This window comes from Zobellia russellii, from assembly GCF_044597075.1.
Taxonomy (GTDB): domain Bacteria; phylum Bacteroidota; class Bacteroidia; order Flavobacteriales; family Flavobacteriaceae; genus Zobellia; species Zobellia russellii.
Map to the genome: position 1 here is coordinate 3217402 of NZ_CP139000.1, position 230686 is coordinate 3448087.

Genomic DNA, 230686 nt, shown 5'->3' on the forward strand with positions numbered 1-230686 from the left:
GTTTGATCGGCCAGCCAAACATTTTGAGGAAACCTTGGTTCTAGGTAATGGAAAAGCTGGAGCATCAATCTTTGGCGGTGTTGCTACGGATTCTATCTATCTGAACGATGCCACCCTTTGGAGCGGTGAACCCGTAGACCCTAGTATGAGTCCAGAAGCGTATAAAAACGTTCCGGAAATCCGCGAAGCGCTAAAAAAAGAAAATTATAAACTAGCAGATTCTTTACAAACCAAACTACAGGGAAGCTTTTCCCAATCGTATATGCCTTTGGGTACACTTTACCTTAATTTTGAGCACAAGAACAAACCCATATCCTATCTACGTAAGCTTGAATTAGAAAAAGCGCTTTCTACCGTAACCTATGAGGTAGATGGCACCACTTTTACCCGTGAGTATCTTATTTCCCATGATGAACAGGCCATGGTCATTAGGCTAAAGAGCAGTAAAAAAGGTGCGCTTCATTTTACTGTTGGATTTAACAGTTTGCTTAAATATGAGGTTACGAGTAACGAATCTACCCTAGAAGTAAGCGGTTATGCCCCTTATCATGTAGAGCCTAGTTATCGTGGAAAAATTCCGAATCCGGTACAGTTTGACCTGAATAGGGGAACACGTTTTACATCACTTTTCAAAATAAAGCATTCGGATGGAGAATTAGTCAGCACAGAGAAATCCGTCTCCCTGAAAAATGCTACGGAAGCGGTTATCTATATTTCAATGGCCACGAGTTTCAATGGATTTGATAAAAATCCAGCTACTGAAGGGGCAGACCAAAAAGCCATTGCGGTCTCACAACTTTCAAAAGCAAGCTCAAAATCTTTTGAATCCATATTGGATGCCCATCTGAGGGACCATCAGAAATATTTTAGCCGAGTGCATTTAGACCTTGGAGAAACTACCGCCGAAGACCTGCCCACAGATGAGCGTTTAAAACGCTATGCCAAAGGCGAAGAAGACAAAAACCTGGAAATACTCTATTTTCAATATGGGCGCTATTTGCTGATTTCCAGTTCTAGAACCCCAAATGTACCTGCCAATTTACAAGGAATTTGGAACCCCTACATAAGACCGCCATGGAGCAGTAATTATACTTTAAACATCAATGCCGAAGAAAACTATTGGCTAGCAGAGAATGCTAACCTTTCCGAAATGCACCAGCCTATGTTGGGCTTTATTGAAAATATAGCCAAGACAGGAAAAGTAACCGCCAAGACCTTTTACGGGGCCGGCGTATGGGCCGCATGCCATAACTCGGATATTTGGGCGATGAGTAATCCTGTGGGCGACTTTGGTGAAGGTGGAATCAATTGGGCCAACTGGAATATGGGCGGAACCTGGTTAAGCTCGCATTTATGGGAACACTATACGTTTTCTCAAGATTTAGATTTTCTACAGGATAAAGCCTATCCCTTACTGAAAGGAGCCGCAGAGTTTTGTTTAGAATGGTTGGTAGAAGATAAAAATGGAAACTTGGTTACTTCACCGGGAACATCACCGGAAAATAAATTTATTACTCCAGACGGATATGAAGGTGCAACCTTGTACGGTTCAACATCAGATCTTGCCATGATCAAGGAATGTTTTCAACAGACCATAGCAGCGTCAGAAACCCTAAAAACCGATGTGGAATTCAGAGCTCAACTAAAAAAGGCATTGGCCAAACTATATCCGTACCAAGTAGGAAAAAAAGGAAATTTACAAGAATGGTACCATGATTGGGAAGATGTAGATCCCAAACACCGTCACCAATCGCATTTGTACGGTTTATACCCAGGGCATCATATCAGTCCGGAAAAAACACCGGAATTAGCGGATGCTACAAGGACCACTTTAAACATTAAGGGCGATGAAACTACTGGCTGGTCAAAAGGATGGCGTATTAATCTTTGGGCTAGATTATTAGATGGAAATCGCGCTTACAAACAATATCGTGAACTGTTACGTTATGTTGCCCCAGATGGTGTACGGGCTTCCTATGAAAAAGGAGGCGGAACGTATCCCAACTTGTTTGATGCACACCCACCTTTCCAAATTGACGGAAATTTTGGAGGAGCCGCTGCAGTAGTAGAAATGTTGGTACAGTCCTCTATGCAAGAGATTCAGCTTTTACCTGCTTTGCCAGATGTGTGGGCCAATGGCTTCGTTGAAGGTCTAAAAGCTCGTGGAAATTTTGAAATTGCCATTACTTGGAGCAACAAAGTACCAACTAAAGTAAAAATACATTCCGTTACTGGAGGAACCACCGTTTTAAAACACGGAAACAAACAGAAGAAAGTGACTCTAAAACCCAATGAAACAGTAGAATTTGATTGGTAGAAATTTCATTGCACCCTAGTTTTCAGTTTTTGCCTACATTTAGGAAAGCTATACTTTCTCCTATATGTTTTCAAAAAAAATAATTTTACCCCTGTTGTGCACTGCTCTGGGTATTCTGCTTTTTAGTTGTCAATCAGATACAAAACAAGAACCAGCAAATAAGGCCTATACCACATGGTCTTCCTATTTGGGAGACCCGGGCCGTAGTCACTACTCCACCCTTTCCGAGTTTACCAAAGAAAACGTAAAAGACCTAAAAGTGGCCTGGACGTATGAAGCGGCAGATTGGGGCCAGATGCAGATGAATTCCTTGGTGGTGGATAGTATGCTGTACGGGGTTACCGCAGCGCTCAGAGTGGTAGCTTTAAATGCCAAAACGGGTAAGGAAATTTGGCAGTTTGGCGATTCCATACAAGTTTGGCATTCTACCAGCAGGGGCGTGTCGTATTGGGAAGAGGGTGACGACAAGCGGATTCTCTGTACACGCGGACCTCATCTTTTTGCTTTGGATGCCCTAACGGGAAAACCTATATCCACTTTTGGCGATAACGGTAAAATAGACCTGCGCTCAGGAATGCCCGAAAGTGCACGGGAAAAGTTCGTGATATCCAATACGCCAGGAACTATTTTTAAAAACCTCATTGTAATGCCCCTTCGGCTCTCCGAAGGTTCTGGCGCCGCTCCGGGAAATCTTATGGCATTCAACGTCATTACAGGTGCCGTAGAATGGGTTTTTCATACCATTCCGCATCCTGAGGAGGAAGGTTATGATACCTGGGAAGAAAATGCTTATTTAAGTGATGAAGTGGGTGCGGCCAATAATTGGGCCGGTATGGCGGTAGATGAGGATTTGGAAATCATCTATGCGCCTATAGGTTCCGCTGCACCTGATTTTTACGGGGGAGCCCGAAAAGGAAGCAACCTTTATTCTGACTGCCTGTTGGCTTTGGATGCAAATACAGGCAAAAGGCTATGGCATTTTCAATTTACGCATCATGATCTATGGGATCGCGACCCTCCTGCCCCGCCCAATCTTTTGATGGTAGAGCGAGGAGGTAAAAAAATTGCTGCCGTGGCTCAGGTTACCAAACAAGGTTATGTGTATGTTTTTGACCGAAAAACGGGCGAACCCCTTTTTGATATCAAAGAAATTCCTGTACCGGCTTCCACTTTGAACGGTGAGGAGACTTGGCCCACCCAGCCTATTCCAGTAAAACCGAAGCCTTTTGCACGGCAATCCACAGACATCACAGAAAATAATGTGAGTCCGTATGCGGAAAACCCGGATTCCCTTAAAGCCATTTTGAGCAAATTGGACAAGCGTATCTATACTCCACCAAGTTTAGAGCCTGTCTTACTTTTACCAGGTTACGATGGCGCCGCAGAATGGGGCGGTACAGCGGCCGACCCCGAAGAGGGAATTATTTATGTGAATTCCAACGAGATGCCCTGGATTATGCAAATGGGTATAAACGACACCAAGTTAGAAACCTTGCCCTTGGGCGAGGCTACCTATAGTCAATATTGTGTGAGCTGTCATCAAGCGGATAGAAAAGGACTGGCCGCAAGCGGATTCCCTTCATTGGTAGATATTGAACTCCGAAAGTCGAAAGATGAAATCTCTTCTATCATTGCAAACGGAAAAGGGATGATGACGGGTTTTCCACAATTGAAAAAGAAGGAAAAAGATGCACTCATCCGTTTTCTGTTCAATCAGGAAATTAAACATAACGTTGCCGAAAACACTAATTCTGAAAAAGGATATCGAACACCCTACAAACACTTGGGCTACCATAAATTTTTGGATAAGAATGGGCTACCGGCCATAGACCCGCCATGGGGAACAATGCATGCCATTAATTTAAATACCGGAGAGTATATTTGGTCTATTGTTTTGGGCGAATCGCCGGAACTCTTGGAAAAAGGCATCACCGGAACGGGAACAGAAAACTACGGAGGCCCCGTAATTACGGAAAACGGACTCTTGTTTATAGCTGCTACCCGCGATGGTTATTTTAGGGTTTTCGACAAACATACCGGAGCAAAACTGTGGGAATATAAATTACCTGCCCCGGCCTTTGCAACACCAACCCTATATGAAGTAAACGGAAAACAATTTATTGCTCTAGCCTGTGGTGGTGAAAAATTAAGAACCAAAAAGGGGAATACCATCATTGCTTTTGCCTTGGATTGAAAAAGTCATTGTTAATGTCATACACTTAGTAACGTGGATAAACATCTAAAGGAACATATTGCCTATTTGCTCTGTGTGAATATTGAACGTATCCAATCCGTTTCTGGGGGTGATATTTCCGAAGCCTACTTGCTGGAAACCGAAACGGAACGTTTCTTTTGTAAAATCAACCGAGGAGAAAATGGTTATGAGCTGTTTAAGGCCGAAAAATTGGGTTTGCAAGCCATTGCCCAATCCAAAACGATAAGCGTGCCCAATATTTTACTCTGCGAACCCTTAGAAAAGGGCGGGTTTTTGGTGATGGATTATATTGAAGCCAAACGCCCTTCAGAAACCGACTTTGAACTTTTGGGTCATCAACTGGCAGCCCTACACCACTATACGACCCAAGACGAATTTGGGTTCTCCACGGACAATTATATTGGCAATCTTGAGCAGTCCAATTCCAATCATTTGGATTGGGCGGAGTTCTATGTTCAAGAACGACTGGCGCCCTAATTGGAACTGGCAAAAGATACAGGTAAGTTAAATGATGGCGAAATCCCTTCCGAAGACCAACTTTTAACAAATTGTAAAAATCTATTTCCCAACACAAAACCATCTTTATTACATGGCGATTTATGGAGTGGTAACTATCTCATAGCAACAAACGGAACCTCTTATTTAATAGACCCAGCGGTGTATTTTGGCCATCATGAAGTAGATTTGGCCATGACCCGGCTCTTTGGAGGTTTTGGTGCTTCTTTCTACAATGCCTATCAAGAACATTTTGCGCCAATTGGTAATGAAGAAGAACGAACAGATATCTATCAACTTTACTATCTCTTAGTGCATTTAAACCTTTTTGGTAATTCTTATAAGGCTTCGGTTACGGAAATATTGCAGCGGTATTTTTAAGTTTTTACTTACATTTAGAGATTGGATTAGTAGGCTGTAATAAATCCTTCTCCATTTTTTGATGTTTTATTTGAAATGAAGGGAATAAGCGAGACGTTTACGCTCGGAGAGTTTTTTTTGAAAGTAGTTTACTTAATTTACTGTTATCTCAACAATTCAATGAATATTACAATGGAACTTATTAAAGAGAGTTTTTGGACGTTGTTCTGTCTAGTAATAGGAGCAATACTCACAATTATTGGAACTGTACGTATTTTTATTGATACGAGTGAATTCAATAAAAAGCTAACCAAAGACACTAAAACCTTAATCTCCGGCCAAGATAGTATTCAGTTCTCCCAGATAATATCGGCAGAAGTAGAAGCGAGAACAGAAAAATTAGTACTAGAAAGCAAAAAATTGTTGAAAGAAAATGAAGAATTAAACAACTTAAATCATGACATTTTAATTGAAAACAGATTGCTAAGTAAAGAAAATAGAAATTTAGCAAATCAAATGAAAGATATAATTTCAGAAGATGTAAAATTTATAGAAACAAACCCTCGAGTTAATAGATCTACAAAAAAAATGTATATAGGATATTTAAATAATTTCATGATTTCTTTGAGTGATTTAAGAGTATCTATAAGAATTATGAATCCTGTTAAAAATAACCCTATTAAATTTAGTTTTATAGATAACCGAAACATAAAAAATGCCAGGACTTATGATAATCACGCCGTTTTTGAATATGCAGTAATACCTGGGCGATCGACTCATTCTCCCCTAGAATTAGACCTTAATGGATTCACAAAAAAGAGCATAGTTTTAGCTTCTCAAATCATACTAAAAAATGGAGTTACTCATGAAGAGAGAATTTATATTAGTGATTATACCCAAAAAAATATTTATGATTATATGCATTTCGAATATTATAGAGGCGATGAGCTACTAAAAAATTATAAAAAAACCGGGAAAAGCTTTCCAAAAGACTCAGAAGGAAACCCAGATTTAAAAATGTTTAAGTAAATAACTGACCAAAGCGAGCCCGAGCATTAATCCTTAAAAACAGGATTTTTAACCAAGCTAATCAAGGCATCATCATTTTCTTTTAAGATGCGTTTTGAGCGCAAATAACGGTTATGGTTATGCTCGTCATAGTTATCCGCATTTTTGTCCATACTGCTTATGCGTACCATTTCTGAGGCATGTATAAACTCATTGTTCCCGATCCACATACCCACGTGTACCACTTTTTCTGCGGTTGAGTCCGTGGCTTTTCTTCCAAAGAACAGCAAATCGCCTTTTTGCAGCTTATCAAAATTCATAACAGAATCAATGGCTTTACCCGTATGCACCTGCTGCGAAGCGTCTCTAGGAATAACCATTCCGTTAAGAAAAAAGATGGTCTTGGTAAACCCGCTACAGTCCATACCCTTTGTTGAGGTTCCTCCCCATAAATAGGGAACACCCATAAGGGTTTTTGAAGTCGCTACAAGGCTCTCTTGATCAGGGTTTAATTTTTCCAACCAAGTTTCATACGGTTCTGCTTCTTCTTTGCTTACAAAGGCCTTTCTACCGTCTGGGTACTGCACTTCAAAAAAGTGCCCGTTCTCTCCTTTTAATTCTAGAATATCACCGGCAACCAAATCGGATACACGTTGCCCAACTTGGGCATTTTCATATGAATATCCCGCGGTTTGGGTGTAAATCAGCTTTGAAGTGCCTTTCCACTTTTGAGCTTGGTTATCATCCATCAAAACAATTCCGCCTACATCTACCCATGACAGATATTTATCCGGGGTTTGAATATAGAACCAATCGCCTTCTTTCTTAAAGACTTTTACTGGTGTACCTAATGTGGCCTGCGTTGCCAGCTCAGCAGAGTGTTTGGGATTACTCCTAAGATTGGCCACTGAAATATTGATTACCGCATTAGTTTTGCCCTCTAAATTTTTAGAAGGTAAAATTTCAATTCTACTTTCATAGATAATATTTTCAGCATCTAAGGTGGTTTTCAAAAGTTCTACCGCTTCAGGGATGTTACTTTCGCCCATTAAAATATACTTTTCAGTATCTATAAAGGTGTGAACATCAAAAAGCGCCGTTCGTTTATCCGGAGCGTATTGTTTTTTTACATCTGTAATGGTCTGTAATAGTTTTGCTTCTCTCTCACTCTGTTTGGTGCACGAAACCAGAAAAAACACAAAAAAACCGGTAACTAAAACCCCTAACCTATATCGCTTCATTTTTAAATCTATTATCATGTTTACTTTGCCTTAGTGAAATTATGTAATTTTATCGCAAATGAGCAAACTCAAGGCAATAGAACTTTTTGCAGGAGTAGGCGGATTTCGCCTAGGCCTGGAAAAAACCGGACAATATGAGGTAGTCTGGAGCAACCAATGGGAACCTTCAACCAAAGCGCAACATGCTTCTTTGGTGTATGAGGCCAATTTTGGCAAAGAAAACCACAGTAACCAAGATATTGCGGAAGTTGAAACGCAAACCATACCCGATGCAGACCTTCTGGTAGGCGGATTTCCCTGTCAAGATTACTCCGTAGCTACTACATTACAGAACTCCAAAGGACTTATTGGTAAAAAAGGCGTGCTGTGGTGGAGTATTCATAAAATACTTTCGGAAAAAAAGAATCCGCCTAAATACTTATTTCTTGAAAATGTAGACCGTTTATTAAAATCACCTTCTGCCCAACGTGGGCGTGATTTTGCCATTATGTTGAAAAGTTTGGATGATCTGGGTTATGCCGTAGAATGGCGGGTTATTAATGCCGCGGACTATGGAATGCCACAACGGCGCAGACGCATATTTTTCTTAGGGTATCACAAATCAACTTCGCTTTACAAAAAACTTAAAAAGTCCGTTTCAGCGGATTGGGTACTTTCAGAAGGTACTATAGCTTCTGCTTTTCCTGTGCAACAAACCACTCAAAAACCGATTTCCTTTGAAATTGAGGGTGATTTGGTGCATATTTCGAACAATTTTAATTTGGGTGAAAAACTTTCTCCCTTTCAAAATACGGGAGTGTTCATAAACGGAAAAGTATTTACGGTAAAAACGCAAGCCAGTTATGATGGTAAACGTACTGTTTTAGGGGATGTGCTCCAAAATGGTGAAGTAACGCCTGAATTTTTTATTCCCGAAGAGGATTTTCCTAAATGGGAATATTTAAAAGGAGCTAAAAAAGAAGTACGAACGGCCAAAACCGGTTTTACCTATAATTATAGTGAAGGCGGGATGATTTTTCCCGATGCTCTGGACAACGCGTCAAGGACTATTATTACCGGTGAAGGCGGAAAATCGCCTTCACGTTTTAAACATGTAGTGCAGACATCAAAAGGATTGCGGCGTTTAACACCGGTAGAATTAGAACGTTTAAATATGTTTCCGGATAATCATACGTTATTAGAGGGTATAAGTGATACCAAACGCGCCTTTTTTATGGGAAATGCCCTTGTGGTAGGCGTAGTAGAAAAAATTGCCGAAGCCCTGGCCGCTAAAATTGAGGTTTAGTTCTTCTGCCTAAAACTAACAACCGTATGCCCCTTAAAAGTAATTTTAAGTCAGATTTGGAAAGGGAGCAGAAGCTGTGTGTTTTGTTAGATCGCTATTACCGCCAATATCTAAAGCAATACTCTTTTGAGCGGGTGTCCTATATGAAACAGCAAATGGCGGGTATAGATTTAATTTTCACCCGTAAAACCTGTGGTAGAACTTATTCAATTGACGAAAAGGCCCAACTAGATTACCTAAATGAAAATTTACCCACTTTTGCCTTTGAACTAAGTTACCAGAAGAACGGTATATTAAAAGAAGGTTGGTTGTTTGACACTTCAAAAAAAACGGATTTCTATTCCTTGATAACTTCAATTTATGCGGATGCACCTAAAGAATTTACTTCGTGTAAAATTACCTTGGTAAATAGACAAAAACTAATAGACGTTTTAACGGCCCGATCTATTACTTTATCAAGCTTAAAAAAATACATTGTGCCTGATGAAGAGCTTCATGGTAAAATTAAGATTAGTGAATTGAACCATAGGAACGAAGGATACCTGTACGCATCCACAAATAACAAGGCCGAAAAACCATTAAACCTTATTTTAAAGCTCGATTTTCTAGAAGAAACCGGTGTTGCCAAAAGATTGGCCTAACAGATTTTTTAGACTGATCAGTCTGTAAAGTTATATTATAGCTTTAAGGTTTGGTTTTGATTTACTTACAGCGTTATCAACATGTTTTTAAACGATTAAAATAGTTGATTTTTATTTCCGAATTATATTCAATTAGACCGGTCAGTCGGTTCTGTAAAATTGAAAACAATGTACAAATTGAAGGACTCTGCGCTCTTAAAATGCTGTTAATCAACACTAAAAATTTGCAATTGCGGTTATTTTTTATATCTTATCCTTTATGGTAAGAACAGAAAAGTCAGAAAATCAGGAGTTTTTAGAGAAGTCGATCAATCATCTTGAAGCCACAGGTTTCGAAGATATTAAAGCGGATATTGAGGGGTACGATACTCCCAAATCCTATGTTAGAAAAGGTACGGATTCCAAAATTACCCCAGACATAGTAGCGCTTAAAAACGGTAGAAAATATTACTTTGAAATAAGCTTGAAATCATCTAAACCCAGACTGCTAAAAACCAAGTGGCTTTTCTTGGATACCTTAAGCAGAATGAATTCCAATAGATTTAGAATTATAACCACCAAGGGGCATTACAAGTTTACTGACAATATGTTGGAAGATATTAACCTATCCAATAAAGAACCTATTCGTATATAACATTACAATCATAAGAAACAAAAAGGTCCGTATGTAACGGACCTTTTTTATTTTCTAACCATACCTATATGCGGTATGCCATCTTCAAGATAGCCATCTCCTACTTGGTCAAAACCTAAAGTATGATAAAAACGTTCTAGATATAATTGAGCGGATACTTTCATGACCGGCGTATTAAAGTGTTTCTCTACCGCTGCAATAGATGCTTTCATAATATCTTTTCCATAACCGTATTTTCTTTCGGAATATTTAACCACTACCCTACCAATACTTGCTTCATCAAAATAATCTCCCGGTTTAAATATTCGGGTATAAGCAACTATTTCATTGTTTTTAGTGGCTATAACATGTAACGCTTTTTGATCTTTATTATCTATATCTTGGTAAACACAATCCTGTTCAACAACAAAAACTTCACTTCGTAACCTAAGAATATGGTAAAGTTCCAATTTGGTAAGCGCTTCAAATGATTTTACATTTATTTCCATCATACTATCAATCTTGTACAATTATTTACGTGTTTTTACATTTTGGTATTTAGGTTATATAGTAACGTTGTTAATACCTCATTTGTGATACACGATGTCTTTTATGTCTTAAGAATGTTGTAAAACTCCTTAACCTTGATGTTTTTATTGCGGCAACTGTTCTAAAACCTACTTTTTAAGCAAAAACAATAGTTTGGGAACTTGATTATATCTGCAATACACTACCCATATTAAAATGGATTCACATTGTATTGAACATATTTGGATACCTCATAACCTTCATAACAAGATTGCTCCAGTTATAAACATCTGGTAATTTAGTAAGATGGTTGGATAAGAAAGTGACTATAAAGAAACTTTCCTTTTTAAAAGTAAAACTTTGGAAGCTTACTTACAAGGAATTTTTTCTATTCTCCTTTCATGTCTACCTCCCTCAAAATTGGTATTCAAAAAGGTCTTTACCATTTCCAATGCCTGTGGTAATGAAATAAATCTAGCCGGCAGACTTAATATATTAGCGTCATTATGTTCTCTACTTAATTGAACAATTTCTTTTGTCCAACACAAAGCACAACGTACTTTTTGGTGTTTGTTGGCAGTCATTGAGGCACCGTTACCGCTACCACAAATAATAATTCCAAAATCAACATTACCGTTATTAACATCTGAGGCAACAGGATGTACAAAATCTGCATAATCAACACTATCAGCTCCGTCAGTTCCGTAATTGCTAACCTCTATATTCATAGATTTTAATAAACCAACGATGGCCAATTTATAATCTGTACCCGCGTGATCGTTTCCAATAGCTATTTTCATTATGCGTAATCTTGTTAGAAGCTTAAATTTGTACGGTTTTATAAGTGTATAAAACCCTTTTATAGCTCTCAAAGGTACAAATACTAGTGCTTTACCACAACATGGATAGGGTTCACAACATTAGTTTTCTGTAAACACTTGTTCATTGTTAATTTGTTATTGTTAAAAGGTGTTTATATTGTTAATAACCTTGCAAAAGAAAGTAGATCTTAAATTTTGATTTCTCACCTGAATAGTACTCTACAAAACTAATCTCTAATTGAGAAAATTATTTTTACCCATTTTGTAATACGCTATCAAAATGTTATTGGAGGTAATTAACATTAAATTTACGTTTACTTATTAAATAATTTATGTTGATATCGCTTATCAACGAATATTGATAATGTAGTTATCACCCTGATTCTGTGTTATATTAGATCGGTACAAATTGTCAACAACTTCTTTAAGTAACATGGAACAACTATTTCTTCAAATTTTTATAAGCCTTATTAACACTCTATAATAACCACCAATTTTATTTTAAATTTTAAAAAAGAAAAACAGATTATAATATAGTTGTTGATAACCTTGTTTTGAGATCAAGGATGTTCAATAACGGATGTAATGGATTATAATTCGTAATTTACCGTATAAATTAAAGATAGTTAATGTCAAAGAACAAAAAGAAAGCTCGTAATCATAGAAACAACGAGATAACAAAAGGAATCTTTACCGTATTGGAGAAAGAACCTAAAAAGAGTTTCAATTATAAACAAATAGCGGCCAAACTTGGCCTTAACAATACCCAGGACCGTAACCAATTAATAAAAAGGTTGGGCCAACTTAAAGAAAAGAAAAGAATACAAGAAGAAGGCAGGGGTAATTATATGGCCTTGGCTTCTTCCAAAAAGTACCACACGGGTACCGTTGATCTTACCGGCCGGGGCAATGCTTATATTGTCATAGAAGATATGGAGGATGATGTTTTCATTCCTGCCAATAAAGTTAAAAAGGCCTTTCATGGAGATACTGTAGAGGTGTATATCTTTCCAAGGAGAAATGGCAAGAAATTAGAAGGTGAGATTACCAATATCCTGGAACGTAAGAAAACGGAGTTTGTAGGTATTGTAGATTTACAAAAGACGTTTGCTTTTGTACGTCCCACGGATTTTAGAATGTACACGGATTTCTTTGTTCCAAAAGATAGTATAAAAGGAGCCAATGATGGCGATAAGGTTATTGTTAGATTGGATGGTTGGGAAGACAAAGACGATTCACCCACTGGGACAATTATTGAGGTCTTGGGAAAACCAGGAGAGCATAACACAGAAATACATGCCATTTTAGCAGAATACGGACTCCCGTATGAATTTCCTACTGAGGTTGAACGTTTTGCAGATACTCTTGATACTTCTATAAAAGAAGAGGAAATTGCCAAAAGAAGGGATATGAGAGAGGTTTTAACCTTCACCATAGATCCTAAGGACGCCAAGGATTTTGATGATGCACTTTCTTTTGAAGTACTGGAAAATGGTAATTATGAAATAGGTATTCACATTGCAGATGTTTCTCATTACTTGGTACCGGATACCATTTTGGATGATGAGGCTTATGAAAGAGCAACTTCCGTTTATCTTGTAGATCGTGTGGTTCCCATGCTTCCGGAAGTATTGTCCAATAACGCTTGTTCGTTACGGCCCAATGAAGAAAAATATACCTTCTCCGCAATTTTTGAAATGGATAAGGATGCCAATATCAAGAACCAGTGGTTTGGTAGAACGGCTATAAATTCCAATGAGCGTTTTGCTTATGAAGAGGCCCAACATATTATAGAAACCAAGGAAGGTAGTATTCCAAAAGAAATTTCTATTCGTGAAGATGCCTATACCGTTCCTGAAGATGTAGTAAACGCTACCTTGGAAATGGATAGGATGGCCAAAATTATGAGGGGCAGACGTATGCAAGAAGGTGCTCTTTCTTTTGATAAGGTAGAAGTACGTTTTAACCTGAACGAAGAAAGTGAACCCGTTGGAGTATTCTTTAAGGAATCTAAGGATGCCAATAAGTTAGTTGAGGAATTTATGCTGCTGGCCAATAGAAAAGTGGCCGAATTCATAGGTAAACAAAAACCTAAAAAGACGTTTGTATATCGTATTCACGATGATCCTAATGAAGATAAATTAATAGCGCTTAACGGTATTGTTTCCAGGTTTGGGCACAAGTTAGACTTTAAGGATAAAAAATCCATTAGCGCGTCTCTAAATCAGCTTTTGAGCGATGTTAAAGGCAAGAAAGAACAAAATTTGGTAGATACACTTGCTATACGTAGTATGAGCAAGGCTATTTATACAACGGATAATATTGGGCATTACGGTTTAGCGTTCGATTATTATACGCATTTTACCTCACCAATTAGAAGATACCCGGATGTAATGGTACATCGTTTATTGCAACATTATTTAGATGGTGGTGCATCTGTAAAAGAAGAGGTTTATGAACAGAAATGTAAACATTCTTCAGATATGGAGTACTTAGCTTCCAGTGCAGAAAGAGATTCCATTAAATACATGCAGATCAAGTTTATGCAAGACCACCAAGACCAAGAGTTTGTTGGTGTTATTAGTGGAGTTACCGAATGGGGTATTTATGTTGAAATTATAGAGAACAAGTGCGAAGGCATGGTGAGAATCAGCGATATAAAGGATGATTATTATACCTTTGACGAAAAGGAGTACGCAATTGTAGGAGAAAGGACAAAGAAAACTTACCAATTGGGTGATGAAGTAGTAGTCATGGTAAAAAACTCAGATTTGGTAAAACGTCATTTAGATTTCTCTCTTTTGGGAAAGCATGAGTCTTAATCGGTTCTTTTGGAACGGATTTTGTCTTTGAACTATCAAAATAACCTAAAAAGGTACATTATGAAAAAGTTCGTTTTGCTTGTCATTTGTATTCTTGGGCTTCAACTTACTTTTGCCCAAGATGCTACTATGACTCAAGACTTAACTAAATTCTCAGAGGTTAAGGCTTTTGACGGTCTTTCCATTAAGCTTATCAAGGCAAATGAGAATAAGGCCGTTATATCCGGTGAGAATATAGATAAGGTAGCTATTGTTAATAATGATGGTGTTCTTAAAATAAGAATGCAAATAGGTAAAATTTTTAGTGGGTACAGAACTTTTGTTGATTTGTACTATACCGAAAAACTTATTGTTATAGACGTTAACGAAGATGCTAGAATAGTTTCGGATGAATCTATAAAACAAGAAGTTATTGAGCTTAAGGCCCAAGAAGGTGGCGAACTGGAAATTAATGCCGAAGTTGAACAGATGTTGGTAAAAACGGTTACAGGTGGAATGATTTCAACCAGTGGCTCCTCTAATTTACAGGATATTGTCATAAATACCGGTGGTGTTTATGAGGGTAAAGAATTCATAACTAAGTTTTCTACTATAAATGTGAATGCCGGATCTCGTGCAGAGATTTACGCATCGGATTATGTAAAGGCCACTGTAAAGGCCGGCGGAGAGGTTTTGGTGTACGGCAATCCTAAAAAAATGGATGAAAAAACTGTGTTTGGTGGTACGGTAACACGAATGTAATCGGTTTTTATTCCAGTTTTAATCCCTTAGCTTTGTGGTGTAGCCTTTCCAATTTCTTATCAGGAAGGGTAAAACTACATTTCGCTTTAAAATTAATAGTAAAGAATACCAAGAATAACGCATGTGGGAAGACATTCAGGCAGCAGTTCCATTAGGCTTTTTTTTAAGCTTTATGATTGGGCCTGTTTTCTTTGTTCTTTTGGAAACAAGTGCCATTAAAGGATTTAGGGCGGCCCTTATTTTTGATTTTGGGGTTATTCTTGCAGATGGTGTTTTTCTTGTTCTTGCTTATTTTAGTAGCTTTCAACTTCTTGAAAATTTAAGCAACCAGCCCGGTCTGTATGTTTTTGGAGGTGCAATACTTTTGGTGTATGGTATTGTTACCATATTTAAAAAACCTCCCAAACAGGTAGAAACTAATATAAAAGTTAAGAAAAGCGACTATCTAGGTCTGTTCGTAAAAGGTTTTCTGCTGAATTTTATAAATATTGGGGTGTTGGTATTTTGGTTAGGTATTATCATTGTGGTAGGACCTAGTTTGGATAATGACCCTAACCGTATTGTAGTGTTCTTTTCTGCAATGGTAGGGGCTTATTTTGTAACAGATATATTTAAGATTCTTCTGGCGAAACAGTTAAAGAAGAAACTAACGGTAAACAGAATATTTTTCATTAAAAAAGGACTTGGTATTATTTTGATTTTATGTGGTATAGTGCTAATAATCAAAGGTTTTTTACCAAAAGACCAGTTTAATATAGAAAACGGTATTGAACGTATAGAAAAGCTTTAGCTAAATAATAGGGGGTATTGTAATGATATACTTGCTCTGGATGTTTCGTATTTGAAACAAAAAAACCTTCGTTGTACACGAAGGTTTTTTGTTGAGGCATCGAGCAGATTCGAACTGCTGTACAAGCTTTTGCAGAGCTCTGCCTAGCCACTCGGCCACGATGCCATTTGCAGGTGCAAAGATAGTTTTTTTGATGGAAATGTTATTTTTACTTTACTTTTTTTTCACAATGACTATTTACGTCGTACATAAAAAGAGCTAAGTATAAAGATTTGCAGTTATTTAGAATGATGATTTAGTGTATTGGGTACTTTATTTTTTTCGCTTTTCCTTTAAAACTATGGTCACTTTTTCAACATCACCGCCTATAGGAGGGTTTATTTTTGAAACCTCAACTTCTGCTTTTTGAACAATTTGAATTTCTTTAAAAATACGATCTATGATACGTTTACCAATATGTTCCAAAAGTTTAGAAGGCACTTTCATTTCCTCTTTCACGATATGGTTAATATGAACATAATCAACCGTATCTGATAATCTATCGGAAATTGATGCTTTGGTTAAATTGGCATTTACAGATACATTTACCAAATATTCGCTACCTATGGCAGTTTCTTCCTCTAAACAACCGTGGTGGGCATAGACCCTTATATTATTAACTTTAACCTTGTCCAAAATCAAATTTATTTTTGCAAACTTAATTGAAACGGCTGAGATTAGAATAGAAAGCTAGGCTGTAATTTTCATAATCGGACAGGTATTTTGAACAACTTTGCCGCTTAATACGTACAACGACAATTACTAAGTCCTTGAAACAAGTCTACACCAATAGTTACTACATGGGTACCTGTACTATAAGTAAGTAATTCATTTAGAATTATTTGATAGGAATACCCAAAGTAGAAATTGTTCTTTTTTAGACCTGCAAAAGGCGCTATAAAAAGTGGGCTACCTATTTGATCGTTCAAAAAACGGTAGTTAACACCGGCATAGAAATAGTCTTCAAAATTGTACCATCTAAATTTTAGGTTTAAATCGGTTTCTGAACGTCCATCACTTTCAAACATTTTAAAGAGTAAAGATGGCTCTATTTCTAAATCACTGTTTTTATTTTTTCTGTATCTGTATCCGGTATATACGTAGTAGTTTCTTAGTTCATTAGGTTCATCTGCATCAAAGGTAAAACTGCTAGGATCCTTGCCTAAAAGGTTGGATGCATTACCACTTATGTAGAATTTACCATATCTGTACAGTACCCCAACATCAAAGTTATGATTGCTAGTTTGGCGGTTGTTAATAACTCCCGGATCAAGATTGGCATCCACAAATTTATCAATGTCTATTCTAAACTGGTTAAAATTATAAGAAAGACCAAAGGATAAAAATTCATCATCATATCTGTCTAGAGTTAAGTGATGAGCAAAAGATACCCTGGCACCCTGTTGTTTGGTATACCCGTTTTTATCATTATATAAAAATAGACCTATACCGGATTTTTCACCTAAACGCATATCTGCTGCCAGAGACTGTGTTTGTGGCGCGTCTTTGATTCCTACCCATTGTGTAAGACCGTTAAGCCTAATTTTTACATGGTCTCCTATACCTGCATAAACCGGTGATAGAACAAATGGGTTATCTGCCAAGTATTGAGTAAGCTGGGGCGAATTAAGCTCCTGCCCTCTTGCGGTTATGATGCCCGATAAGAGCAGCATGGTCCATATGAATTTGCGCATGGTACTGTAGGTTGTAGGTTAAGTATTTTTATTTAGCGATATAGGGTAAAGTGTCCAACGAATTCCCTGTCATCATTCTCTCCGTTGAGTTTAATAACGTACCAGTAATCTCCGGTAGGAAGCTCTTTGCTTAAGTAAAGACCGTCCCATCCTGGATCACCAACACCCATTCGGTACACCTCTCTACCATAACGATCAAATATGATGGTTAGTATCTCTGGGAAGCCTTCATCATTTTTAGGTTTCCATGTCTGATTTTCCGCATCTCCATTTGGGGTAAAGAAGTTTGGAATATCAAGATCTATAAACTCCATATATATGCTTGCTACAGCTTCACAACCGTTTTCATCGGTTACGGTAACTACATAAGTATCAGTACGGTTAATGTAGAACGTATTGTCCGTACCATTATCCTTATCACCAAAAGTAATATTGTACTCACCTCTTCCTCCAGTAACGTTTGCTGTTATCTGGTTGATGTTGGTTTGCTCTAGAACAAGAGTTAAAGGTTGGAAATCTTCAATCTCTATATCGTAAGTTATAATACAACCGTTGGCATGGGATATAGCTATGTAATGCGTACCCGGTGTTAGGTCTCTAAAGAACGGATTCAACTGCATTTCTGCTGGATCCATGGTATCTACACCATAAAGAACCTGATCTGCAATAGTTTCGTCTTCTAGGGTAATATTAATGTAGTTGTTAGGAATATTTCCATTACAACCATATACCGGTTCTACAGTAGCATTTAAATTTACGCCTGGTTCTACGGCAACGGTTATATTTTCTTCACAACCTTGGGCATCACGTACAAATATGATGTAGTTTCCTTCAGCCAGACCGGTAAAAGTTGTTCTGTCCTGAACAAAATCGGTTTCTGTATGCATTCGAGTGCTATAACCTGCAGTTCCTCCGGTAATGGTCAATTCAATTGTACCATTTTCTTCACCTATACATATTTCTGGTGTTGAGATGGCCGATATTTCAACAATAGCAGGCTCGTTAATGGTATATTCCAACTCTATAAAGCAGCCATTTTGATCCTGTGCAATTACCCTGTAATCTCCAGGGGCAAGGTCTTCAAATGTATTTTCATCATCAAACTGATTAAGGTTTGGAGATATAGCATATTGATAGCCTCCTGAACCACCGGACAAGGTAACGGTTATACTTCCATCTTCTTCACCGTTACAAGAAACATCTATAATTTCATCTGTGTATTCCAAAGCTGAAGGCTCAGAGATAACTACTTGTTCAGGAGTAGTTAATCTACAATCTTGACTGATTACATCTACGTAATAGGTTCCGGCTGGCAAAGTACTGAAGGTACCATTGCTTTGTGGACCCGCTATGCGAGAAGCCGCACTTAATGAAGCATCTGTGTAAAGCGAATATTGATAGTTTCCTAAACCACCATCTGCCGTAGCATAGATAGTAGCGGTATTATCTCCATTACAGTTAATTACTGCAGCAGTATCATCTACTGTTAATATTAATGGATCAATAGGGTCTTCTTCAATAGAATTAGATTGAACAGCTGTACATAAATTTGCAGCATCCCTAACATAGTAGCGGTAAACACCTGCACTCAACATGCCGCTTAAAGGCAAATTAACGCTGTTTCCTGGCATTGCTGTCCATGTAACATTGTCTTCACTAAATTCGTATGTTCCGCTTCCTCCAGTGGCACTTAATTCAAATTCTACACCGGTGGTACAAGTCAACGGACTTGTCCTGATCAATGAAGCTTCTACTTCCGTAGGATTAACAATTTCAAGAATAGCGGTCTCTTCCGAACATCCAACCTCATCACTTACCGTTACACTATAGAAACCGGCCGCTAAATTATTGAAGTCACCTGTACTCTGACCAACAGAAGTAGTTAATAAGTTACTTCCGGAAATATCATCATAAACATTCAATTGATATTGGTACGTTGGTGTAATATTTCTTGCACCTACGGTTGTTGATATGCTTGCCGTATTTGCATTAAAACACGATAAGGTAGTTGCCGTAATATTAGCTACAATATCATCTGGTCTAATTAATGTGATGTTATCTGATAATACACAAGAGAATGCATCTGTAACAGTCACATGGAAATCACCGGCCGCTAAGTTTCTGAAAATAAACGCCTCTACATTTGTTTCGGTATATACCGTAGATGTAGTAGTGTTTTCCAAACGGATGGTATATGGTCCTTCACCACCGGTTGGATCTACAAATATCTCACCTTGATCATTACTACATGAAACATTGGCTTCTTCTCTTACGACTGCGGTAATCGGAGCACTTGGAGCCAATACGGTTATCACATTGGAATCATCATCACACAAAGGTGCTGTAGTTTCTGTAATGCGTATGTAATAACTTCCTCCAACAAGATTTGATATCGTCAAAGGTGTACTGGTATCTCCAGTTCCACTGAATCCGGCTACAGGATTATCGTTTATATCATATACTTGATAGCTGTAAGGCCCTGTGTAGTTATCAATAGTTACACTAAAACTACCATCATCTACACCATCGTTCAAACATTGTTCGTCGGAAAGTTTCGTGGCTGTAACCTCTATAACATCCGGGTCTTCAATTCTATGAACAGTTTCTATTACACAACCTGTATCTACATTGGTAATTCTTACACTGTAATTTCCAACTTCCAAACCTGTAAATGTTTCAGGATTATTGGTAGAAGTAATGGTCTGTGCATAGGTAACGTTTATTCCCGTTACAACATATTCCAAGTTAGGAGTTGCGGTAGCTGGACTAACCGTTACCCCAACTTCTATTTGGCCGTTGTTCAATGGAGAACAAGCAGCTTCTTGGGTAGTTGTAACCGTTGCATCACTAATTTCTACAAAAGGTAAAACATTGTCTGTGGCTGATAGAGCAGAACATCCTGCATTATCATATACTCTAATTTCATAGATACCACCCAGACCATCAGTTTCAAAATATGTGGTGTTCGAACCATCTTGAACTACACTTCCATCTCGGATAAATACATATCTATTGAAAGTACCCGTTCCACCTGATGCATTTGTAAATGACACACTAGCGTTGTTTCCATTGTTTCCAACAGTACAACCATACTGAACAATGTTAATAGGATCTACGGTAATAACATCTAATTCCGTAATAGTAACATCTGTTGTTATAGCACAGTTGTTAGCTCCTCTTGCTTCAATAGTATAAGTTATTCCGGCAATAGAACCTTCAAGTCCATCAAAGAAAGCAGATGTTGTCGTAGATGATGTTGCCGCTATTGGGAAAGTAGCCGAACTACCTGGTCCCGTGATAATACGGAAGGTATATGGTCCTACTCCATTATCGGTAACACTTACGGAAATTGTTCCATCATCTAAGCCATTACAAGTTACATTGGTAGAAGAATCTACGTTCAGTACAGGAATTACCGCTGTTTCCAAACGTTGTGTTATAGTTGTACTACAAACGTGGTTGGGGTCTAAATCGGTAATGGTAAATACATAATCTCCTACTTGTGTAAGATTTGTAAAAATACCCGTATTGTTAGTATCATCTACCGTAGCTGGAGCAGACAGTGGATATTGTACATCATATCTGAAGCTTCCCGAACCACCTGTTTGTGAAATGGTAATCTGTCCACCGGGATCTGTTGTAGAACAATCAATTGTTTTGACCACGGATGCCAATGGTGAAATAGGTTCGTGTAAGTCAATGCTTGTACTTGTTGTACCTACACAACCCCATTGGTCACTAACAACTACTTGATATTCGCCTACACCTAAGCCGCTAAATATAGCTGAGGTTTGTATAGGTCTCATATCTTCAAAAGTAGAAGTACCAGTGTTGAATAGCTGTAATTGGTAACTGTAGTTGCTACCCTGACCGTTCATTACGTTAATAACTTCAATTTCACCTTCTAAGTCGGTACAGTTAGGCTGATTGATCCTCAAATCTGCAGTAATCGGTGTTGGATCAACAAGAATAACATCTGCCAATTGCTCAGCACATCCTCTAGAATCCATAACCCAAACTTCATAGGTAGCCGCAGTAAGGTTTTCTTCTTTCTGGTTTGAAGTATAGTTCGCAGAATCATTAGTGTCAATAACAGGACCTGCCGCATCAAAAATCAGATACGAATAACCGCCCCATCCACCGGTAACATCGGTAATGGTAATGGTACCGTTGTTACCTGGTACGCAAGTGATATCGGTAAATATCCTGTTTGCGCTAATTGGGTCACTAGGACCAGCAATGGTAAATAACTCGGAAGCAACACAAGAAGGATTACTATCTTGGGTAACCTCAACGCGGTACTCTCCCGCGCCAATGTTAAATGGTGTTGTGGGACCTACATTGGCCGAAGTTCCGGTAGCACCTGCAATGATAGTATCATCACCTGTGGTAGCCGTACCTTGCGAATTATATATTTGCCATGTGAAACCTCCAGTATATGGATTGGTACTATCGCTTATGGTAAAGCTAACAGAACCATCGTCTCCATTACATACTACATCAACAGTGGTAGCATCGATTTCAAATGTATTTGGGTCTTCAATTTCAAAAGTAGTTTGTACAAAACATCCGGTATCCGTATTGGTAACGGTCACTTCATAGTTTCCTACCCCTATTCCGGTAAATGTATCATTAGTTTGATTTAATACACTATACGCATTGTCCGTTCCAACAACTGAATATTCAAGAGTTGGAGTTCCCGATGGAGGCGTTAGGGTTACACCTATAGTAACTTCGGCATCATTACCAGGGTTACAGCTTACATCCGTATCAATGGTAACCGTAGGATTACTGATTTCAACAAAAGGAGCAATTGTTGCGTTGGTTGTGCCCACACAACCCTTATTGTCATAGACATTAATCGTATAAGCTCCACCTAATGGATCGGTTTCAATATAGGTATCGTTAGAACCATTTTGAACTACAATATCAGCTTCTACAGGAACTGTATTAGGATTATCATTTTTAATGAATTCATAACGTACGAATGCGTTAGAACCTCCTGTTACACTTGCCACGGAGATACTTGCGTCATTCTGATTATTGGCCGTAGTACAGCCAAACTCAACTACTGCATCCATAGTTACAGCAATAGTAGCTGGTTCTGCAATAAGTATAGAAGCACTATCCGTTGTACAATTGTTGGTAGTAGGGTTACTTCTAACCGTTACGATATAACCTGCGGCCGTAGTTGTAGGTGCAAGACCTGTGAACGTAGCAGAAGTATTGGTAAAGCTTGTTGGGGCAATGCTTACGGCACCACTATCCAAAGAAGTAATCTCAAAGGTAAACGGACCGATACCGTTATCTACAGCTGATATTGAAATTGTTCCATCGCTATCTCCATTACAAGTTACATCTGTAGAAGTGACTGTATCGACTATCGGCTCTGGCCGGTCTGGAACGCGAATTGTGAATTCTCTGTTACAACCTGCATTGTTAGGCGTGTTCGTATCATAAATGGTAATGGTATAGTTACCCGCTAAAGGCGCTCTATAATCAAAAGGATTTCCTGGGAACGCTGTTTGAGCTACCGCAGGGGCACCAGCATCGTTGGTAATGGAATATTCATAACTTCCCGACCCTGATGTAGCTTCAATATTAATTGTTGCCTCAGGTGATGCCGTACAATCTATAAGTTTAGTAAGCCTAGCTTGAACGGAAAGTACCGGATGAACCACAAACGCTGTCTGTGAGGCCATACAACCATTTCCATCAATAATATAAACATCATAGGAACCTGCAGCAATATCGTTGAATACGCCACCATTATCTAGGTAAGTGCTTGGTGCTGGGTCACCGGCCGGTGCAATAGCATAACGGATATTTCCTGCCGCTGAGTTTCCAACAACGGTAAGGTCTATTGGAGCGCTACAATTATCCTGTGTGATAGAATCAATAGTAGGGTTTGGCGATAAAGTCAATGCAACAGGGGCCATGGTAAATGAACAACCATATTGATCATTTATAGTTACTGTATAATTACCCGCTGGGGAATTCACAGGAATCTGTACAGGGTTGTCCGTTGTACCGGTCAATGCTGTAAAACCAGCTGGTCCTGTTACATCAAAAGTGTATGGTGCTCCGCCGCCACCGGTAATTCCATCAATTGAAATTAGTCCCGGTAGGTTACACGAAATATCCCTAGTAACGTTTGGTGTTGCACTTAAAGCACGTAACTCTTGTAAATAGGTATTTTCGCTACCACCTCTACAGGCATTTGTAGTTCCATCAGATTGAACAATATCAATATAATATTCGCCTTCAGGCAAACCGCTAACGGTTATAGTATTGTTATAAAGAATGTCTCCACCACTAGTCTGAAGTGCAATAGGGTTGCCTACTTCAAAGAATTCCCAACGCATGTGTGAACTTGGTGTGGTAGGATTCAAAGTATATTCTATTTCACCCATTGAAGAACCAAAACACGTAGGAGTAATATCCGTAGTTATTTCAATAGGTTCGTTAATTAGATCATTAACATTGATTAAACTCTGGCGTACACAACCTGTATTATCCCTAACATAGAAAATGTAGGTTCTACCCGGTGTAAGTCCGGTCCAAGTATAGGAACCTTCACCCGCTGGAACCGTAGCACCGCTGGAATTTACTGTTCCACCTGGTTGCCATGTTGTGGTAGCTGGGTCAAAATTGGCTGGGTCTTCCGAAAATGCATATTCATAAGGAGCAACACCTGCGGTTCCTTGAACACGTACTTGCAAATCAAAACAGTCTACAACTATCGCGCTTATACTAATGTCCAAATTATCCAAAGGATAAGGAATAATGTATCTATCAAAATCTCTCTGACAAATAGTGCCACTAGGTAATGTTACTCTAATAGAAGGGAATACCTCCGTACCTGAAACAGTACCTCTTAGTTCATTTGATAGTTGCCATGTAGTACCACCATCATTGCTATATTCTATGGTACCACCAGAAGGAGCGGTTACATTATCAAAACGGAAGCCGTATTCATTGGGATCAGGGTCATTACATGCCGCTGGTAAAATAGGATCTATATCCGCAGTTATTTCTGTAGCATTGTTAATTGTAATGGTTGATGAAGTAACTGTACAACTATTTGTATCGGTAACCGTAATTTCATAATCACCTACTCCAATACCATTGAAAGTCAATGTTGCGGTAGATATATTAGTATTTGTTGTTCCGTAATCAATACCATCAGCAGGAGTCAAATCCACTAATTGATACGTAAACGGACCTGTTCCTCCACCTACCGTAGCATCAATTGAACCTAGACCATCAAAACACTCAGGGTCGGTTACTGTTCCGCTTGCGGTTAACGTGGCAACAGGAGTCAGGATAATATCTTCTTGTAGGAAAGAACATGATGGAGATGCCCCATTGTTATCTAGAACATATACATCATAACCAGCGGGGTTGGCAGTTGCCATAGCGCTAGTAACGGTTAAGAAGTTAGTTGTTGAATAAAGACCAGAAGGGTCGGTATTCGCTGGTACAATGGCGTAAACCAAGGTTCCGTTTCCACCTGTGGCATTAACGGTAATGGAACCGTCATTACACGCACTGATATCAACAACCTCTACGGACACTACTAACTGTGGGTCTATTGTAATGGTTTGTTGAACAGCCGTACATCCATAAGCATCTCTAACATCTATGGTATAAGTGCCATTGGCTAAATTATCAAAAGTGTGAGTTGTTCCTGTAACTGGAGTTGCCGCTACTAACGGACCTCCATCAATACTAAAGCTATAACCTCCATTACCAGCAGTAACATTTACAGCTATGGAACCATCATTGGTACCGGAATAACAGGCTGTAGGTGTGGCATCAAAAGTTGGTACAACGGGAGCGAATACGGTAATTGCCGTATTTATAGGGTCTGTACATAAGTTTGTATCCCTTACCCTTACGATATAATCACCTGCAGGCACACCGGTAAATTCCGTGTTGGTTTGATAAGCTGTCAGTATTCCACCTACATTGTCTTCTAATTGATACTCGTAAGTTGGAGTGCCACCTGTAGCACTAGCCGTAATGGTAGCACCTGTATTATTGCACGTAAATTCTGAAGTAATACTTGCTGAAGCGACAAGAGCATTAGGCTCGGTCAATGTTTGAGTCAATGTTACGGTACAACCAGGCAAACTTGCAGCCGCATTGTCCACATCACGCACTTCTATAGAATGTGCTTGTGCGCCAAGGCCCGTAATTTGTTCTGCAGCTGTAAACGGACCAACAAATGCAGCTCCGTTTAAGCTATATTCATATCCACCTGTACCATAGTTATTGGCATCAATGGTAATAGTTCCTGAATTATCGCCATTACAATCAAGGTTTTCAAAGGCGGTAATCGAAGCTTCAAAAGCATGTCCGTCCTCAACGATTACTGTTCTATCAACTGTACAATCGCTACCATAGTTTACGGTAATGGTATGGCTTCCTAAAGCGATATCGTTAAAAACATTTGTTGGTTGAGCCGTTCCTCCATCTATGCTATACGTATATGAAGCATCGTTAGGTAGAACGGTTATGTTTCCTGTTCCATCACAGTTGTAGGTTATTGAGGTAGAAAGTGTTGGTTCTGTTGGTAATGGAGCAATTATAACATCGGCCAAAGTAAGCTCACATGAAGTAGCATTGGCATCCCTAACCCTAATGCTGTAGGTACCATCGGTTAAACCAGAGAAAGCATGCACTCCTGTTGAAGAAGCAGCTGTCCAAGCTCCACCATTTATGCTATACTGATAATCTCCAGACCCACCTGTTGTTGGCGTAACGTCTCCAACGGTAATTTCACCGTCAACAAGGCAGGTATAATTTTGTGTAATACTCGCTTCTGCTACCAATTGAGATGGTTCCGTAACAACTACATCCTGCGGCGTAGTTTCACAATTATTGGAATCTCTAACGCGCACAGGATAGGTTCCCGCGCTAAGGTTAGGGAAACTATTTTCGGTTACATAGGTAACCCCGTTGTCAATACTGTACATGAACGGTGCGTTTCCACCAGAATCTACAACTATTGAAATTGCCCCATTTGATTCGCCAAAACAAGTTACAGCGGTTGGTGTTGGCGTAATTGCGATAGGAGCGTCTTGGTTTACGGTAATCGTGTACATGGCCGAACAGTAATCTGCTCCTCCACTATTATCACGTACATACACATCATAATCTCCTGCAGCCGAAACTGTAACTGGGTTATCAGTGTTGAAATCACCATTCGTTACTGCAGTTCCATTAGTTACAACAGCGAACACATAGTTGTTGTCCCCACCAGAAGCAGAAATAGTTATATCAGTATCCGTTGCGCAGGCGGTAATAGTAGGCGCTGATGCGCTAACCGTTAATTGAGGGTCAATGGTAATATTCTGTAATACACCGGTACATCCTAGTCCGTCTTGAACATTAATGGTATACGTACCGTTTGAAAGACCACTAAAAGTGTGTGTTGTACTGTTTGCTGGAGTTGGGCTTACCCAAGGGTTACCGTTTATGCTGAAGGTATAATCTCCATTCCCATCAGTAACATCAACCTGAATGGTAGCTGTATTTCCTCCAGGATAACAAGCCGTTGGCGTAACGTTAAAAGTAATAGGGTTTGCCGCGGTCACCGTCAAAGCAGCATCAATGGCATCTTCACATGAATTGGCATCCCGTACACGAACAATATAATCACCTGCAGCTAAACCGGAAAAGACGGTGTTGGCACCATTAGTAGCAAAGTCATTAGTCCCAACTATCGCACCCAGGTTATCTTCCAATTGGTATTCGTAAGCAGCAGTACCACCGGTAACACTAGCTGTTATGGTAGCTCCACCATTGGTACAACTTAATTCGGTTGTAATTGAAGCAAATGCTTCCAGTGCATCTGGCGCATTAATAGTTTGTGTAAGCGTTCTTGAACATGTTGTTTCATCTGCTTTTCTAACCACCAAGGTATGAGAACCAGCACCAAGGGTTGAGGCAGAAGTAACCGGTGAAGTTGTTGAGGCTATAAAAGCACCACCGTCTATAGAATATTCAAATCCGACTGCGTTAAAGTTTTCAACTTCAAAAGTTATTGAGCCATCGCTTAGTCCGTTACAACTTGCGTCTGTAGAGCCAGTAATATTTGCGGTAAATACATTGCCAGCAACAACGGTAACCGCAGTTTCAACAGTTTGTTCACAAACTTCCGGTACTTGATGTATCACTATATCATCAAGTGCAAAATCGTTACCGCCATTTCCGTTAACTTCAGATCTAATTACAAAATCCAGAGTTGTATTTGCACCTGGGTTAAGGGTGGCCGTAAACTCTACCCAATCATTAGATCCTGTATTTTTTGCAATTTCACCGGTGCGTATGGATTGAACAACATTTGTTGTTCCGGTTTCTCTTATTTCTATTGTTAAGTTGGGATCAAGACCACTGGTGCCTTGCCGCAGAAGATTCATAACGTATAGCGTAACACTTAAATCTTGGTTAGGAATAACATCATTTATCTGTTTAGAATAGATGATTTGAGTTGGCGTAGGGGTACCCACATTCATTACCAAATAGCGACCTTGGCCTGTACGCGTACCAGTTGTATGATCTATTGGGTTTATCCATGTGCCAAAGGGAGCAACAATGTCACTTGTTACTGTGTATTCAAAATCGTTTACATTACTATTTGAATCACCTGGGGCATTATTAGTTTGATCTTCATAAGTGTACCCGTTCGTATTTGGACTAGGAATAGTTGCTCCACTTCCAAAATCTTCACTAAGTAATATACTTGGTGTTGGCGGCGTCTGTGAGCTATAGTTTGTACTAACTGTATAGGTTCCTGGTCCTACGTTAAGGAACACATTGCTCGTAGGGTCCGGTGAATTTGGAACACCATCTAAGGCATAGGTATAGTTGTACGTTGTAATGTTTGGTGTTGCCGTTACAGTTGCCAATCCGTCACAATCATAACTTACTTCTGGAGTAAGGGTTACTTCTGGCTCATCAGGAACGTCCTCTACGGTAACGTTCATAGGAAATTCACATGAAGCGTCTCTAACAATTACCGTATAGTCTCCCGGAGGAAGGGTAGCCGTACTTGATGCACTGTAGCTTGCACCACCATCAAAACTGTATTCATATGGAGCTGTACCTCCCGTAACATTAGTTACTCTTACTTCTGCGCCGTTGGGGTCGCAGGTTGCATCTCTGGAAACACCCGCAGAAGCACTAAGAGGAAAAGGTTCGGTTAGGTTTATGGTTTGAGAAAAACTACAACCTGAAGAATCCGTTACAAATACTTCATAAGTGCCTGCAATAAGGTTAACAAAGTTTGGTGTTCCTTGAGTAGTAGTTCCGCCATCTATACTGAACTCGTACGGGGCTACACCACCTGTTGTATTTATAGTTATCGCTCCGTCCGAATCTCCACTACATGAAGGCGAAGTTTCGGTAATGGAATCTAGGGTCATTGCCCCATTATCGTTTATAGTTACTTCATTGGAAAAGGCGAAACAGTTGTTAGAATCTACGATTACAAAAACATAATCACCGTCTTCTCCGGGGAAATATTCATCAATATCATCGGCATCGGTATCTCTCCATCCGAAAGAAAATATAGGATTGGTATCATACGCATCACCCGGAATTGAAGCTACATCGGTATATAAATTCGTTCCGTTTTTGCTCCAAATAGCATAGGAATAATCAGGATTGGGAAGTCCTCCGCTTCCTGTAAGTTGAATGGTACCGGCTGTACAACCAATGTCTCTTGTGGTAACCGCTGTAACTGTTGGGTCTGGTGTACGGGTTACCGTTACATCTTCGGAATACGTACACCCGTCTTGAGTAGAAACTTCAATGGTATAATCTCCTGGGTTTACATTAAAAGAATGCGTATTGTCCGGCTGAGCGGTTTCATCGTCAATTAGGGTTCCATCGCTTCTTCTTAGAACATAGTTATAATTGGGCTCAACATTAAGTACATCTATTTTGATAATACCCTGAGCATTACAATTAGATGGGGTTGTAGTTACGTCTACTTGAAAATCCCTATCAAGGATTCCTATATCTGGAGTACTAAAAATACAGGCATCAGGAATAGGATTTCCTAAACTGTCCAATTGGGTAACGTCTACTCTATAGGCTCCATTGGTAGAAATATCAAAGCTAGGACCGTTGTTGGCACTAAAAGGAACTACAATAGCATTATTGGCTACGTCTACTAACTGGTAACCATAATTGCTTCCTAAATTGGTTATAGTGATGTTACCATCCGTAGAACAAATAATGTCTCTATCATTGTAAAGAATGTTTAGATTATTCTGGAAAACATCAAAATAAAATCTGCTAAAACACCCATTGGTATAATTTATAACCAAACGGTATTTTCCTGCTGTGTCCGCATTGTAATCGCTTCCTGTTTCTACTTGATTCCATGTACAGGTAAGGTTTTTGTTGGCACAATCGTCAGGAGCTGCAAGACAACTACCTTCATCCAATCTTTCCCAAGAAATACTTTGAGCATCTAGTATATTCAATTGAATAGGCTGAACATCCGCGGAGCCACAAAGGAAGAATTTGGGCAATAAATCACCATCAATACTACATTCAACAATTTCGCCTTGAATATCGTTAGTAGGGTCTGCATCGCTGTTTATATCATTGAAATATTCAACTAACGGATTGGTTTGCGTTGTACCATATCGTTCAACAACAATAATTTCTTTAAAACCTTTACAAGGGTCGGCAACAATTTTGTCTACAATGTAAGTGCCTACCTGGGTTACTTCTAATGTGCTTTGATCATTGTCTGGGTCTCCATCGTTTAGAACAGGGTCCGAGGCATCTATTTGGCCATTTCCGTTTTCATCTCTAACCCAAACGTAATCATCAAAATTATCTCCGGCATCTAACAGGGCATTTAATCCACAAAGTTGTACCGTTCTTGTAAAATTACAGTCCGAAAGGTCGTCTAAAAGGAAGTTGGTAGCACCTGGAGTTACAAATCCACAGTTATCAAAATCGGATACACTGGGATCATCCGTAATACGGTTGTCGTTTATTTCGCCTTCGTAGGTAGAATAAGCTAAATTCTCAATCAGGTCCGTACATGCATCTATAAAATCAAAGCAGTTTTGAGCTACTTGAACACGCATACGTATTTGTCCAGGAGTATCTCCTACTTCAACAAATCTGTTAGGGATAAAGAAATCCACTTCCCGTGTTACTGGGTCATAGGTATACGTTGTTCCGGTTGGCATGTTTAGGTTTGCCTCGTCCAACGTGACATTTATAGGTAAAATATCACGAATGGTATAATTTACGGCATCATCATTTCCGGTATTTTGAAAAGTTAGAACGTAATCTAAGATTTGACCTAAGTTTACACCTTGTCCGGTGATGTCGTTACCTGCAATATCTTCTACTTTTTTCTCAAGTACAATATCCGGTTCAATGATTTCAATGTTGAAAGAGTTGAAAAATGGATAGTATTGGTCACCATTGGTTTGAAACCTGAATGTGGCAGCCGTTTCGTTATTGGGGATAACCGAATTCGTAGGATTGTTTAGGTTAAAAATGTCACTATCAAAACCTAACGTATTTAAACTAAACGGATTCCTGTCATTGGCATGAACACCATTTCGGGTAATATTACTATTAAAGAAGTTGTTTGAAGGGTTAGTACCATTACTTAGTGTAGTGAAACCACCGTTACTTGCCGCACGAATTCTTAATCTATCTCCGGTAATCCTAAAGTCTCCTTCAAGAGTAGCGGCACCAATATTAGCGTTTACCGGGCCTACTGGAATAGTGTTGAAACCAGTGTAGTTAATGTTAACGTTGTCGGTACCCGTAACTCTTGCAAAACCATCAAAAGTAGTAATTAGTTTACCACTAGTGTTGGGGTTTTCATAAACAATAACTAAAGTCCAACCCCCAGCAGCACCCCCGGTCATTCTTGATTGGCCACCTGGCGAAATACCATAGCCCTGAGCACTCGGCACATTGGCTATGGTATAGTCTCCTTGCGGATTAGCTAAAGGAGTTATGAGACTGGTTACGTCCGCATAACATGCATAAGGGGCATTGGCTTCTAAATCTGTATCGGTTAGACCGTCATACAATACTTCGTTAGCAGTGACATCTACATAGGTGCCTCCCGGAACCTTAAACTTAATTTGGTCAATAGGGTGATTTCTTGGAGTACCAACTGGATCTGCAGTATTGTCTCTAGGATAGGTGGCAGACCAATAGAGACCTGCATAGCGTATTAAATTACAGTCGGCCTCAGGAAATGTGAATGTTGCGGTGCTTGAACTAAATGTGCTGGTATCGGTGTCAACATCTATGTACCGCATATTTTTACGGTCATTATAATTGTAATACCCTCCAGTTTCAGTATTTCTATTACTGGACGGCCAATAGTTTCCATTGGTGTTGAGGTTATCGTAAGAATCTTCCGGACGTCTTCCGGGAATGCCTTCATCTCTATTTAGTATACTATTGGATATAAAGGTCAAGTCTCCCTTTATATTGGTTTGATACCTGAAATTTTCCCCGGATGGGTAGGTTCTCGTAAATGCTTTATACTCTTGGGAAAATCCTGCAAATGCATATAAAAACAGAGCGCCCGCAAGTATTTTTTTTAAGGATTTTGGTATCATTTATGCCAGTAGATTTGGTCTGACGCGCATAATCCACATTTTGTCATTGTACGCATCATTTAGGTTGGTATAGTAGGATAGTAGGGCATTGTTCCAAGATTGGTGTCTTTTTAGGTATACATACCTCCAGTTGTTTTCGGGGTTTATAAAATAACTGGCACTAAGCCCGTAAGAATTTAATAGCTTCACAAAACGATTTGCATTCTTAGGGTTTGCAAATACATTGGCTATGATGTAATAACCAGAACCAATACCATCTATTTTGTGAGTTTTAGAAGTTAATTCGTTAGATACCACTTGGTCTTTTACTACGGTATTTGTTTGTAGAACGTCGGTATCGTACTTGGCAGATTTTTCTTTTAATTTGTTTACGTTAGAAGCATAGGCTTCGTTCGTGTAACGGTTATCAACATCCATAATCCAAAGGGCACCGTCATAAGTACCGTTCATACTACTATTATGGGCGGCTACAGCTTCGTCCCATGTATCATAACGTTGCAAATACACGTATTTTAGGCCGTTATCCGGATTTGCTATATAATCCGAGGAAAACCCTTCACTATTAAGTTTGTTCATAAATTTATCCATGTACTGGCCACCTTTGTAAACGTTGGCTACTACATAATATCCGTCCTTAACTCCCTCTAGGTTTTTGAATTTTCTACTCTTTACGTTGCTTCTGTCCGCAACTGTCGAAGTTGCTGCAGATGTAGATGTATTAGATGTGGTTTGTTGTACCTTATCTCTGGCAACGGTTGGTCTTGATTGCTTAGAAGTATTGTTTGCTAAGGCCGTAGTTGCACTAGTTTTGGATGATGTACTGTTTGGTATAATACCGTTATTAGAATCTTGGTTGCTAGCAGTATTTGTTACTGACGGACGATCATTGGTTCCCATGAATAGTCTCTCGGCACGGTCTTCTAAATCTGGTCTTTTGCCGTTGGTTTCATTACGTACCATGCTCATTACCATGTTAAACCGACGCTCTAAATCTTTTTGGCGATCGTTTTCCAATGAATCTTGACGGAACATTAATTCTTGAATAATGGCATCGTTCTCCGCAAGCTTACGTTTTAGTTCCTCTATTTCCTCGTTATCTACTAGGTCATTTTTGTCAACTTCTTCGTTTTCAACTAAAGAGTCTTCATAATCATCCTCTAGCATAACACGGTCTTCCGTTAAGTTTGGTGTAAAGGAATAGGCGAACGAGATTTCATGGGTAACCCCAAAATTGTTGAAATCGGTACCAAAACCTTTTTCCATGGTATACCCTAGGGATAGTCTTTTGTTAATGTTGAACCCGGCACCTGCAGAGGCACCATAAAAACTATCATAACCAGCTTGTAACCATCCTAATTTTGGCAGATCAAGAATTGCACCACCACCATAGGATAGGTCTTGGGTCTCACTTTCTGAAGCAGACAAACGGTTTTGACCGTTGATGCGTACTCTTGCTATCGGCATTAAACGGCTGCCCTCCATAATACCATCATCTTTTTTAAACCGATGAGTATATTGAAGGTGGCTAGAGTAGGTCTTATCACTAAAGGCTGTTAAAGACTCACTGGTTTTTAGATTGTAATCAAATAGGTTTTCGGCAAAAACACCAAAATCTATATTACCATAGGATAGGTTAAAACCAGGCTGAAAGGAAAGCACATTACTGTCTTCCGTTCCGTTAAGTCGGTAATCGTTCGTATCTATAACGTCAATATTGTTCTGATTAAGACCTGTACTATAATAGGCCAAGTTTCCACCAAATGTAAAATTGCTCTTGTCGCTTAACTTTATACCATAGGCATAGTTGGCCAGTACTCCAATATTGGATACAGGCCCTACACTCTGGGTATAAAGACTTAGACCCAAACCACTTCTATCACCTATTCTACCACTATAACTCAAAAAGTAAGTCTGGTCATTATCCTTAAACTGTACCGATTGGTTTCTGTGTAAAAGGTTAATATAAGACTTGTCTTCCTGTACGGTAGAGAAGGTAGGGTTGATTAAAAATCTATTGAATTTCAATAAATTCTGTGGCGCCGGACTATACAAAAGTACGGGGTCATCCTCCTGTGCCTGAACGTTTGCAAACGTCAGTGCAGCCATTAGAGTAAGCGCTAAGTATTTTACAAATTTCATGGTAGGTTGGTTATCTGATAACAGTTACGGTACCTTGTTTCAATGTCTCACTAGCATTTTTAATTACATAGTAGAATACCATGTTTTGCTTTGCGAAACTCATTGAAGACTCGGGCCAGTTGTTTTGGTAATTAGTTGAATTGAGGACTTCTACACCTTTTGCGTTATATATAATGACACGTACATCAGACTTGTTTGAGTACGAGTTAGGGATGATCCACTGATCATTGGCCCCATCACCATTAGGCGTTATAACGTTAGGTATATTAAATAGATCTAAATAGGTTACTGTTATAGGTTTACTAATTTCACAATTGTCAATATTTGCTATTAACAAGTAGTTACCCTCTGTGGTAAAAGTGGCAGATGAAGAGCCGCTTATTTCAATATTGTTGGCGTCTAACCATCTGTAGGCGGTACCTCCACTTGCGTTTACCGTTTTGGAACTTCCTTCTGGAAATATCACATCGCCATCTATATCCAAAGTGATTAGGTCCGGATCTAATGGTGTAATGTTAATCTCATTAGATATTTGTGAACAGCTGCCTTTTCTAACTACCAATCGGTAAGTTCCTTCTTGAGTAATGGACAATGACGCATCTGATGAGTTTATGGCTTCACCGTTGCGTTCCCAATCAAAAGTTTCAGAAGATAAATCTGTTGTAGTAGATAGGGTAATAACATCTGAAGAACTACAATATACGGTGCTCGTACTACTAATAGTTAAGGCTTCACTGGCAAGTTGTACGGCTAAGGTATTTGATGTCGCGTTCATACCTCCCAAGTCAGTTTCTACAGTGTAGTTTCCGTTTTCGTTACTGTCCGTTAAGCTTATGGATTGTGATGTTTCAGATGCTATGTCAACACCATCTTTTTGCCATTGATAGGTAAATGATGAAGCTACGTCTGCGGTTACATCTACTTCTGAACCATCAGCTAGGACGGCATAAATTTTATCCGTTGTCAAAGCTATGCTGGTACTGCTACATGACTCATATGATGTGGCATAGGCTATTTCGGTTCTAAAAGCTGTAGGAGCAACAACTTCTGTGTTTTCTGAATTTATGGTTGTTGAAGAGCATGTGCCTCCCGTTTGGGTAATGGCTGCATGGTAAGTTCCTGCTTGGCTAACGGTTAAGGAAGCGTTGTTGGAACTTGGTATTGGCGTACCATTTCTAAACCATTCATAAGTTGGAGCATTGGCATCTGTTGTAACACTCAAAGTTTGGGTTTGCGATGGAAGCACTACAAGATTGGCATTGTTATTTCTTGTAACCGTAAATGCACCGGCGTTACTCATAGCAACAGCGGCAGAAGTTTCTGTACAAATACCTGTTCCTCTAACTTCAACAGTATAGTCTCCCGTAAACGAAGGGTCATTGGTATCTATAGTATAGGTAAAACCACCTGCTTGAGATGCCTGTACTTCGGTACCATCTTTATACCATGTATATATATAACTACCATCTTGAACATTTGCTTCTAATGGAGCAACGGTATCTCCGGCACATACAGATGTAGTTGCCGGTGGATTAATGGTAATACCAGTACTGGTACCGGAGTTAACAATAATATGGTTAGATTCTGTATTGGCAGAACCTGTACAATCTCCATAATCTATAAATACAAAATATTCTCCGGCTCCATCTGTTAGGATAGATGGTCCGGTTTCGGAAAGTAATGTCCCACTTCTATACCAAGAATACTGATAGGTATTTAATTCTCCAGCCGGCACGTTGTCTACGCTAAGCGTAATTTGCGTGCCACCACAAGCCTGTACACTTCCCGGGGTTGTTCCATCTCCATTTGGACTCATGTGCAAGTTGGTATCAAACCCTAAATAATACATGGAATACCCAGCTGATTCTGGACTTGTTGATGCTGGACTTGTACTTCGTACACGCATCTTGTAGTTGGCTCCCCTAGTATCCGTAGGAAGGCTAAAACTCGTTGTAAATTCTGTATTGCTATTTTGATCGGTTACAGTAGATAGTTCTAACGGAGTAGCGAAAGAACCGCTTGCATTAGATAATTCAAGAATGAACTGATTATCAGAATTTGCTGCACCGGCCCATTCTATGGTAACAAAAAACTCGTTAAAACCACTATCGGCACAAGCTCTTGGCCATGTGTTGGTCCCAGATAAATTTGGGTTGTCTGCGGGAACCGGGGCTTCCAATGCAATTTGTGCAGAAATCTGTGTGGTGAGCAGCATTAGAAATGCGGCCAAAATTGTTTGCGGAATGTTAATTCTTTTCTGTCTCATAAGTAGGCGTAGTTTTGGGTTTACTACAGGTTTCAATGTCAGATTTGGGTTTTGACATAGAGAATACAATAACAAATATGGCATATAATACACGCGTGGGGAATTTAATGTTGTAGCAAGGGATATAATTGTTGTGAAACGCAGGTATTTGTATGAATGGAAATAGAAAGATGCCTGATTACGGCATTTTATGTACCTTTGTGGCTCTAAAAAAGAACTCTATGAGCGAGGCAGTAGAAGCGTTGAATTTCATTGAACATATTGTTGAAGAAGACCTGAAAAACGGCTATTCAACGCAAGATTTGCGTTTTCGTTTTCCACCGGAGCCAAACGGCTATTTGCATATTGGCCATGCAAGTTCTATTTGCTTGAATTTTGGGTTGGGATTACGGTACAATGCGCCTGTAAATTTGAGGTTTGATGATACGAATCCGGCCAAGGAAGAACAGGAGTATGTAGATGCTATTAAACGAGATGTGGAATGGTTAGGATTTAAATGGGATACCGAAAGGTATGCTTCTGATTATTTCCAGCAATTGTATGATTGGGCCGTTAAATTGATAAAACAGGGGAAAGCGTATGTAGACGAGCAGTCTTCTGAGGCTATGGCGGAACAAAAAGGTACGCCAACACAGCCAGGAACCAATAGTCCGTTTAGAGATCGGAGCATAGAAGAGAATCTAGCTATTTTTCAGAAAATGAAAGATGGTGAATTTGAAGAGGGTACACATGTACTTAGGGCTAAGATTGATATGTCTTCTTCTAATATGTTAATGAGGGACCCAATAATGTACCGAGTGTTACATAAAGCGCATCATAGAACAAATACCGATTGGTGTATTTATCCGATGTACGACTGGACCCATGGTGAAAGTGATTATATAGAACAAGTATCGCATTCTTTCTGTACATTGGAATTTGCTATGCACAGGGAATTGTATGACTGGTTTCTGGACCAAGTGATAGACCCTAAAAAATTACGGCCTAAGCAACGTGAGTTCGCCCGTCGTAATTTGAGCCATACGGTTGTTAGTAAGCGTAAGCTGTTGCAGTTGGTTGAGCAGAATGTAGTAACTGGGTGGGATGACCCTAGGATGAGTACCTTATCAGGGTTGCGAAGACGCGGTTATACCCCAGAATCTATTCGAAACTTTGCCGATACAATTGGTATTGCAAAAAGGGATAACCTTATTGATGTTTCTCTTCTTGAGTTTCATGTTCGGGAACATCTTAATAAGATCGCCCCACGTGTTATGGGAGTGCTTGACCCGGTTAAAGTAGTGATAACAAATTATCCTGAAGGAGAAGTAGAGTGGTTGGAGACAGAGAATAATCCCGAGGATGCATCGGCGGGTACACGTCAGATTCCATTTTCTAGGGAAATATATATAGAAAGAGATGACTTTAAGGAGGAAGCCAATCGTAAATTTTTCCGTTTAAAATTAGGAGGAGAGGTCAGGCTGAAATCCGGTTATATCATTAAAGCAGAGAGCTGCACAAAAGATACTGATGGGAATATTACTGAGATTCAGTGCACCTATGATCCTAAGAGTAAGAGTGGTAGTGGCACCGAGGAAAGCTTGCGTAAGGTAAAGGGAACCTTGCACTGGGTATCTGTAAACCATGCGCTAAAGGCAGAAGTGCGGTTGTATGACCGTTTGTTTACGGACGAAAGTCCGGATACACATAAGGATAAGGATTTTATGGAATTCATTAATCCAGATTCGTTAAAAGTGATCACAGGATTTTTGGAGCCTAGTTTAGTGGACGCTAAATCTGGAGACCGTGTTCAGTTTCAACGTTTGGGTTATTTCTGTGTGGACCCAGATTCAACTTCCGATAAATTAGTTTTTAATAAAACGGTTGGCTTAAGAGATACTTGGGCAAAACTTCAGAGTAAATAGATTTTACTTTTCTTATAATTCAGAGCTCCTTTATAGCATCAAGTTATAGAGGAGTTTTTTTATTGTTTTTTCTCAGATTATTAGGTATAAATTTTATTTATCGAAATTATTTGTAGTATAGATTTGATATATTAAAATCGACTTTCTTAGGTCGTTTTTCCTGTTAAATTAGTTTTCCGCCGATAAACATATCCACTCTGGCCGACTTCATCCCTCAAACGCTCTTAAAATCGCTAAATGGCTCATAAATTGATTTAAACGTCAATTTTTGATTTTATTGAGGTAATGTCACTTAAAGACTTGGCCTAACTTGCATGATATAGACAGAAGAGTTGTTTTTAACTTAAAATAAGTAATGACTTCTCATTATAATTTTAGTCAAGTATTAATTTAAAAAATAGAGATTATGTCAAATGATAGTGGAAATGTTTTGTTGGCCGTTCTTACCGGAGCAATTATTGGAGTAGGGGCTGGCATATTGTACGCACCTGATAAAGGTGAAAAAACAAGAAAGAAGATTAAGAAAAATGCGTTGAAGACCAAAGATGATATAACGCATAGAATTTCCCAAGCTACAGAAGAGCTAACCAAAACGGCCGAGGAGAAAAAAGTAGACTTTGAGCAGAAGCTTGAAGATACCATTTCCAATATGAGCTATAAAGCCGATGATATTATCATGAGCTTGGAGAACAAATTGGCCGAATTGAAAAAGAAAAATGCCCAATTACAAAAATAGCATATGGCTTTTGACGAACTAAAAGAAAGCATTTCAGAGGCCGAAGCTAGCGCTAAGTCTTATATAGAGAGTAGTAGGGAGTTTTATAAGCTAAAGGCTTTTAAAATGCTTATGAAAGGCATTACAGGCTTTGCTCAGGCAGCGTTTATAGCTATTGCAGTTGTACTTGCGCTTTTGTTTTTGTCTGTTTCTGCTGGCTTTTTTATAGGAGCGGAACTTGAAAATACAGCCTTAGGATTTTTAATCGTAGGGGGCTTTTATATCCTGGTGGGTATTTTAGTGTTTGTTTTCCGCCGTTCGTTGGTCAAGCCTTTAATGGCGCGTTTTTCCGAACTTTATTTTGAAGAAATATGATACCGAAAAAATATACATCGTTCGAACAGATAGACCAAGACCTAAAGATTTTGAAACTACAACAGGATATAGAGCGAGAGAATCTTAAAATGCAGGTTCAGATTACTAAGAATAGTCTGTACCCAACACATTTATTGGGTGGCTTTAGTGGTATTTTACAGAAATTGACGCTTTCTATGGTTGCCAAGAAGTTGCTTAAAAAGTTTAATTAGAGGATAAAATATATGAAATTAGCCTCCGGAACACAGTTCCGGAGGCTAATTTTGTTTAAATATGTTTTGGTATTTACTCGTTCTTTTTTTCTTTCTGCGTCTTCTTCATAGATTCCCCGATCATATTGCTTGCGGTAAAGGATGCTACCATATTGTTCAGCATATCACTACCTGCCTGTGGGGAATTTGGTAAGAGAATAAGGTTGGTATTGGTTTCTTCGCCAATAGATTGTAGCGTATCATAATGCTGTGTAACCACGATAAGGGCAGAGGCCTCCTGTGAATTGATGCCTACTTTGTTCAGCACTTCAACGGATTCTTCCAATCCACGAGCTATTTCCCTTCTTTGGTCTGCAATACCTTGCCCTTGTAATCGCTTGCTCTCTGCTTCGGCCTTGGCCTTTTCTACAATAAGAATACGTGCTGCATCACCCTCAAACTGGGCAGCTATTTTTTCTCTTTCTGAAGCATTAATACGGTTCATGGCCTCTTTTACTTGAGCATCCGGGTCAATATCCGTTACCAAAGTTTTTATAATATCATAACCATAATCCAACATAGCGTCTTGTAACTCGGACTTAACTGCAATAGCAATATCATCTTTCTTTACGAAGACGTCATCTAGTTTCATTTTTGGAACTTCTGCACGTACAACATCAAATACATAGGAAGTAATCTGCTCATGGGGATACTCAAGTTTATAAAAAGCATCGTACACTTTTTCCCTAATCACCACATACTGCACGGATACTTTTAGCTTTACGAATACATCGTCTAAGGTTTTGGTTTCGATAATTACATCTAATTGCTGAATTTTAAGGCTAATTCTTGCCGCAATACGTTGTACATAAGGGATTTTGAACTGAATTCCCGATTGTCGTACACTGGTGAACTTTCCAAATGTCTCGATAAGAACAGCGGTTTGTTGCTTTACGATAAAAACGCCCGATAGAATAGTGGCGATGACAAAGAATAGAATTGGTATCCAAATAAAACTGCCCATGATTTTGATTTTTTAGTTAATGGAATGAATTTACAAAACACTTTATAGATATGTAGTAATTTTCTTGTGTTTGTTACATACCAAAAAAAGGAGCAGAGATTGGGGTTACCCAATTACTGCTCCTTTTACTATGCTAATGAATAGCTTTTAAGCTAAACTGGAAATCGCTTTTTGAATACGGTGAATACTATCTCCTTTACCGATCATAGCCATAATATCAAATAAATGTGGTCCTTTCATATCTCCAACAATGACCAAACGTAATGGGGGCATTACCTTTCCAAAAGATAGTTCCTGTTCGCCAATCCACGATTTTACAGTAGTTTCCACAGCTTCCGAGGAAAAGTTAGATATACCTTCTAGCACGGATACCAATCTGTTTAAAATATCCGGTGTATCATCTTTCCATTGTTTTTTAACAGCCTTTTCAGCATAGGTAGTAGGGGCTTGGAAAAAATAATCGGACAAGTCCCAAAAATCGGAAACGAATACGGCTCTTTCCTTGATTAAACCAACGACCTTTTCCAGATAGTCTTCGGATTTATCACTTACGGATACCGATTTGGATTCTAGTATTTCGGCATATAGTCCTGCCAATTCTTTATTAGTCTTAGTCTGTAAATACTGCTGATTGTACCATTTGGTCTTATCTGGGTCAAAACGTGCTCCGGACTTGTTTACACGCTCTAAACTAAAGGTATCAATAAGTTCTTCAAGACTAAAAATTTCTTGTTCCGTACCAGGGTTCCATCCTAATAAAGCTAAAAAGTTAACTACGGCATCAGAGAAGTAGCCAGCTTCTTTATATCCTACGGATTCGTTCCAAGTAAGTGGAAATACAGGAAAGCCCATTTTTTCACCATCCCGTTTGCTGAGTTTACCTTTTCCTACTGGTTTCATAATCAGCGGTAAGTGAGCAAATTCAGGAGCTTGCCATTCAAAAGCATCGTACAATTGTTGGTGCAAGGCCAATGAGGGCAACCATTCCTCACCACGTATAACATGGGTAATTTCCATTAAATGGTCATCTACAATATTTGCAAGGTGGTAGGTAGGCATACCATCACTTTTATACAGAACTTTGTCATCCAGTACATTCGTATCTATCTCAATAGTACCACGAACCCTGTCTTTTAGCTGCAATTTTTCATCAGGTGGGGTTAAAAACCGAACCACATAATCTTCGCCGGTGTCCAAACGCTTTTGAACTTCTTCGGGCATTAACGAGAGTGAATTGTCCAGTTTTAGGCGATTATGCCAATTATAAATGAATGTTTTTCCTTTTGCTTCATGGTCTTTACGGTGAGCATCAAGCTTTTCTGCTGTGTCAAAAGCGTAATAAGCCTTTCCTTTAGTTATAAGCTCTTCAGCATATTGCTTGTATAAATACTTGCGCTCGCTTTGTCTATATGGGCCAAAATCTCCTTTTAAACCTGGACCTTCGTCAAAAGTAAGTCCGCACCAGTTAAGTGCATCAATAATATACTGTTCAGCGCCTTCTACATAACGGTTTTGGTCAGTATCTTCTATCCTTAAAATAAAATCACCGCCGTGTTTTTTGGCGAATAGATAGTTGAATAGGGCAGTGCGAACACCACCAATATGCAATGGCCCTGTAGGGCTAGGTGCAAAACGTACGCGTACTCTTTGGCTCATGGCTAAAATATTTATCCGGCAAAGGTATAAAAAGCACCCTAGCTCCCCAAGGTATACTGACCAAACCGCTCATATCTTCCTGAGGATCGGCATCTGAGTGCTGGGGTCGTTTTTTCCTTATCTTTACATTCTATGGAAGGTTACCAGATCATACTCCGGAAGCTTAATAGTTTCGTTAAAAAGTACTACACCAAAATGCTCATTAAAGGTATTATGCTTTTTTTGGCGTTTGGGTTGCTGTTCTTTTTTGCAGTACTTGGTGTGGAATACCTCCTGTGGCTCAATTCTACGGGCCGTTTAGTGCTTTTGTTAAGTTTCGTATGTATTGAGCTGTGGTTGTTGTTCAAATACATTCTCACGCCCTTATTTTATCTTTTTAGGTTCAAACAGGGCATGAACAATAGGCAGGCCTCTGTATTGATCGGCAAGCATTTTCCTGAAGTAGGAGATAAGTTATACAATTTGATAGACCTTGGTGAGGATAAAGACCAATCGGAATTATTATTAGCGAGTATTGAACAACGTAGCAGGAATATGAGCGTTGTTCCGTTTACGAATGCGGTTGATTTTCGGGAAAACCTGAAATATGTAAATTATTTGGCAATTCCTGCTGTGATTGTTTTGGTTATTTGGGTTTCGGGAAATCTTAAGCCTTTCTTTGGCTCTGCTGATCGTGTAGTTAATTATAGGCTTGCATATGAACCACCGGCTCCGTTCTCATTTCTTTTAAACACTACTAATTTAGAGGTTTTAGATTCAGAAGAATTTACCATCGAAGTCCGTACGGAAGGTGAGGTAAAACCAGAATCTGTTTCTATTGTTATTGATGGAAAACAATCTATTTTACAGAAAGATAACGGTCGGTACCGTTATACGTTTACACCTCCTTTAACTAGTGTTGATTTTCACTTTTTGGCAAATGAGGTGCGTTCAAGGGCGTATACGTTAAATGTGCTCAGGACCCCCGTTATTCAGGATTTTGAGATGAAATTGGATTATCCCAATTATACGGCCAGAGCGTCGGAAACTTTAAAAAGTACCGGAAATGCGGTATTTCCTGAAGGAACTAAGGTAACATGGTCTATAGATGGGGAGAATACGAAGGTTATACGTTTAATCACCAAGGATACCGTTCAGAATTTTTCTAATAACGAAGGTTTGTTTTCTCTTAATAAACGTGTTTATAAGGATTTGGAGTATGAAGTCTCGACTTCTAATAAAAACGTAACCGATTATGAAAAATTGAGTTATGAGTTTAAGGTTATAAGAGATGCTTTTCCAGCAATTAAAGTAAAGCAGGTCCTTGATTCGTTAAATCCTAACGTTGCCTATTATGCCGGAGAAGCTTCGGATGACTATAAACTGAGTAGTATAAAATTGATTTGTTATGCGGATGATGAACCTGAAAACAAGCAAATTATACCGTTAAGTACACCTCAGAACAATTTTGACCAGTTCTATTATACTTTTCCTTCCGGCCTAGATATACAGGCCGATAAAAAATATAGCTTCTACTTTGAAGCGGTTGATAATGATGCTATTCACAACGGTAAAGCTACTAAGAGCCAGGTCTATTCATTGGCTTTGTTGGATGAAAACCAATTGCGAAATAAGGAGTTGGAATCCCAGCAATCTTTAATCAATAATCTGGATAGGTCTTTGGAGAAATTCAAAGAACAAAAGGAAGATTTAAAGGAAATCAATGAAGGTCAAAAGGAAAAAAATCAATTGAGCTTTACGGACCAGAACCAGGTCAAGGATTTTTTGAAACGTCAGCAAGAGCAGGAAAGCCAGATGGAAAAGTTCATTAAGCAGCTTAAGGAAAACTTGAATAAGTTGGATAGTGATGATAAGTTGAATAAACTGCTTCAAGAACGGCTAGAACGTCAGGAGTTAGAGGCAAAAAAGAACGAGAAACTGCTTGAGGAACTTAATAAAGTTGCGGATAAAATCAATAAGGAGGAGCTTTCAAAGCGTTTGGAGGAGTTAGGAAAGAAGCAAAAGAATAGTGAACGTAACCTTGAGCAGTTGTTGGAACTTACCAAGAGATACTATGTTACGGGGAAGGTTGACCAACTTGCGAGGGACTTACAAAAACTGGCCGAAGAACAGGAAAAAGCATCGGAAAAGTTGGATGCGTTAAACAAGGAAGAGGAGCAAAAGGAACTTAATAAAGCTTTTGACGAGCTTCAAAAGGAGCTGAATGAATTGCAAAAGGACAACGAAAAGCTTAAAAAGCCGCTTGATTTGGACCGCAACAGGGAAAAGGAGGGTGAGGTTAAAAAAGACCAAGAGGAGGCGTTAGAAGAGCTTAAAGAGGAGAAATCGGAAGGTTCTGACGCGAAGGATAAACAAGAATCTTCTGAAAAGGCATCAAAAAAACAAAAGTCGGCAGCTCAGAAAATGAAAGAAATGAGTGAACAATTGAGTTCATCATCCGCCAGTGGTGGCGGAGAATCAACTATTACCGAGGATGCTGAAATGCTGCGGCAAATACTTGATAATTTGATTACTTTCTCGTTCAAACAAGAAGTATTGTATGATAATTTAGAAGATGTGGATGCGGATAGTCCGCTGTTCTCAAGTGCCATTCATAAGCAGCAGGAGTTGCGCGAACTTTTTGAGCATGTAGACGATAGTCTTTTTGCACTTTCCTTACGCCGTGCTGAGCTTTCGGAATTTGTTAATGAGCAAATTACCGAGGTATATTATAATGTGGATAAAACCTTGGAAAGCATTGCGGAGAATCAAATATACCAAGGTGTATCTTATCAGAAGTATGTGCTAAACGCGTCTAACAGTTTAGCAGATTTCTTGGCAAATATTTTGGACAATATGGAGCAAAGTATGATGTCTGGTAAAGGAGAGGGTGAAGGTGAAGGATTTCAACTTCCGGACATTATCAAAGGACAGGAAGAGTTGAAGGAGAAAATGGATGGTATGGGGAAACCTGGTGAGGGCAAACCTAGTCAAGGAGATGGCCAAGGGAAGGAAGGTAAGGGTTCCGAACAAGGAAAAGAACAGGGTGAGGATGGTCAGGGCGTAAAACCTGGTCAAGGCGAGTCAGGTAAAGGTGAAAAGGGTGATGGTAAAGATGGGCAAGGAGAAGGTGGTAAGCAAGGCTCAGAATCTGGTCAGGGTAACGGTCAACCTTCGGAATCTGAATTGCAGGAAATATATGAGATATATAAAGAGCAGCAAAGATTACGTGGAGAGTTGGAACAGCAACTTAAGGATATGATGAATGCTGGCGATAAAAAGCTTGCTCAAAAGCTAATCAAACAAATGAAAGATTTTGAGAATGACCTTTTGGAAAATGGTATAACGCAGCGTAGCAAGTCTAGAATGAATAACATTCAGTATGAAATGCTCAAGCTTCAGAATGCCGCATTAAAGCAGGGTAAAAAACCTGAACGTGAGAGTAATACAAATACCAATCAGTTTCAGAATCCTATTACTACTAAACCCTCATTATTAGAGAATTATCGTAATGAAATTGAGATTTTAAATCGACAAAGCTTACCTTTGCGCCAAAATTTCCAAAACAGGGTTAAAGAATACTTTAAAAGCAATGATTGAATTTCATTATAAAACTAATTTTTATTTGGATAATGAACAGAAATATGCCGATTGGTTGAAAGCTGTGATTTCATTTGAAGATGGCATTTTAAGCCAAGTGGATTATGTTTTTTGCTCTGATGATGAGGTTTTGGAAATGAACGAAAAATATCTAAATCACGATACGTATACGGATATTTTGACGTTTGATTATACAGAAGGAAAGGTCATTGCGGGGGATATTTTTATCTCTGTAGATAGAGTTAAAGATAATGCTGAGCAATTATTCATTTCGTTTGAGGAAGAGATGCTACGCGTTATGGCGCATGGCGTCCTGCATTTGTTTGGATATAAGGACAAGTCCAAGGAGGAAGTGCTCTTAATGCGTAATAAAGAGAATGAAAAAATAGAATTGTTCCACGTGGAACAATAAAAGTTTCAAATTGCTGTTGCGCAATTTGGGCGGTTAGAATTATCAATTAATCACATTTATTTAGGAGAAGAGATGTTTGCAGAGGAATATGATGTTATAGTTGTAGGTGGCGGTCACGCGGGTGCGGAAGCGGCTGCAGCTGCTGGGAATATGGGTTCCAAAACGCTTTTGGTGAGCATGAATTTACAAACCATAGGGCAAATGTCCTGTAATCCTGCTATGGGCGGTATTGCAAAAGGACAAATTGTGCGTGAGATTGATGCACTTGGTGGAATGAGCGGAATAATCACGGATAAGTCCGCCATTCAATTTAAAATGTTGAATAAGTCAAAAGGTCCTGCAATGTGGAGTCCGCGTGCGCAGAATGATCGTATGCGTTTTGCTGAGGAATGGCGCTTGGCTTTAGAGAATATACCGAATGTAGATTTTTATCAAGAAATGGTTAGCGGTCTCCTCGTGGAGAACGGAAAAGCTGTGGGTGTAAAGAGTTCTTTGGGGATAGATATTCGATCTAAATCCGTAATTCTAACGAATGGTACTTTTCTAAACGGACTGATCCATATTGGAGAAAAGCAGTTTGGTGGAGGTAGGGCAGGAGAGAAAGCAGCAACGGGAATTACGGAGCAATTGTTGGATTTAGGTTTTGATAGCGGACGTATGAAAACCGGAACACCTCCTAGAGTTGATGGTCGTTCTTTAGATTATTCTGTTATGATTCCTCAACCCGGTGATGCAATTCCTGAGAAGTTTTCTTATTTGCAGACGCCAATTTTACAGAACCAACGAGACTGTTTTATGACGCACACTAGCGAAATGGTTCATGATGTATTGCGTGAAGGTTTTGACCGTTCTCCTATGTTTAATGGTAGGATAAAGAGTGTTGGTCCGCGTTATTGTCCTTCTATAGAGGATAAGATTAATCGTTTCGCGGATAAGAATAGCCACCAGATTTTTGTAGAACCAGAAGGTTGGGATACGGTAGAAGTTTACGTTAATGGTTTCTCAACATCGCTTCCTGAGGATGTCCAGTTTAAAGCTCTACGGTCCGTCAAAGGGTTTGAGAGTGTAAAGTTTTTTAGACCTGGATACGCTATAGAGTATGATTATTTTCCACCTACACAATTGAAGCATACATTAGAAACCAAGCTTGTGGAGAACCTGTATTTTGCAGGTCAAATTAATGGTACAACCGGCTATGAGGAAGCAGCATCTCAAGGTCTAATGGCGGGTATAAATGCACACCTAAAGATTAAGGAAGAGGAAGAATTTATACTTCAAAGAGACGAAGCATACATTGGGGTATTGATAGATGATTTGATTACAAAGGGTACGGAAGAGCCGTATAGAATGTTTACTTCCAGAGCGGAATATAGAACTTTATTGCGTCAGGATAATGCGGATTTAAGACTTACGCCTAAAGGTTTTGACATAGGTTTGGCTAAAAAGGAGCGCTTGATTAGGATGGAGGAGAAGGAGTTAAAATCTGATTCTTTTGTCAATTTCTTTAGGGAAACTAGTGTAAAACCGGAAGAGATAAACCCAATTTTGGACAGTGTAAATTCTGCTTTGGTAAAGCAATCTGATAAGATGTTTAAGGTGTTTTCTCGTCCAAAAGTTACGATGGATCATATGCTTCAATTGGAGACTGTTTCAGGTTTTGTAGAAGAAAATAATTTGGATAGAGAGGTGTTGGAGCAGACCGAAATCCAGGTTAAATATTCTGGGTATATTGAAAAGGAAAAGAACAATGCGGATAAGTTATTGCGTTTGGAAAATGTAAAAATCCCCGCAAATTTTGACTACTCAAAATTGAAGTCTTTGTCCTATGAAGCCCGTGAAAAATTAAATAGTATTCAACCGGTAACGATTGCGCAAGCAGCTAGAGTCAGTGGGGTGAACCCATCGGATATTAGCGTATTGCTGGTGTATTTGGGGAGGTAATTCAAGTAAGGTTCCACGTGGAACATATAGAGTTTCCACGCCACATTATATCAAAACTGGCGCGGTTACATTCTTCGGGAAACCCTTTTGGTAATAGCTTATTTAGCTATAACCAATTTAAAGAAATAGGGATTTTTTGCTAGGTCTAATAAGGGCTGATCAGCAAGAAATCCTTTTTTATTTTCTTTTATAAAGAACGGGCGGAGGAACTTGTTATTGTTTTCAATAATGTATTTATTTTATGATTTTTCCCATCCAAAAAAGTCTTTAAAAATATGTAGCAGACCATTGTGTTCTTGTTCTGTTTTTGCGATGTATATAACGAATCACTTTATGAGAATCTCTGTTAATTATGCTCATACATCTGGATGCACGAAAAATTATGGAAAGAAGTTTTTGTGGATGTTTTATTTACTTGACTGTAGACTCAGAAACATTCATTTATTTTTAAAATTTATTTCTCACTTAAATTTGATGAAGTGAATTAGATGTGGTTTAATCAACTTAATTCTGACGTTTTAAAAAATTCATTTTTCGTTTTGCTGTGTCATTATTCAACACCGAAATTCTGTGATTTTTCATTTAGTTTTTAAGATGACAATAACAATGGAAAAATAAAAGTTGAACGTAATACTAATCTTTGAGAAAGAAATTTCATGGACATGGAAGTCCGTTATGATTTTAGGATTTAATAATAGAGATTGCTTCATCAAAATTCGTTTTTTAGAGAGCAAGTTTTAAATTATCTTCGAACACTCATTAAAAAATATCTGACCACGGATAACCTATGAAAGCATTTTTAAAGACTAAGGATTTCTCAATTTCAAATGAAGACTTTGAACTGCTTTTTGATGAAGAGCTGGAAATGTTAGTGACTCATCCACAACCCAAAAATCTACAGCGATACTACGAGAGTGATGCTTATATTTCGCATACGGATTCTTCTAAATCTACCATTGATAAAATGTATCAATTGGTGAAAAGGTATAGTTTGGCTCGGAAGGTTTCCATGATTAATACATATGCGTCAGATAAAAAGAGGCTACTGGATTTTGGCGCCGGTACTGGAGATTTTTTGCTAGAGGCACAAAAACAGAACTGGGTTGTAGAAGGGGTGGAGCCAAACCATGAAGCGCGAGTCCGTGCTCAAGAAAAGAAAATGCCACTGCACTCCAATATCCAATCTTTGCCTAAAACTAAATTTCAGGTTGTAACACTTTGGCATGTTTTAGAACATCTGCCAAATTTAGAGGAACAGATAAAAACGATTTTAGATCATTTAGAACGGGAGGGTACATTGATAATTGCAGTACCAAATTATAAATCTTTCGATGCTAATTATTATAAAGAGTTTTGGGCGGCTTATGATGTTCCAAGACATCTTTGGCATTTTTCTAAGGAGGCAGTAGAAAAGATTTTTTCTAAACAGGGAATGCAGCTAGTAAAAACAAAACCGATGTGGTTTGATTCGTTCTACGTTTCTATCCTTTCTGAAAAATATAAAACCGGTAAGCAAAATTACATAAATGCATTCCTGGTTGGTTTATGGTCTAATATTCGTGCCGTTTTCAATGGGCAGCCCTCTTCAATCATTTATATATTAAAACGTAGTGAATAATGGCTCATTTTTAGCCTAAAACTTATTTTAAGACGTTTTAAGACTGTTTCTAGCACACTGTCTTATCAGTATATTCTTTTCGTAAAATCATTCATTGGATGCATTTCTGTAACTTCAGTTTTGATAAATAACTCTTATTGAAATATAAAGTTTGTATAAGCATTCTCTATTTGCTCTATTTTTGGATAAATGATGAAGTCAGCGTATCAATTTTTTTATGAATAGGACTTCTTCCAGATTTGGAAATAAGTTAAAGACAATTAGAAAAGCTTTTCTATTTTTGCGCAACTTGGAAAATAGATTGTGGTAATTTTTGCAGTCAAAGTTTTCAAAATAGGATAACGAAAATAAAAAGCAGATTAAAATAAAGTGAATTATGAAAAATGTAGTAGTGGTATTTTTAATGTTGGTAGCAGTTTCTTGTCAACAGGAAAAAATTGGGTTTGTAGACAACGTAAAGTTGATGGAGGAGTACCAAGAAAAAATAGATGTGGAGGCAGACTTTAAAGTGAAGGCAGACGCACTTACCAAAAAAAGAGATAGTATTTCGCAAGCATTTCAAATGGAAGCTCAAGCTTTTCAGGCAAAGGCTCAAAAAATGTCTCAAGCAAAAGCTCAGGAAGAATATGGTGCTATGCAACAAAAAGGACAAATGATAGGTCAGCAATTGCAACAAGAAGACCAGCAACTTCAGTTATTGGGCCAGACAGAAATGGATAGTATCATTAGCAAAGTTAAAAAAGAGGTTAAGGCTTATGGTAAAGCAAATGGTTATTCTTACATCCTTGGCGGAGGAGATGGCGGTAGTGTATTATACGGATCGGATGCCAATGATTTAACTGACGAAATCGTAAAACTATTGAACGATAAGTACAAGAAGTAATTGCTCAACGTTCTTATGTCAAAAGGCGTCCACAGATAAAGTCTGTGGACGCCTTTTTTATTTTTGTAAAATATAGACTAGAAAGATGGCTGGCATGAAGTAAACAGCTATGGTTTTAGCTCCTTCATAGTCTTTGGCCATACGCTGGCCAAACATGAGCATGAGCAAGGAGGCGCAGGAAACGATACTGCCATAGAGCGCAATAGTGCTTTCTCCTACAATCAAAATTTGATAAAGCCCTACGGCGCATAAAATACCGGCGGCCATTTCCACTAAAACTAATGTAAGTAAAAGAGCGGGCACTAAACTTGCCAATGGCGTACCGGTAAAATGCTCCGTTAACCAAGTAAGATTTCCTTTCCAATCAAACACTTTATCAATGCTACTCTGAACGAAAACAATGATTAAAAAAATTAGAATTAGGATTTCGGTTGCCGAGTTGAGAAAGGTGTCCATGTCTTGCGGATTTAGGGTTGGTTGCTATTAAGTTAGCAAAAAAAACCCATTATGACACAGATCACGCCGCTTTTCTATGCAACAAGCGTGTTAGTTTTATGGATAAATCCGTAAGAACAATCTTGGAATTTCCGTTTCTTTCAATATGATATATGGCATCCTCCAACTCCTCAACAATAGTTAGAATATTGTTCTCGTGAACGAAAGGGGCAAACTTATCCAAGCTAAAACCATCAGCATGTATGCGCATAAAAGCAAGGTCCTTGGTATTAAAATTAATAAGCATGGCCTGGCGCATTACCGCAATGCAATAATGTAGAAATTTCTTTTGGGTTTCGCGGCCGGTCTTTGCCACTTCATCACTCCACATAATCAAGTCCTGAATAGCACTTTTGTTGCCCTTGGCCTTAAAAGCGCTCCGTACCCATTGTACGAACCATTTTTCAAAGATCAGATCTTCCGAATCTTCGTTCATTAAATCCAGGGCCTTGTTGAAATTGCCATTGGCCTCGTGGGCAATTCTCAATGCTTCCTCGCGTAACGCTCCTTTTTGTACAAGGGCATTGGCCATAACCTCTTCTGCAAGTGGAGGAAAATGTAATACTTGACACCTAGAACGAATAGTCTGTATGATCTGTTCCTCGTCTTCGGTAATAAGAATAAAGACGGTTTTATTTGGCGGTTCTTCAATGAGTTTTAAAAGCTTGTTGGCGGCGGCCGTGTTCATTTTTTCGGCCATCCAGATTAGCATCACCTTATATCCGCCTTCGTATGATTTTAACACCAGTTTTTTGACCACGTCCTGCGCCTCATCCACGCCGATCTGACCTTGTTTTTTCTCAATACCGATCAAACGGTACCAATCAAACAAATTGCCGTAAGGTTGTTCTTTAACAAACTGACGCCATTCTTGCATGTAGTGATCGCTCACGGCATGGCTTTTTACTTTATCCGAATTGGAAACGGGAAAGGCAAAGTGCATATCCGGATGCGAGAGTCCTTCAAACTTAAGGTTGCAACTTTGGTTGGTTCCGGTATTTTCTCCATCACTATTACCACAAATAATATATTGCGCATAAGCAATGGCCATGGGAAGTGTTCCTGAACCTTCCGGACCAACAAATAGTTGTGCGTGCGGAATTCTACCCGCATTGGCACTGGTGGCCAAATGGTTCTTAATGTGCGATAGCCCTAAAATATCTTTGAACAACATGGGGCCAAAGATAACTTTTTTAATAGATACGATCCAACCGTACCAACATCATAAATATGGTTAATATCTACAGTCTATTGGTTTTGGACTACCAGTCTAACTTCCTTTTTATTACATTTGCGGCTCTCTAAAACCGCATAACATGAAAACTGTAAACGACTTTAATTTTGAAAATAAGAAAGCTCTCATTCGCGTTGATTTCAACGTTCCTTTGGACGAGAACTTTAACGTAACGGACGCCAACCGTATAGAAGCGGCCAAACCAACTATTATAAAAGTACTTGAAGATGGTGGTAGTGCTGTTCTAATGAGCCATTTGGGAAGACCAAAAGGGCAAAAGAATCCGGATTTATCTTTGCAACATATTGCCAACAAGGTTTCTGATGTTATTGGTGTAACCGTAAAGTTTGTTACTGATTGTGTTGGGGATGTTGCCGAAAAAGCGGTTGCGGAACTTCAACCCGGTGAAATCTTGTTGTTAGAAAACCTTAGGTTCCATGCCGAAGAAGAAAAAGGGGATGAAGGCTTTGCCGAAAAACTATCAAAGTTAGGTGATATTTATATTAACGATGCCTTTGGTACAGCGCACAGAGCTCATGCATCAACTACTATAGTGGCAAAGTTCTTTAAGGATACCAAGTGTTTTGGATTTTTATTGGCCAAAGAAATTGAAGCTATTGACAAGGTAATGCAAACTGGAGAGAAACCGGTTTTGGCAATTTTAGGAGGAGCAAAAGTATCTTCAAAGATTACCATTATTGAAAATATTTTAGACAAGGTAGACCACTTGATTATTGGTGGAGGTATGACCTATACTTTTGTGAAAGCGCAGGGCGGTCAAGTAGGTGATTCTATTTGTGAGGATGACAAGATGGACTTGGCCATGGAAATCTTGAAACAAGCTAAAGAAAAGAATGTTAAGGTACATATTCCTGTAGATGTTGTTGCTGCAGATGATTTTTCTAATGACGCCAACACACAAATAGTAGACGTAACCAAAATTCCTGACGGATGGCAAGGTTTGGATGCCGGACCAAAAACACTTGAAATCTTTAAAGAAGTTATTCTGGAATCAAAGACTATTCTATGGAACGGACCAATAGGTGTTTTTGAAATGGAAAGCTTTGCAAAAGGAACCATTGCTTTGGGTAACTATATAGATGAGGCTACTAGAGGAGGTGCTTTTTCACTTGTTGGAGGTGGTGATTCCGTTGCGGCTGTTAAACAGTTCGGTTTTGATGATAAGGTAAGTTATGTTTCTACCGGTGGTGGAGCAATGTTGGAAAGCCTTGAGGGTAAAAGCCTACCAGGTATCGCTGCAATAATCGGTTAATAAAGGCGTTATCGATAAACGGTGTACAACGTTAAATTGTATAAAAATTTTATTTTTTCAGAAAAAAGTACGATTTTAGGAGGGTTACAGTGCACTGTAACCCTTTTATTAACTAAAGCAATTGGCACCGCTATATATGCAGTTTAAATGATAAAAAACAAAAGACGTTTTTTCATAGTAGTATCAAGTCTTGTTTTGGCATTGCCACTTATGGCGCAAGAACAAGAGCAGGATTCCGTTGCCCAGTCGCCAAACCCAATAAATGAAGTTGCTGGCGATACGTTGGCGATGGATATGAAAGGAATTGAGCAAATGGAAGAAATGGCCCTTGATAGTACAACTATTAACGATAGCCCCATTAGTCTCAAAAAAGATAGTCTAGACCTGTCTTTTCGGCTTCAAGATTTGCCCGAAGCCGCTAAATATGATAGTCTTTGGATGAAAGAGCTTTATGCAAACGCAGCGCTTTCCGATGAGATGTTTCGTGAGGTAGAAAATTTGGATTACGATAAGACCTACCCTACTTCACTTCCTACGGATACACTTAAGGCCCGTTTGGAAAAACTAAATCAAAAAACACCTTTTAACATCGCTTACAACCCCTCTTTGGAGAACGTAATCAAATCGTTTCTTTTTAGAAAAAGGGATTTAATGGAGCGCATGTTAACGGTAAGTCAGTTCTATTTTCCGCTGTTCGAGCAAGAATTGGACAACCATAACATTCCCCTAGAAATGAAATATCTTTCTATTGTGGAGTCTGCGTTAAACCCTAGAGCACGTTCGCGTGTGGGTGCTACGGGTCTATGGCAGTTCATGTACGGCACTGGTAAGCAGTACAAATTGGATGTTTCAAGTTATGTAGATGACCGTAGCGATCCTATAAAGGCAACTACTGCAGCTTGTCAATTTCTTTCAAAACTGTATGATATTTATGGTGATTGGGATTTGGCCTTGGCGGCCTATAATTCCGGTCCGGGTAATGTAAACAAAGCCATTAGAAGATCTGGTGGGCAAAAGAACTATTGGAATCTTCGTCGTTATTTGCCTAGGGAAACTGCAGGTTATGTTCCTGCATTTTTTGCTACGATGTACCTTTTTGAATATGCAGAGGAACACGGATTAAAAGGTCAGAAAATAGAAAGGGCCTATTTTGAGACCGATACCATTCATGTAAAAAGTATAATTACGTTTGATCAAATTTCTGAATTGACCGGCGTGGGAAAAGATGAATTAAAGGTCTTGAATCCATCTTATAAATTAGATGTAATTCCATTTGTTGAAGGAAAAAACCATGCTTTACGATTGCCAAAGTACGCTATGGGCGGTTTTGTGCATAATGAGGAAGCTATCTATGCCCACATTAAAAAGGAAATGGAAAGTAAAGAAAGCCCGTTGCCGCAAATGGTAAAGGAGGCAGAGCAGAACAGAATTCGTTATAAAGTGCGTAGTGGAGATTTTCTAGGTAAAATTGCAGAACGTTACGGAGTTGGTGTAAGCCAAATAAAGCAATGGAACGGGTTGCGCAGCAATAACCTTAGAATAGGACAAAGACTTACCATTTTTCCTAGAAGAATGCCAAGCACGGCAGTGGCTTCTACAAAAACAACTGCTGCTCCAAAAAGTTTTCCTCCTGGGACAAAGACCCACACCGTGCGAAGTGGAGACTCACTTTGGACCATTTCAAAAAAATATCCAGGAATTTCTGTTGAAAATTTACGACAATGGAACGGTATTAGTGGTAAGAATCTAAAACCGGGCACAAAATTAAAATTGTGCGAATGTTCATCGTAAACCTATACCAAAATGAAACAAGCTGGAACACTATTTTTACTCTTTTCCCTAGCACTTTTATCCTGTAAAGACTCTAAGAACCAAAATTACCTTCCTAGTTCCGTAGGAGCCATAAACTCTATGGTGGTGGTTATTGACAACGAACTATGGAAAGGCAGTGTGGGCGATAGTATAAGGAGCCATTTTGCCGCTCCCGTTGTTGGAATGCCCATGGATGAGCCATTATTTACCATAGACCAGATTGCACCCAAGTTCTTTACGGGTTCCATTAGGAATACGCGGTCTATTCTTTATGTGGCCGAAGATTCTTTGAACCTGGCACATATTAAAAAGGATATGTATGCTACACCGCAGCGTGTGGGTGTCATTAAAGGAACTACCAAGCAGGAGGTTCTTGAAAATATAGATGCAAAGGCAGATGAAATTATTACGGCTTTTAAGGACATGGAGATCGAGGCTGCCCAAAACCGTTTTGAGCGGTCATTGAACAAAGAAACCGTATTACAGGATAAGTTTGGTATTACACTAAAGATACCGTCTATCTATAAAGTAGGGAAACAAGAAGATAACTTTGTGTGGATTGACCGTGAAATACAGAAGGGTACGGCCAATATTATCGTTTATGAGATGCCTGAGAGCAGCTTTAGTACCGATTCTACTCTGGTTAAGGATATAGTGGCTATGCGCGATTCTATGGGCGCCAAGTACATTCCCGGACCGGATGTTACCGGAAAAATCACCCACATGCGTACAGAACCTGCTTTTGCGCCTTATATATACCCCACAGAAATTGGCGGTTTAAAGGGAGTGGAAGTAAGAGGCCTTTGGGATATAAAAAACTACCCTATGGCCGGACCGTTCTTGACCTACATTTTGAACGATAAACAGAACAATAGAAAGTTGGTCTTAGAAGGCTTTGTATTTGCCCCTGCAACCGAAAAGCGAAACGATCTTTTTGAGTTAGAGGCAATTTTAAAAACGTTAGAGTTACAACCGGCCGGAACTGAGAAATAATGTTCTTTGGCAAAAATCCATATTAAAAATGCCCATTTCAACCGAGATGGGCATTTTTAATTCTTAATTGTATTATTTGGTCAGGCGAATACTAAGGCCGTAGACACCCTGTTAATAAATGCGTACATACAAGTATCAATAAGGCAAAACAAAACCACGAATAGGCCTTAAAATACTTTGTGAGCATTCTAAAAGTCAAGTCTCTAAAAGCCTCTACATAAATTTCCTTAAAAAGTGACAATTTCCTCATACCATTAATTTTGAGATTGGGTACAAAGTTGGGGCATAAGAAGAGGCTACCCATATAAAATAAGTGAAGTGGTGATAAACAAAGGTGGCTTGTGGCCTTGTTTTAAATCATAGATAAATGCCCTGTCTAATGGATATACGACGCTTTTTGTCTTTCAAGCTATTTTTATACCTAAATGGAAATTGATTTTTCTTAGACCCATATTAGGTGTATTGGTAGTATTATGGAAGATTGTTAACGTTGGAACGGATTAGGGTAGGTTGTTAGGTACAAAAAAACCGCTGCCTTTTAAGGCAGCGGTTTGGTTTAGGATTTATGGTTTTTACATGTTTAGTATTATAAATTCCGATCTTCTGTTTAGCAGGTGGTCCGCTTCAGAACATGGTGATGATCCGTCACAATCATTAAGCAATCTGTTTTCGCCGTAACCAATTGCGCTTTCTATACGGCTGGCATCAATACCTTGAGATATAATATAGTCTCTTGTAGATTTAGCCCTCTTATCAGATAGGTATTCGTTATATACTTTGCTACCACGTGAATCGGTATGTGATTCAATTTTAATGACCATAGTTGGGAATTCTTTCATTACACTAACCAATTTATCAAGTTCCTTGGCCGCATCCGGTCTTATGTAAGATTTGTCAAAGTTGAAGTAAATCATTTCCGTTTTGATCTTCTTAATACCATCTTCAACAGCGATCATTTCTTCTAGTCGCTTCATGGCGATATCAACTTTTACCGTATCGTTTACTGTAGTTTCTACTAACCTTTCATTATCAACAAACTTGTCTTGAGTAGTTTTAAGAGTGTATTTTGTAGTGTCGTTCAAGTCTTCAAAAATAAAGCTCCCGTCATCTTCCGTTTCCATTTCCTTAAGCTTTATTCCATTCTCATCTAAAAGTTGTACTAAGGCCTGTGGCATTACCTCGCCTGTTACCATTTCAGTTACAAATCCGGCAATGGCATTATTGTTTTCAGGAACTTCTTCTATGATTAATCGTTTAAACGAATAAATATCATCGTCTCCTTTTCCACCTTCCCTGTTGGAAGCGAAGTATCCTTGTTGATTCTCTTCGTTTACGATATAAGAGAAATCATCTTTATTACTGTTTACTGGCTGACCAAGGTTTTTGACTTCTGCAAAACCTTCTTCGGCATCAAAAGCACTTTCATAAACATCTAGACCGCCAAGACCTGTAAACCCGTCGGAAGAAAAATATAGTTTAGTTCCGTTAAAGAACGGGAACATTTCGCGTTGCTCCGTATTAATAGTAGGACCCAAGTTTCTAGGCTCGGAGAAACTACCGTCTTCTTGGACATCTACAACAAAAATATCTGTCTTACCTAAACTTCCGGGCATATCTGAAACAAAGTAAAGCTGTTTTCCATCAGGGCTTAAAGCTGGGTGTCCTGTAGAATAATTATCGCTGTTAAAAGAAACCTCTACGGCTTCGGTCCATTCCGTACCTACTTTTGTAGACTTGTAAATTTTTAGGTGGTTTACACCGTTATTATCTCGCTTAAGTTTTTTTCCGTAGTTGTTACGTGTAAAGTACATGGTACTATTATCCGGAGAAAAGGTTACCGAAGCTTCATGATATTTGGTGTTTATTTTCTTAGAAAATTTTAGAGCGTTTTTTAGGTCATTGGACTCTTCGTTTATTTTGGCTACATATAAATCCAGATAAGGTTGATCATTCCATTTATACCGTCTGGTATTAAAAAAAGAAGAGTCTTTTGCGGAAGAGAAAACCACTTGGTTAGAATCTAAGAACATTGGAGAAAAATCTGAATATTCTGTATTTACCGCAAGATTCTTTATTTCAAAATCCTTTTTGGTATTGAGGATATTGTCCAACTCACTTTCGTTAGCTTTAAGATTTCCGGACAATTCTGTAGTAGGTTCATCCTTCATCTTTTTACTGTACAAACGCATAAGACGTTTTGATCGCGCATACTTGCCTGTACCTTTTAAGGAGTGTGCATATTTGAAAATATTTTCCGATGACATTTCTTTACCGTAGTTTTCGTACAGTACATTATACCACTGGTACGCTTTCTCCATATTGGTGTTAAAATAGTAGGCGTCCGCTGTTTTTTGAATTACTTCCCTAGAGCGATTCTTGTCTCCTTTTTCTAAGGCCTGCTCATAGAGTTCTGCAGCTTCGGCATACCACATTTTGTCAAAATAGTGGTCCGCACGTTGTAGAAGTTTGGTTTTGCTAGTTGTTTCGGAAAGTGTAGAGGCCGGAGTTTCTACTTCAGAAATGTCCGTTGCTACGTCAGAGGAAAATGCAGGAACAGAAATTTCACTTTCTTCAGTTTCTTGAACTGGCTCTGTTTTTTCTAGTTCTGATAAATCGGAAGTTGCTGCTATGGTTTCAACTGGTGCAATGCTGTTTTCAATAGACGCGGCTTCTTCGTTTAAATCAACCTCGTCTCCTCCTATGGCAACACTATTCTCTATTTCTAATATCCACTTATCATTAGTATACGTATCATCTAGATTTGAAGCGCAAGCATCTACGGCTTCAAGACCAAATGGGTAATACGCCAAGTAAACATAATTAAGGTCGTTTTCTGGATTAAGAATGTATCCGGCAGAATCAAATCCCTTTTTATGAAGCTTTTTTAACGTCTTGTTCAATGTTTTACCATTGCTAAAAACACCGGAAATAATATAATAGCCATTTTCAACACCGGTTAAACCACTGAAAGTCCGGTGCGGAATTTCATTGCGATTGGCGGCTTCCTCAAAAGTTTCGGTTATTGAAAAGGTTTCGGAATCAACTGGAGAAAAGTTGATGTTTTCCGTTTCATTGGAAGTTACGATTTCTTCGGAATCAATATTTTCAAAGTCTTGGGCGTAAGAGCCATAAGACAATAGAAAAATAAAGGCAGCTATTAGTTTTTTCATGATTTGGGATGTTTGAAAAAAATCCGGAGATTTTAAAATTTGGCTAGTATTTTTAATAGAATTCTATTGTTATCAAGGCAGAACACAAAGGTGTCTTACCTTAATAGTATTCTTTTGATAACGCAAATTTCGGGTGAAGGTTTTGTGTACAACGTTTTTTGTTGTGAAATGCCCGTTTCATAAGGTGTAAGCCTTGTATAATGATGTTAGCAAGAAAAAGAAGAAAGAGTGTAAGAAAATTAAAATCAAGGAGGTGTAGAATATCCTCGACCAACTAAAAATACCAATTGGTATTAGTTTGAAAAACAAAAAACCCTTGATGCAAATCAAAGGTTTAGTATATATTTAAAAATTGCGGGTAACGCTATTCTTTTTTCTCTTCTAGGGTTTCATCTTCTTTAGAAGCATCTTTAAATTCTTTTATGCCACTACCAAGTCCACGCATTAGTTCTGGAATCTTTTTTCCTCCAAACAATAAAAGAACTACTAAAACGACAATCCCTATTTGCCATGGCCCTATCGCTAAAAATATCTGTAAAGTTGTCATATTTTCGTTTTTAAAACAGATTCAAAGATACTAAAAAAGTAACTTGATTGCGCTTAAATGTAAAAGCAAGGAGATTATTTTAACAGATTTTGGCAGGTTTTCTTAAATGTGGCATTACCAATGCGCTGGTATATGCAAGAATCATTAATTTAGAACAACCGTATAAGAATCCGATTCCATCCTTTATATTTGCTCTATGGCCAAAAAAGTCAAAAAGAGAAAAGAGATTAAACGCAAACTACTTCATAAGTACCGTTTGGTTATTCTCAATGAATCTACATTTGAAGAGAAAATCTCATTTAAATTAAGCCGTCTAAACGTTTTCGTTACCGGCTCTTTATGTATTATAGGCTTAATTGCCCTTACTACGCTATTAATTGCTTTTACGCCTTTACGTGAATATATACCGGGATATTCTAGCACCAAGCTTAAAAAACAGGCAACGGATCTTACCTATAAAACCGATTCACTAGTGGCATCGTTAAATAATACCAATAAGTATTTAGAAAGTATTCGCATGGTGCTCCGGGGAGACGTAGCTTCTCAGGAAATTAATTTGGATTCGCTGCGTGAGCAATTCAAGATAGATCCGTCAAGTATAGATTTGACACCTATAAAAGAAGATTCACTTCTTAGGGCCGAAGTTGCTTTAGAAGACAAATACAATCTTTTTGAACGTAGCGCAACTGCTGCGGAAATAGAGCTCTTTCCTCCGTTGAGCGGTGAAATATCAAACGATTATGATCCTGAGAAACGTCATTATGCGGTAGATGTTACTGCGCCCAAGGATACTCCTATAAAAGCCGTGGCCAACGGTACGGTTATTTTTGCTGAGTGGACGGCAGATACAGGTTATGTTATAATCCTTGAGCATAAAGACGGGTTGATAAGTGTGTATAAACACAATGGCTCGTTAAATAAAAAACAAGGAGAAGTGGTTAGGGCCGGCGAAGTAATTGCCTCGGTCGGGAATACTGGGGAACTTACGACAGGGCCCCACCTTCATTTTGAACTCTGGAGCAATGGTAATGCTGTTAACCCCTTAGACTACATTGACTTTTAAGGACAATACTTACCGTTCTTTATAACTGATATTTTATTTTTATATGTCCATAAAATCACTTGGAGCCAAGATATTTGCAAAACGCATTGCCAAGCAAACGGCAAAATGGCGGGACAATCCCATTGCTGCCCAGGAGAAAGTATTTCGTCAATTAATAGAAAAGGCCAGTACTACCAAATTTGGTGTGGATCATGGGTTCGGAAAAATAGAATCACATGAAGATTTTGTAAAGAATGTTCCTATTAGGGATTATGAAGCCCTTAAGCCTTATGTGGAAGAAGTAGTTGCCGGAAAACCGGATATTCTTTGGCCCGGTAAGCCGGTATATTTTGCTAAAACCTCCGGAACTACGTCTGGGGCAAAGTACATACCTATTACGGACACATCTATAAAGCATCAAGTAAACGCCTCTAGAAATGCGATTTTAAATTATATTGATGAAACCGGTAATGCAGATTTTGTAACCGGAAGAATGATTTTTTTACAGGGAAGCCCTGAGCTGACCGAGAAAAACGGAATTAAACTAGGTCGTCTTTCAGGTATATCTGCTCATTATGTTCCTAATTACTTGCAAAAAAACCGTCTGCCCAGTTGGGAAACCAATTGTATTGAAGATTGGGAAACCAAGGTAAATACGATAGTGGATGAGACCATGAACGAGGACATGACCGTTATAGCCGGCATACCTTCTTGGGTACAAATGTATTTTGAAAAACTGGAAAGCAAGTCGGGAAAAAAGGTAGGTGACTTGTTCAAAAATTTTCAGTTGTTTATCTATGGGGGAGTCAATTATGAACCTTACAGAGCAAAATTTGAAGGTTTAATAGGTAGGAAAGTTGATAGTATTGAACTGTTTCCCGCTAGTGAAGGTTTCTTTGCCTATCAGGATTCCCAGAAAGACAAGGGAATGCTTTTGTTGTTGAACTCGGGAATATTCTATGAATTTGTAAAGGCCGATGAGTTTTTTGAAGAGAACCCTGAACGTGTTACAATCAAAGACGTTGAAATAGGGGTAAACTATGTCATGATCATTTCCACCGACGCCGGACTTTGGGCATACAATTTAGGAGATACCGTTCAGTTTATTTCGCTGAAGCCTTATAAAGTAATCGTTTCGGGACGCATCAAACATTTTATCTCTGCCTTTGGGGAACATGTAATTGCCAAAGAAGTAGAAGAAGCTATGCAGTTGGCTGTTAGTGAGACGGGCGCTAGCATAAATGAGTTTACCGTGGCGCCACAGATTACACCAAAGGATAATGAACTGCCCTATCATGAATGGTTAATAGAGTTTGAAAAGGAACCTGCGGATATGAAAAAATTTATAGAAATTCTGGATACTTCTTTACAAAAGCAGAATAGTTATTATTTTGATTTGATTGTTGGTAAGGTGCTTCAGACCTTGAAAATCACGAGTATAAAAGAAGGGGGGTTTAATGCCTATATGAAATCTATTGGCAAACTTGGTGGCCAAAACAAGGTACAGCGCTTAGCGAACGACCGTAAAGTTGCAGATGGGTTGTCCTCTTTTAAAAAGTATTGAGTACTTATCGGTTCGTTTGATTTATTTTATTGATTCTATCATAAAACCGGGAGGCACGAATCTGGGATAATTTAAATAAGGTAACTAAATTGCTATTCTTCCCGCACCGAAAAAATTATCGTAATTTTGATTGAAATTTGTTTATGGGAAATAATATGACCACAACACGGGCTCAAGAGTCTACAAATGCTATTGAGCGCTTATATATTACAATGAGGCACCTTTTTAACCGCGGGTTTTATAAGCCTACCGGTGTATCAGGTGAAGCTTTAAAAAATGCATTACTTCAGCTAAGACCTGAAATTTATGGCTCTATTGCAGAGGAAAAGGCAGAACTGAGCGGGCTCATATATGTTTTGGAACGTTTGCCAAAAGGTATAGAACAGTGCCGTTTCATTAATTTAACCTCGGATGAGGGGTATGGAAAATCACATTTTGACCCCATCGTTCCTCCAAAACGTCGTAGAAACTGTTATCGGATAGACGATGAGCAAATGAATATTGAAATTACGCGCGGACGTTCCGATATCTATGATATTCTTACACATTTAACGTTCTTGTTTATTGAGTCCGAAAAAATCTGTAAAAGGGTTTTAATCGAGGACTCCAATAGAACTATTCGAGACTGGGTAAAACTGGAAGAAGCGGTCCAAAAAGAAGAGCTAACCCTTGCCGAAAGGGAGGTTGCCGTTATTCATACCGCCAATATTTTAGGACGTTCCTTTATTGAGATAATGGCCGTACATCAGCAATTTTCTACTGATGACCAACCGGACCGATTTTTAGAAATCGTTTATTGGTTAGGTAAACTCGCTATTGAAGAAGAGATTACAGGAGACAAAAGAGCCATTACCTTTAGTGCTTTGTTGCGGGAGCGTTTGGGGCACCATATACATGGAGAGCGTTGGGCAGATACCATAAAAGAAGTGTTGAAGAAAAACGGACTTTTGAACCGCCCAATCCATATCATTAGCGCCAACATGCATAGTGTTATGAATTCTCTTTTTGCCAAGAATGCATTAACCAAAGAATTTTCCGGCAAGGAATCATTAAAGATATACGAGGCGTTAAGCTCTTCATTAAATGAGGAATTGCGTTCAAAAGTAACAAAGGTTGCGGCTAAAAATGGAATGATTTCCATTGATGATCTTTCGGGAACAAACATTGACGTACAATTATTTGATACGGCTAAAATGAGTTCTGATGCTTGTTGTTATGATTTGCCAAAAGATATGCCCGATGAAGAAAAGCCGGTGATTTTTGTAATGGATTATGCATTTGGCGAACAGGCCTATGAAACTATAGATGAATTGTTGAAACCTTATAAAGGTACCGGTGAAGAACTTGTGTTTTTAGATGTTGCGTCAATTTCTATAATGGGAAAAGCAGGTATTTTAGAAGGTGGTAAAGGTGATCTAATGATTCCGTCCGCACATATTTTTGAAGGCACTGCAGATAACTATCCGTTTAAGAACGAGTTATGTGCAGAGGACTTTAAAGGACATGGGCTGAAAGTATTTGAGGGGACTATGGTCACTGTATTGGGAACATCGTTACAAAACAAGGATATACTAAAATTTTTCCACCAATCTACCTGGAATGTTGTTGGCCTTGAGATGGAAGGTGTCCATTACCAGAAAGCGGTACAGTCGGCTTCCAAGATACGAAAAAGTGTGCGAGAGGATATAAAGGTCAGATACGCGTATTATGCTTCTGATAACCCTTTGGAAACTGGTAGTACTTTGGCATCTGGAGGTTTGGGTACAACTGGGGTCAAACCCACGTATCTTATTACTGAAAAAATATTGGAACAAATTTTTAATTCATAAATTAATGTCAGATAAACCAAATAGCGCTTCTACCTCAGATGAGATTGACTTGGGGCAGTTGTTTAAAATGATTGCCAATGGGTTTAACCGAATAGGCATCGCTTTTTTACGTGTGTTCTTGTACCTTAAGAAAAATGCACTCATATTGATAGGTCTCATTGCGCTAGGTATAATCATTAGCTTTGTTTTAAGTTCTTTCATTAATAAAAAGTTGAAAACAGAGGCTATTGTAAGACCCAATTTTGACAGTACAGATTATGTATACGATGTAGTTGATGAAATTCAGTCCAACATATCTAGTCAAGACACGGCCTTCTTTCAAAAAATAGGTCTTTCAGTAGAAGATTTAAAAGGATTTAAAATTCAGATTGAACCTATAGAGGATCCGGAAGAGACTAAGGAAGAAGCTGAACAGGAGCTAAGGTATTTAGAGCTGCTTCAAGATTTTAAAGAAGAGAGTTTTGTTGTTGATATTGTACGGTCTGAGCTAACCAAGAAAAGCATTATAGCACATCGTATAACATTTACGTATATCGATCCTGAAAAAGGGAATCAAATAGCCCAAAAATTGCTGGATTACATTAACGATAATTCATATTATGACAAAGTAAAAAGCACTTCTAGGGAAAACGCTCAACTACGAATAAATAAGAATACCGCACTTATTGCCCAAATAGACAATCTTATAGACAATTATACAAAAACATTGTTAAGAGACGATTCGCAAAAGGCGCAGGGTAACGTTTACATGGAGAATGAAAGTGCACTTAATATTTCTAGTTTACTTACGCTTAAGAACCGTTTTTTAAAGGAAATAGAAGAAAAGAAGTCAGAACTTACAGAGCAAACCGAGATATTGAGTGTAATTAATATGGGTAAGACTCAGGTATATAAAAAACCTCTTTTTAACAATACGTTTTTCTTGATTCCTACAGTGCTGTTAGTGCTATTTTTTATTATTTCTTTCATTCTATTCTTAAATAGAAAGGCCAAAGAATTACAATTGTAGAAAATTTCAATGTCCAGTAGAACTATTCTTATAACAGGTGGTGCAGGTTTTATTGGAAGCAATTTCATTCCGTTTTTTCTGGATGAGCATCAAGAAATTTCTGTGGTGAATCTAGATAAGCTCACCTATGCTGGAAATTTAAATCATCTAATTGAAGTTGAAAATAACAAACGGTATAAATTTATAAAGGGTGACATTTGTGATGCCAGTTTGGTAAGGTCTATTTTCAGTGAAAACAGAATTACGGATGTTATACATTTTGCGGCGGAATCTCACGTAGACAATTCTATAGCAGGCCCTGAAGCATTTATACAGACTAATGTTAACGGAACTTTTACGTTACTAGAAGCGGCGCGTGAAAGTTGGTTAGATGGGGGTAATGGAGCAAAGACTGGCTTTGAAACATCCCGTTTTCATCATATTTCTACCGATGAGGTATATGGTAGTTTAGGGGAATTTGGTTTTTTTGATGAAAATACGCCATACGCTCCTAATAGTCCTTATAGCGCCTCAAAAGCTTCATCTGATTTTTTGGTGAGAAGTTATTATCATACGTATGGACTTAACGTGGTAACGAGTAACTGCTCCAATAATTACGGGCCTAAGCAACATGATGAAAAATTGATTCCTACCATTATTCGAAAGGCATTGGCCAGAGAGGAAATTCCTATTTATGGAGATGGAAAGAATGTTAGGGACTGGCTGTATGTACAGGACCATTGTTCAGGAATAAATGACGTTTTCACCAATGGACGTGCAGGAGAAACTTATGTTATTGGGGGTAATAATGAGTATAATAATATTTCCATCGCCCAAAAAATATGTGGTATTTTAGATGACATTCTTCCCAAAAAGAACGGAAGTTTCACTAATCAAATAGCTTTTGTAAAAGATCGTTTGGGCCATGACTTCAGGTATGCCATAGATGCCACCAAAATCAAGACGGAACTTGGTTGGAAACCCCAATCGGATTTTGATTCTGGATTACGAGATACGGTTATGTGGTATATCAACAAATATCAAAAAGTTTAGCGTATGAAGGGTATAATTTTAGCAGGAGGGTCAGGAACGCGCTTACACCCACTTACATTGGCGGTTAGTAAGCAGCTTATGCCTATTTATGACAAACCTATGATATATTACCCGTTGGCAACGCTTTTATCGGCAGGCATTCAAGAAATATTGATTATAACTACTCCGCAGGACATTGCTCTGTTTAAAAAATTATTGGGAGACGGAAGTCAATTGGGCTGTAGCTTTCAATATGCGGTACAGGAAAATCCAAACGGACTAGCCGAAGCCTTTATTATTGGAGAAGATTTTATTGGAAAGGAAAAGGTAGCCCTTATTTTAGGAGATAATATTTTTTATGGCTCCGGTCTTGCAAAATTGCTTCAAGCGAACAATGACCCTGATGGGGGAATCATTTATGGCTATCATGTTCAGGACCCTAAGCGCTATGGAGTGGTGGAGTTTGATAAGGGTGGAAAAGCAATTTCTATCGAAGAAAAACCAGAAAACCCTAAATCTAACTATGCCGTCCCTGGAATTTATTTTTACGATAACCAAGTTGTAGAAATTGCCAAAAGTATTGAGCCCAGTCCAAGGGGAGAGCTGGAAATAACAGATATCAACAAGGTATATCTAAAGAATAAAAAATTAACCGTAAGTATTCTAGATCGTGGCACGGCGTGGTTGGATACAGGTACATTTAGCTCTCTAATGCAAGCCTCACAGTTTGTTGAGGTTATTGAAGAGCGCCAGGGGTTAAAGATAGGTTCAATTGAAGAAGTGGCCTATACCATGGGGTACATTTCACGGGAACAACTACATAAGTTGGCCCAACCTTTAGTAAAAAGTGGTTACGGGAACTATCTTTTAGAGCTATAATAGACGGAAAACTGGAGTATGAAAATAACGGAAACCAGCTTAAAAGGCTGTTTTGTAATACAGCCGAGACTGTTTGAAGATGAAAGGGGTTTCTTCTTTGAATCTTATCAGCAAAGGAAATTTGAAGAAATTTTGGGAGAGCAAATTAACTTTGTTCAAGATAACATCTCCGTATCGAAAAAAGGTGTACTTAGGGGCCTTCATCTACAGACTGGAGTTTATGCACAGGCCAAGCTGGTCCAAGTTGTACATGGTGAAGTTATGGATGTTGTGGTGGATTTAAGAAAAGGTAGTCCAACTTTTGGACAGCATTTCAAGCTTAAATTATCTAGCAAAAATAGAATCGCCATTTTTATACCAAAAGGTATGGCTCATGGTTTCATAACTTTAAGTGAAGAAGCTACGTTTATGTATAAGTGTGACGCGTTTTACAATTCAGCTTCAGAACGAGGTGTAATATATAACGATAGGGATTTGAAGATTGACTGGCAATTCCCTGTGGAGCCGCCTATTATTTCCGAGAAAGATAAACTACTCCCCACCCTTAAAGAGTTTTTCAAATGAAATCCGTAATTGTTACCGGAGCCAGTGGGCAGTTGGGGCAGAGCATCAAAAAGATAGCTTCTGGTTATCCCCAGATAGATTTTACATTCTTTAATTCAACGGATTTAGATATTACAAATACAAAAGCTGTAGAAGAAAAGTTTTCAAATAGAGCGTTTGATTACTGTATTAATTGTGCTGCCTATACTAATGTAGAAAATTCGGAAAAAGAGCCAGAGAAGGCGTTTAAAGTCAATTCTGAAGGTGTTAGAAACTTAGCGACAGTCTGTAAAGAACAGAGGACGGTCTTGATACATATTTCAACTGACTATGTTTTTGATGGAGAGAAAGGGGCTCCTTACTTAGTTACCGATGCAACTAATCCGATAAATGTGTATGGAGCATCTAAACTAGAAGGAGAACAACATATTCAAAATCTAATGAGCGCTTATTTCATTATAAGAACTTCTTGGCTTTATTCGGAATTTGGAAAAAATTTTTATAAAACCATTTTACAAAAGGCAAGAGAAGGTGCGGACCTTAGTGTGACAGATGATCAGATTGGTTGTCCAACACACGCTGGAAATTTGGCTAAATATGTGTTGGGTTTAATTGCGGGTGAAAGTAAGCATTATGGAATCCATCACTTTACCGATGAAAAAAGTTTAAGTTGGTATGGTTTTGCAGAAGAAATATTACGCGAAAACAATCTGTTGGGAAAGGTACGATTAGAGAAAGCGAAGAATTATCGTACTTTTGCTAGAAGGCCCGCATATAGCGTCTTGAAAAAATAACCGAATTAACTTTCCAATATGTCTACGGATACATTTTTTGCCCACGTAACAGCAGTTGTTGATCAGGGTTGTAACATAGGACCAGGTACTAAAATATGGCATTTTTCACATATTATGTCCGATTGTAAAATTGGAGAAAAATGCAATATTGGTCAAAATGTAGTAGTCTCCCCAGGAGTAGTATTAGGGAACAACGTAAAGGTCCAGAATAATGTTTCGATATACACTGGTGTTATCTGTGAGGATGATGTTTTTCTTGGTCCTTCCATGGTATTCACCAACGTTATAAACCCAAGAAGTGCCATTGTTCGTCGTAATAGTTACCAAGAAACACTGGTTCAGCAAGGAGCATCAATAGGTGCCAATGCAACCATAGTTTGTGGTAATCCATTGGGGAAATATTGCTTGATCGGAGCAGGTGCCGTGGTAACTAAAGCGGTACAGGATTACGCCCTTATTGTAGGCAACCCTGGTAGACAAATTGGATGGGTAAGCGAATACGGGCATCGTTTGGAATTTAACGAGCAAAATAGTGCCACTTGCCCAGAAAGTAATCAAATATATAAATTGGACGGACAAAAGGTTGTCCGTATAAAATAAAACCATCTACTATTTATGAAGATTGATTTTGCCAACCTAACCAAGGCCTATCAAGAACATAGTTCTGAATTTGAAAAAGCCGTTTTGGATGTTATGTCCTCTGCCCGTTACATTTTGGGAAAAGAAACGGATGAGCTTGAGGCATCTTTACAGGATTATGTGCAAACAGACTATGCTTTGGGGGTATCTTCAGGAACGGATGCCCTATTATTGGCTATGATGGCATTGGGTATTCGTGGGGGCGATGAGATTATCACAACCCCTTTCACTTTTATAGCTACTGCCGAAACTATAGCTTGCTTGGGTGCAAAACCGGTTTTTGTTGATATTGATGAAGAAACGTTTAATATGGATGCATCCCTTATTGAAGGTGCAATAACTGAAAAGACAAAGGCTATTATGCCTGTTTCGCTATATGGGCAAATGGCCAATTTGGATGAAATCAATGAGATAGCTTCCAGACATAATTTAGCTGTAATCGAAGATGCAGCACAGAGCTTCGGTGCCCTCTATAAAGGAAAACGAAGTTGCTCTGCAACAACCATTGGTTGTACCAGTTTTTTTCCAGCAAAACCATTGGGTTGTTTCGGGGATGGAGGAGCGGTCTTTACAAAAGACCAAGAGCTTTATGACAAGATGAAAGCCATGCGTGTTCATGGCCAGGTAAAACGCTATACACATAAGTATATTGGTATGGGTGGCCGATTGGATAATCTTCAAGCGGCTATACTCAACATAAAACTACGGCACTATGAAAAGGATATTGAGCGAAGACAAAATGTGGCTGAAATATACACAGAACAATTAAGTGCCCATGTTTCCACTCCTGTTGTAAAAGAAGATAGAACTTCGGTTTGGGCACAATATACCGTAAGAATTAAAAATAGAGAAGAGATTCAAATGCGGTTGAAAGGGGCAGGTATCCCTACCGCAGTGCATTACCCTATTCCTATGCACCTGCAAGAATGTTTTGCTTATTTGGGTCATACAAAAGGAGATTTTCCAATTAGTGAAATTTGCGCAGCGGAGGTAATGAGCCTTCCTATGAACCCATATTTGAGCAAGGACGAAATAGAATACATAACTTCAAATTTGATAAAAAACTTATAGATGAAAAACTTCGCATTAATTGGCGCGGCAGGTTACATAGCGCCTAGGCACATGAAAGCCATTAAGGATACCGAAAACAACTTACTCACCGCTTTTGATAAAGGCGATAGTGTAGGAGTCATTGATTCTTATTTTCCTGATGCAGATTTTTTCGTTGAATTTGAACGTTTTGATCGTCATATAGAAAAGCTCAAATATGAGAAAAACACCTATTTGGATTTTGTAAGTATCTGCTCTCCAAATTATTTACATGATGCCCATATTAGATTTGCGTTGCGCAGTGGTGCAGATGCCATTTGCGAAAAACCATTGGTTCTTAACCCATGGAATGTAGATAAGCTACAACATGTTGAGGAAAAGACGGGGAAGAAAATATATAACATTTTACAGTTGAGAGTGCACCCAAGTATTATTGCACTTAGGGAGAAAGTTAAAAATGCAAATAAGGATACAAAATTTGAAGTAGATCTGACCTACCTAACCTCTAGAGGTCATTGGTATCATACCTCTTGGAAAGGTGATAAGACAAAATCTGGAGGCATAGCCACTAATATAGGTGTCCATTTCTACGATATGCTTTCATGGATTTTTGGAGATGTACAAGAAAACATTGTGCATATTCATGAAGAGGACCGTGCAGCTGGATATCTTGAGTTCGAAAATGCAAGAGTCAAATGGTTCCTTTCCATTAGCGCCAAATATTTGCCACAAGAAATAAGGGACAAAGGTCAAACAACATTTAGATCTATAACCATTAATGGAGAGGAATTAGAATTCAGTGGCGGTTTTACGGATCTTCATACTATGGTTTATAGAGATATACTTGATGGCAAAGGTTACGGCGTTGATGCTGCCAGAACAGCTATAGAAATCGTTCATAATATTCGTAACTCAAAACCGGTTGGGTTAAAAGGCGATTATCATGGGTTTTTAAAGGAATAAAAAATCTATATGAAAATAGTGGCCATAATTGGAGCAAGGCCCCAGTTTATCAAACATTTTCCATTTGAACTGGCCTGTAAAGGGAAGGTAGAACTTGTAACGATTCATACGGGGCAACATTATGATGCAAATATGAGTGAGGTTTTTTTCAATCAACTGAAAATGAACCAACCCGGTTATACGCTACATGTTGGAAGTGGTGCCCATGGTGACCAAACGGGGAAGATGATGATTAAAATAGAAAAAATCATAGAAGAGACGAAGCCGGATGGGGTGGTTGTTTATGGCGATACCAATTCAACTCTAGCCGGTGCATTGGTGGCATCAAAAATGCATATTCCTTTGTTTCATATTGAAGCGGGTTTGAGAAGCTTTAATAAAAAAATGCCCGAAGAGGTAAATCGCGTGCTTACCGATCATATTTCAGATTTACTGTTCGTACCTAGTGCTGTTTCCGTACAGAACCTTGAAAACGAAGGAGTTCGAAAAGGAGTACATTTAGTTGGGGATATAATGAAGGATTTAGTGCAATACGTAACCCAAAACGATTTGTTGAGAGAACATGTTCCAAAAGAAAAGAACTTTTATTATGCAACTATACATAGGCCTTATAACACCGATGAAAAAAATCGACTAAAACATGTGTTAGACGTTCTTGAACAACTGGATAAAAAAGTTGTCTTTTCACTTCATCCAAGAACGAAAAACTTGGCTTCCAGCTATGGCTTAAATCTAGAAGACTATACCAATATAAATTTTATAGAACCACAATCCTATTTCTCCAACTTAGGGTACCTTCAAAACTCAACTGGTCTTATAACAGATAGTGGGGGCATGCAAAAGGAGGCTTTTTGGCTAAAAAAGAAATGCGTGACCATACGAAAAGAGACAGAATGGAGGGAGACCCTTGAATCGGGAGCCAATATTCTTTTGTTTGATGATTTGTCTAAAATGAAGAATGAATTAATAAAGCACCCTATGGTATGGGATGAGGCTTTATATGGAGATGGTTCCACTGGATCAAAAATAGTTCATGAGATTATTCAATTTCTACAATAAAATAGAGTTTGGCTAAAAAGTTCAACATCAAATCGGAGTTTGCTCGGAATGTGCTTACATTGACTTCAGGGACTGCTTTGGCCCAGTTGATACCTTTAATACTAGCTCCCTTTTTATCTAGAATTTATGACCCGGAAGAATTTGGTAGGCTAGCATTATATTTATCGATTGTTCAAATTTTAGGAGTAGTATCAAGTGGGCGATACGAGTTAGCTATAATGTTGCCGAAAACACAAAAAGAAGGTGTTCAAGTTACATTACTTTCGAGTATAATTACTATAATGTTTTCTACATTAACCCTGTTGGTTGTTCTTTTTTTTTCGAATAGTATAGCTAGTGTTCTTGGGGACCCAAAACTGTCAAAATGGCTTTATTTGCTTCCTTTGAGCGTTTTGTTAATGGGGTTGTTTAATGCTTTAAATTACTTCAACACTCGAACGAAAAACTTTAAAAATATTGCTAAGGCCAACATTTTTAAATCATTTGGAGGAAATTTAACGCAACTCGTACTAGGGCTTGCAAAATTCACAAGTGGAGGACTAATAGTTGGTCAAGTAATGTCCCATCTTTTTGGAAACATTAAAATGGTGAACACTTTCTTAAACTATAAGGAGGATATAAGAAATACCTCTAGATTAGATTTGAAAATTTTGGCCAAGAGATATATTAATTTCCCCAAATTTTCAATGTGGGGTATTTTTCTCAATTCATTGGCTTTAAACGTAACCAATTTTTTCGTTTCTTGGTTCTATTCGATGGTAATATTAGGTCAATATGCACATGCTTATAGGTATTTAACTGTACCCATCACTTTAATAGGTAGATCAATAGGTCAGGTTTATTTTCAAAAACTTTCTTCTCAAAGGGGAAATGCCAAATCTATGGAGGAAATTTTTATAGCCAGTTTAAAAAAAATAATTCTAATTGCATTAATCGTTTTTTTGCCTGTTTATTTTCTAATAGAAAGTTTTTTTCCAATTTTCTTTGGAGAAAAATGGATTGTTGCAGGAGAATATGCAAAAATATTAACACCTTTGATGGGAGTTAGGTTTGTTGTCTCAACACTATCAATATCGTTGACAGTTATCGAAAAGCAAGACAAAGAATTATTGATGCATGTTTCTATCATAATCTGCACAGCCTTAATATGGTTCTTTGCATATATCTATGATATGAGCATAAAAAATGCCATTGAACTTTATACGATAGGATTAAGTGCAGTTTACATTTTGATTCTTGGATATATCTACAGTTCTTTTAAGCGAAGTAGTTTATTAAGCAACTAATTTTTATTTTGAATTTCGTTCTTAAAAAAAGATTCTGTAGCATATATGTTTTGCTGGAAATTTTATGAAATATGAAAAATATCTTGTTTGTTTTTGTAAAGCTGATAGCCCCTTTTTTTTTTAGAAAAGAATATCTAAAGGGAAAATATTTTGAAAATTCTGAGATTGGTTGGGGGTGGGTTGCCCAAGGGTTATTCAAACAGAAGATTTTGGGATTCAACAAGTCCATACCTTGGCCTATAAATCATACTACAACGCTTTCCAACTGGAGAAACATAGAATTTCATGTAGACGATTTGAATAATTTTCAATCGTCTGGATGTTATTTTCAAAATTTTTCTGGAAAAATATTCTTAGGGAAAGGTTGTTATATTGCTCCTAACGTTGGGTTGATAACTTCAAACCACGATTTAAGTAATTTAGACAGGCATTTAGAAGGCAAAGATATTGTTTTAGGCAAAAAATGTTGGATAGGAATGAATTCAGTCCTTTTGCCAGGTGTTCATTTAGGTGATCATACAATTGTTGGAGCTGGATCTGTCGTGACTAAGAGTTTTCCTCAAGGAAAACTAGTAATTGCAGGTAACCCTGCTAAAGTCTTAAAGACCATCTCATAAAGTTATTAGGATACTTAAATAACCAAGAAACAGGCAAGAACTGTTTTATTAATTTCAACAACCATTTATTTTCTCTAAATATCTCATCATGAAAATTGTGTATTTTGCCCAAATTAGTTTGTACAAGAATGATGGGGTTATAAATAAAATCAAGAACCAAGTAGAAGCTTGGTTGTCAATTGGTCATGAGGTAAAATTGATAATTCTAACGAGCGATTCTAATATCCAATTGGAGAGTACTGCTCTGTCCGAATTAAATGAACAAGGTTATGTAAAGCTTTTTAGAACAAAGAGTTTAGGTTTGCTGCCTATAGATGTTTTAAAAGACTGGGCTGGTTTAAATTCAACTTTTATTGAAGCTCGGGAACACCTAGATAGTTTTAACCCAGATGTAGTTTATGCACGGTATAGCCTGTACCAGCCTTTTTATCGTAGAATTGGTGAAAGGTTCAAATTAATTGTTGAAGTGAATACTGATTTTGAATCAGAATATTTTTTGTTAAGGAAGGAAGGGATAAAGAGGTATTTGAGATTTTTGTACTATAAATGCACTAATTCACTTTTTTTAAAAAGCGTTTCTGGGATTGCGGCTGTAACCAATGAGTTGGGGGAAAAGTATACTGGTAGGCCCACTGCAGTTTTTCCAAATTCCTTAAAAGTTTCCGATTATAAAATTTCTTCATATAAGCCTAATTCCAATGAACTGAGTATGATATTTTTGGGAACACCAGGCATGGCATGGCATGGCATAGATATTTTAATCGAAATGGCTAAAATACTTAATCATGTTAAATTTCATATAGTTGGATATAGTTCTACCGATTTACCGGATGTTCCAGACAATGTTTTACTACATGGTTTTTTGAAAAAGGAAGAGTATCTTAAATATATTAATCAATCAACAGCAGCTATAGGGACACTGGCACTTCACAGGAAAAAAATGAAAGAAGCCTGCCCATTAAAAATACGTGAGTACCTAGCTTGTTGCAAACCGCTTGTAGTTCCTTACAAAGAGACTGCTTTTGAGATGAAAGGTTATCCTGACTGGGCTTTGAGAGTGGATTTTGAAAAAGATGGAATAGCTAGTGTGGCTAAAAATATAAACACGTTCTTGGAACGTTGTCACGAATTTAATCTTAGACAAGAAGATGTATTGCAGTACATAGATGTTTCTGAAGTAGAAAAGCTTAGGTTACAATTTTTTGAAAGAGTTCGTGCAAATGAAATTTAGAATTACAAAATTATTCTAATATAGCTAAATGAATATTCAGGAAAAAAGTTTTATTCATCGGTTTAAAAAGTATATGTCCTCACCTTATAGAGGGCAAATAGTTTTTCTTTTGATTCTTTTATATGTAATATCTATTTTCTTTCTAGAGGTCACTTTAGTGCCAAATAGAATTGCTTTGTTGTTTATGTTCATTTTCTCTATTTTGAGCTACTTATATTACAGAGAGCCGCTGAGGTTACGATTGAGCGATTTGCACGCACAGCTATTTTTTATACTGCCTTTATTTTTTTTTATCGTTAATGGTTGTAATGATAGGGTTTTAATGCTCAATATTGTTGTACCCATGCTATGGTTGATTTTAGGTAGTAGATTCTTCTCAAGCACTAGAATAATTATATACGTGTATAAATCTTTAAACATTTCTATTTGTATTGTATTTTTTCTGTGTCTTACAAGCGTGCTTCTGAAATTATCAAATGGAGCCCCCGAATATTGGTGGAATTCTTTTGTTCATAAATCATTTGTAGAGGTTTTAAATCAGCACCCAAGCTATTTATCACTTTATGCTCTTGCAGGAGTTAATGCAAATTTGAACGACTTGTATTGTTGTATTATCAAACGTAGATTTCAACTATTAACAATAATTTTTCTAATTGTATCAATAGTTTTCTTAATCCTTGTATCTGCTAAAATGGCTTATATAATACTTGCCTTGTTTTTTTTAATTTTTTTAGGAAGATTACTGGCATCTAAAAAGTATATATGGGCACTAAGTTTTGTGTTAATTTCCGGTATAATAATAATATTTTTATATATGGTGCTGCCATCTATCGGTAATAGAATAACTACAGATTATAAAACATTTGTGACAAATGATTTTGAAATAGACAATAACAGTCCGGCTTCTGAGAGAATTCATATTTGGCGCACCAGTATTACGCTTATTAAAGAGAACCCTTTTGGCCGTTTCTGTATGGACACCAAAGAACAAATATGGTCTCGACTTGATAAAACGAACAAGCAAGAATTAGTCGAAAAAAACGCACATAATAATTTTCTCGAGTTCGGTCTGCGATACGGAGTATTGGGGATAATTGTCTTGTTTTTATTCGTTCTAGTTTGCTTTTATTTCTTTATTAAATACAAAGATTTCCTTTTCTTGGGCGTACTTTTAATCTTTCTGTTATTTTCCATGACCGAAAGCACCTTAGTTCGGGAAATGGGGGTAATATACATGGCATTTATTTTTCAACTGCATTTGTTGAATTTGAAAAAACCGGTTAGATGATTGAATTAGATAAGGTTTTCACTTTAGATGCTCTGGGATTGCTCTTGATGGGGGTATATTCCTGTTTCTTGTTTGCAATGTTTTTTGTTTTGCTAAAAAGAGAAAAACTTAATTCCCTTGCCGTTTGTATATTGGTTATGGCTTCTTTTTTGTGGCCCCTCTTTTTCTTCATTGTGAATGAGGTGGTAAATTTCAAATCAGCCCCACCTGATAGCGTGGTATACGCTAGTATAATACAAGATTTTGGCACTTATTTCAATTTTTACTCGTTTGGTGTAAAAGGGTATTCTATCCTTAATTTCCTTCAGTATCAACTTTGTTTTAAAAGGCCCTTTGTCTTTGTTGTCTTTAACATTTTCTATTATCAGGTTGCCGTTTTATTTATTTATAAGGCATTTAAGACCTTTCTTGTTTACCACAACAAAATGGTGGATCAGCGAAAGTTTTATGCCATACTTGTCGTATTGTCTTCATTTTATCCGATTACCGTCATTATTAATGCGAGTATTTTAAGGGAATCCATGGCTCTTATGTTCTTGGCAATATTTAGTAATTTGTTGATTAGATATATCGTAATACAAAAAGGTACGATGCTAATGGCCCTTTTTGTTTTAATCCTTGTTTTTGTAACTAGGCCACTAACTGGGGTGTGTTGCGTAATCGTCCTCTTCTTGGGGTATTGCTATAAGAACAAACTCTATTCCTTAAAGAACTTTATTTTGTTGGCCGTAATAATGGTAGTTGTGATTTTTAGTATAAAAACAGTGGTTTCAAATTTATACCAGCTAGACTTTAATATGGCTTGGCTTATATCTTATCGTGACGCTTCTAATGCAAAGTTTGGAATGGAAGGCTATTCTACGATGAACTGGTCAGGACCTTTTGACTACGTTAAGAATGTTATGTTTTTAGTTTTACAGTATTTACTGTCTCCTTTACCTATTCTGGTTTCCCCAACGGTAACCATGAATAAATTAATTCCATTAATTGATTCAATCTATATTATTTTTGTGCTTATTACACCGGTTCTGCTGTTTTATAAAAAATATATGAAGGGTTGGTTATTGTTGTTTTTGGTTTTTTTAATTATTCCAGCCTTGTTTGAAACTAATATTTCAGGTGCCTATCGTCATAGGATAAGTGCCATCGTTTTTTTAATGCCTTTAGTCTCCTATATTTTTTTTAACATAAATCTTAGAAGTTTATATGTCAGAAACTAATATTACTATTTTAGTATCAACAGTGGACTGTAGAATTCTTCAGAATAGCCGTTTACTGGAAACTAAACTTCATAAAAATTTGAAAATGTTGGTAGTTAATCAACAAATAAACAATCATGAAAAATTAGTAATAGATTTACCTTTCATTACTGTTATCAATTCCACAACTAGAGGGCTATCAAAAAGTCGTAATATTGCTTTCCTAAATGTTAAAAAGGGGTTTGGGATCGTTGCAGATGATGATGTTAGTTATGTCTCAGGATTCGAAGAAACTATTAGGCAGGCTATTGCGGAGCATCCCAACATACACATATTCACTTTTCAAATAGAAACACCAGAAGGGGGTGCATACAAGGAATATAAACCAAAAGGATTTGCTCACAGCTGGAGATCGATATTAAGAGTATCGTCAATCTCGACAGTGATTCATGTTGAGAGTGTTAAGTCTGATAATATCTATTTTGATGAAAGATTTGGCCTTGGCGCAAAGTTCCCTACAGGTGAAGAGAATATATTTTTGAATGATTTATTGAAAAAAGGTTATGTTATTCGCAGCATACCCAAACCTATGGTAATTCATCCAAAGGAAAGTTCAGGATCTCAGATTACAGCTGACTTGATTTTTTCAAAAGGGGCTATGTTTAGAAGACTTTATGGATATGGAGGGATATTGTTTCTAATCTTATTTGTTTTTAAAAAACAAGGATTACCATTTTCGAAAAAAGGTTTACATACCTTTCAATGTGGGATTAATGGTTTTATTTCTTATTCTAAATCATAAATTTCCAGTAGCTTAACGGGAATTGTTTTAATGTATCCGGTTTACGGTCCTAAGTCTTTTTTTTCCAAACTCTATGACAGAGGAGGGACTTTAGCGCTAAAAAGTACAATAGTATGGTTGAAATTGACAAAGGTTTTCTTGTTTCCATAATTACACCAGTATACAACTCCGAAAAATACTTGACCGATAATATTCTATCGGTACAGGCCCAAACCCACAATAACTGGGAGCATATTTTGGTAGATGATTGTTCTACTGATAGTAGTGAGGACTTAATAAGGTCGTTTCAAGAAAATGACCCGAGAATCAAATATTATCGGTTAAAAAAAAATTCCGGGGCAGGGGTTGCTAGAAATAAGGGCATAGAACTTGCCAAAGGAGATTACATTGCTTTTTTGGACAGTGATGATAAATGGTATCCTCATAAGTTGGCAGCGCAGTTAAAGTTTATGAATGACAATAACTACCCTTTTACATTTTCGGATTATGATAAGATGGATGCAGACGGGAAATATACAAACGAAATTGTTAAATCAAAAGAAAAGGTAACTTATAATTCCGCATTGTATAAAAATCCAATAGGATGTTTAACCGTAATGTACAGTGTTAATTTTTTTGGTAAACAGTATATGGCATCTATTCGGAAAAGGCAAGATTACGCGTTATGGCTTAAGTTGCTTAAGAAATCAAACGCTTATGGTCTAAACCAAGTACTTTCTACATACCGTGAGGGTAATGAATCCATATCCTCTAATAAGTTTAAATTGGTAAAGTATGAATGGCAAATCTATAGAGAGGTAGAAGGTTTGTCTCTGTTGCAATCTACATTTTATACAGTTTCGGCAATCATTTTAAAATTGAAAAGTTACTTTTGGTAATTCTAACTTGTTAAAAATGCCTAGGCCTTCCGTATTAAATTCTGTAGAACGCAAGTTTATATTACTTGTGGGCGATTTAATAATCGTGTTGGCCTCGTTAAATGTCTTGGTCAACAATGCTATTGATGCCAAGTATATTTTAATGGGGCTCAAAGTGGTTGTTTTTTCTTTTGGGGTGATAAGCTATTTGGTTTTGGCCTATATTTTGGAATTTTACAATCTTGAGAAAGTTTCAAAACGTCGGTATGTTTTTTCACAGTCGCTTTATATAAGTGCCATGTACGTTTTTATAGTATTTCTTTTTTTGGTAATTGTATATGATGTGAGCTTTTGGAGAATGCCATTACTCTATTTTCTTGTACTGACACCTTTGGAAATAGGTCTGTGGCGTTTATTTTTCAGGAATATTTTTAGAATTATTCCAGTAACAAAGAATGTTCTGTATATATATGATGAACAGGCGGCCGGTTTACTTAAAGATGACGTAGCCGTTATTAATGGAGACGAGCTAAAAACATTTTATCGTGTTAAGCTTACATATCCTTTAGAGCAGGTAGATTACATTAAAAAGAAATTGTTCATGTCTGCTGTTGATAAAATTGATGTTTTTATTATAAATATGCAGAGTTATAATGATATTCCCAAAGATGTAGAGAAGGTGTTGCTTAGGGCTATATTGTTAGGGAAAGAAGTGGTGACCTTTACCTCTTTTTATGAGGATGTGTATCAAGCTTTACCTATTCGATCTCGTAACGATAGTTTTTATGAAATACTACAGTTAAGAAATAGAAAAATTAGGTATTTGGGAAGGATTTTCACCTTCGGTGTGAATTTTGTTTTGTCGCTATTTGCAGGTTTGGTATTTATATTTTGTATCCCTTTTGTGTGGTTCGGGAATCTATTTCTTAATAGAGGGCCCTTGTTCTATACTCAAAAGAGAGTGGGGTTGCATGGTAAGGAATTCAATATCTATAAGTTCAGGTCTATGGTAGTTGATGCTGAAAAATCAGGTGCGGCAATGGCTACTACAAATGATGCAAGAATTACTCCTTTCGGAAAAATATTAAGATTATTTAGAATTGATGAACTACCACAAATCATATCCGTAATTAAGGGGGACATGCAATTTATTGGCCCTAGACCGGAACGAAAAGTTTTTGTGGATCAACTTAATGAGATGATTCCCTATTACAGCGCAAGACATCTTATAAAACCGGGAATAACGGGTTGGGCTCAAGTAAAGTATAAATATGGGGAGAACCTTGAAGATTCTATTAGAAAGCTTGAGTATGACCTGTATTATATTAAGAACAAATCTATTACTATAGATTTACGGATTATTTTCAAGACAGTTACCACGGTTTTGTTTTCACGCGGAGTGTAGCTATAGGATTCCATTTCTTGATTTTGGGATATTAATTGATGGTTATAAGTAATATTTCCACTTCAAAACGTATTTTTGCGCAAACCTTAGAACATGAATATTCTTATTTTAGGTGCTGGCGGTCGCGAGCACACTTTAGCTTGGAAACTAAAACAGAGCTCAAAACTAGATAAACTTTATGTAGCACCTGGAAATGCCGGTACTTCCGAAATTGCAACAAATATACCAGTTGGTGTAAACGATTTTGAAGGAATCAAAAAGGCGGTTCTGGCTAATGATGTGAATATTGTTATAGTAGGGCCAGAGGACCCTTTGGTAAATGGGGTTCATGATTTTTTTCTTAGTGATTCCGAATTAAAGCACATACCCGTAATAGGACCTCAAAAAGCAGGTGCTGAGTTAGAAGGCAGTAAGGAATTTGCTAAAAAGTTCATGATGCGGCATAATATACCTACCGCTGCTTACGAAAGCTTCACTTCAGAGACACTTCAGAAAGGGTTTGACTTTCTTGAAACGTTACAAGCTCCTTATGTATTAAAGGCAGACGGACTTGCAGCTGGTAAAGGGGTGGTTATTTTAGAAGATTTGACCGAAGCAAAAGAGGAGCTTAAAACCATGTTGGTAGATGCTAAATTTGGTAACGCAAGCGCCACAGTCGTTATCGAGGAGTTTTTAGCGGGTATAGAGTTGAGCGTTTTTGTATTGACGGATGGTAGTGGTTATAAGGTTTTGCCCACTGCAAAAGATTACAAACGTATTGGTGAAGGCGATACTGGACTTAACACTGGCGGGATGGGCGCTATTTCTCCCGTTCCTTTTGCGGATGAAGCTTTTATGGACAAGATACACCAGCGTGTTGTAAAACCTACGGTAGAAGGCCTTAAAAAGGATAATTTGCCGTATAAAGGTTTTATATTCATAGGTCTGATAAAAGTAGGTGATGAGCCCAAGGTTATAGAATATAACGTGCGTATGGGTGATCCCGAAACGGAAGTGGTTATTCCTCGTATTCAGAATGACTTGGTTGAGGTCTTTGAGGCCGTTGCCAACGGAACTTTAGATGATATTGAACTTGAGTTGGACCCAAGAACCGCATCCACGGTTATGTTAGTGTCTGGAGGATATCCCGAAGTATATGAAAAAGGAAAGGAAATTACAGGATTCAATGCTCTTGAAGACTCGTTGGTCTTTCACGCAGGTACGCAATTAAAAGACGGTAAAGTAGTAACCAGTGGCGGTAGGGTAATGGCAATTACTTCCTACGGAGATAACTTTAAGCAAGCGTTGGCTACTTCCTATAAGAATATAGAAAATATTAAGTTCCAGAATATGAACTATAGAAAAGACATTGGGTTCGATCTTTAAAAGAAAGAATCCAATGTCTTTACAAATGTATTAGTAGTAAACCTACTGTTTATAGGTAAGAGTGAGAAGAGATAGACTTGTCCTCTTCGTCGTTATCGTTGTATTGTTTTAGCTGTAACATCCAATATACGAAAGCTACACAGCAAATTAGGGCAAGAATCCAGTTAATGATATTGGCACCCCACCAACTATGCATAAAACGCAACTGGTCCAACGGCCAAAATAGGTGGTTTACGAACAAATCTGCTATTCCTTCAAAAAATGATTTCATCTTAGCTATATTTACACTTGCAAAAGTATAAAAAGCTAAGAAACTTTCTAAATTTAAATGTTGATGATTTAGTTTGTTGGTTAGAAGGTACTACCAAATAAGGGTTGCCGGCCCAAGATTATAGTTCCTGTTGCAATGAAAGGTTTGTGCTTTTCAATAAAGAAATTGTAGTATCGTCCGGTGAAATTTTAGATAATTTTTCAAATGATATCAATCATTTTTGGCAAGACAAAGCCAATTAACTACATAATAGTTCTTTCGTTTCTATTCGTTTTCTATTGGTTTGTCCATTTCTATATGTTCGATAGAATCTATTCTCTTGTCCGTATTTTTTGGCAGTTGTTTGTTCTATCGGTCTTATTTTTTAGTGTATTCATCGTCAACTTTATCGTAAAACGAAATAAAGTAACCGGGGCAAACTCATTTACCATTCTTTTTTACGGGCTTCTAATGGTGGTATTTCCGGAAACCCTGCTGGATTCTAATGCTATTTTTTGTAGCTTTTTCCTGCTGTTGGCCACAAGGAGGCTCATAAGTATTCGGTCCTTGAAAAATATTAAGTTCAAGATTTTTGATGCAACTATTTGGGTATTGGTTTCAAGTCTTTTTTATGATTGGGCCTTGTTGTTCCTAATTTTGGTTTTGGCCGCTATATATTTTTACGAACCTAAAAATGCCAGAAACTGGTTTGTACCACTTGCCGCTGTTTTTACGGTACTTATGATAACGGAATGTGTCCTGATACTTTACGGTAACCAAGATTTTTTTAGCAACCATTATAAGTTTTCTGTGTCTTTGGATAGCACTTACTTTTCATATTGGGGGCATAGCACTAAGCTGGTTTTATTTGCTTTGACCACGTTTGTATCGGGTATTTTAGCTTTTGTAAAGTTGGGTAAATCCGGATTTGGAAAAGTGATTACCATGCGCCTAATTGCGCTTTCTTTTGTAATTGGCCTTGTGTTGAACATACTTCTATTATCGGACAACGTCTATCCAGTTATGATTACGTTTTTTCCTGCAGTTGTCTTTATGACCAAGTACATAGAATCCTTGCGTAAAGCTAATATTCGTGAGATAATCTTAATGGCTGCGGTACTAATTCCGTTTTTGGTGTTGATGACCGGCATTGCCATAAAATAATTATGAATAACTTTGCCCTTAAAGCTATAAAAAATGTTCAGCAAGTTCGCATTTACCATTTTCGAGGAAAGTATTCAGAAATATCATATTAAGGATAATGTATATCAGTCTTTTGAGAACCCCTACCCTAAAGATGATATTGCACGTTTGCTCTATCGTAAAAACTGGATAGACACTGTACAATGGCATTATGAGGATATTATTCGTGACCCGGATATTGCACCGGCGGATGCTTTGGTATTGAAGCGAAAGATTGATGCGAGTAATCAAGACAGAACAGACTTGGTAGAGTTTATAGACAGCTATTTTTTGGATAAATACAAAGATGTTGCAGTAAAGGAAAACGCAACCATTAATACGGAAAGTCCGGCCTGGGCTATAGACAGGCTGTCCATTTTAGCGCTTAAGATTTATCATATGCAAGAAGAAGTGGGCCGTACGGATGCGTCTTTGGAACATATTGAAAAATGTACGCAAAAGCTAAATGTGTTATTGGAGCAGCGTAAAGATCTTTCTACGGCAATAGACCAATTGCTGGCGGATATTGAATCTGGTGATAAGTACATGAAAGTGTACAAACAGATGAAAATGTACAATGATGATGAGATGAACCCTGTTCTCCGTGGCCAAAAATAAACCCGAACACCTATTGGTCATCAGGCTTTCCGCAATGGGGGATGTAGCCATGACCGTACCTGTCCTTCTTGCGCTTACCAAGCAAAACCCACACCTAAAAATTACCGTACTCACACGGAAATTTTTTGCCCCAATGTTCTCTAATGTCCCGAACGTAAGTGTTTATGAGGCTGATGTAAAGGGAAGGCACAAAGGCGTATTTGGACTCTGGAAGCTCTATAAGGAACTTACCAAATTAAAGATTGATGCCGTTGCTGATCTTCACAATGTTTTGCGGAGCAAAGTATTAAAGCGATATTTTAAATTTGGACGTATTCCGGTTGCACAGATCGATAAAGGTAGGGCAGAAAAAAAAGCGCTTACCTCCACTGTTTCAAAGGTCTTCAAACCTTTAAAAACCACCCACCAACGTTATGTAGATGTGTTTGCGCAATTGGGTTTCCCAATAGATTTACCTAAGAATTCTGTATTGTCCAAAGAAAGTCTTTCGGATGAAACACAAAAAATTCTAGGAATCGATTCAAAAAAATGGATCGGGATTGCTCCTTTTGCCGCATTTGAAGGTAAAACTTACCCATTAGAATTAATGGAGGAAGTTATTGCCAAGCTTAACAAAGATAATGGATATAAAATTTTCCTTTTTGGAGGTGGACCTATCCAGGAAAAGAAACTTCAAAGTTTTGAGGACAAGTTTACGAACTGTCTAAGCATGGTAGGCAAACTTTCTTTTCATGAGGAACTTGCCCTTATTTCTAATTTAGACACTATGCTGTCTATGGATAGTGGTAATGCACATTTGGCGACTATGTACGGCATTCCAGTAGTTACACTTTGGGGAGTTACCCATCCTTACGCTGGGTTCTACCCTTTTGGCCAAGATGTAGATAATGCATTATGTGCCAATCGGGAAAAATTTCCGTTAATTCCAACATCCGTTTACGGTAATAAAATGCCCCAAGGATATGAAATGGCCATGCGTACCATTCTGCCGGAACAAGTTGTAACCAAGGTTAAGAGCGTATTGAACGATGTATAAATTTCTATACGGTTGTTCTTTTGGGCTCCAAAGATTTAAAGTACTGACGTAATTGGGACATAAACCTATATTTACGGGCACTTGGGGTAGTTTCTACCATTAGGGTTCTAACCCCTATATATGAGCTCATAAGATAAACGGCAACACCTTCACTATCAATGTGTCTATCAATGTGTCCGTTAAACTTTCCGCGTTGTATGGCAGATACCAAATTCACCTCCCAAATACGTAAAATGTCATTTAAGTGCTTCATTACGGTTTCATTCTTACCATTAAACTCATTAATGAAATTACTAAGCACAAAACCAAAGTCAAACTCGTTATGTACGGCCGTTTCTAAAGCCTCTTCAAAACATTGTGTAATAAGGTCTAAAGTATTGTCATGACCTTCTATAGGCTCAATAAGCTGACTGTACATTTTACGAACCAGTAAGTTTTCAATAATCTGAATGAAGAAATCTTCCTTGGATTCAAAATGATAATAGAAGGCTCCTTTGGACAAGGATAGTTCTTTTAATATATCATCAACACTTGTATTGTAGTATCCGTTTTTGTAAAAAAGTTCAAGTCCTGTTACTTGCATTCTTTGCATGGTAGCCATGCGTTTTAAACTCTTGGTCATAATTATAGATTTGGGGTTAAACAGACCGTTGGGTCTCATACAAAGAACCGCAGCAATGAATGCTATGTTAGAGATGAAGGGTTGTCTGACCATTTTTCTCGTTAAAAGACCTAAATTGTTTAATATGAGGTTATTCAACGAGTGACTCACAAACCACATGGTCGGTAAATAATGTCGATTACCGAGTGAAAAACCACCAAGAATTTATATAAAGGAAGCTTTTACGCATATAATATACCAACGTAAGCCTGTTTTTGATACGTAAGAAAATATATACAAATATTTAAAAGGTCACACCTTGTTTAGTATCTTGCACTTAAGACCCGAGTAAGGTTCAAAAACAATTACGACGAAAGTTGGTAAATGAAGCAGATAAATAAGGATACGGCTATATTAATATTCTCGCTTTCGGCGCAGCTGGAGGCAGAACGGAAGTCCATTTTTGGAAATGCCAACAAGAAAGCCTCCCGTGGTTTTTTTAATATCCTTATCAATCGTACACGTAAAATTGCATCCTCCACTGGGGCAGATGTTATTATAGTAGACGAGAGCCAACAAAAAGGAACAACCTTTGGCGAGCGTTACGCCAATGCTTTTCAAGAACTTTTTGATCAAGGGTATACCAAAGTGCTTTCTATTGGTAATGATACGCCAGATTTAACCGCAGAAGTTTTAGATCAGGCTATAGACAAAATTCAGTACAAGGACTTGGTCCTTGGGCCTTCAACTGATGGTGGGGTGTATCTATTGGGTATGCGCCGTGAGTTCTTTAACTTGGATCAGTTTAAGGCACTTCCCTGGTTAGAATCCACCTTGTTCAATACATTGGTGAACGGGGTTTTCTGGAAAAAAGCAGAGGCATACTATTTTGATGAGCTTACGGATATTGACACCTCACATCAATTACTTCAATTTTTATATAGCACAGATGATGAAGTTCTAATTAGCTTCATCTTGAGCTATTTATTGGCAGTACAGAACCTTATACAACATTCAAAATCACTGTGCTTATCGGATAAGCATTCGTTTTCCTTTCAATTAAGGGGTCCTCCCGCATTTCTTTTAGCGGCATAGTTTAAACCTTTTACAGGTTAAGAAGGATAGTCCCTATATATATTATAGTGATTTCGACTTCTTTTAAAAAAATAACAACCTTTTATTGAATTTTAATGAAAACAGCTATAATAGCGCTTATGCAGCTATGTGCAGTATTGGCGTACGGCCAGACCAATTCGTATACTGCAAAATTGATAGATACGGATAATGTACCCGTACCCTACGCAACTATAAACGAGCTCGGGAGCAATAATTATGTGGTATCCGATGACTCTGGATTTTTCACCCTACGGACGGAAGCAAATACTTTTACAGTAAGTATAGCATCCATAGGATATATCACCCAAGAAATTAAGGTGGTAAACGGAAGCTTTCCAAAAGTTATTACTTTGGAACTGTCTTCCGAGCAACTAGATGAAATTGTAGTTACCGCGTTAGGAATTGAACGGGAAAAGCAATCCTTGGTTTCTGCAGTAACTACGGTAAAGGCAGAACAACTTACGGAAGTACCCCTTACCAATATGGTAAATAGTCTAGCTGGGCGCGTGGCGGGCGTTCAGATTACGAACGGTTCATCTGGTGTAGGCTCTTCTTCTCGTATCGTTATTAGGGGAGAAAATTCTTTGGGCGGTAGCAACCAGCCCTTGTTTGTGGTAGACGGTGTACCTATAAGCAATGAACAGATTACGAGTAACCTTGTAAATGACGGTGCGCTTCAAGAAGTAGATTTTGGTAATGGCGGTGCAGACATAAGTCCGGATGATATTGCCTCTATCTCTATTCTTAAAGGAGCGGGTTCCGCAGCATTATACGGAGCGCGCGCAGCAAACGGTGTGGTAGTCATTACCACTAAAAGAGGACGAAAGAAAAAGGGGCTGGGCATTAGTATCAATAGCACGCTGACAGTAGAGAGCTTATTGACCTTGCCTGATTATCAGAATGAGTACGGTGGAGGTTCAAATGGTGAATACGCCTTTCAAAACGGAACTGGTGCCGGTGTAAACGATGGCGGCATTAGCAGCTATGGCCCTCGTTTGGACCAAGGTCAATTAATTGCTCAGTTTGATAGTCCTTCGGTAGATATAAACGGAAACCCTGTTCGTGCAGGAGATGTCATTTCACGAACCAGGCCAGATGGTTCGTTTACGGATATTACCCCTACACCTTGGGTGTCAAGACCTGACAACGTTCGTAATTTCTTTGAAACGGGTGTTACTTATCAAAACAACATTTCCATAAGCTCGGGAGGCGAAAAAGGAAGCGCACGATTATCCTATAGCAATCTAAAGAATGATGGAATTGTTCCTAATACGGACTTAAAACGAAACGGACTTGCGGTGAGTGTAGACCAAAACGTTCATGAAAAGTTTAAGGTAAAAGCATTTTTAAATTACATCAACACGCGCAGTGGTAACCGCCCCAATTTAGGTTACGGTTATGAAAATCCACTTTATGGGTTTAACTGGACCGGGAGAAACACCAATGTGGAATCATTAAAAAATTATTGGCAGGCAGGTCAAGAAGGCATTCAGCATTATGATTTTAATTACCTATGGTTGACCAACCCTTATTTAACGGTTTATGAAAACACCAATAGTTTCAATAAAAACCGAATTTTAGGGAATGCTTCGGCCACTTATGATATTACGGATAAGTTAAGTCTAAGCGTTCGCGCCGGTATTGATACCTATGATGATAAAAGGGAATTCCGCCGTGCGGTAAGCACCAATCAAAACCCGTTGGGTACGTATCGTGAGGATGACGTTCGTTTTAGGGAATTGAATACGGATGTTTTGCTTTCCTATTCGGACAAGATCAATGACGATTGGAAATACAACGTATCCGCAGGAGCCAACCGTTTTGACCAGGACATTCAATATAAATTTTCGGAAGCTTCTCAATTGGCGATTCCCGGTATTTATACCCTGGCAAATTCAAGAACACCGTTAAAAGGAGACAGTCAGAAATTTACAAAGCGAATTAATAGCGTATACGCCAGCGGAAACCTTTCCTATAAAAACTCGTTGTATTTTGATGCTACTTTTAGAAATGACTGGAGTAGTACATTACCAAGTAATAGTAATTCCTTTGGGTATTACTCGGCAGGACTTAGTTACGTTGTGAGTAATATGTTTATGTTGCCCGAAGCCATTTCGTACCTAAACCTCAGGTTTAGTGCGGCCAGTGTGGGTAATGATACAGACCCGTACCAGAACGTGCAGAATTTTGTGTTCAATCAAAATTATGGTTCCAGTTTTAGGGTAACCAATGAAACGGTATTAAAAAATGCCAATCTAAGACCGGAACGTTTAAATGCACTTGAGGCCGGTCTGGAAGCCTGGTTTTTAGATGGCAGGCTTCAGCTAGATGTGGCTGGGTACCAAAACACCAGTATAGACCAGATTATTTCAAGGCCTATATCGCAGACCAGCGGGTTTTCTAATTTCAACGTAAACGGCGGAGAGGTCAGAACTAGAGGTTTTGAGGCCTTAGTGAGCGCCACCTTGGTTCGCTCGGAAGATTTTGGTTGGGAGTCTTCGGTAAATTATTCAACCTATCGCAGTGAAGTTACCAAGTTGCCAGATGGGGTAGATCAATTTGTAACGGGTACGGCCAATATCTTTTCTGGTGGAGGCGGATCTAATACGGTTTTCTACATCGCCAGGGAAAATGGTCGTGTAGGAGATATGTACGGTACTGGTTTTCTAGAAGTAGATGGTCAAACCGTCTATGGAGCAAACGGCCTGCCCATACAAGATGGAAACCTTAGACTTTTGGGCAACTACAATCCGGATTTTACCGTCGGTTTCAATAACAAGTTTTCGTATAAAAATATTGACATGACTATTCTTTTTGATTGGCGAAAAGGAGGTACCATTGTTTCTAGGATCAAAGCTCTTGGAAGTACATCGGGTGTTTTACAGGAAACTTTGGTGGGGCGTGAGAACGGAGTTGTTGGAGATGGTGTGGTTAATGTAGGTACGGCCGATAGCCCGCAGTATGTTCCTAATACCACCTCGGTTCCTGCCAGTCAGTTTTACAATAATTTCTTTGACCGAGGTAATGAAGATAGTGCATTGTACAGCGCATCTTATGTAAAATTGCGCCAGTTGGGACTATATTACAACCTTCCTGAAAAAGTGTCCAAATCCATTGGTTTTCAGAATATAAAATTAGGCCTGGTGGGCAGTAATTTACTATTGTTTACGGAAAACCCTCATTTTGATCCAGAGCTGAACGCCCTGCAAGAACAGCGTATCGTTTATGGTGTAGAAGATTTTTCATATCCATCTACCCGCAGTTTTGGGTTTAGCGTTAAAACGGATTTTTAAGAGGAAAGCACCATGAACGGAAAACTAAAATTTAGAACAATGAACAAACTATATATATTAGGTTTTACGAGTTTCTTCTTAGCATTGGGCAGTTGTACCGATGAGTTTGAAGAGCTTAACGAAAACCCCAATTCTCCTGAAGCTGTTGATCCGCAGTTTTTGTTGGCCAACGTCATTTCTGTAGAAGCGGACCAAAATGCGTTTTACCAAGGATTTCGTCTGGCAAACTATATTGAGCAGTTTGCGGCCAGTGTAGAATTTGAGCGTATAGACCGTTACGAAATGGGTACGAACAGCGATTACTGGAATACGATATTTCAGTTATTGAGCGATATTAAATCTATGCGGGAATTACAGGGTTCCAATGAGGCGTATAATGCCATAGGAGATGTAATGCAGAGCTTTTTGTTCTCCCAGCTTACGGATATGTGGGGAGATGTACCCTATACCGAAGCTGTTAATGCACTAGACGGGCAATTCACTCCCGCTTATGATACCCAAGAAAGTATTTATACAGATCCAGATACCGGCATTTTAACCGTTTTGGAGCGTGCAGCTACAACCCTGGAAAATTCTAATGCCGTAGTAAACGGCGATGTACTTTTTAATGGGGATCTTAACAAATGGGTGCGTTTTGCAAACTCGTTACGGTTGCGATATCTTTTACGGATAAGTAAACGGTTAACTGATTTTTCGGAAATTCAGGAACTGGTCTCTTCCGGAAAACTTATGCAATCCAATGCGGACAATGCGGTGCTGCCCTATCTGAGTTCAGCGCCAAACCAATATCCTATGACGCTGTCGTCTTTGGGATTGTATCAAGAACATCGTATGACCACCACTGTAGATTCGGTTTTAACATTATGGAATGACCCAAGGGTGAATGTTCTTTACAAACCTACCCAGGCAAGTGTAAATGCAGGTACCCCGGAATTTAAGGGACTGTTGAACGGCCAAGACCGAGAAACCATTGCAGAAAAAGGAATTGATTTAAATGACGTTTCTTTGTTCGGTGCTATCTTTAGAGATGTGCCGGATGGGGTAGATGCCCAGTTCATGCAATACTCGGAAGTTCAGTTTGCATTGGCAGAAGCGGTGGAGAGAGGTTATATCACGGGCGATGCTGAGGTCTACTATGAAGCCGGTATAAGAGCTAGTTTTGAATATTATGGTGTTGAGGTTCCTGCGGGATACCTTGCTCAAGAGCCAGTAGCACTTAATGGAGCGGATAACCTTACTAAGATTTTGACACAAAAGTGGTTCAGTCTAATATCTAATGGGCATGAAGCATGGTTTAACGTTCGTAGGACGGGTATTCCCAACTTAAAACCTGGGCCGGATAATTTGAACAACAACCAATATCCCGTTCGGTATTTATATCCAGAATCAGAACAAGCTACCAATAGCGCTAATTACAAAGTGGCGGCAGAACGTATAGATGGAGATAATATTAATAGCAAAGGATGGTGGGAGAAAGATTAAAAGAGGAATCTTATCCAATTTTTCTAAAGCTTATTATATTGTAAACGACAAAGAGGATTTAAACACAATTAGAAGCTGTTTCAATGAAGAAGATTAACAATATACTTTTTGGTTTTTTATTTGGTTTTTTGCTACTCTCTTGTGGCGAGAATTCTAAACAGGATAGTGACAGGCTAAAGCATGCACCATGGGAGGAAATAGAAGCCAAAGCAAAAGGTACGACCGTTAACTTTATGATGTGGCAGGGAAGTACCGCCATTAACGATTATATTAATAATTATGTGGTTCCTAGTGTAAAGGAAAAATATAACATTGATTTAGAGATTAGCGGAGGTCAAGGCCCGGAAATTGTACAGCTCGTTATGGGCGAAAAGCAAGCTGATATAAATGAAGGTCAAGTGGACATGGTTTGGATCAATGGAGAGACTTTTTTTCAGTTAAGAAAGGTAGAAGGTTTATGGGGGCCATTTGTAGACCAGCTTCCCAATGCTTCGTTGATTGATTTTGAGGATTCGTATATCAATACGGACTTTCAGCAGCCTGTAAATGGCATGGAGGCCCCGTGGAGCATCAATCAATTTGCAATCGTATACGATTATGAAAAGGTGCCAAACCCACCAAGAAGCATTCCTGAGCTCAAAAATTTCATAAAGGAGCATCCGGGTACCTTTACTATTTCCAATGATTTTACGGGCATGACCTTTTTGAAAAGTCTATTGGCGGAACTAGGTGGCGGACCCAACGCATTGGATGGTCCGTTTAACGAAACAAAGTACAACCGGCTTTCTAAAAAACTGTGGGAGCTTATTAATAATAACAAACGGTATTTTTGGAAGGAAGGCCGTACGTTTCCAAAAGAACAATCCAAGATGAACCAGCTATATGCCAATGGGGAACTTTTAATTGCATACGGATTTAGCGAAGGAGGCATAGAAGATAAAGTACTGAACGGTCTTTATCCGAAAACAACCAAAGGATATGCCTGGGAAAACGGCACCATTAGAAACTCCAATTACTTGGGTATTCTTTACAATTCACCTGAAAAAGCCGGAGCTATGCAGGTAATTAATTTTTTGCTATCCCCTGAAGCACAATTTAAAAAAGCGGATGCCAACGGAATGGATTCCAATACGGTTTTGTCTTTAGACAAGCTTGAAGTAGAATGGAAGGATAAATTCTTAGATGCTAGAAAACGCCAGTACGGACCTACGCTAAAGCAGTTAGAAGTCAATGCCATTGCCGAACCGGCTCCCGAATATATGATACGTCTGTACGAAGATTTTAGAAAACAGGTAATTGAAAATTAGCAAATCAAACATAGGTATACTTTTGTTCGTGTTGGTGGGGGTGGTTCCATTTGCCGCGGCATTTGTCTATGCCCTATTGTATAGCTTTGGAATCATTGGGGTGGCCAACAAGGGATTTACATTTCAGTTCTGGGAATCCGTTTTGGCTTCGGGAACTTTTTTTACGTCTTTAGGTTATAGTGCCTTAATTGCGTTGGTAGCTGTAAGCATATCCGTAGCAGGCGCACTCTGGATAACATTAAAGTTTAGGCGGCAATTGGAGAAACGATTTTTATCGTTTATTATTTATTTACCTCTGGCCATACCGGGCATCGTTACCGGGTTTTTTACGTTTCAACTGTTTTCAAAAGGAGGTTTTTTTGCTCGTATCAGCCATAAATTGGGATGGATAACAGAAGCAGCTCAATTTCCGGATTTGGTAAATGACGGATTGGCTATTGGAATCATTCTGTCCTTCATCACCATGATAATGCCATTCTTTGTGTTACTCTTTTTAAATGTTTACAAAAACGAACGGGTAGAAGAACTTTCGATTTTGGCACAATCGCTCGGGGCAAATGCAAAGCAGATTGTTAGTCGCGTATTTTTGCCTATTCTTTTAAAGAAGACTTGGGTACTTATCGTTCTGTATTTCATCTTTTTGTTGGGAGCTTATGAGGTACCGTTAATTTTGGGTCAAGAATCACCTCAGATGCTATCGGTACTCATTATTCAAGAAATAAAACAATACGATTTGGATAAAATTTCGGAAGGGTATGTGGTTGCCGTGTTGTACACATTAATTGTGTCCGTGGCGGCAATTGCGTTGTTCTTGCCAAAAAGAAAAAGAGCGTATGCGAGCTAATTGGAAACCTTTTGTATTGAGTTTGGCGGTGCTCCTAATTCTTTTCCCCTTTGTATACCTCGTGTTTTTATCACTGGCTTCGGAGTGGCGTTTTCCTGAGGTGTGGCCTTCATATGTTGGCTTTAGGAACTGGATTATCGTTTTTAGTTCGGAAACAGGTCTTTTGCAGAGTTTTTTATCGTCTTTATTAATCTCACTTTTGGTGGCGGTCTTTTCTACTACTTCAGGATTTTTGATCAGCAAGGCCGTATTTTATCACCCTAAAAAAAAGACATTGACCCTATTGGCTTATTTTCCATATATCTTGGCTCCGGTTGTTTTTGCCGCTTGCCTTAGTTTTTTCTTTCTAAAAATGGGTCTATTTGGAAATACAACAGGGGTTGTAGTTGCTCAGTTTATTATAGCTTTTCCGTATGCGCTACTGTTTTTTAGTAGTTTTTGGAACGAAAAAATAAAAAGCTACGAAGATTTAGTGGCCACTCTAGGAGGCAACAAATGGCAGACCTATACCAAAGTGCTCTTGCCATTGGCCAAAGGTTTATTGCTTGTTTGCTTTTTTCAGACCTTTCTTATTTCTTGGTTTGAATATGGTCTCACTTCCATAATAGGCATTGGTAAAGTACAAACGCTTACCATTAAGGTGTTTGTGTTCATTAAAGAGGCAAACTATTATTATGGGGCCTTAAGTTGTTGTCTATTGATTTTTCCGCCTGTAGTTTTGTTATATTTTAACAAGCGTTATGTATTTAAAAAATTGGTCTAATGTTTCTTGAAGTTCAACATATTGTAAAAAGTTTTGGTGCTGAAAGGGTGGTCAAAGACTTGAATTTTTTACTTCAGGCAAAACAGACTTTGAGTATTTTGGGAAAATCTGGTTGTGGCAAGACTACAATGTTAAAAACCATAGGTGGACTCGCAACACCGGATTCGGGTAAAATCCTTTTAAACGGAGTAGATATTACGGAGACCAAACCGGAGAAACGAAATATCGTATATCTCTATCAGGAAGACCTTTTATTTCCGCATCTAAACGCTTTTGAAAATATAGCTTTTGGATTACGGTTAAAAAAAATACCGGAAGGTTTAATCAATGAAAAAGTGGAGCATATGCTGCATAGCTTGGAGCTAGAAGGACAGGCGGATAAAATGCCTATGCAGCTTTCCGGAGGACAAAGACAAAGGGTTTCCTTTGGGCGGGCCATTAGCACAAACCCATCACTTTTGTTGTTGGATGAACCCTTTGGAAGCCTTGATACAGGTACGCGCCAACGGATGCAAGAATTGTTTAAAAAGCTTACTACTGAGTTTAATATAACATCGCTTTTTGTTACCCATGATTTAAAAGAAGCAGTTTTAATGGGCGATCAAATTGGTTTTATGGAGGACGGTGTTCTAAAGGTGTACAAGGATAAAAAGGATTTTATCCAAGACCCACAGACGGGTGTGCAAAGTGAAATCGAATTTTGGGGCGGATTGATATAGTTACAACAGAAAATATAATTTGGATAGCATGATGAAGAAAAAGGTGTGGATAGACACAGATTTGTCCGTGGGTATGACAAGGCATAAACGAGAGGGCTATTGTGATGTAGATGACGGATATGCCGTACTGCAACTGATAAAGGCCGATACAATTGAAATATGTGGTATTAGCGCGGTTTTTGGAAATACCATTATAGAAAACTCGTATCCACTAAGTCAACAAATGAGCACGGAGTTTGCCATGGGCAATATTCCCGTATATAAAGGGGCAGGGGAAGCTATTGACTTAAAAGATGCAAACAGTAATGAAGCGGTAGAAGCCTTGGCAGAAGCGCTCCGTAGGCAACCTATGACCATTATGGCCATTGGCCCCGCAACAAATATTGGATTATTGCTCTTAAAGCACCCGGAACTAAAGAGTGAAATACAGGAAGTAGTTCTTGTTGCAGGACGAAGAACACCGCAGGACTACTTTAAAATTGGAAATAAAGGCAATCATGCCCAGGATCTTAATTTTGATTTGGATAATGATGCTTTCCGGTTGATGTTCGAGCATGGAGTGCCCGTAACGCTCTGCCCTTTTGAAATTTCTAACAAGGTTTGGATCAAAGCGGAAGATTTGGATGCTTTGGAAAAAGGCGATGAGGGCAATAAATGGTTGGCCAATGCTTCTAGGGCTTGGTTACAACAGTGGGTAGACCAAGGAGCGAACGGCTTTAACCCGTTTGATGTGCTGGCGAGTCATTATATTATTTCCCCGGAGGACATTATTTCTGAAAATTTAAACGCAAGATTGGAAATTCATCCGGACGATACAGTAAAAGAGAACAATAAGCAGGTATTTAAACCCTACTTGTTATGTGATAACAAAGAAGGATTCCCTGTAAAGTACTGCTATGATGTGGTTTCAGGCTATCATAAAAAGTTAATGGATAGTCTGCTGAAATAAATACCTTAGTAGTATCGTTTTTCAGAAAACCTACTATGAGTGATATACAGACAAAATCAATTGGACTTGTGCTTTCCGGCGGAGGCGTTCGTGGTATGGCACATATTGGGCTTATACAGGCTATGAACGAATTTGGCCTGTCGGCCGAAATAGTTGGAGGCAGTAGCGTAGGTGCACTGGTAGGCGCGTTATATGCCAACGGAAATTCTGTACCGGAAATGATGGCGTTTTTTAGGGAAACACCTTTGTTCAGATATAACTTTTTAACTATTGTAAAACCAGGGTTTATAGATACCGATAGGTATTTTGATGTGTTCCGAGCGCATTTCCCGGAAGATAGTTTTGAGGCTCTTCAAAAAGGGTTACACGTTGTGGCCACCAATCTCCAAAAAGGAGACTTGGAGTATTTCTCTAAAGGGGAATTAATACGGCCTTTACTGGCTTCTGCCGCTTTACCTCCGGTTTTTAGTCCGGTTGAAATGGAAGGGCAACTCTATGCAGACGGTGGTATTATGAACAACTTTCCGTTAGAACCAATTGCTGGAAAGGCAGATTTTATAATCGGCAGCAATGTATCCGTAGTTGGGGAGCTCAACAAAAATGCCTTGAAAAACTCGTTACAACTTACGGGAAGGGTAACCGGCCTAATGATTTACGCCATTAATAGAAGCAAATTGGAAGCTTGTGATTTGTTGATGGAGTTCAAGGAATTGGAAAAAATAGGTGTGTTGGACCGTAAAGGGCTGGAAAAAGCGTACTTGGTAGGTTACGAGAATACTGCTAGAAAATTGGAAGAACTATTAAAAAAGCCCCAGTTGTAATGTACAACCGAGGCTTTTTCTATTTGTAAATGATGTTCATTTTAAACATCGTCATAATCAATTTTTAAAGTAGGTGTTGTTGGGTGAGCCTGACAGGTAAGGATAAGACCATCGGCAATTTCACCGTCCGTTAGAATCTGGTTTTTTACCATTTCTGCTTTACCTTCGGTTACTCGTGCTATACAACTACTACAAACACCACCTTGGCAAGAATATGGCGCATCTATATTCTGTTTTAATACCGCATCAAGAACAATCTCCTTTTTGTCCATAGTCAACGTAAACTCCTCATCATCGACCAAAACGGAAACTTGGGTCTTGCCTTCTGGTTGCTCTGGCATTTCATCCAAGATTTCTGTAGTGGTGAACAGCTCAAAATGTATTTTGTCCTTAGGTACCTCGTTTTCCTTCAACGTATCGGAAACCAAATGAATCATTGCTTCGGGACCACATAGGTAGTACCCATCAAAATCTACATCTTTATGCTTGTTTTTAAGCGCATAGTTAACCGTAGATACATCAATTCGGCCAAAAAGGGAATCATCTTCTTTAGTCTGGCTGTTTATAAAATAGGTATTGAATCTACCTGCGTAATCCAATTCCAATTTCGCCAAATCCGTATAGAACATGGTTTCCTTCTGAGATTTGTTTCCGTACACCAAAACAAACGTACTTTTTGGATGATCTGCTAAAACGGCTTTGGCAATACTCATGATAGGGGTAATACCACTACCTGCGGCAAAAGCTGCAATATTTTTAACCTTTCCCGTAGACTGAAAAGTAAACCTACCTTCGGGCGGCATGACCTCCAATACATCTCCGGCCTTTAGTTTGGTATGTGCATAATCTGAAAATCCGCCTTTATCCACACGCTTGACACCAATTGTAAAACAATCGCTTTTTGGTGAGGAACAGATAGAATAAGCCCTTCTAATTTCTTTTCCCTTAAGTTCCATTTTAATTGTAATGTACTGTCCGGGAACAAAATCAAAGGTTTGTATAAGGTCTTTAGGTATGGTAAAAGTGATGGCCACAGAACTAGGTGTTAGTGGCTTAATATGTTTTACGGTTAAGGAGTGAAAATGCACCATTATGTGTTTTTTAGTCAAATGTGACCGCAAAAATAAGCATTGATACAGCCATTTGAAACGGAAACCATAAAAAAAGGAACTTAAATACCGTTTTTAATTAGACGGTCCTTTTAGATTCTAGATTGTTATGTACGCAATAGGATAGCACGGAGATATAAAAGCGATAAATCTCTCTCTAAAAATCTTGGAGATGTAATTTATCTGAAATTTTTGTAACAAACTGTATTGCTTTTAACACTAACTTACCCAAATAGTAATCCAATTCTTATGTTTAAAAAATTTACTAAGCTGCAATGGAAGTCCTTCTTTCGGTCTTCATCCATGGGTAAAAGTCTTGGTATAAAGATAGTCATGGGTTTTTTTGCATTGTATTTTATGGGTATGCTGGCCTTTTTTGGCTCTGCATTGTTCTATATTTTAGAAAGAGCTATCCCAAATACGGACCCGCTTATACTGGTAAGCCAATTTTTATTGTATTGGATGCTTGGAGAACTGTTTCTTAGGTATTTTATGCAAAAACTTCCGGTTATGGATGTGAAACCATATTTGGTCCTTCCCATAAAGAAGAGCAGCATTGCGCATTATATTCTAGGTAGGTCTGCGGTATCCTTCTATAATTTGTTTTCTCTGTTTTTCTTCGTGCCCTTTAGTGTGGTGTTGCTCATAAATGGATATACGCCCTTAAACGTTTTGCTCTGGTTGTTGGCCATGATAAGCATTGTGCTGAGTATTAATTTCATCAACTTTATTGTAAACAAGAGTGATAAGGCTTTGGTGATTATCGGGGCTCTGTTACTAACATTTTATGGTTTGGAATATTTTCAGGTTTTTCCTGTTCAGGAATTTGCGGGCCATGTATTCTATGCCCTTTATAAAAGTCCGCTGTACGCACTAGTTCCTTTGGGTATTGCAGGCTTGACGTATTATTTGAATTACTCCTACTTAAGAAGCCGTATTTTCCTTGATGCTTCCCTTAAAAAGAATACGGTAGAAGCTACTTCGTCAGATTTATCTTGGACAAAGCGTTTTGGTGCTATTGCTCCGTTTTTGCAGTTAGACCTAAAGCTAATTTGGAGGAATAAAAGAACCAAAACGCAGGTTTTTATATCACTTGCTTTTGTTTTCTACGGATTGCTTTTTTATGGAATGGAAGATTTTGGAATGGGTTCTATGATGTTGGTTTTTATCGGTATTTTTATGACCGGCGTTTTCCTAATGAACTTTGGGCAGTTTATTCCGGCTTGGGATAGTTCGTATTTTAGTATGATAATGTCACAGAACATACCTCTTAGAAGGTATTTGGAGTCCAAGGCATTTTTAATTTATGTTAGTATTGGGGTAATGTTCTTACTATCTGTGCCCTATATTTATTTTGGTTGGGAAGCGCTTGCCATAAACTTTAGCTGTGCCGTATATAACCTAGGGATAAACGTACCGTTAATCCTGTTCTTTGGGTCAATGAACAAAAAGCGTATAGACTTGAACAAAAGTGCCCTTGGTAATATGCAGGGTACCAGTGCCACCCAGTTTATAGTAGGTATTCCTTTGTTCGGGATTCCTTTGCTTGTTTATGCCGTATTAACATTTTTCTTTTCACTAAATGTAGCTCTTATCACATTAGGCATTTTGGGTATGATAGGTTTCGCATTTAGGAATAAACTTTTAGACCTGATTACAAAAGCTTACCGAAAAAGAAAATACCGAATGATTGCCGGATTCAAAGAGCAGAATAACTAGTGCAATGTGCATTGGCAAATCTTTAAATGAAATAAGAAACTTATACCGTTACTATGATATCAGTTGAAAACCTTACTAAGAAGTACGTTGGCAAAGCCGTGTTGAATATTAACAATTTAGAAATACCAAAAGGACAAAGCTTTGGACTAGTTGGCAACAATGGGGCCGGCAAGACCACTTTCTTTAGCCTTTTGTTGGATTTAATAGTGCCCACTACCGGTCATATTATAAACAATGGCGTACAAGTAAACCAAAGTGAAGCTTGGAAGACCAATACATCTTCTTTTATTGATGAGAGCTTTTTAATCGGGTATTTAACGCCAGAAGAATATTTCTATTTTATTGGGGAATTACGGAACCAAAACAAGGCAGATATAGACGCACTACTAACCAATTTTGAAGATTTTTTTCATGGCGAAATTTTGAACCAGAAAAAATATTTGCGAGACCTCTCAAAAGGCAACCAAAAGAAAGCGGGTATTGTGGCTTCATTTATAGGTAATCCGGAAGTAGTTATTTTGGATGAACCTTTTGCGAACCTAGACCCTACTACCCAAATACGGTTGAAAAACATTATCAAAGACTTGGCGGCAAAACAAGGAGTTACGGTTTTGGTCTCTAGTCATGATCTTATGCACGTAACCGAAGTATGTGAGCGCATTGTAGTTCTGAACAAGGGAGAAATTGTAAAGGATATTGAAACTTCTGAAGCCACTTTAAAGGAATTGGAGCTGTTTTTTAGCGGAAAAGATACTCCTAAAGAAGATATTCCGGTGTCTTAGTTTCTTTTTTAAAACCGACTGCCTCGTCTATTTTTAGTTTTTCAACACTACAACGGGTGCTAGAAGATGTCGCTAATTTGCGTTTTTTGTCTGTTAAGTAGCAATAAAACCAGAGGTTTATCTATAAAAAGAGAGTTTACAAACTACTTAGTCTGTAAAATAAATCCTGCTACTTTTATTTTATACTCTTTATTTAGAGAATAGAGAAGCCATAAAACGAACATGCAATTCTTAATTGGATAAAGTAATTCTGACTTGTTAGATTAAAGAATTGCCAAGAACTAAAAAGAGACCTAGTTTAGAATATCATATTTTTGTTTCCACAGGTAAAGCCCGAACCCTAAACTTTTTATCGACCAACTGCATAATAATACCGTTCTTTTTTAGTTAAAGTAAAGTACGTAGATATACAATTTTGAAGCTGCACTATAAACTTATCATATTTTCTATTCTGGGGGCCCTCATTTCAAATGCTTGTTCCACCAAGAAAGACGCGTTCGTCAATCGTAATTGGCATGCGCTCAATACCAAGTACAACACGCTGTACAATGGTAATATCGCATTTGAAGAAGGAAGGGAAGAGCTTAATCTTAATTACCATGATGATTATTGGGAAATTCTGCCCATAGAGCGTCTAGAAGTCACGGAAGACATCAAATTAGATTCGGAAGATAACAATCCCAATTTTATCATAGCTGAAGAAAAAGCAACGAAAGCCATACAGAAGCACAGTATGGATATTAAAGATATTGAGCGCAATCCGCAAACGGACGAAGCTTTTCTTCTTTTGGGCAAGGCACGTTATTTTGATCAGCGTTATATGCCGGCACTTGAAGCCTTTAACTACATAATTAAAAAGTACGATTATAGCGATAAATTGAACGAGGCACATATATGGCGGGAGAAAGTTAACATTCGCCTGGAGAATGAGGAATTGGCCATTAGAAACCTAAAACGCCTACTAAAGTTTGAACAGCTTACAGATCAGGAATATGCAGATGCACGTGCTATGATCGCACAGGCCTATATAAATGAAAAGGTACTTGATACAGCCGTACAGCACTTAAAAGTGGCTTCTCACTATACAAAGAAGAATAAGGAGAAAGGCCGCTACTATTACATTATTGGTCAGTTGTACAATCAAATTGGGCATAAGGACAGTGCCAATTATGCTTTTGATAAAGTTATTGCCTTGAATAGAAGGTCGCCAAGGGTGTATATGATCAATGCGGAAATTCAGAAGATTAGGAATACCCAGATTACTTCTGAAAACAGCGAAGAAATGCTTGAATATTTGACGGATTTGGAAGTGAACCGAGAGAACCGTCCTTTTCTGGATATCATCTACCGTCAGGTTGCCGAGTATCATTTGGAGCAAGAGAATGATAGTATGGCTATTGCGTATTTTAATAAATCGCTTCGTGCTACGCAGAACGAGCCCAAATTGAATGCCCTGAATTACGAAAACTTGGCAGAATACAATTTTGACAAGAATGAATACAGGCTTGCTGGGGCGTACTATGATAGTGTTATTCCTAATCTGGATGAGAATACAAAGAAATTTAGGTCTACCAAGAAAAAATTGGACAACCTTGAGGATGTTATTAAATATGAAGATATTGTCCAGCATACAGATAGCATCATTACCCTTTATAATCTGCCTCTAGCGGAGCGTAAAGCCTATTTTGAAGATCATATAGCCAAATTACAGGCAGCAAAAGAAGCTGCGGCCAAGAAAGAAGAAAGAAGAATAGCCTCCGGTTTTGCGGAGTTTGCCAAGAGCAAGGGAGGTAAGGAGAACAAAGGTAAATTCTACTTTTACAACCTTACAAGCTTAGGGTACGGTAAGAACGACTTCGTTCAACGATGGGGCAAAAGGGAATTGGAAGATGATTGGAGGTGGAGCAATAAAAAAAGGACACTGCCCCAAGAAACTACAGATAATGCCATTGCCGCAAATGATAGCATCGCAGGTGAAGTTGGTGAGGATGAAAAATTCTCCTTGGATTATTATTTAGACCGTGTACCTACGGATGTTGCGGTAATAGATAGTTTAAAGAACGAAAGAAATTTTGCCAATTATCAATTGGGACTGATTTACAAAGAGAAATTTAAAGAGAACCTTCTAGCAGCTGCTAAGTTGGAAAATGTGTTGGATTCGGAACCAGAGGAAAGATTAATTCTTCCGTCTAAATACAACCTTTACAAAATTTACGAAGAAGAAGGCAGTCCGCTTTTGGCTTCAATGAAAGAAAACATTCTGACGAATCATGGAGATTCCCGCTATGCGGAAATTATACTGAACCCTAGGGCAGTCCTAGAAGATGATGTGGATAGCCCAGATGCACGGTACGCGGATTTATACCGCAAATACAGAGAGCAAAGGTTTTTGGAGACCATTACCGGTGCAGAGGAAAATATAGAGAAATATACGGGAGACCCTATAGTTCCCAAATTTGAAATGTTGAAGGCCAATGCCATTGGGAGGCTAAACGGATTCGAACCTTTTGAAGAAGCTTTAAACTATGTTGCCCTAACCTACCCTAATAATCCGGAAGGTAAAAAGGCAGAGCAAATGGTTGCGGAACAACTTCCAAAATTGGCCGTTAAGGAATTTTCAACTGAGCTAGGGTCGTCGGGTACCGGCAACTGGAAAGTGGTTTTTCCGTTTAGACGAAGTAACGATGAAATTGCCAAAAGGGTGAAGAAAGCTCTGGAAGATGCCATTATAGACTTGCGTTATAAGAATGTGGTTTCAAAAGATATCTATACCTTAGAAGACCAATTTGTGGTTGTACACGGCTTTAAATCCAAAGATTATGCGTTGGGCTTTGCCGAACTTATAAAGTTTAACAAGGATTACCTTATTGAGAATGAGAATTTTGTAATTTTATCTACTAACTATAAAATAATACAGGTACATAAAAACCTACAATCTTATAAAAATCAAATTTTAACCCCAAAACCTTAAAAAATGTTTTCTGACAACAAAAAACCAAGAACTATGAACGAAATTGGCGCACAACCTAACAGAATTTCCAAGCACACAAAAATTAAAGGTGATATAGAATCTGAAGCAGATTTTAGAATCGATGGAAAATTAGACGGTAACGTAAAAACTACCGGTAAGGTAGTTATTGGTAAGGATGGCTATATTCATGGCAAAGTAGAATGTGTAAATGCTGATATTGAGGGAAGCTTTAATGGCGAACTTTTAGTGTCCGATTTACTTTCACTAAAGTCTTCTGCGGTAATAGAAGGTACCGTTTCGGTAACCAAATTGGCGGTTGAGCCTGGAGCTACGTTCAATGCTTCCTGTACCATGAAAGGTAAAGGTGGTTCTTTGAACAGTTCTTCAAGTAGCTTTAAATCATCGTTAAGCAACAGTTCTAGTACGAGCAATGAGCCAGCAAAAGCCTCGTAATGATTCAAATTTAATACGTACTGCGGCCAGTTTTTCAGGTATTGCCATACAAATGGGTGCTACTATCTATTTAGGCAATCTTTTGGGGGCCTGGTTAGATGTAAAGTTTGAAAAAACGTTTCTAGAGGATACATTTACTTTACTTGCCGTATTTTTGTCAATGTATATCGTCATCAAAAAAGTGATGACATTAAATAAGTAACATTGATAAAGCAAATAGTACAATATATAGTCGTGTTCATTTTGGTGGGCACGACTTCTTTTTTTCTACATCAGTTTTTATTGGCAGATACTAATTTAGACTTTAGGGCACTGCTCAAAACAGCCTATATCTTTCATTTTATTTTCTCTTTATCGGTAATTATTGCCTTTCAACTGCTCTCCAAAAACGAAAAAGTTTTTGTTCAATTGGGTTTTATTTATATCGGGCTTTTAGTATTTAAAATTGCCGCTTATACCGCTATGTGCTACCCACAACTTATGGGAGATCAGTATTTACCGAGATTTTACAGGGCTTCACTTTTAATTCCCGTGTTTGTTTTTTTAGGCTTGGAAGTCTTTTTTGTTTCAAAAATTATGCAGCGTAGATAGTTTCAAAATTTTATGGAATAAAAATGCTTTGTATTACGGCAAGATTACCTACTTTTGCGCAAAATTTCAGGAGCATAATTTTTTGATAAAAAATAATGAAGGAAGTTTCAAAAATGATCAGAACACTAGTTTTACTTTGTACACTATGCATTTCTCTTCAAGGTTTTGCATTCTCCGAAGGGGGTGATGAAGGGGCGGTAGACACAAAAGATGAAGTGAATGCATACATTTTGCACCACATTAAAGATGCTCATGATTTTCATTTGTTTTCATATACGGGAGACAATGGCGAGCGTAAGCATGTAGGCTTTCCATTGCCGATCATTCTTTGGTCTAGCAATGGGTTGGTGACTTTCATGTCTTCTGAATTTCATCATGACGATGCCGGAAAGGTTATAGTAGAGAAAGGCGGATCCAAGTTCGTAAAGCTTCACGGCAAGATTTATGAGTTAAATGCGGGAGCTTCCGAGGTTCAATTTGATGAACATCACCACGCAGAAAACGCTGCTAAGGTTTTGGACTTCTCAATCACTAAAAGTGTTTTCGGAATTTTGTTGGTTGGACTTCTAATGCTTTGGGCATTCTCTTCATTGGCCAAACAATATGCTAGCAAAAAAGTACCTACCGGATTCGGTAGAGTTTTGGAGCCTTTGGTAATTTATGTTAGGGATGAAATTGCTAAGCCAAACATTGGCGAGAAAAAATACAGAAAATTTACAGGATACCTTTTAACGGTGTTTTTCTTTATATGGATTTTGAACCTTTTAGGTTTAACTCCGTTAGGTTTCAATGTAACCGGTCAGTTGGCCGTTACCGCTGCTTTGGCAATTTTCACTTTAATTATCTATACGTTTAGCGGAAACAAAGATTACTGGATGCACATGTTGTGGATGCCGGGTGTTCCTGTTTTGATCAGACCTGTTCTTGCTATCATAGAATTGGCCGGAGCTTTTGTGATCAAGCCATTTTCATTGTTGGTACGTTTGTTCGCGAACATATCTGCAGGACACATTGTAGTAATGAGTCTAATTGCAATCATGTTTACACTTAAGGAGAGCCTTACCGTCGGGGGAGCTACGATTTTGTCGTTGGTACTATCGTTTTTCATTACACTTATTGAGGTGCTGGTAGCCTTTTTACAGGCTTATATTTTTACCATGTTATCGGCATTGTTTATTGGTATGGCTGTTGCAGAGCACGACCATGAGCATGAGCACGATGCAAACGGACATGAAATTCCGGATGCGGAAGACGTTAGAGGGGATTTTATCTAAAAGAGAGTTTTTTAATTTAATTATATAAATCAATTAGTATGGTAACTTACAACTTAATTGGAGCTGGTTTAATCGTAATCGGTGCAGGTATCGGTCTTGGTCAAATTGGTGGAAAAGCAATGGAAGGTATTGCTCGTCAGCCAGAAGCAACAGGAAAAATCCAAACTGCGATGATTATCATTGCTGCACTTTTAGAAGGTTTGGCATTCGGTGCTTTGTTCTTAGGAAAATAAGAACTACAAAACCCAAAGACATTTTCCTGCAACGGTTGGTTGCAGGAAATGTTTTAATTATTGATTTAGTATTTTAAAAAGAAAGTATGGAAACTTTATTGAACGATTTCTCACCAGGCCTTTTCGTAGTTCAGACAATATTATTGTTAGGGTTGATTTTCCTATTGGTGAAATTTGCATGGAAACCGATCTTGACTTCTTTGAACGAACGTGAAGAAGGTATTCATGGTGCATTGGAGGCTGCTGAAAAAGCGCGTGCAGAAATGCAGAACTTGCAGGCCGATAATGATAAGTTGTTAAAAGAAGCCCGTGCAGAGCGTGAGGCTATGTTAAAAGAAGCTCGTGAAATCAAAGATAAGATGATTTCGGATTCTAAAGAGCAGGCTAAAGTAGAAGGCAATAAAATGTTGAAGCAAGCTCAAGCTGCTATTGAAAGCGAAAAGAAAGCTGCTGTTGCCGATATTAAAAATCAGGTAGCTGAACTTTCTGTAGAGATTGCAGAGAAGGTTTTAAAAGAACAACTATCCAACAAGGACCAACAATTAAAGTTGGTTGAAAGTATGTTGGGTGATGTTAAATTGAATTAAGTAGCTATATTGCTCTTTGTTGTGCCAATGGTTTTTGCGCAACAGGACAATAAAACAAAATAAAAGATGAGCGATTCTAGAGCAGCAATACGTTACGCAAAAGCAGTCTTGGACCTAGCAGTTCAAAACAAGGCTACGAGTGCAGTTGAGAAAGACATGCGTTCGGTTGTGGCAACTATTGCCGATAGTAAGGAGTTGAGAGCAATGTTGGCCAGTCCCGTAGTAAATGGGGAAACCAAGAAAAAAGCTTTGTTCGCTGTTTTTGAAGGCAGTGATCAAATTACCCTTGGTGTAATCAATACGCTTGCTGCGAACAAAAGAATATCTATTTTAAACGAGGTTGCTTTAAAGTATATTATTCTTAATGAAGATTTGAAAGGAGAAGGAGTGGCTTACGTTACTACCGCTGTGCCGTTAAGCGCAGACCTTGAAAAGAAAGTTCTTAAGCAAATAGCTCAGATAACCGGTAATGCCGTTACCATCGAGAATAAAATTGATGAAAGCATTGTTGGAGGATTTGTATTGCGTGTTGGCGATTTGCAATATGATGCTAGCATTTCAAACAAATTGAATAATATTAAACGAGAGTTTACAAGTAGTTTATAATAATAACAAGGGCTTAGGATGTATTTCTTAAGTTCTAGGTCTTATATCTATAAAAATGGCAGGAGTAAAAGCCGCTGAGGTATCAGCAATTTTAAAGAAACAATTATCAGGATTTGAAGCCACCGCTACATTGGATGAGGTGGGAACTGTATTGCAGGTTGGTGATGGTATCGCCAGAGTCTACGGTCTATCTAATGCCCAGTACGGGGAATTGGTAGAATTCGAAGGCGGCCTTGAAGGTATCGTTCTTAACCTTGAAGAAGATAACGTTGGTGTGGTTCTTTTAGGACATTCCAAGTCTATTGGAGAAGGTGCTACGGTAAAACGTACCCAGCGAATTGCTTCTATCAAAGTAGGTGAAGGTATCGTTGGCCGTGTGGTAGATACTTTGGGTAACCCTATAGATGGTAAAGGACCTATTGCTGGTGATACTTATGAGATGCCATTAGAGCGTAAAGCTCCTGGTGTAATCTTTAGAGAGCCGGTAACTGAGCCTATGCAATCTGGTATTAAGGCAATTGATGCAATGATTCCTGTTGGCCGTGGCCAGAGGGAGCTTGTAATTGGTGACCGTCAAACTGGTAAAACTACCGTTTGTATCGATACCATTTTGAACCAAAAAGAATTTTATGATGCTGGTGAGCCAGTATTTTGTATATATGTTGCTATTGGCCAAAAAGCCTCTACTGTTGCTGCCATTGCGCAGACATTAGAAGATAAAGGTGCTATGGCATATACAACTATTGTTGCTGCTAATGCTTCCGATCCTGCGCCAATGCAGGTATATGCCCCTTTTGCAGGTGCATCTATCGGTGAGTATTTCCGTGACACAGGTCGTCCAGCTTTGATTATTTATGATGATTTATCAAAGCAAGCGGTTGCGTATCGTGAGGTATCACTTCTTTTAAGAAGACCACCGGGACGTGAGGCTTACCCAGGTGACGTTTTCTACCTTCACTCTAGATTGTTGGAGCGTGCTGCAAAGGTTATCAATGATGATGCAATTGCTAAGAACATGAACGATTTACCTGAGGTGTTGAAGCCTATGGTAAAAGGTGGTGGTTCGCTAACGGCACTTCCTATTATTGAAACACAAGCAGGTGACGTATCGGCATATATTCCTACGAACGTAATTTCTATTACGGACGGACAGATTTTCTTGGAGCAGGATTTATTCAACCAAGGGGTAAGACCGGCAATTAACGTTGGTATCTCTGTATCTCGTGTGGGTGGTAACGCTCAGATCAAATCAATGAAGAAGGTTGCAGGTACATTAAAACTGGATCAAGCTCAGTTCCGTGAATTGGAAGCTTTTGCGAAGTTCGGTTCAGATTTGGATTCTGCTACATTGAACGTTATTGAAAAAGGACGTCGTAACGTAGAGATTCTTAAGCAAGCTCAGAACGACCCTTACACGGTTGAAGACCAGGTAGCCATTATCTATGCAGGTTCTAAGAACTTGTTGCGTGATGTTCCTGTAGAAAAGGTTAAGGAGTTCGAAAGAGATTATTTGGAATTCTTGAACGCAAAACACAGAGATGTGTTGGATACCTTAAAGTCCGGCAAACTTACTGATGAAGTAACGGATACGTTGACTACGGTAGCTAAAGACCTTTCGGGTAAATATAGAAACTAGTACTAAGTACAGAGTATTGGGTGGGAAGTAACCATTAAAGGGTAAAACTTCATTTGTTGGATACGGCCCACTCACTACTAAATACTATTTAAAGAATGGCAAACTTAAAGGAAATACGAAACAGAATATCGTCGGTATCATCAACGATGCAGATTACCAGTGCCATGAAAATGGTATCTGCCGCAAAGTTGAAGAAAGCACAGGATGCCATTACTGCAATGCGACCTTATGCCGATAAGCTTACGGAGCTGTTGCAAGGTTTAAGTGCTAGCTTGGACTCTGATTCTGGTAGTGTATATGCTGATAATAGAGAAGTAAAAAAGGTATTGGTGGTTGCTATAACTTCAAACAGAGGTTTGGCCGGTGCTTTTAACTCTAACATCTTAAAGCAATGTACTCTTTTGCTTAATGAAAAGTATGCTGGCAAGCAGGTAGATTTTGTAGCCATTGGTAAAAAAGCCAATGATTTCTTGGTAAAGCGTTCAAAGGTAATAGCAAATCATAGCAGTCTTTATGATGATTTAACTTTTGACAATGTATCTGCCATTGCCGAAGATTTAATGGAGCAATTCACTTCAGGTAATTATGATCGTATAGACATCGTTTACAATAAATTTAAAAACGCTGCTACACAGATTGTAATGACAGAGCAATTCTTGCCTATCGTGCCTATGGCCGGGGCAGATAACCTGAGCACTGATTATGTTTTTGAACCTTCAAAAATAGAAATTGTTGAGCAGTTGATTCCTAAGTCGTTAAAAACACAATTGTACAAAGGTATCCGTGATTCTTTTGCCAGTGAACATGGTGCTCGTATGACGGCAATGCATAAAGCAACGGATAACGCAACCGAATTGAGAGATCAATTGAAGTTGTCTTACAACCAAGCAAGACAAGCGGCAATTACCAACGAAATCTTGGAGATTGTTGGTGGTGCGGAAGCGTTGAACAACTAATAGAATATATCAGCTTTGACTTAGTCATTGTAGATACGTATAGAATAGAAAACCCCACAGCAATGTGGGGTTTCTTTTTTTAGGATAGTCCCTGAGCATGCTTTATGCGTATGTATTGCCAAATACAATAAGATAACTATCATGAAAAAATACATCTATATTTTAGGATTAAGCTTATTTATCCTTTCGGGTTGTGGGTCTACCAAGAAATTAGAAACCACGGCACCTTTTAGTTTAGGAGAAGCCTACGCTCAAAAATGGTCCATAAGTCAATCCCCAAAAGATGGCGGTTACGAGATAGTGGTTTCCGTGCTAAGTTTGGAGAACGATAATGCCAACTTAAAGAACGTCTACTATAATGGGAAAATGGCTCCTATTTCTATTGAATTAACGGATAAGGGCATTATAGGTATTGCAGAATTTGGAGCGGTTGTTGAAAGTCCTGAGGAATTTCCTTTTGATTTAACAGAGACACAAGCGGTCATTGGTTATGTGCATAAGGAAAAGGTGAAATACTATCAAATCAACGGAATTCAACAGAACCTTCCCATTTCATATTCCAGTTTGGAAGAAAAAGAGGCCCGCTAGAAAAAAGAAAGATGGCGGGAGATTAACTTCACTTTGCTACATGCCTTTAAATAGGTACTTTTGGATTTAAATACAGCACTATTGAATCCGCTTAAAAAATTGTTCAAGCAAACGGCTATCTACGGTCTGGCCACTGTATTGCCCAGAATGATTTCTTTCTTTTTGGTAAGGGTGCATACAGATGCTATGCCCCCGGAGATATATGGTGAGCTAGCCGTTATCTTTGCATATTTTGCAATGTTCAACGTGGTACTGGCCTACGGAATGGAAACTGCTTTTTTTAGATTCTACTCCAAGTCCGCTGATAAGGAAACGGTTATATCTACTTCTCTAACTTCTATTTTGGGATCCACCATGCTTTTTATGGTATTCTCGTTACTTTTTCAGGACGGTATGGCAAGTATGCTCAATATTGACCCAAAATACATAAAGTACGTTATTTTTATTCTGTCTTTGGATGCCTTGGTAATTATACCCTTTGCCTGGTTGCGTGCCAATGAACGCCCCTTGCGATATGCGGTGGTCAAGATTTTAAATGTGGTCATCAATTTTGGTCTTACGCTACTTTTTCTTTTGATACTACCAAAAGTTGCCGAGACCAGTCCGGAAAGCTTTTTAGCAACGCTTTATAAGCCTAATTTTCAAATTTCATACATAATCATTGCAAATCTGGTAGCTAGCGCCGTGACGCTTCTATTGATGCTAAAACCTTATTTAATTAGTAAATACACTTTTGATAAGAAGCTCTGGAAAGAAATGATGAAATATGCTATTCCGGTTTTAATTGCAGGTGTGGCTTTTACCATAAACGAAGTTTTTGATAGGGTAATGTTGGAAGCGCTTTTACCCCAGGATATTGCCAATAAAGAAGTGGGTATGTACAATGCCTGTGTAAAGCTTGCCTTGTTTATGACTTTGTTCTCAACAGCGTTCCGTATGGGAATTGAGCCTTTCTTTTTTAGTCATGCCGGTACGGAGAATCCTCAAAAGGCGTATGCGCAGATAACCAACTACTTTGTAGTTTTGGGTAGTGTTATACTTTTGGGTGTGGTAGTCTTTGCCGATGTTCTTAAGGTGCTTTTTGTGAAGAATCCGGCCTATTGGGAAGCCATGTCCGTTGTACCCATTATTTTGCTGGCCAGTTTCTTTTTGGGTATTTATCACAACCTATCGGTCTGGTACAAGGTAACGGATAAAACCCGTTATGGCGCGCTTATATCAGTATTCGGAGCATTTATAACTATCGGTATAAATTATTTTTTCATCCCATATATTGGTTATATGGCCAGTGCCATTGCTACGGTTATGGCTTACGGTAGTATGATGGTGCTCTCGTATTACCTTGGTAAATCGCGCTATCCCGTTCCCTATAACTTTAGAAAAATACTTTTCTATTTAGGGGTTTCCATTCTTTTTTCCGCGCTGTCTTTTTATGTTTTCAATAGGAACTTAATTATTGGAGGTATCTTACTTTTGTTATATCTAGGTTTGGTATACAAACTTGAAAACGATAAGTTGAAACAGATTTTTCTTAGACAGAAAAGTTAACGAAGTAATAGAGACGGCCTAACCCAATAATCGTTGGCCAAAATCAAATTGAACATTTTACAATTAACGTAATACTATGGAAATAAAGATTATCAATAAATCACAACATAAGCTTCCACATTATGAAACGGGTGCGTCTGCGGGAATGGACCTTAGGGCAAATATTACCGAGACGGTAACATTACAACCTTTGGAGCGTGCTATTATTAAAACAGGACTGTTCATAGAGCTTCCGGTTGGTTTTGAAGCACAGGTGAGACCTAGAAGCGGTCTTGCTGCAAAAAAGGGCATTACGGTTCTAAATGCGCCCGGTACGGTTGATGCGGATTATCGTGGAGAGATTGGTGTAATTTTGGTAAACTTGTCCAATGAAAGTTTTGCTATCGAAAACGGGGAGCGTATTGCCCAACTGGTCATAGCCAAACACGAACGCGCAGATTGGATAGAGGTTAACGAACTTTCCGAAACTTCAAGAGGTGAGGGTGGTTTTGGTAGTACGGGTGTAAAGTAGTTAATTCTATAGCAATGAAAGGTAGATGTTGTAAGATGAGAATAAGTCGGGTTATATCCACTTTCTTCGGGGGATTTTTTCTTATCGCCCTATCTACCTATGCCCAAGAGTCGCCTAATATTGATGAAACACAAAGTGCAGAGCTTTTTCTGGAGGACTATTCGGATGATTTTCAGGACAAATTTTTTGATGCCCTAAAGCAAAAGGGTATTGAAAATTACGATAGGGCCATCAACCTTATGCTCCAATGCAAACAATTGGATGAAAATAATACTGTGGTAGACCATGAACTGGCACAATTGTACCTAAAGGAAAAACAATATCCGGTTGCGGAAACATTTGCTTTAACGGCGCTATTGGCGGAACCTGGTAATTTATGGTATACCAATACGTATGTAGAGATATTGCAAAAACAGCAGAAATCCGTTGAGAGCAATAAAGAGCAGTTGCCTTTTGATGAACCCAAGTTCAAGGAAAATTTGGCTTTGGTATATTATAGAAAGGGAAGGGCCAAAGCAGCAAAATCTATTCTGGAACAGACTCCAAAATCTAGCTTTACGCAACAGCTATCCGTAAAAGTAGATGATTTAATAGAATCGCAACAGGCGGCTATTACCAGTAGTTCCTTTTCTACTATCAACGTAAACAGGTCGGAATCAGGTTCCGTTGAACAGTACAAGGCCCGTATTCAGGGTATGCTCAGAACCAATAATTATTTATCTCTAGATCAAGTTGCGGCAGAGGCTTTGGAAAGTTACCCTTCGCAGCCCTATTTTTATTATGCCCAAGGTTACGCCTTTAATAAAAAGGGCAAACCACGCGATGCGATTGAGGTATTGGAAACCGGACTGGATTATTTTGTAGGTGATATTGCATTGGCCAATAAGTTTTATCAAGAACTGGCAGATGCTTATAATTCCATTAACAATTCAGTCAAGGCAAATATGTATCTTCGTAAGATAAAACCCGGGTTTTAAACTTTACAAAGATTATGGCTTTACCCTTACGAATGGCCTTGCGTTTAACGGCGTTGGTCTCACTTTCTTTTTTTATTTCTTGTAAATCTACCAAGGTTTTGGCCGATGGTAAGGTTGATGGCAATCTTTCGGCGAAAGCTATTGTTAAGAACCATTATGCGAATACAACCAATTTTAATACGCTAAGCGGGAAAATGCGAATAGATTATTCTGATGGCGAATCGTCTCAAGGGGTTTCAGTTAGCTTGCGAATGGAAAAGGATAAGGCTATTTGGATGAGTGCTCCACTTGGCATGGTAAAGGCATATATAACGCCGGGCAGGGTCTCCTTTTATAACAAATTGCAGAATGAGTATTTTGATGGAGATTTTGCTTATTTAAGTAAGTTTCTAGGAACAGAACTGGATTTTGAGCAGGTACAAAATCTGCTAATGGGCCAGGCGCTTTTTAATTTAAGGGAAGGAAAGTATGATGCCTCTATTGTAAATGGGGATTATCAATTAAAACCTAAAAAAGCAATGGAACTCTTTAAGGTGATGTTTCAAGTAGAGCCCAAGAATTTTAAGATGGCTGCGCAACAACTCTCTCAGCCTCTAAAGAAGCGTTTGTTACAAATAAACTATACGGATTATCAGAAAATTGATAAGTATATTCTTCCGCAACGTATTGCCGTTGCTGCTATTGAAGGTGAGGACCGCAATACGGTTGATATAGAATACAAAAATATAGAGTTTGATCAACCTATGAATTTTCCTTATAAAATACCAAAAGGTTTTAAAGAAATTACACTTACTGACGATGCGCGGTAATACCCATTATATTGCAATTTTCTTTTTTTTCTATCTCTTGGGATGGAACCCCGTTTTTGCTCAAAACGAAGAGCAGGAAGCGTTGGAAGCCAAGCGAGAGCAGTTGCAAAAGGAGATAGAACAAATTAACTATTTACTGTTTAATCAAAAGAAGAAAAAGGGTACGGTCTTAGATCAGATGGAGGCCTTGGACAACAAAATAAAAGTGCGTCAAGAGCTGATTAATGTGACCACGAAACAGTCTAATATTCTAAACCGAAAAATAAATGCCAATATAAAGGTCATTTCCGGTTTAAGGAAAGAATTGGATGAGCTTAAGGATGATTATGCTATGATGATTCAAAAGGGCTACCAAAGCAAAATTCAACAGAGCAAATTAATGTTTTTGCTGTCATCGGATGATTTTTATCAAGCCTTTAAGCGCATACAGTATATAAAGCAATACACGGAATTTAGACGTAAGCAGGGGGAGAAAATTGTTGTTAAGACCGAAGAACTTAGTAAGTTGAATCAAGGGCTAAGCGCGCAACGAAAGGAAAAGGACCGTTTAGTGGCCCAAAACCTCAAAGCCAAAAGGGCAATGACCCAAGAAAAAGAGGATCATCAGGCACTACTGGGAACGATACGTAAGAGCGAAACCAAATTTGCCGCACAAATTAGGGACAAGCAAAATCAGGCCAAGGAAATTGACCGTCAGATCGAGCGTCTCATTCGTGAGGCCATAGCAGCATCCAATAAAGATGCCAACAAAAAAAGTAACGACCCAAGCAAGTTCCTATTAACTCCGGAGGCGGCTATCGTAGCCAATAGCTTTACGGCAAATAAGGGTAGATTGATTTGGCCTGTTGAAAAAGGGTTCAAAAGCCAAGGTTTTGGGGTGTACGCAGATGCTATTTATCCTGGAATTAAACATCAGAGTAACGGTGTGGTCATTACCACGGACCAAGGGGCCAAAGCACGAGCTATTTTTAGAGGTGAGGTCATTGCCATACTTTCCATTCCGGGTGGTAATAAGGCTGTGCAATTAAAACATGGTAATTTTATCAGTACCTATTATAACCTCTCGGTCCTTTACGTAAAAAAGGGTGATAGAGTGGAAGCAAAGACGGAGCTCGGAGAGATTTATACCAATCGGTCTAACGGTCAAACAAAATTGAAATTTTATTTACATCAAAACACTTCCAAGTTAAATCCTGAGGAGTGGGTGTACCAATTATAAACTTAAGAATGCTATGAAGAAGATAACAGACTTACAGGGAACATTTACGTTAAACAATAAAGTAGAAATGCCATACCTTGGTTTGGGCACGTACCAAGCGGATAATGAGCAAGAGGTAATAGATGCTGTCAAGAATGCATTGAATGGTGGTTACAGACATATAGATACGGCTTCGGCCTATAAAAATGAAGAAGGAGTAGGTAATGGTATTCAGGAGAGCAATGTGGCCCGTGAAGAGGTGTTTTTGGTCTCTAAACTATGGAACGCGGACCAAGGTTATGAAAGCACCTTAAAAGCCTTTGAGGAGAGCCTGGAGCGTTTGGGTGTAGATTATCTAGATTTATATTTGATTCACTGGCCGGTTGCCAGAAAATATAAGGATACTTGGCGTGCCATGGAAAAGCTATATCGGGAGAAACGGATTAGGGCCATTGGGGTCAGTAATTTTTTGCAGCACCATTTAGAAGATTTATTGGAAACTGCAGAAATTGTTCCAACGGTAAACCAAATGGAGTTCCACCCTTACTTGGTGCAACAGGATTTAATAGATTTCTGTAACGATAAGGAAATTCAGTACGAATCTTGGTCACCTTTTATGCAGGGAAAAGTTTTTGAAGGGCATTCCAATGATTTTGACCCACTTACTGCTAAATACAACAAATCTATTGCACAGATTATATTGCGCTACAATTTGCAGAAGGGCATTGTTGCCATTCCAAAATCGGTACATGAAAACAGGATCAAGTCCAATGCTGATATTTTCGACTTTGAACTGTCAGAAGCCGATGTAGTTTATCTAGATGGGCTGGATAAAGGTGAGCGCAGCGGACCTGATCCTGATAACTTTGATTTCTAACAGAGGATTACTGTGTAAACAAAGCCTTCAGTTCTGTAGCTTCATTAGGCTTCATTTTGCCTGCCAGAACAAGGCTTAGTTGTTTTCTGCGTAGAGCGCCTTCAAAGCGTTCTTGTTCCAGTTTTGTCTCAGGTTCTAACGGAGGAACAATAGTAGGTCTTCCGGTATCATCTACTGCTACAAAGGTATATATGGCTTCATTGGCCTTAGATTTTTCGCCGGTAAAACGGTCTTCCATCCAGACATCAATATACACTTCCATAGAAGTTCTAAAAGCGCGTGAAACGGCCGCTTCTACTGTAAGTACACTTCCCACGGGTACAGATTGGTTAAACGCCACATGGTTTACAGATGCGGTAACGGTAATGCGGCGGCTGTGGCGGCGTGCAGAAATACTAGCGGCACGGTCCATTCGGGCCAAAAGCTCACCTCCAAATAGGTTGTTTAAGGGGTTGGTCTCACTAGGAAGTACCATATCGGTCATTACGGTTCTAGAATCACGGGGATTTTTAGCCTGCATAAATCAATTTTTTGGCAAAGATACCTTTTTTAACGGGCACCAAAGAAGAACCTTTTCTAAGTTGTAAAAGGTAAATTTAAAAGCTTGAAAAATAAGCTTTTTCAAAAAGGATTGATGATACAAAGTTGGTTTTAGTGACCGGATTTTAACCAAGCGTCTTTTTGAGTGCGCTTAATCTCACGTAGTGCTTCCAAGGCTTTGTTAGAGTCCGTAAAACTATCGTAGGCAACCAAATATAGACCAAAAGGATTTGTACCTATATAAGAGGGATTAAAGCCCTTAAGTTTTAATTGCTCTATTTTCTTGTCGGCATTGGTACGGTATCTAAAAGCTCCAGCAATAATATGGTGCATACGCTTTTCCGCCAGCTCCGAAACCGCTTTTTTAGAAGTTTTTAATGTAATTGTAGGTAATTCTAATGGCTGCGCATCAAAGAAGGTAGCTTCTTGAATACGTTTGGATACCTGTTGTTCCGCTTCTTGACGGGCCAGTTGTTGGTTGTTTTCGTTGGATTTATAAAATTGGAATCCGGTAACACCTAGAGTTAAGGCAACTAGTGCAACGGCCGCATATTTTAAATAAGGACGGAGCGTAAGCGTTTCACGTTTTTCAGGTGTAAAAGCAAACGGAATTTTTTCTTCAAGCTGAACAACTTCTTCTTTTAACGCTTCACGGGTAACCGGAGCGGAAACAAAAGAAGACATTCCAAAGGAAGATGTCAGGTAGTTTACATTGCCTGAAGGTTGAAATTGAATCTTATCTTCTGAACTGTACCATAGCGTTCCAATATCGGCCAATCTTAATTGATTGCCTTTTTTAAGGTCTGCTTTCCATTCACCTACAATTTCGCCTACTTCTTTAAGCATCTGCTCAAAAGAAACATTTTCTACTTCGGCGGCATAGGAAACTAAAAGTCCGTCATTGGACAATAATTGTTGGTTGAATGAAACCGTTTTTACCGGAGGATAAAAAGTGTTGGTACTTTCATGTATAACAGCAGATTTTTGTTCGGTTAAAAATGCTCCGAAACCTGGCACAACTACACAGTTGTAGCGATACATTAACTCAGATATATAGCGTTCTAATCCCATATAGCGCAAATATGGAAAAAATTAAAAGGTCAGACCAGCCCCTACATAACTTTTTATTAACATTATAAAATGTGTATTTTGTGGATAACTTTGACGCATATATAAATGACCACAGATGAATTGCTTGCAGTATTACGTTTGCAAGGTGCCCCCAAAATTGGTGATGTAACTTTAAAAAAACTTATTGCACATTGTGGCAGCGCAACAGCTGTTTTTGAAGAAAAGCGCCAAAATCTTTTAAAAATAGATGGTGTTGGTACGCATGCTTTAAAAGGACTTTACGATGTAGAACACCAAGAGGCCGCAGAGGAGGAGTATGGGTATATTGAGAAAAACAGCATTGGGTTCTCTTATTTTTTGGACGAGGATTATCCCAGTTACCTCAAACACTGTATAGATAGTCCGGTATTGCTCTATAAAAGGGGAAATATCAACTTAGAGAACCGGAAACTCATTAGTATTGTTGGTACGCGTAAAATAACAAGTTATGGTACCGCATTTTGTGAAAAGTTTATTGAAGACTTGGCTCCGTTGAACCCCATAATCGTTAGTGGATTTGCCTATGGCGTGGATATTACTGCTCAAAAGGCTGCCGTAAAACATGGTTTACAAACTATAGGCTGTTTGGCACATGGCCTCAACCAAATGTATCCAAAAACTCATGAGAAATATATTCGTGATGTGGAGAAAAATGGTGGGTTCTACACGGAGTTCAGAAGTACAAGTAATCCTGACCGGGAGAATTTTTTAAAGCGAAACCGGGTTATTGCCGGTATGAGCGAAGCTACTGTAGTTATTGAATCTGCCGAAAAAGGAGGTAGCTTGGTTACCGCGGATATTGCCAACAGCTACAATCGGGACGTGTTTGCCGTACCGGGAAGGGCTCAGGATAAGTATAGCTCTGGGTGCAATAATCTAATAAAACAGCAAAAGGCACATATGCTGACTTCGGCCGCTGATCTGATTTATCTTTTGGGTTGGAATATTGCCGAGAAGGAGCCTCAAACTATTCAAAAGCAACTTTTTGTTGAACTTGAACCAACCGAACAGTCCATTTATGATTATTTGCACAAAAATGGAAAGCAATTGTTAGACAGCATAGCTTTGGAATGCCGGTTGCCTATTTTTAAAGTGTCATCTACCTTATTGAATATGGAAATGAAAGGAGTTATCCGCCCATTGCCCGGAAAACTGTTCGAGGCCATTTAACAAAAATTGAAAAATGATAGAGAAGACTACCGACCGGCTAGTCTGTAAATAGGTTTGATACGAGCTTAAAGTAGGTTTTTAAGGGCTTAATCGATGAAAAACCTCTTGAAAACGAGACAATTTTAGATTTCCTAAATGCCCTATAAAAACAAAACCGACTCTAAAGTCGGTTCTGTTAAAACTTAATACCCCAGTTTTTCCCGTACTCTTTCCAGTACGCCATCGGCAACTTTGCGGGCTTTTTCAGCACCTATGGCCAATGCTTCGTCTACTTCTTTAGTATTGTTCATGTAGTAATCATACTTCTCCCGTGCATCACCAAATTTGTTTACGATTACTTCGTAAAGGGCTTGTTTAGCATGGCCATACCCGTAGTTTCCTGCAAGGTAGTTGGCACTCATTTCTTCAATCTGTTCTTGAGAGGCCAATATTTTATATAAGGCAAAAACGTTGTCGTTAGTCGGGTCCTTTGGTTCTTCCATAGGCGTACTGTCCGTCTGTATGCCCATGATCTGTTTCCTTAGTTTTTTATCGGTTTGAAAAAGATTGATCAGGTTGCCCCTACTCTTACTCATTTTCTCTCCATCGGTACCGGGAATGTACATGGTACTTTCCTGAACCTTACCTTCGGGCAGAACAAAGGTTTCCCCTAGTTGCGCATGAAAGCGAGAAGCTACATCACGGGTAATCTCAAGATGCTGCATCTGGTCTTTTCCAACGGGTACAATATTGGCATCGTATAAAAGAATATCCGCGGCCATTAACATAGGGTAGGTAAACAATCCGGCGTTAACATCCTCCAAGCGGTCTGCCTTGTCCTTAAACGAATGTGCCAAAGTCAATCTTTGAAACGGAAAAAAGCAACTTAGGTACCAAGAAAGCTCAGTAGTTTGTGGTACATCGCTCTGTCTATAAAAAACAGTTTGGTCTATATCCAACCCAAAAGCCAGCCATGTTGAAGCTATGGCATAGGTGTTTCTACGTAATTCTTCCGCATTTTTAATCTGGGTGAGCGAATGCATATCCGCAATGAACAAAAACGATTCGTTCTTTGGGTCTTGCGCCATTTCTATTGCGGGCATGATTGCGCCTAAGATATTTCCTAGGTGTGGAGTGCCCGTGCTTTGTATTCCTGTTAAGATTCTTGCCATTTGCTTATTTTCAAAGAAGCCCAAAGATAAAAGAAATGCATTATACCTCGTAAAATTGTTACTTTTGATTTTATGCCCGGAATACTCAAAAAAATTGGCTACACCCTGTACCGCATTTGGTTTTACATTTTAGTAGCTCTGCCCATCCTCATATTTTTTCCTTTTTTGTTGCTGACCACGCTTAGCGAGAAGTGGTATCCACAGTTTTTTTGGTTGGCGCGGAACCTATGGGCCACCCCAATTTTGTACGGTATGGGTTGTCCACCAAAGGTGATTTTTGAACAGAAGATAGAAAGGCGAAAGAGCTATATGTTGGTGGCGAACCATACCAGTATGTTAGATATTATGTTGATGCTCTACATTAGCAGAAACCCTTTTGTTTTTGTGGGCAAGAAAGAACTGGCGAAGATTCCGCTTTTTGGTTTTTTCTACAAAAGGGTCTGCATTATGGTAGACCGTTCAGATGCCAAGAGCAGAACGGCGGTATATAGACGTGCTCAAAAGAGGTTGGGCCAAGGATTGAGTATCTGTATTTTTCCAGAAGGAGGTGTACCGGATGACGAGCGTATTCTTTTGGACGATTTTAAGGACGGTGCCTTTAGAATGGCCATAGCCCATAAAATACCGGTGGTTCCTATGACCTTTCATGACAATAAAAAGCGATTCTCTTTTTCGTTCTTCAGTGGTGGCCCAGGCCGCACTCGTGCCAAAGTGCACCAATTTTTCAAGACCGATAATCTCTCCGAATCCGATAAATCAAGCTTAAGAGAGAACGTAAGAAAAGTAATTCTAAAAGAACTTCAGTCCCAATAATAGCCTTTTGGATCTAGTACAGGATATATGCTAGGGACAAAGCGGAAATGAATATCCAAAGAAGCAATGCCAAAAGCATGGGGCGTACCCCCGTTTTCTTTAAATCCCCAATAGAAATTGTTGAACCTACAAGAAATAAGGTCAATACTAAAAGATGTTTGGAAGTGGCAACTAAAAACCCCGTAGCAGGTGCGGGAATGAGATGATAACTATTCACAATTATGGCCCCTATAAAAAGTAGAATGAAGTAAGGCATTTTTACTTTCTCGCCTTTTGTCTTAAAAACGAACATAGAAAGAAGGGACAATGGTATAATCCAAAGCATTCTAGAAAGTTTTACCGTTGTGGCTATTCTCAAGGCTTCATCACCATAACCAATGGCCGCACCTACTACAGAGCTGGTGTCATGTATGGCTACAGCACACCAGAGCCCAAATTGATGTTGAGTTAGGTGTAGGGAATGACCAATTGCCGGAAAAACGAACAATGCCACAGAATTCAATAGAAACACAACGGCCAGCGCAATGCTAATGACCCTGCTTTTAGCATTTATTACAGGAGATATAGCGGCTATGGCACTACCACCGCAAACTGATGTTCCGGAAGTAATGAGATGGCCTAATTTAGTGTCCAGTTTTAAAACCTTTGTGAGTAAAAAACCAAGGCAAACGGTCAGGAGAATCGATAAAAAAGTTAGGGTGAAGCCTTCTTTGCTTGTTGCTAAGGTTTCTTTTAAAAACATACCAAACCCTAGACCCACAACAGATATCTTTAGAAAGGTATGTATAGCCTTGTGGCAATATGCTTTAAAAGGGTTGTTAAAAAAAAGGGTGAATCCAAAACCGAGTAGCAGGGCAGTTGGGCTATTGACCCATCCGCTGAAAACGATAAGTGCTATACCTAAAAATACTGCTTTTGCCATTCTATCTTTCATACCATCATATTTTCTGATGTTACAAAAGTAAGTCCGTTAAATTACTTTTAAGCAATTTAAAATGCTATATGAAATAACTAAAAGTTATAGTTGTTCCGTGCGAATTTTTGAAAGTAGTCCATTACATTAGATTGGTAACCTGTTCTTGATACAAAATAAAACCAGCGTTCAATGGTAACATTTTTAATGTCGATGATTTTGAGTTTATTGGAAACGAGGTCTTCATTTAACGCATGAACGGAGAGCAATGCAAAAGTGTCAGAATGGTAGAGGTAGTTTTTTATGGCTTCGGTACTGTTAAGGGTTACAATACTGTTCAGCTTTTTAATATGGTGTACCTTAAGAAAACCGTAGATGATTTCTCGGGTTCCGGAGCCCATTTCACGCTCTATCATGGGGAGTTTTTGCAGTACGTCCGTACTTATAGTATTTTGTTTAAAAGCACTGTTCTTAACGCTGGTAACCAATACTATTTCATCTTTTATAAACTTTTCATAATGAAGTTTTCTATTGGTGTTGCTGCCTTCGGTTATACCAAAATCTAATTGTTGGTTGAGTATGAACTCCTCAATTTCTTCAGAATTACCGCTTTTAATATCAAAATTGGTGTGTGGGTGCTGTGTTCTGAATTTGGCAATGATTTTTGGCACAATATGGTTGACCAAAGTAGTACTGGCGCCAAAATGAATGGCGTCTGGAATATGTTCTTTTTGATGTAAAAACTGATTTTCAATTTCTGCATGAATCTCCAATATTCTATTGGCGTAAACCAAAAAGGCTTTTCCATCTTCAGTAAGTTCAATGGAGTTTCGCTTTCGCAGAAAAAAGGTGGTTTTGTATTCGTCCTCTATACTGCGGATGGCTTTGGAAACTGCAGGTTGGGATATAAAGAGTTGCTCTGCCGCTTTAGTAAAACTAGAGTGAATGGCTACCGCTTTAAAAATCTGTAGTTTCTGTTTCATCAGTTTAGATAAAAGAATAGTTCCGCTTTAGAAACTGTTTGTACAGTAAGCCTTTAAAATTTAAAATTGAGACCACTGTATACCCCAATCGAAAAAGGCCTGAAATCTCCGGATACATCTGAAAAGGTATTCAGTTGATATTTAAAAACCGGCTCTACATTAAAACGTATTTTTGGTGTGAACTTGTAATTGACACCAAACCCAACATTGGTGCTAAAGTTTACAGAATTTATGTTGTTGGCTTCACCTATTTCTGTAGTTAGTTCGCCAGAAGTTAAGGTCACGGAATTATCTATTAAGAACAGCGAACTAACACCGCCCAGAATATTTAATCCAAACTTACGGTCAATTAGCGCGTAATCTAACTCCAAAGGCACCTCTAGATATCCAAATTGTTGTGCCATAGTCCCGTTTCGTTGATTGGTGTTGGCGTTGGTCACTTCAAAGGCAAACATGGCATCCGAATTGGACAAGCTGTTAAAATTACTGTTTTGGCTCGTTACTACTATGTTTTTTGCAGTACTGGCATAATCAATATTCTTTAGTTTGTCAGTTGAAGCTTCTTGCAAGGTAGATGAAAAGCCAACATCGTTGGTGTCGTACCCATAGTCTACTTTATTTATTCCTGAGCGAATGCTCAATTTATCGTTTAGGGCATAGGCCACGGTAAGGCCGTAACTAAAATTGGTGTTACCGGATTTTGAGTTCTCATTAAAAATGGAGTTGACCGGTGAACCTTCGCCAATAGCATTATAGTACACTGGTGCAACATTGGGCCCTGCGGACCAACGGCCCGTTTTTTCTGCAGTTGCAATTTCCTCTTTGGCTTTAATCTCATCAAAAATGGATTTCTTTTCCTGGGAAGATTTTTTGGGTAAGTCTGTGTTGCTTTCGGCTACTTCAGTATGTAAAACCGAGTTTTGCACGTCGCTCTTATTTGTTTTAAGGTTTACAGAACCCTGTTGTTCGGCCTTTGCCAAATCTGTAGATTCCATTTTATCTCTAATGGTAGAACCTGTTTTTTGATTTGTCGGGGAGTCAGCTGTGTCAGGCGAATCAACACCTGTCTCATTACTTACAAGTTTGGAATCAGTTGGGCTTTTATCCTGTTGTCTAATCTCGTTTTTCGTTTTTAAAGCATCCTTAGTTTTGTTGCTCTGAGCTAACTCTGTGCTTTTAGACGGTATAACATTCTGATTTTTAAGCGTGCGCTTTTCTACGGTCTGTTCATCTTTTTCTAAGCTTGAACTTTGGGGGTCACCATTTTCTTGAGTGTTGGAATAGGATTCAACATTCTGCTTTTTTTCTGGGTCAATTTTAGCATCGGAAGAAACTACATTACTTTCCTTTTCGGACGATTCTAAAATAAACTCATTGGTATTTTTTTTGCTATTGTCCGGTAGCTCTTCATTTTCATCAGTATTGGTTATACCGTTGGAATCTATGGTTTGTGGAGAGGTTGGATAGAACGCCAAAAGCGCAATGACCAAAGCTGCCGCTGCACCACCCAGAGTCCACCAGATAGGAATGACCCTTTTCTTTTTCTTCTTGTCCAAAGAAGCCTCAATGGCGTTCCAGACTCTATCGCCCGGAACTTCCTCAAAGTCGCGAAACTTCTCTTGGAACAGATTATCTATATTTTTTTTACTCATTATGCAATGCTTAGGTACTTGGTATTTTGTTTTTTTGATGTACTATTTTCAAGGGTCATACACAAAATCCTATCAAAAGGAAGATGAGCAGGCCAATGATGGCTTTATTCTTTGTAATCTCTATTTTTTCTTTTAATAGGTTTCTGGCTCTGGCCAGATTACTTTTTGAGGTGCCTTGGGAGGTACCTAAAAGTTCACTTATTTCTTTATGGGTATATCCATCAAGAACATATAGGTTAAACGTAAGACGGTATTTGTCTGGAAGCTCCTGAATATGTTTTAACAAGGTGTCCAGGCTTAGGTTCTCATAATCCCCATCTACTTCTGGTTCTATTTCCTCAGTATTTTCAGTTACTAAGCTTAAATGTTCCTCCTTACGGTATTTTTGAAGAACGGTGTTTACGGTTATACGTTTTAACCAACCTTCAAAAGAGCCTTTGTGTTTAAACTGTCCAATTTTTTCATAGATAACCATAAAACTGTCGTGTAGGTTGTCTTCTGCTTCCGTTCGGTTGCGGGAATACTTAAGGCAGATACCGAACAACGTACGGGAATAGTCCCGGTACAATTGTTCCTGTGCCTGTCTGTTTCCTTTCTTACAGTTAATTATGAGCTCTTCTAGACCCAATTGACATTGTATTATTAAAGCATGTAAACTACGTGCTTGTTTTTTAGAAATAGTGAATGACTAAGGTTAAAGATAATTATTCTTTTACAGGTACTTCTATTTCTAAAAATTCAGGTTCTCCTGCGGAATCGTCGCCAGTATAGAATCTAAAAATATACGGTTTGGTATAAAGTACTTCAAATTGAAAAGCGTCCTGCAGACTGTCGTTCATCTCAATACATTCCTCTTTGCCCAGTATAATACCAATTGCGGATATGGTTCTAATTTGGGTAGAGTCCGTAAACGAACGTTTTACATCAAACTGGTCCATTAGCGTACAATCATTTGGCCTTAGGATGTTTACATCTACATTGTATACGCGTCCTAGTTCAAATGTATCCGGTAAACTTGCTCCGGTAATATTGAGTGATGTATATTGAAAATTTACGCCGTCATCATTAAGGCTACAAGATGCAAGAGCAAGTGCACAGGCTAAACCAAAAAGTTTAAGGAATGATTTCATGGTAATGCATTTTATTTACTAGATGAAAAATACGGACAAGGGTTGCGTGGAGTGGTTCTATACTAGCAATAAAGAGTTACGCCGCTAAAAACAACGGTTAATCGTTGCTATTAGCGGCGTAACAATAAGGTAGGCCCTTTTAGTTTATTCTTTCAGCGCTTTTATGGCCGCCCTGATTTTTGCATCTAGTTCTTCAAAAAGTTCTGGGTTGTCCAGTAATAGGGATTTTACGGCATCACGGCCTTGCCCTAGTTTGGTATCGCCATAGCTAAACCATGAACCGCTTTTCTTGATGATTTCATATTCAACACCAAGATCAATGATTTCACCAACCTTAGAGATTCCTTCACCATACATAATATCAAACTCCGTTGTTCTGAATGGTGGAGCTACTTTGTTTTTCACGACTTTTACTCGGGTCTTGTTCCCTTGAACACCTCCGTCCGTATCTTTGATCTGTGTAGATCTACGAATATCTAGTCTAACCGAAGCATAGAATTTTAAGGCATTTCCACCTGTGGTAGTTTCTGGATTACCGAACATTACCCCAATTTTTTCACGTAGCTGGTTAATGAAAATAACCGTACAATTGGTTTTGCTTATAGATCCGGTAAGTTTACGTAATGCCTGAGACATTAACCTTGCATGAAGACCCATTTTGGAATCTCCCATCTCACCTTCTATCTCACTTTTAGGAGTCAATGCGGCAACGGAGTCAATAATAACAATGTCAATCGCGCCTGAACGAATCAGGTTATCGGCTATTTCTAAAGCTTGTTCCCCGTTATCCGGTTGAGAAATGATAAGGTTGTCTATATCTACACCAAGTTTTTGCGCATAAAAACGGTCAAAAGCGTGCTCAGCATCAATAAATGCGGCAATGCCCCCATTTTTTTGGGCTTCGGCAATGGCGTGTAAGGTCAAAGTGGTCTTACCTGATGATTCAGGACCGTAAATTTCAATTACCCTACCTCTTGGATAACCGCCAACGCCCAAGGCTATATCAAGACCTAATGAACCGGATGGGATTACTTCAACATCTTCTACTACGCTGTCGCCCATCTTCATTACGGCACCTTTTCCGTAAGTCTTGTCCAACTTATCCAAGGTTAACTTTAGGGCTTTTAGTTTTGCATCTTTTTCCGAGCTCATATTTTCTTTTTTTTAAGGGATGCTAAATTAGCATTTCTTTTATCATAATGCCAGTTCTTAAGTTCATTTTCTGAAAATGGGGCTTATGTTTTTAGAGGATATGCAATACAGTGTTTTTTTTAAAATAATTGATAAATGCTGTAAGGCTAAAGCTTGGTATACGTCTAAGGGATAAGTGTTTGTTAAAATAGTTGTTTCCTTAACGCAACTTTTAGGTTGGTTTGGTATCTTATTAAAAATACTGTTCCGATTGTAATCGGAAACTAACTCAAACAAGCTTCCCTTTTTAGTGTTAGGGAGCAATGGTGGCCACTTCCTTTTTTATGTATTTTAAAGATGCTATGAAAAAGAAAAAAATGGAATGGTCAATAAAGAGTCTTGATTTTATCAAGGCTCTTTTTTTATGGCTTAGGAGGTTTGGCGGCCCAAATTCTGCCCGTGGAAAAGAATTATCTATAATTGTTATCTTTGCGGACTTAGAAAATTCTTTATAAACTTAAAACATTGGTATAGCATGCAACTGTACAATAACTTAAGTGCAAAAGAAAGGGCAGCTCTTATTGAAGAAGCCGGTCAAGAACGTTTGACTATCTCTTTCTACAAATATGCACAGATCGGTAACCCGAAAATATTCCGAAATCACCTTTTTATAAATTGGAACGAACTAGACGTTCTTGGCCGTATTTACGTTGCCAACGAAGGTATAAATGCGCAATTATCCGTTCCGGCCGAAAATTTTGAACGTTTTAAGGCCCATTTGGATAGCATTACCTTTTTGGAGAATGTACGCCTAAACATAGCTATTGAACAGGATAACCTTTCATTCTTGAAGTTGAAAGTTAAGGTTAGGAACAAAATTGTTGCAGATGGTCTAAATGATACCACTTTTGATGTTACCAATAAGGGTATTCATGTAGGAGCGGAAAAATTTAATGAACTTATTGAAGACCCGGATACCATTTTGGTAGACATGCGTAACCATTATGAGAGTGAAATAGGTCACTTTAAAAATGCCATTACCCCAGATGTAGATACGTTTAGAGATTCTTTGGATATTATTGAGAAAGACCTGGCAGACCATAAAGAAGATAAAAAATTGGTCATGTACTGTACCGGTGGCATACGGTGCGAAAAAGCAAGTGCCTACTACAAGCACAAAGGCTTTAAACAGGTGTACCAATTAGAAGGAGGAATTATTGACTATACCCGTCAGGTAGAGAATAAAAAACTTGAGAATAAATTTTTAGGAAAGAATTTTGTTTTTGACCATAGACGTAGCGAACGTATTACGGACGATGTTATCGCCAATTGCCACCAATGCGGCAAGCCTTGCGACAATCATGTAAACTGCGCTAATGAAGCATGTCACCTATTGTTCATTCAATGTGATGAATGTGCGAAAAATATGGACAATTGCTGTTCGGATAGTTGCCAAGAAATAAATGCTTTACCCTATGAAGAACAGAAAAAGTTACGCAAGGGAAAAGGGGCTAGCAACAAAATTTTTAAAAAGGGGCGATCAGAAGTGCTCAAATTTAAAAAGTAGACTTTAAATTTTCTTGTCCCCATATATCAAATGGGCCAATAACGTAACTATTGAAAGTGTAAGGCCCAGGACAGATACACCTGTCCATTGGTAATGCAACCATGCAAAGGCGGCTAAAATTGTGCCTAGGGCACCTCCCAGAAAGAAAATGACCATGTACACGGTATTTATTCTGTTTCTGGCATGTTCGTTCCTGGAGAAAATAATGTTCTGGTTGGCAATATGGAGCGATTGTTGTCCAAGGTCTACCATAATAACACCTACTACAATGCCAATGATAGAATGATGGGAAAATAGAAATACTACCCAAGAAAGAATCAAAATTAGGGTAGATACAATTATGATCAGGTTTTTGCTCATTCGGTCACTTAGTTTTCCCACTACTGTGGCCGCTAGGGCACCAACAATACCAATCAGTCCAAAAGTTCCGGTAATGCCGCTTCCGTAGCCAAAATTATCTTCCATCAGAAACACTAAAGTGGTCCAAAAGGCACTTAATCCGGCAAATGAAAGTCCGCCTCTAAATGCGGCAAGACGCAAAGGAGGTTCGGTCTTAAAGAAATGCACAAGGGACTTCATTAGATCTAAATAACGACCTTCATACACCGGTTCTACTTTCGGTAATTTATATTTTAACACCACAAATAAAACAAACATCATTGCAGTAGCCGCAAAGTACATGGTACGCCAGCCAAACTGCTCCCCAATAACCCCGCTAATTACACGGCTTCCAAGAATGCCGATCAGCAACCCGCTCATCACTATGCCTATGGCACGCCCTCTATTTTCCGCATTGGACAACTGTGCGGCCATGGGAACGAACAATTGCGGTAGGGCAGAAGTACATCCTATAAAAAAACTGGAAACGACCAGTAGCCATAAAGAGGTGGAAAATGCAGCGGCCAATAAGGACAGCAGCATCAGTATAAAATCTATTTTCAATATTTTTTGACTGGAAACCATATCGCCCAGCGGAACAACGAACAGCAACCCGAACGCATAGCCCAATTGAGTGGACACGGCCACATTGCTCACGGCAGATTCGCTAACTCCAAAACTTACGGAAATCATATGGAGCAAAGGCTGGTTGTAATAGAGGTTCGCAGCTACCAAACCTGCGGAGAGGCTCATGAGATAGAGAACGGTATTACTTAGCGTTTTTTGCTTTTCCATGAAAAGGGATCTTAGTTTTTTTTAAAGGAAGACAAATTTGGTGCAAAGGAACGAAGAACCTTCGTAAGTTGAGATAACTTTCTATCACATTAAAAATTTAGTACCTTTACATATAAAATTAGTACGAACCCTATTTGGCCAAAAACCCCCGTTTAGGCCAAACCAAGATATAATATATGGGCTGTAGCAGTTGTTCGACCGGTAAGGACGGACAACCTCGTGGTTGCAAGAATAATGGAACTTGTGGTACCGATGGTTGTAATAAATTAACCGTCTTTGATTGGCTTTCCAACATGTCGCTTCCTAATGGTGAAAAGCCGTTTGATTGCGTTGAAGTTAGATTTAAGAACAGTAGAAAAGAATTCTTTAGAAATACCGAAAACCTATCCATTTCAATAGGTGATATTGTGGCAACACAGGCACAATCCGGTCATGACATTGGCATGGTTACCCTTGTTGGTGAATTGGTTAAAGTGCAGATGAAGCGTAAAAAGGTTGATCACAAAGATGAAACCCTTCCAAGGATTCATCGTAAGGCATCTCAAAACGATATTGATAAATGGCAAAAATGCCGTGACCGCGAAGAGGAAATAAAAAAGCGCGCACGGGAAATTGCCATTATTTTGAAACTTCAGATGAAAATTTCGGATGTTGAGTTTCAAGGAGATGGTTCAAAGGCCACATTTTATTACACGGCCGAAGATCGCGTAGACTTTAGGCAGTTGATCAAGGATATGGCCAAAGCATTTGGTATTAGAATTGAGATGCGGCAGATAGGGTATCGCCAAGAAGCCCAACGTTTGGGTGGTATAGGTTCCTGTGGACGGGAATTATGCTGCTCTACATGGCTCACGGATTTTAGGTCCGTAAGTACTTCTGCGGCGCGTTATCAACAGTTATCGTTAAATCCACAAAAATTGGCAGGACAATGCGGAAAGCTCAAATGTTGTCTAAACTATGAGCTAGATATGTATTTAGATGCCTTAAAGGATTTTCCGTCTCAGGACACTAAATTGTTTACGGAAAAAGGCCTCGCGTTTTGTCAAAAAACAGATATTTTTAAAGGGATGCTATGGTTCTCTTACAAAGAAGATCCATCAAATTGGCACACTTTAACCAAGGAGCAAGTGCAGGAAATTCTGGAAAAAAACAAAAAGAGAGAAAAAGTTGCCAGCCTAGAGGAATATACGATAGATAATTTCGTTAAGGAAGAGAAGGTGTTCGAGAATGTTGTGGGGCAAGATAGCCTAACGCGTTTTGATAGACCTAAAAGATCATCTAGAAATAGAAACCGTAAGAGAAGCAAGGCTAAAAGTAACAGTGGCAATACCAATAAAAATAAAGGGGCTAAAACGGGTAACACAAACCCTCCTAAAAATAAAAGAAGGAGAAACAATAATCCTAAAAGACAGCAAAATAATGGCTAGGCTCTTACTGGTTCTTGCTGTGGCAACACTGTGTTTTTCGTGCAATGACAATTTGGTCAGGTCAGAATTTCAGGCAACTAAAGGTGGGGTCTGGAACAAGACGGATAATATTGTGTTTTCTTTTACCGAGATAGATACCACCCAAAGACATAACATGTTCATTACCGTTCGTAATGATGCTACTTTTCCCTACAACAACCTGTTCTTGATAGCGGAACTGGAATATCCTTCCGGAGAAACGGTAAAGGATACATTGGAGTATGAAATGGCGTTACCGGATGGTACATGGTTGGGAAAGGGCTACGGTAGTATCAAGGAAAATAAATTATGGTATAGGGAAAACATCGTTTTTCCATCTTCTGGCGTATATAATTTACGGGTCTGGCACGCCATGAGAAAAAATGGTAGTGTTAACGGTGTTGAAAATTTAAAAGGCGTAACAGACGTCGGTTTTGAAATAGAAAAAAGTAACGAGTAAGGTATGGCCAAGGTTGTTAAAGAGAAAAAGACCAATGGGTATTTTAAATACATCAAATGGTTTTGGATCCTGTTTATTTCAGGTATTCTGTTAGTTGTATTGATATTTTTGTCTGCGTCTTGGGGACTTTTGGGAGAGATGCCCGAATACGAATACCTAGAAAATCCGCAGACCAATTTGGCTACCGAAATTATTTCTTCGGATGCAAAGACATTGGGTAAATTCTACTTGGATGATAACCGCACACCTGTGCCCTATGACAGCCTGCCCCAAAATTTGGTAAATGCGCTTGTGGCCACGGAAGATGCCCGTTTTTATGATCATTCAGGAATAGATGCCCGTGGTACGCTTAGAGCTTTTGCTTATTTAGGAAAAAAAGGAGGTGCTAGTACCATATCACAACAGCTGGCTCGTCAACTCTTTGTAGGGGTACGGTCTAAGAACAAATTTGAGACCATCAAACAAAAGGTAATGGAGTGGGTTCTGGCCACGCGTTTGGAAAGACAATATACCAAGGAGGAAATCATTGCCATGTACCTTAATCAATATGATTTTCTTAATAATGCAGATGGAATACGGTCTGCCGCAAAAATCTATTTTGGTAAGGAGCCACAAGAGTTAAAAACGGAGGAGTCTGCCGTATTGGTAGGTATGCTTAAGAACTCATCCTATTTTAATCCGATCAGAAGGGAAGAATTGGTTAAAAACCGAAGAAACACCGTTCTGGGTCAGATGGCTAAATACGATTACATCACGGAACAGGAAAAAGATTCGTTACAAGCCTTGAAGATGGATATTAATTTTAATCCAGAATCACATAAAGAAGGTTTGGCTACTTACTTTAGAATGTACCTACAGGGTTTCATGAACGACTGGATATCCAAAAACCCTAAGCCAGCTTTAGAAGGTGGTAGGGACAAATGGAATCTTTATTTGGACGGACTTAAAATTTACACGACTATAGATTCACGTATGCAGGCTAATGCCGAAGACGCTGTACGTAAACATATGGCTAATCTTCAAAATGAATTTTTTCACCAAAATACGCCTGATAGAAACCCTACGGCCCCATTCTTGGACTTGGATAAATCTCAAATCAACCGTATTCTAGAACGGGCCATGAAAAACTCTTCTAGATGGCGAAAAATGAAAGATGAAGGGAAGTCTGAAAAGGTAATACGTGAATCTTTCACCAAAAAAACAGAGATGACGGTTTTCGATTGGAATAGTGATGGTCGTGAACGCGATACCATTATGACTCCAATGGATTCGATCAGGTATTATAAAACCTTTTTAAGGGCGGCTATGATGTCTATGGAACCCCAAACAGGACATGTAAAAGCTTGGGTTGGTGGAATTGACTATAGGCATTTTCAATACGATAATGTTATTCAAGGTTCACGACAGGCAGGTTCAACTTTTAAGCCTTTCGTTTATGCCGCGGCCATTGATCAATTGCGTCTTTCGCCATGTGAAACCTTGCCGGATACTCAATATTGTATTGAAGCGGGAAAACATGGAAATATGGAAGCTTGGTGCCCGGATAATTCAGATGGTAAGTTCTCTGGTGAGGATATGACCTTAAAAGATGCTTTGGCAAATTCGGTAAACTCAGTAACGGCGCAATTAATAGATAGGGTGGGGCCGCGATCGGTAGTTTCTATTATTAAAAATTTAGGACTCAAAAGAGAAATTTTAGAAGTACCATCCATAGCACTTGGTACTCCGGAGTCTAATGTTTACGAAATGGTAGGGGCTTATGGAGCTTTTGCCAACCAAGGAGTATATGTTAAACCTGTTATGGTTACGCGTATTGAAGATAAGAATGGTACGGTATTGTATGAGTATGTGCCTGAAACCAAAGATGTATTAAGTAAGGACGTGGCCTATGCCATGGTAAACCTAATGGAAGGTGTTACCCATGGTGGTTCGGGAACACGCCTTAGGCATTCGGGGAGAAAGAATTCTACTGTTTATAAAGAAATTATTACAGGTTACCCTTACGGATTTACAAATGCTATTGCGGGTAAAACAGGTACGACACAAAACCAAAGTGATGGTTGGTTTATGGGAATGGTACCTAACTTGGTCACGGGCGTTTGGGTTGGTGGTGAAGAAAGATCAACACACTTTAAATCCATTGCATACGGTCAAGGAGCATCTATGGCATTGCCTATCTGGGGGCTGTACATGAAGAAAAACTATGAAAATAAAAATTTAGGAATTTCTGATGGCGAGTTTGAAAAACCTAAAAATTTATCCATTAATGTTGACTGTACTAAAGTCGTAGAAGATAGTGAAAACGAAGATGATGATGGTGGGTTAGATGATGATTTGGATGATTTGGACTTCTAATCCATAAAAGAAATTTAGGCTTTTTAATTGCCCGTGACTTTCACTGAAAGTCACGGGCAATTTCGTTTAAAAATTGTAACTTGACTCCAACAGAAATCTTTTATTCCTTAAGTATGATCTCTAAGAAAGTAGCAGATGTAAAAGAAGCCTTGCAAGGCATTCAAGACGGGATGACCTTTATGCTGGGCGGTTTTGGGCTTTGCGGAATTCCAGAAAATGCCATTACCGCACTTGTTGAATCCAACATTAAGAATATTACTTGTATTTCCAACAACGCCGGGGTAGATGATTTTGGGCTAGGGTTATTGCTTCATAAACATCAGATAAAAAAAATGATATCTTCTTACGTAGGTGAGAACGAAGAGTTTGAACGGCAAATGCTGAGTGGCGAATTGGAAGTGGAGCTAACTCCGCAGGGTACGTTAGCCGAAAAATGCCGTGCGGCACAAGCCGGATTCCCTGCATTCTATACGCCTGCCGGTTATGGTACGGAAGTAGCAGAAGGTAAGGAAACCAGAGAATTTAACGGAAAAATGTATGTGCTTGAGGAAGCCTTTAAAGCGGATTTCGCATTCGTAAAAGCATGGAAGGGAGATGAAGCCGGAAACCTGATTTTTAAGGGTACGGCCAGAAACTTTAACCCTTGTATGTGTGGAGCGGCCAAGATTACCGTTGCCGAAGTTGAAGAACTTGTGCCGGCAGGTGAATTGGATCCCAATCAAATTCATATTCCCGGAATATTCGTGCAACGTATTTTTCAAGGAAAAGATTATGAAAAGCGTATTGAACAACGAACGGTTAGGGCGAAGCATTAAAGCGATTTGGAATTTTTAATTCTCTAATCAACACATTTTCAAATTACCATTATGTTAGATAAAAACGGAATCGCAAAGCGAATAGCAAAAGAAGTTAAAGACGGTTACTACGTAAATCTAGGAATCGGGATACCTACTTTGGTGGCCAACTTTGTGAGAGATGATATAAATGTAGAGTTTCAAAGCGAAAACGGAGTTCTAGGCATGGGGCCTTTTCCGTTTGATGGAGAAGAGGATGCAGATATTATAAATGCCGGAAAGCAAACTATTACTACCCTTAACGGAGCCTCTTTCTTTGATTCGGCTACCAGTTTTGGAATGATTCGCGGTCAACATGTAGACCTTACTATTTTAGGTGCGATGGAAGTTTCGGAAGATGGCGATATTGCCAATTGGAAAATTCCCGGAAAAATGGTGAAGGGTATGGGGGGTGCTATGGATTTGGTAGCTTCCGCCGAAAACATAATCGTAGCCATGATGCACACGAACAGAGCAGGTGAATCCAAGCTTCTAAAAAAGTGTAGTTTGCCACTAACGGGCGTGGGATGTGTTACTAAGATCGTTACAAATTTGGCGGTGATCGAGGTTACCAAAAAAGGGTTTAAACTGTTGGAACGTGCACCTGGTGTAACTGTTGACGAGATCAAAAAAGCAACGGAGGGAGCGTTAATTGTTGAAGGAGAAGTTCCTGAAATGATTTTGTAAGTAAAATCTCTTTCTTTTTTCGCTGTATTTTCTAGGCAAATATATCTTGTTTGGTCCTTTACAACAGAATATTGCTACTTCACAACAAGTTTTTTTTTAGCACGGGCTTAGGTGTTATTTTTATGGTGTTATTAATCGAAAGTCGCATCCCAAATCCGATTTTACCAAAACTTACAACCTATGGAAGCCCAAATTAACCGAACTACAGAAGAAATTCAAGTGTACAAGAATGATTTTTTCAGCGGAATCGTAATGCTGACAAGAAAGTTATTTATGCTGTAAAGCTTTTGAAAAAGAAATTAGAAAAAGTGGCTCACCCAAAGGCCGCTTTTTTTATGCCTTGTTTTTTTGAATTGTAAAATTTGGGTTATAGTAACCTAAGGATTTCCAGGGCCCGTTCCAGCGTTTCGTTTTTCTTAGCGAAACAAAACCGTAAAACACCATCTTGCCTGTTCTTCATATTAAAGGATGAGATAGGGATACTGGCCAATTTGTAATCAATAATCAAGCGCTTAGCCAAATCCTCATCATTCTCATTTGTGATTTTAGTATAATCTAAAAGTTGAAAATAGGTGCCTTGGGAGGGTTTAAATTTAAATCTGGAGTCCTTTAGTCCATCCAAAAATAAGTTTCGTTTTTTCTGATAAAATGAAGGTAAGCTCAAATAGTGTTCCTCATTTTTTAAATATGCTGCCATGGCACGTTGTACAGGGTGATCCACACAGAACACTGCAAACTGATGCGTTTTTCTAAATTCATGCATTAATTCCTGAGGCGCGGCACAGTAGCCAATTTTCCAACCGGTAACATGAAAAGTTTTACCAAAGGAGGCGCAGACAAAACTCCGCCGTGCCAAATCTTCAAAGCGAGAAGCACTTTGGTGCTCGTTTCCATCAAAAACAATGTGTTCGTAGACTTCATCACTTATAACAATACAGTTGGTGGGCTTTAATATTTCTTGTAGTTGCAACATATCCTGTTTGGAAAAAATGCGTCCGCTGGGGTTGTGGGGAGTATTTATAATCGCCATGCGGGTCTTCTGGGAAAGTTTGCTCTTAAACTTCTCCCAATCTACGCTGTAGCCATCGGCATCTAACTGTACATAGATAGGAATCCCTCCGTTTAATGTAATTGCCGGTTCGTAGCAGTCGTATGCGGGTTTAAGCACAATTACTTCATCACCTTGGTTAACAAATGCAGTAATTGCCGTAAATATGGCTTGTGTGGCTCCTACCGTAACGGTAATTTCGGTTTCAGGATGGTATGATCTGTTATGGAGCGTTTCAATTTTTTGTGAGATAATTTCTCGCAGCCCATAATACCCCTGCATGGCGGCATATTGGTTGTGCCCGCTTTCCATGGCATCCGTAACCAAACTTTTTAACTTCTCATCTACTTCAAAATTCGGGAAGCCTTGGGAGAGGTCTACCGCATTATGTTTGCGCGCCAAATTTCCAACCGTAGTGAAAATTGTGGTTTTTGCGTTCGGAAGTTTAGATGAAAATCTCAAATTAGAGGGTGTCATTCGGTACTGTTAGGTTAAGATTTCAATTTACAACTTTATAAGGCACATACTTTTTCTTTTTTTCCAAACTTAACTACAATCCCTTATATTTATGCATCCAAAATATATGATATGCGTAATTTTCGAACTTTAGTTTTATTACTTTCTATGGTTTTTGTGTCAAATACCGTTTTTTCCCAAACACCTTCATCAAAAAAGATAAAAACGCTTATCGTTGATGGTCAAAACAACCATGGTGAGTGGCCCAAGATTACGTATATGTTGAAGACCGAAATGGAGAATACAGGGTTATTCACTGTTGAGGTGGCTCGTTCAGCATTTACATGGAAAGGCGATGAGTTTATTTCTGAGTTTCCTATTGCAAATCTTCCAAAAACGGAAGCAAAGGAGAAACCACAAATGGACCCAAATTACAATCCTGATTTTTCAAAGTATGATTTGGTCATTTGTAATTTTGGGTGGAACGCCGCTCCATGGCCGGAAGCCACTCAGAAGAAATTTGAAAAATACATCAAAAAAGGAGGCGGACTAGTGGTTTTCCATGCTGCTGATAATTCTTTTCCTGAATGGGAAGCCTACAATCAAATGATCGGTTTGGGCGGTTGGGGAGACCGTACGGAAAAAGACGGACCCTACGTATATTATAATGATGCCGGTAAGCTTATACGTGATAATTCGCCCGGAAATGCCGGTGCCCACGGTCCACAAAGTGAGTACCAGATTCAAATAAGGGAAGACCATCCAATAACCAAAGGAATGCCAAAAGTGTGGTTGCATACCAAAGATGAGTTATATAACAGTTTACGTGGTCCTGCGGAAAACATGACCGTTTTGGCTACGGCTTATTCAGACCCTGAAAACAAAGGAACAGGTAGACATGAGCCTGCGCTAATGACTTTGGAGTACGGTAAAGGCCGTATATTTCATAACATCATGGGGCATGTAGATTATTCCGTGGAATGCGTAGGTTTTATGACCAGTATGCTTAGAGGGGCAGAATGGGCTGCTACGGGTAATGTGACTCAATCCATTCCCGAAGATTTTCCAACAGCCGATAAAACAAGCTCTAGAAAGTTTGTAAAATAGCCATGGAGCTTACATTAAGTATACCGGCGCTACTCTTCCCGGCCATATCATTAACCATGTTGGCGTATAACGCAAGGTATTTGGCTATTGCCGCATTGATCCGGCAACTTCATCAGAAGTATGAAGAAACGTCGTCGCCCGCTATTGCTTTGCAGGTTAAAAAATTGCGTAAACGCTTATCTATAATAAAGAATATGCAGGCAACGGCAATTTTTAGTTTCTTGTTGGCCGTTATAACAATGAGCTTAATTTATGTTGAATTGAGTTTCTGGGCCAACCTTGTTTTTGGAATCAGCCTTTTGGCCCTTATGCTTTCTTTGGTGCTCTCTTTAATAGAAGTTCAACTCTCTACAAAAGCCCTCGAAATTCAACTAGAGGATATGGAAAAATAGAAATTCACGACCGGATTTTAAAACGTTAAGAAACCGACTAACTGATTTGTAAAAGGTATAGAAGAAATTGTTCCTGCTAAAGTTAAGTCCCGTTTTTTGTTGTTCAATCTTAGATGAACGTCATATATTATAGGCTTTTTCCGATTAGAGGGATAGCTTACAAACTGCTTAGTCGGTTTTTTTTGTAGGCGTTTCTTAAATTCTGAGAGATTACTTTTTTGATGTTTCGGTGAAGCATAGTTTAAATGGGATAAACACCACTTCATCTATCAGCTTGTATGACACCTTCGTTAGTAGGAATGCCAATATGGAAAAGTGCATCTCCTCTATTGACCACAGCCTGGTGATTGATGCAAAATACCAAACCGTCAAATGGGGCTTTTACTATTTTGCTCCGTTTGGCATAGGGTCCGGATACAATACCCAATACCTGTCCTTTTTTGATTTTACTGCCGTTTTCTATTTTTGGAACGAACATTCCTGCGGTAGGAGCCCGTAACCACTTCCTGCTGCCCAAATGAACCGTATTGTTCCGTTCAATATATTTGGGTTCAATAGTCGCTATCATATCAAAGTGCTTCATTACATTGAGGACGCCTTGCATTCCTTCAATAATAGCGTGATTGTCAAACCGCATACTTTCCCCTGCTTCAAAGACCACTGTAGGTATTTTCATTTGAAAGGCCGCATTCCTAAACGAGCCCTTTATCAGCTTGGATGAAAAGGAAATGGGAGCATTAAATACCTTTGCCAGTTCTTCGCTTTGCTCATCTTTTTCGGTATACCTTATTTGCGGAAAATTGTGCCGTTGTCCTCCTCCTGTATGCAAGTCTATCCCATAATCTACTTGAGATAGAATTGCTGAGGTATAGTGATATGCAATTCGGCCGGCCATGGAGCCAATTTTAGAACCGGGAAAACTTCGGTTTACGTCTTTTCCATCAGGAACATCTCTGGAATAATGGATAAATCCAAAAATGTTTAGGATAGGCACTGCAATTACGGCACCACTGGTAATATTGAATCGTTTTTCGGTCAACATTCGCCGTACAATTTCAATACCGTTTATCTCATCGCCATGAAGGCCGGCTTGTACCAAGAGTGTAGGGCCCGGTTTTTTTGAGTTAAATACATACACCGGTATGTCAATTAAAGTCCCGGTAGGTAACCTATCAATACTAATGTTTAATAATTTGGATTCTCCAGGTTTAACGCTTTCGCCTTCTATAGTTATGGTTTTGTTGTTTTCCATTTGGTATTGTGATGTTCTTTTTTTTCTTGGAGTATAAGAGGTTATCGTCTTCTCTTAAGGCAATTTTGTTCTACAAACTGTACAATTTCTTTGGCAACGTTTACTCCGGTTGCTGCTTCAATACCCTGCAATCCGGGTGAAGCATTTACCTCTAAAAGTAACGGACCTTTTTTTGAACGTATCAAATCTACGCCCGATACGCCTAAACCAATATATTTAGTGGCATTTATTGCCATTGCTTCTTCTTTGGGGGAGAGTTTTACGGCTTGGCTGCTGCCACCACGGTGTAAATTGGAGCGAAACTCGTCTTTTCCGCTGGTACGTTTCATACTGGCCACAACCTTGTTGCCAACTACAAAAACCCGAATATCCTCGCCTTTACTTTCCTCAATGAACTCCTGCATAAAAATGCCGGTTCCCATTTTGTAAAAAGTGTCTATAATGGATTTTGCCGATTTTTTGGTTTCCGCTAAAATAACCCCAAGGCCATGTGTACCTTCTTCTAGTTTAATGATAAGGGGTGCGCCACCAAGAAGTTCAATTTGTTGTTCAATATTATCCGGGTCTATGGAAAGGAGGGTTTCGGGTACGGGAATTCCTTTGTTGGATAGTAAAAGTAACGCTTTGGCCTTGTTTCTTGCTTTATAAATACCTGTAGAGTGCGCGGTACTGAACACTTTGTTCATTTCAAATTGCTTAACAACGGCTACGCCATGGTTGGTGACCTTAGAGCCTATACGGGGTATAATAGCATCAAAAGCGTCTATTATGTTTTCTTGACGAAAAAGTACCTGAGGTTGGGCTGTACTAATTTTTACGGAACATTGGGTATGGTCTACCCATTCTATGTAGTGCCCTAATTTTTTGGCTTCGTCTGCTATTCTACGAGTTGAGTAGACATTCATACTAACTGAAAGGAGGCCAATATCCATATTAAAATATAAGTCTGTGGTAATTTAAGACCTTAATATCGTTCAAAAAATGGATATGCGGAAACTGGAAGTTAAAAATTGAAGAATAAAGTATATTATTTTAAAATCTAATCGGGAAGTTAAAAAATCTGGAGAAAGGCGTGGAGGCCTTGCTTAAAACGTTTCTAAATACTTTACTAAAGAGACTCAAAGTTTGTTAAAGCCAAGCTTATGCCCTAATTTTGTCTACAGTCTTTAAACTAACTCCAACTTATTATAAAATGAGCGGATTGATAAAATCTTCGATAGCCCGAAAAGTGGTCATGGCCCTATCGGGTCTTTTTTTGGTCTTTTTTCTTTTGCAACACTTTGTCATTAACATTACTTCGGTAATTGCGCCCGATACTTTTAACGAGTGGTCGCATTTTATGGGTTACAACGGTTTGGTGCAGTACATCTTGCAGCCCGTACTTATAGCCGGTGTAGTAGTTCACTTTGTTATGGGTATTGCGCTTGAACTAAAGAATAACAAGGCAAGAGCCGTAAAGTACAAGAAGTACAACGGTGGAGCCAATTCTTCCTGGATGTCCAGAAACATGATTGTAACCGGTTTGGTTGTCCTTGCTTTTCTTGGATTGCACTTGTACGATTTTTGGGTACACGAAATGGCGTACAAATACATTGAGGTAAATCCTGAAGACCCAACACGTTATTATGCGGAAACCGTAGAAAAGTTTGAGCCGTTCTTGAGAACTATTCTTTACGTAATTTCATTTGTGCTTTTATCATTGCACTTATGGCACGGTTTTGCTTCGTCTTTTCAGTCGGTAGGGGTGAACAACAAGTACTCTGCAGGCATTCAGACTTTCACTAAAATATACTCGATAGTAATTCCATTAGGATTTATTTTTATCGCTCTTTACCATCATTTTAACCCAATAACACATTAATTATGGGCATATTGGATTCAAAAGTTCCAAAAGGGCCATTGGCCGCTAAATGGACCCAACATAAAAACGATATTAACCTCGTAAACCCTGCCAACAAACGTAATATTGATATTATAGTAGTGGGAACTGGGCTTGCAGGTGGTTCTGCCGCTGCTACTTTAGCAGAGTTAGGCTATAACGTAAAAACATTTTGCTACCAAGATTCGCCTCGTAGAGCGCACTCTATTGCCGCTCAGGGTGGTATTAACGCAGCAAAAAACTATCAAGGTGATGGCGATAGTGCCTACCGTCTTTTTTATGATACTATAAAAGGGGGCGATTACCGTTCTCGTGAGGCCAACGTTTATCGTTTGGCAGAAGAATCGGCCAATATTATTGACCAATGTGTTGCGCAAGGGGTTCCTTTTGCAAGAGAATATGGTGGATTGTTGGACAACCGTTCTTTTGGTGGTGTTCTGGTGTCGCGTACGTTTTATGCAAAAGGACAAACAGGGCAGCAGCTTTTATTAGGTGCCTATGCGGCCATGAACAGACAAATCAATAGAGGTAAAATACAATCGTTCAACCGTCATGAAATGATGGATTTGGTACTTGTTGATGGAAAAGCAAGAGGTATCATTGCCCGTAACTTAGTTACTGGGGAAATTGAGCGTCATTCGGCCCACGCCGTGGTTTTGGCTACCGGAGGTTACGGGAACGTATTCTTCCTATCTACCAACGCTATGGGAAGTAACGTAATGGCCGCTTGGAGAGCACACCGTAAAGGAGCGTTCTTTGCAAATCCATGTTTTACCCAGATTCACCCTACTTGTATTCCGGTTTCAGGTGACCATCAATCTAAATTAACGTTAATGTCCGAGTCGCTCCGTAATGACGGTCGTATTTGGGTGCCAAAACGTATTGATGATGCAGTTGCGATCAGAGAAGGGAAATTAAAACCTATTCAGCTTAAAGAAGAAGATCGCGATTACTACTTAGAGCGAAGATATCCTGCTTTTGGAAACTTGGTGCCTCGTGACGTGGCTTCACGTGCGGCCAAAGAACGTTGTGATGCCGGTTTTGGAGTGAACAAGACGGGAGAGGCCGTTTATTTGGATTTTGCTTCGGCAATTCAACGTTACGGTAAAGAGGAAGCGCTTACACAGGGTATTAAAAATGCCGATGATAAGGAAATTACACGTTTAGGTAAAAAAGTAATAGAGGCGAAATACGGAAACCTTTTTCAGATGTACGAGAAAATCGTAGATGAGAATCCGTATGAAACCCCAATGATGATTTACCCAGCGGTTCACTATACCATGGGCGGTCTTTGGGTAGATTATAACTTACAGACCACTATAGAAGGATGTTATTGTGCAGGTGAAGCTAATTTTAGCGATCACGGAGCCAACCGTTTAGGGGCTTCTGCATTAATGCAAGGTCTTGCAGATGGCTATTTTGTATTGCCTTATACAATTGGAGATTACCTATCCAAAGATATTAGAACGGGAGCCATCCCAACGGATTCGGCGGAGTTTGATGCTGCAGAAACTGCGGTTAAAGAAAGGTTGAACAAATTAATGTCCGGTAGCGGACAGCACTCTGTAGATTATTACCATAAGAAATTAGGTAAGATCATGTGGGATAAGTGTGGTATGGCCAGAAACGCCAAAGATTTACAAATTGCCATTGATGAAATTTCTGCACTACGTGCCGATTTCTGGGCAAATGTAAAAATACCAGGAAAAGCAGACGGCATGAACCAAGAGCTTGAAAAAGCGGGTCGTGTTGCAGATTTCTTGGAACTTGGCGAATTGTTCGCTAAAGATGCCCTAACCAGAAACGAATCTTGTGGAGGTCACTTTAGGGAGGAATACCAAACTGCAGAAGGTGAAGCGCTACGTGACGATGAGAACTTTAAATTTGTTTCCGCTTGGGAATACAAAGGAGAGCCTAAAGATGCCGTGTTGCATAAAGAGGAGTTGGTGTACGAGAATATTGAATTGAAGACAAGAAGTTATAAATAAATAGCTATGAAGCTTAACTTAAAAATATGGCGTCAAAAAGATGCTAAGTCCAAAGGTGAACTTGTAGACTATCCTATTAAAGGTATAGAAGGCGATATGTCTTTTCTTGAAATGTTGGATGTTCTTAATGAAGAACTGATCAACAAAGGAGACGAGCCGGTACAATTTGACCATGACTGTCGTGAAGGAATTTGTGGTGCTTGTTCATTGCAAATAAATGGTGAGCCTCATGGTCCAGACCGTTTGGTAACTACATGTCAGTTGCATATGCGTAAGTTTAAAGATGGCGATACTATTGTTATTGAGCCATTTCGTGCAACGGCCTTTCCGGTTATCAATGATTTGGTTGTAGATAGAAGTTCTTTTGATAGAATTCAACAGGCTGGTGGGTATATTTCCGTAAATACTTCAGGTAATACGGTAGATGCCAATGCAATTCCTATTAACAAGCATGCGGCAGATGAAGCAATGGATGCAGCAACCTGTATTGGTTGTGGAGCATGTGTAGCAGCTTGTAAAAATGCCAGCGCCATGTTATTTACATCGGCAAAAGTATCGCAATTTGCTTTGTTGCCCCAGGGGCAAGTAGAAGCCGTTGATCGTGTTCAAAATATGGTACGCCAAATGGATTTGGAAGGTTTTGGTAACTGTACCAACACCGGAGCGTGTGAAGTGGAATGTCCTAAAGGAATTTCATTAGAGAACATTGCCCGTATGAACCGTGAATATTTAAGCGCTACTACAAAAGGATAACCTATATACGAGTGCTAAACGCACTTTATAATATTTAAAATCTCAAGCACCTATTTTAGGAGTTTGGGATTTTTTGTTATTTTAAACTATGCCCAAAGACTATCCTAAAGAGCGAATTAAAGTTCCCCGTTTTAACGAGGAATCGGGTTTCTATACTACGCCCAAGCGCTCTAAAATCATGAGTAAGATCAGGGGCAAGAACACAAAACCGGAACTGGCATTTAGAAAGGCGCTTTATGCGGCCGGGTACCGCTATCGCATAGACTACAAAAAGTTGATCGGTAAACCGGATATCGTCCTAAAAAAATATAAAACCGTCATTTTTATAGATGGTGAATATTGGCATGGCCACAACTGGGAGGAAAGAAAACCAAAGGTAAAGACCAATAGAGAATTTTGGATTGCTAAAATAGAACGGAACATTCAGCGGGATGAGGAAGTCAATGAAGAGTTAGAGCGCTTAGGTTATAAGGTGTTTCGATTTTGGGAAACCGAAATTAAAAAGGAACTTGATCGATGTTTAACTGAAGTAATCCATCATTTGCAATCTTATCAATAGAGCAAGTATCCATTTGTTTTCCGTCAATGTAAACTGCTATTAACCGGTATCTTGCAGTATAATAAATTAATAATAATTAAAAAATTATACATATGAAGAGGATAGCAATTTTAGCTACAAATGGATTTGAAGAAAGCGAATTAAAATCACCCAAAGAAGCCATGGAAAAAGAAGGCTTTAAGGTAGATATCGTGAGTCTGGAATCAGGGGAAATCAAAGGATGGGCCAATGGCAATTGGTCTAACTCATACAAAGTGGATAAAACCATAGATCAAGTAACTGCGGAAGACTATAATGCACTAATGTTGCCTGGCGGTGTTATTAACCCTGATAAGCTGAGAAGAGAAGAGAAAGTATTAACTTTCGTAAGAGACTTCTTTAAGCAAGAGAAGCCCGTAGCAGCCATATGTCATGCAGCTTGGACACTAATTAGTGCAGACGTTGTAAAAGGCCGTAAAATGACTAGTTTTAATTCTATTAAGGACGATTTAGTAAACGCTGGAGCGAACTGGGTAGATGAGGAAGTAGTAGTAGACCAAGGGTTTGTAACCAGTAGAAATCCTGATGATTTACCAGCCTTTAATTCAAAACTGGTAGAAGAAATTAAAGAAGGTAAACACGAAGAACAGCACGCATAGGAATAAAGCGTAGCTAACCGTGATTAAAATATGGCCTCTGCAAACTGCAGGGGCTTTTTTTATTTCAGACTTAAGGAAATTTAAGTAGCGCTTTATAGCATTTCATCGGTGAAATGAGCCGCTTGTATTTTTCACAACAGGCTGGGATGAGTTCACAACAATAATTTAGGCGAATGAGAAATCGTCCGTAAGTTTACAGTGTAATTAAGTGATAGTAATGACCCCAAATCTACTCTTGAACTTAACCGAAACAAGTAACGAATCCCAAGTCCGCTACTTAACCTACAGAAGCTTATAGAAAATACCGGTCCCCACCGGAAAGCTTAAAAACCTACTTAAAAAGAAAAGCCCCGATAAGGGGCTTTCTTTTTTTTCGCTGTGTTATGGGTCAATCAATAGTAAACGTTACTTCTGAAGGTTTTCCGCTACCTTTTAATTGAACCGTATATTTCCCTTTGGGCAAATAGGTTTTTCCGTCCTTTGCAGTCTCTAGATTTGTTTTGCTCTTTTTTTCAAAAGCTGCTTTTCCGGCATCTGTAAAGGCTAGATCATACGAAAGTATATTAAGGCCCTTATCCGCTTTTAGTTCCGCCTTACTCACAATTACACCTTGGTCAGAGGTAATAACAGCTTCATATGAATTGGTTCCAGCACTATAAAAAGTAATATCAAGACCCGGTGTGCTAGCTTTTGCCCAAGTGCTTGGCGGGTTGCCCCAATTTTTAGAGTGTTTAATATTTTCCAAACCAAAAACCACCAACTCTTTTTTAAGTAGTTCAGGAGTCATTTTTTGAAGAACCGAAATAGCTGCTTTATAAATACTTCGCCCGTGCGTACCAACTAAAAGATGCTTGGCTTCCGGTTGAATTACCAAATCATGAACGGCCACATTAGGCATTCCGTTTTGAAAAAGCTCCCAAGAACTCCCTTGATCAAAAGATACGTACAGACCATTATCGGTTCCAACAAAAAGAAGGTTTTCGTTTTCAGGGTCTTCAACAATTACGTTTACTGCAGCCGTAGGAATACCAGTTGCAATGGTTTTCCAAGTTTTTCCATAGTCGTCGCTTTTAAAAATATAAGGTGTAAAATCATCCCACCTGTAACCGTTTAAACAGAGATATACACGCTCTTTTTTATGTTTGGACGCGACAATACGGCTCACCCAAAGCTTGGCATCCGTTTGAATTTCATCTATGTTTTTTGAAATGTTCTCCCAGTTGCTTCCTCCATCCTTTGAAAGATGAACGAGTCCGTCATCACTTCCCGCGTACAAAAGGCCAAAGGAGAAAGGCGATTCCGATAAGGTAGTGAGTGTTCCGTAGGCCACATTGCCCCGTTTTCCACCGTGGGTAAGGTCTGGTGATATCGTTTCCCAATTATCTCCTTGATTCATGGAACGATGAAGTTTGTTGCTGCCCAAGTAAAGAATATCTTGGTTGTGTGGTGAAAGCAAAATTGGGGTTTGCCAATTAAACCGGTATGGAGCCTCGCCCAATTCATGCTTTGGTTGAATATAGTATCGTTTTCCGCTGTTCTTATCAATCCTGTAATAATTACCAAATTGATATCCGGTGTAGACGGTATTATGGTTGCGGTTATCTATTTCTATTTGCATACCGTCGCCTCCCATTAGGGATTTCCACGGGTAATCTCCCGTTTGGTGCCATTTTTTGTTTTCCTCTGCATTATGGGTGCCTTCCCATACTCCATTGTCCTGTAGACCGCCATATACATGATAGGGCTCTTGATTATCTACATTTATCGCATAGAATTGGCCTACTGTGGGCGAGTTGTTCTTGATCCAGTTTTCCCCATCATCATAAGAAATATTAACACCACCGTCATTGCCATTTATTAGATGGCCCGGCATATATGGATTGACCCATAGTGCATGGTGATCGGCATGTACGTTATCACCGTTTATAGAAGTGTAGGTTTTGCCTCCATCTGCGGATTTTATTATGGGTACCCCTCCCAAATATATTTTGTTTACATCATTGGGGTCTACCCGTATTTCACCAAAATAATATCCGTAACTGTACAATAGACCATCAATATAATCTTCGTTCTGTTTTTGCCATGATTTTCCTCCATCATTACTCTGGTATACCTCTGCACCGATTACGGGCGTGTCAAAAAGGGCGGAATTTGCATTTTCTAGGTATTTAGTGATGTCTGCCGGTTTAGCTACTCCGCTGCGAATCATTTGTTTCACATTTTCGGCACGGTATTTTTCCTGAAAATTATTCGTTTTTAGAAAGGCGTTCAGTTTCTTGTCATCAAGTTTTAGAAAATCGATTTCAGACATCGACTTAAAATCTTCTTTTGACAGTTCATTGGATTTTTTTTCGGGCTTTTCAGTTTTCTCCCGATGTTCCTGATTATCTAGAAAAGCGTACACCGCGTTTTCATCAAATACGGCCAACCCAATACGGCCAACCCCATATCCGGTAGGAAAACCGCTTCCGTCATTTGAGATTTTTGTCCATGAACTTCCACCATCGTTACTTTTGTAAATGCCCGAATCGTTTCCGCTGCCAAGAAAATCCCATGCTTTTCTATCTTTTTCCCATGCGGAGGCGTAAAGGATATTAAAATTGCCCGGTACCTGAGCAATATCTATTACCCCGGCCGTGTCACTTATGAACAATGTTTTTTTCCATGTCTTGCCACCGTCTGTAGTTTTGTAGACGCCTCTTTCGGTATTTGGTGAATATAAGTGGCCTGTAACACCTATAACTACCTCATTTGGGTTGTTCTCATTTATAAGAATGCGTCCAATGTGGTGGGAGTCTTTTAACCCAACATTCTGCCATGTTTTTCCCTGATCGATTGATTTTAAAATTCCCACTCCCGAGTAAGAGGATCTAGAGGCGTTGTTTTCGCCAGTTCCCACCCAAATTGTGCCCGTTTTCCAGTGAACGGCAATATCACCAATATTCTGGGTTTCCGAGGAATCCATTATAGGAGAAAAAGAAGTTCCGTTATTGTTGGTGTACCATAACCCGCCACTGGCATACGCTACATAAAATTCTATGGGATTTTCAGGATTCACATCTAGATCAACAACCCTGCCGCTCATAACAGACGGGCCAATATTTTTTAAAGGGATGTTCTTTACCAAAGAAGTGGAACCCATTTGTTTCTTAAGCCGAAGCCCTTGCTGAACAGCTTCATATGAACTAGGCATATTTTGTGCGTTGCCGGTAAGCCAAAAAAGCAAGAGTAAGGATAGGCCAAAAAGTCTCATGATAATCAGTTTTCTACGTAACGGAAAGTTACTAAAACTGAGTTATAATTTGCGCTTAACCCTAAGAAATACAGATAAAACTTACAAGTAAACCGTCATATACTAACAGTTAACGAGGAAACAGTTAAAATTTACAATTTCTGTTGTGTCCTAACTTAAATTTTTGTTAATTTATTCAAGAGGATGAAGCTAAAAACCAGTTTAAACGTCCTTTTCAGTAAAATATTTGACCTGTTTACCACAGGTTTTAGAACAAGTAACATAACCAACTTTAATTAGGGACCCCAAAGGTTTTAACAAACCTTTGGGGTCTTACCATTTGTGGGTTCTTGTAAATCATTAATTTTGATAAAATTCAAAAATTGATATGAAGTACAATCAAATAAAGAGTAGTCTTTTTATTAAAAACAGAAAGAAGTTTATGGCCGCAATGCAACCTAAAAGTATTGCTGTTTTTAACTCTAATGATATTTACCCAATAGGTGCGGATAGCACCTTGCCTTTTGAGCAGCATAGGGACCTATTTTATTTAAGTGGTGCAGATCAGGAAGAAACGATATTGGTTCTTTTCCCGGACGCACTTTCCAAGAAACATCGTGAAATACTTTTCGTAAGGGAAACCAATGCCCATATTGCCGTTTGGGAAGGAGAAAAACTAACGAAAGAGAAAGCTACGGAAGTCTCGGGAATTGAAACCATTTATTGGTTACAGAATTTTGACAAGGTATTTTTTGATTTGATGACCGAGGCAGATACCATCTACTTCAATACCAATGAGCACTACAGACAAGCGGTTGAAACCCAAACCCGTGAGGACCGCTTTATAATTGATTGTAAACAAAAGTTCCCTGCACATAAGGTAGCTAAGAGCAATCCAATTTTACAAAAGATAAGAGGTATAAAAGAACCCGAAGAAATAGAACTGATGCAGACGGCCTGTAATATTACGGATAAGGGGTTCCGTCGTGTGTTGAGCTTTACAAAGCCCGGTGTTTGGGAGTATGAGATAGAGGCGGAACTATTGCATGAATTCATTCGCAACCGTTCTAAGGGTTTTGCATATTCGCCCATAATTGCGTCGGGTAATAATGCCAATGTTCTACATTATGTTGAAAACAACCAACAGTGTAAAAGTGGCGATTTAATTTTGATGGATACCGCGGCGGAATATGCCAATTATTCTTCAGACCTGACTAGAACAATTCCCGTTAACGGAAAATTTACCCCTCGTCAAAAAGAAGTGTACGAAGCTGTTCTGCGCGTAAAGAACGAGGCTACTAAAATGCTTGTGCCGGGTACAATTTGGGCGGACTATCATGTAGAGTGTGGAAAACTGATGACTTCCGAACTTTTAGGCTTGGGACTATTGGATAAAGCCGATGTTCAGAATGAAAATAAAGACTGGCCCGCCTATAAAAAGTACTTCATGCACGGCACCAGTCACCATATTGGATTGAATACACATGATTATGGAGAACTGAAGCAACCAATGGAAGCCAATATGGTCTTTACCGTGGAGCCCGGCATCTACATCCCAGAGGAAAAAATGGGAATCCGCATAGAAGATGATGTGGTCATCCAAGAAAAGGGAGAACCGTTTAACCTAATGGCCAATATACCTATTGAAGTAGAGGAGATTGAAGAGTTGATGAATAAGTAAAATATGTATTAGTTGACAGGGGTGGTTTTATGTCCGTGATTTATCTAGAAGATTGACCATTATAAAAGCCACCCCTGCCGGCAATACCCATCCCAGGCTATATCCACTTAAAGGAATATACCCTTGAACATCGGATAAGGCTTCGGTAAAACCAATACTTCCCAAAAAATCCGGAACACTGAAAATTACGGTAAGTAAAACCACTGCTCTGAACACTTTTTCAGAAGCAAACTTTTCCGGCACTATATTTAAAAGAATAAGCACAATGGTAATAGGGTATATGAACATTAGTGCGGGCAGTGCAATGGCAATAATGTACCCCACATTAAACTGGCCCATGACCACACCTAAAACACAACCCAGTATGGCGGTAGTTAAATATACGGCCTGTGAATCGTGAAACCTGTATTTTATAAAATCTGCCGTACCGGTTACAATTCCCACTGCGGTGGTAAAACAGGCTAGGCTTACCAGAATGCTCAAAAATAGATTGGCGGTATTACCCAAGGTTTTGGTGCTAATGCCACTAAGTAAGGCCGTACGTGAAATATCTACATTGAATTCGCCGTGCATCAAAGCACCTGTAATGATGAGTCCGGTGTAAATAAGTAGCAGACTTAGTCCGGCTAACCACCCCGAACGTCTGATCAGAACTTTCTTTTCTTCGTAAGTAGCATCTTTTTTCTTCAGGTTGATTGAAATAATAATTACGCCACCCACCACAACCGCGCCTATGGCATCAAAAGTTTGGTAACCTTCAAGAATGCCATCTGAAAACGGATTCTGAAATACAGTATCGCTAAAAGTGAAATCATAGGAAAATATAGCCGTACCTATTATAAGGAACAAAATCAAGATGATAGCTGGGGTCAAAAGCTTTCCTAAAATATTCAGTATTTGAGAACGGTTAATGACAAATACAAAAACAAGCGCAAAATATATAATACTGGTTAACAGCGGAGGTGAATCAAAAAAGGGCTGAATGGCCATCTCATGCGTAACCGCTGCCGTACGTGGTGAGGGCAAACTTATAGAAATCGTGTAGATAAGTAAAGAGTAGATGAGACTAAAAGCGGGTGAAACTTTTTTCCCAAAGTCAAAAATTGTACCCTGTAATTTGGCATGTGCCATAATGCCCATAATGGGAATGAGTACCGCGGAAGCACAAAACCCCAAAGCCACCAACCACCATAGATCTCCGGCTTTGTTGCCTAGAAGGGGAGGTAGTATGAGGTTACCGGCCCCAAAGAATAATGAGAACAATGCAAAAGCGGTAACCAGTACCTCTCTAGTTTCCTTTGTTAGCATAAAACGTAATTAGAAATACAAAGATGAACCATTTCTATTTGTCTATTGGATTGTTGTACTTCATCGAAAATTTAGATGGTCATTCATCGAGATCGACGAACGGCAAGCTAAAAAACAAGATGTAGTTGTTCTAACATAAAATCGCTGAAAGATACCGTAAATTCACCTGATAACAAATGTGCGGGAAGCCGATATTAAGGTGTTGTTCATCGAATAAAATGTATTTCATCGAAAAAACGGCACAATCGTAAGACCTTGCCCAATAAAAAAAGATATGGTAGCGTTCAAGTAGAAAGAGTGCCTAAAATCACTAAAAAGTATAGACCCAAATTTGCAGTAAGCGGCTTCCCAAAAGCCGATGATGCGTTTTAAACCTACAACCATGAAGAAGTTTTTTTGCAGTTTATTCGGGCATCACTACACGGTGTCAAAAAAAGTGACCCTCCACATTAAAGAGTACAAATGTATCCATTGTGGAAAACAAGTTACAACAGACGTAAGTGGAAACCTTTCAACGCTTACTCCGGAACTGCAGGATATTAATAAAACTTTAGAAAATATATTTCAGAAAAGACATAGGGCAGCAGAGCATGCCGCTTAACTATGCTTTGGCACCGAAATCCTGAACCGTTATTGGCATCGGGATTTTAAACTTATTTCCGGAAATTTAGGAAACAGCCTCGTTCTCCACTGTCGTTCGCCCCACAACAGTATAAGTTAGGTATGTCCTTTTTTTTCGGGAATTTTTTGTTTTTAAACCTCTCTAGATAGTTTGTAATAATCTATATTACAGCAACTTATAAGTTGTTTTCTTCTATTTTTTTTAGAATTTTAGCGCTTATGAGGTCAATTTTTGCATCGGGTAAATCATGCCCCATATTATCTACCCATAAACTATCTGCTTTTGGAATTACCTTTGCCATTTTTCTTCCATGTTCAATAGGTATAACAGGGTCTTGTTTACCGTGAACGACAAGCACAGGCAATTTTAATTTTGATAGGCCATTATATCTTGGTTCAGCGGTCTCAATCGCTTTTTGATGTTGTCTTCCCGCAATAAAATGAAAGCCATCCCGCCTTTCAATATTATAAAGAGCAGCTTCCGCTAGGGGTTTGCTGGCTATAGGGCCTGTGGCCTCTCCCATTAAAATTCTTTTCTGAACAAACTGAAGTTTCATTTGAGCTTTTTTTCCGCCAAAAACACCATATTTTAATACGGCGCTTATCATTTTTGGAAGAACTTCCGGAGATGGTGTGGGCAGAGTAGAATCGAACAAATCTGCGGAAGACATAATAGAAGTTAGACTTTTAAATCGGTTTTCTTGTTGAATTACCGCAATTTGAGATATCATACCACCCATGGATACGCCAAGAATATGGGCCTTTTCAATATGTAAACTATCAAGAATTGCAATGGGGTCATTGGCCATATTGGCAAGAGTATACTCCTTGTCCGTTTTTTTTAGACGCTGGGTGAGACCTGTTCCTCTATGGTCATAGCGTATAACATCATAACCGGCTTTATTAAATTTTGAAATAAAACTCGGAGGCCACGTGAGGGCGTCGTTGGCAGCACCCATTACCAATAAAATAGTCCCTTTTTTAGGGTTTGTAGCTGGGATATGCTCGTACCAAATTTTCCAACCGTCAGAAATGGCAAATCCTATTTTACCCTTAACCATTTCGGGCAAAGGTTCGTGAATAACCGTTTTTATCAGTGATTCCGTCTCATTGGATAATTTGGGAACGGACGCACAGGCATAAAATAGGAAGGTAATTAGGGCCAAAACGAAAAACCTAGTTACCCAATACCTACACCTATTACGCTTTTTCATAGAAGTGATTTAGTCCTTTGATTTGAATGAATTCCACCCTTGGGCGGTCAATTCAATTTTGGTATTGCCTCTTGTGACTAAATGGGCACCTTCACTCTCATGGGTCATATGACCAATTACCGTTAAATTGGGATTTCCTTTTATTTTTTCAAAATCATTCTGTGAAATAGTAAAAAGAAGTTCATAGTCTTCCCCTCCACTTAGAGCTACCATGGTGCTATCTACATTAAATTCCTCACAAGCGGAAATCACGGTAGGATCTAACGGAATTTTTTCTTCAAACAGATTACAACCTATTTTACTGTTTTTGCAGAGATGAAGAATTTCGGATGAAAGTCCGTCACTTATATCGATCATTGCGGTAGGCCTTACCTCTAACTTTTTTAAAAGTTCAACAATGTCTTTTCTAGCTTCGGGTTTTAATTGTCTTTCAACAATGTATGAATAGGGCGATAAATCAGGTTGATTATTAGGATTCACCTTAAAAACCTCTTTTTCACGATCTAATACCTGAAGACCCATATAGGCAGCACCTAAATCTCCGCTAACAACTAAAAGGTCATTTTCTTTTGCCCCATCACGATATGTGAGTTCCTCTTCTTTTGCCTCGCCTAACGCGGTAATACTAATAAGCATTCCTGAGGTAGAAGATGTGGTATCTCCTCCTATAAGGTCTACATTAAAAATCTTTGCAGCAAGGGCAATACCGGCATATAGTTCTTCTAGTGCCTCTAACGGGAAACGGTTAGAAACGGCCAATGAAACGGTTATTTGGGTAGCCGTTGCATTCATGGCATACACATCGGATAAGTTTACCATCACCGCTTTGTAACCCAAATGTTTTAAAGGCATATAGCTGAGGTCAAAATGTACCCCTTCTATCAGTAAATCGGTTGTTAAGACGGTTTTATCCTTATGGTCAATTACAGCGGCATCATCTCCAACACCTTTAATGGTGGAATTGTGGGTGATTTCAAAATTTTTGGTCAAATGGTCTATAAGTCCAAATTCACCAAGTTTTTCCAGGGACGTGCGTTCTTGATTTTTATCTTCTAACATTTTGCAAAAGTAAGAATGATAATTTTGATAGCCTTAATTTTTAATGAATGGAGGAAAACAAAATTGTATACAGGTTAAATCCGGGTTTATACAGCCACATAAAACACTCTTTTTTTACGGAAATATCAGTGAAATTCTCCTTTGACTCAATTTTTGATAAAGATTTTTCCAAATACATACCTCTGCTTTTTATTAATTGAATAAGATTGGGACATCAATAGAAAAAGCTTATTGCAATATGCGTTATAATAATGTTAGTTCTTATGGTAAAACCCTACTAATACCGTATATTTGTAAACTATTTAGATTAAATCCAAATGCTTATGATTCAAGTATCTGAGACTGCGAAAAAGAAAGTCATAGACTTAATGACCGAGGGAGGTTTTGATGCCTCAACGGACTTTGTTCGCGTAGGTGTTAAGAGTGGTGGGTGTAGCGGCTTATCGTATGAACTCGATTTTGACAAGAAGAAAGAAGAAACCGACAAGGTTTTTGAAGATAACGATGTGCGCATTATTGTAGATAAAAAAAGTTTTCTTTACCTAGTGGGTACAACGCTAGACTATTCCGGCGGATTGAACGGAAAGGGGTTTGTTTTCAACAACCCTAACGCACAACGCACCTGTGGTTGCGGAGAAAGTTTTTCGTTATAAACGGAAAATAGTAAAAGAACTAATTATTCAATTACCTAGTGTAGTTGGTATAAAAGGAAAAAATGGCATATACAGAAGAAGAACTAAAAAAGGAACTCGAAACCAAGGAGTACGAGTACGGTTTCTATACGGATATTAAGTCCGATACTTTCCCGAATGGATTGAACGAGGAAATCGTTATCGCCATTTCGAAAAAGAAAGAAGAACCAGAGTGGATGACCCTTTGGCGTTTAGAGGCTTTCAAGATTTGGAAGGAGATGGAGGAGCCGGAATGGGCGAATGTGCATTACACTAAACCGGATTTTCAAGCAATAAGTTATTATTCCGCACCTGTAAAAGCGGACCCTAATAAAACATTGGATGATGTGGATCCGGAGTTGTTGGAAATGTACAAGAAATTGGGTATTTCTGTAGACGAGCAAAAGAAACTACAAAACGTTGCTGTAGATATTGTAATGGATTCAGTTTCCGTTGCTACTACTTTCCAAAAGACACTAGCAGAAAAAGGAATCATTTTTTGTTCTATTTCCGAAGCTATAAAAGAGCATCCGGAGCTGGTTAAAAAATATTTGGGATCGGTAGTTCCGCAGAAAGATAATTTTTATGCGGCTTTAAACTCAGCTGTTTTTTCAGACGGTAGTTTCTGCTACATTCCAAAAGGTGTTCGTTGCCCAATGGAACTATCCACCTACTTCAGAATCAACCAAGCGGGTACAGGTCAGTTCGAAAGAACGCTTGTAATTGCAGATGAGGATAGTTACGTAAGCTATTTGGAGGGTTGTACGGCGCCATCAAGAGATGAAAATCAGTTACATGCCGCTGTTGTTGAGCTTATTGCTTTAGACGACGCCGAAATAAAATACTCAACGGTACAAAACTGGTTCCCAGGGAACAAAGAAGGAAAAGGTGGGGTTTATAACTTCGTTACCAAAAGAGGTTTGTGCGAGAAAAATGCAAAGATTTCTTGGACACAGGTAGAAACAGGTTCGGCCGTTACTTGGAAATATCCTTCTTGTATATTAAAAGGGGACAATTCAATAGGTGAGTTTTACTCCATTGCTGTAACCAATAATTATCAGCAGGCAGATACTGGTACAAAAATGGTGCATTTAGGTAAAAATACCCGTAGTACCATTATATCCAAAGGTATATCCGCAGGAAAATCGCAGAACAGTTATAGGGGTCTAGTTCAGGTGAACAGCCGTGCAGAAAATGCACGTAACTTTTCTCAGTGCGATTCCCTCTTAATGGGTAACGAATGTGGGGCCCACACATTCCCATATATAGAAGCCAAGAACAAAAGTGCGCAGATAGAGCATGAGGCAACTACGAGTAAAATTGGGGAAGACCAAATTTTCTACTGTAACCAAAGAGGTATAGATACTGAAAAGGCTATTGCCTTGATCGTAAACGGGTTCAGTAAGGAAGTTCTGAACAAATTGCCTATGGAATTTGCCGTTGAGGCGCAAAAATTATTGGAAATTAGTTTAGAAGGCTCGGTAGGTTAATCTTGCCAAATGCAGTTTATAGTTTTGATTAATAAATAAGATTCGCAAAATGCTTAAAATCGAAAATTTACACGCTAGTGTAGAGGACAAAGAAATATTAAGAGGTATTAACCTAGAGGTAAAAGCTGGTGAGGTTCATGCCATAATGGGCCCCAACGGTTCAGGTAAAAGTACCTTGGCATCTGTAATTGCAGGTAAGGAAGAATTTGAGGTTACTGAAGGTAGCGTTTCCTTGGAGGGTGAAGATTTAGAAGATGCTTCTCCGGAAGAACGCGCTCACAAAGGGGTGTTCTTGTCTTTTCAGTATCCAGTTGAAATACCAGGTGTTTCCGTAACCAATTTTATGAAGACGGCCATTAATGAATCTAGAAAGGCCAAAGGTCTTGAAGATATGCCGGCCAAGGATATGTTGAAGTTGATTCGTGAGAAATCGGAATTATTGGAAATAGACCGTAAATTCTTATCTCGTTCATTAAATGAAGGTTTTTCCGGTGGGGAAAAGAAGAGAAATGAAATTTTTCAAATGGCAATGTTAGAGCCTAAGTTGGCCATTTTGGATGAAACGGATTCCGGTTTGGATATTGATGCCTTACGTATTGTTGCTAATGGTGTTAACAAGCTTAAGAGCAAGGACAATGCGGTAATCGTGATAACCCACTACCAGCGATTGTTGGATTATATTGTTCCTGATTTTGTTCATGTATTGCACAATGGTAAAATTGTAAAGTCCGGCGGAAAAGAATTGGCTTTGGAGTTAGAAGAAAAAGGATACGATTGGTTAAAGCAGGAGACTGCCGTTTAAAATAGTACGAAGTACAGAGTTATTGGTATAAAGCATTAAAAGCTTTGTAATCAATACTTAATACTAAAATATATGGATTTAAAAGACAAATTGATATCATCTTTTATGGCGTTCGAGAACAACGTAGATGTGGAACATTCCGTGCACGATGTTAGAACAGAGGCCATGAAGAACTTTGAGCTTAAAGGTTTTCCCAGTAAAAAGGAGGAAGCTTGGAAGTACACTTCTCTTAATAGCCTTCAAAAGATAGATTTCAGCATTTTCCCACGAGAAGAAAATACTCTTGAGTATAAAGACGTTAAAAAATACTTTTTGCACGAAATAGATTCGTATAAAATCATTTTTGTAGACGGTATTTACAGCTCTTATCTTTCGGAAACAACACATGATGGTGTTGATATTTGCTTAATGAGCGCAGCGCTTACAAAGCCAATGTACAAGCCGGTTATAGATGTGTATTTTAATAAAGTAGCGTCTAAAGATGAGTCGCTAACTACATTGAACACTGCATTTAGTAGAGAAGGGGCGTATATTTATATCCCTAAGAATAAAATGCCAAAGAAGCCTATAGAAATTATTCATTTCGCTACGGGTAACGAGGCATCTATTTTGTTGCAGCCAAGGAATTTGATTATTGCGGAAGAGAATGCCGAGGTTCAGATTATTGAACGTCACCAAAGTTTGACATCCAACGAAGTTCTGACCAACTGCGTGACGGAGATTTTCGCAGCAAAAAATGCAATTGTTGATTATTATAAGATTCAGAATGATGCGGCTTCTGCCTCATTGATAGATAATACCTACATAGACCAAAAAGACAAGAGTGTGGTTAAGGTTCATACCTTCTCTTTTGGCGGAAAACTAACTCGTAATAATCTTAACTTCTACCAGAATGGAGAATATATTGACTCCACTATGAAAGGGGTTACTATTTTGGGCGATAAGCAACATGTAGATCATCATACGTTAGTGCACCACATTGAGCCTAACTGTGAAAGTCACCAGGATTACAAAGGTATTTATGGCGATAGTTCTACAGGAGTCTTTAACGGTAAGATTATTGTAAATAAGATTGCGCAGAAAACCAATGCGTTTCAGCAGAACAATAATATTTTGGTTAGTGACAAGGCTACAATCAATACTAAGCCGCAGTTAGAGATTTTTGCGGATGATGTAAAATGTTCACACGGTTGTACTATTGGGCAGTTAGATGAAGATGCTTTATTCTACTTACAATCTCGGGGTATTCCTGAAAAGGAAGCGAGAGCATTGTTAATGTATGCTTTTGCTAATAATGTACTGGAAAGTGTACGTATACCAGAACTAAAAGCACGTATTAATAAGTTGATTGCTAAAAAGTTAGGGGTTAATCTTGGGTTCGACTTATAAAGAGAATTGTTTGATTTCTTAACAAGAAATTATCTTAAAACATAGATTTTTTTTAACGGCACTTTGGGAGTGCCGTTATTTTTTTGAAGGAATTTACGTATAAATTTACGACCGAATTATAAACCATTAATGAATCGTTCGTATGAAAAAAATCTACTTTTTATCAGTTTTAATTTTCTTTTTAAGTGCAAGCTTGTTCGCTCAGGATCACAAATGGAGTGTGGAAGCAAATTATCCTTTTTCTTCTGGTGATGATTTAGGAAATGATGCTAAAGGTATTATTGACCTAGGTGTAAAATATCGATTTTTGGATTTTAACATTGTCAAAATCGGTGCGGGTATCAACACAGGAATTTACAAGGCAGACACAAAAGACTTTAATGACCCTTCATCATATGATTACACTGAGACTCACTGGCTAATTAAACCTGAGGTCTTTGCAGAGTTTTCTATTCCGGGAGCGAAAAAACTTCACCCTTCTATAGGACTAGGGTATACTTTTGTTGAATCTAAATATGATGGTGTATTTGATTATGGGCCAAATGAACCTCCATTTCCTGGAGCGCACAAGATTACAGAGTCAGAAGGGGGAATAAATGTGAATTTGGGACTCTCTTATGATATAACTAAGCGGTTCTTTTTACAAACTCAAGTTGACTTTATCCGAAATGTTGCTGATAAAACAAAAGGAGAAGGAGAAACTTTAAGAAACATAGAACATATAAGTCTCATAAAGGTAGGAGTTGGTTTTAGGTTTTAATCCTCAGATACAAATTCAAGTACTCTAATACCCGATTTGTTTTTACAATCGGGTATCTTTGTATTTAAGAAGATTGACTATGTTAGATATAAATAAAATAAGAGAGGATTTCCCTATTCTCAAAAGAGAAGTGAACGGAAAGCCTTTGGTATACTTAGACAATGCTGCTACATCACAAACGCCTCAACAGGTTATAGATGTTATAGTAGATTACTACCAGAATTACAACGCCAATATACATCGTGGTGTGCATGCGCTGTCTCAAGAAGCAACTGATAAGTATGAAGTAGCTCGGCAAAAGATTCAGAAGCACTTCAATGCAAAGAGTTCATACGAGATTATATTTACTTCAGGTACAACGCACAGTATTAACATCGTTGCCAACGGGTTTACCACCTTATTGAAAAAAGGCGATGAGATACTGGTGTCGGCTATGGAGCACCATTCTAATATCGTGCCTTGGCAAATGTTGGCCGAAAGAACAGGTGCCGTTTTAAAGGTAATTCCGATGAATCTTGATGGTGAGTTGCGAATGGATGTTTTTGAAGAATTACTCTCCAGCAAGACCAAATTGGTTTTCTGTAATCATATTTCCAACGCACTAGGAACCATTAATCCCGTTGAAGAAATAATAGAAAAAGCACATGCTGTTGGTGCAGCTGTTTTAATTGATGGCGCGCAAGCGGCTCCCCATGTTAAAGCGGACATGCAAAAATTGGATGTCGATTTTTATACGGTCTCAGCTCATAAAATGTGTGGGCCTACCGGTGTAGGGGCTTTGTATGGCAAAGAAGAATGGCTAAATAAATTGCCACCCTACCAAGGAGGGGGAGAGATGATTGCTGAGGTAACTTTTGAGAAAACTACCTATGCAGATTTACCGCATAAGTTTGAAGCGGGAACACCAAATATTTGTGGTGGTATCGCCTTTGGTGCCGCTCTGGATTATATGAACGCTATAGGTTTTGAAGCTATTGCTCAATACGAGCATGAACTGTTGGGTTATGCCACGCAAGAACTACTTAAAATAGAAGGGCTGAAGATTTACGGGACGGCAAAAAACAAGACTTCGGTTATTTCTTTTAATATAGAAGGGCTACATCCTTACGACATAGGTTCTATTTTAGATAAATTGGGCGTTGCAGTAAGAACTGGTCACCATTGTGCACAACCCATTATGGATTTTTACGGAATTCCGGGAACGGTAAGGGCCAGTTTTAGTTTTTACAATACTATGGATGAGGTAGATGCCTTGGCCAAGGCCGTAATCCGGGCAAAGGGCATGCTGGAATAAGGATGGCGTTATCATTCTCTTAAAGTGTTGAAATCCATAGATAGTTGTTGTATTTTTACCGAAAATAGCGATAATGCAGATAAAGGAAATACAGGACGAAATAGTAGACGAATTTTCAATGTTCGATGATTGGATGCAACGCTACGAATATATGATCGAGCTGGGCAAAAGCTTACCGCTTATCAACGAAAAATTTAAGACTGATGATAATATTATCAAAGGTTGTCAGAGCAAAGTGTGGGTTCATGCAGAGCTAGAAGAGGATAAATTGGTTTTTACTGCGGATAGCGATGCAATTATAACGAAAGGTATAATTGCCATTTTAATAAGGGCCTTTAGTAATCAAAGACCTCAAGATATTATTGATGCCAATACCGATTTTATTGATGAAATTGGTCTTAAAGAACATCTTTCGCCTACGCGGGCCAATGGTTTGGTAAGTATGATCAAACAATTGAAGCTATATGCCATAGCCTACCAAACACAATTAAATTAGAGTGATGCCTTGTAAGGGCAACCTCAATCTTTAACGAATTAATCTCAAGAACATGAGTGAAGAAATAGCAGTAGATAGCCAAGAATTGGGCGAGAAAATAGTAGTTATACTTAAGACCATATACGATCCTGAAATTCCAGTAGATATATATGAGCTGGGTTTAATTTATGACGTATTCGTAAATGAGGATAACGAAGTGAAGATATTAATGACCTTAACATCTCCCAATTGTCCGGTTGCGGAATCGCTTCCTGCAGAGGTAGAGGAAAAAGTAAAGTCTTTGGACGTCGTTAAAGATGCAGAGGTAGAAATTACTTTTGATCCACCATGGACGCAAGATCTTATGAGCGAAGAGGCTAAATTGGAATTGGGCTTATTATAAAAGCGGATATGGCAGAAGAAATTATCAATAGGGTAGCTGAGAGCAAATTGGTTACGTTTAACTTGGAGGATTATTATCTCCCGGGAAAGCGCGTGCTTTTTGATATTTCCGAATGGCTATTGGAAGGTTTTATTTTAAAGGAAAAAGAATTCCGCGCCCGTGCCGCCGAGCACGACTGGGCACAGTACAAAGATTCTTACGTTGCCCTACATTGCTCAACAGATGCGATAGTTCCGGGCTGGGCCTATATGTTATTGGCCACATATTTGAACCCTTATACCAATCGGTATATTCAGGGTTCTTTAGAGGATTTGGAAACCTTACTTTATACAGAAACGTTAAAAGATTTAGATGTTTCGGGGCTAAAGGACAAATTTGTTATTGTTAAAGGTTGTAGTAATAAACCGGTGCCACCCAATGCTTACGTGTTGATAATAGGAAAGTTACAGCCCATAGTAAAATCTCTCATGTATGGAGAGGCATGTTCTTCCGTGCCTTTGTACAAAAGAAAGTAGACATTTATTATTAAAATAAGTGACAATTAGTACTTTTGCGTGTCTAAATTAATAAACACAAATACCATGAGAAAATTACTGCTTACATCTTTGGCATTACTTACCTTTTCGGTGGGTTTTGCACAGACAATTGATGAATTAAAAGCTGAACAGGCTGCAAAAAAAGACTCTATCAGTGCCATTCAAGGTAGGGTAGATGCGCTTCAAGGACAAATTGATGCTTTTCCAGGGTGGAAAATAAGAGCGTTCGGTACAATAGGTGCCAACCTTTCAAAATTTAATAACTGGTACTCGCAAGGTACACCGGATAACTCTTCAGGAAACATTGGGGTTACGGTTAATGCAATCGCTAACTTGGATAGGGAGAAGTTCTTCTGGAGAAACTCTGCCAATGCTAATTTCCAATGGGTTAAGTTAGATGATAAAAATGATCCTACGGATGACGAAGGATTTGATAACACAACAGATGTTTTTAACATCACTTCTTTGTACGGTTACAAACTGAATAAGAACTTTGCTATTTCGGCCTTGGCAGAATATCGTACATCTATCATCAACAACTTTAATGACCCTGGTTATTTAGATTTTGGTGTTGGTGCTACTTGGACTCCTATTCCTGATATGGTAGTTGTTATTCACCCATTAAACTACAACTTTGTTTTTGCGGATAATGATGCAGCTTACGATTCTTCTGCTGGTGCTAAGATTGTTGTTGATTACGCAAAACAGTTGGGGTCAATTAACTTTAAGACCAACTTCTCTACTTTTCAAAGTTACAAGAGTGGTGATCTTTCTAACTGGACATGGATCAACTCTTTTGGATACACGCTTTGGAAAGGAATTGGTGTAGGTTTTGAGTTTGGTCTTCGTGACAACAAACAAGAAGGTTTGGCTAATGCATTAGTTTCGGATGCCAATGCGTCTTTTGACAATTTGGATAATGTTTTACAGAGCTACTACCTTTTTGGTCTTAACTACTCTTTCTAAAAAAGTTTAATTCATACATAATGAAAACGCCCCGATGATAATCGGGGCGTTTTTTTTGTTAAGTAGGATTAGTTAAGTTTGGTTGTACAGTCAATAAATCAAACCTTGGTTAAGTAATTTATTTGGGACGTACACTAAGTTTCAAATACAAGACGAATGTAATAGGCAACGCTATCATTGCTAAACTTTTGTTGTGAACCTATTTCAATTTGTGGTGTAGCTCGTTAAAATGAACATAGCTTCGACGAAATACATCTAGAATCCATTTTTTAATCAGGTTATAGAAAACAAAAAAGCCCGTTAAAACGGGCTTTTTTGTTAAGTAGGTTTACTTGTACTTTTTAATTGCAATTTGGGGTCGCAATTTTTTTAAGCTTTTCGTAGGTCAAGTCCGGATTTGGGATTCGTACTTGTTTCGGTTAAGTTCAAGATTCGATTTGGGGTCATTGCTATCACTTAATTACACTGTAAACTTACGTTGGTTTCTGCGGTCTTCTAAATTATTGTTGTGAACCTAAGCAAGGCTGTTGTGAAAAATATCAACGGCCCACAATGTTCGATGAACGGCATAGTTTAAGTTTGATTTAAAAAACAACCAAAATAGGAGGCATAAAAAAACCCTCTTGTACAGAGGGTTTTTTTATCAAGTAGGTTTGGTCAATTTGGTATTATTTTTTTCTGATCAAGTAACAGGTTTGGGGTTCGTTACTTGTTTCGGTCAAGTTCAAGATTCGATTTGGGGTCAATGCTATCACTTAATTACACTGTAAACTTACGGTGGTTTCTTCGGTCTTCTAAATTATTGTTGTGAACCTAAGCAAGGCTGTTGTGAAAAATACGAGTTGTTGTGTATGTCCGATGAACGGTAAAAGATTTCTTGAAAACAGTTTAATACTCGTCCAAATGTTCCGGATAGAGGAAGTTGTTGTACGGGAAGCGTGTTACATGAATATCCCTTACCTCGTCATAAACCCTTTTTCTAAATTCGTCCAGATTTTCTTTGTTCAAGGCAGATATGAATAGGGCGCGGTCCCCAACACGTTGCATCCATGTCTTCTTCCATTCTTCAATACTAAAATGCCTTTCTGTCCTTTCGGTGATGAGGTCATCCTCATCTATTTCGGCATGTTTGTATTGATCAATTTTGTTAAACACCATAATGGTATTCTTGTCCGCACTATCTATTTCGTCCAAGATTTTATTAACGGACTCTATATGTTCCTCAAACTGCGGGTGTGATATATCAACAACATGAAGTAACAGATCGGCCTCGCGAACTTCGTCTAAAGTACTTTTGAAGCTTTCTACGAGCTGCGTAGGTAGCTTTCGGATAAAACCAACCGTATCACTTAATAAGAAAGGCAAATTACCTATAACCACTTTACGTACGGTGGTGTCCAACGTTGCAAAAAGCTTGTTCTCTGCAAATACCTCGCTTTTACTTATGACGTTCATTAAAGTAGACTTACCTACGTTGGTATACCCAACCAGAGCTACACGAACCAGGGCCCCACGGTTTCCCCGTTGGGTTTCCATTTGGCGGTCTATCTTAAGGAGTTTTTTCTTTAACAGGGAGATACGATCACGAACAATACGTCTATCCGTTTCAATTTCGGTTTCACCTGGTCCACGCATTCCAATACCTCCACGTTGGCGCTCAAGGTGAGTCCAAAGTCCCGTTAATCGCGGTAACAGATATTCATATTGCGCCAGTTCTACCTGAGTACGTGCATAACTGGTCTGCGCGCGTTGCGCAAAAATATCCAGAATAAGGCTCGTACGGTCCACAATTTTGCAACGTAACAACTTTTCTATATTACGTTGTTGGGCAGGGGTAAGTTCATCATCAAAGATAACGGAGCCTACATCGTTCGCTTTTACGAATGCCTCTACTTCTTCCATCTTACCGGAACCTATAAGGGTCTTGGGGTTGGGAACATCCATGCGCTGTACAAAACGTTCTATAACCTCGCCACCGGCAGTGTAGGTCAAGAATTCAAGTTCATCAAGATATTCGGTAACTTTTTCTTCGCTCTGTTCGCGGTTAATAATACCGATTAAAACGGCTTTTTCGTGATCTATGGTCTTCTTTTCTAACATATCTAAACTAAAGTGCAAATTTAAGCAATACTGACCGAGCTATTTTCGTAATTTTAAGATCCCAATCGAAAATTTTATGATTTTTTCATTTTTCAGGAAAAAAAAGGGAAGCCATTTAAATACAATTAGCTTCTACAACCTAGAAAATCTATTTGATACGGTAGACGACCCGGAGACCCTTGATGATGATTTTACGCCAAAAGGCCGCAAAAAGTGGTCTTTAAGAAGATACAAAAAAAAGTTGTACAAATTGGCTAAGACCATTTCTGAGATTGGCAATTCCGAAACCCAGAGCCCGCCGGTCCTAGTGGGAGTAGCAGAGGTAGAAAACCAACAGGTTATGGAGGACCTTCTGGCTGCAGAACCTTTGGCTAATATAAAATATAGTTACGTACATTATGATTCTCCGGACGAAAGGGGTATAGACTGTGGATTGATCTATCATAAGGACCATTTTGAGGTGTTACATTCGGAGCCCATTACTTTATTTATTTATGAAGAGGATGGAAGACGCGATACCACGCGGGATATTCTGTACGTAAAGGGCAAATTGAACAATGAAGTGGTTCATATATTCGTAAACCATTGGCCTTCTAGAAGGAGCGGTAATTCAAAAACCGGATATAAGCGAGTTATTGCGGCCGAAACTATAATTAAGTTCATGGCCGGAATTGAGGAGCAAGAGGCCAATCCCAACTACATAATCATGGGTGATTTTAACGATGGTCCAAAGTCCGAAAGCGTACAGTCCCTTATGGAAACCAAAACCTTGTACAACCCTATGGAAAAGTTGCTCACACCAGAACGCGGTAGTGCCAACTATAAAAGGTCGTGGATGCTTTTTGATCAAATAATGGTCTCGCACAGTTTTCTAAATTTTGAAAAGGGAACCCACAGTTTTGCCCATGCCAATATCTTTGATGAACATTTTTTAACGGAGTTTGAAGGAAAATATATGGGGTCTCCCTTCCGCACTTATGTAGGCAACAAATACATTGGTGGGTACAGCGATCATTTTCCGGTTTATATTCAATTGAAATACAACGCTTAGTTTTTCTAGATACTTTTAATATTGCTATCGTCCAGGAGTTCATCTCCTCGTAAGCGTAGAAAAACTTGGGCCGTAGTAACTACATCAAGCTCACAATAGGTAACAATACGGTCTAGGTCTTTTTCTTCGTAATAAACTTCACGAACCATACTACCGTCAATATCTTGTTTGGGAGAAGGAATACCTAAAATATTGGCCAGTAGTTTTAGAGAGGTAAAATTCTTATAATCCCCAAATTTCCATAACTCCATGGTATCTAGATGCGGAATTTCCCATGGTTTTTTGCCAAATAGGTTCAGTTTGTACGGTAATTCAATACCGTGAATGATCATTCTGCGTGCAATGTATGGAAAATCGAATTCCTTGGCATTGTGTCCACAGAGCAAATGCTTGGTTGAGCTAAAATGTCCGTTCAATAAATTTTTGAACTCTTTTAATAATTTATCTTCTTCTCCATAAAAAGAAGTAGTTCTAAAGGTTTTGGTTTCTCCGTTCACACGAAAATACCCTACTGAAATGCACACGATCTTTCCGAACTCCGCCCAAATTCCGGCACGGTCATAAAACTCTTCAGCTGTATAATCTTCTTTACGTTGGTATCGGGACTTTTGCTCCCACAGCTCCTTTTTTTCCTCATCCAAGGCATCAAAATTGGGCTGTTCGGGAACGGTCTCAATGTCTAAGAATAAAATATGCTCTAAGTTTATCCTACCTAGCATGATTGGATTTTTTTGAATAAATATAAGAAAATAGCCATCTTATTATAGCTGGGATTCATTTATTTCATTGGAATAACCCATGTTTTTCAGATTAAGAAGGTGGGCGTTGTTACAAGTAAACCATTTCTAAGAAGTATTATTTCTGTTTTAGAAAAAGAAAAATTCTGGCGCTGCTTAGATGTAATGAATCCCCCATTTTTCGGAAATTAAGCTCATCAAAAATTATTTTCACCGAAATATTTTCATGTTCTACTTCCATTATCATTTGTTCAGGGTCAATGTTATATAGATTAGTTCCTCTCTTGCTCAAGTCTCTAAGTTTTGGGAGAAGTTGAATCTCATGTAGCGTTAGACTATCCTTAGGTGCAAGTAGGCTCAGAAAATTATTCTTATGGTCATAATCTATGGTGTAATCTCCTATTGAGGCGTTTGTGGAAATATTTTCGTTAATGGTAAATACCGCTAGATCATGATACCCTTTAAGCGTATAGTTTTGTGCTTGCTGTCGGTCTGCATAGTAATTATAATATTTTGTGTTTCGGGCTTCGGACCCGATTTCATTTGGGGCCAAGGCTATGTCAAGGGAGTCTAAAACTTTTTGGGAATTGAACCAATTAAAAACCTCCGGCTCATCGCTAAAAGTATCTTTAAAAATATCCTTAATCTCGATACCGGTGATGCTGTTTAGTTGGTTCACCGATTTTCTATCGTCCAAGTATTTTAGAATGGACGTTAATTGATTGTATTGGTCAGAAGTGGCCAATCTGTTGTTTTGAAGTACATTTTCGTATACGATTTGGAACTGATGTGTCTGACTTTTTAATGACACGCTGGACGCACTCCAAAAACCAAATGATGATAGTATTGCTAGAATAAAGAGGGAAAACGGTAAAATTAGGAGACTCTTTTTTCGGCTGAATAAAAGAAACAGACTAATTCCTAAAATCCAAAAGGCCAACAGTATTACGAAGTAACGATTCTCAGTGATGCCATAATCGGAAACACGTCTAAAAATGGCAATGAAAAGAAGCACCAATAAGGGTAATATCAAAATATAAAACCAAGGATAAAAGCGTTTAATAGTCCAAGACTTCACTGTTTCATGAATTGGATTTATAATGACCTGTACGGTAAAACCTAAAAAGGCCAATGCGGTGACCAAATAGGAAACCCATCCTTTTGGAAGTTCCCATTCAACCAAGATTTTTATACTATAGGAATAAAGAATCAGCAGGTATAGAATGACTAGCGGAATCAGAATGTACTTGACAAAGACCTCTAATGCCTTATTGAAATGGATTTCTTTTTGTTGATGTATATTTTTTGGGAAGTCCGATAGATATATCCATGTATTGACCACTCCTAAGCAAAAAAGAAACAACTGAAAATATATATCGCCATCTATTCGCATATTGAACAGCGCGTCAATAGCCAAAAGGGCCAGTACTAGTCCGAGATAAAGTACACCTGAGAAAAAACCGCTTCTCACGATGGCAAAACCAGCAGCTTTGAGGTAATTCCAATAAGCATTCTTATTCCATTTGAATAAAAAGGGAGCAAATAGAACGAATAAATGTCCTGCAATCAAAAACAGGAAAAAACGGACTAGATAAATAGGGTCATCATCAAAAGTATTAACTTCGGGTAAATGCCAGTAGAAGAGAAACAATAACAAGAGCAAAACGGGTTTCAACCAAATGGCCTTATTAGAGTTTTTAAGTTGTTCAAGAAAAAACTGGGAACCAATAAGCCAACTTACTCCCAAAATAAATGTAAGTATGATATTGGTTTGATTGTCTGTATTTGCTTCTTTGGGTGCATCTACCACCCATATGGCGTAGAGGGTACCGCATAATGCCCAGAGGATTGTTAATGGAAACCTTTTAAAAGCACTTTGCGCTTTACTGGTTAAATCATTAAGGGAGAGAAAAGCCATAGTTTAGTTTTTACAATAGTTAACCACAAAATTATAGCGGATTGTCTTAGAATAACTCCCTGAATTTGGGGATATTGTGACATGTAATTTTGTAGGGGTGATAAAAGGTGGAACAGACCACCCGGTTGGTTGGTACATTTCTCGAACAGGCTCAAAGTTGTGAGCACTTCAATAAAAAGAAATATTTATCGATGAAATACACCATTAGTAACTATAATAGGGGATTTCGAATTTTTAAACCGACTAATCAGTTTGTCGGAGATGCTTAAATCATTGGTGAAACGGTGGCAAATTGTGCAGTTGATGCTAAAGGATTTGTGCTAATCGAAAAGGCTTTGTTGTTTAAAGGGAGATTCATGTTCCAACAACCACTTCTTACGATATAAGCCTCCTGCATAGCCTGTTAAGGAACCATCGCTACCAATAACCCGGTGACATGGAACCACAATCCAAAGCGGATTTTTGCCATTCGCAGCCGCAACGGCTCTAATAGCTTTTACGTCTCCCAAAGTTTTGGAAAGGTCCAAGTAAGAAACTGTTTTTCCGAAAGGTATTTCTAGCAGAGCCTCCCAAACGCGTTTTTGAAAATCCGTGCCTTCTGGGTTTAATTTAATATCAAAATCACTTCGTGTACCCGCAAAATATTGTTGTAGTTGTTCTGCAGCTTCTACTAGGTGCACAGGAATATCAACGGATAGGCTTTTATCCTCATCCAAAACGGTAATTGCCGCTAAGCCGTTGCCATCGCCTTCAAGTTTTGCCGTACCAAGCGGAGTGCCGATATAAGCGGTTTCCATACTAGAGTATTTTGGGGTGCGCTGCTTTTTGATTAAAACTTACTTGTCAAGTATTCCTGAGCGTTTTGCACGCGTATTCCAATTTTTTCGAGCTAGTTCCTGCAAGTCGGCCACATTGTCGCTCTCGTCCATTATTTCAAGCCCTAGAAGGGTTTCAATCACATCTTCCATGGTGACTAACCCACTTACTGAACCATATTCGTCCACAACTAGGGCAATATGTTCCCGTTTGGCGATAAAGGTATCAAAGAGGCGAGGTATAGGGGTATTTCTTTCGGTTATTAAGATTTCCCGTTTTATTTCGGATAATGGTGTGTTTCCGTTTTCGTTAACCATTTCCTCTAGAATAGTATCCTTCAGCACAAAACCATCTATATGATCCATTTTTTCGCCATATACAGGAATTCGTGAAAAGCGCATTTTGGGGTTATCTTCAAAAAATTCCGCAATCGTTTTATTTTCCGAAGCAATTTTCATCACTGCACGTGGGGTCATTACATCCTTGACCAGAACTTGGTCAAAACGTAGCAGATTCTTTATGATAGTAGATTCGGATTTTTCAAAAACACCTTCTTCGCGGGCCATATCGGTCATGGCGGTAAAATCTTCTCTACTTAAAACGCTTCCATGGTGTCCTTTACCGCCCACAAGTTTAGTGAAAAGCTGTAGGAGCCATAAAAGTCCGGTATATTTTAAGGCAACCACCATAATGTTGAGTGCTTTTGCGGTAAAATTGGCCAACTGCCTCCAATAGGTGGCGCCAATGGTTTTAGGAATAATTTCCGATGCCACTAGGATGAGAATGGTCATTATAGTAGATACCGCCCCAACCATTAAATCCTCGGTAAAGGTTACCCCAAATATGCTTCGCGTAGATGAACCGTACATCTCTGCATAGGCAACTTTGGCTTGAACACCCACCAAAATAGCACCCACGGTATGGGCAATGGTGTTTAGCGTTAAAATAGCAATAAGGGGTTTGTCTACGTCCTGCTTTAGTTCCTCTAAGGTAACTGCATAGGTTTTGCCTTCCTTCTTCTTAACATTTACAAAGGTTGGGCTAATGCTCAAGAGCACCGCTTCAAGTATGGAGCAGAGAAACGAAATAAAAATTGAAATTAAAGCGTAAAAAATTAATAAGCCCATGAATGAGTTTTAGTGTAACGAATATACCAATTAAAGTACAATCTTGTGATCTTATTTGCTTGGTAATGTGGCTTTATAAAATACCTGCTGCACTGCAGGTCTAATATTTAGGTTATAAAGATTTTTGTTATCTCTAGTAGGGTTCACCCGATTGGAAAGAAAAATATATACCAGTTGATTTTCTGGGTCTGCCCAAACGAATGTTCCTGTAAAACCGCTGTGACCAAAACTACTGGCACCTACTTCTGGAGCCGGATAAGCTTTGGACAGGGGCAGTTCCGAGTTGTTCAATAAAGGCTTGTCAACACCAAGGCCTCTACGATTGTCATTTTCGGGAAATTGAACTCTTGTAAATTCCTTTACGGTGGCTTCGGATATGTAGCGCTTGCCGTCATAAACGCCATATTGCACGTACATTTGCATCAATTTGGCCAAATCTGTTGCCGTAGCAAAAAGCCCGGCATTACCGGATATTCCACCTAACAGTGCGGCATTTTCATCGTGGACCCAACCTTGGGTCAGCGTATGCCTAAAAAGGGTATCTACCTCTGTAGGAACGATAAAATTGGTAAAGTCTTTGGTTTTTGGTTTAAACCCCATAGTGGGGGCATTCAGCGGTAAATAGAAATTCTTCTCCAAATAATAGTCATAGGACTCTCCGGTAAGTTGTTCTATTAGTTGCGGAAATATGAGAAATGCAAGTCCCGAATATTTGTATTTCTTTTCAGCAGATACTTTTGAACGGTCAATAAGACGGTACATCTTTTTGTTGAACTTGTTTTTAACGAACAAGCCATCATATGCCTGATTTTGAAATCTGCGGTTTGGGGAAGTATGAACAAAACGCCGTTTAAGCTTTTTATTCTTTTTTAAAACCTCATTTAGAAAAACAATGTAAGGTTGTAGTCCGGCTTGATGGGCCAGAATTTCCCGAAGCGTAATATCTCTTTTATCCTTTTCTTTTTTCCAACGCTTCCAATAGGTGCTGAACGGAGCGTCCAAATCAAGTTTTCCTTCATCCACTAATTTCATGAGGGCAGGAAGGGCAGCAGTAATTTTAGTTACCGAAGCCAAATCATACATATCATCTAAAGCCACGGGTTGTATACTGTCATAAGTGTGATATCCGTAAGCTTTATGAAAGATGATTCTTCCGTTTTTGGCAACTAGTACTTGCGCACCGGGAAAAGCATTGTTTTTTATACCGTTAGTTATTATTTTTTGCACGTTCGTGTTGATGTAGCTGGAATCCAGCCCTACATCGTAGGGAGTGCCATAAGTTAAGGCATCCTTTATTCCTAAATTTAAAGGCGTTCCAGTGCCTTCCTGCGCTTGTGACAGCTGGAGAAATATAAAAAGGAATACAAACGATACAATTCTCAAATCTGCTCTTTTAATAAAAACTAGTTCAACAGCCTTACCGCGTCCTTGGCAAAATAACTGGCGATGATGTTGGCCCCGGCACGTTTTATGGCCGTCAGTTGTTCCATAACCACGGCATCATGGTCCAACCAACCTTTTTCGGCGGCAGCTTTGACCATGGCATACTCCCCTGAAACTTGGTAGACCGCAACGGGAACATCAACTTCATTGCGAATTTCACGTACAATATCCAGATAACAAAGACCTGGCTTTACCATAACAATATCAGCACCTTCATCAATATCCATCTCGGTTTCCTTTAAGGCTTCAAACCGGTTGGCATAATCCATTTGATAGGTATTTTTATCTTTTGGTACATTTTTGACATCAACTGGTGCAGAATCCAAAGCATCTCTAAAAGGACCATAAAAGGCACTGGCATATTTGGCACTATAGCTCATGATTCCCGTATTTACCAGGCCTTCGTCTTCTAACGCTTCACGAATGGAAAGAATACGACCGTCCATCATATCACTTGGTGCAACAAAATCAGCCCCGGCCAAAGCATGGGAAACGCTCATTTCGGCAAGAAACTCCGCAGTTTCGTCATTCAGAATCTGACCGTTTTCTACAATACCGTCATGGCCAAAGGAAGAATAAGGGTCCATAGCTACATCGGTCATTACCAACATTCCCGGGCAGGCATCTTTAACGGTCTTGATGGCTTTTTGCATAAGCCCGTTTTCGTTCAAGGCTTCGGTGCCTTTGTTGTCCTTTAAATTATCGGGCACTTTTACAAATAGAAGAACGGCGTGCAGGCCCATACTCCAAAGCTCCTTAACTTCGGCAGAAAGTAGGTCAAGACTCAATCTATAATAATCCGGCATAGAGTCGATCTCTTCTTTTATGCCCTTACCTTCGGTTACAAAAAGAGGCACCAAAAAATCCTTTGGCGATAAAATGGTTTCACGTACTAAATGTCTAATGGAGTCGTTTGTTCTTAACCTGCGGTTTCTTCTAAGTGGATACATGCTTTTACCTATTTTTGAATAGCCAAAGTTACTTATTATCCTCCTAAAAAACCCGAAAACAAACCAACTCTTGACCGAACTGATCCATAGTCTGAAATTTAAATTTGAATGGCGAAGCTATCAGCAAAATTTTCTGGACCATTTTGAGGAGCATATAAAAGACCATCATTTACACGTGGTAGCACCCCCGGGGTCTGGAAAGACCGTTTTGGGGCTGGAAGTACTACGAAGGGTCAACAAGCGGACCTTGGTTTTGGCTCCTACTTTAACCATTAGGAACCAATGGAAAGACCGATTGGTATCGTTCTTTTTGAAGGATTCGGGGTTCGCGGACTTTTCTATGAACATCAAGGAACCCAAACTTCTCACCTTTTCTACATACCAGTCGTTACATGCATTAAACAAGCGCTTGGCCGACGAAGAAAATTATTCTCTTCTGAAATTCATTAGGGAAAACGGTATAGAAACCTTAGTACTAGATGAGGCACACCATTTAAAAAACGAATGGTATAAATGTTTGATGGCCCTAAAGGAAATTGAGGGTTTAACGGTAATAGCATTGACGGCAACCCCTCCGTACGATAGTTCTAGTGCGGAGCTAAATAAATACTTTGATCTCTGCGGGCCAATAGATGATGAAATTGCCGTGCCAGACCTCGTCCAGAACGGAGACCTTTGTCCGCACCAGGATTTTGTTTATTTCTCCAAACCGTCCGAAGCACAAATACGATATATTGTAGAATACAGAGAAAATATTATTCAGTTTATTAGTGATTTGAAAGCCGATATTGATTTTCAAAATCTGCTTTTAGAACATCCATTTTATAAAAATACCGAAGACGCGCTTGAGGAAATTTATGGGAAACCATCGTTTCTATCCGCAATGTTAATATTCTTGAATTCTGCCGGAGTTCAGATAGATAAAGAGAAACTGCTGTTTCTTGGTTTTGAAAACAAAGCGGTAGAGTTTCCAGAGTTGACATATGAGTGGATTGAAATCCTTCTGCAGGAATTGTTGGTGGCTCAAAGAGAAGCTTTAGGAGCTTATGAGGAACAATTGAAAGCTATTGAAAAACAGCTGGGAAGAATTGGAGTGTACGAGAAGAAGAGGGTAAATTTTATTGGCGACGAGCAACTCTACCGTTCTTTGGCCAGCAGCCCTAGTAAATTGAATAGCATACATGCTATTCTTGAGAAGGAGTATGAAAATTTGGGAGAGCAGTTAAAAGCTGTGGTGCTAACCGATTTTATACGAAAGGAATTCCTTGATTACACAGGTGAAGCCACGGGAGTTCTTAATAAACTTGGAGTAGTCTCTATTTTTCAATTCTTACGGATCAAATCCAAACACAAGGAGCACTTGGCCATACTAACAGGGTCTTTGGTGGTGCTGCACAAAACTGTTGTTGAAGATTTTGAAAAGGTCCTGGGAGAAGGGGCTTTTGGCAAGCAACCCATGGCTGCGGATGCAGATTTTGTAACGATATCCGCTTTTGGGAACGCTAAAAACAACATAGTTGCCGCGGTAACAGAGCTTTTTCAAAAAGGAAAAATAAAAATACTAATTGGTACTAAATCTCTTCTTGGCGAAGGTTGGGATGCCCCGGCTATCAACAGTTTGGTTTTGGCTTCGTACGTTGGCTCTTTTGTTTCTTCTAATCAGATGCGGGGCAGGGCAATCAGAACAGATGTTAACGAGCCTACCAAAACCGGAAATATATGGCACTTGGCCTGTTTAGATCCAACGGTAAGTGATGGAGGAAAGGACTTGGAAAAACTAAAACGCAGGTTCACCGCTTTTTCGGGAGTATCGATTGATGGAGAACCTTATATTGAGAATGGATTGGACAGGCTACAACTTCCAGCATTTTTTGATGAAAATTGCCATCTTGAAGAACTGAACGCAACCATGGTACAATCTGCTTCTGATAGGCAGAATCTTGGAGGGCGATGGCAGCAAGCTATTCAAACGGGCAGTGTGCTGGTGCGTGAAATTAAGGTTCCCTATACACATAAAACTCCCTTTAGAAAAGTAAAGAGGATGCGTTCTGTAGATGCCGCACAGTATTTAATTATTGAAGTGGTAGCGGGTTTAGGCCTGTTTCTTCCCGAGTTTCTTATGAAGAACATAGGAACATTATTAAATAAAGGTATTTTTCAGTTTGTATATTTTTTGCTGGCAGGCGTACTTATTGGTTTTGCCCCAAAAACTTACAAAGCATTAAAGCTATATTTCTTGTTTGGAAATTCTTTTAAACAGACCAAAAAAATAGGCGCCGCTTTGTTGGACTACCTCTGTAAAACCAACCAGATTCATTCGGGTCCTTCTAGTATTTCTGTTGTTGCGGAACAGAATGCCAATGGTGCATTTGTTTGCTATCTGAAGGGCGCTAGCAATTATGAAAGTACGCTTTTTGTAAACCTAATGTATGAGATATTGGCCCCTGTTGAAAATCCAAGATATTTAATGGTCAATAGCAATTGGTTAAAGCAAAAATGGGGTATTCGTAATTATTATGTGGTACCTCAGGATTTGGGTAGACGAAAAGCGGATGCCCAAAAGTTCCATAGCTTTTGGAAGAAGCATGTAGACGGCTCCAAATTATTGTATACTAGAACGCAAACGGGTAGAAAAGAATTGCTTAAAGCTCGCCTTGCCCATGTAGTGTATCAATTTAAAGAAGTCTCGGAAAAGGCGATTACTTGGAAATAATACGTTCGGTATTTTCTCTGCACCGTATCATTTGTTTTAGTTGTTGCCGGTATCCGTAGGCAGACCATAAAGTGGAGTCCTCTTTAATTTTTATCGGGTTTTCATCGGCATCTATAAATCGCTTTGTAGCTCCAACAAGTGGGTGATCTAATCCTTTTATGTTTAGAATGGAGTTGTTTCCCGGAATTACAAGTTCGCCCTCATAATCATAACAGAAAACAAGAACTTTGTCGCCAACCGTAACATCCGTATGATTAAAGCAATCCGTTGTAAAATATTTTTGACTTGCATAACTGTTAGTGCCCATCTCCTTTATCTTGTATACTTCGTCTAAGGCTATGGTTCCTTTTTGAGAAATGTAGAGTGGTGCGGCATCATGGTTGGCCTTTTTTAAATCTACTACCGTACCCGAAAATACAAGGGCATATTCTTTACCGCAATACCCAATAAAAGGGCCGGATTCTTCCCACCAGTATGTATACCCTACATTTAAGGTATCAGGAGTAAAGCTAATTTCTATATCGCTTTTTGCTTTTTGCTGGGGATTACAAGAAGTAAATAAGGCAATAAGTAACGCTACCAATACTACCTTTAGTAAAAGATTGCCTAGACTAATTAAATAGGAAGTGAGATTAAAGGTCTTCACGAAGATGGAGTGTTTTTATTTTGGCCCTGCTTAATAATCTCCTTCAAACGCTGTTTGCGCGTTTCCTTTTCTAATTTAAGCTTGGCTTTTTTTCGATTTAAAAGCTTGGTGTGCTTGGCTTTGTTTACAGTATTTTTTGCTTTTCCTTTTTTAGGCATAATTTGGCCATTAGAGGTCTAGACCCAATTCTTTGGTTCTTTTAATATTTCTACCAATCGGTATTCTTCTGTCCCGTTTTCAGGTTGATGGTCATAACGCCACTGTACATGTGGTGGTAAGCTCATTAAAATACTTTCAATCCTTCCATTGGTTTTCAACCCGAACAATGTGCCTTTATCATGAACAAGATTAAACTCAACATAACGACCTCTTCTTACCTCTTGCCAATCGCGTTGCTCTTTGGAATATGCCTGTTCCTTTCGTTTTAAAACAATCGGTACATAACTTTCCAAAAAGCTGTTTCCTACTTCAGTTACAAAATCGTACCAGTTATCCATACGTATCTCATCGGTAGCTTTGCAATAGTCAAAGAAGAGCCCACCTATACCCCTAGCCTCATTTCTGTGGGCATTCCAAAAATAATCATCGCACTTCTTTTTATAGGTGGAATAGAATTCTGGATTATGGGCATCACAGGCTGTTTTACAGACCGTGTGAAAATGAATGGCATCTTCATCAAATAAGTAGTAGGGAGTTAAATCTTGACCACCGCCGAACCACTGGTCAACTATATTCCCTTCTTTGTCATACATCTCAAAATAGCGCCAGTTTGCGTGTACGGTCGGTACCATTGGGTTTGTGGGATGCAGCACCAAGCTTAATCCGCAGGCATAAAAATCTGCATCTTCAACCCCAAAATAGGCCTGCATACTTTTGGGCAAAGCGCCATGTACACCAGATATGTTTACGCCTCCCTTTTCAAAAACGGCACCATTCTCTATAACTCGGGTACGTCCTCCGCCGCCTTCGGGTCTTTTCCATATATCTTCTTGAAACTTGGCCTTCCCGTCTATTTCCTCTAATTTGGAGGTAATCGTATCTTGAAGGTTTTGGATGTAACTAAAGAATTTGTCTTTCATGAAGAGAAATGGTTTTGTGCGAATTGACTGTAAATTTACGATTTACAGAGGAAGCTATAAAGTAATACGGACTACAAAAAGTTTTTTAGAAGGATTATTGTGAATTTTGAAACGGTTCTTAAGCTCCTAGCTCGTACAGCTCCATGTCCAATGGGTCTTCATTGGGTGGCGTATGTTCCTTTAGAAGTGTTTTTTGCCAAATATAACCGCATTTTTCTGCTACTCTAATACTTCCTAAGTTGGTTTTATGTACAATTATTTGAAGGTTTTGAAGACCTAGATTCTGTATGGCGTATTGGGATAAAATTTTTGTTGCTCTGGAGGTAATTCCTTTGCCTTCGTAGTCGTAACCGATACAATAGGCCAGTTCCGCTTGTTTTTTGTCCCAATCCAATTCTTTGATGTATACCAAACCCGTTACTTTACGGCTTTCAGTATCCTTGAGAACAAATAAGAATTCTTTCTTTTTTTGGTACTCACGGACTTTCTGCTCTACAAAAATTTGAGAAAGGGTAGGTGTTAGGTTCTGGGCCAGCGTTTTTGGAAAATAGCGTTGTAAGCGTTTGCTGTTTACGGTTACGAAATCGCAAATGCGCCAAGCGTACTTTTCATGTATGGGTTCTATGGAAAACTGTTCGAAAAGGGCAATTGGGCTGTTCTCATTTTCCATAGAGCTCAAACTTTATTTAGCTTACAGGTTTCCACTCTTTTACCGCATCTATAAACGCTTTTGCGTTTTCTACGGGAACATTAGGTAAAATGCCATGACCCAAGTTTACCACGTAGCTGTCTTTCCCGAACTCGTTAATCATTTGCGTAACCATCTTTTTTATTTCCGATGGTGGCGATAACAATCTAGCTGGGTCAAAATTACCTTGAAGCGTAATCTTTCCTCCGGTCAGGTAACGTGCATTTCTTGCGGAACATGTCCAATCTACACCCAATGCCGAAGCACCGGATTTGGCCATATCGCCCAAGGCGAACCAACACCCTTTACCAAAGACAATAACAGGGGTCTCATCCTTTAAAGCATCAATAATTTGCTGAATGTACTGCCATGAAAATTCATTATAATCCGTTGGTGAAAGCATGCCTCCCCAAGAATCAAAAACTTGAACCGCATTAACACCGGCTTTAACCTTTGCTTTTAAATAGGCAATGGTAGTATCCGTTATTTTCTGTAGCAGCTCATGTGATACTACAGGTTGTGTAAAGCACAATTCTTTGGCCTTATCAAAGGTTTTACTGCCTTGACCTTGTACGCAATAACATAAAATGGTCCACGGTGAACCGGCAAAACCGATAAGTGGCACCTCGTCGTTCAGTTTTTCTTTGGTAGCTTTTATAGCTTCCATAACGTATCCTAAAGTATCGTTTACATCAGGAACAATTACACGGTCCAAATCTTTTTGCGAACGGATTGGGTTGGGTAGGTACGGGCCAAAATTGGGTTTCATCTGTACCTCAATATTCATGGCCTGGGGAATTACCAATATATCGCTAAAAAGAATAGCGGCATCCATTTCATATCTGCGGATGGGCTGTACCGTAATCTCAGAGGCTAGTTCCGGGGTCTGACAACGCGTAAAGAAATCATACTTTTTTCTGATTTCCATAAACTCTGGAAGGTATCTTCCTGCTTGACGCATCATCCACACGGGTGGACGGTCTACTGTTTCGCCCTTAAGGGCCTTAAGAAATAGGTCGTTCTTTAGTGACATAGATATAAGTTAACCCCATGAAACGGAACGTCCGTTCGTGGTTCTATTTGTAAAAATAATTAATGCTTTCCGTAGGTTTGGTTCACCAGTTCAATAACACTTTCTACAGTGGGTATTTTGGCTACGTGAACCGTTCCAAAGTGTTTCTTTGCTTCGGTAGCCGTAGTTTCTCCAATACAATACGCTGTTTTGTTAGGTGCGTTTTTTTGCAAATAACTCGTAACCGTAGACGGACTAAAGAACATTACACCTTCAACAGTTTCCTCAACGTCTGCCGGTGCATGCTTGGTGGTGTATGCCTCTATCTCATTAACTTTAATGTTGTTTTCAGCAAGTATAGTGGGCAAATCATCAAGCCTTAGGTTACTGCAGAAATAAGTAACCTCGGTACCTTCTATATACTCTACTAAGTACTCGGCTAATTTTTTAGCATCTTTTTCCTGATGCGTAACAGGACCAATGTACTTCTTTATCATGCGTTTGGTCTTTCCTCCAACACAATAGATATTTTTAAATTTCAGCTCCTCTGGAGATATACTCTTAATAAGTGCCTCTACGGCATTTTGACTGGTAAGCACTACATTTTGAATTTCTTTTTTCAATACAAGTGTAGAAATTCGGTTAGGGCTTATTTTAATGAAATCTTCCGATTTTACTTTAATATCCGCATCAAAAAGTTCTTCTTGGGCGGGTGTTAGGTTCTTTGTGGAAAATATTTTAGTGTTTTCTACATTGCCCGTTGCATTGGTCATCAATAGCTTGCCGCCACGGCTAAGAATACTGTTTGCACAATCTTTTGCCAGATAGGAATGTTTGCCCAATGGCGCAGTAAATTCCGCTTCTAGCTTTTTCTTCCCGTCTACGGTTAAAAGTACACCTTTAAGGGTTACTTCGTTCTCTTTGTTTATGGTCGCAATCGCACCTATGGGCGCCGAACAGCCTCCTTCTAAAATACGAAGAAACTCACGTTCTAGTTGCGTACATATTTCCGTGGGCCTATGATTTAGTTCTGCACAGGCTTCACGAACAAATTCATCTTCTTCTTTTGCCACCACCATAATAGCTCCTTGCGCAGGGGCAGGTACCATCCATGTAAGTCCAATTGTATTTTCCGGTTCCAGACCAATACGCTCCAGACCTGCAGCGGCGAATATGGCGCCGTTCCAATCGTTGTCCTCAAGTTTCTGGTAACGACTGTTAACGTTTCCGCGAAGGTCTACCACTGTATGGGTAGGATATCTATTAAGCCATTGGGCTTTTCTTCTGAGACTTCCGGTGGCAATGATAGCATCCCTTTCCCCAAGAAATTCTTCATTCTTTTTAAAGGCAAGGATATCCAGAAAGTTGGCGCGTTCCAAAACCGCTGCCTGAACAATACCTTGTGGCAGGGCGGTAGGCACATCTTTCATGCTGTGAACGGCAATATCAATATCATCGTTCAGCATAGCAACGTCTAGGGTCTTGGTAAAAATACCGGTAATGCCCATTTCGTACAACGGCTTGTCAAGAACAAGGTCGCCTGTAGATTTTACGGAAATTACTTTTACTTTATGGCCTAAAGCTTTGAGTTTGTTTTTGACGGTATTTGCTTGCCATAGCGCTAATTCGCTATCGCGTGTACCAATTCGTATGACCTTGCTCATGGAGTGTCGAGTTCGAGTTGAAAGACTTTTTGAATGAGTTCTAGACTAGTGTCTGAATCGACATTATCGTCTTTAAGATGATTTGCGAACTGCTTCGTTATTTTTTGAATGATTCTGTTTGATATTACATCTGCCTGTTGCTCGTTAAAGTCCGATAGTTTTTTGGATTGATAGTCCATTTCTTCGTCCTTCATGGTTTTGAGCTTCTGCTTCAGGGCTTTAATGACAGGGGCAAATTTTCTGGTTTCAAGCCATTGGATGAAATCTCCTTTTACTTCGTCTATAATAACTTCCGCTTTTGGAATGAACTGTTTTCTTCTTTCTAGCGTATCGTCCGTAATTTGGGAAAGCTGATCTAAATGTACCAAAGTAACGTTATCATGTTCTTCTACCGTTTCCGAAACATTCTTGGGAATGGAAAGGTCTAAGATCAAAAGAGGTTTCTTGGTGTGGATAAGATCTTTTGAAATTGTTGGGGATTGTGCTCCCGTAGCAACAATTAATACATCGGTAGACCTAATTTCAGTTTGGAGGTCCCCATAGTCCTTAACTACCAATTGAAATTTACCGGCAATTTTTTCCGCTTTGTCCTTGGTGCGGTTAATAAGGGTAATATGTGTGTTTTTGGTATGCTTGATAAGGTTTTCACAAGTATTCCTACCAATCTTTCCAGTACCAAAAAGTAAAATATTCTTTTCTGAAATGTTTTCAACATTTTCCATAATGTACCGTACCGATGCAAAAGACACCGATGTAGCACCAGAGGAAATTTCTGTTTCGTTCTTGATGCGCTTACTGGCCTGAATGACCGAATTGCAAAGTCGCTCTATAAACGGATTGGCAATACCGTGCTTTTTGGAACGGTTAAAACTTGCCCTTAATTGGCTTATAATTTCAAAATCACCTAAAATCTGACTATCCAATCCTGTACCTACTCTAAAAAGATGGCTAATGGCGTCATTGTTTTTGTACACGTAGGCTACCTCTTGAAATTCTTCAACAGAGCCGGCGGTATTATCACAAAGTAATTTTATAAGTTGAAAAGGATGCTGTGCAAAACCGTTCAATTCCGTTCGGTTACAGGTAGAGGTCACTAAAAGCCCGTCAATACCTAATTCACCGGCTTTGGATAGAATACGTTCCATAGCGGCATCATCCAAACTAAATTTGCCACGAACCTCGGCATCAGCTTTTAGATAGCTTAAACCAATGGTGTAGAACGAGTTATTTTTTGAAATGTGGTAATCTTTCATGAAAGCTCTTTCAAAGCGGAAACAAAAATAAGAGGCTTAACGCTATAAAAATAACGCTAGAGGAACAATAAGTGTCGTTCAGGGTTTTTTTAGTTATATATGAATGTAAATCCGTTGAAAACCAGTATTTTTGTAGGAAATACTGTGCTTAACGGCACATCTATTTAGAACGTTTCTAAATAAAAACAAACCAATTCATGTTTCATATGGAAGCTAAAAATACCGCTCAAGGTTCATTTCAAGAAGTGCTTATAGAGGATGGGTTTTACGTGCTCAAAATTCAAAATGATACCGCAGAAACCCAAAATGTGGTACGTGATATAGATAGTAGTTTTATACAATTTCATTTTTGTTTAAAGGGAAACGCCAAGTTCATTTTTAGTGAAGGAAGGTACAATCTTGAAGTGTCCGAAGAAAACTCTTTGTTGCTCTATAACACGCAGATAGACCTTCCTATGAACCTGCAGCTGGCCCCAAATTCTTGGTTGGTTTCGGTAGTGATGACCATTCGTAAATTCCATTCGCTCTTTTCCAAGGAGGCAGATTATATTCCCTTTTTAAGTGCGGACAACAAGGATAAAAAATACTATGCGCAAGAAGGTGTAAGTCCGGCAATTGCGGTTATTCTTAGTCAGATGATGAATTACAACCTTCACCCCTCTATAAAAGAGTTGTACATAAAAGGAAAAGTGTACGAGCTTATTTCTTTATACTTTAACAAAAGTGATGATGCGGATATAGAACAGTGCCCATTTTTGGTAGATGAGGATAATGTGCGCCGTATACGTAAAGCCAAGGAAATTGTTATCTCTCGTATGGCGGAACCTCCTACGCTAACAGAGCTTTCTGAAGAAATTGGCTTGTCCTTAAAAAAATTAAAGGAAGGTTTTAAGCAGATTTATGGCGATTCCGTGTTCAGCTTTTTATTCGATTATAAAATGGAATATGCCCGTAAAATGTTGGAAACAGGGCAACACAATGTTAATGAAGTAGGACTTAAGGTGGGCTACAGTACAGCTAGCCATTTTATTTCGGCCTTTAAAAAGAAGTACGGAACCACTCCCAAAAAATACTTAATGGCCTCTGCAAATAATTAATACGGCAGAATTAGAGTATCACTTTTGTCATTTTTATATAATTGAAGGTGTCTGCGTTTTATTTTGTTAATAACCTTCGGTAAAAGGTTCATTTTTATCGATGAAATTTCTGAATTTTGCTAGTGAGAAACTATAGTTAGGAATTCAACTTAAACATGTCCCCCTAGAAAATGAAAGAAAGACCCATTGTAGGCCTACTTTCCGCAATATTCGTATGTTTTTTATTCTTTGGAATTGCCTGTGAAAAGGACAAAAGTGACGACCCCGTTGCTATTGCCCCAGATGTGATACCGCCATTGCCTCCCAAAAAATTGGAAACGGTACAGGTTACGGACTCGTCCATTACCGTGTCTTGGGAGTCTGCTAAGGACAACGTTAAGGTGGTGCATTATATGGTCTACCAAGATAGTGTAGAAGTGGCACAGGATACACTAACTACTTATCATGCTGAAAACCTAAAACCAAATACGGAATATGTTTTTGCCGTAAAAGCTACAGATGCTGCCGGGAACAACTCTGAATTCAGTGAAAATATAAAGGTACTTACAGATGCTCTTGTAGCAGAAGATACTCTAGTTGAGAATGATAGCGCAGCAGTTTTCAGTTCAATTTTAAGAGCACCACTATTGTCCGTTGGCAAGGTGTTGAAGAATTCCGTAGAGTTAAAATGGGAATTGGAAATCAACCCTTCTGCAGTTAAGGAATATCGCATATTTCAAGATACGGTCCAGATTGGTAATGTAAGCAATAAGTCTTTCAGCGTAATAGGCCTGGAGGCAGGAGTAGGGTACAATTTTAGTGTGACGGCCATTGATTTACTGGGCAAGACCTCAAAACATAGTAATAGGGTTGAAGTAGAAACTCCACACGAAAATATACCTGAAAAAGATACTATTGCACCTACGGTCCCAACTGATTTAAGAGCTTTGGATATTCTTGAAAATAGTATGAGACTGGTATGGAATAGCGCCAAGGATAGTGTTGGCGTTGCGATTTATACAGTTTATAACGATAGTACTCTTTTGGCAGAGGTTACGGATACTTTGTACGTAGTTGAGGGGTTGGAGGCCAACACCAGATATAGCTTTCAAGTGAGCGCTTCCGATGAATCAAAAAACGAATCGCTGCGCAGTGAACCTATTTTGGTTAGTACGATTAAAGAGGTTAAAGAGGACAGTGTTGTTCTTGGTGCACCAAAAAATTTACAAGTACTTGATTTAGGCGTTACCATGGCCAGTTTTTCTTGGTCACCTGAAAATGATAGTACAACAGTTGCGGAGTATTCTGTTTATTTGGATGAAACTTTAGTGGCAAAAACCGAAAAGCCAGAATATGTGGTTGAAGGATTAACCTCTGGAACGGAATACACTTTGTCAGTGGGGGCGATAGATGAATCTGGAAACCAATCGGAAAAAAGTAGCACATTAAGCTTTACGACCTTAAACGAAAGGGTGGTGTTCAAGGACTCCATTGCACCTACGATTCCAAAAAGTCTAAAAATTGAAGACCTTACCAAATCGTCTTTAAGATTAACATGGAATGCTTCTACGGATAGCATAGGTGTAGCCAATTATAGGGTTTTTCAAAATGAAGATTTTCTGGCTACCACAACGGAAACGAGCTTTTTGGTTGAGAAACTTTCACCAGAGACCCAATATACTTTTTCTGTTTCAGCTTTAGATGAAGCCCAAAACGAATCGGAGCAAAGCGAGCTGGTTTCTATTACTACGGAAAAAGAGGTAGAAGAGCAAAAAATTAGTGATACTACGGCTCCTACCGTTCCGGAAGGTTTGGTCGCTAGTGAAATTACACAGTCTACGGTAGATTTGTCATGGAAAGCGTCACAGGATAGTGTTGGTGTGTCTGGGTATAGCGTGTTTCTGAATGGAAAATTTTTGGCTTCGGCCACAAAAACGGCATATCGTGTAGAAAGCTTGTCACCCAATACCCAATATACATTTTCTGTAGCGGCTTATGATGCGGCGGAAAATGAATCTCAGCAAAGTGCCGCTTTGCAGTTAACTACCGAACCGGAAGTATATGTAGATGATGTTGCGCCTTCTGTACCAACTGGATTAAGGACGGAAGAAATTACGGATACCCAAATAGATTTACGCTGGAATACGGCAACGGATAATCTTGGCGTGACCCAATATATCATTTATCAGAATGGAGAAAGGGTTAAGACGGCTACTGGCACCAGGTCTTCTATGACCGGGTTAACCTCTAATACATCATACAGTTTTAATGTTTCGGCAGTAGATGCAGCTCAAAACGAATCAGAACAAAGCGAGACACTTTCTGCTTCTACTATTGAAGAAGTACAAACAGTAGATAAAATCTTGGTTTTTACTAAAACGGCCGCTTTCCGGCATGGATCTATTGAAAAGGGAGTAGCTACGTTAAGGGCTTTGGGCCAAGCCAACAATTTTGAAGTGGAGCAGACGGATAACGCAAGCAATTTCACCTTTACTAATTTGAGCCGATATAAAACGGTGGTTTTCTTAAACACAACGGGAGACGTTTTGGATGCTGGTCAGCAAAGGGCTTTTGAGAGTTACATTCAATCTGGGGGTAGTTATATGGGTGTGCATGCCGCAACGGACACGGAATATGATTGGCCTTGGTATGGAAAATTAGTAGGTGCTTATTTTAATGGTCACCCGAGCATACAAGAAGCTACACTCAATGTAGTAGATCGTAACCATAGTGCAACTTCTCACTTATCCAGTAATTGGGTGCGAACGGAAGAGTGGTATAATTTTAAAGAAATCTATAGCGGCATAAATCCGTTAATACTTTTAGATGAGTCTACGTACAACGGAGGTACGAACGGAGCCAATCATCCATTTTCTTGGTATCATAGTTATGATGGTGGAAGAGCTTTCTATACTGCGGGAGGACATTCCAATACATCGTATGATGAAGCGGATTTTAGGGCTCATTTGTTAGGCGGATTGCTCTATTGTTTGGGGCGATAATTTGATGAAAGGCATTTATAGGAAAACCAACTCATTGGTCGGTTGTATGGGTTTAAGCCGGCAGCTCCCTTGTTCAGGAGGCGGATTTACGATGCAAAACTTTCGGTGAAAGGGTAAAAGTGCTTATTTCGTTAGGTACAATTTTTTAAAACAAACTAAGGAGTCGGTTCTGAAGGAGGTATTCCAGACTTAATTAACGGGTCTAGCAACCATAATTCCCGTATTTTTCTTGATGCCTTTAAGATATTCTGCAAGTGGCTTTTTTGATACTTCAACTTTCATAGAACCTGTTGAAGCATGTAGCAAATGAATACGCCCATCCTTCTCTCTTGTGGCAATTCCCGTATGTGTAATGTCCAGTCCGTTTATAGATGTTGTTAGAGCAATGATATCTCCGGTTTGTATCAGGTGTTCATTGGCTGCGATTTCATCTTGTGCCAAAATACAAATAGGTTGGTTGTTGAGGTAATTTTCGGAAGCCTTTACTTTTTCAAAATTTTCATCATCGCTTAGAAATGGATAAAGGTCACGATGTGTACTCATAAAGTTAATAGGCTTGGTTATTTCTTTTCCACCAATTTCAGAAGTAATGTCTTTGAGTAATCCTTTCTTTTCGTTGTTGGCAATCCATTCTGAAAAGTAATGTAGACGAGAGGCGTAACCGTCTAATTGGCCATCTTTATAACGAATTTTTTCTAGAGTCTTTGTGAAATCATCAAAACTAGATGTTCCGTTTTTTAGCGTTAGGGCAAAAGCCAATACGTTTTCAACATAAGTAGTACAGTCTAAACCTTGAAGATTAACAACCAGAGTTTCCATTTTTCCAATTTCCAAGGTTTTGGCCACGTATGGTGTACCCATAAACGTTTTTCCAATGGCTACAATGGTTTTTCCGAAGTCTTTTTCCAGAAGCCCATCTATGGCAATAAACTTGTTCTCTACGGCTTGTTTGTCTATAGGTGAGCAAGTAATTTGCTGAGAAAACGATAGGGTAGTTATTAGAAAAAGCAACAAAAAAGCGGCAAATTTGGACATAGTGGGAGTTTAATGTAAAAATACAAATTTATAGCCCATGATGGCCAAACATGCCATACCCATGGGGTCTGTAAATATCTGCGCGCCTTCTGTCCTTAAGTTCAAAGGCTTCGGAGAGGTATTCTATTACATCTTTATCCCTATCCGTATCTTCAATACGCATGGCATCGCTTTCGTAGAAAGGCTTGGTTTGGAGTCCGTTTTCGTTTTCGAACATCAGTAGGTACATAGAGAAATTCTTGTCGTAATCCTCATTGTTGCGCTTTTTGAAAAAATACCCGGTATATTGTTTTTCTTGGAACGAGAAGGTTTTTTGGGCGACAAAAGCAACAGAGTCTTTAATGCGGTTATAGGTTGAACCCTCAAAGAGAAGTGCTTCTGCCAAATGTTGTTGTGATTTATAAGTAGATGGAAAATGGCCTAACATATTTACCTCTTTTAGTTTATTGAATAGGGGCAACCTTCCGTTAAGGTCAGCGGCTAAATCCGTTAACTGTTTTTGTGATACTTGTACTCCGTTTTGTAATAATTGTGCAAAGTAAGTAGCCTGAACGCCAGGGTCTTCAACCTGCGAAATTTGGGTAAAAAAGTGCGATACCTGCTTGTCCGAACGAAAGGGGTAGAGCAGTGTAACGTAGTTTTCTAACAACGTTGTGTTGGTCTTGCTGGTTCTTGGGTTGTAAAAGTCATTATGTGAGTTGGCCAAATCTTTGCCAAGTTGTCTTTTAATGAGGGTCTTGGCATCATTTAAAATTTGGGTTCTGTACTTTTTGTACAGTTTGGATTTTATGGTGTTGCTCGTTAGTAATTTAGATAGTAACGAAAATATAGGTTCTTTATATTCTGGTATGGAACTATAATTTAATAGTTCTGGGTATAGCTTTTTGGCCAATTGCAAATTTTCCCGATACGGTTTAAAAATAAGGCTAATGTTGAACGTGTTTGATAACAGGGGTAAATCAGTTTCCATTAATTCCAATAACAACTTGGTGGAACTTTCGTTGGATTTTTTTGCAATTTCTTGGAGCAAAACTGCCTGTGCCGTAGAATTGTTATAGGATTTGGTGTAAAAACTTCTATAGAATTCGGTGAGGTCTACGTCTTTTAAATCTGCTAATTTTCGAATTAGATGCAGTTGGATCTGTCTTTCCCCATTGACTAGGTCAAATTCCGAAATGTGCTTTTTTAGTGCGTTGGCGTGCTTGGTTTCAAACTTTATAAAACGGTATCCGTCAAGCGCAATACTGTCGTTGGCGCTCAATGCCTTAAAAAACTCAGGTGCTTTGTCCTCAAAGAGGTCACGACCTATTGTAGTATCATTGGGCACAAAATTATTAAAGAATTCATTTATGAATACACTGGGTTTTTCAATTGTGTCCACTACGGCCTTTAGTTCGTACAGAAGTCCATCTTTCAAAATATTTTTCACTAGAATGCCTCTTGTACTGGCCGTATCGGCAAGTATCATCTGTAGTTCATGGTATCCCTTGGGAGAGGTTTTTTTCTCCTCTTTTATTATATTATATTTTTTATGTGCGTATAGTTTTTTACGTAGGCCCCAAGCCGAATCTAAATTTCTGAACATTAAAAAATCATGTGATTTGTTCAGTTCTACGGATACCGCTTCGCCATTTTCATTCCTATAGATGGTTTTCTTGTGAAAGGCGTCGTACGGTTTTGTTTTGGTAGCGCCATGATAATAGTTGGTGCTGCTTTCTACGAATTTGGGAGGTTTAACAGTACTCTTTGTGGTAAAGAACAGGGCGGTGTCTACCACGGTTTCGTAGGGTTTCTGGGCTTCACTATTTTTTAGTTTGAAGGAATCAAAGAATTGTGCAGCCTCTTTTTCATTTTTCCCTACCATACCCAAAAGGTAATATTCCCCTTTTCGCAAAGTGGTCATTAGGTATAGTCGCTTTTGGGTCTTGGCATCCATTTGTGCCGATGAGGTGAGTCTTCTTCCCTCAAAAGAACCGTATTCAGGTTTTAGTTTTAAATCCTGATAAAAACGTTTTTGTATCTGCTTGAGTTCAAAAGTATCGACCTCAATAAAATTAAAATCATTTAAAACCGATTTACGGAGAAAGTAATAATTATCAGTAATGGAGTCATAACCTTCTATCCAACGATTGCCGTTTCTACTGCGGTTGGTAAAGCTGTATAGGGATGGCATTTGGACCTCAAAATCCTTGTATACTGAGGAAACCGTTGTTGGTCTACGGAGAGAATCGTTCCTGAACTTTAGGCTATTAAAAATAGAATCTGAAAATGAGGTAACGTAATCTCCTTCTCCCCCCATTTTAATGATAACTAATTCTAAAGGAGTTTCAAAAATTTGGTACCGTTGGTGGTCGCCGTTCTTAAGCTTATTTCTAATGTCCAACCCTAAAAATTGGCCATTGGTAATGGGCTTTTTATCTACTATTTTTCCCGGGATGTTCTCAAAAAGCAATTTGTCTATTTCTTCTAAGGTAAATACGTTGTCCTTCTTAAGATGCGAATAAGTAGGTATGCGATTAATGACCACAAAACTGCCGTTGGCAAGGTCCGGAGAAACATATGTGGTTTTTCCTATATCAGAAACCGGATATAATTTGTTGGGAAGGTCAATAGTGAAAAAATTGTCTTCCGGGCCATAGGTGTGATATTCGTTTTCGCGTTTCTTTTGCTCGAACTTCAATTTTAGTTTTCTTCCCTTTGATGTGGCTTTGGAAAGTAATGGTCTTACGGTATATCCCTTTTTTCTTAAGAGCGAAATAACACCTTGCTCCCCTGGTAAATGCGCTGCGCCAATACCCGAAAAGACCTTTCCCTTTCGCATGATGGAATCCATCCGATCTACCATATTGGCATTGCGTATGTACAGCATATTTTTCATGTAATAGGGCGTGTACATAGCTCGGTCAATAGAGTCCAATAAGGCTATGTTCCTTTCTCTATAGGCATCTTGAAGCAAGAACATTGGGTCTGACTGCTGCATTTTTTTTTGCAGCCACTCGTCCGGTTTTTGTTTAATGGCGTTAAGACTGGCCCTCCCCACAAGAGCAGCGGACTCCTCCATATCTTCTAAGGCAATGATAGGTTTGTTGAATTTTTTTCCTGCCTGATATATGAACATATCAAGATAGGTTTCCTCCTCAAAATTTTGGGAGTATTCATTAGTGCGGTACAGAATGTTGTTTACAATGCGATCCTCATAGGCTAGATATGCCCCTAGAACTTCTTTGCGCGGATTATCTACCTTAAAAGACCTAGCGTAAAAACCTTTGGTAACAAAACCGGCTTCTGCACCATAGGGACTAGAGCCCATGAGATTTTCTTTTTCCAGCCAAAGTCCGGGATCGGATTCTAGGGCAACCATGTCACTTTGGTCCAACGCATCAAAAAAAACATCATCTAACCTAAAAGCAATTTTTTTGCTCACGTGCATAGTGCCATACAGGTAAGATGTTTTCTCTAAGCCATTTCCCGAAATTTCCCAGAGAAGACTATTTTTTTCTTGGGCCGTTACCGAAAGAGAAATAAGCAATAGAAAAACTGATACAAGTCGCATAAATGCTTTTTTGGTATAGGGGTTCATGTGCCCGGAAACGAGCGCTTTTCACAAAATTAGAAAAGAGCTTGCTGCAGTATATCCCTATAAACCGTTAAAATAAACAATTGGTTTTATGGTATAACGGCTATTCCCTAGTTGTATTTTCTGGGGCTTCCATATTTTCTAAACGTAGTCGGGTGCGGGGCAGACTTTCAGGATAATTCTCCTGTAAAAATGTAATTAATTTTTCACGTACATGCACACGTAAGTCCCATGCAGTAGACGAATCTACGGCGCTCATCAATGCCCGGATTTCTATGTGGTTGGCTTTGGAATCCGTTACTTGAATATTATTTACTTCTCCGTCCCACAGGTCCGTGTTTTTTAGAATACGGGTGAGTTCTTTTCGTAAGGCCTCAAACGGTACGGAATAATCTGTATACAAAAAGACGGTTCCTAAAATATCAGCAGAAGATTTTGTCCAGTTTTGAAATGGTTTTTCAATAAAGTAGGTGGTGGGCAATATCAATCTTCTTTTATCCCAAATCTTCACCACTACGTAGGTAAGCATAATTTCTTCAATGCGCCCCCATTCACCTTCAACTACCACAACATCGTCTAATTTTATAGGTTGCGCCAAGGCAATTTGTATTCCCGCCAAAATGGTTCCTATCATTTTTTGGGCAGAAAACCCAATGATAATTCCCGCGACTCCTGCAGAGGCAAAAATACTGACCCCTATTTCCCTTATGCCGTCAAAACTCATAAGGGCAATACCCACGGCCAGGATGATTATGATAAAAATTACAATGCGTTCCAGAATATTGAATTGCGTGGCTACCTTACGGGCCCTAAGATTATCGGAAGTATTCATGTCATAGGTGTGCATGACATGCTGTTTAACAATTTTAATAGCTTTTATAATCAACCAGGTAAAGGCAAAAATAAAAAGCAGGGTGCTTGTTTTTCTAAAGTAGAATTCCAGATGAGATAGTCCTAGTATCTGCCTTAAGGAGGCCATTCGTAACAAAATGGAAACCAGTATAAGAAAAATAGGTGTGCTAACCGTTTTTACGGTAGAAGACGGAATAAGATACTTAGGATTTTTGCCTAATTTCCTAAGGACTTGTAGCAACATAAAATAGGCGATCAGCAAAACTGTTAATGTTCCTAAGAGCCATAAAAGAGATTGATAGTTGGTATTGAAAAAGTTATTCAGCATAGCAAATCATTAAAGAGGATAATTATACTCTGTTTTTTTTCGTCAATATATCTTAATCGGTCATATAATTGATGTAATCTATAGTAGCATCAAAAAGTATTTTAATAACATTCGCTCTAGATACGTTTCAAGGTGTATTTTTGTCAAAATTATTGGTTTGACCTGTTCAAAACGGGCACTTGAAGATAGTTATATTACCTTAAAGAGTCACTGAGCTTTAAGTTGAATAAACATTTTTAAACCAAGAAAAATATTGCTACGCTATGAAAGGAGTTTTATTGGTCAATTTGGGTTCTCCGGACAGTCCAACATCAAAGGATGTGAAACCGTACCTAGATGAGTTTTTAATGGATGAACGCGTGATAGACGTGCCCAACTGGCTACGGAACATCATAGTTCGCGGTATTATTCTTCAGACCCGACCTAAAAAATCTGCTGAAGCATATTCTAAAATTTGGTGGGAAGAAGGTTCTCCACTGATTGTAATTTCGGAAAGGTTTACGGAAAAGTTAAAAGAGCAGTCGGATATGCCCATAGCATTGGGTATGCGTTACGGTAGTATGACCATAAAGAACGCTTTGCAAGAATTGAACGGTAAAGGTGTGGATGAGGTACTTTTGGTGCCCATGTACCCCCATTATGCGATGTCTTCTTATGAAACCGTTGTGGTAAAAGTAATGGAAGAGCAAGAACAGTTGTTTCCTAAAATGAAAATCACCACCCTTCCTCCTTTTTATAAAAATCCAGAGTATATACGTGTTCTTTCGGAGCGAATTGCAGCAAGTTTGGAAGGCTTTGATTATGACCATATTTTGTTTTCGTACCATGGCATTCCCGAAAGGCACATACGAAAATCCGACCCGACCAATTTTCACTGTAAAATAGATGGTACATGTTGTCAGACCAATTCTGTGGCCCATCATACTTGCTATCGCCACCAGTGTTTTGACACTACAGAATCCGTAAAGGCGTATTTAAACCTGCCAGCGGAGAAGGTCAGTAACTCGTTTCAATCACGGCTACCTAACGATCCTTGGTTAAAGCCTTACACCGATTTTGAATTTGAACGTTTTCCTAAAGAGGGAATAAAAAATCTTGCTGTTATTACACCGGCCTTTGTTGCTGATTGTTTGGAGACTCTAGAAGAGATAGCCATGGAAGGGCAACACCAATTTCAGGAAGCCGGTGGTAAGGGGTATAAGCACATACCCTGTTTAAATGAAAGTGATTCTTGGGTAAGTGTAGTAGCAAAATGGGTAAAGGATTGGCAAGAAACGGGTGCATTACCGGCATAGATTTCTACCAGCCTCTTTTATGAAGTAGATAACTGATATAAAATGGCTAAAGTATCATCGGAACAGTTAGGGTCGGAACCAATTGGTAAGCTTTTGGTAAAACAGGCCTTGCCTGCCTCTATTGGTATTTTGGTGATGTCACTTAACGTACTGGTAGATTCCATTTTTGTTGGTAATTGGATAGGCTCTATTGCCATAGCCGCAATCAATGTAGTACTTCCGGTATCCTTTTTTATTGGAGCTTTAGGAATGGCTATAGGTATTGGAGGGTCCAGTATTATTTCAAGGGCTCTTGGGGCGGATAATTACGAAAAGGCTATAAAGACTTTTGGTAATCAAATTACCTTAACCCTATTGATTACCACCGTAATGGTGGCTTTGGGGCTTTATTACATAGATGTACTTATACCTGCTTTTGGTGGCAAGGGAACCATTTTTGAACCTGCAAAGATTTACTACACCATTGTGCTATACGGAGTGCCGTTTTTGGCCCTTTGTATGATGGGTAATACCGTAATTAGGGCTGAGGGAAAGCCTAAATTTGCGATGATAGCCATGATTATACCCTCCGTAGGGAACCTTCTTATGGACTATATATTCATTTATGTTTTTGATTGGGGCATGGAAGGTGCAGCTTGGGCAACTACTGTTGGATACGTGCTATGTGCGGCATATGTTTTTTACTTTTTTCTATCTAAAAAATCGGAACTAAAACTTAGTCCGGCATGTTTTAGGCTTGATTTGCCCATCATTAAAGAAATTGGGTCCTTGGGTTTTGTAACCTTATCAAGACAAGCTACTACAAGTGTGGTCTACTTACTAATGAACAACATACTCTTTGGCCTTGGTGGAGAGGCTATGGTAGCCGTCTATGCCATTATTGGCCGTATGTTAATGTTTGCCTTGTTTCCTGTATTTGGGGTTACCCAAGGTTTCTTGCCAATTGCGGGATTCAATTATGGGGCAAAAAAATACCAAAGGGTACGAGAGTCCATTAATACCGCTATAAAATATGCGTCCTTATTGGCAGCAGTTGTTTTTATTGGGCTTATGAGTTTTCCGCAAGAAATAGCCTCTTTGTTTTTAAGTGATAGGGCAGGGCAATCTGCTCATGATTTGGCCGCTAATGCGTATGTTCTAGATCATATATCCCTAGCTATGCGGTTGGTGTTTGCTGCAACCCCTATTATTGCTTTACAACTAATAGGTGCCGCTTATTTTCAAGCTATTGGTAAGGCGGTGCCAGCATTACTTTTAACCTTGTCCAGACAAGGCTTCTTTTTTATTCCGCTTATATTGATCTTGCCCAATTACTTAGGTGAACTGGGTGTCTGGCTTTCCTTTCCCATAGCAGATGTGCTGGCCACTATTGTAACGGGTTTCTACTTGAGAAAGGAAATCAAGAACACTTTAGTCGCAAAAGAAGCGTAAACTAGACCTCTTCTTTGACCTTGAATTTCAATTTTATTACTGCTTCATATTCGTTAATGCCGCTTTTGAGTGCAATAGTTCCATACCTGTTGAAGATCTAGGTTTAAAACCGTGCCAATCCTGTTCGTTGGATTCTTTAGGGATGTTCAAGTATACGTCATAATCGGCACCTTTTAAGTGGGTTCCCAAAAATGCGGTTAGAAAATGTTGGTTGATGTTGTTGATCTTTCTTTGGTCCCATGAAGGTTCGGCATATCTGTAATATTCATCAATATGTAAACCGGGTTGAAGCGCTTCTGCTGGTGGAGGGTTCGGAGCTACGTTATGTCTCGCATTTTTATAGGTAAGTAAGTATCGGTCTGCATTAACAGCGCCCTCATAAATGGCTTTAATACCTTTTTCGTAACCAGAAATATCATCTTGGTCGCCTGCAATAAAGAGTGTTGGTTTTTTCAACCCTGCCAACCCGTTGGCATCCCAAACACCACGTTCCATTCCCCATGGGGCAAAGGCAACTACTGCTTTAATTCTGGGGTCAATCTGTTTTTGATATTCAGCGTTACTGGCCGCTAAAGCTGAGATTGCCGTGCTACCTCCTGTCATTTGTCCAAAGAAAGCTGTAAGACCATCGCTATAACCGGCACCTCCAACATTTAAAACACCATAGCCACCCATAGAATAGCCAACGATACCAATGTTCTCTGAATCTACCATTCCAGCGAGAGGGTCTTTTGATGAGGAGTTTCCTTTTTCGGCAATCGTATTGACAACAAATTGGATGTCTTTAGCCCTGTTCAACATGGTGCTCTGAAAAGCATTGGCATCTTTAAAAGTAGAATCCGTATGGTCTATTGAAACCACTACATACCCTTTAGAAGCAAGGTTTTCAGTTAAATAGGTCATTAAATATCTAGAACCTACATACCCGTGCGATACTATGATTAATGGGTATCCGCCAGTAGTTGTTTTGGTTGCGGCATCGCGATAAGCCCTGCCTTTAAAGGTAAAAGGAACCAAGGGACGTAAAGAATCGCCACGGGTGCCCATTACTTCTTCATAAACTACGGTAGTATTTTTTTCCATAGGAGCTTCGGACGGGTACCAAACCTCTATGGTAAGCGGCCTGTCATATGTAGGGTCCGTGCCCCCTTTTGAATTTAAAATATCTACTTGGTTCTTATGGGTTAGCTGAAGCGTGCGCACGCCAACGGTATAATCGCCTCTGGCGGCAAGTTGAGGTGCATCGGGCAATTCATCTCCATAAAGAAATTCCTGTGCTTGAAGTGCAGGTGAAGTGCATAGAAAGAGTAGCAGTGCTGCTACTAAAGAGCGTTTTTTTGAGGGGGATTTTAACCTTGTTTTCATAATGTTTGAGTTGAGTTATTGCTAAATGTAATGAAATTAAGCAAGATGATGATTTTACCCTACGCTTTTGTAATGGAAAGTTGCTCGTATTCCTGCTTTATAAGGGCTGCACCATATTTTCGTTCTAATCGTCTAATACTAAAATGGGCATGCGCCATATTCTGAAAGTGGTCTATAAACGCCAGATTGATTGTAGCCCCTCCCGCGGCACCAACAATTGGGATGGCCTGCGCAACGAATTTCTCGGAGACTTGAACACTAAATTTTGAAGCTACTTGGGCAATTAATTGTAAAATGGGGTTTCCGGTGGTGTTCAATATGGTGGTGAGGGTCTTTCCCGAAATACCGCTTGCCCCTTTCACTGCTGAGCCTATAGCAAGTCTGGTAGCGTAGTATCCGGTGTCCAGATTATCATCATGCTTACTTTTTCCACCAAGGGCGAAAACCTGCAAACACGCCAATTGCGAATCAAGGGTGTCTAAATTTTCACCTTCGCTTCGCGCAATATCCATAATGGAACGCATCATTAGTTTAGTTGCCAAAGTAAGGTCTACCGCAAATGCCGTAGCTCCCAGAGCACCTCCAATGGCACCGGATGAGGTTACTAGGGCCTTATAAAGATTGTTGGACGGTATAGCGGTTTTTTTTCGCATTGAGATTAAATTACTTTTCACCACAGTGTGCAATACTTTGTAGGTTACTTGCTGTAGCCAATTGCGTTGTTTCTGGGGTAAAAGTTGAATGCGACTTTCTATAATATTACCCATTTTGTTAAGACCTTGCATGGCCCAACCTATCTGCTCCATCTTTTGTTTGGCGCTGCTAAGTGTCTGGAAATCTTCCGGTGTCATTTCGTTTTTTACAATTTTCAAAAGATGATCGTTTAAAATATGGGTTGCCCTAAATTAAACATTCTTCTAAATATATAAGGGCTTAATGGCGTAAAGGATTGTTCCTTAAAATTCATTTTGGGTTATGTAAAAGGAGTTTGTGGTTTTTCCTAACTTTGAACAGCAATTCTAAATCCTGTTCCATTGTACGAATACATAAAAGCGTTACACCTTATTTTTGTGATTACATGGTTTGCAGGGCTGTTCTATATACCGCGCCTATTTATTTATCATATTGAGGCTTCTGAAAAAGCATCGCCTGAAAGGGAGATCCTTACCAAACAATTGCAGTTAATGGCAAAGCGCCTCTGGTATATCATTACTTGGCCGTCTGCGGTTCTGGCCATTGGTTTTGCCATTTGGTTATTGGTTTTAGTTCCTGCATGGCTACAACAACCGTGGATGCACGTAAAACTTGTTTTTGTTTTGTTGTTGGTTCTGTATCATTTAAAAACACATCAAATTTTTAAGCAATTACAGCGGGATGAAGTCAATTACAGTTCCAAATTTATGCGCATTTTTAATGAGGGTGCCACGCTTATTTTGTTCGCTGTAGTGTTTTTGGTGATTCTTAAAAGTGCCTTTAATTGGGTGTTTGGTGTGGTTGGAATTATCGTTCTTGGAATTCTATTAATGCTCGGCATTAAATTGTACAAGCGCATAAGGTCCAAAAACCCCGAGGCATAAACCATTGTAATGCGCTGTAGGCCGTATTAAAAATGGCGCGATATTTGCTACCTTTGGTGTAAACTCCAGTCCTTTGTTTACAAAACTTTCCTTAAGGTCGCGCATCTTCCTATCTATGATTCTGCTGGTAGTCATAGCTTCTATTCTCATTGCGGGAGTTACCGTGTACCAGTATAAAGAGCAATCCGAAGATTACCACTCCGAACGTTTAGAACGAAAAGAAGAGCAGGTAAAGCAAAGCGTAGAGTATGTTTTAAAAAAAACAACATACCCTGTTACGACAGAGAATTTGGGACTTATTTTTAATGAAGAAATTTACCAGATTGCCAATGTGCAAAATCAGAGGCTTAACATCTATGACCTAGAAGGGCAGCTCATAAAAAGTTCAAGGGCCAAATTTGAGGTAGATTCTATCGCAAATTGTTTGAGTCCGTCTATTCTACGATTGTTGGAAACCAGCCCCACTAAGCGCTTTGTGGACCAAAAAGCATTGGCTGGCGATAATTATAAGGCCTCTTATACGTACATTAACGACAAGCGATTTAAACCAATTGGTATTTTAAATTTACCCTATTACGAAGATGATTCGTTCAACAATATGGAGCTTAAGGAGTTTCTTATGCGCTTGGGCGGGGTTTATTTTTTAATGTTGTTGATAGCTATTGGTTTGGCTTATTTTATTTCTACTTATATCACCCGGTCGCTTCAGACCATTTCCGACATGTTGGGAAAGACCGATTTAAGGAAAAGCAATCAAAAAATATTGATAGATAACCCAAGTGAGGAAATTGAAAAGCTGGTGACCTCGTACAATGCCATGATTGACGAACTTGAAGACAGTGCCGTAAAATTGGCGCGTAGTGAAAGGGAACAGGCTTGGCGGGAGATGGCAAAACAGGTGGCGCATGAAATCAAGAATCCCCTAACCCCAATGCGGCTCACCGTTCAAAGTTTTGAGCGTAAATTTGACCCGCAGGATCCCAACATCGATATAAAAATAGCCGAGTTTTCAAAAACACTCATCCAGCAAATTGATACCATGAGCAGTATTGCTTCTGCGTTTTCCAATTTTGCGGAAATGCCCGCCCAACAGAACGAAACCCTGAACATCGTGGAAATCGTAAGGTTGGCGCTTGATATTTTTAATGAAGATTACATTCACTTTATTTCTGAAGAAAACGAAATTATTACGAAATTAGATCGTACACAACTGATACGTGTAGTTACTAACTTGGTAAAGAATGCCATTCAGGCCGTTCCGGAAGTAGATGCTCCAAGAATTGTAGTATCGGTAGGAACAGAAGGTGATTTTGCTAAAATCTGCGTAGCGGATAACGGTATTGGTATTGGGGAAGGCTTCAAAGAAAAAATATTTGAGCCCAAGTTTACCACAAAATCAAGCGGAATGGGGTTGGGTCTAGGCATGGTAAAGAACATAGTGGAGACCTATAAAGGAGCTATTACGTTTACGTCAAAACCGGATAAAGGAACGGTGTTCTCCGTTAAGTTCCCACTTGTAAAGTAGATGAACGCCAACAAAAAATAGAATACTAAAAAAAATAGCTATATGAAATTCAATAATGTTCTTGTGGATGATAATCAGCCTACGGCAATCGTAACTATTAACCGTCCCACAAAGTTAAACGCCCTAAACCGTGAAACCATTCAAGAACTACATGAAGCGCTTAAGGCATTGGAAGCGGATAAAAAAATTAAGGTCATTATCTTAACCGGTAGTGGGGAAAAAGCTTTTGTTGCCGGTGCCGATATTTCCGAGTTCGCAGATTTTTCCGAAAAGCAAGGTGGAAAATTATCAGCCAAAGGGCATAAAATTCTTTTTGATTTTGTTGAGCACCTTTCCAAACCCGTAATTGCCGCTGTTAACGGATTTGCACTGGGCGGTGGGCTAGAGCTTGCCATGGCATGTCATTTTAGAGTAGCGAGCCATAATGCTAGAATGGGTCTTCCTGAGGTATCGCTTGGGGTTATTCCCGGTTACGGTGGTACCCAACGTTTGCCACAATTAGTAGGCAAGGGCAGAGCTATGGAATTGATTATGACTGCAGGTATGATAGATGTTGATCGCGCATTGAATTATGGATTGGTAAATCATGTGGTTTCCCAAGAGCAATTGATTGAGTTTTGCCAGAAGTTGGCAAGCAAGATATCGAATAACTCTCCGGTCGCGCTCAGTTATGCAATAAAAGCAGTAAATGCGGGTTTTAAGAATAGTAATGGATATGATGAAGAAATAAAGGCTTTTGGAGCTTGTTTTGGCACCGAAGACTTTAAGGAAGGTACCTCTGCTTTTTTGGAAAAGCGTAAGGCCAACTTTCCTGGTGAGTAGCATGTCCGCTTAAAACCTACTTATGCGAACCCGAAAGAGCCTAACAGCGTTACTGTTTTTAGCTGCCCTAACATTTACGAAGGCCCAAGAAATCCCCGTGGATTATAAGCTTGGAGAGAATTATTCCGATAGGTATAAATATTCTACCGTGTTGACCATAGATCGCTCTGTCCAAGAACAGACGGTTCTCGTTCGTACCTATTACGGAGGAATGCCTCTACGGCCCAAAGGTCATTTTATTGAGGTATACGATGCTGAACTTAACTTGGTGGCTGACCATAATTATAAATATGCAGGCAGGCATATGGTTGATGGTTTTGTAAAGAATGGTCAACTTTATTTATTGGAACTGGTTTATGACCATAAAGACGAGGCGTACAATTATGTGGTACACCAGAGTCCGCTGGACGAGTTCAATTTTACGGAAAGAAAGTTGCTATCCATTCCTTCTAAAGAGGTTTTGAATCCATTGGCGGTTAACAAGTACAACCGCAATTTTGGCAATGGCTTTTCAACGGCTACCCATTTTAATGATGATAGAACGGCTTTTGCCGTAACTGTACACCATAGGGAAGGAAAGAAAGAGAAGTATCACATCTATCTTTATGGCACGGATTTAAAGCTTCAATTGGACTATGATTTTAGCGCCAATATTGAGGAAAAGAACTATGCCTTTGAAAACATTGAGGTCTCAAAAGATTTAAAGGAGTTGTATTTAATGGGAAAGGCCTTTTTCAAAAAAAGAAGGTTTGATGTAAAAGAAAGACGTTTTCAATATGAGTTGGTCAGGATTACCCAAAACGGATTTAAAACCCAAGAATTTGCGGATGCGGGAAGGTTTCCAGAATCTTTAAAACCGGTATTGTTGGGTAATGATCTAAAAGCAGTTGGTTTTTACGCAGATCGAAAAGATAATAGGTACAATGGCCTGGTGTATTTTAATCTAGATGCCAATTCCTTGGCTATTAAAGCAAAGAAATACAATCCGTTTTCGGATCAGTTCATGTTGGATAAGTTTGGGCGTGAGGTAGATGCAGAAATCAAGAATCTTATTTTTAAGAGTGTGCACATAACCCCAAATAAGGATATTCTTTTTAGTGCCGAAGAGTATTTTGTAACCGCAGGACAAGATATAGGAACAGGGGCTACCAAAAAAGTAGACCGTTTTCATTACAATGATATAGTATTGGCAAAGCTGAACGCTTCCGGTACTATGGAATGGGCCCGTAACATCAATAAGGCCGAAGTTACCCAAGGTGATGCTTCGTATGCTTCCTATACGGCATATGGTGAGGGAGAAAACATGTACTTCTTCATCAATTCTGGAGAAAACCCACAGAAAATGAGTAAAGAAAGAATTTTGTTCAAACAAGGGTTTAGCAGAAACCCAAATATGTTTGTTATTAAAGTAGACGGGTCAGGTGATCTATCGTATAAAAAACTTGTAGACGACAAGGAGGTAAGGTTGCCTATTATGGTTTCAAGGCCGTTTATTGATGAGGCTTCCGATCATCTTTTGTTTTACGCTAAGCGGGGTACTAAAAAGCAATTAGTTGAGGTAACTGTTAAATAGTTATTGAAATTATTTGTAATTGGATTTATTCCATAAATTTGGAATAAATCCAATAGTGTTGAAAAATGAGTCTTACATTAAGGGCCGTGGTGCCCAGCAGAACGTTCACAACAAATTTCTACAGAACGTTTATGAAACCCGCGATGATTTTCTGGAATTTTGCCGAATAGAAGGTGAAGAAGCCGATAGAAACAAGACGCAGTACATCCCCATCTTTCCAAAAACCATTGTAAACAAAGTTACTAGCCCAGATGTGGGTATGCAGTACTCCATGAATCCTTACCAAGGTTGTGAGCATGGTTGTATTTACTGCTATGCGCGCAATACACATGAGTTTTGGGGCTATAGTGCCGGACTGGATTTTGAACGGAAAATTTTAATAAAGAAGGATGCGCCAAAACTGCTCGAGGAAAAAATAAAGAGTAAACGGTGGGAAGCCAGAACCATTGTGCTTTCTGGGAATACAGATTGCTACCAACCTGCCGAGCAGAAGTTTAAAATTACCCGTGCCTGTTTGGAAATATTTTTAAAGTACAAGCACCCAGTGGGTATCATTACTAAAAATGCTTTGGTACTCCGTGATCTGGATATTTTAAAGGAGTTGGCAAAAGATAGATTGATAGGAGTGAATGTTTCGGTTACCTCATTATCCGAAGACACAAGGCGTGTTTTGGAACCAAGAACTACAACCATTAAAAAACGCCTGGAAACCATTCGTGTTCTGTCCCAAAATAATATTCCGGTCAATGCCATGCTCGCTCCCATTATTCCCGGTATCAATAGTCACGAAATCATGAATTTGGCGAAAGCGGTATCTGAAAACGGTGCCAAATCTTTTGCTTTTACCGTAGTCAGACTTAATGGGGCGATAGGACAAGTTTTTACGGATTGGATTCAAAAAACCCTACCCGATAAGGCCGATAAAGTTCTGCATCAGATTGAAGAATGTCATGGCGGTACTTTAAATGACAGTCGTTTTGGTGTTCGGAGCAGAGGAGAGGGGAAAATAGCCACCCAAATTCATGATTTGGTACGTCTTGCACGTCACACTTATTTTAAAGATAAATCCTTTCCTCCGCTCAATCATGATTTGCATGAGCAATTCAAGGACGGTCAGCTAAAATTATTCTAATAAAACGACAAAATTTGTTTTTAGTACAATCACACTAAAAACCATTCAATTGCTTAGCATTCATAAATTGTATAGGCGGCTTTTATCAATTATAGTTTAGAAGGGTCAAATTGTTAGTATACCTGTAATATTCTGTATCTCTCGGGGTGTTAAAATAGTGTAAAGGAAAAATCCGAACCGCAATCCGGTATCGTATAAGCTACTCAGAACATCATTGAGATACATCTTATGAAAATGGAAAATACAGTAGAAAAGACAACTTCAAACACTAGCTTGTTACAAAAGTTCAAGATTTTTATTGAGACAGCTAATGCTTGGGGCATTTTTGTAATGGGAAGCACCTTTGTTTTAATGATAGGCGCAGCCTATATGTCCTATATTTTACGAAGCGACTTAAATCAGTTCAACATAGAGCGTGCAAGCTCTAGTTTTGGTCAAGGTTTTATGTATTTGGCACTTGGGCTGTTCGTTTTTAAAGCGTTATTCTTTCTTTTTGTTATCTACAAGTACTTTAAATACAAGGCAATAAGTTCCGTATCTAATGAAGAACTGCCTACGGTTACGGTTATAGTGCCCGCTTACAACGAGGGAAAACAAGTATATGATACTTTAATGAGCTTGGCGGAAAGTGATTTTCCTCATGAAAAATTACAGCTGTTGTCTATAGATGATGGTAGTAAGGATGATACGTGGCACTGGATGAAAGAAGCCAAAAAGGTTTTAGGTGATCGTGTAACTATTTTTCAGCAACCTAAGAACATGGGTAAACGTCATGGTCTTTACAGAGGTTTTAACGAGGGTACTGGCGAAATTTTTGTTACGGTAGATAGTGATTCTATAGTTGATAAGGATACCCTTCGTAATTTGGTTAGTCCATTTGTGGTAAATGAAAACTGTGGCGCCGTTGCAGGAAACATACGTGTATTGAACAATAAAAGAGCATTACTTCCAAAAATGCTTGATGTTAGCTTTGTAATGAGTTTTGAATTTGTTCGTTCTGCAGAGAGTGCGTTAAACTCAGTGCTTTGTACTCCCGGTGCTTTAGCAGCATACCGTAGAACGGCTGTTTTTAACTGTTTGGATGCATGGATCAATCAAACTTTTATGGGGCAACCATCAGATATTGGTGAAGATCGCGCAATGACCAACATGATTTTAAAGCAGGGTTACCACGTGTTGTTCCAAAGAAACGCTTATGCTTATACCAATGTACCTGAAAAATACAAAGGTCTTTATAAGATGTTCATTAGATGGGGTAGAAGTAATGTTCGTGAAAATATTGAAATGTCTAAATATGTTTTTACCAACTTTAGAGAAGGTTCAAAATTTGGTTCGCGGTTGTTGTTCATTAGCCAATCCATAAAGATATTGATGAGCTACCCATTCTTATTTTTCATGTTCTTCTTTATTTTAACCCACCCACTTTTATTTTTGAGCTCTACGCTTGTGAGTATTTTGGTGTTGTCTACGTTCCCAGTTCTTTTTTATGCGAAGCGATATGATTTAAAAGAGTCGGTTTGGGCATATTCGTACAGCATCCTATTTACATTTGGATTGTTCTGGATAACCCCATATGCCATTGCTACAGCAAACAAAAGAGGATGGTTAACCCGTGAATTGCCAACTAAGAAATAAGTAATTACCAAATATAATCTTACTACAAATGCCCAAGCGATAATCTTCGTTTGGGCATTTGCTTTTCTTAATGATGTAAGATGTAAAAAGTATGTATAAAAACCGATAGGTTCTTTCAAAGTGGGCTTTCTGCATTAAGTCATGTATGGTTTTATATTTTTATGTTAACCTTTTTATGTGTTTGACACTAACTGATGAAACAGTTAAACAAAACATGTAGATTATGAAAAAACTAGTATTCTTTTTAGCCACGCTTTTATCGATTACTGCTATTCAGGCCCAAGATTTTGGTTTTGGGGTAAAAGGAGGCATAAATGTAGCCTCAATTGGCGGCAGTGCCTATTCGGGCTTAGGAAGTTTAGGAACAAAGGTGGGCTTTCATTTAGGTGGAGTGGCGGAATTTTCCATTTCGGATAAAATAGCGGTACAACCAGAGTTGTTATACTCATCGCAAGGCACAAATTGGGATTATGGTACTAATGACAATAACCTGAAGTTGGACTATGTAAATCTGCCATTACTTGGAAAATATTATTTTTTGGAAGGGCTTAGTGCCGAAGCAGGTCCATTGGTCGGCTTTTTAATAGCTACAAATGAAGATGATGATGACCGTTTTAAGAAGTTAGACGTTGCTTTTGCTATTGGAGCCTCGTACAAATTGAACGATAACATCTTTTTTAGCCTTAGGTATAATAAGGGTATTGCCAATATAAACGGAGATTCTTATTCAGGAGGAAACAGTCAAAACAACGTATTTCAACTATCCGCGGGATACGCTTTCTAAATCAAAATAAAAAAAGCGCAATAGGAACGTTTTTCCCTATTGCGCTTTACTATTGCTTACTATTTTAATTCCCAGCCTTTGCGGTATTTTCCTTTTACCCATTCGTTGGCAAGGTCCCAATTGGTAACTTTCATGTTGGCACCGTCCCAAAGGATTTTTCTTCTTCCAGGATACTCAAATGGATCCCAGTCCCCTAGTTTTTTGCCTTCTTTCAGTTTTTTATATTGAAATGCTTTAATGGCCAAGTTGCCCATAAGCACGGCTTCCGTTAGCGGTCCTGATTTTTTGAAGTCCGATGAGGTTTCTGTACCGTTTAAGCAACCTTCCACAAAGTTTCTTTGGTGTCCTTCTACATCACCTTCCACTCGCTTTAAATAAGGAGCGGGAGCGTTAAACAGGCTCATGTTTTTGCTTGGGAGCAACCGGGCATTACGTGAGTAGGTATCCGTAACAAGAATACCTTTGGTACCGTAGAAAACAGAACCCCCACCTCCATCACCAATGGTTTCTCCATCTGCCAATTCATCGGGCAGGTCTGGCATTAATCCACCGTCGTACCAGTTCAGAGCAATGTCGCCATGTTCCTCGGTATTGAATTTTAATCGTACTATAGAGGAAGCAGGGCAAGATTCACTATAATCCGCTTCTACAAAATCGCCGACCCAGTTGGTGGTACAACTAGCTTCGGCTTCTGTGGGATATCCAAGGTCCAAAACGCCAAAAGGGGTTTCCATAATGTGGCATCCCATATCTCCTAGGGCACCTGTTCCAAAATCCCAAAAACCTCGCCATTTAAAAGGTAGGTATGCCGCATTGTAATCGCGTTTGGCCGCTACGCCAAGCCAAAGGTCCCAATCAAGGCCTTTTGGTACGGGTTGTTTTTCGGTAGGTACAGGAACGCCTTGTGGCCATACCGGGCGATTGGTCCAACAATCTACTTTGTAGACTTTTCCTATGATTCCGCTCTGAATCCATTCTTTTGCCTCACGGCTACCATCACTAGAAGCTCCTTGGTTTCCCATTTGGGTAACAATGCCATGCTCTTTGGCTACTTGGGTCATTAACCTGGCTTCGTTAATATTGTGGGTTAAAGGTTTCTCTACGTAGGCATGTTTTTTTTCACGCATAAAAGGCAAAGCAATAGAGGCGTGCATATGATCGGGAGTAGCTACCATTATAGCGTCTATGTCTTTTAGATGCTTGTCGTACACCTTACGGTAGTCTTTGTATTTTTTTGCTTTTGGGTATTTTTCGTAGGTTTCTGCCGCTCTTCGGTCATCTACATCACAGAGGGTTACAAACTTAACCTTACCGGTTTGGTCAAGGCCGTTTATAACGCCGGCACCACGTCCTCCAACACCAAAAGCACCCACATAAAGAGTGTCGCTAGGAGGTACATGATTCTTGCCCAGAACGTAGCTGGGTACAATGGAAAATGCGGTAGAGGCCGCTGCTGCATTTTTGATAAACTTTCTTCTTTGCATCTTCAAATTTTTGATTTTTGGTTCTGCATTTGAAGGTACAAAAAATGTAAAAAAGCAAGGCCGATTTTTTAGGCTGAATTATATGGTAAAACCTGTGTGTGGTTCAAGCGGGTTCCATTCTTGATAAAATTGTTTGAGGAAGCCCAGCATGTATTCATGGCGTTCTTCCGCAAGTTTTTTACCCGTTTGCGTATTCATTTTATCTTTAAGGAAGAGCAATTTTTCGTAAAAGTGATTTAGGGTAGGGGCTTTTGATTTTTTGTATTCCTCTTTGCTCATCTTTAAATTTGGAGCTATCTCGGGGTTGTAGAGCTCCCGGTTCTTGAACCCACCATAATTGAATGCTCTGGCAACGCCAATGGCACCCATAGCGTCTAGGCGGTCTGCATCCTGGACCACGGCCAGTTCTAGAGAGGAGAACATCTCTTTCTTGTTTTTTTCAAGGGAATTTTTGAACGATATATTTTCAATGATCTGTATAACGTGATCAATGGTTTTGAGGTCTACTTTTAAATCGGTTAAAAATTGATGGGCCAGTTTAGGACCAACGGTCTCATCTCCATTGTTGAATTTTGCATCGGCAATATCATGCAAGAGCGCTCCAAGACTAACCACCAAAATATCTACATTTTCTTCTTTGGCAATGAGTAGGGTGTTATTAAAGACACGTTGTATATGAAACCAATCATGTCCGCCTTCGGCACCTTGCAAGGTCTCTTTTACGAAAGCAATGGTTTGCTCTACAATTTCTGAGTTTGTCATTCTATGATTTAAAGGAGGTTACTCCGGAAATAACTTGTTTTTCGGCCTCTGCCAGAACTGCATCAAAATTGGAATTTACTTCAATGGGCTTATGCACTTGAAAAGTAATATGATTGCCAATTCCGTTTGGAAATTTACCGTATTTGAGCATTTTCCAAGAATTATTGATACTTATAGGAACTACCAATGCAGAAGGTGCATTTTTCATCAGGAGTTTTAATCCGGTAGCTTTAAACGGTTTTGGATGTCCGGTGCGGCTACGGGTTCCTTCGGGAAATATTACGGCGCTTCGGTTATGTTCTTCTATATAGCGGCCCAGTTTTGCAATTTCCGATAGGGCTTGCCTGCTATCGTTCCGGTCTATTAGAACGGAACCGCCGTGGCGCAGGTTGTACGAAACACTGGGAATGCCCCTTCCCAACTCTTTTTTGCTAACGAATTTAGGGTGGTGCTTTCGCATGAACCAGATAATAGGGGGTATGTCATGCATGCTTTGGTGATTTGGCACAATAATCAAAGGCCTGTCCGTAGGAATATCATGCGGGTTGTTAAAGTCATAAGTGGTTCCCAATACATGGGTGCAACGCATAAGCGAGAGGTTGAGTAGGGCAACGCTCATTCTATGGGGATTGTACCCAAAAACATTAAAACAGACCCATTGAATGGGATGAAACACCAACAGACACAACCCAAAGAAGATCATGTATAGAAAGGTGAGCGGGTATGCCAATAGTTTTTGCATAGTGCAAAAATAAAAAACCGCTTCTTTGTGAAGCGGTTTTTTGTATTCTTTTATCATCTCTCTATACGAGAGACGTTTAAACAGTTCTAGCAGAACTCGTCATAGGCACTAACAAGGTTTTCGGCAATCAATTCCGCAGGTCTACCTTCAATGTGGTGACGCTCAATCATATGAACCAATTCGCCATCTTTAAAAAGGGCCATACTTGGCGAAGACGGAGGAAAAGGAATCATAAGGTTTCTTGCTGCATTTACAGCTTCAATATCTACACCGGCAAAAACCGTTACCGTATGGTCAGGTTTTTTAGCGTTGTGCAAACTTAATTTTGCCGCAGGCCTTGCGTTGGCCGCTGCACAACCACAAACAGAGTTTACTACAACTAAAGTAGTACCTGGTTTATTGATCGCGTTCTCGACTGCTGCTGCTGTATGTAATTCTTCAAACCCGGCTGATGCCAAGTCTTGTCTCATGGGTTTTACCAATTCTGCGGGATACATATTTTTAAATTTTATTTTGGTTAACAAAGATACTTAATTTGTCGCATTTAGTTGACTTACTTAACTTTTCGTTGGCGAAAAGGGCTATAATTGGGGTATGTGCGCACATACTCTTGCTTTCTATGGTTTTATAAAGGTCTACAAAGCCATTTTGATGTTTAATTCTGACCGCTTTTAATATCTTTGCCCAAATTAAGAAAAGGCATGATTAAATGGTTCGCGGCCATCATAGGATATTATTTTTTCCGGTTTCCTGGGGCAATTTTGGGATATCTGGTGGGAAGCTTAATAGATGGATTAAAAATTACCGGAGGAGGTGGGGCACAGTCGGTTTTTGGTGATATGACCCGCCAAAAGGTTTCCCCGGCAGATTTTGAACTCAACTTACTTTCATTATGTTCAATTGTTATAAAGGCAGATGGTAAGGTAAGCCAGCGTGAAATGGACTATGTACGGCAGTATTTCGTTAGTACGTACGGCAAGGATAAGGCAAATGCCATCTTTAGGACCTTTAACGAAATCAATAAAAAGCACGAAATTTCTGCCCAACGTATCTGTGCGTTTTTAAATCAACGTACACGCTATGAGGTAAGATTGCAGTTACTTCATTTTCTGTTTGGAATAGCCCAAGCAGATGGTTCCGTTAGCGATCCGGAAGTTCGTAAGATTAGGGAAATTGCGGGTTATTTACGCGTACACCTGCGGGATTTTGAGAGTATTAAGGCCATGTTCATAAAATCTGTGAACAATGCATATAAAATTCTGGATATTGAAAAGTCGGCCAGTAATGACGAAGTGAAAAAAGCATATCGTACAATGGCTAAAAAGTACCATCCCGATCGTGTAAATACACATAACGAAGCCATAAAGAAAGGTGCGGAGGAAAAGTTTAAGGAAGTACAGAAGGCTTATGAAGAAATACAGGCAGAAAGAGGGTTGTAAATCTTTGTTTACAGGTAATTTATCTTTTTAGCGACTTTCAACATTTAATAAAATCCAAAATGGAAGAGTTTCTATTTTATATAAAGATGGGTTTGGAGCATGTGCTGGATATAAATGCATATGACCATATTCTTTTTTTGGCCGCACTGGCGGTACCGTTCTCTTTTAAAACATGGAAAAAAGTAGTACTCCTGGCCACGGTATTTACCATTGCTCATTGCGTTTCCCTTGCTTTAAGTGCTTACGGATGGGTGAATATAGATGTGAGCCTCATAGAGTTCCTGATTCCTGTAACCATTATGATGACAGCTGTTTTTAATCTGTTGTACATGCGTAAAGCAGCCACGGTAAAAAGCATGCAAGGGCATGTTTTGGCCACCATGGTTTTTGGGTTGATACACGGTTTTGGCTTTAGCAATTATTTTAGAATGCTCATGGCCGAAGAAGACAATAAGTTAGTTCCACTTCTGGGCTTTGCTACCGGTATTGAGATTTCTCAGGTTACCATTGTGGCTTCGGTTTTGGTTTTAGGTTGGGCCCTAACTACATTAACTAAATTGAGTAAAGTGCTGTTCGTCGTAATTACTTCAATTTTAATTATACTTCTAACAATACCAATGCTCATTCGTACGTTTCCGCTATAGCAACTCAAATATTTTCACTTTAAATTAACCCCTTAATATTGTTGGGCTTTCTAAAAGCGGGTATCTTAGTTGTATTGCAAGTAAGATAATTAGCGCAAATGTCTATTGTTGTATCTTTGCAGTCCATGAAAAAAATAAAACAAGCAAAATACGATAAAGCGTACCTGCGCATGGCCCAGGAATGGGGCAAGCTATCCTATTGCCAGCGTAAACAGGTGGGGGCTATTATCGTAAAGGATAGGATGATAATTTCGGACGGTTATAATGGTACGCCAACCGGTTTTGAAAATGTATGTGAGGACGATGAAGGTTATACCAAATGGTATGTTTTGCACGCCGAAGCCAATGCTATAAGCAAGGTAGCCTCCTCAACACAGTCATGCGAGGGTGCTACGCTTTACATAACCTTGTCCCCTTGTAGGGAGTGCAGTAAATTAATACACCAATCTGGCATAAAACGTGTAGTATACAAAATGGCATACAAGGACGATTCCGGACTGCAATTTTTAGAACGGGCAGGTATTGAGTTGGTGCATTTACCGGAAATAGAAGAAACCGAGGCCAAGTCCTCATAGTATGAAAAAACAGCAAAATTACATATGGCCCACCGTTATAGCCGCAGCACTTGCTTTAGGTATTTTTGTAGGTGGTAAGCTCCATTTTGCTGATTCTCCAGAGAAACTTTTTACTACCAATTCTAAAAAGGATAAACTTAACAGGCTTATAGATTATATAGATTATGAGTATGTTGATGAGATTGATACGGATAGTATTGTAGATGTTACCGTTAATCAGATTCTTGAAAAATTAGACCCACATTCCGTGTATATTCCAAAGAACGAAATGGACCGGGTCTCCGAGAACATGAAAGGCGATTTTGTGGGAATAGGTATAAATTTCTATCCATACAAAGACACTATTTCAGTAATTAGAACCGTCCCTAAAGGACCTAGCTATTTAAAAGGTATAAAAGCTGGAGACCGCATCTTAATGGCCAATAATGATACGCTTTACGGTAAAAACCTGGCAAGCGAGGATATTGTTGGCAAGTTAAAGGGAGAAAAGGGCAGTTCTGTAAAACTTAAAATCTACCGAAAAGCAGAAGACAAAGTGTTTACTGTTAATGTAAAAAGGGACATTGTTCCTATAAAAAGTGTAGAAGCGTATTATATGCTAACAAATGATATGGCCTACATAAAGGTTAATCGTTTTGCGGAGTCTACTTATAAGGAATTTAAGGCAGCACTTTCCGAACTTATTAAACAAGGCGCGCGCAAGTTAGCGTTAGACTTAAGGGATAATCCCGGAGGGTATTTGGGCGTTGCGGAGCAAATGGCAGATGAGTTTCTAAAAGATGGTAAACTCATACTTTTTACAAAAAACAAAAAGGGGAAAATCAATAAAATTCACGCAACTTCAAAAGGTAGATTTGAAGACAAACCGGTGTATGTATTGATAAATGAGCGCTCTGCATCTGCAAGCGAAATTATAGCCGGGGCTTTACAGGATAACGATATTGGCACTATAGTAGGCCGTCGTTCCTTTGGTAAGGGCCTGGTGCAAAGAGAAATGGAGTTGGGTGATGGTTCTGCGGTGCGTCTTACTGTTTCCAGATACTATACACCTACTGGTAGAAGTATTCAAAAATCATACGAAAACGGAAACGAGGATTATTATAAAAGGTTTACGGATAGGTACCATAGTGGCGAACTGGTAACCGTAGACAGTATAAAGGTAGCGGACTCTTTAAAGTTTACGACACCCAAAGGTAAAGTTGTATACGGTGGTGGTGGAATTATTCCGGATGTGTTTGTTCCTATAGGTTCCAATGAAGAAGAGGCGGTTGAAAGTATGGATAGCTTTGGGTGGCTTTCCTATTTTATATTTGAACACCTAGACTCTGATAGAAAGCGTTACAACTCGTATTCGCAAAAAGAGTTCATCAATGATTTTACAGTAGATGATATTCTCTTTGAAAAATTTGTGGACTATTCCGTGAGTAGAAATTTAAGAATGAATTTTTACGACTACGAAGACAGTATTAAACTTTATTTAAAAGCGGCGTTGGCAGAGCAATTGTTCGGGGCCAATGTACACGCTAAAATTAAAAGCACTGAAGATAAAATGCTGCAAGAGGTAATAAAGCTAGATAAGCCTGTAGTGCAACAGCAAGAGGTGGACGCTATTGAAAGTGCCAACTAATCTAATCCCTCTGATTTACTTTCTGTTCTATTTTCTTACTTGTCCTGAATATCAACAGCAGCAGTACGGCACATAGAGAACCTACTATACCAATTAAGGCAATAGTACTATCTCCATTAAAAGGATCCTGAAAATTGATCATAGTAACATTGTATGCAATAAGTGCAATGGCTGCTACAATTAAGATTATAGTTAGGGTCTTGTTCATTTCTATTTTTTTAAGTTCAATTTCTATGCTAGAAAAGCTCGTTAATGTTTGCTGCGAACAGCTTTACGGCAATTGCCAATAAAATAACACCAAAGACCTTTCGTATTACGTTAAGTCCGTTTTTACCCAGTACGTTTTCTATCTTTTTTGACGATTTCAAGACCAGGTACACAAAAATAGTGTTTAGTGTAATGGCAACGATAATATTTTCCACTCTGTACTCTGCCCGTAAGGAAAGTAAGGCCGTTAACGTACCTGCCCCGGCAATTAATGGAAAAGCAATGGGTACGATAGATGCACTTTCGGGTTCGTCTTCCTTATAAAGGGTAATGCCCAAAATCATTTCAAGGGCAAGGAAAAATAAGATAAATGACCCTGCTACGGCAAAGGAATAGACATCAATGCCGATCAGTTTCAGTATTTTTTGACCCACGAAAAGAAAGGCGATCATAATGATTAAAGAAACAAAAGAGGCCTTTTCGGATTCTATGTGCCCTACTTTTTTACGTAGACTGATTATAATTGGGATACTTCCTAAAATATCAATAACCGCAAAAAGTACCATTGTAGCGGTCGCAATTTCTCGAATATCGAATTGTATGTCCATACCTTAGAATTTTTCGCAAAATTACATTTAATTAAACCGATAGAAAGCATAGTTGCCCTATTTATTTACCTATAAAATCCCGTTTAAAAAGTATCTTTGTATCTCAAACCCGCAGTATGTTTCAATTAGGTAACACCATAGTATCGGAAGAAATTATCGAAAACGATTTTGTCTGTAACATTGCGGCCTGCAAAGGGCAATGTTGTATAGATGGTAATGCGGGGGCTCCCCTAGAGGATAAGGAAACAGAGATTCTTGTAGATATTTACGATAAAGTAAGACCCTTTTTGAGGAAAGAGGGTATTGAGGCCATTGAGGAACAAGGGGCGTTTATTAAAGGCGATGACGGTGAATGGGAAACGCCATTGGTTAATGATAGTGAATGTGCTTATGTTATCTTTTCCGTGAACGGTACAGCTAAATGCGGTATAGAGGAGGCTTATAACGAAGGGGCCGTTGACTGGAAAAAGCCGGTTTCATGTCACTTATACCCTATTCGAATACGAGAATATACAGAACTAACAGCCGTTAATTATCATAAATGGAACATTTGTGACCCGGCCTGTTCGTTAGGTGATGAGCTTCAAGTACCAATCTATAAGTTCGTAAAAGAGGCTTTAATCAGAAAATTTGGCGAAGCTTGGTATAAAGAACTGGAACAAGTGGCCCTAGAGCATACTAAGCCGTAGGAATGTGGAGTATTACTTTGGTGCCGAGAGGTTTTTTGTTATCATCGTATAGGTCAACGATTTCTACTTCAAAGGAATTCTGAAGGTCTTTCGAGAAATTAGCGAGCCGCTCTTTTGTAATTTCAATACCAACAGATTTACGTTTTAAGACCTTGTTCTGCTTTATTTTTTCGGCGACGGCTCTTCCTACACCATTGTCGGATATGGCAATATGAATAAAATCTAGTTTGTCTTTTGATATGTGAATGTCAATTATCTTTTCGCCTGTTTTTGGTGAAAGCCCATGCCAAATGGCGTTTTCCAGGAACGGTTGTAAAATTAGTGAGGGTATTTTAACCGTATGGGTGTCAATATCTTCATCTACACGAACTTTAAAATCTATTTCATTTGAAAAACGAATATTTTCTATGTTCATATAGAGCTCTACGGTTTCCAGTTCTTCTGCTAAGGGAATTTCCCGCATAGATGAGGCTTCCAATATTTTCCGTACCAACTTGGAGAACTTGTTCAGGTAATGGACCGCATTTTTCTGTTCGTTGTTAATAATATACAACTTTATTGAGTTGAGCGAATTAAAAAGAAAGTGTGGGTTCATTTGACTGCGTAACATACTCTGCTCCAACGTCAAAACCTTTTTTTCGTTTTTAAGTTGATACTGTCTATAGAGGATGTAAAATATACCGGCCAATAGGGCAAGGGCAATGCTGCCAATGAGTAAAGTGGTACGGCTAGTGCGCAGTTCCATTTGAATCATTTCGTTCTCTTGCGCCAATATTTGTATTTCGTTGGTCTTCTTCTCGGAATCATATCTAAAGATGATATCGTTTACGTAACGAACGGTGCTTTCGTTCACAATTTCTTCATCAAGCTCTTCGGCTTTCATATTATATGAAAGAGCCTTTTTATAGTTTTTAGTTTGTTGATAGAGCTGGGTGAGCAAATGATTGGCCCGAGCGGCTTCGTGTCTTAAGTTAAATTTTTCTGCTATCCTTAGGCCCTCAAGCATGTACTTTTCCGCACTGGCATAATCTCCTGTTATCATTTCTGCCCAGCCTAGATTAATATAGATAGGCGAAATTAAGAACCCATCTCCTAGCTTTTTTGCTAGACTTAGTGTGGGTGTAAGTAGTTTTTTGGCGTCGTTAATACGTTCTTTTTTTAAATAAACCTTTGCAATGCTGGTTTTGCAGATTATTTGCCCCATGTCACTGTCTATTTCCTCGTTATAGGCCAAAGATGTGCGGTAGTTTTTGAGGGCTTCGTCTAGTTCCCCCAATTCTTCAAGGCTGTTACCTATATTTCCATAGTTGATGGCCATACCCAAGGTATTGCCCAATTCTGTCTCTAGGACCAAAGATTTTTTAAAGTATTCTATAGCTTGGCCGTATTGGTTAAGCATACTATACAGGTTGCCAATAGAGTTTAGTGAAACATTAATGCTCTTTTTAAGGCTGTTAGAACGATTTTCTTTTTTAACGGATTCGGCCAGTTCCAACGCTTGCTGGTTGTAGTCCATTGCCCTACGAATAGAAGATGTTCTGCGGTAAACTACTCCTAGGTCATTTAAACTAGATACCTTAAACTCAATATTATTGATTTCATTGGCAAGTTTCAAAGCCTTATTGTGGAACTTAACGGATTTTCCGTATTGTGAAGTATTGCGGTAAACCCTTCCCAACTCGTTAAAAGCATAAATTTGGCCCGGGATATATTTCTTGTCAAATGAAACATCGGAAAAATAACGCATCAAGAGGGTATCTTTCTTGTAATCTTGCAGTACCGGATGAATTTCGGAATAAGAAGTAGGGCCTGCGGTTATAAGGCTGTCTACTGTTTTTTTGAATACTGGTGGTATAGATTGGGTATAACCTATGGTAAAAAAGAGAAAACCGAATAAAAGCGTAAATATTTTGTCCAAATGAACAGGGCATTTGGAGAGGGAATTTTTGTTATTTCTCAGTTGCGAACGCATTAATAGTTTTAGAGCATATCCAGAAAATCTGATTTCTTTTGTCTGGAAACGGGAATCTTATGGTTGGATTCCAAAATAACATATCCATCGGTTTTCAAAAACTCTTTTATTTTGGTAAGGTTGATAATGTATGAATTATGGATTCTGAAAAAAGAATCGGTTGGTAAAAGTTCGTTTACTTCTTTCAATTTTTTGGTAAGGACAATTTTGTGGCCATCGGCTAAGTAAATGGTGCTATAATTTCCATCGGACTCGGCGTATAGAATTTCATCGCTATCCAAAAAGACTAACTTTCCGTCTGTGTTGAAAGTAATTTTTTTATGCTTTGCGTTAGAGTTGAAATTCAACAATAATTTTTCCAATCGCTCTGCGGTAAAGTTTTTGGCATTATGTTTTCTGATTTTTACAATAGTCTCCTTTAAATCGTCTGTGTCAATAGGCTTAAGCAAGTAATCTATGGCTTCGTTTTTTAGGGCCTTTATGGCATATTGATTATACGCCGTCGTAATCACCACCGGAAAATTTTTGTTCGTTAATTTTTGGATGAACTGAAAACCGTCCATAGTTGGCATTTCAATGTCTAAAAAAAGACAATCAGGGGTATTTTTTTCTAAATAGGTCAACGCCTCAAAGGGGTCTGTAAAAGATGCTTCCACCTTAATTTCATCACTAAAATTGGTCAATTCCCACGAAAGACTTTGTAGTGCTTTTATTTCATCATCAACGATTACGGCTTCGATCATAGAATTATACTTTAAGGTAAAGTAAACAAATTTAATCGTATGGCATGTTTTATGATAGTAAAGATGTACCGATGGAGACAATTAAAGTGTGATTGGTATAAAAAGTGACAAAATTGGTCGGGGCTGGGTCTTATAAAGTGTATTTAATACTAGTTAGAGGAAAAAAATACACGTGGGAGGTCTCATGAACCCTGATAAAATAAGGCACTTACCATTTATACAGGAAAATGTACCATTTATACATTAGCACTACGGGTAAGGGGCGTTCAACCCTACTTTAGCTTTTGAGTAGATGACGGTTATTAATGTTTCCCCAGGAGTTTTAATATATCCAACTAGGTTAAACTAATAATAATAGCAATGAAAAAATGTCTGTTCATGTTCGTATTACTTGTCGTTACTTTAGTAGCAGCAGCTTTGACGGATACAAGTGAGGTTAAGGAATTGGATAACAGCTTAATTGTTGGGGAGCAGTTTGTAGAAAACGCGTTAACGGGTCTAGAGGAACCGGAGCAAGAAACCAAAAATTAGCAACATCATGTATAGTTTTGTATTCCAGTTTTTTGTTAATACCACTAAAGTAGGGTTCTGGTTTGTTCTCTCTTTTTTCTTTTTTTCGAGCCCTGGAGTGGATGATAAACTTACTTCACCTTCTACTTTAGAGGATGTTCATTTTTTAAATCGGGAAGCTATTAGTGATAGTGTTGGTAAGATTATAGAAAGCTCCCTTGTTTTTAGTGTAAAGGAGATAAAGTCTAGAGACGGCGTTTCATTCACGAATGTTGAGCTAAAAGCAAGTGGCACTAAGACTAGAGGAGAGCAGCTTTTTGGAATGATTATTTCAAAACCAACAGAAAATACAAATGCTATACTAGGCAAACATGAGGTTAAAGGAGATTTTAATAGCCTTTTAAGCAATTTTAGTGGAGTTTTTGGTTTTGTTAATCTAACGGACTTAGATGAGAAACCTTATTTTGGACATAAGGGGTTTGTGCATATTGTAGAAATAGACCAACATGCTATGCGCGGGAAGATGAATTTGTCTTTTAGAAACTCAGAAGGCAAAACAATACATGTTAGCAGGTCGTTCATGGCTTACAAAAATTAGAGACTAAGTTTACATCATGGGTGTTGTTCTGTGATGATTTTAAGATTAAGGTGTGTTATTTGTAATATTCTACGAATGATGCAGTTAGATTGAACAATAATAGGGAGTAATGGTGCTACATGTTAAGAAAATGCTTATTTTTACCATCCCCCGATTGGTAATTACTGAGATTACGTACAACACAGCATTAGAAAATAGAGACATCAAAATACCAAACCAATAACTAGACAATATCTACATATGGGGAACCATCTTACAATTTTATGAAACTGCCAATCCAAAAAGGTACGGTTCTAGGCTACATGTTATGAAATAGAGCATGTTTGTCCGTCTAATGAAGCCATTGGGGGTCATCTTATTCAATTTATTGGAAAGGTGATTGCCGATTATAGGTTTCGGGGGAACTACCTGAATCAGCACCCTTTCTGGTACTAATCGATTTTGATACATTAGAAGGACCGTACGGTTTGGCGGTATCATAGTAACATTATAAAAAGACCGAAAAATACTTTTCGGTCTTTTTTTGTGCCCTAAGGTTTTCTTCTGTTATTTTTTTTAAGCAACCATCCGTACAGCCAACAGTGCTAGGCATACAAGAAATTAGACCAATAAAACATAAGCTATTGATGTACTTATAAATTATGGGCACCTTTAGCCAAATTGATTGATTATCATGTTTACCTTTTTAGGTTTAGGGTACTCATCTGTAGAAAACCATAAATTATGAAAGCAATGAATTATTTAGTCTGTCTTATGTTTATTATGTTGGGTGTAGTCTCATGTTCTCAGAAAGAACTGCCCGAAGAAGAATTAACCTCTAACAATTTTAGTTACCGTTTGGTTCAAGAACCCAAATACCTGAATGGTCTTGAACTGTACAAACTTGGAACAATACACAGTCTTTCCGTTATGAAACAGGAAATTGCGGAATTAAAGGAGGCCATAGATGTTAATAAAGGAGGTAAAAGATTGATTCCGCGATTAGAGCAGGCTCAAAAAGAAGAGGCTGGTTTAAATATGTTTAAATCAGGGTTGGTTAGTATCGTTATGCCAAGGGGAGGAAAATTCCCTCCCAGGCCGCCAAGAGGATGTTTTGATAACCCAAGAGCTGGTTGTGTGCCTAAAATCAATATTTCGGATTTTTCAGGAATAGAGTTGCCAGCGGAGGTAGATGATGCCGAAATAACTATAGTTAACGAAAAGAACAAAGTGGTGGCCAAAGGCAGTTCAACATCTCTTACGAAAACCGGTAACAAGGTGGTTGCTATTGAGGGTAATTTTAAAGGTAACGCTACAATGGTCATAAAAATGCCAAGGACCAAAGAGTTTGGAGATGCCATTACCCTAGAACTACCGGTCTATAAAAATTAGTTGTACAATTTTTGATTAATTTAAAGTCCTTTACGCAAATACGTAAGGGACTTTAACATATGAAATACTTTCATTACATAGTTTGTTTTTTGTTTACATGCCATAGCGGCTGGTCCCAAGGAGAAGCATCAAACTTGGACAATGCTTTTAATAGGGCTTTGGAATATCATTACGTAAATAAGGATAGCGCCTATGTCTACTATGAAAAAACCATATCACTTGCCAATGAACAAGACAATATGGACTATCTTCTTGGAAGTCTAAGTTATTTGATCAATGCGAACAGTAATTTTTACGATTTACAGGAATACAGGCGTAACCTGCAAAGAATGGAGGACTGGTTGGGCAACGACTCTAGAACCAATGGTCTTGAGATAAGTGAAGTTTATAAAAACCGACTCCTTTTTGACAAAGGAAATTTTCATTACAAATTAAAGGAATACGGTACGGCCAAAGCCTATTTTTTAGAGTTGTATTCCATTCTTAAAGCTGTTCCTGAAGCGCAGCGTACCGCGCTTGATATAGATACACTTTCCGCAATTTATAGTTTCCTAGGGCTCATTTATAGGCATACCGGTAAATATGAACAGGCTGAATTTTACTATACACAAGATTTAAACCTAATAGCAACATTTAGAGATAGTATTGAAGACTGGCAATCGGCTAGTTTCAACACTAAAAAACTGCTTTCACAGGTGTTAGAGGTGCAGGGCAATACCGTAGGGGCCAATGATTTGCTGAAGGAAACATTGGAGTTTTATAAGGCGAAAGTGAATAACCCCAGATTTAAGAACAACTTCTTGTCGGCATATATATTGCTGGCCAAAAATTATTTAAAACAGGGGGAATATGATAATGCACTAGCGGTATTAAATGAAAACCATCTTATGAATACTTTGGATAACCCTTTTTCCAAAGAAATAAATGTGCTTTATGCCGATGCCTTCTTGGGGAAAAAGGATTACGAACAGGCAGATGAGTATTATGGTCAGGCGTTGGAAGCTTATACAACCTATCGGCAGTATAAACCTCACCAAGATGTAGCCAATGTCTATGGTAAAATGGCAAGACTTTATTTAGCACAAGACAATTTTAAAGAAGGGCTTAATTTCATCCAGAAAGCATTTTATAATGCCAGCAACATTAAATTAGGGTCTGAGGGCAACCCCAAGCTTAAAGATGCATTTTCCAAACTTCAATTGCTGAATTTATTGGATATAAAACTTCAGCTTTTGCAATCGGCGTATGCCAAAACAAATCATCTTACTTATGAGAAAGAGGCAATAATGACCAGTAAAGACATATTGGCCACTTTTGATGAATTGAAACTGGAGTTTGACAGTAAATTGGATAAGCAATATTTGGCCGAGGAGGTGTATCCTATCTTTCACCGGATGCTAGATGTGGTATATGACAATTATGAAAAGAACAGATCTGCAAACACGGTAGAATTGGCGTTGAACATTGCAGAAAAGAATAAAGATTTTGTTCTGCTCGAAGCCCTCAGGGATGCTCAGGCTACTAGATATGGAAATGTGCCTCAACAAGTATTGGAAAAAGAAGCACGCCTAAGAGCGGAAATAACTCATTTTGAGAAAGAAATTTTTGACGGTCTTGAAGACGCGAGCAAATTGAAGCCCCAACTTGTAAGTCTAAAGCAAGCGTATTACGGATTATTGGATACATTAAAACAGAAGTACCCAAGGTATCACGGTTTAAAGTATGGTAGTAAAACCTTAGATTTTGCCACTATACGTAATACGCTGTTTAAAGATGGAGGTGCAATAGTTTCTTTTACCCTTACGAACCATCACCTGTATGCCATTGTGTTGAACGATGAAAAGCAACATTTTTTAAAATTGCCATTTTCCGAAGACGATAAAAAGGATATTAGTGATTTTTATAGGGCACTCTCAAAACCATCTTTAAAAAACGGGATAGAAGAGGTAAATGGTTTAGGTAATCGTCTCTTTGAAAAAGTCTTGAAGCAGCCGCTAAAAGACATTGATTCCGAAAATCTTGTTGTCGTTCCAGACGGAGAATTGCATTATGTGCCTTTTGACCTCTTACGTGAGAACGGTTCCTACCTTTTGGAAACAAAAAGTATCAGTTACGGCAATTCAATTACCTCTCTTTTGGAACTCATAAAGAAGGCGAAATCTAAAGAGAACCACATTTTGGCCTATGCGCCAAATTTTGATGATGAAGAAACGGTCCAGGATAGCAGGCAGTTTGGAAAGTTGCTCTATAACGATGATGAGGTTAACGGAATAAGCTCTTACTTTAATACCCGAAAGGTATTGGGCCAAAATGCTACCCTTGCAAGTTTTAAGGCTAACTCTTCTAATTCTAATATGATTCATTTGGCTACACATGCTTCTGCCAATGACGCGTATCCGGATTATTCTTATCTCGCTTTTAGTCAACAACAGGATAGTGGTGAGAACAGTGTGATCTATATAAAAGACCTTTATAATATTTCCTTGGATGCTGATTTAGTGACTTTGAGTGCGTGCCAAACAGGTATAGGAAAACTTCAAAAAGGGCAGGGTATGTTGAGTTTGTCAAAAGGCTTTTACTATGCCGGGGCCAAATCTTTAGTGAACACATTGTGGAAGATTAACGATAAAAGCAGCGTGAAATTAATGGAGTTCTTTTACGAAGGGCTTAGTAAGGGTAAGTCAAAAGCAAAAGCATTGCGTGACGCAAAACTGAAATATCTGGAAACTACGGATGATAGCCTGTTGCAGCACCCCTATTATTGGTCGGCTTTTGTGGTTTCGGGAGATGTTTCCCCAATTACGACTACCAATTACTGGTGGTATTTGGGGAGTTTGTTTTTAGTATTGAGTGTTTTCTACGTTGTTTTTGGATATAAAAGGAAAAGAAATTTAAATTAGTTCAGCTCGGCCAACAGATTTTTTGCAGCCTTGGTTTTGAATCCCTCTTTATGGGCCAAAAGACTTAACTGTTCTTTACATTCTTCAATTTCATCTAGTTTTAAGTAGGCTAGTGCTAGGTACCAAATGGCCCTTTCTTTAAGCTCTCCGTTGGTCTCAATGTAATCTTCAAATAAAGGAACCGCTTCATCATGTTTATTCAATTGCATAAGGGCAATAGCTTCGTAAAAAATAATATACTTATCATTATTTTTCTTGTTCAAAGTTTGGAACAGCTCTATAGCCTTTGTGTATTCCGAATTTTCATATGCAATAAAAGCCCGCGTTTTAAGGTCTTTCAATTGTTCACCGCGTTCAATAGGGTGTACTACATTTTCATAGGGGGCAAAATTGCTGGCATACAATTGTTGAGAATCAATGTCCGGTCGGTTAAAGAAAATCAACCAAGAGCTGATGCCTGCAAGTAGAACCACGGAGGCGGCAACAAGCCAAGGGCGTAAGCGTATTACTTGAGATTTTTCTTTTTCATGTGGCGTGTTGGTATTCGATAAAATTTCCTTAAGTTGTTTTCTTTCGGATTTTACTAGGGCGCGTTTTAGCTCTTCCTGAAACTCAAAATCGGTTTTAAAATCAGTATTTGTTTCAAATAAATGGTCAAATTCTCTCTTTTGCTCTTCTGAAAGAGAACCTTCAAAATAACCATTGATCAATTCTTCATTATCCATTCTTTGCATGAGTAAGCTCTTTTAATGATTTGAGGCATCTAGATTTTTGGCTTTTTACTACATTTTTGTTTTCATAGCCTTGCACGCTCATTATTTCGTCTAGTTTTAATCCTTTTAGGTAGAAAAGCTCAAGAATTTCGCGGCATTTATCTCCAAGCTTCTTAAAATTTTCTACTAATTTTTGTTGGTATTCATTGGGGCCTTGGTCTTCGTATACGTCATTGATGACAGCTATTTCGTTTTGGTCAAAAATATAGGTTTCATCAGTGGCTATTTCCTTGGTGTCTCTGAACTTTTTAAAAATCATAAACTTTCCTGTGCTGAAAAGGTAGGTTTTTAAGCTACTTTTTAATTCGTCTAATTTTCCTGCCAGAGCATTTTCATAGAGTACGATAATAGCATCTTGGAAAATGTCCTCTAGTACATTAGTGTCGGAAGTATATCGGGAAGCAAACTTGAAAAATTCAATTTTATACCCTTTATAAACTTCTTTAAGTGCATTTCTATCCCGCTGTTTCATTTGGGAAATAATATGCTGGTCTTTCATTGGTGCTCAATTGGTTAAAAGGTAAACACAAGATAAGTTAAAATTCTAAGTAAGAAGATGTTTACTTTTTGAACATCAGGGTACTAATGAGCGGAGAACTTCATAAAATAATCAGAATATGAAAACAAATTTTATAATGAGCGTTGTATTTGTCGGCCTGTTCATAATGTTCATTTCATGTAATAATGATGATAATCAAATAGATGGCCCATCGAAGGAAAAAGAGGCAAAAGAAGAATTGCCCGCAAACGAGCCCCCATCTTCTTTTGACCTTATTAAGGTTATAGAAGACGAGATTGTTTTAAACCTATCGCCGACCTTCTCTTGGGAGAAAGCCCAAGATCCTGAAGGTGACACGGTGACATATGATTTTTATTTGGCCAAAAAGGAAGAGGAGTTAAAGGTTGCCGTTCCCGATTTGTCCGATACTATCTTAGATTATGATCTGAGTTTTTCTGAAGAGTATAATTGGAAGGTAGTCGCTAAGGATGGTAAGGGCGGTAGTACGGAAAGCAAAACTTTTTCCTTCAGTACCCGAAATCTGAACGTGCCAAGAAGAATTACGAATCAGACTTTATTTGGTGGAAGAACCGGACACAGTGTAGTTTCTTTTAAAAACAGGTTACTTCTTATTAATGGGAGTTCTGAAGAGAATTTGGGATTGCCAAAACCTGAAAAAGACCTTTGGTATAGTGATAATGTTACGGATTGGAGCATGGTGGGTGATACTGCTGCATTCGCACATCGTTACCTGTGTACACCGCTCAAATTCAATGAAAAACTTTACATAATAGGCGGGGCCAGTTCAAAATCATCAAAATTTAGTGATATCACCGATTATAAAAATGATGTCTGGGCTTCTACCGATGGCCTTTATTGGCAAAAGATTCAAACTCATGCGATATTCTCACCGAGAACTGGGCATAGTTTGGTCGTGTTTAAAGAAAAAATGTGGATGTTTGGTGGTATTGATGAAAACGGAATTCATCATAATGATTTATATGTTTCAGATGATGGTGTGGCCTGGAGCAGTATCAATATGAGTAATCAAGGTGTAACTCCCAGAGCCTATGCTAAGTTCATTGTTTTTAACGATAAACTCTATTTGATAGGGGGAGGAACAACAGTTCTATGCTCAATGAAATATGGGAAAGCGACAATGGTACAGATTGGAGTTTGATTAAGCAAGGCGATGAAGTTCCCGTTCATATTCTTTTTGATGCCTTCGTTTATCGAAATAAAATTATTTTGAATAATCATTTATTCGGCGAGGATAAAATCTGGTATTCGTCCGATGCCAAAATTTGGCTTCCTATGGAGGGAGACAATCCCTTGTCAAGAAGGGAAGGGTCAGCTACAGTATTGCACAATGATCAAATATATATTGTTGGAGGACGTGATATCGCCATCAATAATTCTGTGGGAGAGCGGCAAAGCGATATATGGGTACTAGATTAAAATGTATTCCGACTACATTCTGATAAATTAGCAATAGACTTTACTAAAATGATTTACGAAGAGGTTTATGTGTCATTTCGGTCTGGACTACTAGTACCTTCTTGAGTTCGTCTATAAGACTCGGTAGCAGCGATGGTATCGGGTTTTTTTGATTTTGATGTTTACCTTTTAAAGATTAGGACACTAATGGATGTAGGAGGTTCGGTATAAGGATGATTATCCACTAGAACACTACAAAAAATAGTTAATGAACCAGTGAAAACAATGATTATGAAAAATTTAAAAAAACAAGTTCTTTTAGCCGTTTGTGGTGCGGCAATTATTTTAACGTACGGTTGTGACAAGGACAACCCTTTAAACCCTGTAGGAAACTGTTTTGGAGGAAATTGGGCCCAGGGTTATGCAGATGAGCTACAATCATGGTCAGATGCGACTTCTGCTTATTCGGAAAACCCCACGGCAGAGAATTGTGCAGACTATAAAAGCGCGGCTAAGGCCTATCTAGATGCTCTAGATGACATTTATGATTGTATACCTACGGCCAGCAGAGCTGAAATTGACCAAGAAATCAAGGAGGCAAAAGCAGAAATAGATAGGGAAAGTTGTGATAATCTATAAAGTGAAGATGATGAAACTAAAGAATATAGGATTGATTATACTCTTGCTGCTATTGGGCTCTTGTGTTGGCGAGGTCAAGGAAAAATTATCCAAGGCTAAAGAGGGTGTATCTAATGCCTCCACCTTTGTAAAGGAAGCCAGAAAAGTAGAAGGAAGAATCGAAAAACTGAAAGATGCCGTTCCCTTAACCAATGAACAACTAAAGGGGTGGTTGCCCAAGAGTTTAGGGGTCTTGGACAGAACAGGTTTTAAAGTGGGCCAAGCGGGAATGTATAAGGTTAACTCTGTGGAAGGCACCTACAAAAAGATAGATAGCAAGAAGAAGTTTAATGTTATGATAATAGATGGGGCGGGCCCTACCGGAAGTATGATGGCAACGAGTTACGGGCTACTGGGTAATTTTGAAATGGAAACGGAAGATGAATATAAACACCAACAAACGGTTGAAGTTAATGGGATTAAGGCACAACAGACCTACAAAAAGAAGTCTAACGATACCCAACTAATGTTTGCCTATGCAGAGCGCTTTTTGGTAACGATAAATGCATATGATATACCACCCGAAGAAACTTGGGATATAGTAAACGAACTCAAACTAGAACAATTGACCAAAATGGCGGAATAAAACCAATTAAATATATATAATTATGGAAAATACGGATACTGAATTAAATAAGGCACAAACTGCTACGGCTACAAGTGAAAATGATAAGACAATGGCAATTCTGGCTTATGTAACCTTAATAGGCCTAATAGTTGCATTTGTAATGAACAATGAGAAAAAACAAGAATTTGCAAGCTATCATATTAGGCAATCATTGGGTTTGTGTGTTACCGGTTTGGCCTTGGGCGTTATTGGCATGATACCTATTTTAGGTTGGGTCATAAACTTTTTGGGTGTTTTTGTCTTATTGTACATGTGGGTCATGGCATTTATGAATGCCCTAAACGGAAAAGAGGCTCCGGCCCCTATCTTGGGGAAGAAGTATGAGGTTTGGTTCGCGGGCATTCAACAATAGTTAGGTTTGCTGTTCTAGCAAATAACAAGTTTAAAATAGAAACTTATGAGAGTGTTTCTTCCGTTAGTATATTGTCTTTTTTTCTGTCTAGAAAGTCTTAGTCAAGAAAAGCAGTTGGCCATTGTCAATTCGGTTTCTGGCAAAGAAATAACCATTGAGGAAAGCAGAAGAATCAAAGTTATTACCAAAACTGGTGAAAAATTTGCAGGGAGGTTTACTGTGCTCAATCAAAATAGTATTATTGTAGACGATATAATTGTTAGTTTACAAGAAATAGATATCATTAGACGTCACGCCTTGTTTCATACAATTATGATTCATGTTAATTTCTTGCATATTGGCAGTATCATGTTTTTAGTTGGACTGGCCGTTGGTACTGTGCCTTCCGTATTTATTGGGGCCGCAGCGTTAACAGCAGGTATTTATGGGGTAGTAAAGTCTCCTAATATCTCCAAAGGATATAAAAGAGCGGGGAAATGGTCCTATAAGATCAGGACCGTTCAAAGTCCCTGATTCAACTGAATGACTAAGGTGTTTGGCAAGACTCTTCACAAAGAATTACAATATTCTTGCAGATTACACATTAGAACCATCAAATTGTACATTTTTAATTTTTGAAAATTAAAGTTGCCAGTATCTTGTCAGTGGTTTCAAGAGGCTGGCAATTTATTTGAGTTTTTAAATCGGATGAAAGCTTCTTCCTAACCTTCCCAAATCAGTTTCCCCCTATTCATCTTTAATGGTGTAGACCATTTAAGCAAATAGAGAAAGAAAATGAAACTGATTCATCTCCAATACATGACGGTATTGCTCTTTCAACGGAGCAGTTGTACCAACTTCTTCTGGTTGTTGTTAGCAGAATATGCCATGGCAACCATCAGAAACCATTCCTCCCAAAACCTAGGTACTCAAAGAACTTTTTATAAAGCGGGTAGTGCCCAATTCTGGAACATTTTAAATCTGTACGTATGAAAACCACCATCATTTTAATTGTAGCCCTGTTATTTAATACCTCACTATTGTTTGCAGAGTCTTTGCTCGTTTTAGTCAAAAAGATAGACCCAGTGGTGCTTATTTCCATAGAAGCACTCTTGATCATTTTATTTGCTGCCCATAAATTTTTGAGCGGTTTCTCAAAGAGTATGAAAATAGATTTTGATCGCTTGGAGGTGTTCGTCTATAAAAAGAAAAGAAGCTAGCTCTTTAGCACAATTATTAAAATGTTGAAGCTGCCCTGTTAACCTTCAACATTAAAAAAACATTAATCTTAAAATGAACACATATGAAAGCAAAACTACTCCTCTTTTTTCTATCAGTAAGTACTACATTTTCATTTGCCCAATCAATAGAACGCAGTGTTGTTAGTAACGTTGGTGGTACTATGGCAAGTGCAGAGGTCTCGGTAAGCTTCACCATTGGAGAGCCAATAGTGGGTTTGGTAGGAGAAAATAATTCTGTAGATCAAGGTTTTTGGGCAGGAAAAGGAATTTTGGTCATACCGCTAAGCCCAGGGGAAGACCCTTCCAACATTTTGGTTTATCCCAACCCGGTTATAGAAGAAGTGACCGTTTTTACCAGTCAAAACAAAGTGTATGGTATAGAGTTGTTCAGTGTAAACGGGCAGCGCGTTTTAAACCAAAAAGTAGAAACGTCTAAGTCTGAATACAAAATAGACATGGCCTATATGGCCAAGGGAGTATATGTTTTAAAACTCTACATAGAAGGAAGTACGGATAGTAAAGCATTTAAACTGATCAAAGAATAGAACCATGAAAAAAAATTACACATCAATACTTATAATCTTGGCCTTTATGTTCTCCGGGACTTTTGTGGCGCAGGCACAGCAGAAAAACTACATCAATTACCAGGGTGTTGCCCGTAATTTGGATAATGAATTAATGGAGCAAGAGACCATAGATATAGGTATTGCCCTAAAATTTGGTAGCGCGGATGCGGCTACGCAATATGAAGAAAGTCACTCTATAACAACAGATGCTAATGGTGTTTTTAACTTGCAAATAGGCAGTGGAAACAGTAATAGTGGCAGTTATTCCAATTTACCTTGGGGCCAAGCTACTTTTGTGGTGGTTTCCTTTAATGGCACAGAGGTGGGTACAACTGAACTAATGGCGGTTCCTTACGCCATGGCTTCCGGCAGCCAACAATGGGAAACAAATGGAAATGATATTGAGAACAAAAACGTTGGCAAGGTTAAAATAAAAAGCGACTTAAGAATTTTAGGAGGCTTTAATTTAAGCTCAGGCAATCAAGTCAACAAAATATCGGACGATGGCGGCCTGGCCGAAAACAGCAACGGTATTCTGCCCACGCAAAGAGCGGTAAAGACCTATGTAGATAATAGATTGTTTAGTGGTGGTGGAGGCGGAGACGCTCAAATTGCTTCCGAAGTGCCGTATGACAATGCGGGCTCAGGACTTACTGCAGGTAATGTTCAGGAGGCTTTGGATGAATTGGTCGCTTCTGGCACAGGAGGTGCGGATGCAGATGCGGACCCGACCAATGAAATCCAAGATATTAGCCTTTCTGGCACTGACTTAAGTATAACGGATGGGTCAACTATCGATCTATCGGCTATTATCCCACCAGGAGGAACAGATGACCAAAAAGCCTCCGAAGTTCCTTTTGATAATACGGGAACGGGACTTGCAGCTGCCGATACCCAAGCGGCAATTGAGGAATTAGCTGCGGGTGGGTTGGTAGATACGGATGATCAGAATTTATCACTTTCAGGAACCATGCTACAGATTGAAGATGGAACGGGTGTTGATCTTTCTACGATTATCCCACCGGGAGGAACGGATGACCAGAACGCCTCCGAAGTTCCTTTTGATAA

196 protein-coding genes, 1 tRNA gene and 1 pseudogene (1 of these 198 cut by a window edge) are annotated in these 230686 nt (G+C 38.9%); 133 read left to right on the forward strand and 65 right to left on the reverse strand.

Annotated features, from left to right (window positions below; translation table 11 throughout):
- The 4 genes and pseudogenes from SJY45_RS13090 to SJY45_RS13105 all read left to right on the forward strand — a co-directional run.
- A protein-coding gene (locus SJY45_RS13090) for a glycosyl hydrolase family 95 catalytic domain-containing protein (protein WP_400071242.1) crosses the window boundary here: on the forward strand, positions 1-2317 show its 3' portion. It extends 107 nt beyond the left edge of the window; the window shows 2317 of its 2424 coding nt (coding positions 108-2424); its start codon lies beyond the left edge, outside the window; its stop codon occupies positions 2315-2317.
- Positions 2318-2381: 64 nt separating this feature from the next.
- Positions 2382-4511, forward strand: coding sequence for a pyrroloquinoline quinone-dependent dehydrogenase (locus SJY45_RS13095; protein ID WP_400071244.1), 2130 nt, complete (start codon positions 2382-2384; stop codon positions 4509-4511).
- A 75-nt stretch (positions 4512-4586) separates the two neighbouring features.
- Positions 4587-5408, forward strand: a pseudogene (locus SJY45_RS13100) (fructosamine kinase family protein).
- A 171-nt stretch (positions 5409-5579) separates the two neighbouring features.
- Positions 5580-6416, forward strand: coding sequence for a hypothetical protein (locus SJY45_RS13105; protein ID WP_400071246.1), 837 nt, complete (start codon positions 5580-5582; stop codon positions 6414-6416).
- A gap of 26 nt (positions 6417-6442) precedes the next feature.
- Here SJY45_RS13105 and SJY45_RS13110 read toward each other — a convergent pair whose 3' ends face one another.
- A complete protein-coding gene (locus tag SJY45_RS13110; protein WP_400071248.1) occupies positions 6443-7654 on the reverse strand; it encodes an NlpC/P60 family protein in 1212 nt (403 codons plus the stop codon).
- 40 nt (positions 7655-7694) lie between these two features.
- Between SJY45_RS13110 and dcm the strand changes: the two genes are divergently transcribed.
- From dcm to SJY45_RS13125, 3 genes are all read left to right on the forward strand, one after another.
- Complete coding sequence (dcm, locus tag SJY45_RS13115; protein WP_400071249.1) at positions 7695-8921, forward strand: DNA (cytosine-5-)-methyltransferase; 1227 nt, start codon at positions 7695-7697, stop codon at positions 8919-8921.
- 26 nt (positions 8922-8947) lie between these two features.
- Positions 8948-9562 carry a hypothetical protein gene (locus tag SJY45_RS13120; RefSeq protein WP_400071251.1) on the forward strand — a complete coding sequence of 205 codons (615 nt, stop codon included), beginning with the start codon at positions 8948-8950 and terminating at the stop codon, positions 9560-9562.
- Between the two features lie 259 nt (positions 9563-9821).
- Complete coding sequence (locus SJY45_RS13125; protein ID WP_215436802.1) at positions 9822-10196, forward strand: hypothetical protein; 375 nt, start codon at positions 9822-9824, stop codon at positions 10194-10196.
- 47 nt (positions 10197-10243) lie between these two features.
- Here the strand turns inward: SJY45_RS13125 and SJY45_RS13130 are convergent, their stop codons facing one another.
- Together SJY45_RS13130 and SJY45_RS13135 are read right to left on the reverse strand one after the other, a co-directional pair.
- Entirely contained in the window at positions 10244-10687 is a 444-nt protein-coding gene (locus SJY45_RS13130) for a GNAT family N-acetyltransferase (RefSeq protein WP_400071254.1), read from the reverse strand.
- A gap of 384 nt (positions 10688-11071) precedes the next feature.
- A complete protein-coding gene (locus SJY45_RS13135) occupies positions 11072-11503 on the reverse strand; it encodes an RpiB/LacA/LacB family sugar-phosphate isomerase (protein WP_400071256.1) in 432 nt (143 codons plus the stop codon).
- 650 nt (positions 11504-12153) lie between these two features.
- On the opposite strand from SJY45_RS13135, the gene rnr reads away from it, so the two are divergent.
- The 3 genes from rnr (at position 12154) to SJY45_RS13150 (ending at position 15877) form a co-directional block, all read left to right on the forward strand.
- A complete protein-coding gene (gene rnr / locus SJY45_RS13140; RefSeq protein WP_400071258.1) occupies positions 12154-14346 on the forward strand; it encodes a ribonuclease R in 2193 nt (730 codons plus the stop codon).
- Positions 14347-14406: 60 nt separating this feature from the next.
- Positions 14407-15087: a head GIN domain-containing protein gene (locus SJY45_RS13145; protein WP_400071260.1), complete on the forward strand. Its 681-nt coding sequence runs from the start codon at positions 14407-14409 to the stop codon at positions 15085-15087.
- 121 nt (positions 15088-15208) lie between these two features.
- The gene (locus tag SJY45_RS13150; protein WP_400071262.1) at positions 15209-15877 is read left to right on the forward strand and encodes a LysE family translocator; all 669 of its coding nucleotides are present in this window, start codon (positions 15209-15211) and stop codon (positions 15875-15877) included.
- Between the two features lie 94 nt (positions 15878-15971).
- On the opposite strand, the gene SJY45_RS13155 is transcribed toward SJY45_RS13150, so the two are convergent.
- From SJY45_RS13155 to SJY45_RS13180, 6 genes are all read right to left on the reverse strand, one after another.
- Positions 15972-16042 (reverse strand) — tRNA-Cys (locus SJY45_RS13155).
- 147 nt (positions 16043-16189) lie between these two features.
- Positions 16190-16552 (reverse strand): dihydroneopterin aldolase, encoded by a 363-nt coding sequence (gene folB / locus SJY45_RS13160; RefSeq protein WP_400071263.1) that lies wholly within the window; start codon positions 16550-16552, stop codon positions 16190-16192.
- Between the two features lie 104 nt (positions 16553-16656).
- Complete coding sequence (locus tag SJY45_RS13165) at positions 16657-17610, reverse strand: type IX secretion system membrane protein PorP/SprF (protein WP_215913434.1); 954 nt, start codon at positions 17608-17610, stop codon at positions 16657-16659.
- Between the two features lie 32 nt (positions 17611-17642).
- Entirely contained in the window at positions 17643-32237 is a 14595-nt protein-coding gene (locus SJY45_RS13170) for a T9SS type B sorting domain-containing protein (protein WP_400071265.1), read from the reverse strand.
- Complete coding sequence (locus SJY45_RS13175) at positions 32238-34376, reverse strand: PorP/SprF family type IX secretion system membrane protein (RefSeq protein ID WP_400071267.1); 2139 nt, start codon at positions 34374-34376, stop codon at positions 32238-32240.
- A 10-nt stretch (positions 34377-34386) separates the two neighbouring features.
- Entirely contained in the window at positions 34387-36642 is a 2256-nt protein-coding gene (locus SJY45_RS13180) for a gliding motility-associated C-terminal domain-containing protein (protein WP_400071269.1), read from the reverse strand.
- Positions 36643-36863: 221 nt separating this feature from the next.
- On the opposite strand from SJY45_RS13180, the gene SJY45_RS13185 reads away from it, so the two are divergent.
- From SJY45_RS13185 to SJY45_RS13200, 4 genes are all read left to right on the forward strand, one after another.
- A complete protein-coding gene (locus SJY45_RS13185) occupies positions 36864-38546 on the forward strand; it encodes a glutamine--tRNA ligase/YqeY domain fusion protein (RefSeq protein ID WP_303404696.1) in 1683 nt (560 codons plus the stop codon).
- A gap of 406 nt (positions 38547-38952) precedes the next feature.
- The gene (locus SJY45_RS13190; protein WP_215913429.1) at positions 38953-39282 is read left to right on the forward strand and encodes a YtxH domain-containing protein; all 330 of its coding nucleotides are present in this window, start codon (positions 38953-38955) and stop codon (positions 39280-39282) included.
- Between the two features lie 3 nt (positions 39283-39285).
- The gene (locus SJY45_RS13195) at positions 39286-39636 is read left to right on the forward strand and encodes a hypothetical protein (protein WP_215436764.1); all 351 of its coding nucleotides are present in this window, start codon (positions 39286-39288) and stop codon (positions 39634-39636) included.
- A complete protein-coding gene (locus tag SJY45_RS13200; RefSeq protein ID WP_215436761.1) occupies positions 39633-39848 on the forward strand; it encodes a DUF6327 family protein in 216 nt (71 codons plus the stop codon). The genes SJY45_RS13195 and SJY45_RS13200 overlap by 4 nt, the downstream gene beginning before the upstream one ends.
- Positions 39849-39921: 73 nt before the next feature.
- Here the strand turns inward: SJY45_RS13200 and SJY45_RS13205 are convergent, their stop codons facing one another.
- Together SJY45_RS13205 and gltX are read right to left on the reverse strand one after the other, a co-directional pair.
- Entirely contained in the window at positions 39922-40851 is a 930-nt protein-coding gene (locus tag SJY45_RS13205) for an SPFH domain-containing protein (RefSeq protein WP_215436759.1), read from the reverse strand.
- 147 nt (positions 40852-40998) lie between these two features.
- Positions 40999-42507, reverse strand: a complete 1509-nt coding sequence (gene gltX, locus SJY45_RS13210; RefSeq protein ID WP_400071272.1) for a glutamate--tRNA ligase — start codon at positions 42505-42507, stop codon at positions 40999-41001.
- A 195-nt stretch (positions 42508-42702) separates the two neighbouring features.
- Here gltX and SJY45_RS13215 point away from each other — a divergent pair, with 195 nt between their 5' ends.
- The 5 genes from SJY45_RS13215 (at position 42703) to SJY45_RS13235 (ending at position 50940) form a co-directional block, all read left to right on the forward strand.
- On the forward strand, positions 42703-46086 hold the full coding sequence (locus tag SJY45_RS13215) for a hypothetical protein (RefSeq protein WP_400071274.1): 3384 nt from the start codon (positions 42703-42705) through the stop codon (positions 46084-46086).
- On the forward strand, positions 46079-46498 hold the full coding sequence (gene ybeY, locus SJY45_RS13220; protein WP_400071276.1) for an rRNA maturation RNase YbeY: 420 nt from the start codon (positions 46079-46081) through the stop codon (positions 46496-46498). The genes SJY45_RS13215 and ybeY overlap by 8 nt, the downstream gene beginning before the upstream one ends.
- A gap of 72 nt (positions 46499-46570) precedes the next feature.
- Entirely contained in the window at positions 46571-48439 is a 1869-nt protein-coding gene (gene mnmG / locus SJY45_RS13225; RefSeq protein WP_400071278.1) for a tRNA uridine-5-carboxymethylaminomethyl(34) synthesis enzyme MnmG, read from the forward strand.
- Positions 48440-49226: 787 nt separating this feature from the next.
- Positions 49227-50057: a class I SAM-dependent methyltransferase gene (locus SJY45_RS13230; protein ID WP_400071280.1), complete on the forward strand. Its 831-nt coding sequence runs from the start codon at positions 49227-49229 to the stop codon at positions 50055-50057.
- A gap of 376 nt (positions 50058-50433) precedes the next feature.
- Positions 50434-50940, forward strand: coding sequence for an OmpH family outer membrane protein (locus SJY45_RS13235; RefSeq protein ID WP_400071282.1), 507 nt, complete (start codon positions 50434-50436; stop codon positions 50938-50940).
- Between the two features lie 57 nt (positions 50941-50997).
- Here SJY45_RS13235 and SJY45_RS13240 read toward each other — a convergent pair whose 3' ends face one another.
- On the reverse strand, positions 50998-51396 hold the full coding sequence (locus SJY45_RS13240; RefSeq protein WP_289037806.1) for a DoxX family protein: 399 nt from the start codon (positions 51394-51396) through the stop codon (positions 50998-51000).
- A 61-nt stretch (positions 51397-51457) separates the two neighbouring features.
- On the reverse strand, positions 51458-52609 hold the full coding sequence (locus SJY45_RS13245; RefSeq protein ID WP_400071284.1) for an ATP-binding protein: 1152 nt from the start codon (positions 52607-52609) through the stop codon (positions 51458-51460).
- 142 nt (positions 52610-52751) lie between these two features.
- Between SJY45_RS13245 and SJY45_RS13250 the strand changes: the two genes are divergently transcribed.
- The 3 genes from SJY45_RS13250 to SJY45_RS13260 all read left to right on the forward strand — a co-directional run bounded on the left by SJY45_RS13250 (position 52752) and on the right by SJY45_RS13260 (position 56747).
- A complete protein-coding gene (locus SJY45_RS13250) occupies positions 52752-53942 on the forward strand; it encodes a phosphoglycerate kinase (RefSeq protein WP_289037810.1) in 1191 nt (396 codons plus the stop codon).
- Between the two features lie 147 nt (positions 53943-54089).
- A complete protein-coding gene (locus SJY45_RS13255; protein ID WP_400071286.1) occupies positions 54090-55733 on the forward strand; it encodes a LysM peptidoglycan-binding domain-containing protein in 1644 nt (547 codons plus the stop codon).
- Between the two features lie 12 nt (positions 55734-55745).
- Complete coding sequence (locus SJY45_RS13260) at positions 55746-56747, forward strand: DUF4837 family protein (RefSeq protein ID WP_215436730.1); 1002 nt, start codon at positions 55746-55748, stop codon at positions 56745-56747.
- A gap of 91 nt (positions 56748-56838) precedes the next feature.
- Here SJY45_RS13260 and SJY45_RS13265 read toward each other — a convergent pair whose 3' ends face one another.
- From SJY45_RS13265 to tatA, 3 genes are all read right to left on the reverse strand, one after another.
- Positions 56839-57051: a DUF6747 family protein gene (locus SJY45_RS13265; RefSeq protein ID WP_400071288.1), complete on the reverse strand. Its 213-nt coding sequence runs from the start codon at positions 57049-57051 to the stop codon at positions 56839-56841.
- A gap of 268 nt (positions 57052-57319) precedes the next feature.
- Complete coding sequence (locus SJY45_RS13270) at positions 57320-59917, reverse strand: OmpA family protein (RefSeq protein WP_400071290.1); 2598 nt, start codon at positions 59915-59917, stop codon at positions 57320-57322.
- Positions 59918-60281: 364 nt separating this feature from the next.
- On the reverse strand, positions 60282-60464 hold the full coding sequence (gene tatA / locus SJY45_RS13275) for a twin-arginine translocase TatA/TatE family subunit (RefSeq protein WP_038236782.1): 183 nt from the start codon (positions 60462-60464) through the stop codon (positions 60282-60284).
- A gap of 196 nt (positions 60465-60660) precedes the next feature.
- Here tatA and SJY45_RS13280 point away from each other — a divergent pair, with 196 nt between their 5' ends.
- The 21 genes from SJY45_RS13280 to purD all read left to right on the forward strand — a co-directional run bounded on the left by SJY45_RS13280 (position 60661) and on the right by purD (position 82896).
- Entirely contained in the window at positions 60661-61527 is an 867-nt protein-coding gene (locus SJY45_RS13280) for a M23 family metallopeptidase (protein WP_215436725.1), read from the forward strand.
- Between the two features lie 43 nt (positions 61528-61570).
- A complete protein-coding gene (locus SJY45_RS13285) occupies positions 61571-63070 on the forward strand; it encodes a GH3 auxin-responsive promoter family protein (protein WP_400071293.1) in 1500 nt (499 codons plus the stop codon).
- Positions 63071-63213: 143 nt separating this feature from the next.
- The gene (locus tag SJY45_RS13290) at positions 63214-64899 is read left to right on the forward strand and encodes a DUF6909 family protein (protein ID WP_246560204.1); all 1686 of its coding nucleotides are present in this window, start codon (positions 63214-63216) and stop codon (positions 64897-64899) included.
- 4 nt (positions 64900-64903) lie between these two features.
- Positions 64904-65908, forward strand: a complete 1005-nt coding sequence (locus tag SJY45_RS13295; protein ID WP_400071295.1) for a hypothetical protein — start codon at positions 64904-64906, stop codon at positions 65906-65908.
- A 9-nt stretch (positions 65909-65917) separates the two neighbouring features.
- On the forward strand, positions 65918-66940 hold the full coding sequence (gene rfbB, locus SJY45_RS13300; RefSeq protein ID WP_400071297.1) for a dTDP-glucose 4,6-dehydratase: 1023 nt from the start codon (positions 65918-65920) through the stop codon (positions 66938-66940).
- 3 nt (positions 66941-66943) lie between these two features.
- On the forward strand, positions 66944-67798 hold the full coding sequence (gene rfbA, locus SJY45_RS13305) for a glucose-1-phosphate thymidylyltransferase RfbA (RefSeq protein ID WP_215436714.1): 855 nt from the start codon (positions 66944-66946) through the stop codon (positions 67796-67798).
- Between the two features lie 18 nt (positions 67799-67816).
- Complete coding sequence (gene rfbC, locus SJY45_RS13310; protein ID WP_215436711.1) at positions 67817-68362, forward strand: dTDP-4-dehydrorhamnose 3,5-epimerase; 546 nt, start codon at positions 67817-67819, stop codon at positions 68360-68362.
- A complete protein-coding gene (rfbD, locus tag SJY45_RS13315) occupies positions 68359-69135 on the forward strand; it encodes a dTDP-4-dehydrorhamnose reductase (RefSeq protein ID WP_400071300.1) in 777 nt (258 codons plus the stop codon). Before rfbC ends, rfbD begins: the two co-directional genes overlap by 4 nt.
- Before the next feature lie 18 nt (positions 69136-69153).
- Positions 69154-69735, forward strand: coding sequence for an acyltransferase (locus SJY45_RS13320; RefSeq protein WP_400071302.1), 582 nt, complete (start codon positions 69154-69156; stop codon positions 69733-69735).
- A 15-nt stretch (positions 69736-69750) separates the two neighbouring features.
- Entirely contained in the window at positions 69751-70845 is a 1095-nt protein-coding gene (locus tag SJY45_RS13325) for a DegT/DnrJ/EryC1/StrS family aminotransferase (RefSeq protein ID WP_400071304.1), read from the forward strand.
- A complete protein-coding gene (locus tag SJY45_RS13330) occupies positions 70846-71787 on the forward strand; it encodes a Gfo/Idh/MocA family protein (protein ID WP_400071306.1) in 942 nt (313 codons plus the stop codon).
- A 9-nt stretch (positions 71788-71796) separates the two neighbouring features.
- Positions 71797-72846: a non-hydrolyzing UDP-N-acetylglucosamine 2-epimerase gene (gene wecB / locus SJY45_RS13335; RefSeq protein WP_400071308.1), complete on the forward strand. Its 1050-nt coding sequence runs from the start codon at positions 71797-71799 to the stop codon at positions 72844-72846.
- Between the two features lie 8 nt (positions 72847-72854).
- Positions 72855-74132 carry a lipopolysaccharide biosynthesis protein gene (locus SJY45_RS13340; RefSeq protein WP_400071310.1) on the forward strand — a complete coding sequence of 426 codons (1278 nt, stop codon included), beginning with the start codon at positions 72855-72857 and terminating at the stop codon, positions 74130-74132.
- Between the two features lie 71 nt (positions 74133-74203).
- Entirely contained in the window at positions 74204-74749 is a 546-nt protein-coding gene (locus SJY45_RS13345) for an acyltransferase (protein ID WP_400071312.1), read from the forward strand.
- A gap of 229 nt (positions 74750-74978) precedes the next feature.
- Positions 74979-75980 (forward strand): hypothetical protein, encoded by a 1002-nt coding sequence (locus SJY45_RS13350; RefSeq protein ID WP_400071313.1) that lies wholly within the window; start codon positions 74979-74981, stop codon positions 75978-75980.
- Between the two features lie 28 nt (positions 75981-76008).
- Positions 76009-77268 (forward strand): O-antigen ligase family protein, encoded by a 1260-nt coding sequence (locus SJY45_RS13355; RefSeq protein WP_400071315.1) that lies wholly within the window; start codon positions 76009-76011, stop codon positions 77266-77268.
- Positions 77265-78488, forward strand: a complete 1224-nt coding sequence (locus SJY45_RS13360; protein WP_400071317.1) for a hypothetical protein — start codon at positions 77265-77267, stop codon at positions 78486-78488. Before SJY45_RS13355 ends, SJY45_RS13360 begins: the two co-directional genes overlap by 4 nt.
- On the forward strand, positions 78475-79269 hold the full coding sequence (locus SJY45_RS13365) for a hypothetical protein (RefSeq protein ID WP_400071319.1): 795 nt from the start codon (positions 78475-78477) through the stop codon (positions 79267-79269). The genes SJY45_RS13360 and SJY45_RS13365 overlap by 14 nt, the downstream gene beginning before the upstream one ends.
- Before the next feature lie 113 nt (positions 79270-79382).
- The gene (locus tag SJY45_RS13370) at positions 79383-80147 is read left to right on the forward strand and encodes a glycosyltransferase family 2 protein (protein ID WP_400071321.1); all 765 of its coding nucleotides are present in this window, start codon (positions 79383-79385) and stop codon (positions 80145-80147) included.
- 16 nt (positions 80148-80163) lie between these two features.
- A complete protein-coding gene (locus tag SJY45_RS13375) occupies positions 80164-81531 on the forward strand; it encodes a sugar transferase (protein WP_400071323.1) in 1368 nt (455 codons plus the stop codon).
- A gap of 93 nt (positions 81532-81624) precedes the next feature.
- Positions 81625-82896, forward strand: coding sequence for a phosphoribosylamine--glycine ligase (gene purD / locus SJY45_RS13380; RefSeq protein WP_400071325.1), 1272 nt, complete (start codon positions 81625-81627; stop codon positions 82894-82896).
- Between the two features lie 49 nt (positions 82897-82945).
- On the opposite strand, the gene SJY45_RS13385 is transcribed toward purD, so the two are convergent.
- Entirely contained in the window at positions 82946-83167 is a 222-nt protein-coding gene (locus SJY45_RS13385; protein WP_215436665.1) for a DUF6341 family protein, read from the reverse strand.
- A 297-nt stretch (positions 83168-83464) separates the two neighbouring features.
- Here SJY45_RS13385 and SJY45_RS13390 point away from each other — a divergent pair, with 297 nt between their 5' ends.
- The 3 genes from SJY45_RS13390 to SJY45_RS13400 are packed head-to-tail and all read left to right on the forward strand — an operon-like array spanning position 83465 to position 85982.
- Positions 83465-84310 carry a hypothetical protein gene (locus SJY45_RS13390; RefSeq protein ID WP_400071327.1) on the forward strand — a complete coding sequence of 282 codons (846 nt, stop codon included), beginning with the start codon at positions 83465-83467 and terminating at the stop codon, positions 84308-84310.
- A 33-nt stretch (positions 84311-84343) separates the two neighbouring features.
- The gene (locus SJY45_RS13395; protein ID WP_215913398.1) at positions 84344-84946 is read left to right on the forward strand and encodes a DUF4254 domain-containing protein; all 603 of its coding nucleotides are present in this window, start codon (positions 84344-84346) and stop codon (positions 84944-84946) included.
- Positions 84933-85982, forward strand: a complete 1050-nt coding sequence (locus SJY45_RS13400) for a glycosyltransferase family 9 protein (RefSeq protein ID WP_400071329.1) — start codon at positions 84933-84935, stop codon at positions 85980-85982. Before SJY45_RS13395 ends, SJY45_RS13400 begins: the two co-directional genes overlap by 14 nt.
- A gap of 4 nt (positions 85983-85986) precedes the next feature.
- Here the strand turns inward: SJY45_RS13400 and SJY45_RS13405 are convergent, their stop codons facing one another.
- Positions 85987-86604, reverse strand: coding sequence for a TetR/AcrR family transcriptional regulator (locus SJY45_RS13405; RefSeq protein WP_400071331.1), 618 nt, complete (start codon positions 86602-86604; stop codon positions 85987-85989).
- Between the two features lie 363 nt (positions 86605-86967).
- On the opposite strand from SJY45_RS13405, the gene SJY45_RS13410 reads away from it, so the two are divergent.
- From SJY45_RS13410 to SJY45_RS13450, 9 genes are all read left to right on the forward strand, one after another.
- Entirely contained in the window at positions 86968-87678 is a 711-nt protein-coding gene (locus SJY45_RS13410) for a DUF2064 domain-containing protein (RefSeq protein ID WP_400071333.1), read from the forward strand.
- A 95-nt stretch (positions 87679-87773) separates the two neighbouring features.
- A complete protein-coding gene (locus SJY45_RS13415; RefSeq protein WP_400071335.1) occupies positions 87774-90992 on the forward strand; it encodes a SusC/RagA family TonB-linked outer membrane protein in 3219 nt (1072 codons plus the stop codon).
- A gap of 39 nt (positions 90993-91031) precedes the next feature.
- Positions 91032-92474 carry a SusD/RagB family nutrient-binding outer membrane lipoprotein gene (locus SJY45_RS13420; RefSeq protein ID WP_400071337.1) on the forward strand — a complete coding sequence of 481 codons (1443 nt, stop codon included), beginning with the start codon at positions 91032-91034 and terminating at the stop codon, positions 92472-92474.
- An 83-nt stretch (positions 92475-92557) separates the two neighbouring features.
- On the forward strand, positions 92558-93781 hold the full coding sequence (locus tag SJY45_RS13425) for an ABC transporter substrate-binding protein (RefSeq protein WP_215913394.1): 1224 nt from the start codon (positions 92558-92560) through the stop codon (positions 93779-93781).
- Positions 93771-94625 carry an ABC transporter permease gene (locus SJY45_RS13430; protein ID WP_400071339.1) on the forward strand — a complete coding sequence of 285 codons (855 nt, stop codon included), beginning with the start codon at positions 93771-93773 and terminating at the stop codon, positions 94623-94625. The genes SJY45_RS13425 and SJY45_RS13430 overlap by 11 nt, the downstream gene beginning before the upstream one ends.
- Positions 94615-95388, forward strand: a complete 774-nt coding sequence (locus SJY45_RS13435; protein WP_400071341.1) for an ABC transporter permease — start codon at positions 94615-94617, stop codon at positions 95386-95388. Before SJY45_RS13430 ends, SJY45_RS13435 begins: the two co-directional genes overlap by 11 nt.
- The gene (locus tag SJY45_RS13440; protein WP_400071343.1) at positions 95388-96107 is read left to right on the forward strand and encodes an ABC transporter ATP-binding protein; all 720 of its coding nucleotides are present in this window, start codon (positions 95388-95390) and stop codon (positions 96105-96107) included. The genes SJY45_RS13435 and SJY45_RS13440 overlap by 1 nt, the downstream gene beginning before the upstream one ends.
- A gap of 28 nt (positions 96108-96135) precedes the next feature.
- Positions 96136-97056 carry a nucleoside hydrolase gene (locus tag SJY45_RS13445; RefSeq protein ID WP_400071345.1) on the forward strand — a complete coding sequence of 307 codons (921 nt, stop codon included), beginning with the start codon at positions 96136-96138 and terminating at the stop codon, positions 97054-97056.
- Positions 97057-97091: 35 nt separating this feature from the next.
- On the forward strand, positions 97092-97877 hold the full coding sequence (locus SJY45_RS13450) for a patatin-like phospholipase family protein (protein ID WP_215436638.1): 786 nt from the start codon (positions 97092-97094) through the stop codon (positions 97875-97877).
- Positions 97878-97918: 41 nt separating this feature from the next.
- Here SJY45_RS13450 and SJY45_RS13455 read toward each other — a convergent pair whose 3' ends face one another.
- Complete coding sequence (locus tag SJY45_RS13455; protein WP_400071348.1) at positions 97919-98968, reverse strand: 2Fe-2S iron-sulfur cluster-binding protein; 1050 nt, start codon at positions 98966-98968, stop codon at positions 97919-97921.
- Between the two features lie 267 nt (positions 98969-99235).
- On the opposite strand from SJY45_RS13455, the gene SJY45_RS13460 reads away from it, so the two are divergent.
- The 19 genes from SJY45_RS13460 to SJY45_RS13550 all read left to right on the forward strand — a co-directional run bounded on the left by SJY45_RS13460 (position 99236) and on the right by SJY45_RS13550 (position 117302).
- The gene (locus tag SJY45_RS13460; RefSeq protein WP_400071349.1) at positions 99236-100705 is read left to right on the forward strand and encodes a DUF5687 family protein; all 1470 of its coding nucleotides are present in this window, start codon (positions 99236-99238) and stop codon (positions 100703-100705) included.
- A gap of 53 nt (positions 100706-100758) precedes the next feature.
- Positions 100759-101487, forward strand: coding sequence for an ABC transporter ATP-binding protein (locus SJY45_RS13465; protein ID WP_303404736.1), 729 nt, complete (start codon positions 100759-100761; stop codon positions 101485-101487).
- Positions 101488-101902: 415 nt separating this feature from the next.
- Complete coding sequence (locus SJY45_RS13470; RefSeq protein WP_400071352.1) at positions 101903-104458, forward strand: tetratricopeptide repeat protein; 2556 nt, start codon at positions 101903-101905, stop codon at positions 104456-104458.
- Between the two features lie 3 nt (positions 104459-104461).
- The gene (locus tag SJY45_RS13475) at positions 104462-104911 is read left to right on the forward strand and encodes a polymer-forming cytoskeletal protein (protein WP_215436624.1); all 450 of its coding nucleotides are present in this window, start codon (positions 104462-104464) and stop codon (positions 104909-104911) included.
- A complete protein-coding gene (locus SJY45_RS13480) occupies positions 104889-105113 on the forward strand; it encodes an AtpZ/AtpI family protein (protein ID WP_215913386.1) in 225 nt (74 codons plus the stop codon). Before SJY45_RS13475 ends, SJY45_RS13480 begins: the two co-directional genes overlap by 23 nt.
- Before the next feature lie 2 nt (positions 105114-105115).
- Positions 105116-105502 (forward strand): DUF6168 family protein, encoded by a 387-nt coding sequence (locus SJY45_RS13485; protein ID WP_400071354.1) that lies wholly within the window; start codon positions 105116-105118, stop codon positions 105500-105502.
- Positions 105503-105597: 95 nt separating this feature from the next.
- On the forward strand, positions 105598-106776 hold the full coding sequence (atpB, locus tag SJY45_RS13490; RefSeq protein ID WP_215436615.1) for a F0F1 ATP synthase subunit A: 1179 nt from the start codon (positions 105598-105600) through the stop codon (positions 106774-106776).
- A 38-nt stretch (positions 106777-106814) separates the two neighbouring features.
- Complete coding sequence (gene atpE, locus SJY45_RS13495) at positions 106815-107009, forward strand: ATP synthase F0 subunit C (RefSeq protein ID WP_036825176.1); 195 nt, start codon at positions 106815-106817, stop codon at positions 107007-107009.
- Between the two features lie 86 nt (positions 107010-107095).
- On the forward strand, positions 107096-107596 hold the full coding sequence (locus SJY45_RS13500; RefSeq protein WP_400071357.1) for a F0F1 ATP synthase subunit B: 501 nt from the start codon (positions 107096-107098) through the stop codon (positions 107594-107596).
- A gap of 66 nt (positions 107597-107662) precedes the next feature.
- Positions 107663-108202: an ATP synthase F1 subunit delta gene (gene atpH / locus SJY45_RS13505; RefSeq protein ID WP_400071359.1), complete on the forward strand. Its 540-nt coding sequence runs from the start codon at positions 107663-107665 to the stop codon at positions 108200-108202.
- 55 nt (positions 108203-108257) lie between these two features.
- On the forward strand, positions 108258-109838 hold the full coding sequence (gene atpA, locus SJY45_RS13510) for a F0F1 ATP synthase subunit alpha (protein WP_215436608.1): 1581 nt from the start codon (positions 108258-108260) through the stop codon (positions 109836-109838).
- 95 nt (positions 109839-109933) lie between these two features.
- Positions 109934-110794: an ATP synthase F1 subunit gamma gene (gene atpG, locus SJY45_RS13515; RefSeq protein WP_400071361.1), complete on the forward strand. Its 861-nt coding sequence runs from the start codon at positions 109934-109936 to the stop codon at positions 110792-110794.
- A gap of 141 nt (positions 110795-110935) precedes the next feature.
- Positions 110936-111382, forward strand: a complete 447-nt coding sequence (locus SJY45_RS13520; protein ID WP_400071363.1) for a hypothetical protein — start codon at positions 110936-110938, stop codon at positions 111380-111382.
- Positions 111383-111463: 81 nt separating this feature from the next.
- Positions 111464-112930 (forward strand): lipopolysaccharide biosynthesis protein, encoded by a 1467-nt coding sequence (locus SJY45_RS13525; RefSeq protein ID WP_400074353.1) that lies wholly within the window; start codon positions 111464-111466, stop codon positions 112928-112930.
- A 76-nt stretch (positions 112931-113006) separates the two neighbouring features.
- Positions 113007-113441 (forward strand): dUTP diphosphatase, encoded by a 435-nt coding sequence (dut, locus tag SJY45_RS13530; protein ID WP_215913383.1) that lies wholly within the window; start codon positions 113007-113009, stop codon positions 113439-113441.
- Between the two features lie 35 nt (positions 113442-113476).
- Complete coding sequence (locus SJY45_RS13535) at positions 113477-114418, forward strand: tetratricopeptide repeat protein (RefSeq protein WP_400071365.1); 942 nt, start codon at positions 113477-113479, stop codon at positions 114416-114418.
- A 14-nt stretch (positions 114419-114432) separates the two neighbouring features.
- Positions 114433-115227, forward strand: coding sequence for a DUF4292 domain-containing protein (locus tag SJY45_RS13540; RefSeq protein WP_289037905.1), 795 nt, complete (start codon positions 114433-114435; stop codon positions 115225-115227).
- Positions 115217-116446, forward strand: a complete 1230-nt coding sequence (locus SJY45_RS13545) for a murein hydrolase activator EnvC family protein (protein WP_400071367.1) — start codon at positions 115217-115219, stop codon at positions 116444-116446. Before SJY45_RS13540 ends, SJY45_RS13545 begins: the two co-directional genes overlap by 11 nt.
- 13 nt (positions 116447-116459) lie before the next feature.
- Entirely contained in the window at positions 116460-117302 is an 843-nt protein-coding gene (locus tag SJY45_RS13550) for an aldo/keto reductase (RefSeq protein ID WP_400071369.1), read from the forward strand.
- A gap of 7 nt (positions 117303-117309) precedes the next feature.
- On the opposite strand, the gene SJY45_RS13555 is transcribed toward SJY45_RS13550, so the two are convergent.
- Together SJY45_RS13555 and SJY45_RS13560 are read right to left on the reverse strand one after the other, a co-directional pair.
- On the reverse strand, positions 117310-117822 hold the full coding sequence (locus tag SJY45_RS13555) for an acyl-CoA thioesterase (protein WP_400071371.1): 513 nt from the start codon (positions 117820-117822) through the stop codon (positions 117310-117312).
- A 131-nt stretch (positions 117823-117953) separates the two neighbouring features.
- Positions 117954-118913 carry an SPOR domain-containing protein gene (locus SJY45_RS13560; RefSeq protein WP_400071373.1) on the reverse strand — a complete coding sequence of 320 codons (960 nt, stop codon included), beginning with the start codon at positions 118911-118913 and terminating at the stop codon, positions 117954-117956.
- A 105-nt stretch (positions 118914-119018) separates the two neighbouring features.
- Here SJY45_RS13560 and dprA point away from each other — a divergent pair, with 105 nt between their 5' ends.
- Complete coding sequence (dprA, locus tag SJY45_RS13565) at positions 119019-120122, forward strand: DNA-processing protein DprA (RefSeq protein WP_215436582.1); 1104 nt, start codon at positions 119019-119021, stop codon at positions 120120-120122.
- Between the two features lie 182 nt (positions 120123-120304).
- On the opposite strand, the gene trpS is transcribed toward dprA, so the two are convergent.
- Positions 120305-121273 (reverse strand): tryptophan--tRNA ligase, encoded by a 969-nt coding sequence (gene trpS / locus SJY45_RS13570; RefSeq protein ID WP_215436579.1) that lies wholly within the window; start codon positions 121271-121273, stop codon positions 120305-120307.
- A gap of 72 nt (positions 121274-121345) precedes the next feature.
- On the opposite strand from trpS, the gene SJY45_RS13575 reads away from it, so the two are divergent.
- A complete protein-coding gene (locus SJY45_RS13575; protein WP_400071376.1) occupies positions 121346-122086 on the forward strand; it encodes a lysophospholipid acyltransferase family protein in 741 nt (246 codons plus the stop codon).
- A 13-nt stretch (positions 122087-122099) separates the two neighbouring features.
- Here the strand turns inward: SJY45_RS13575 and SJY45_RS13580 are convergent, their stop codons facing one another.
- The 6 genes from SJY45_RS13580 to recA form a co-directional block, all read right to left on the reverse strand.
- Positions 122100-123020, reverse strand: coding sequence for a YeiH family protein (locus SJY45_RS13580; RefSeq protein WP_400071378.1), 921 nt, complete (start codon positions 123018-123020; stop codon positions 122100-122102).
- Positions 123021-123097: 77 nt separating this feature from the next.
- Positions 123098-123982, reverse strand: coding sequence for a LysR substrate-binding domain-containing protein (locus SJY45_RS13585; protein WP_400071380.1), 885 nt, complete (start codon positions 123980-123982; stop codon positions 123098-123100).
- A gap of 53 nt (positions 123983-124035) precedes the next feature.
- On the reverse strand, positions 124036-125634 hold the full coding sequence (locus tag SJY45_RS13590; protein ID WP_400071382.1) for an outer membrane beta-barrel protein: 1599 nt from the start codon (positions 125632-125634) through the stop codon (positions 124036-124038).
- A 55-nt stretch (positions 125635-125689) separates the two neighbouring features.
- Positions 125690-126262 (reverse strand): RNA polymerase sigma factor, encoded by a 573-nt coding sequence (locus SJY45_RS13595; RefSeq protein WP_215436564.1) that lies wholly within the window; start codon positions 126260-126262, stop codon positions 125690-125692.
- A gap of 76 nt (positions 126263-126338) precedes the next feature.
- The gene (locus SJY45_RS13600; RefSeq protein ID WP_400071384.1) at positions 126339-126764 is read right to left on the reverse strand and encodes a hypothetical protein; all 426 of its coding nucleotides are present in this window, start codon (positions 126762-126764) and stop codon (positions 126339-126341) included.
- A 144-nt stretch (positions 126765-126908) separates the two neighbouring features.
- Positions 126909-127916, reverse strand: coding sequence for a recombinase RecA (gene recA, locus SJY45_RS13605; protein WP_215436558.1), 1008 nt, complete (start codon positions 127914-127916; stop codon positions 126909-126911).
- Between the two features lie 341 nt (positions 127917-128257).
- Between recA and SJY45_RS13610 the strand changes: the two genes are divergently transcribed.
- Together SJY45_RS13610 and SJY45_RS13615 are read left to right on the forward strand one after the other, a co-directional pair.
- Entirely contained in the window at positions 128258-128410 is a 153-nt protein-coding gene (locus SJY45_RS13610; protein WP_215913369.1) for a hypothetical protein, read from the forward strand.
- A gap of 20 nt (positions 128411-128430) precedes the next feature.
- Entirely contained in the window at positions 128431-129462 is a 1032-nt protein-coding gene (locus SJY45_RS13615) for a rhodanese-related sulfurtransferase (RefSeq protein ID WP_215913368.1), read from the forward strand.
- A 3-nt stretch (positions 129463-129465) separates the two neighbouring features.
- Here SJY45_RS13615 and SJY45_RS13620 read toward each other — a convergent pair whose 3' ends face one another.
- Entirely contained in the window at positions 129466-130635 is a 1170-nt protein-coding gene (locus SJY45_RS13620) for an MFS transporter (protein WP_400071387.1), read from the reverse strand.
- Positions 130636-130811: 176 nt separating this feature from the next.
- On the opposite strand from SJY45_RS13620, the gene SJY45_RS13625 reads away from it, so the two are divergent.
- The 5 genes from SJY45_RS13625 to SJY45_RS13645 all read left to right on the forward strand — a co-directional run bounded on the left by SJY45_RS13625 (position 130812) and on the right by SJY45_RS13645 (position 136415).
- The gene (locus SJY45_RS13625) at positions 130812-132062 is read left to right on the forward strand and encodes a regulatory iron-sulfur-containing complex subunit RicT (protein ID WP_215436549.1); all 1251 of its coding nucleotides are present in this window, start codon (positions 130812-130814) and stop codon (positions 132060-132062) included.
- Entirely contained in the window at positions 132055-132540 is a 486-nt protein-coding gene (locus SJY45_RS13630; protein WP_400071389.1) for a gliding motility lipoprotein GldH, read from the forward strand. Before SJY45_RS13625 ends, SJY45_RS13630 begins: the two co-directional genes overlap by 8 nt.
- A 3-nt stretch (positions 132541-132543) precedes the next feature.
- Positions 132544-134895, forward strand: a complete 2352-nt coding sequence (locus tag SJY45_RS13635) for a penicillin-binding protein 1A (RefSeq protein ID WP_400071391.1) — start codon at positions 132544-132546, stop codon at positions 134893-134895.
- A gap of 113 nt (positions 134896-135008) precedes the next feature.
- Positions 135009-135710 (forward strand): CoA transferase subunit A, encoded by a 702-nt coding sequence (locus SJY45_RS13640; RefSeq protein ID WP_215436540.1) that lies wholly within the window; start codon positions 135009-135011, stop codon positions 135708-135710.
- A 51-nt stretch (positions 135711-135761) separates the two neighbouring features.
- The gene (locus SJY45_RS13645) at positions 135762-136415 is read left to right on the forward strand and encodes a 3-oxoacid CoA-transferase subunit B (RefSeq protein ID WP_400071392.1); all 654 of its coding nucleotides are present in this window, start codon (positions 135762-135764) and stop codon (positions 136413-136415) included.
- A gap of 367 nt (positions 136416-136782) precedes the next feature.
- On the opposite strand, the gene SJY45_RS13650 is transcribed toward SJY45_RS13645, so the two are convergent.
- Positions 136783-137940: a methionine aminotransferase gene (locus SJY45_RS13650; RefSeq protein ID WP_400071393.1), complete on the reverse strand. Its 1158-nt coding sequence runs from the start codon at positions 137938-137940 to the stop codon at positions 136783-136785.
- A gap of 111 nt (positions 137941-138051) precedes the next feature.
- Between SJY45_RS13650 and SJY45_RS13655 the strand changes: the two genes are divergently transcribed.
- Together SJY45_RS13655 and SJY45_RS13660 are read left to right on the forward strand one after the other, a co-directional pair.
- Positions 138052-139026, forward strand: coding sequence for a ThuA domain-containing protein (locus tag SJY45_RS13655; protein ID WP_400071395.1), 975 nt, complete (start codon positions 138052-138054; stop codon positions 139024-139026).
- A 2-nt stretch (positions 139027-139028) separates the two neighbouring features.
- Entirely contained in the window at positions 139029-139418 is a 390-nt protein-coding gene (locus tag SJY45_RS13660) for a DUF2721 domain-containing protein (protein ID WP_303404752.1), read from the forward strand.
- A 262-nt stretch (positions 139419-139680) separates the two neighbouring features.
- Here SJY45_RS13660 and SJY45_RS13665 read toward each other — a convergent pair whose 3' ends face one another.
- Both SJY45_RS13665 and SJY45_RS13670 read right to left on the reverse strand, forming a co-directional pair.
- Positions 139681-140670, reverse strand: coding sequence for a succinylglutamate desuccinylase/aspartoacylase family protein (locus SJY45_RS13665; RefSeq protein ID WP_400071397.1), 990 nt, complete (start codon positions 140668-140670; stop codon positions 139681-139683).
- A gap of 41 nt (positions 140671-140711) precedes the next feature.
- On the reverse strand, positions 140712-141602 hold the full coding sequence (locus tag SJY45_RS13670; protein WP_400071399.1) for a RimK family alpha-L-glutamate ligase: 891 nt from the start codon (positions 141600-141602) through the stop codon (positions 140712-140714).
- 260 nt (positions 141603-141862) lie between these two features.
- On the opposite strand from SJY45_RS13670, the gene SJY45_RS13675 reads away from it, so the two are divergent.
- The 5 genes from SJY45_RS13675 to SJY45_RS13695 all read left to right on the forward strand — a co-directional run bounded on the left by SJY45_RS13675 (position 141863) and on the right by SJY45_RS13695 (position 146487).
- Positions 141863-142531, forward strand: a complete 669-nt coding sequence (locus SJY45_RS13675; protein ID WP_289037946.1) for a succinate dehydrogenase cytochrome b subunit — start codon at positions 141863-141865, stop codon at positions 142529-142531.
- A 2-nt stretch (positions 142532-142533) separates the two neighbouring features.
- The gene (locus SJY45_RS13680) at positions 142534-144537 is read left to right on the forward strand and encodes a fumarate reductase/succinate dehydrogenase flavoprotein subunit (protein WP_289037948.1); all 2004 of its coding nucleotides are present in this window, start codon (positions 142534-142536) and stop codon (positions 144535-144537) included.
- 6 nt (positions 144538-144543) lie between these two features.
- Positions 144544-145290: a succinate dehydrogenase/fumarate reductase iron-sulfur subunit gene (locus SJY45_RS13685; protein WP_215436524.1), complete on the forward strand. Its 747-nt coding sequence runs from the start codon at positions 144544-144546 to the stop codon at positions 145288-145290.
- Between the two features lie 88 nt (positions 145291-145378).
- Positions 145379-145849: a very short patch repair endonuclease gene (locus SJY45_RS13690; protein WP_215913359.1), complete on the forward strand. Its 471-nt coding sequence runs from the start codon at positions 145379-145381 to the stop codon at positions 145847-145849.
- Between the two features lie 92 nt (positions 145850-145941).
- Positions 145942-146487 (forward strand): type 1 glutamine amidotransferase domain-containing protein, encoded by a 546-nt coding sequence (locus SJY45_RS13695; protein WP_289037952.1) that lies wholly within the window; start codon positions 145942-145944, stop codon positions 146485-146487.
- Positions 146488-146875: 388 nt separating this feature from the next.
- On the opposite strand, the gene SJY45_RS13700 is transcribed toward SJY45_RS13695, so the two are convergent.
- Positions 146876-149740, reverse strand: a complete 2865-nt coding sequence (locus tag SJY45_RS13700) for a VPS10 domain-containing protein (protein ID WP_400071402.1) — start codon at positions 149738-149740, stop codon at positions 146876-146878.
- Positions 149741-150107: 367 nt separating this feature from the next.
- On the opposite strand from SJY45_RS13700, the gene SJY45_RS13705 reads away from it, so the two are divergent.
- Complete coding sequence (locus SJY45_RS13705) at positions 150108-151400, forward strand: aminopeptidase P family protein (protein ID WP_400071404.1); 1293 nt, start codon at positions 150108-150110, stop codon at positions 151398-151400.
- A gap of 27 nt (positions 151401-151427) precedes the next feature.
- Here the strand turns inward: SJY45_RS13705 and brnQ are convergent, their stop codons facing one another.
- The gene (brnQ, locus tag SJY45_RS13710; protein ID WP_400071406.1) at positions 151428-152708 is read right to left on the reverse strand and encodes a branched-chain amino acid transport system II carrier protein; all 1281 of its coding nucleotides are present in this window, start codon (positions 152706-152708) and stop codon (positions 151428-151430) included.
- A gap of 382 nt (positions 152709-153090) precedes the next feature.
- On the opposite strand from brnQ, the gene SJY45_RS13715 reads away from it, so the two are divergent.
- Entirely contained in the window at positions 153091-153309 is a 219-nt protein-coding gene (locus SJY45_RS13715) for a hypothetical protein (protein ID WP_038236978.1), read from the forward strand.
- Between the two features lie 196 nt (positions 153310-153505).
- On the opposite strand, the gene SJY45_RS13720 is transcribed toward SJY45_RS13715, so the two are convergent.
- Together SJY45_RS13720 and thiL are read right to left on the reverse strand one after the other, a co-directional pair.
- Positions 153506-154543 carry an alpha/beta fold hydrolase gene (locus tag SJY45_RS13720; RefSeq protein ID WP_400071408.1) on the reverse strand — a complete coding sequence of 346 codons (1038 nt, stop codon included), beginning with the start codon at positions 154541-154543 and terminating at the stop codon, positions 153506-153508.
- A gap of 9 nt (positions 154544-154552) precedes the next feature.
- On the reverse strand, positions 154553-155602 hold the full coding sequence (gene thiL / locus SJY45_RS13725; protein ID WP_215913353.1) for a thiamine-phosphate kinase: 1050 nt from the start codon (positions 155600-155602) through the stop codon (positions 154553-154555).
- Between the two features lie 323 nt (positions 155603-155925).
- On the opposite strand from thiL, the gene SJY45_RS13730 reads away from it, so the two are divergent.
- From SJY45_RS13730 to SJY45_RS13775, 10 genes are all read left to right on the forward strand, one after another.
- On the forward strand, positions 155926-156255 hold the full coding sequence (locus SJY45_RS13730) for an iron-sulfur cluster assembly accessory protein (RefSeq protein ID WP_215436501.1): 330 nt from the start codon (positions 155926-155928) through the stop codon (positions 156253-156255).
- A gap of 62 nt (positions 156256-156317) precedes the next feature.
- Complete coding sequence (sufB, locus tag SJY45_RS13735; protein WP_215913352.1) at positions 156318-157763, forward strand: Fe-S cluster assembly protein SufB; 1446 nt, start codon at positions 156318-156320, stop codon at positions 157761-157763.
- 49 nt (positions 157764-157812) lie between these two features.
- Entirely contained in the window at positions 157813-158565 is a 753-nt protein-coding gene (gene sufC / locus SJY45_RS13740) for a Fe-S cluster assembly ATPase SufC (RefSeq protein WP_215436495.1), read from the forward strand.
- Positions 158566-158637: 72 nt separating this feature from the next.
- Entirely contained in the window at positions 158638-159954 is a 1317-nt protein-coding gene (gene sufD, locus SJY45_RS13745) for a Fe-S cluster assembly protein SufD (protein WP_289037965.1), read from the forward strand.
- A 142-nt stretch (positions 159955-160096) separates the two neighbouring features.
- Positions 160097-160714, forward strand: a complete 618-nt coding sequence (locus tag SJY45_RS13750) for an outer membrane beta-barrel protein (protein ID WP_215913350.1) — start codon at positions 160097-160099, stop codon at positions 160712-160714.
- A gap of 79 nt (positions 160715-160793) precedes the next feature.
- On the forward strand, positions 160794-162008 hold the full coding sequence (locus tag SJY45_RS13755) for an aminotransferase class V-fold PLP-dependent enzyme (RefSeq protein ID WP_289037969.1): 1215 nt from the start codon (positions 160794-160796) through the stop codon (positions 162006-162008).
- 73 nt (positions 162009-162081) lie between these two features.
- The gene (locus SJY45_RS13760) at positions 162082-162504 is read left to right on the forward strand and encodes a SufE family protein (protein ID WP_215436486.1); all 423 of its coding nucleotides are present in this window, start codon (positions 162082-162084) and stop codon (positions 162502-162504) included.
- A 52-nt stretch (positions 162505-162556) separates the two neighbouring features.
- The gene (locus tag SJY45_RS13765; RefSeq protein ID WP_215436484.1) at positions 162557-162886 is read left to right on the forward strand and encodes an SUF system Fe-S cluster assembly protein; all 330 of its coding nucleotides are present in this window, start codon (positions 162557-162559) and stop codon (positions 162884-162886) included.
- A gap of 8 nt (positions 162887-162894) precedes the next feature.
- Complete coding sequence (locus SJY45_RS13770; RefSeq protein WP_400071412.1) at positions 162895-163401, forward strand: DUF2480 family protein; 507 nt, start codon at positions 162895-162897, stop codon at positions 163399-163401.
- A 66-nt stretch (positions 163402-163467) separates the two neighbouring features.
- A complete protein-coding gene (locus SJY45_RS13775) occupies positions 163468-164388 on the forward strand; it encodes a DUF3078 domain-containing protein (RefSeq protein ID WP_400071414.1) in 921 nt (306 codons plus the stop codon).
- Between the two features lie 888 nt (positions 164389-165276).
- Here SJY45_RS13775 and hflX read toward each other — a convergent pair.
- Positions 165277-166488 (reverse strand): GTPase HflX, encoded by a 1212-nt coding sequence (gene hflX / locus SJY45_RS13780; protein ID WP_215913346.1) that lies wholly within the window; start codon positions 166486-166488, stop codon positions 165277-165279.
- 76 nt (positions 166489-166564) lie between these two features.
- On the opposite strand from hflX, the gene SJY45_RS13785 reads away from it, so the two are divergent.
- Positions 166565-167539, forward strand: coding sequence for an endonuclease/exonuclease/phosphatase family protein (locus SJY45_RS13785; protein ID WP_215436472.1), 975 nt, complete (start codon positions 166565-166567; stop codon positions 167537-167539).
- Positions 167540-167544: 5 nt separating this feature from the next.
- Here SJY45_RS13785 and SJY45_RS13790 read toward each other — a convergent pair whose 3' ends face one another.
- The 6 genes from SJY45_RS13790 to hemB form a co-directional block, all read right to left on the reverse strand.
- The gene (locus SJY45_RS13790; protein WP_215913344.1) at positions 167545-168258 is read right to left on the reverse strand and encodes a 3'-5' exonuclease; all 714 of its coding nucleotides are present in this window, start codon (positions 168256-168258) and stop codon (positions 167545-167547) included.
- A 136-nt stretch (positions 168259-168394) separates the two neighbouring features.
- A complete protein-coding gene (locus SJY45_RS13795; RefSeq protein WP_400071417.1) occupies positions 168395-170194 on the reverse strand; it encodes a DUF4153 domain-containing protein in 1800 nt (599 codons plus the stop codon).
- Between the two features lie 320 nt (positions 170195-170514).
- Entirely contained in the window at positions 170515-170991 is a 477-nt protein-coding gene (locus SJY45_RS13800) for a methylated-DNA--[protein]-cysteine S-methyltransferase (protein ID WP_289037979.1), read from the reverse strand.
- 39 nt (positions 170992-171030) lie between these two features.
- Positions 171031-172137, reverse strand: a complete 1107-nt coding sequence (locus SJY45_RS13805) for a CNNM domain-containing protein (protein ID WP_215436464.1) — start codon at positions 172135-172137, stop codon at positions 171031-171033.
- A gap of 51 nt (positions 172138-172188) precedes the next feature.
- A complete protein-coding gene (locus tag SJY45_RS13810; RefSeq protein WP_400071419.1) occupies positions 172189-173520 on the reverse strand; it encodes a serine hydrolase domain-containing protein in 1332 nt (443 codons plus the stop codon).
- A gap of 20 nt (positions 173521-173540) precedes the next feature.
- Entirely contained in the window at positions 173541-174530 is a 990-nt protein-coding gene (gene hemB / locus SJY45_RS13815; protein WP_400071421.1) for a porphobilinogen synthase, read from the reverse strand.
- Positions 174531-174600: 70 nt separating this feature from the next.
- Between hemB and SJY45_RS13820 the strand changes: the two genes are divergently transcribed.
- A complete protein-coding gene (locus SJY45_RS13820) occupies positions 174601-177243 on the forward strand; it encodes a DEAD/DEAH box helicase family protein (RefSeq protein ID WP_400071423.1) in 2643 nt (880 codons plus the stop codon).
- Here SJY45_RS13820 and SJY45_RS13825 read toward each other — a convergent pair.
- From SJY45_RS13825 to hemA, 7 genes are all read right to left on the reverse strand, one after another.
- Positions 177230-177889: a hypothetical protein gene (locus SJY45_RS13825; RefSeq protein ID WP_289037986.1), complete on the reverse strand. Its 660-nt coding sequence runs from the start codon at positions 177887-177889 to the stop codon at positions 177230-177232. The two genes, SJY45_RS13820 and SJY45_RS13825, sit on opposite strands and share 14 nt — an antisense overlap.
- The gene (locus tag SJY45_RS13830; protein ID WP_289037988.1) at positions 177886-178047 is read right to left on the reverse strand and encodes a hypothetical protein; all 162 of its coding nucleotides are present in this window, start codon (positions 178045-178047) and stop codon (positions 177886-177888) included. Before SJY45_RS13830 ends, SJY45_RS13825 begins: the two co-directional genes overlap by 4 nt.
- An 18-nt stretch (positions 178048-178065) precedes the next feature.
- Positions 178066-178968 carry an oxygen-dependent coproporphyrinogen oxidase gene (gene hemF / locus SJY45_RS13835; protein ID WP_400071425.1) on the reverse strand — a complete coding sequence of 301 codons (903 nt, stop codon included), beginning with the start codon at positions 178966-178968 and terminating at the stop codon, positions 178066-178068.
- Between the two features lie 118 nt (positions 178969-179086).
- Positions 179087-179638 carry a GNAT family N-acetyltransferase gene (locus tag SJY45_RS13840; RefSeq protein WP_400071427.1) on the reverse strand — a complete coding sequence of 184 codons (552 nt, stop codon included), beginning with the start codon at positions 179636-179638 and terminating at the stop codon, positions 179087-179089.
- Between the two features lie 16 nt (positions 179639-179654).
- Positions 179655-180689, reverse strand: a complete 1035-nt coding sequence (hemE, locus tag SJY45_RS13845; RefSeq protein ID WP_400071429.1) for a uroporphyrinogen decarboxylase — start codon at positions 180687-180689, stop codon at positions 179655-179657.
- Between the two features lie 59 nt (positions 180690-180748).
- Complete coding sequence (gene hemC / locus SJY45_RS13850) at positions 180749-182332, reverse strand: hydroxymethylbilane synthase (RefSeq protein WP_400071431.1); 1584 nt, start codon at positions 182330-182332, stop codon at positions 180749-180751.
- Entirely contained in the window at positions 182329-183585 is a 1257-nt protein-coding gene (gene hemA, locus SJY45_RS13855) for a glutamyl-tRNA reductase (protein ID WP_400071433.1), read from the reverse strand. Before hemA ends, hemC begins: the two co-directional genes overlap by 4 nt.
- 206 nt (positions 183586-183791) lie before the next feature.
- Here hemA and SJY45_RS13860 point away from each other — a divergent pair, with 206 nt between their 5' ends.
- Positions 183792-184682, forward strand: coding sequence for a helix-turn-helix transcriptional regulator (locus tag SJY45_RS13860; protein WP_400074355.1), 891 nt, complete (start codon positions 183792-183794; stop codon positions 184680-184682).
- Between the two features lie 170 nt (positions 184683-184852).
- Positions 184853-187663 carry a ThuA domain-containing protein gene (locus SJY45_RS13865; protein ID WP_400071435.1) on the forward strand — a complete coding sequence of 937 codons (2811 nt, stop codon included), beginning with the start codon at positions 184853-184855 and terminating at the stop codon, positions 187661-187663.
- Between the two features lie 189 nt (positions 187664-187852).
- Here SJY45_RS13865 and SJY45_RS13870 read toward each other — a convergent pair whose 3' ends face one another.
- The 3 genes from SJY45_RS13870 to SJY45_RS13880 form a co-directional block, all read right to left on the reverse strand.
- Positions 187853-188698, reverse strand: a complete 846-nt coding sequence (locus tag SJY45_RS13870; protein ID WP_400071437.1) for an N-acetylmuramoyl-L-alanine amidase-like domain-containing protein — start codon at positions 188696-188698, stop codon at positions 187853-187855.
- A gap of 28 nt (positions 188699-188726) precedes the next feature.
- A complete protein-coding gene (locus tag SJY45_RS13875; RefSeq protein WP_400071439.1) occupies positions 188727-192251 on the reverse strand; it encodes a TraB/GumN family protein in 3525 nt (1174 codons plus the stop codon).
- A 127-nt stretch (positions 192252-192378) separates the two neighbouring features.
- Positions 192379-193455 carry a mechanosensitive ion channel family protein gene (locus SJY45_RS13880; RefSeq protein WP_400071441.1) on the reverse strand — a complete coding sequence of 359 codons (1077 nt, stop codon included), beginning with the start codon at positions 193453-193455 and terminating at the stop codon, positions 192379-192381.
- A gap of 263 nt (positions 193456-193718) precedes the next feature.
- Here SJY45_RS13880 and hemH point away from each other — a divergent pair, with 263 nt between their 5' ends.
- Both hemH and SJY45_RS13890 read left to right on the forward strand, forming a co-directional pair.
- Positions 193719-194750: a ferrochelatase gene (hemH, locus tag SJY45_RS13885; RefSeq protein ID WP_400071443.1), complete on the forward strand. Its 1032-nt coding sequence runs from the start codon at positions 193719-193721 to the stop codon at positions 194748-194750.
- 42 nt (positions 194751-194792) lie between these two features.
- A complete protein-coding gene (locus tag SJY45_RS13890) occupies positions 194793-196181 on the forward strand; it encodes an MATE family efflux transporter (protein ID WP_289038008.1) in 1389 nt (462 codons plus the stop codon).
- Between the two features lie 36 nt (positions 196182-196217).
- Here the strand turns inward: SJY45_RS13890 and SJY45_RS13895 are convergent, their stop codons facing one another.
- Complete coding sequence (locus SJY45_RS13895) at positions 196218-197546, reverse strand: alpha/beta hydrolase family protein (RefSeq protein WP_400071445.1); 1329 nt, start codon at positions 197544-197546, stop codon at positions 196218-196220.
- 59 nt (positions 197547-197605) lie between these two features.
- Positions 197606-198418, reverse strand: coding sequence for an EcsC family protein (locus SJY45_RS13900; RefSeq protein WP_400071447.1), 813 nt, complete (start codon positions 198416-198418; stop codon positions 197606-197608).
- Positions 198419-198580: 162 nt separating this feature from the next.
- Between SJY45_RS13900 and SJY45_RS13905 the strand changes: the two genes are divergently transcribed.
- From SJY45_RS13905 to SJY45_RS13935, 7 genes are all read left to right on the forward strand, one after another.
- Positions 198581-199123: a CopD family protein gene (locus tag SJY45_RS13905; RefSeq protein WP_289038014.1), complete on the forward strand. Its 543-nt coding sequence runs from the start codon at positions 198581-198583 to the stop codon at positions 199121-199123.
- Between the two features lie 115 nt (positions 199124-199238).
- The gene (locus SJY45_RS13910; protein ID WP_400074357.1) at positions 199239-200648 is read left to right on the forward strand and encodes a sensor histidine kinase; all 1410 of its coding nucleotides are present in this window, start codon (positions 199239-199241) and stop codon (positions 200646-200648) included.
- Between the two features lie 42 nt (positions 200649-200690).
- Positions 200691-201470, forward strand: coding sequence for an enoyl-CoA hydratase/isomerase family protein (locus SJY45_RS13915; protein ID WP_303404782.1), 780 nt, complete (start codon positions 200691-200693; stop codon positions 201468-201470).
- A 22-nt stretch (positions 201471-201492) separates the two neighbouring features.
- Complete coding sequence (locus SJY45_RS13920) at positions 201493-203043, forward strand: hypothetical protein (RefSeq protein ID WP_400071449.1); 1551 nt, start codon at positions 201493-201495, stop codon at positions 203041-203043.
- 19 nt (positions 203044-203062) lie between these two features.
- Positions 203063-204175, forward strand: a complete 1113-nt coding sequence (locus SJY45_RS13925) for a PA0069 family radical SAM protein (protein ID WP_400071451.1) — start codon at positions 203063-203065, stop codon at positions 204173-204175.
- Between the two features lie 234 nt (positions 204176-204409).
- Positions 204410-205810: a glycosyltransferase gene (locus tag SJY45_RS13930; RefSeq protein ID WP_400071453.1), complete on the forward strand. Its 1401-nt coding sequence runs from the start codon at positions 204410-204412 to the stop codon at positions 205808-205810.
- 223 nt (positions 205811-206033) lie between these two features.
- The gene (locus SJY45_RS13935; RefSeq protein WP_400071455.1) at positions 206034-206594 is read left to right on the forward strand and encodes a porin family protein; all 561 of its coding nucleotides are present in this window, start codon (positions 206034-206036) and stop codon (positions 206592-206594) included.
- Positions 206595-206653: 59 nt separating this feature from the next.
- Here SJY45_RS13935 and SJY45_RS13940 read toward each other — a convergent pair whose 3' ends face one another.
- From SJY45_RS13940 to SJY45_RS13955, 4 genes are all read right to left on the reverse strand, one after another.
- Positions 206654-208078: a Gfo/Idh/MocA family protein gene (locus SJY45_RS13940; RefSeq protein ID WP_289060082.1), complete on the reverse strand. Its 1425-nt coding sequence runs from the start codon at positions 208076-208078 to the stop codon at positions 206654-206656.
- A gap of 78 nt (positions 208079-208156) precedes the next feature.
- On the reverse strand, positions 208157-208840 hold the full coding sequence (locus tag SJY45_RS13945; RefSeq protein WP_400071458.1) for an HD domain-containing protein: 684 nt from the start codon (positions 208838-208840) through the stop codon (positions 208157-208159).
- A 1-nt stretch (position 208841) separates the two neighbouring features.
- Entirely contained in the window at positions 208842-209582 is a 741-nt protein-coding gene (locus SJY45_RS13950) for a 1-acyl-sn-glycerol-3-phosphate acyltransferase (protein ID WP_215436410.1), read from the reverse strand.
- An 86-nt stretch (positions 209583-209668) separates the two neighbouring features.
- Positions 209669-210079, reverse strand: a complete 411-nt coding sequence (locus SJY45_RS13955) for a BrxA/BrxB family bacilliredoxin (protein ID WP_215436407.1) — start codon at positions 210077-210079, stop codon at positions 209669-209671.
- Positions 210080-210283: 204 nt separating this feature from the next.
- Here SJY45_RS13955 and SJY45_RS13960 point away from each other — a divergent pair, with 204 nt between their 5' ends.
- The 4 genes from SJY45_RS13960 (at position 210284) to SJY45_RS13975 (ending at position 213867) form a co-directional block, all read left to right on the forward strand.
- On the forward strand, positions 210284-211021 hold the full coding sequence (locus SJY45_RS13960; protein ID WP_400071460.1) for a TerB family tellurite resistance protein: 738 nt from the start codon (positions 210284-210286) through the stop codon (positions 211019-211021).
- Between the two features lie 59 nt (positions 211022-211080).
- The gene (locus SJY45_RS13965) at positions 211081-211665 is read left to right on the forward strand and encodes a HupE/UreJ family protein (RefSeq protein WP_400071462.1); all 585 of its coding nucleotides are present in this window, start codon (positions 211081-211083) and stop codon (positions 211663-211665) included.
- Between the two features lie 125 nt (positions 211666-211790).
- The gene (locus SJY45_RS13970; protein WP_400071464.1) at positions 211791-212240 is read left to right on the forward strand and encodes a deoxycytidylate deaminase; all 450 of its coding nucleotides are present in this window, start codon (positions 211791-211793) and stop codon (positions 212238-212240) included.
- 1 nt (position 212241) lies between these two features.
- Positions 212242-213867, forward strand: a complete 1626-nt coding sequence (locus SJY45_RS13975; RefSeq protein WP_400071466.1) for a S41 family peptidase — start codon at positions 212242-212244, stop codon at positions 213865-213867.
- A gap of 1 nt (position 213868) precedes the next feature.
- Here the strand turns inward: SJY45_RS13975 and SJY45_RS13980 are convergent, their stop codons facing one another.
- The gene (locus SJY45_RS13980) at positions 213869-214075 is read right to left on the reverse strand and encodes a hypothetical protein (protein WP_215436397.1); all 207 of its coding nucleotides are present in this window, start codon (positions 214073-214075) and stop codon (positions 213869-213871) included.
- A gap of 28 nt (positions 214076-214103) precedes the next feature.
- Positions 214104-214682 (reverse strand): MarC family protein, encoded by a 579-nt coding sequence (locus tag SJY45_RS13985; RefSeq protein WP_215436395.1) that lies wholly within the window; start codon positions 214680-214682, stop codon positions 214104-214106.
- Positions 214683-214798: 116 nt separating this feature from the next.
- On the opposite strand from SJY45_RS13985, the gene SJY45_RS13990 reads away from it, so the two are divergent.
- Positions 214799-215371, forward strand: coding sequence for a DUF3109 family protein (locus tag SJY45_RS13990; RefSeq protein ID WP_400071468.1), 573 nt, complete (start codon positions 214799-214801; stop codon positions 215369-215371).
- Here SJY45_RS13990 and SJY45_RS13995 read toward each other — a convergent pair.
- A complete protein-coding gene (locus SJY45_RS13995) occupies positions 215361-217343 on the reverse strand; it encodes a tetratricopeptide repeat protein (protein ID WP_400071470.1) in 1983 nt (660 codons plus the stop codon). The genes SJY45_RS13990 and SJY45_RS13995 overlap by 11 nt on opposite strands.
- 8 nt (positions 217344-217351) lie before the next feature.
- On the reverse strand, positions 217352-218086 hold the full coding sequence (locus SJY45_RS14000; protein WP_215913315.1) for a LytTR family DNA-binding domain-containing protein: 735 nt from the start codon (positions 218084-218086) through the stop codon (positions 217352-217354).
- A gap of 378 nt (positions 218087-218464) precedes the next feature.
- On the opposite strand from SJY45_RS14000, the gene SJY45_RS14005 reads away from it, so the two are divergent.
- From SJY45_RS14005 to SJY45_RS14020, 4 genes are all read left to right on the forward strand, one after another.
- Positions 218465-218617 (forward strand): hypothetical protein, encoded by a 153-nt coding sequence (locus SJY45_RS14005; RefSeq protein WP_215436385.1) that lies wholly within the window; start codon positions 218465-218467, stop codon positions 218615-218617.
- Positions 218618-218624: 7 nt separating this feature from the next.
- On the forward strand, positions 218625-219194 hold the full coding sequence (locus SJY45_RS14010; RefSeq protein ID WP_400071473.1) for a hypothetical protein: 570 nt from the start codon (positions 218625-218627) through the stop codon (positions 219192-219194).
- A gap of 723 nt (positions 219195-219917) precedes the next feature.
- Positions 219918-220565, forward strand: a complete 648-nt coding sequence (locus SJY45_RS14015) for a hypothetical protein (protein WP_400071475.1) — start codon at positions 219918-219920, stop codon at positions 220563-220565.
- 59 nt (positions 220566-220624) lie between these two features.
- The gene (locus SJY45_RS14020; protein ID WP_400071477.1) at positions 220625-223465 is read left to right on the forward strand and encodes a CHAT domain-containing protein; all 2841 of its coding nucleotides are present in this window, start codon (positions 220625-220627) and stop codon (positions 223463-223465) included.
- On the opposite strand, the gene SJY45_RS14025 is transcribed toward SJY45_RS14020, so the two are convergent.
- A complete protein-coding gene (locus SJY45_RS14025; RefSeq protein WP_400071479.1) occupies positions 223462-224199 on the reverse strand; it encodes a tol-pal system YbgF family protein in 738 nt (245 codons plus the stop codon). The two genes, SJY45_RS14020 and SJY45_RS14025, sit on opposite strands and share 4 nt — an antisense overlap.
- The gene (locus SJY45_RS14030) at positions 224183-224737 is read right to left on the reverse strand and encodes an RNA polymerase sigma factor (protein WP_400071481.1); all 555 of its coding nucleotides are present in this window, start codon (positions 224735-224737) and stop codon (positions 224183-224185) included. Before SJY45_RS14030 ends, SJY45_RS14025 begins: the two co-directional genes overlap by 17 nt.
- Before the next feature lie 118 nt (positions 224738-224855).
- Here SJY45_RS14030 and SJY45_RS14035 point away from each other — a divergent pair, with 118 nt between their 5' ends.
- From SJY45_RS14035 to SJY45_RS14075, 9 genes are all read left to right on the forward strand, one after another.
- Positions 224856-225917 carry a kelch repeat-containing protein gene (locus SJY45_RS14035; RefSeq protein ID WP_400071483.1) on the forward strand — a complete coding sequence of 354 codons (1062 nt, stop codon included), beginning with the start codon at positions 224856-224858 and terminating at the stop codon, positions 225915-225917.
- Positions 225918-225985: 68 nt separating this feature from the next.
- Positions 225986-226195: a hypothetical protein gene (locus SJY45_RS14040; protein WP_400071485.1), complete on the forward strand. Its 210-nt coding sequence runs from the start codon at positions 225986-225988 to the stop codon at positions 226193-226195.
- A gap of 270 nt (positions 226196-226465) precedes the next feature.
- Positions 226466-226813 (forward strand): hypothetical protein, encoded by a 348-nt coding sequence (locus SJY45_RS14045; RefSeq protein WP_400071487.1) that lies wholly within the window; start codon positions 226466-226468, stop codon positions 226811-226813.
- Between the two features lie 7 nt (positions 226814-226820).
- Positions 226821-227438, forward strand: a complete 618-nt coding sequence (locus SJY45_RS14050; RefSeq protein WP_215913306.1) for a hypothetical protein — start codon at positions 226821-226823, stop codon at positions 227436-227438.
- Between the two features lie 22 nt (positions 227439-227460).
- A complete protein-coding gene (locus SJY45_RS14055) occupies positions 227461-227832 on the forward strand; it encodes a DUF4870 domain-containing protein (RefSeq protein WP_400071489.1) in 372 nt (123 codons plus the stop codon).
- 45 nt (positions 227833-227877) lie between these two features.
- A complete protein-coding gene (locus tag SJY45_RS14060) occupies positions 227878-228345 on the forward strand; it encodes a hypothetical protein (protein WP_400071491.1) in 468 nt (155 codons plus the stop codon).
- A 261-nt stretch (positions 228346-228606) separates the two neighbouring features.
- Complete coding sequence (locus SJY45_RS14065; RefSeq protein ID WP_400071493.1) at positions 228607-228804, forward strand: hypothetical protein; 198 nt, start codon at positions 228607-228609, stop codon at positions 228802-228804.
- Positions 228801-229031, forward strand: coding sequence for a hypothetical protein (locus SJY45_RS14070; protein WP_400071495.1), 231 nt, complete (start codon positions 228801-228803; stop codon positions 229029-229031). Before SJY45_RS14065 ends, SJY45_RS14070 begins: the two co-directional genes overlap by 4 nt.
- A gap of 83 nt (positions 229032-229114) precedes the next feature.
- A complete protein-coding gene (locus tag SJY45_RS14075; protein WP_400071497.1) occupies positions 229115-229597 on the forward strand; it encodes a T9SS type A sorting domain-containing protein in 483 nt (160 codons plus the stop codon).
- The last annotated feature ends 1089 nt before the right edge of the window (positions 229598-230686 follow it).

Coding starts and splice junctions, on each gene's coding strand:
- SJY45_RS13290 (WP_246560204.1), top strand. CDS start 63,214: ATGGGAAATAATATGACCACAACACGGGCTCAAGAGTCTACAAATGCT.
- SJY45_RS13665 (WP_400071397.1), bottom strand. CDS start 140,670: ATGGAAAACAACAAAACCATAACTATAGAAGGCGAAAGCGTTAAACCT.
- wecB (WP_400071308.1), top strand. CDS start 71,797: ATGAAAATAGTGGCCATAATTGGAGCAAGGCCCCAGTTTATCAAACAT.
- SJY45_RS13385 (WP_215436665.1), bottom strand. CDS start 83,167: ATGAAATCATTTTTTGAAGGAATAGCAGATTTGTTCGTAAACCACCTA.
- SJY45_RS13630 (WP_400071389.1), top strand. CDS start 132,055: ATGGCTAGGCTCTTACTGGTTCTTGCTGTGGCAACACTGTGTTTTTCG.
- SJY45_RS13755 (WP_289037969.1), top strand. CDS start 160,794: ATGTTAGATATAAATAAAATAAGAGAGGATTTCCCTATTCTCAAAAGA.
- SJY45_RS13675 (WP_289037946.1), top strand. CDS start 141,863: ATGAGCGGATTGATAAAATCTTCGATAGCCCGAAAAGTGGTCATGGCC.
- hemB (WP_400071421.1), bottom strand. CDS start 174,530: ATGTATCCACTTAGAAGAAACCGCAGGTTAAGAACAAACGACTCCATT.
- SJY45_RS13200 (WP_215436761.1), top strand. CDS start 39,633: ATGATACCGAAAAAATATACATCGTTCGAACAGATAGACCAAGACCTA.
- SJY45_RS13650 (WP_400071393.1), bottom strand. CDS start 137,940: ATGACACCCTCTAATTTGAGATTTTCATCTAAACTTCCGAACGCAAAA.
- SJY45_RS13555 (WP_400071371.1), bottom strand. CDS start 117,822: ATGCAGGCTAAAAATCCCCGTGATTCTAGAACCGTAATGACCGATATG.
- SJY45_RS13365 (WP_400071319.1), top strand. CDS start 78,475: ATGTCAGAAACTAATATTACTATTTTAGTATCAACAGTGGACTGTAGA.
- SJY45_RS13920 (WP_400071449.1), top strand. CDS start 201,493: ATGCGAACCCGAAAGAGCCTAACAGCGTTACTGTTTTTAGCTGCCCTA.
- SJY45_RS13560 (WP_400071373.1), bottom strand. CDS start 118,913: ATGGGATTAGAACGCTATATATCTGAGTTAATGTATCGCTACAACTGT.
- SJY45_RS13255 (WP_400071286.1), top strand. CDS start 54,090: ATGATAAAAAACAAAAGACGTTTTTTCATAGTAGTATCAAGTCTTGTT.
- SJY45_RS13670 (WP_400071399.1), bottom strand. CDS start 141,602: ATGGATATTGGCCTCCTTTCAGTTAGTATGAATGTCTACTCAACTCGT.
- SJY45_RS13800 (WP_289037979.1), bottom strand. CDS start 170,991: ATGGAAACCGCTTATATCGGCACTCCGCTTGGTACGGCAAAACTTGAA.
- brnQ (WP_400071406.1), bottom strand. CDS start 152,708: ATGCTAACAAAGGAAACTAGAGAGGTACTGGTTACCGCTTTTGCATTG.
- hemF (WP_400071425.1), bottom strand. CDS start 178,968: ATGAAAGACAAATTCTTTAGTTACATCCAAAACCTTCAAGATACGATT.
- SJY45_RS13950 (WP_215436410.1), bottom strand. CDS start 209,582: ATGCAAAAACTATTGGCATACCCGCTCACCTTTCTATACATGATCTTC.
- SJY45_RS13705 (WP_400071404.1), top strand. CDS start 150,108: ATGAAGTACAATCAAATAAAGAGTAGTCTTTTTATTAAAAACAGAAAG.
- SJY45_RS13435 (WP_400071341.1), top strand. CDS start 94,615: ATGCGAGCTAATTGGAAACCTTTTGTATTGAGTTTGGCGGTGCTCCTA.
- SJY45_RS13395 (WP_215913398.1), top strand. CDS start 84,344: ATGTTCAGCAAGTTCGCATTTACCATTTTCGAGGAAAGTATTCAGAAA.
- SJY45_RS14045 (WP_400071487.1), top strand. CDS start 226,466: ATGAAAAATTTAAAAAAACAAGTTCTTTTAGCCGTTTGTGGTGCGGCA.
- SJY45_RS13245 (WP_400071284.1), bottom strand. CDS start 52,609: ATGTTGTTCAAAGATATTTTAGGGCTATCGCACATTAAGAACCATTTG.
- SJY45_RS13715 (WP_038236978.1), top strand. CDS start 153,091: ATGAAGAAGTTTTTTTGCAGTTTATTCGGGCATCACTACACGGTGTCA.
- atpE (WP_036825176.1), top strand. CDS start 106,815: ATGGTAACTTACAACTTAATTGGAGCTGGTTTAATCGTAATCGGTGCA.
- purD (WP_400071325.1), top strand. CDS start 81,625: ATGAATATTCTTATTTTAGGTGCTGGCGGTCGCGAGCACACTTTAGCT.
- SJY45_RS13130 (WP_400071254.1), bottom strand. CDS start 10,687: ATGATGGAAATAAATGTAAAATCATTTGAAGCGCTTACCAAATTGGAA.
- SJY45_RS13645 (WP_400071392.1), top strand. CDS start 135,762: ATGTTAGATAAAAACGGAATCGCAAAGCGAATAGCAAAAGAAGTTAAA.
- SJY45_RS13750 (WP_215913350.1), top strand. CDS start 160,097: ATGAAAAAAATCTACTTTTTATCAGTTTTAATTTTCTTTTTAAGTGCA.
- SJY45_RS13985 (WP_215436395.1), bottom strand. CDS start 214,682: ATGGACATACAATTCGATATTCGAGAAATTGCGACCGCTACAATGGTA.
- SJY45_RS13425 (WP_215913394.1), top strand. CDS start 92,558: ATGAAGAAGATTAACAATATACTTTTTGGTTTTTTATTTGGTTTTTTG.
- rfbA (WP_215436714.1), top strand. CDS start 66,944: ATGAAGGGTATAATTTTAGCAGGAGGGTCAGGAACGCGCTTACACCCA.
- SJY45_RS13465 (WP_303404736.1), top strand. CDS start 100,759: ATGATATCAGTTGAAAACCTTACTAAGAAGTACGTTGGCAAAGCCGTG.
- SJY45_RS13345 (WP_400071312.1), top strand. CDS start 74,204: ATGAAAAATATCTTGTTTGTTTTTGTAAAGCTGATAGCCCCTTTTTTT.
- SJY45_RS13145 (WP_400071260.1), top strand. CDS start 14,407: ATGAAAAAGTTCGTTTTGCTTGTCATTTGTATTCTTGGGCTTCAACTT.
- SJY45_RS13635 (WP_400071391.1), top strand. CDS start 132,544: ATGGCCAAGGTTGTTAAAGAGAAAAAGACCAATGGGTATTTTAAATAC.
- SJY45_RS13960 (WP_400071460.1), top strand. CDS start 210,284: ATGATTAAATGGTTCGCGGCCATCATAGGATATTATTTTTTCCGGTTT.
- SJY45_RS13945 (WP_400071458.1), bottom strand. CDS start 208,840: ATGACAAACTCAGAAATTGTAGAGCAAACCATTGCTTTCGTAAAAGAG.
- SJY45_RS13230 (WP_400071280.1), top strand. CDS start 49,227: ATGAAAGCATTTTTAAAGACTAAGGATTTCTCAATTTCAAATGAAGAC.
- SJY45_RS13880 (WP_400071441.1), bottom strand. CDS start 193,455: ATGCTGAATAACTTTTTCAATACCAACTATCAATCTCTTTTATGGCTC.
- SJY45_RS13235 (WP_400071282.1), top strand. CDS start 50,434: ATGAAAAATGTAGTAGTGGTATTTTTAATGTTGGTAGCAGTTTCTTGT.
- SJY45_RS13195 (WP_215436764.1), top strand. CDS start 39,286: ATGGCTTTTGACGAACTAAAAGAAAGCATTTCAGAGGCCGAAGCTAGC.
- SJY45_RS14010 (WP_400071473.1), top strand. CDS start 218,625: ATGTATAGTTTTGTATTCCAGTTTTTTGTTAATACCACTAAAGTAGGG.
- SJY45_RS13915 (WP_303404782.1), top strand. CDS start 200,691: ATGAAATTCAATAATGTTCTTGTGGATGATAATCAGCCTACGGCAATC.
- SJY45_RS13150 (WP_400071262.1), top strand. CDS start 15,209: ATGTGGGAAGACATTCAGGCAGCAGTTCCATTAGGCTTTTTTTTAAGC.
- SJY45_RS14060 (WP_400071491.1), top strand. CDS start 227,878: ATGAGAGTGTTTCTTCCGTTAGTATATTGTCTTTTTTTCTGTCTAGAA.
- SJY45_RS13625 (WP_215436549.1), top strand. CDS start 130,812: ATGGGCTGTAGCAGTTGTTCGACCGGTAAGGACGGACAACCTCGTGGT.
- SJY45_RS13575 (WP_400071376.1), top strand. CDS start 121,346: ATGCCCGGAATACTCAAAAAAATTGGCTACACCCTGTACCGCATTTGG.
- SJY45_RS13865 (WP_400071435.1), top strand. CDS start 184,853: ATGAAAGAAAGACCCATTGTAGGCCTACTTTCCGCAATATTCGTATGT.
- SJY45_RS13620 (WP_400071387.1), bottom strand. CDS start 130,635: ATGGAAAAGCAAAAAACGCTAAGTAATACCGTTCTCTATCTCATGAGC.
- hemC (WP_400071431.1), bottom strand. CDS start 182,332: ATGAGCAAGGTCATACGAATTGGTACACGCGATAGCGAATTAGCGCTA.
- SJY45_RS13775 (WP_400071414.1), top strand. CDS start 163,468: ATGAGAAAATTACTGCTTACATCTTTGGCATTACTTACCTTTTCGGTG.
- recA (WP_215436558.1), bottom strand. CDS start 127,916: ATGAGCTCGGAAAAAGATGCAAAACTAAAAGCCCTAAAGTTAACCTTG.
- trpS (WP_215436579.1), bottom strand. CDS start 121,273: ATGGCAAGAATCTTAACAGGAATACAAAGCACGGGCACTCCACACCTA.
- SJY45_RS13965 (WP_400071462.1), top strand. CDS start 211,081: ATGGAAGAGTTTCTATTTTATATAAAGATGGGTTTGGAGCATGTGCTG.
- SJY45_RS14030 (WP_400071481.1), bottom strand. CDS start 224,737: ATGAAAGACCAGCATATTATTTCCCAAATGAAACAGCGGGATAGAAAT.
- ybeY (WP_400071276.1), top strand. CDS start 46,079: ATGATTGAATTTCATTATAAAACTAATTTTTATTTGGATAATGAACAG.
- sufC (WP_215436495.1), top strand. CDS start 157,813: ATGCTTAAAATCGAAAATTTACACGCTAGTGTAGAGGACAAAGAAATA.
- SJY45_RS13095 (WP_400071244.1), top strand. CDS start 2,382: ATGTTTTCAAAAAAAATAATTTTACCCCTGTTGTGCACTGCTCTGGGT.
- SJY45_RS13475 (WP_215436624.1), top strand. CDS start 104,462: ATGTTTTCTGACAACAAAAAACCAAGAACTATGAACGAAATTGGCGCA.
- SJY45_RS13860 (WP_400074355.1), top strand. CDS start 183,792: ATGGAAGCTAAAAATACCGCTCAAGGTTCATTTCAAGAAGTGCTTATA.
- SJY45_RS13975 (WP_400071466.1), top strand. CDS start 212,242: ATGAAAAAACAGCAAAATTACATATGGCCCACCGTTATAGCCGCAGCA.
- SJY45_RS13685 (WP_215436524.1), top strand. CDS start 144,544: ATGAAGCTTAACTTAAAAATATGGCGTCAAAAAGATGCTAAGTCCAAA.
- SJY45_RS13540 (WP_289037905.1), top strand. CDS start 114,433: ATGGCTTTACCCTTACGAATGGCCTTGCGTTTAACGGCGTTGGTCTCA.
- SJY45_RS13355 (WP_400071315.1), top strand. CDS start 76,009: ATGAATATTCAGGAAAAAAGTTTTATTCATCGGTTTAAAAAGTATATG.
- mnmG (WP_400071278.1), top strand. CDS start 46,571: ATGTTTGCAGAGGAATATGATGTTATAGTTGTAGGTGGCGGTCACGCG.
- SJY45_RS13265 (WP_400071288.1), bottom strand. CDS start 57,051: ATGGGTAGCCTCTTCTTATGCCCCAACTTTGTACCCAATCTCAAAATT.
- SJY45_RS13655 (WP_400071395.1), top strand. CDS start 138,052: ATGCGTAATTTTCGAACTTTAGTTTTATTACTTTCTATGGTTTTTGTG.
- SJY45_RS13990 (WP_400071468.1), top strand. CDS start 214,799: ATGTTTCAATTAGGTAACACCATAGTATCGGAAGAAATTATCGAAAAC.
- SJY45_RS13445 (WP_400071345.1), top strand. CDS start 96,136: ATGATGAAGAAAAAGGTGTGGATAGACACAGATTTGTCCGTGGGTATG.
- SJY45_RS13690 (WP_215913359.1), top strand. CDS start 145,379: ATGCCCAAAGACTATCCTAAAGAGCGAATTAAAGTTCCCCGTTTTAAC.
- SJY45_RS13615 (WP_215913368.1), top strand. CDS start 128,431: ATGCAACTGTACAATAACTTAAGTGCAAAAGAAAGGGCAGCTCTTATT.
- SJY45_RS14000 (WP_215913315.1), bottom strand. CDS start 218,086: ATGATCGAAGCCGTAATCGTTGATGATGAAATAAAAGCACTACAAAGT.
- SJY45_RS13910 (WP_400074357.1), top strand. CDS start 199,239: ATGATTCTGCTGGTAGTCATAGCTTCTATTCTCATTGCGGGAGTTACC.
- SJY45_RS13930 (WP_400071453.1), top strand. CDS start 204,410: ATGGAAAATACAGTAGAAAAGACAACTTCAAACACTAGCTTGTTACAA.
- SJY45_RS13330 (WP_400071306.1), top strand. CDS start 70,846: ATGAAAAACTTCGCATTAATTGGCGCGGCAGGTTACATAGCGCCTAGG.
- SJY45_RS13370 (WP_400071321.1), top strand. CDS start 79,383: ATGGTTGAAATTGACAAAGGTTTTCTTGTTTCCATAATTACACCAGTA.
- SJY45_RS13770 (WP_400071412.1), top strand. CDS start 162,895: ATGGCAGAAGAAATTATCAATAGGGTAGCTGAGAGCAAATTGGTTACG.
- SJY45_RS13280 (WP_215436725.1), top strand. CDS start 60,661: ATGGCCAAAAAAGTCAAAAAGAGAAAAGAGATTAAACGCAAACTACTT.
- tatA (WP_038236782.1), bottom strand. CDS start 60,464: ATGACAACTTTACAGATATTTTTAGCGATAGGGCCATGGCAAATAGGG.
- SJY45_RS13870 (WP_400071437.1), bottom strand. CDS start 188,698: ATGTCCAAATTTGCCGCTTTTTTGTTGCTTTTTCTAATAACTACCCTA.
- dut (WP_215913383.1), top strand. CDS start 113,007: ATGGAAATAAAGATTATCAATAAATCACAACATAAGCTTCCACATTAT.
- dcm (WP_400071249.1), top strand. CDS start 7,695: ATGAGCAAACTCAAGGCAATAGAACTTTTTGCAGGAGTAGGCGGATTT.
- SJY45_RS13545 (WP_400071367.1), top strand. CDS start 115,217: ATGCGCGGTAATACCCATTATATTGCAATTTTCTTTTTTTTCTATCTC.
- SJY45_RS13190 (WP_215913429.1), top strand. CDS start 38,953: ATGTCAAATGATAGTGGAAATGTTTTGTTGGCCGTTCTTACCGGAGCA.
- SJY45_RS13550 (WP_400071369.1), top strand. CDS start 116,460: ATGAAGAAGATAACAGACTTACAGGGAACATTTACGTTAAACAATAAA.
- SJY45_RS13895 (WP_400071445.1), bottom strand. CDS start 197,546: ATGAAAACAAGGTTAAAATCCCCCTCAAAAAAACGCTCTTTAGTAGCA.
- SJY45_RS13460 (WP_400071349.1), top strand. CDS start 99,236: ATGTTTAAAAAATTTACTAAGCTGCAATGGAAGTCCTTCTTTCGGTCT.
- SJY45_RS14020 (WP_400071477.1), top strand. CDS start 220,625: ATGAAATACTTTCATTACATAGTTTGTTTTTTGTTTACATGCCATAGC.
- SJY45_RS13980 (WP_215436397.1), bottom strand. CDS start 214,075: ATGAACAAGACCCTAACTATAATCTTAATTGTAGCAGCCATTGCACTT.
- thiL (WP_215913353.1), bottom strand. CDS start 155,602: ATGTTAGAAGATAAAAATCAAGAACGCACGTCCCTGGAAAAACTTGGT.
- SJY45_RS13125 (WP_215436802.1), top strand. CDS start 9,822: ATGGTAAGAACAGAAAAGTCAGAAAATCAGGAGTTTTTAGAGAAGTCG.
- SJY45_RS13580 (WP_400071378.1), bottom strand. CDS start 123,020: ATGAAAGATAGAATGGCAAAAGCAGTATTTTTAGGTATAGCACTTATC.
- rfbC (WP_215436711.1), top strand. CDS start 67,817: ATGAAAATAACGGAAACCAGCTTAAAAGGCTGTTTTGTAATACAGCCG.
- atpA (WP_215436608.1), top strand. CDS start 108,258: ATGGCAGGAGTAAAAGCCGCTGAGGTATCAGCAATTTTAAAGAAACAA.
- dprA (WP_215436582.1), top strand. CDS start 119,019: ATGACCACAGATGAATTGCTTGCAGTATTACGTTTGCAAGGTGCCCCC.
- SJY45_RS13375 (WP_400071323.1), top strand. CDS start 80,164: ATGCCTAGGCCTTCCGTATTAAATTCTGTAGAACGCAAGTTTATATTA.
- hflX (WP_215913346.1), bottom strand. CDS start 166,488: ATGTTAGAAAAGAAGACCATAGATCACGAAAAAGCCGTTTTAATCGGT.
- SJY45_RS13405 (WP_400071331.1), bottom strand. CDS start 86,604: ATGACCAAGAGTTTAAAACGCATGGCTACCATGCAAAGAATGCAAGTA.
- SJY45_RS13410 (WP_400071333.1), top strand. CDS start 86,968: ATGAAGCAGATAAATAAGGATACGGCTATATTAATATTCTCGCTTTCG.
- SJY45_RS13500 (WP_400071357.1), top strand. CDS start 107,096: ATGGAAACTTTATTGAACGATTTCTCACCAGGCCTTTTCGTAGTTCAG.
- SJY45_RS13590 (WP_400071382.1), bottom strand. CDS start 125,634: ATGAGTAAAAAAAATATAGATAATCTGTTCCAAGAGAAGTTTCGCGAC.
- atpB (WP_215436615.1), top strand. CDS start 105,598: ATGAAGGAAGTTTCAAAAATGATCAGAACACTAGTTTTACTTTGTACA.
- SJY45_RS13700 (WP_400071402.1), bottom strand. CDS start 149,740: ATGAGACTTTTTGGCCTATCCTTACTCTTGCTTTTTTGGCTTACCGGC.
- SJY45_RS13455 (WP_400071348.1), bottom strand. CDS start 98,968: ATGGTGCATTTTCACTCCTTAACCGTAAAACATATTAAGCCACTAACA.
- SJY45_RS13215 (WP_400071274.1), top strand. CDS start 42,703: ATGCTCATTAAAGGTATTATGCTTTTTTTGGCGTTTGGGTTGCTGTTC.
- SJY45_RS13840 (WP_400071427.1), bottom strand. CDS start 179,638: ATGGAAAATGAGAACAGCCCAATTGCCCTTTTCGAACAGTTTTCCATA.
- SJY45_RS13390 (WP_400071327.1), top strand. CDS start 83,465: ATGTTCGATAGAATCTATTCTCTTGTCCGTATTTTTTGGCAGTTGTTT.
- hemE (WP_400071429.1), bottom strand. CDS start 180,689: ATGTCACTAAAGAACGACCTATTTCTTAAGGCCCTTAAGGGCGAAACA.
- SJY45_RS14050 (WP_215913306.1), top strand. CDS start 226,821: ATGATGAAACTAAAGAATATAGGATTGATTATACTCTTGCTGCTATTG.
- SJY45_RS13955 (WP_215436407.1), bottom strand. CDS start 210,079: ATGTATCCCGCAGAATTGGTAAAACCCATGAGACAAGACTTGGCATCA.
- SJY45_RS14025 (WP_400071479.1), bottom strand. CDS start 224,199: ATGCAAAGAATGGATAATGAAGAATTGATCAATGGTTATTTTGAAGGT.
- rfbB (WP_400071297.1), top strand. CDS start 65,918: ATGTCCAGTAGAACTATTCTTATAACAGGTGGTGCAGGTTTTATTGGA.
- SJY45_RS13185 (WP_303404696.1), top strand. CDS start 36,864: ATGAGCGAGGCAGTAGAAGCGTTGAATTTCATTGAACATATTGTTGAA.
- SJY45_RS13295 (WP_400071295.1), top strand. CDS start 64,904: ATGTCAGATAAACCAAATAGCGCTTCTACCTCAGATGAGATTGACTTG.
- SJY45_RS13450 (WP_215436638.1), top strand. CDS start 97,092: ATGAGTGATATACAGACAAAATCAATTGGACTTGTGCTTTCCGGCGGA.
- hemA (WP_400071433.1), bottom strand. CDS start 183,585: ATGAAAGATTACCACATTTCAAAAAATAACTCGTTCTACACCATTGGT.
- SJY45_RS13260 (WP_215436730.1), top strand. CDS start 55,746: ATGAAACAAGCTGGAACACTATTTTTACTCTTTTCCCTAGCACTTTTA.
- SJY45_RS14015 (WP_400071475.1), top strand. CDS start 219,918: ATGAAAGCAATGAATTATTTAGTCTGTCTTATGTTTATTATGTTGGGT.
- SJY45_RS13795 (WP_400071417.1), bottom strand. CDS start 170,194: ATGGCTTTTCTCTCCCTTAATGATTTAACCAGTAAAGCGCAAAGTGCT.
- SJY45_RS13730 (WP_215436501.1), top strand. CDS start 155,926: ATGATTCAAGTATCTGAGACTGCGAAAAAGAAAGTCATAGACTTAATG.
- SJY45_RS13890 (WP_289038008.1), top strand. CDS start 194,793: ATGGCTAAAGTATCATCGGAACAGTTAGGGTCGGAACCAATTGGTAAG.
- SJY45_RS14035 (WP_400071483.1), top strand. CDS start 224,856: ATGAAAACAAATTTTATAATGAGCGTTGTATTTGTCGGCCTGTTCATA.
- SJY45_RS13535 (WP_400071365.1), top strand. CDS start 113,477: ATGAGAATAAGTCGGGTTATATCCACTTTCTTCGGGGGATTTTTTCTT.
- hemH (WP_400071443.1), top strand. CDS start 193,719: ATGAAAGGAGTTTTATTGGTCAATTTGGGTTCTCCGGACAGTCCAACA.
- atpH (WP_400071359.1), top strand. CDS start 107,663: ATGAGCGATTCTAGAGCAGCAATACGTTACGCAAAAGCAGTCTTGGAC.
- SJY45_RS13940 (WP_289060082.1), bottom strand. CDS start 208,078: ATGCAAAGAAGAAAGTTTATCAAAAATGCAGCAGCGGCCTCTACCGCA.
- SJY45_RS14055 (WP_400071489.1), top strand. CDS start 227,461: ATGGAAAATACGGATACTGAATTAAATAAGGCACAAACTGCTACGGCT.
- sufD (WP_289037965.1), top strand. CDS start 158,638: ATGGATTTAAAAGACAAATTGATATCATCTTTTATGGCGTTCGAGAAC.
- SJY45_RS13120 (WP_400071251.1), top strand. CDS start 8,948: ATGCCCCTTAAAAGTAATTTTAAGTCAGATTTGGAAAGGGAGCAGAAG.
- SJY45_RS13970 (WP_400071464.1), top strand. CDS start 211,791: ATGAAAAAAATAAAACAAGCAAAATACGATAAAGCGTACCTGCGCATG.
- SJY45_RS13720 (WP_400071408.1), bottom strand. CDS start 154,543: ATGAAAAAGCGTAATAGGTGTAGGTATTGGGTAACTAGGTTTTTCGTT.
- SJY45_RS13135 (WP_400071256.1), bottom strand. CDS start 11,503: ATGAAAATAGCTATTGGAAACGATCACGCGGGTACAGATTATAAATTG.
- SJY45_RS13175 (WP_400071267.1), bottom strand. CDS start 34,376: ATGAAATTTGTAAAATACTTAGCGCTTACTCTAATGGCTGCACTGACG.
- SJY45_RS13270 (WP_400071290.1), bottom strand. CDS start 59,917: ATGAAAAAACTAATAGCTGCCTTTATTTTTCTATTGTCTTATGGCTCT.
- SJY45_RS13420 (WP_400071337.1), top strand. CDS start 91,032: ATGAACAAACTATATATATTAGGTTTTACGAGTTTCTTCTTAGCATTG.
- SJY45_RS13640 (WP_215436540.1), top strand. CDS start 135,009: ATGATCTCTAAGAAAGTAGCAGATGTAAAAGAAGCCTTGCAAGGCATT.
- SJY45_RS14005 (WP_215436385.1), top strand. CDS start 218,465: ATGTTCGTATTACTTGTCGTTACTTTAGTAGCAGCAGCTTTGACGGAT.
- SJY45_RS14075 (WP_400071497.1), top strand. CDS start 229,115: ATGAAAGCAAAACTACTCCTCTTTTTTCTATCAGTAAGTACTACATTT.
- SJY45_RS14065 (WP_400071493.1), top strand. CDS start 228,607: ATGAAACTGATTCATCTCCAATACATGACGGTATTGCTCTTTCAACGG.
- SJY45_RS13875 (WP_400071439.1), bottom strand. CDS start 192,251: ATGCGACTTGTATCAGTTTTTCTATTGCTTATTTCTCTTTCGGTAACG.
- SJY45_RS13695 (WP_289037952.1), top strand. CDS start 145,942: ATGAAGAGGATAGCAATTTTAGCTACAAATGGATTTGAAGAAAGCGAA.
- SJY45_RS13995 (WP_400071470.1), bottom strand. CDS start 217,343: ATGCGTTCGCAACTGAGAAATAACAAAAATTCCCTCTCCAAATGCCCT.
- SJY45_RS13165 (WP_215913434.1), bottom strand. CDS start 17,610: ATGCGCAAATTCATATGGACCATGCTGCTCTTATCGGGCATCATAACC.
- SJY45_RS13830 (WP_289037988.1), bottom strand. CDS start 178,047: ATGCCTAAAAAAGGAAAAGCAAAAAATACTGTAAACAAAGCCAAGCAC.
- SJY45_RS13250 (WP_289037810.1), top strand. CDS start 52,752: ATGAAAACTGTAAACGACTTTAATTTTGAAAATAAGAAAGCTCTCATT.
- SJY45_RS14070 (WP_400071495.1), top strand. CDS start 228,801: ATGAAAACCACCATCATTTTAATTGTAGCCCTGTTATTTAATACCTCA.
- SJY45_RS13600 (WP_400071384.1), bottom strand. CDS start 126,764: ATGAAATCATTCCTTAAACTTTTTGGTTTAGCCTGTGCACTTGCTCTT.
- SJY45_RS13440 (WP_400071343.1), top strand. CDS start 95,388: ATGTTTCTTGAAGTTCAACATATTGTAAAAAGTTTTGGTGCTGAAAGG.
- SJY45_RS13760 (WP_215436486.1), top strand. CDS start 162,082: ATGCAGATAAAGGAAATACAGGACGAAATAGTAGACGAATTTTCAATG.
- SJY45_RS13935 (WP_400071455.1), top strand. CDS start 206,034: ATGAAAAAACTAGTATTCTTTTTAGCCACGCTTTTATCGATTACTGCT.
- atpG (WP_400071361.1), top strand. CDS start 109,934: ATGGCAAACTTAAAGGAAATACGAAACAGAATATCGTCGGTATCATCA.
- SJY45_RS13660 (WP_303404752.1), top strand. CDS start 139,029: ATGGAGCTTACATTAAGTATACCGGCGCTACTCTTCCCGGCCATATCA.
- SJY45_RS13765 (WP_215436484.1), top strand. CDS start 162,557: ATGAGTGAAGAAATAGCAGTAGATAGCCAAGAATTGGGCGAGAAAATA.
- SJY45_RS13240 (WP_289037806.1), bottom strand. CDS start 51,396: ATGGACACCTTTCTCAACTCGGCAACCGAAATCCTAATTCTAATTTTT.
- SJY45_RS13520 (WP_400071363.1), top strand. CDS start 110,936: ATGAAAAAATACATCTATATTTTAGGATTAAGCTTATTTATCCTTTCG.
- SJY45_RS13785 (WP_215436472.1), top strand. CDS start 166,565: ATGATTTTTTCATTTTTCAGGAAAAAAAAGGGAAGCCATTTAAATACA.
- rfbD (WP_400071300.1), top strand. CDS start 68,359: ATGAAATCCGTAATTGTTACCGGAGCCAGTGGGCAGTTGGGGCAGAGC.
- SJY45_RS13320 (WP_400071302.1), top strand. CDS start 69,154: ATGTCTACGGATACATTTTTTGCCCACGTAACAGCAGTTGTTGATCAG.
- SJY45_RS13415 (WP_400071335.1), top strand. CDS start 87,774: ATGAAAACAGCTATAATAGCGCTTATGCAGCTATGTGCAGTATTGGCG.
- SJY45_RS13285 (WP_400071293.1), top strand. CDS start 61,571: ATGTCCATAAAATCACTTGGAGCCAAGATATTTGCAAAACGCATTGCC.
- SJY45_RS13325 (WP_400071304.1), top strand. CDS start 69,751: ATGAAGATTGATTTTGCCAACCTAACCAAGGCCTATCAAGAACATAGT.
- gltX (WP_400071272.1), bottom strand. CDS start 42,507: ATGAGCCAAAGAGTACGCGTACGTTTTGCACCTAGCCCTACAGGGCCA.
- SJY45_RS13205 (WP_215436759.1), bottom strand. CDS start 40,851: ATGGGCAGTTTTATTTGGATACCAATTCTATTCTTTGTCATCGCCACT.
- SJY45_RS13105 (WP_400071246.1), top strand. CDS start 5,580: ATGGAACTTATTAAAGAGAGTTTTTGGACGTTGTTCTGTCTAGTAATA.
- rnr (WP_400071258.1), top strand. CDS start 12,154: ATGTCAAAGAACAAAAAGAAAGCTCGTAATCATAGAAACAACGAGATA.
- SJY45_RS13790 (WP_215913344.1), bottom strand. CDS start 168,258: ATGCTAGGTAGGATAAACTTAGAGCATATTTTATTCTTAGACATTGAG.
- sufB (WP_215913352.1), top strand. CDS start 156,318: ATGGCATATACAGAAGAAGAACTAAAAAAGGAACTCGAAACCAAGGAG.
- SJY45_RS13585 (WP_400071380.1), bottom strand. CDS start 123,982: ATGAAACAGAAACTACAGATTTTTAAAGCGGTAGCCATTCACTCTAGT.
- SJY45_RS13610 (WP_215913369.1), top strand. CDS start 128,258: ATGAAAAAGAAAAAAATGGAATGGTCAATAAAGAGTCTTGATTTTATC.
- SJY45_RS13170 (WP_400071265.1), bottom strand. CDS start 32,237: ATGATACCAAAATCCTTAAAAAAAATACTTGCGGGCGCTCTGTTTTTA.
- SJY45_RS13180 (WP_400071269.1), bottom strand. CDS start 36,642: ATGAGACAGAAAAGAATTAACATTCCGCAAACAATTTTGGCCGCATTT.
- SJY45_RS13360 (WP_400071317.1), top strand. CDS start 77,265: ATGATTGAATTAGATAAGGTTTTCACTTTAGATGCTCTGGGATTGCTC.
- SJY45_RS13680 (WP_289037948.1), top strand. CDS start 142,534: ATGGGCATATTGGATTCAAAAGTTCCAAAAGGGCCATTGGCCGCTAAA.
- SJY45_RS13110 (WP_400071248.1), bottom strand. CDS start 7,654: ATGATAATAGATTTAAAAATGAAGCGATATAGGTTAGGGGTTTTAGTT.
- SJY45_RS13480 (WP_215913386.1), top strand. CDS start 104,889: ATGAGCCAGCAAAAGCCTCGTAATGATTCAAATTTAATACGTACTGCG.
- SJY45_RS13805 (WP_215436464.1), bottom strand. CDS start 172,137: ATGGGCTTATTAATTTTTTACGCTTTAATTTCAATTTTTATTTCGTTT.